The sequence below is a fragment of the Marivirga arenosa genome, from assembly GCF_030503895.2.
Lineage (GTDB): Bacteria > Bacteroidota > Bacteroidia > Cytophagales > Cyclobacteriaceae > Marivirga > Marivirga arenosa.
In genome coordinates this window covers 560,001-790,686 of sequence record NZ_CP129970.2, presented here as the reverse complement: position 1 = coordinate 790,686, position 230,686 = coordinate 560,001, and the positions used below count along the sequence as shown (strand labels likewise).

General features: G+C 34.0%; 208 protein-coding genes and 5 tRNA genes (1 of these 213 running past the window's edge). 172 read left to right on the top strand and 41 right to left on the bottom strand.

Features of this window, described 5'->3' with window-relative positions; genetic code table 11:
- From QYS48_RS03430 to ruvC, 3 genes are all read left to right on the top strand, one after another.
- Positions 1-309: the 3' end of an amidohydrolase family protein gene (locus QYS48_RS03430; RefSeq protein ID WP_308357521.1), read on the top strand. The gene continues 1,056 nt to the left of window position 1, outside the view; 309 of the gene's 1,365 nt are visible here — the last part of the coding sequence; its start codon lies off the left edge, out of view; the stop codon is at positions 307-309.
- Between the two features lie 99 nt (positions 310-408).
- Positions 409-3,219 carry a DNA polymerase I gene (gene polA / locus QYS48_RS03425; RefSeq protein ID WP_308357520.1) on the top strand — a complete coding sequence of 937 codons (2,811 nt, stop codon included), beginning with the start codon at positions 409-411 and terminating at the stop codon, positions 3,217-3,219.
- Positions 3,220-3,265: 46 nt separating this feature from the next.
- A complete protein-coding gene (gene ruvC, locus QYS48_RS03420) occupies positions 3,266-3,814 on the top strand; it encodes a crossover junction endodeoxyribonuclease RuvC (protein WP_308357519.1) in 549 nt (182 codons plus the stop codon).
- 4 nt (positions 3,815-3,818) lie between these two features.
- Here the strand turns inward: ruvC and QYS48_RS03415 are convergent, their stop codons facing one another.
- From QYS48_RS03415 to QYS48_RS03400, 4 genes are all read right to left on the bottom strand, one after another.
- The gene (locus QYS48_RS03415; RefSeq protein ID WP_302103677.1) at positions 3,819-4,937 is read right to left on the bottom strand and encodes an AI-2E family transporter; all 1,119 of its coding nucleotides are present in this window, start codon (positions 4,935-4,937) and stop codon (positions 3,819-3,821) included.
- Between the two features lie 11 nt (positions 4,938-4,948).
- The gene (locus QYS48_RS03410) at positions 4,949-5,950 is read right to left on the bottom strand and encodes a hypothetical protein (protein WP_308357518.1); all 1,002 of its coding nucleotides are present in this window, start codon (positions 5,948-5,950) and stop codon (positions 4,949-4,951) included.
- 28 nt (positions 5,951-5,978) lie between these two features.
- Positions 5,979-7,664, bottom strand: coding sequence for a hypothetical protein (locus QYS48_RS03405; protein ID WP_308357517.1), 1,686 nt, complete (start codon positions 7,662-7,664; stop codon positions 5,979-5,981).
- A gap of 124 nt (positions 7,665-7,788) precedes the next feature.
- A complete protein-coding gene (locus QYS48_RS03400) occupies positions 7,789-8,829 on the bottom strand; it encodes an AI-2E family transporter (RefSeq protein ID WP_308357516.1) in 1,041 nt (346 codons plus the stop codon).
- A 198-nt stretch (positions 8,830-9,027) separates the two neighbouring features.
- Between QYS48_RS03400 and QYS48_RS03395 the strand changes: the two genes are divergently transcribed.
- The 5 genes from QYS48_RS03395 to QYS48_RS03375 all read left to right on the top strand — a co-directional run bounded on the left by QYS48_RS03395 (position 9,028) and on the right by QYS48_RS03375 (position 13,715).
- Entirely contained in the window at positions 9,028-9,921 is an 894-nt protein-coding gene (locus QYS48_RS03395; protein WP_308357515.1) for an aldo/keto reductase, read from the top strand.
- A 170-nt stretch (positions 9,922-10,091) separates the two neighbouring features.
- The gene (gene mnmE, locus QYS48_RS03390) at positions 10,092-11,465 is read left to right on the top strand and encodes a tRNA uridine-5-carboxymethylaminomethyl(34) synthesis GTPase MnmE (protein ID WP_308357514.1); all 1,374 of its coding nucleotides are present in this window, start codon (positions 10,092-10,094) and stop codon (positions 11,463-11,465) included.
- A 254-nt stretch (positions 11,466-11,719) separates the two neighbouring features.
- Complete coding sequence (locus QYS48_RS03385; RefSeq protein WP_302103684.1) at positions 11,720-12,424, top strand: hypothetical protein; 705 nt, start codon at positions 11,720-11,722, stop codon at positions 12,422-12,424.
- Complete coding sequence (locus tag QYS48_RS03380; protein WP_308357513.1) at positions 12,421-13,128, top strand: hypothetical protein; 708 nt, start codon at positions 12,421-12,423, stop codon at positions 13,126-13,128. Before QYS48_RS03385 ends, QYS48_RS03380 begins: the two co-directional genes overlap by 4 nt.
- Positions 13,125-13,715 (top strand): hypothetical protein, encoded by a 591-nt coding sequence (locus QYS48_RS03375; RefSeq protein ID WP_308357512.1) that lies wholly within the window; start codon positions 13,125-13,127, stop codon positions 13,713-13,715. The genes QYS48_RS03380 and QYS48_RS03375 overlap by 4 nt, the downstream gene beginning before the upstream one ends.
- 260 nt (positions 13,716-13,975) lie before the next feature.
- Here the strand turns inward: QYS48_RS03375 and QYS48_RS03370 are convergent, their stop codons facing one another.
- Genes QYS48_RS03370 through QYS48_RS03360 form a run of 3 tightly spaced genes read right to left on the bottom strand, consistent with a single transcriptional unit; the run spans position 13,976 to position 17,573 of the window.
- The gene (locus tag QYS48_RS03370; RefSeq protein WP_302103687.1) at positions 13,976-14,830 is read right to left on the bottom strand and encodes an MORN repeat-containing protein; all 855 of its coding nucleotides are present in this window, start codon (positions 14,828-14,830) and stop codon (positions 13,976-13,978) included.
- A 20-nt stretch (positions 14,831-14,850) separates the two neighbouring features.
- Positions 14,851-15,681 carry a DUF2490 domain-containing protein gene (locus QYS48_RS03365; RefSeq protein WP_308357511.1) on the bottom strand — a complete coding sequence of 277 codons (831 nt, stop codon included), beginning with the start codon at positions 15,679-15,681 and terminating at the stop codon, positions 14,851-14,853.
- Positions 15,678-17,573 (bottom strand): hypothetical protein, encoded by a 1,896-nt coding sequence (locus QYS48_RS03360; protein WP_308357510.1) that lies wholly within the window; start codon positions 17,571-17,573, stop codon positions 15,678-15,680. The genes QYS48_RS03365 and QYS48_RS03360 overlap by 4 nt, the downstream gene beginning before the upstream one ends.
- A gap of 351 nt (positions 17,574-17,924) precedes the next feature.
- Here QYS48_RS03360 and QYS48_RS03355 point away from each other — a divergent pair, with 351 nt between their 5' ends.
- A complete protein-coding gene (locus tag QYS48_RS03355) occupies positions 17,925-18,359 on the top strand; it encodes a hypothetical protein (protein WP_302127543.1) in 435 nt (144 codons plus the stop codon).
- A 3-nt stretch (positions 18,360-18,362) separates the two neighbouring features.
- Here QYS48_RS03355 and QYS48_RS03350 read toward each other — a convergent pair whose 3' ends face one another.
- Together QYS48_RS03350 and QYS48_RS03345 are read right to left on the bottom strand one after the other, a co-directional pair.
- On the bottom strand, positions 18,363-19,208 hold the full coding sequence (locus tag QYS48_RS03350; protein ID WP_308357509.1) for an agmatine deiminase family protein: 846 nt from the start codon (positions 19,206-19,208) through the stop codon (positions 18,363-18,365).
- Positions 19,209-19,224: 16 nt separating this feature from the next.
- Positions 19,225-20,922 carry an acyl-CoA dehydrogenase family protein gene (locus tag QYS48_RS03345; protein ID WP_308357508.1) on the bottom strand — a complete coding sequence of 566 codons (1,698 nt, stop codon included), beginning with the start codon at positions 20,920-20,922 and terminating at the stop codon, positions 19,225-19,227.
- Between the two features lie 135 nt (positions 20,923-21,057).
- On the opposite strand from QYS48_RS03345, the gene QYS48_RS03340 reads away from it, so the two are divergent.
- The 3 genes from QYS48_RS03340 to QYS48_RS03330 all read left to right on the top strand — a co-directional run bounded on the left by QYS48_RS03340 (position 21,058) and on the right by QYS48_RS03330 (position 26,487).
- A complete protein-coding gene (locus QYS48_RS03340) occupies positions 21,058-22,428 on the top strand; it encodes an MATE family efflux transporter (RefSeq protein WP_308357507.1) in 1,371 nt (456 codons plus the stop codon).
- Positions 22,429-22,519: 91 nt separating this feature from the next.
- A complete protein-coding gene (locus tag QYS48_RS03335; RefSeq protein ID WP_308357506.1) occupies positions 22,520-24,736 on the top strand; it encodes a S9 family peptidase in 2,217 nt (738 codons plus the stop codon).
- A gap of 230 nt (positions 24,737-24,966) precedes the next feature.
- Positions 24,967-26,487, top strand: a complete 1,521-nt coding sequence (locus QYS48_RS03330) for a fasciclin domain-containing protein (protein ID WP_308357505.1) — start codon at positions 24,967-24,969, stop codon at positions 26,485-26,487.
- A gap of 414 nt (positions 26,488-26,901) precedes the next feature.
- Here QYS48_RS03330 and QYS48_RS03325 read toward each other — a convergent pair whose 3' ends face one another.
- Complete coding sequence (locus tag QYS48_RS03325) at positions 26,902-29,859, bottom strand: TonB-dependent receptor (RefSeq protein ID WP_308357504.1); 2,958 nt, start codon at positions 29,857-29,859, stop codon at positions 26,902-26,904.
- A 204-nt stretch (positions 29,860-30,063) separates the two neighbouring features.
- Between QYS48_RS03325 and QYS48_RS03320 the strand changes: the two genes are divergently transcribed.
- From QYS48_RS03320 to QYS48_RS03300, 5 genes are read left to right on the top strand one after another with little or no spacing between them, the layout of a single operon-like run.
- Positions 30,064-32,013, top strand: a complete 1,950-nt coding sequence (locus QYS48_RS03320) for a BatA domain-containing protein (protein WP_308357503.1) — start codon at positions 30,064-30,066, stop codon at positions 32,011-32,013.
- Positions 32,014-32,015: 2 nt separating this feature from the next.
- On the top strand, positions 32,016-33,299 hold the full coding sequence (locus tag QYS48_RS03315) for a dihydroorotase (protein WP_308357502.1): 1,284 nt from the start codon (positions 32,016-32,018) through the stop codon (positions 33,297-33,299).
- A gap of 2 nt (positions 33,300-33,301) precedes the next feature.
- The gene (locus tag QYS48_RS03310; protein WP_308357501.1) at positions 33,302-33,829 is read left to right on the top strand and encodes a DUF4199 domain-containing protein; all 528 of its coding nucleotides are present in this window, start codon (positions 33,302-33,304) and stop codon (positions 33,827-33,829) included.
- The gene (locus QYS48_RS03305) at positions 33,826-34,791 is read left to right on the top strand and encodes a glycosyltransferase family 2 protein (protein WP_308357500.1); all 966 of its coding nucleotides are present in this window, start codon (positions 33,826-33,828) and stop codon (positions 34,789-34,791) included. The genes QYS48_RS03310 and QYS48_RS03305 overlap by 4 nt, the downstream gene beginning before the upstream one ends.
- Entirely contained in the window at positions 34,788-35,771 is a 984-nt protein-coding gene (locus QYS48_RS03300; protein ID WP_308357499.1) for a glycosyltransferase, read from the top strand. Before QYS48_RS03305 ends, QYS48_RS03300 begins: the two co-directional genes overlap by 4 nt.
- 3 nt (positions 35,772-35,774) lie before the next feature.
- Here the strand turns inward: QYS48_RS03300 and QYS48_RS03295 are convergent, their stop codons facing one another.
- Entirely contained in the window at positions 35,775-36,542 is a 768-nt protein-coding gene (locus QYS48_RS03295) for a class I SAM-dependent methyltransferase (RefSeq protein ID WP_302103706.1), read from the bottom strand.
- Between the two features lie 286 nt (positions 36,543-36,828).
- On the opposite strand from QYS48_RS03295, the gene QYS48_RS03290 reads away from it, so the two are divergent.
- The 5 genes from QYS48_RS03290 to QYS48_RS03270 all read left to right on the top strand — a co-directional run bounded on the left by QYS48_RS03290 (position 36,829) and on the right by QYS48_RS03270 (position 41,717).
- Complete coding sequence (locus QYS48_RS03290; protein WP_308357498.1) at positions 36,829-38,088, top strand: efflux RND transporter periplasmic adaptor subunit; 1,260 nt, start codon at positions 36,829-36,831, stop codon at positions 38,086-38,088.
- Positions 38,089-39,423 (top strand): ABC transporter permease, encoded by a 1,335-nt coding sequence (locus QYS48_RS03285; protein ID WP_308357497.1) that lies wholly within the window; start codon positions 38,089-38,091, stop codon positions 39,421-39,423. It begins immediately after the preceding gene.
- Entirely contained in the window at positions 39,416-40,873 is a 1,458-nt protein-coding gene (locus tag QYS48_RS03280; protein ID WP_302127520.1) for a TolC family protein, read from the top strand. Before QYS48_RS03285 ends, QYS48_RS03280 begins: the two co-directional genes overlap by 8 nt.
- A 48-nt stretch (positions 40,874-40,921) precedes the next feature.
- Complete coding sequence (locus QYS48_RS03275; protein ID WP_302103710.1) at positions 40,922-41,320, top strand: hypothetical protein; 399 nt, start codon at positions 40,922-40,924, stop codon at positions 41,318-41,320.
- Positions 41,321-41,423: 103 nt separating this feature from the next.
- Entirely contained in the window at positions 41,424-41,717 is a 294-nt protein-coding gene (locus tag QYS48_RS03270) for a hypothetical protein (RefSeq protein WP_302103711.1), read from the top strand.
- Positions 41,718-41,726: 9 nt separating this feature from the next.
- Here QYS48_RS03270 and QYS48_RS03265 read toward each other — a convergent pair whose 3' ends face one another.
- Positions 41,727-42,260, bottom strand: coding sequence for a macro domain-containing protein (locus QYS48_RS03265; protein ID WP_302103712.1), 534 nt, complete (start codon positions 42,258-42,260; stop codon positions 41,727-41,729).
- Positions 42,261-42,338: 78 nt separating this feature from the next.
- A complete protein-coding gene (locus tag QYS48_RS03260; protein ID WP_308357496.1) occupies positions 42,339-43,157 on the bottom strand; it encodes a purine-nucleoside phosphorylase in 819 nt (272 codons plus the stop codon).
- 136 nt (positions 43,158-43,293) lie between these two features.
- Between QYS48_RS03260 and QYS48_RS03255 the strand changes: the two genes are divergently transcribed.
- Together QYS48_RS03255 and QYS48_RS03250 are read left to right on the top strand one after the other, a co-directional pair.
- Positions 43,294-43,884 carry a YceI family protein gene (locus tag QYS48_RS03255; protein ID WP_308357495.1) on the top strand — a complete coding sequence of 197 codons (591 nt, stop codon included), beginning with the start codon at positions 43,294-43,296 and terminating at the stop codon, positions 43,882-43,884.
- 69 nt (positions 43,885-43,953) lie between these two features.
- Positions 43,954-44,478, top strand: coding sequence for an NADPH-dependent FMN reductase (locus QYS48_RS03250; RefSeq protein ID WP_302103714.1), 525 nt, complete (start codon positions 43,954-43,956; stop codon positions 44,476-44,478).
- An 83-nt stretch (positions 44,479-44,561) separates the two neighbouring features.
- Here the strand turns inward: QYS48_RS03250 and frr are convergent, their stop codons facing one another.
- From frr to QYS48_RS03235, 3 genes are all read right to left on the bottom strand, one after another.
- A complete protein-coding gene (gene frr, locus QYS48_RS03245) occupies positions 44,562-45,122 on the bottom strand; it encodes a ribosome recycling factor (protein ID WP_302103715.1) in 561 nt (186 codons plus the stop codon).
- A gap of 5 nt (positions 45,123-45,127) precedes the next feature.
- Positions 45,128-45,841 carry a UMP kinase gene (pyrH, locus tag QYS48_RS03240; RefSeq protein WP_302103716.1) on the bottom strand — a complete coding sequence of 238 codons (714 nt, stop codon included), beginning with the start codon at positions 45,839-45,841 and terminating at the stop codon, positions 45,128-45,130.
- A gap of 70 nt (positions 45,842-45,911) precedes the next feature.
- Positions 45,912-46,412, bottom strand: a complete 501-nt coding sequence (locus QYS48_RS03235; protein WP_302127515.1) for an acetyl-CoA carboxylase biotin carboxyl carrier protein subunit — start codon at positions 46,410-46,412, stop codon at positions 45,912-45,914.
- 348 nt (positions 46,413-46,760) lie between these two features.
- On the opposite strand from QYS48_RS03235, the gene QYS48_RS03230 reads away from it, so the two are divergent.
- From QYS48_RS03230 to QYS48_RS02985, 50 genes are all read left to right on the top strand, one after another.
- Positions 46,761-46,843: transfer RNA gene (locus QYS48_RS03230), tRNA-Tyr, on the top strand.
- A 55-nt stretch (positions 46,844-46,898) separates the two neighbouring features.
- Positions 46,899-46,971, top strand: a tRNA-Gly gene (locus QYS48_RS03225).
- 98 nt (positions 46,972-47,069) lie between these two features.
- Positions 47,070-47,141 (top strand) — tRNA-Thr (locus tag QYS48_RS03220).
- Positions 47,142-47,201: 60 nt separating this feature from the next.
- The gene (tuf, locus tag QYS48_RS03215) at positions 47,202-48,389 is read left to right on the top strand and encodes an elongation factor Tu (protein ID WP_308357494.1); all 1,188 of its coding nucleotides are present in this window, start codon (positions 47,202-47,204) and stop codon (positions 48,387-48,389) included.
- A gap of 115 nt (positions 48,390-48,504) precedes the next feature.
- Positions 48,505-48,577, top strand: a tRNA-Trp gene (locus QYS48_RS03210).
- Between the two features lie 21 nt (positions 48,578-48,598).
- Positions 48,599-48,790 carry a preprotein translocase subunit SecE gene (secE, locus tag QYS48_RS03205; RefSeq protein ID WP_302103719.1) on the top strand — a complete coding sequence of 64 codons (192 nt, stop codon included), beginning with the start codon at positions 48,599-48,601 and terminating at the stop codon, positions 48,788-48,790.
- A gap of 19 nt (positions 48,791-48,809) precedes the next feature.
- Complete coding sequence (gene nusG / locus QYS48_RS03200) at positions 48,810-49,361, top strand: transcription termination/antitermination protein NusG (RefSeq protein ID WP_308357493.1); 552 nt, start codon at positions 48,810-48,812, stop codon at positions 49,359-49,361.
- A gap of 4 nt (positions 49,362-49,365) precedes the next feature.
- The gene (rplK, locus tag QYS48_RS03195; RefSeq protein ID WP_308357492.1) at positions 49,366-49,809 is read left to right on the top strand and encodes a 50S ribosomal protein L11; all 444 of its coding nucleotides are present in this window, start codon (positions 49,366-49,368) and stop codon (positions 49,807-49,809) included.
- A 12-nt stretch (positions 49,810-49,821) separates the two neighbouring features.
- Positions 49,822-50,520: a 50S ribosomal protein L1 gene (rplA, locus tag QYS48_RS03190; protein WP_308357491.1), complete on the top strand. Its 699-nt coding sequence runs from the start codon at positions 49,822-49,824 to the stop codon at positions 50,518-50,520.
- 1 nt (position 50,521) lies between these two features.
- On the top strand, positions 50,522-51,052 hold the full coding sequence (gene rplJ / locus QYS48_RS03185; protein WP_308357490.1) for a 50S ribosomal protein L10: 531 nt from the start codon (positions 50,522-50,524) through the stop codon (positions 51,050-51,052).
- 46 nt (positions 51,053-51,098) lie between these two features.
- Positions 51,099-51,476, top strand: a complete 378-nt coding sequence (rplL, locus tag QYS48_RS03180; RefSeq protein WP_302127512.1) for a 50S ribosomal protein L7/L12 — start codon at positions 51,099-51,101, stop codon at positions 51,474-51,476.
- Between the two features lie 171 nt (positions 51,477-51,647).
- Positions 51,648-55,520 (top strand): DNA-directed RNA polymerase subunit beta, encoded by a 3,873-nt coding sequence (gene rpoB, locus QYS48_RS03175; protein WP_308357489.1) that lies wholly within the window; start codon positions 51,648-51,650, stop codon positions 55,518-55,520.
- Positions 55,521-55,571: 51 nt separating this feature from the next.
- On the top strand, positions 55,572-59,870 hold the full coding sequence (rpoC, locus tag QYS48_RS03170) for a DNA-directed RNA polymerase subunit beta' (protein ID WP_308357488.1): 4,299 nt from the start codon (positions 55,572-55,574) through the stop codon (positions 59,868-59,870).
- A 35-nt stretch (positions 59,871-59,905) separates the two neighbouring features.
- The gene (locus tag QYS48_RS03165; RefSeq protein ID WP_308357487.1) at positions 59,906-60,229 is read left to right on the top strand and encodes a DUF3467 domain-containing protein; all 324 of its coding nucleotides are present in this window, start codon (positions 59,906-59,908) and stop codon (positions 60,227-60,229) included.
- Between the two features lie 126 nt (positions 60,230-60,355).
- A complete protein-coding gene (gene rpsL, locus QYS48_RS03160) occupies positions 60,356-60,730 on the top strand; it encodes a 30S ribosomal protein S12 (RefSeq protein WP_013455147.1) in 375 nt (124 codons plus the stop codon).
- 6 nt (positions 60,731-60,736) lie between these two features.
- Positions 60,737-61,204 carry a 30S ribosomal protein S7 gene (rpsG, locus tag QYS48_RS03155; protein WP_308357486.1) on the top strand — a complete coding sequence of 156 codons (468 nt, stop codon included), beginning with the start codon at positions 60,737-60,739 and terminating at the stop codon, positions 61,202-61,204.
- A gap of 11 nt (positions 61,205-61,215) precedes the next feature.
- Complete coding sequence (gene fusA / locus QYS48_RS03150) at positions 61,216-63,333, top strand: elongation factor G (protein WP_308357485.1); 2,118 nt, start codon at positions 61,216-61,218, stop codon at positions 63,331-63,333.
- 8 nt (positions 63,334-63,341) lie between these two features.
- Positions 63,342-63,647 carry a 30S ribosomal protein S10 gene (gene rpsJ, locus QYS48_RS03145; protein ID WP_302127502.1) on the top strand — a complete coding sequence of 102 codons (306 nt, stop codon included), beginning with the start codon at positions 63,342-63,344 and terminating at the stop codon, positions 63,645-63,647.
- 179 nt (positions 63,648-63,826) lie between these two features.
- On the top strand, positions 63,827-64,465 hold the full coding sequence (rplC, locus tag QYS48_RS03140) for a 50S ribosomal protein L3 (protein WP_302127501.1): 639 nt from the start codon (positions 63,827-63,829) through the stop codon (positions 64,463-64,465).
- A gap of 2 nt (positions 64,466-64,467) precedes the next feature.
- A complete protein-coding gene (gene rplD, locus QYS48_RS03135; protein WP_308357484.1) occupies positions 64,468-65,094 on the top strand; it encodes a 50S ribosomal protein L4 in 627 nt (208 codons plus the stop codon).
- 5 nt (positions 65,095-65,099) lie between these two features.
- Positions 65,100-65,387 carry a 50S ribosomal protein L23 gene (rplW, locus tag QYS48_RS03130; RefSeq protein ID WP_308357483.1) on the top strand — a complete coding sequence of 96 codons (288 nt, stop codon included), beginning with the start codon at positions 65,100-65,102 and terminating at the stop codon, positions 65,385-65,387.
- 11 nt (positions 65,388-65,398) lie between these two features.
- On the top strand, positions 65,399-66,220 hold the full coding sequence (rplB, locus tag QYS48_RS03125; protein ID WP_308357482.1) for a 50S ribosomal protein L2: 822 nt from the start codon (positions 65,399-65,401) through the stop codon (positions 66,218-66,220).
- A 3-nt stretch (positions 66,221-66,223) separates the two neighbouring features.
- Complete coding sequence (gene rpsS / locus QYS48_RS03120) at positions 66,224-66,502, top strand: 30S ribosomal protein S19 (protein WP_201918317.1); 279 nt, start codon at positions 66,224-66,226, stop codon at positions 66,500-66,502.
- Positions 66,502-66,888, top strand: a complete 387-nt coding sequence (gene rplV / locus QYS48_RS03115; RefSeq protein ID WP_302103723.1) for a 50S ribosomal protein L22 — start codon at positions 66,502-66,504, stop codon at positions 66,886-66,888. Before rpsS ends, rplV begins: the two co-directional genes overlap by 1 nt.
- Before the next feature lie 2 nt (positions 66,889-66,890).
- Positions 66,891-67,622, top strand: a complete 732-nt coding sequence (gene rpsC, locus QYS48_RS03110; protein ID WP_308357481.1) for a 30S ribosomal protein S3 — start codon at positions 66,891-66,893, stop codon at positions 67,620-67,622.
- A 30-nt stretch (positions 67,623-67,652) separates the two neighbouring features.
- A complete protein-coding gene (gene rplP / locus QYS48_RS03105; RefSeq protein ID WP_302103724.1) occupies positions 67,653-68,084 on the top strand; it encodes a 50S ribosomal protein L16 in 432 nt (143 codons plus the stop codon).
- On the top strand, positions 68,084-68,278 hold the full coding sequence (gene rpmC / locus QYS48_RS03100) for a 50S ribosomal protein L29 (RefSeq protein ID WP_013455159.1): 195 nt from the start codon (positions 68,084-68,086) through the stop codon (positions 68,276-68,278). The genes rplP and rpmC overlap by 1 nt, the downstream gene beginning before the upstream one ends.
- Before the next feature lie 8 nt (positions 68,279-68,286).
- Entirely contained in the window at positions 68,287-68,541 is a 255-nt protein-coding gene (gene rpsQ / locus QYS48_RS03095) for a 30S ribosomal protein S17 (protein ID WP_308357480.1), read from the top strand.
- A gap of 2 nt (positions 68,542-68,543) precedes the next feature.
- Positions 68,544-68,912, top strand: a complete 369-nt coding sequence (gene rplN, locus QYS48_RS03090; RefSeq protein WP_013455161.1) for a 50S ribosomal protein L14 — start codon at positions 68,544-68,546, stop codon at positions 68,910-68,912.
- Between the two features lie 3 nt (positions 68,913-68,915).
- Entirely contained in the window at positions 68,916-69,263 is a 348-nt protein-coding gene (rplX, locus tag QYS48_RS03085) for a 50S ribosomal protein L24 (protein WP_308357479.1), read from the top strand.
- Positions 69,256-69,813, top strand: coding sequence for a 50S ribosomal protein L5 (rplE, locus tag QYS48_RS03080; protein WP_308357478.1), 558 nt, complete (start codon positions 69,256-69,258; stop codon positions 69,811-69,813). Before rplX ends, rplE begins: the two co-directional genes overlap by 8 nt.
- A gap of 1 nt (position 69,814) precedes the next feature.
- A complete protein-coding gene (rpsN, locus tag QYS48_RS03075) occupies positions 69,815-70,084 on the top strand; it encodes a 30S ribosomal protein S14 (protein ID WP_308357477.1) in 270 nt (89 codons plus the stop codon).
- 91 nt (positions 70,085-70,175) lie between these two features.
- Positions 70,176-70,574 carry a 30S ribosomal protein S8 gene (rpsH, locus tag QYS48_RS03070; protein ID WP_302103726.1) on the top strand — a complete coding sequence of 133 codons (399 nt, stop codon included), beginning with the start codon at positions 70,176-70,178 and terminating at the stop codon, positions 70,572-70,574.
- 9 nt (positions 70,575-70,583) lie between these two features.
- Positions 70,584-71,138, top strand: coding sequence for a 50S ribosomal protein L6 (rplF, locus tag QYS48_RS03065; protein WP_308357476.1), 555 nt, complete (start codon positions 70,584-70,586; stop codon positions 71,136-71,138).
- A gap of 9 nt (positions 71,139-71,147) precedes the next feature.
- Positions 71,148-71,498 carry a 50S ribosomal protein L18 gene (gene rplR, locus QYS48_RS03060; protein WP_302127500.1) on the top strand — a complete coding sequence of 117 codons (351 nt, stop codon included), beginning with the start codon at positions 71,148-71,150 and terminating at the stop codon, positions 71,496-71,498.
- Positions 71,499-71,502: 4 nt separating this feature from the next.
- Complete coding sequence (rpsE, locus tag QYS48_RS03055) at positions 71,503-72,021, top strand: 30S ribosomal protein S5 (RefSeq protein ID WP_302103728.1); 519 nt, start codon at positions 71,503-71,505, stop codon at positions 72,019-72,021.
- A gap of 5 nt (positions 72,022-72,026) precedes the next feature.
- Positions 72,027-72,209, top strand: coding sequence for a 50S ribosomal protein L30 (rpmD, locus tag QYS48_RS03050; RefSeq protein WP_302127499.1), 183 nt, complete (start codon positions 72,027-72,029; stop codon positions 72,207-72,209).
- Position 72,210: 1 nt separating this feature from the next.
- On the top strand, positions 72,211-72,657 hold the full coding sequence (gene rplO / locus QYS48_RS03045; RefSeq protein ID WP_308357475.1) for a 50S ribosomal protein L15: 447 nt from the start codon (positions 72,211-72,213) through the stop codon (positions 72,655-72,657).
- Position 72,658: 1 nt separating this feature from the next.
- Positions 72,659-73,978 (top strand): preprotein translocase subunit SecY, encoded by a 1,320-nt coding sequence (secY, locus tag QYS48_RS03040; RefSeq protein ID WP_308357474.1) that lies wholly within the window; start codon positions 72,659-72,661, stop codon positions 73,976-73,978.
- A 10-nt stretch (positions 73,979-73,988) separates the two neighbouring features.
- Complete coding sequence (gene infA / locus QYS48_RS03035; RefSeq protein WP_302103730.1) at positions 73,989-74,207, top strand: translation initiation factor IF-1; 219 nt, start codon at positions 73,989-73,991, stop codon at positions 74,205-74,207.
- Positions 74,208-74,214: 7 nt separating this feature from the next.
- Complete coding sequence (gene ykgO, locus QYS48_RS03030) at positions 74,215-74,331, top strand: type B 50S ribosomal protein L36 (protein ID WP_302127498.1); 117 nt, start codon at positions 74,215-74,217, stop codon at positions 74,329-74,331.
- 2 nt (positions 74,332-74,333) lie between these two features.
- Positions 74,334-74,711: a 30S ribosomal protein S13 gene (gene rpsM / locus QYS48_RS03025; RefSeq protein ID WP_308357473.1), complete on the top strand. Its 378-nt coding sequence runs from the start codon at positions 74,334-74,336 to the stop codon at positions 74,709-74,711.
- A gap of 10 nt (positions 74,712-74,721) precedes the next feature.
- Complete coding sequence (gene rpsK, locus QYS48_RS03020; RefSeq protein WP_308357472.1) at positions 74,722-75,114, top strand: 30S ribosomal protein S11; 393 nt, start codon at positions 74,722-74,724, stop codon at positions 75,112-75,114.
- A 25-nt stretch (positions 75,115-75,139) separates the two neighbouring features.
- A complete protein-coding gene (gene rpsD / locus QYS48_RS03015) occupies positions 75,140-75,745 on the top strand; it encodes a 30S ribosomal protein S4 (RefSeq protein ID WP_308357471.1) in 606 nt (201 codons plus the stop codon).
- Between the two features lie 27 nt (positions 75,746-75,772).
- Positions 75,773-76,762, top strand: coding sequence for a DNA-directed RNA polymerase subunit alpha (locus QYS48_RS03010; RefSeq protein ID WP_308357470.1), 990 nt, complete (start codon positions 75,773-75,775; stop codon positions 76,760-76,762).
- A 5-nt stretch (positions 76,763-76,767) separates the two neighbouring features.
- Positions 76,768-77,388 (top strand): 50S ribosomal protein L17, encoded by a 621-nt coding sequence (rplQ, locus tag QYS48_RS03005; RefSeq protein ID WP_308357469.1) that lies wholly within the window; start codon positions 76,768-76,770, stop codon positions 77,386-77,388.
- Between the two features lie 122 nt (positions 77,389-77,510).
- Positions 77,511-78,605, top strand: coding sequence for a glutamine-hydrolyzing carbamoyl-phosphate synthase small subunit (gene carA, locus QYS48_RS03000; protein ID WP_308357468.1), 1,095 nt, complete (start codon positions 77,511-77,513; stop codon positions 78,603-78,605).
- 7 nt (positions 78,606-78,612) lie between these two features.
- Positions 78,613-79,887, top strand: a complete 1,275-nt coding sequence (gene eno / locus QYS48_RS02995) for a phosphopyruvate hydratase (RefSeq protein WP_308357467.1) — start codon at positions 78,613-78,615, stop codon at positions 79,885-79,887.
- Between the two features lie 98 nt (positions 79,888-79,985).
- A complete protein-coding gene (locus QYS48_RS02990) occupies positions 79,986-80,285 on the top strand; it encodes a septum formation initiator family protein (protein ID WP_308357466.1) in 300 nt (99 codons plus the stop codon).
- A gap of 2 nt (positions 80,286-80,287) precedes the next feature.
- Positions 80,288-80,845, top strand: coding sequence for a hypothetical protein (locus tag QYS48_RS02985; protein ID WP_308357465.1), 558 nt, complete (start codon positions 80,288-80,290; stop codon positions 80,843-80,845).
- Here the strand turns inward: QYS48_RS02985 and QYS48_RS02980 are convergent.
- A complete protein-coding gene (locus QYS48_RS02980) occupies positions 80,838-81,926 on the bottom strand; it encodes an Ldh family oxidoreductase (RefSeq protein ID WP_308357464.1) in 1,089 nt (362 codons plus the stop codon). The genes QYS48_RS02985 and QYS48_RS02980 overlap by 8 nt on opposite strands.
- On the bottom strand, positions 81,926-82,861 hold the full coding sequence (locus tag QYS48_RS02975) for an exopolyphosphatase (RefSeq protein ID WP_308357463.1): 936 nt from the start codon (positions 82,859-82,861) through the stop codon (positions 81,926-81,928). The genes QYS48_RS02980 and QYS48_RS02975 overlap by 1 nt, the downstream gene beginning before the upstream one ends.
- Positions 82,862-83,040: 179 nt before the next feature.
- Between QYS48_RS02975 and QYS48_RS02970 the strand changes: the two genes are divergently transcribed.
- From QYS48_RS02970 to QYS48_RS02955, 4 genes are all read left to right on the top strand, one after another.
- Positions 83,041-85,608, top strand: a complete 2,568-nt coding sequence (locus QYS48_RS02970) for a WG repeat-containing protein (protein ID WP_308357462.1) — start codon at positions 83,041-83,043, stop codon at positions 85,606-85,608.
- A gap of 123 nt (positions 85,609-85,731) precedes the next feature.
- Complete coding sequence (gene pafA / locus QYS48_RS02965; RefSeq protein WP_308357461.1) at positions 85,732-87,378, top strand: alkaline phosphatase PafA; 1,647 nt, start codon at positions 85,732-85,734, stop codon at positions 87,376-87,378.
- Positions 87,379-87,691: 313 nt separating this feature from the next.
- On the top strand, positions 87,692-89,752 hold the full coding sequence (locus tag QYS48_RS02960) for a PAS domain-containing protein (protein WP_308357460.1): 2,061 nt from the start codon (positions 87,692-87,694) through the stop codon (positions 89,750-89,752).
- Positions 89,736-90,098: a response regulator gene (locus QYS48_RS02955; RefSeq protein WP_308357459.1), complete on the top strand. Its 363-nt coding sequence runs from the start codon at positions 89,736-89,738 to the stop codon at positions 90,096-90,098. The genes QYS48_RS02960 and QYS48_RS02955 overlap by 17 nt, the downstream gene beginning before the upstream one ends.
- 3 nt (positions 90,099-90,101) lie before the next feature.
- Here QYS48_RS02955 and QYS48_RS02950 read toward each other — a convergent pair whose 3' ends face one another.
- Complete coding sequence (locus tag QYS48_RS02950) at positions 90,102-91,283, bottom strand: beta-ketoacyl synthase N-terminal-like domain-containing protein (protein WP_302103746.1); 1,182 nt, start codon at positions 91,281-91,283, stop codon at positions 90,102-90,104.
- Between the two features lie 238 nt (positions 91,284-91,521).
- On the opposite strand from QYS48_RS02950, the gene QYS48_RS02945 reads away from it, so the two are divergent.
- The 4 genes from QYS48_RS02945 to QYS48_RS02930 all read left to right on the top strand — a co-directional run bounded on the left by QYS48_RS02945 (position 91,522) and on the right by QYS48_RS02930 (position 96,175).
- Positions 91,522-92,106 (top strand): DUF2911 domain-containing protein, encoded by a 585-nt coding sequence (locus QYS48_RS02945; RefSeq protein ID WP_308357458.1) that lies wholly within the window; start codon positions 91,522-91,524, stop codon positions 92,104-92,106.
- Between the two features lie 131 nt (positions 92,107-92,237).
- Positions 92,238-93,347, top strand: coding sequence for a helix-turn-helix domain-containing protein (locus QYS48_RS02940; protein WP_308357457.1), 1,110 nt, complete (start codon positions 92,238-92,240; stop codon positions 93,345-93,347).
- A 78-nt stretch (positions 93,348-93,425) separates the two neighbouring features.
- Positions 93,426-94,814, top strand: coding sequence for a S41 family peptidase (locus QYS48_RS02935; protein WP_308357456.1), 1,389 nt, complete (start codon positions 93,426-93,428; stop codon positions 94,812-94,814).
- Between the two features lie 167 nt (positions 94,815-94,981).
- A complete protein-coding gene (locus QYS48_RS02930; protein WP_308357455.1) occupies positions 94,982-96,175 on the top strand; it encodes a GAF domain-containing protein in 1,194 nt (397 codons plus the stop codon).
- A gap of 10 nt (positions 96,176-96,185) precedes the next feature.
- On the opposite strand, the gene QYS48_RS02925 is transcribed toward QYS48_RS02930, so the two are convergent.
- Positions 96,186-96,962 (bottom strand): S-adenosyl-l-methionine hydroxide adenosyltransferase family protein, encoded by a 777-nt coding sequence (locus tag QYS48_RS02925; protein WP_302103752.1) that lies wholly within the window; start codon positions 96,960-96,962, stop codon positions 96,186-96,188.
- A 92-nt stretch (positions 96,963-97,054) separates the two neighbouring features.
- On the opposite strand from QYS48_RS02925, the gene QYS48_RS02920 reads away from it, so the two are divergent.
- The 7 genes from QYS48_RS02920 (at position 97,055) to QYS48_RS02890 (ending at position 103,961) form a co-directional block, all read left to right on the top strand.
- Positions 97,055-98,026 (top strand): PhoH family protein, encoded by a 972-nt coding sequence (locus tag QYS48_RS02920; protein ID WP_308357454.1) that lies wholly within the window; start codon positions 97,055-97,057, stop codon positions 98,024-98,026.
- Positions 98,023-98,463: a GNAT family N-acetyltransferase gene (locus tag QYS48_RS02915; protein ID WP_308357453.1), complete on the top strand. Its 441-nt coding sequence runs from the start codon at positions 98,023-98,025 to the stop codon at positions 98,461-98,463. The genes QYS48_RS02920 and QYS48_RS02915 overlap by 4 nt, the downstream gene beginning before the upstream one ends.
- A 165-nt stretch (positions 98,464-98,628) precedes the next feature.
- A complete protein-coding gene (locus QYS48_RS02910) occupies positions 98,629-99,045 on the top strand; it encodes a MerC domain-containing protein (RefSeq protein ID WP_308357452.1) in 417 nt (138 codons plus the stop codon).
- A gap of 1 nt (position 99,046) precedes the next feature.
- Positions 99,047-99,271: a DUF1826 domain-containing protein gene (locus tag QYS48_RS02905; RefSeq protein WP_302127467.1), complete on the top strand. Its 225-nt coding sequence runs from the start codon at positions 99,047-99,049 to the stop codon at positions 99,269-99,271.
- A 38-nt stretch (positions 99,272-99,309) separates the two neighbouring features.
- Entirely contained in the window at positions 99,310-101,667 is a 2,358-nt protein-coding gene (locus tag QYS48_RS02900; RefSeq protein ID WP_308357451.1) for a TonB-dependent receptor, read from the top strand.
- Between the two features lie 75 nt (positions 101,668-101,742).
- The gene (locus tag QYS48_RS02895) at positions 101,743-102,636 is read left to right on the top strand and encodes a DUF4625 domain-containing protein (protein ID WP_308357450.1); all 894 of its coding nucleotides are present in this window, start codon (positions 101,743-101,745) and stop codon (positions 102,634-102,636) included.
- 14 nt (positions 102,637-102,650) lie between these two features.
- Positions 102,651-103,961, top strand: coding sequence for a hypothetical protein (locus QYS48_RS02890; protein ID WP_308357449.1), 1,311 nt, complete (start codon positions 102,651-102,653; stop codon positions 103,959-103,961).
- A gap of 164 nt (positions 103,962-104,125) precedes the next feature.
- On the opposite strand, the gene QYS48_RS02885 is transcribed toward QYS48_RS02890, so the two are convergent.
- Entirely contained in the window at positions 104,126-104,491 is a 366-nt protein-coding gene (locus QYS48_RS02885; protein ID WP_302127458.1) for a DUF6249 domain-containing protein, read from the bottom strand.
- Between the two features lie 378 nt (positions 104,492-104,869).
- On the opposite strand from QYS48_RS02885, the gene QYS48_RS02880 reads away from it, so the two are divergent.
- The gene (locus tag QYS48_RS02880; protein ID WP_308357448.1) at positions 104,870-105,310 is read left to right on the top strand and encodes a sigma-70 family RNA polymerase sigma factor; all 441 of its coding nucleotides are present in this window, start codon (positions 104,870-104,872) and stop codon (positions 105,308-105,310) included.
- Between the two features lie 128 nt (positions 105,311-105,438).
- The gene (locus tag QYS48_RS02875; protein WP_308357447.1) at positions 105,439-105,801 is read left to right on the top strand and encodes a hypothetical protein; all 363 of its coding nucleotides are present in this window, start codon (positions 105,439-105,441) and stop codon (positions 105,799-105,801) included.
- 542 nt (positions 105,802-106,343) lie between these two features.
- Here QYS48_RS02875 and QYS48_RS02870 read toward each other — a convergent pair.
- Both QYS48_RS02870 and QYS48_RS02865 read right to left on the bottom strand, forming a co-directional pair.
- Complete coding sequence (locus QYS48_RS02870; protein WP_308357446.1) at positions 106,344-107,501, bottom strand: SAM-dependent methyltransferase; 1,158 nt, start codon at positions 107,499-107,501, stop codon at positions 106,344-106,346.
- Between the two features lie 626 nt (positions 107,502-108,127).
- On the bottom strand, positions 108,128-108,478 hold the full coding sequence (locus QYS48_RS02865; protein ID WP_308357445.1) for a nuclear transport factor 2 family protein: 351 nt from the start codon (positions 108,476-108,478) through the stop codon (positions 108,128-108,130).
- Between the two features lie 137 nt (positions 108,479-108,615).
- Between QYS48_RS02865 and QYS48_RS02860 the strand changes: the two genes are divergently transcribed.
- The 7 genes from QYS48_RS02860 to QYS48_RS02830 all read left to right on the top strand — a co-directional run bounded on the left by QYS48_RS02860 (position 108,616) and on the right by QYS48_RS02830 (position 113,828).
- The gene (locus QYS48_RS02860) at positions 108,616-109,059 is read left to right on the top strand and encodes a GNAT family N-acetyltransferase (RefSeq protein WP_308357444.1); all 444 of its coding nucleotides are present in this window, start codon (positions 108,616-108,618) and stop codon (positions 109,057-109,059) included.
- A gap of 139 nt (positions 109,060-109,198) precedes the next feature.
- The gene (locus QYS48_RS02855; protein ID WP_308357443.1) at positions 109,199-109,627 is read left to right on the top strand and encodes a mobile mystery protein A; all 429 of its coding nucleotides are present in this window, start codon (positions 109,199-109,201) and stop codon (positions 109,625-109,627) included.
- Complete coding sequence (locus QYS48_RS02850) at positions 109,618-110,214, top strand: mobile mystery protein B (protein WP_308357442.1); 597 nt, start codon at positions 109,618-109,620, stop codon at positions 110,212-110,214. Before QYS48_RS02855 ends, QYS48_RS02850 begins: the two co-directional genes overlap by 10 nt.
- A 344-nt stretch (positions 110,215-110,558) precedes the next feature.
- Positions 110,559-111,536, top strand: coding sequence for a hypothetical protein (locus QYS48_RS02845; protein WP_308357441.1), 978 nt, complete (start codon positions 110,559-110,561; stop codon positions 111,534-111,536).
- Between the two features lie 101 nt (positions 111,537-111,637).
- A complete protein-coding gene (locus QYS48_RS02840) occupies positions 111,638-112,087 on the top strand; it encodes a hypothetical protein (protein WP_308357440.1) in 450 nt (149 codons plus the stop codon).
- A gap of 148 nt (positions 112,088-112,235) precedes the next feature.
- Complete coding sequence (locus QYS48_RS02835; protein WP_308357439.1) at positions 112,236-112,952, top strand: hypothetical protein; 717 nt, start codon at positions 112,236-112,238, stop codon at positions 112,950-112,952.
- Positions 112,953-113,393: 441 nt separating this feature from the next.
- Complete coding sequence (locus QYS48_RS02830; RefSeq protein WP_308357438.1) at positions 113,394-113,828, top strand: DUF3592 domain-containing protein; 435 nt, start codon at positions 113,394-113,396, stop codon at positions 113,826-113,828.
- A gap of 58 nt (positions 113,829-113,886) precedes the next feature.
- Here QYS48_RS02830 and QYS48_RS02825 read toward each other — a convergent pair whose 3' ends face one another.
- On the bottom strand, positions 113,887-114,471 hold the full coding sequence (locus QYS48_RS02825; protein ID WP_308357437.1) for a hypothetical protein: 585 nt from the start codon (positions 114,469-114,471) through the stop codon (positions 113,887-113,889).
- Between the two features lie 294 nt (positions 114,472-114,765).
- Between QYS48_RS02825 and QYS48_RS02820 the strand changes: the two genes are divergently transcribed.
- The 4 genes from QYS48_RS02820 to QYS48_RS02805 all read left to right on the top strand — a co-directional run bounded on the left by QYS48_RS02820 (position 114,766) and on the right by QYS48_RS02805 (position 117,893).
- Positions 114,766-115,812 carry a hypothetical protein gene (locus QYS48_RS02820; protein ID WP_308357436.1) on the top strand — a complete coding sequence of 349 codons (1,047 nt, stop codon included), beginning with the start codon at positions 114,766-114,768 and terminating at the stop codon, positions 115,810-115,812.
- A 96-nt stretch (positions 115,813-115,908) separates the two neighbouring features.
- Positions 115,909-116,163, top strand: coding sequence for an autorepressor SdpR family transcription factor (locus QYS48_RS02815; RefSeq protein WP_302103783.1), 255 nt, complete (start codon positions 115,909-115,911; stop codon positions 116,161-116,163).
- 3 nt (positions 116,164-116,166) lie between these two features.
- Positions 116,167-116,817, top strand: a complete 651-nt coding sequence (locus tag QYS48_RS02810; RefSeq protein ID WP_308357435.1) for an SdpI family protein — start codon at positions 116,167-116,169, stop codon at positions 116,815-116,817.
- Complete coding sequence (locus QYS48_RS02805) at positions 116,814-117,893, top strand: alpha/beta hydrolase (protein ID WP_308357434.1); 1,080 nt, start codon at positions 116,814-116,816, stop codon at positions 117,891-117,893. Before QYS48_RS02810 ends, QYS48_RS02805 begins: the two co-directional genes overlap by 4 nt.
- A gap of 27 nt (positions 117,894-117,920) precedes the next feature.
- Here QYS48_RS02805 and QYS48_RS02800 read toward each other — a convergent pair whose 3' ends face one another.
- Both QYS48_RS02800 and QYS48_RS02795 read right to left on the bottom strand, forming a co-directional pair.
- The gene (locus QYS48_RS02800) at positions 117,921-118,847 is read right to left on the bottom strand and encodes an alpha/beta fold hydrolase (RefSeq protein WP_308357433.1); all 927 of its coding nucleotides are present in this window, start codon (positions 118,845-118,847) and stop codon (positions 117,921-117,923) included.
- A gap of 46 nt (positions 118,848-118,893) precedes the next feature.
- The gene (locus QYS48_RS02795) at positions 118,894-119,865 is read right to left on the bottom strand and encodes a calcium/sodium antiporter (protein WP_308357432.1); all 972 of its coding nucleotides are present in this window, start codon (positions 119,863-119,865) and stop codon (positions 118,894-118,896) included.
- 138 nt (positions 119,866-120,003) lie between these two features.
- On the opposite strand from QYS48_RS02795, the gene QYS48_RS02790 reads away from it, so the two are divergent.
- The 14 genes from QYS48_RS02790 (at position 120,004) to QYS48_RS02725 (ending at position 138,953) form a co-directional block, all read left to right on the top strand.
- Positions 120,004-120,228 carry a 30S ribosomal protein THX gene (locus QYS48_RS02790; RefSeq protein WP_308357431.1) on the top strand — a complete coding sequence of 75 codons (225 nt, stop codon included), beginning with the start codon at positions 120,004-120,006 and terminating at the stop codon, positions 120,226-120,228.
- Between the two features lie 352 nt (positions 120,229-120,580).
- Positions 120,581-121,984, top strand: a complete 1,404-nt coding sequence (locus QYS48_RS02785; RefSeq protein WP_308357430.1) for an anthranilate synthase component I family protein — start codon at positions 120,581-120,583, stop codon at positions 121,982-121,984.
- A gap of 15 nt (positions 121,985-121,999) precedes the next feature.
- Positions 122,000-122,569: an aminodeoxychorismate/anthranilate synthase component II gene (locus tag QYS48_RS02780; RefSeq protein ID WP_308357429.1), complete on the top strand. Its 570-nt coding sequence runs from the start codon at positions 122,000-122,002 to the stop codon at positions 122,567-122,569.
- 263 nt (positions 122,570-122,832) lie between these two features.
- Positions 122,833-123,819, top strand: coding sequence for an anthranilate phosphoribosyltransferase (gene trpD / locus QYS48_RS02775; protein ID WP_308357428.1), 987 nt, complete (start codon positions 122,833-122,835; stop codon positions 123,817-123,819).
- Between the two features lie 203 nt (positions 123,820-124,022).
- Positions 124,023-124,838 carry an indole-3-glycerol phosphate synthase TrpC gene (gene trpC, locus QYS48_RS02770; RefSeq protein ID WP_302103792.1) on the top strand — a complete coding sequence of 272 codons (816 nt, stop codon included), beginning with the start codon at positions 124,023-124,025 and terminating at the stop codon, positions 124,836-124,838.
- Between the two features lie 28 nt (positions 124,839-124,866).
- On the top strand, positions 124,867-125,475 hold the full coding sequence (locus tag QYS48_RS02765; RefSeq protein ID WP_308357427.1) for a phosphoribosylanthranilate isomerase: 609 nt from the start codon (positions 124,867-124,869) through the stop codon (positions 125,473-125,475).
- Positions 125,476-125,599: 124 nt separating this feature from the next.
- The gene (gene trpB / locus QYS48_RS02760) at positions 125,600-126,781 is read left to right on the top strand and encodes a tryptophan synthase subunit beta (protein ID WP_308357426.1); all 1,182 of its coding nucleotides are present in this window, start codon (positions 125,600-125,602) and stop codon (positions 126,779-126,781) included.
- A gap of 291 nt (positions 126,782-127,072) precedes the next feature.
- Positions 127,073-127,846: a tryptophan synthase subunit alpha gene (gene trpA, locus QYS48_RS02755; RefSeq protein WP_308357425.1), complete on the top strand. Its 774-nt coding sequence runs from the start codon at positions 127,073-127,075 to the stop codon at positions 127,844-127,846.
- A gap of 315 nt (positions 127,847-128,161) precedes the next feature.
- Positions 128,162-129,175 (top strand): 3-deoxy-7-phosphoheptulonate synthase, encoded by a 1,014-nt coding sequence (gene aroF, locus QYS48_RS02750; RefSeq protein WP_308357424.1) that lies wholly within the window; start codon positions 128,162-128,164, stop codon positions 129,173-129,175.
- Between the two features lie 337 nt (positions 129,176-129,512).
- Positions 129,513-130,229 (top strand): outer membrane beta-barrel protein, encoded by a 717-nt coding sequence (locus tag QYS48_RS02745; protein WP_308357423.1) that lies wholly within the window; start codon positions 129,513-129,515, stop codon positions 130,227-130,229.
- A 51-nt stretch (positions 130,230-130,280) separates the two neighbouring features.
- The gene (locus tag QYS48_RS02740) at positions 130,281-132,596 is read left to right on the top strand and encodes a hypothetical protein (RefSeq protein WP_308357422.1); all 2,316 of its coding nucleotides are present in this window, start codon (positions 130,281-130,283) and stop codon (positions 132,594-132,596) included.
- A gap of 168 nt (positions 132,597-132,764) precedes the next feature.
- The gene (locus QYS48_RS02735) at positions 132,765-135,281 is read left to right on the top strand and encodes a T9SS type A sorting domain-containing protein (protein ID WP_308357421.1); all 2,517 of its coding nucleotides are present in this window, start codon (positions 132,765-132,767) and stop codon (positions 135,279-135,281) included.
- A 12-nt stretch (positions 135,282-135,293) separates the two neighbouring features.
- A complete protein-coding gene (locus QYS48_RS02730) occupies positions 135,294-135,710 on the top strand; it encodes a hypothetical protein (RefSeq protein WP_302103807.1) in 417 nt (138 codons plus the stop codon).
- A gap of 177 nt (positions 135,711-135,887) precedes the next feature.
- Positions 135,888-138,953, top strand: a complete 3,066-nt coding sequence (locus tag QYS48_RS02725) for a M43 family zinc metalloprotease (protein WP_308357420.1) — start codon at positions 135,888-135,890, stop codon at positions 138,951-138,953.
- On the opposite strand, the gene QYS48_RS02720 is transcribed toward QYS48_RS02725, so the two are convergent.
- The gene (locus tag QYS48_RS02720; protein ID WP_302103810.1) at positions 138,950-139,678 is read right to left on the bottom strand and encodes a TIGR04283 family arsenosugar biosynthesis glycosyltransferase; all 729 of its coding nucleotides are present in this window, start codon (positions 139,676-139,678) and stop codon (positions 138,950-138,952) included. The genes QYS48_RS02725 and QYS48_RS02720 overlap by 4 nt on opposite strands.
- Before the next feature lie 52 nt (positions 139,679-139,730).
- Between QYS48_RS02720 and QYS48_RS02715 the strand changes: the two genes are divergently transcribed.
- A complete protein-coding gene (locus QYS48_RS02715; protein WP_302103811.1) occupies positions 139,731-140,519 on the top strand; it encodes a DUF547 domain-containing protein in 789 nt (262 codons plus the stop codon).
- A 39-nt stretch (positions 140,520-140,558) separates the two neighbouring features.
- Here QYS48_RS02715 and QYS48_RS02710 read toward each other — a convergent pair whose 3' ends face one another.
- On the bottom strand, positions 140,559-141,695 hold the full coding sequence (locus tag QYS48_RS02710) for a BamA/TamA family outer membrane protein (RefSeq protein WP_308357419.1): 1,137 nt from the start codon (positions 141,693-141,695) through the stop codon (positions 140,559-140,561).
- A 137-nt stretch (positions 141,696-141,832) separates the two neighbouring features.
- Between QYS48_RS02710 and QYS48_RS02705 the strand changes: the two genes are divergently transcribed.
- The 5 genes from QYS48_RS02705 (at position 141,833) to QYS48_RS02685 (ending at position 149,902) form a co-directional block, all read left to right on the top strand.
- Positions 141,833-143,875 carry a tetratricopeptide repeat protein gene (locus QYS48_RS02705; protein WP_308357418.1) on the top strand — a complete coding sequence of 681 codons (2,043 nt, stop codon included), beginning with the start codon at positions 141,833-141,835 and terminating at the stop codon, positions 143,873-143,875.
- 142 nt (positions 143,876-144,017) lie between these two features.
- On the top strand, positions 144,018-145,547 hold the full coding sequence (gene guaA, locus QYS48_RS02700; RefSeq protein ID WP_308357417.1) for a glutamine-hydrolyzing GMP synthase: 1,530 nt from the start codon (positions 144,018-144,020) through the stop codon (positions 145,545-145,547).
- 47 nt (positions 145,548-145,594) lie between these two features.
- Positions 145,595-147,406 carry an ABC transporter substrate-binding protein gene (locus QYS48_RS02695; RefSeq protein ID WP_308357416.1) on the top strand — a complete coding sequence of 604 codons (1,812 nt, stop codon included), beginning with the start codon at positions 145,595-145,597 and terminating at the stop codon, positions 147,404-147,406.
- Positions 147,407-147,436: 30 nt separating this feature from the next.
- Positions 147,437-148,729 (top strand): glutamate-1-semialdehyde 2,1-aminomutase, encoded by a 1,293-nt coding sequence (gene hemL / locus QYS48_RS02690; protein WP_302104153.1) that lies wholly within the window; start codon positions 147,437-147,439, stop codon positions 148,727-148,729.
- Positions 148,730-148,852: 123 nt separating this feature from the next.
- Positions 148,853-149,902, top strand: a complete 1,050-nt coding sequence (locus QYS48_RS02685) for a hypothetical protein (protein WP_308357415.1) — start codon at positions 148,853-148,855, stop codon at positions 149,900-149,902.
- Positions 149,903-150,477: 575 nt separating this feature from the next.
- Here QYS48_RS02685 and QYS48_RS02680 read toward each other — a convergent pair.
- Complete coding sequence (locus tag QYS48_RS02680) at positions 150,478-151,053, bottom strand: pentapeptide repeat-containing protein (protein WP_302103821.1); 576 nt, start codon at positions 151,051-151,053, stop codon at positions 150,478-150,480.
- A gap of 195 nt (positions 151,054-151,248) precedes the next feature.
- On the opposite strand from QYS48_RS02680, the gene QYS48_RS02675 reads away from it, so the two are divergent.
- The 5 genes from QYS48_RS02675 (at position 151,249) to QYS48_RS02655 (ending at position 156,113) form a co-directional block, all read left to right on the top strand.
- Complete coding sequence (locus tag QYS48_RS02675) at positions 151,249-151,824, top strand: YeeE/YedE thiosulfate transporter family protein (protein WP_308357414.1); 576 nt, start codon at positions 151,249-151,251, stop codon at positions 151,822-151,824.
- 30 nt (positions 151,825-151,854) lie between these two features.
- Entirely contained in the window at positions 151,855-152,268 is a 414-nt protein-coding gene (locus QYS48_RS02670; RefSeq protein ID WP_308357413.1) for a DUF6691 family protein, read from the top strand.
- Between the two features lie 66 nt (positions 152,269-152,334).
- Positions 152,335-153,345, top strand: a complete 1,011-nt coding sequence (locus QYS48_RS02665; protein ID WP_308357412.1) for a c-type cytochrome — start codon at positions 152,335-152,337, stop codon at positions 153,343-153,345.
- Positions 153,346-154,689 carry an OprD family outer membrane porin gene (locus QYS48_RS02660; protein ID WP_308357411.1) on the top strand — a complete coding sequence of 448 codons (1,344 nt, stop codon included), beginning with the start codon at positions 153,346-153,348 and terminating at the stop codon, positions 154,687-154,689.
- Positions 154,690-154,850: 161 nt separating this feature from the next.
- Positions 154,851-156,113, top strand: a complete 1,263-nt coding sequence (locus tag QYS48_RS02655; RefSeq protein ID WP_302104154.1) for an FAD/NAD(P)-binding oxidoreductase — start codon at positions 154,851-154,853, stop codon at positions 156,111-156,113.
- Between the two features lie 111 nt (positions 156,114-156,224).
- Here the strand turns inward: QYS48_RS02655 and QYS48_RS02650 are convergent, their stop codons facing one another.
- The 4 genes from QYS48_RS02650 to aceB all read right to left on the bottom strand — a co-directional run bounded on the left by QYS48_RS02650 (position 156,225) and on the right by aceB (position 162,062).
- Positions 156,225-157,880, bottom strand: a complete 1,656-nt coding sequence (locus QYS48_RS02650; RefSeq protein WP_308357410.1) for a bifunctional metallophosphatase/5'-nucleotidase — start codon at positions 157,878-157,880, stop codon at positions 156,225-156,227.
- Between the two features lie 10 nt (positions 157,881-157,890).
- Positions 157,891-158,316: a DsrE family protein gene (locus tag QYS48_RS02645; protein ID WP_308357409.1), complete on the bottom strand. Its 426-nt coding sequence runs from the start codon at positions 158,314-158,316 to the stop codon at positions 157,891-157,893.
- A gap of 849 nt (positions 158,317-159,165) precedes the next feature.
- Positions 159,166-160,440, bottom strand: a complete 1,275-nt coding sequence (gene aceA, locus QYS48_RS02640) for an isocitrate lyase (RefSeq protein ID WP_308357408.1) — start codon at positions 160,438-160,440, stop codon at positions 159,166-159,168.
- A 26-nt stretch (positions 160,441-160,466) separates the two neighbouring features.
- Entirely contained in the window at positions 160,467-162,062 is a 1,596-nt protein-coding gene (gene aceB / locus QYS48_RS02635; protein ID WP_308357407.1) for a malate synthase A, read from the bottom strand.
- A 207-nt stretch (positions 162,063-162,269) separates the two neighbouring features.
- On the opposite strand from aceB, the gene QYS48_RS02630 reads away from it, so the two are divergent.
- The 3 genes from QYS48_RS02630 (at position 162,270) to QYS48_RS02620 (ending at position 164,587) form a co-directional block, all read left to right on the top strand.
- Positions 162,270-163,757, top strand: coding sequence for an XRE family transcriptional regulator (locus QYS48_RS02630; RefSeq protein WP_308357406.1), 1,488 nt, complete (start codon positions 162,270-162,272; stop codon positions 163,755-163,757).
- Positions 163,758-163,824: 67 nt separating this feature from the next.
- Positions 163,825-164,028, top strand: coding sequence for a DUF2892 domain-containing protein (locus QYS48_RS02625; RefSeq protein WP_302103834.1), 204 nt, complete (start codon positions 163,825-163,827; stop codon positions 164,026-164,028).
- Positions 164,029-164,143: 115 nt separating this feature from the next.
- A complete protein-coding gene (locus QYS48_RS02620) occupies positions 164,144-164,587 on the top strand; it encodes an Rrf2 family transcriptional regulator (RefSeq protein ID WP_302103835.1) in 444 nt (147 codons plus the stop codon).
- Positions 164,588-164,604: 17 nt separating this feature from the next.
- On the opposite strand, the gene QYS48_RS02615 is transcribed toward QYS48_RS02620, so the two are convergent.
- The 3 genes from QYS48_RS02615 to QYS48_RS02605 all read right to left on the bottom strand — a co-directional run bounded on the left by QYS48_RS02615 (position 164,605) and on the right by QYS48_RS02605 (position 170,335).
- Entirely contained in the window at positions 164,605-167,811 is a 3,207-nt protein-coding gene (locus QYS48_RS02615; RefSeq protein WP_308357405.1) for an ATP-binding protein, read from the bottom strand.
- Between the two features lie 278 nt (positions 167,812-168,089).
- Positions 168,090-168,596: a hypothetical protein gene (locus QYS48_RS02610; RefSeq protein ID WP_308357404.1), complete on the bottom strand. Its 507-nt coding sequence runs from the start codon at positions 168,594-168,596 to the stop codon at positions 168,090-168,092.
- 470 nt (positions 168,597-169,066) lie between these two features.
- Positions 169,067-170,335, bottom strand: coding sequence for an asparagine synthetase B (locus QYS48_RS02605; RefSeq protein WP_308357403.1), 1,269 nt, complete (start codon positions 170,333-170,335; stop codon positions 169,067-169,069).
- Between the two features lie 137 nt (positions 170,336-170,472).
- On the opposite strand from QYS48_RS02605, the gene QYS48_RS02600 reads away from it, so the two are divergent.
- The 5 genes from QYS48_RS02600 to typA all read left to right on the top strand — a co-directional run bounded on the left by QYS48_RS02600 (position 170,473) and on the right by typA (position 176,252).
- On the top strand, positions 170,473-171,711 hold the full coding sequence (locus QYS48_RS02600; RefSeq protein WP_308357402.1) for an ABC transporter permease: 1,239 nt from the start codon (positions 170,473-170,475) through the stop codon (positions 171,709-171,711).
- A gap of 13 nt (positions 171,712-171,724) precedes the next feature.
- Positions 171,725-172,504, top strand: coding sequence for a hypothetical protein (locus QYS48_RS02595; RefSeq protein WP_308357401.1), 780 nt, complete (start codon positions 171,725-171,727; stop codon positions 172,502-172,504).
- A 170-nt stretch (positions 172,505-172,674) separates the two neighbouring features.
- A complete protein-coding gene (locus tag QYS48_RS02590) occupies positions 172,675-173,610 on the top strand; it encodes a S8 family serine peptidase (RefSeq protein WP_308357400.1) in 936 nt (311 codons plus the stop codon).
- Positions 173,611-173,651: 41 nt separating this feature from the next.
- Complete coding sequence (locus QYS48_RS02585; protein ID WP_302104156.1) at positions 173,652-174,218, top strand: S8/S53 family peptidase; 567 nt, start codon at positions 173,652-173,654, stop codon at positions 174,216-174,218.
- A gap of 225 nt (positions 174,219-174,443) precedes the next feature.
- The gene (typA, locus tag QYS48_RS02580; RefSeq protein ID WP_308357399.1) at positions 174,444-176,252 is read left to right on the top strand and encodes a translational GTPase TypA; all 1,809 of its coding nucleotides are present in this window, start codon (positions 174,444-174,446) and stop codon (positions 176,250-176,252) included.
- 101 nt (positions 176,253-176,353) lie between these two features.
- Here the strand turns inward: typA and QYS48_RS02575 are convergent, their stop codons facing one another.
- Positions 176,354-177,643 (bottom strand): hypothetical protein, encoded by a 1,290-nt coding sequence (locus tag QYS48_RS02575; RefSeq protein ID WP_308357398.1) that lies wholly within the window; start codon positions 177,641-177,643, stop codon positions 176,354-176,356.
- 142 nt (positions 177,644-177,785) lie between these two features.
- On the opposite strand from QYS48_RS02575, the gene QYS48_RS02570 reads away from it, so the two are divergent.
- The 13 genes from QYS48_RS02570 to QYS48_RS02510 all read left to right on the top strand — a co-directional run bounded on the left by QYS48_RS02570 (position 177,786) and on the right by QYS48_RS02510 (position 194,916).
- Positions 177,786-178,652, top strand: coding sequence for a DUF808 domain-containing protein (locus tag QYS48_RS02570; protein ID WP_308357397.1), 867 nt, complete (start codon positions 177,786-177,788; stop codon positions 178,650-178,652).
- A 120-nt stretch (positions 178,653-178,772) separates the two neighbouring features.
- On the top strand, positions 178,773-179,183 hold the full coding sequence (locus QYS48_RS02565; protein ID WP_302103848.1) for a hypothetical protein: 411 nt from the start codon (positions 178,773-178,775) through the stop codon (positions 179,181-179,183).
- Between the two features lie 303 nt (positions 179,184-179,486).
- The gene (locus QYS48_RS02560; RefSeq protein WP_302103849.1) at positions 179,487-179,906 is read left to right on the top strand and encodes a helix-turn-helix domain-containing protein; all 420 of its coding nucleotides are present in this window, start codon (positions 179,487-179,489) and stop codon (positions 179,904-179,906) included.
- Positions 179,907-180,016: 110 nt separating this feature from the next.
- Entirely contained in the window at positions 180,017-181,369 is a 1,353-nt protein-coding gene (locus tag QYS48_RS02555; RefSeq protein ID WP_308357395.1) for a porin, read from the top strand.
- An 11-nt stretch (positions 181,370-181,380) separates the two neighbouring features.
- Positions 181,381-181,644 carry a DUF4212 domain-containing protein gene (locus QYS48_RS02550; RefSeq protein WP_302103851.1) on the top strand — a complete coding sequence of 88 codons (264 nt, stop codon included), beginning with the start codon at positions 181,381-181,383 and terminating at the stop codon, positions 181,642-181,644.
- A 27-nt stretch (positions 181,645-181,671) separates the two neighbouring features.
- Positions 181,672-183,366 carry a sodium:solute symporter family protein gene (locus QYS48_RS02545; protein ID WP_308357394.1) on the top strand — a complete coding sequence of 565 codons (1,695 nt, stop codon included), beginning with the start codon at positions 181,672-181,674 and terminating at the stop codon, positions 183,364-183,366.
- Positions 183,367-183,642: 276 nt separating this feature from the next.
- On the top strand, positions 183,643-186,387 hold the full coding sequence (locus tag QYS48_RS02540) for a sensor histidine kinase (protein ID WP_308358421.1): 2,745 nt from the start codon (positions 183,643-183,645) through the stop codon (positions 186,385-186,387).
- Positions 186,388-186,396: 9 nt separating this feature from the next.
- Complete coding sequence (locus tag QYS48_RS02535) at positions 186,397-186,759, top strand: response regulator (RefSeq protein WP_308357393.1); 363 nt, start codon at positions 186,397-186,399, stop codon at positions 186,757-186,759.
- Positions 186,760-186,817: 58 nt separating this feature from the next.
- Positions 186,818-188,713 (top strand): acetate--CoA ligase, encoded by a 1,896-nt coding sequence (locus QYS48_RS02530; RefSeq protein ID WP_308357392.1) that lies wholly within the window; start codon positions 186,818-186,820, stop codon positions 188,711-188,713.
- A gap of 59 nt (positions 188,714-188,772) precedes the next feature.
- Positions 188,773-190,680 (top strand): acetate--CoA ligase, encoded by a 1,908-nt coding sequence (acs, locus tag QYS48_RS02525; protein ID WP_308357391.1) that lies wholly within the window; start codon positions 188,773-188,775, stop codon positions 190,678-190,680.
- 74 nt (positions 190,681-190,754) lie between these two features.
- Entirely contained in the window at positions 190,755-192,665 is a 1,911-nt protein-coding gene (locus QYS48_RS02520) for a DUF294 nucleotidyltransferase-like domain-containing protein (protein WP_308357390.1), read from the top strand.
- A gap of 1 nt (position 192,666) precedes the next feature.
- A complete protein-coding gene (locus QYS48_RS02515; protein WP_308357389.1) occupies positions 192,667-193,287 on the top strand; it encodes a 3'-5' exonuclease in 621 nt (206 codons plus the stop codon).
- 138 nt (positions 193,288-193,425) lie between these two features.
- Positions 193,426-194,916 (top strand): carboxypeptidase, encoded by a 1,491-nt coding sequence (locus QYS48_RS02510; RefSeq protein ID WP_308357388.1) that lies wholly within the window; start codon positions 193,426-193,428, stop codon positions 194,914-194,916.
- Positions 194,917-194,985: 69 nt separating this feature from the next.
- Here QYS48_RS02510 and QYS48_RS02505 read toward each other — a convergent pair whose 3' ends face one another.
- A complete protein-coding gene (locus QYS48_RS02505) occupies positions 194,986-195,936 on the bottom strand; it encodes an aldo/keto reductase (RefSeq protein ID WP_308357387.1) in 951 nt (316 codons plus the stop codon).
- Between the two features lie 561 nt (positions 195,937-196,497).
- Here QYS48_RS02505 and QYS48_RS02500 point away from each other — a divergent pair.
- The 18 genes from QYS48_RS02500 to QYS48_RS02415 all read left to right on the top strand — a co-directional run bounded on the left by QYS48_RS02500 (position 196,498) and on the right by QYS48_RS02415 (position 220,241).
- Positions 196,498-197,769 (top strand): c-type cytochrome, encoded by a 1,272-nt coding sequence (locus QYS48_RS02500; RefSeq protein ID WP_302103859.1) that lies wholly within the window; start codon positions 196,498-196,500, stop codon positions 197,767-197,769.
- A gap of 35 nt (positions 197,770-197,804) precedes the next feature.
- A complete protein-coding gene (locus tag QYS48_RS02495) occupies positions 197,805-200,909 on the top strand; it encodes a TAT-variant-translocated molybdopterin oxidoreductase (protein ID WP_308357386.1) in 3,105 nt (1,034 codons plus the stop codon).
- Positions 200,910-200,926: 17 nt separating this feature from the next.
- The gene (gene nrfD / locus QYS48_RS02490) at positions 200,927-202,300 is read left to right on the top strand and encodes an NrfD/PsrC family molybdoenzyme membrane anchor subunit (RefSeq protein ID WP_308357385.1); all 1,374 of its coding nucleotides are present in this window, start codon (positions 200,927-200,929) and stop codon (positions 202,298-202,300) included.
- 2 nt (positions 202,301-202,302) lie between these two features.
- The gene (locus QYS48_RS02485) at positions 202,303-202,827 is read left to right on the top strand and encodes a DUF3341 domain-containing protein (protein ID WP_302103860.1); all 525 of its coding nucleotides are present in this window, start codon (positions 202,303-202,305) and stop codon (positions 202,825-202,827) included.
- A gap of 13 nt (positions 202,828-202,840) precedes the next feature.
- A complete protein-coding gene (locus tag QYS48_RS02480) occupies positions 202,841-203,485 on the top strand; it encodes a cytochrome c (RefSeq protein ID WP_302103861.1) in 645 nt (214 codons plus the stop codon).
- 25 nt (positions 203,486-203,510) lie between these two features.
- The gene (locus QYS48_RS02475) at positions 203,511-204,842 is read left to right on the top strand and encodes a quinol:cytochrome C oxidoreductase (RefSeq protein ID WP_308357384.1); all 1,332 of its coding nucleotides are present in this window, start codon (positions 203,511-203,513) and stop codon (positions 204,840-204,842) included.
- A 24-nt stretch (positions 204,843-204,866) separates the two neighbouring features.
- Positions 204,867-205,913: a cytochrome c oxidase subunit II gene (locus QYS48_RS02470; protein ID WP_308357383.1), complete on the top strand. Its 1,047-nt coding sequence runs from the start codon at positions 204,867-204,869 to the stop codon at positions 205,911-205,913.
- A gap of 19 nt (positions 205,914-205,932) precedes the next feature.
- Positions 205,933-207,801, top strand: a complete 1,869-nt coding sequence (locus QYS48_RS02465; protein WP_308357382.1) for a cbb3-type cytochrome c oxidase subunit I — start codon at positions 205,933-205,935, stop codon at positions 207,799-207,801.
- Positions 207,782-208,885 carry a COX15/CtaA family protein gene (locus tag QYS48_RS02460; protein WP_308357381.1) on the top strand — a complete coding sequence of 368 codons (1,104 nt, stop codon included), beginning with the start codon at positions 207,782-207,784 and terminating at the stop codon, positions 208,883-208,885. The genes QYS48_RS02465 and QYS48_RS02460 overlap by 20 nt, the downstream gene beginning before the upstream one ends.
- Complete coding sequence (cyoE, locus tag QYS48_RS02455; protein ID WP_308357380.1) at positions 208,872-209,774, top strand: heme o synthase; 903 nt, start codon at positions 208,872-208,874, stop codon at positions 209,772-209,774. Before QYS48_RS02460 ends, cyoE begins: the two co-directional genes overlap by 14 nt.
- A 2-nt stretch (positions 209,775-209,776) precedes the next feature.
- The gene (locus tag QYS48_RS02450; protein WP_308357379.1) at positions 209,777-210,367 is read left to right on the top strand and encodes a cytochrome c oxidase subunit 3; all 591 of its coding nucleotides are present in this window, start codon (positions 209,777-209,779) and stop codon (positions 210,365-210,367) included.
- Positions 210,368-210,390: 23 nt separating this feature from the next.
- Positions 210,391-211,137 carry a cytochrome c oxidase subunit 3 gene (locus QYS48_RS02445; protein WP_308357378.1) on the top strand — a complete coding sequence of 249 codons (747 nt, stop codon included), beginning with the start codon at positions 210,391-210,393 and terminating at the stop codon, positions 211,135-211,137.
- Between the two features lie 13 nt (positions 211,138-211,150).
- A complete protein-coding gene (locus QYS48_RS02440) occupies positions 211,151-211,477 on the top strand; it encodes a cytochrome C oxidase subunit IV family protein (RefSeq protein WP_308357377.1) in 327 nt (108 codons plus the stop codon).
- Between the two features lie 60 nt (positions 211,478-211,537).
- A complete protein-coding gene (locus QYS48_RS02435; protein WP_308357376.1) occupies positions 211,538-212,167 on the top strand; it encodes a hypothetical protein in 630 nt (209 codons plus the stop codon).
- Positions 212,167-212,754: a DUF420 domain-containing protein gene (locus tag QYS48_RS02430; RefSeq protein ID WP_308357375.1), complete on the top strand. Its 588-nt coding sequence runs from the start codon at positions 212,167-212,169 to the stop codon at positions 212,752-212,754. The genes QYS48_RS02435 and QYS48_RS02430 overlap by 1 nt, the downstream gene beginning before the upstream one ends.
- 44 nt (positions 212,755-212,798) lie before the next feature.
- Positions 212,799-213,068 (top strand): hypothetical protein, encoded by a 270-nt coding sequence (locus tag QYS48_RS02425; protein ID WP_302103868.1) that lies wholly within the window; start codon positions 212,799-212,801, stop codon positions 213,066-213,068.
- A gap of 97 nt (positions 213,069-213,165) precedes the next feature.
- Complete coding sequence (locus QYS48_RS02420) at positions 213,166-216,810, top strand: ATP-binding protein (protein WP_308357374.1); 3,645 nt, start codon at positions 213,166-213,168, stop codon at positions 216,808-216,810.
- Positions 216,811-216,812: 2 nt separating this feature from the next.
- A complete protein-coding gene (locus tag QYS48_RS02415) occupies positions 216,813-220,241 on the top strand; it encodes a hypothetical protein (protein WP_308357373.1) in 3,429 nt (1,142 codons plus the stop codon).
- On the opposite strand, the gene QYS48_RS02410 is transcribed toward QYS48_RS02415, so the two are convergent.
- Both QYS48_RS02410 and QYS48_RS02405 read right to left on the bottom strand, forming a co-directional pair.
- The gene (locus tag QYS48_RS02410) at positions 220,238-220,990 is read right to left on the bottom strand and encodes an ABC transporter ATP-binding protein (protein ID WP_302103878.1); all 753 of its coding nucleotides are present in this window, start codon (positions 220,988-220,990) and stop codon (positions 220,238-220,240) included. The two genes, QYS48_RS02415 and QYS48_RS02410, sit on opposite strands and share 4 nt — an antisense overlap.
- A 3-nt stretch (positions 220,991-220,993) precedes the next feature.
- On the bottom strand, positions 220,994-221,725 hold the full coding sequence (locus QYS48_RS02405) for an ABC transporter permease (protein ID WP_302127318.1): 732 nt from the start codon (positions 221,723-221,725) through the stop codon (positions 220,994-220,996).
- A gap of 201 nt (positions 221,726-221,926) precedes the next feature.
- On the opposite strand from QYS48_RS02405, the gene QYS48_RS02400 reads away from it, so the two are divergent.
- From QYS48_RS02400 to QYS48_RS02390, 3 genes are read left to right on the top strand one after another with little or no spacing between them, the layout of a single operon-like run.
- The gene (locus QYS48_RS02400) at positions 221,927-222,631 is read left to right on the top strand and encodes an SDR family oxidoreductase (protein WP_308357372.1); all 705 of its coding nucleotides are present in this window, start codon (positions 221,927-221,929) and stop codon (positions 222,629-222,631) included.
- 2 nt (positions 222,632-222,633) lie between these two features.
- Positions 222,634-223,755, top strand: coding sequence for an aminotransferase class I/II-fold pyridoxal phosphate-dependent enzyme (locus QYS48_RS02395; protein WP_308357371.1), 1,122 nt, complete (start codon positions 222,634-222,636; stop codon positions 223,753-223,755).
- 50 nt (positions 223,756-223,805) lie between these two features.
- Positions 223,806-225,755 (top strand): nucleoside-diphosphate sugar epimerase/dehydratase, encoded by a 1,950-nt coding sequence (locus QYS48_RS02390; protein ID WP_308357370.1) that lies wholly within the window; start codon positions 223,806-223,808, stop codon positions 225,753-225,755.
- Between the two features lie 2 nt (positions 225,756-225,757).
- On the opposite strand, the gene QYS48_RS02385 is transcribed toward QYS48_RS02390, so the two are convergent.
- Positions 225,758-226,450, bottom strand: a complete 693-nt coding sequence (locus QYS48_RS02385) for an NUDIX domain-containing protein (RefSeq protein WP_308357369.1) — start codon at positions 226,448-226,450, stop codon at positions 225,758-225,760.
- 175 nt (positions 226,451-226,625) lie between these two features.
- Between QYS48_RS02385 and QYS48_RS02380 the strand changes: the two genes are divergently transcribed.
- From QYS48_RS02380 to QYS48_RS02370, 3 genes are all read left to right on the top strand, one after another.
- On the top strand, positions 226,626-228,500 hold the full coding sequence (locus QYS48_RS02380) for an ABC-F family ATP-binding cassette domain-containing protein (RefSeq protein ID WP_308357368.1): 1,875 nt from the start codon (positions 226,626-226,628) through the stop codon (positions 228,498-228,500).
- A 131-nt stretch (positions 228,501-228,631) separates the two neighbouring features.
- Positions 228,632-228,715: transfer RNA gene (locus QYS48_RS02375), tRNA-Leu, on the top strand.
- A gap of 457 nt (positions 228,716-229,172) precedes the next feature.
- Positions 229,173-230,165, top strand: coding sequence for a substrate-binding domain-containing protein (locus tag QYS48_RS02370; protein ID WP_308357367.1), 993 nt, complete (start codon positions 229,173-229,175; stop codon positions 230,163-230,165).
- Positions 230,166-230,686: the final 521 nt, after the last annotated feature.

The following is a 230,686-nucleotide window of genomic DNA, read 5'->3' as shown; positions in this document are numbered from 1 at the left end:
CCTGCTATGGTTGATAATGGCGTTTCTATTTTAGCAGGGTCTGATTGTGGCCCTTTTAATTCATTTGTTTATCCTGGGGAGGCTTTATGGGGGGAGTTATTTAGCTTAAGCGCTACAGGTTTAACACCATCAGAGGTTTTAAGCACTTCTATAATTAATGGTCCTGCATATTTAGGATTGAGCGAATTTTATGGAAGCATTGAAAAGGGTAAAGTGGCTGATATTATTATTCTTAACAAAAACCCACTTGATAATTTAGAAAATATACGATCATTAGAAAGTGTAGTATTGAAAGGGAAACAATTATAAAAAATAATCCATTTCAATTAGGATTTATGCCCTTGGCATTCCTTTTCGCTTAACATTTTTCTAACTTTAAAATCCTTTAAGATTTAGATACTAATTCATATGGCTAACACACCTGATACTGATAAAAAATTATTTCTACTTGATGCAATGGCTCTAATCTATAGAGCTCATTTTGCTTTTAGTAAAACACCCCGAATCAATTCAAAAGGGATGAATACTGGGGCAGCATTAGGCTTTACAAATACCCTTTTAGAAATATTAAAGAAAGAAAAACCAAGTCATATTGGTGTTGCTTTTGATACTTCTGCCCCAACATTTCGTCATGAGGAATTTCCAGAATATAAAGCACAACGAGAAGAGCAACCCGAAGATATTAGAGTGGCAATACCGTATGTCAAAAAGATAGTGGAGGCTTTTAATATACCAGTTTTAATTAAAGATGGATTTGAAGCGGATGATATTATCGGAACCATTGCCAAGCAAGCAGGTGAAGACGGTTTCAAAGTTTATATGATGACTCCCGATAAAGATTATGCTCAATTGGTAACTGATAATGTTTTTCTATATAAACCTGCTTTCATGGGCAATGGAGTTGATGTATTAGGAATTGAAGAAGTAAAGAAGAAATTTGATATCGATAGAGTTGAGCAAGTAATCGATATACTCGGTCTTCAAGGTGATGCAGTTGATAATATTCCAGGTATTCCAGGAGTAGGAGCAAAAACTGCTATCAAATTCTTAAAGCAGTATGGGTCTGTGGAAGGTCTTTTAGAAAATACGGAAGACTTAAAAGGGAAAATGAAAGAAAAAGTGGAGGCTAATAAGGAACAGGCCTTACTTTCTAAGAAACTAGCTACCATCAAAATTGACGTGCCTCTCGCCTACGAACCAGATAAATTGGTTCTGGATGAACCAAATGAAGAGGCCTTGAAAGAGCTTTTTGAAGAGCTAGAATTTAGAACCTTAATGAAAAGAGTATTAGGAGAGGAACCTGCTAATACAGGTAAATCTTCTTCAAAAGCTGATCCTGCTCAAATTTCAATGTTTACTGATACTCCTGAGGAGGCTGCAGAGAAAGAGGAGGAACCAGAAGAGCGCAGGACTTTAGCCAATACTAAACATCAATATAATTTAATTGATACTCCCGAGCTAAGGGAAGAGCTAATTACTTATTTATCTATCCAAGATGAGTTTTGTTTTGATACTGAAACTACAAGTTTAGAACCTACTGATGCTGAATTGGTAGGACTCGCATTTGCCTATGTAGCGGGAGAAGCCTATTATGTTCCCTTCCCAGAAGATCAAAAAGAAGCTCAAAAAATAGCGAATGAATTCAAAGAAGTTCTCGAGAATCAAGATATTGTTAAAATAGGGCAAAATTTGAAGTACGACATTCAGGTAATGCGAAATTATGGTGTTAAAGTTCAAGGTAAAATGTTTGATACCATGTTGGCGCATTATTTAATTGATCCTGAAACTCGTCATAATATGGATGTTATGGCAGAGAATTATTTGAACTATACTCCAGTTTCTATTACTGAGTTGATCGGTAAAAAAGGAGCTAAACAAGGAAATATGCGTGATGTTCCGGTTGAAGATGTAGTGGAATATGCGGGTGAAGATGCTGACATTACATTACAACTCAAGCATGTATTAGAAAAAGAAATTAAAGAAAACAATCTAGATAAACTGCTGCATGAGGTTGAAGAACCATTGTCATATGTGTTGGCAGAGATGGAATATGAAGGCGTGAAAATTGATAAGGAAGCACTTTCAAAAATGTCCAAGGAGTTAGAAACCGCTGCGCTCGAAGCTCAGGAAAGGATATATGAAATAGCGGGACAGGAGTTTAATATTGCCTCTCCTAAGCAATTAGGGGAAGTACTTTTCGATAAGATGAAATTGGTTGAAAAGCCAAAGAAAACCAAAACAGGTCAATACGCTACAGGAGAAGAAATTCTCTCAAAGTTAGCGCAAGAGCATGAAATAGCTGCTAAAATTTTAGAGTTTAGAGAATATCAAAAATTGAAATCTACTTATGTGGATGCGCTTCCGAAACTGATCAGCAAGAAAGATGGAAGAGTTCATACCGATTATCGACAAGCGGTTGCGGCTACTGGAAGACTAAGTTCAAATAATCCAAATCTTCAAAACATTCCAATTCGCACCGAAAAGGGAAGGCTAATTAGAAAAGCCTTTGTACCACGCGATGAGAATTACCAATTAATGGCGGCTGATTATTCTCAAATTGAGTTAAGAATAATGGCGGCATTTTCACAAGATGAAGCCATGATGGAAGCCTTCAAAAATGGTAGAGATATACATGCTACCACTGCTGCTAAGGTGTTTGGTGTTGAATTAGATGATGTAGATCCTGGAATGAGAAGAAAAGCCAAAGAGGTGAACTTTGGAATTATCTATGGAATTTCTGCTTTTGGCTTAGCACAAAATTTAAATATTTCCAGATCAGAAGCTTCTGATATTATTAAAGCTTATTTTAAAGAATTCCCTAAAGTCCATGAGTATATGGAAAAGGTGAAAGAAGATGCTAGAGAGCATGAATATGTCACCACTATATTAGGTAGAAAGCGATGGTTACGTGATATTAATTCTCGAAATCAGACGGTTCGTGGTTATGCAGAACGAAATGCTATAAATGCTCCAATTCAAGGTAGCGCTGCTGATATGATCAAGATTGCAATGATCAACATTCAAAAGTGGATGGAAAAAGAAAATCTAAAATCTAAAATGATTATGCAGGTGCATGATGAATTGATTTTTGATGCCCATAAGGATGAAATCCAAAAGCTGCAGGAAAAAGTAGTAGATCTTATGAAAAATGCCATGGATTTAGAAGTTCCAATGGAAATAGGTGTAGGAGTAGCAGATAATTGGAGTGAAGCGCATTAAATAAGTTTGCAAGATTATATGTTTTCAGGTTGGCAAGATATGGGGAATGAAGAAAGATAAAATCATATTGGGACTCGATCCTGGAACTTCAGTCATGGGATATGGCGTGATTCAAATCACTGGTAACAAAATGTCTATGTTGCAATATGGAGTGATCCATTTATCTAAATATGTCAATCATGAGATTAAACTTCGAAAGATTTTTGACCGGGTAACTAGTTTAATTGAAGATTATACTCCAGACGAAGTTGCCTTAGAGGCTCCTTTCTATGGAAAGAATATCCAATCAATGTTGAAGTTAGGAAGAGCGCAAGGGGTGGCAATGGCCGCTGCCTTACGCTTAGATTTGCCTATATCAGAATATGCTCCCAAAAAAGTAAAACAATCGGTTACCGGAAATGGAAATGCTTCTAAAGAGCAGGTAGCTGAAATGCTCAAAACTTTATTAGGTATTAAAGAAATCCCCAAGCTTTTAGATGCTACCGATGCTTTAGGGGTGGCAGTTTGCCATCATTTTCAGGGAGGCAAAACAGCTAGTGGTCCAAAAAGCTGGAAAGCTTTCATAAACGATAATCCTGGTAGAGTGAAAAAATAAAAATTTATTTAGTAGAGGCTTTCTTACTTACAAAATCCTTTAACTTTTTAAAGAGTCCCCTTCCATCAGCTTCACCATCCTGAAAATTAGAATTGCCAATTAATAAGGCTATTGGCTTTAATGAATCATATTCTTCACAAATCACTTTTAGCATTGCAGCAAAGGGAAGAAATAAAACCATTCCAGCAACTCCCCAAATAGAGGCACCTACTATTAAACTTAATATAGCTGCAAAAGCATTAACATTGACGCTGTTTCCAACTACTTTAGGACTTAAAAAATTGCTTTCTATCAATTGAATAAACCAAAATAGTATAGCTACTGCTAAAGGCACCCATAATTGGTCGTGTGACATAAAAGCATAGAGAACTGGTATAGTAGCTCCTAATGTTGTTCCGATATATGGGATGATCGATAGTGAAGCAGCTAAGAAACCAAACAGAAAAGGGCTGTCGATTCCAATAATCCATAAGCCAATACTATTGGCAAAGCCTAAAATTAAAATCAATACCAACATACCCGATAGATACTTTTGCCCTACTTGTTGAATTCCTTTCAACATTTTGAAGAAATCCGCCTTTTTTCCCTCAGGTGAAAACTTCATAAATGCTCTGATAAACCCTTTATTATAGATCAGAAATAAAAACATGTAAATAATGGTAGTAATTAAACCAGTAAGAAAATTTGCAGTACCATTAAACGTGCCACCTAATAAACTACCTGCAGAACTTTTAAGCCACGATTTTAAATCATTCAGCAATTGATCTTTATTAAGATCTTTAAAAAAGCTTGTGTTCTCATTTATATATACAATGAGGTCAGTGTAAAGCTTTGATAGCTTTTGACCAAAATTGCTGATTTCATCAGAAAGTGAAATGATTTCTGTTGAGAAAAAAGTAATGCCTCCGCCTATAATGAGGATTAACAACAAAATAGATAGAAAAGCAGCCAAAATATTTCCTAGTCCCCAGCTGGTAAATTTTTTATGTAGTGGGTAAAGAATAAAGGCTAATAGCAATGCGATCCCTAAAGGGATTAAAATAGATTTTGCTACTACTAAAAACCAAATTAGTATAGCAATAAATGCAAGAGTGAAAAATGATTTCTGAAATGAAACTTTCATAGATCTAGAGTTTAAAAATAATGTTTATATTCTTCTTTAATAAGTTCTAGTGCAGGCTTATCTTGAGGGGTATAGGCTTTTATAGTCCTTCTATGTTTCCCATTTCGATTTAAATGCCACTTCCAAATAAAGCCACCTGACCACCATTTTTCTTCTTTTAGAGATTCGAAAAGTGCTTCAAAAGCTAAGCTTTGATTTGGATAATTCACTTGAAGCGTATCTTTAGATAGCTTCCAGTGTCCCATGGTATTGTACTCTACACTTTCATATCCAAATTCAGTAAAAAGTATAGGTTTATCATACTTTAGATGAATTTTCTTCATCTCTTTTTTAGGAGTTTTCCAGGCATTTAGTAATTCAATTTTAGAGGGAGATTTTTCATCGCTAAGAGGGAAGTAAGCATCTATTCCAATATAGTCGAGCTGGTTCCAAAACTGAATTTTATCATATTCATCCCAATTAGCCGCGTAGGTTAATTTACCCTGGTATTGTAATTTAAGACTATCGATTAAGCTTGTCCAAAAGTTATTGTGATTTAAGCTAGAGTTTCTAATCTCCGTTCCTATGCACAATATTTCTACATCAAGCGAGTCAGCAATTTGAGCATAAGTGAATAAGTATCGCTTATAATCATCATGAAATTTGAGCCATAAACTATCCGTTTCAAAGTTTAGGTCTCCAGCCCATCCTTGACCTCCTACCCAGAGGTGAGGTTTGAGCATAATTTTTAATCCTTGTGATTTCGCCATTTTTATGGTTTCAATCACACCTTCTGGTTTTTCTCCCCACCACTGCCGAGGATGATCAAAAATAATTTCAGCAGTTTCCGCATTGCAGAATGCGTAAGGCACTATTGCCACCCAATCTGCGCCTATGTTTTTAATGCTCGTTAGTGAATCAATAGGGAAGGGTTTGGAAGGTGCTACTAGATTGAAGCCGTTAATTCTATTATGTTTTGCAGGTTCTGAAATTTTATTAAAAAATGAGTGGGCTGATAATAAAAGGATAATCATGATTAAAAATCCTAGCGAAATCTTAAGCTTATTCACTTTCTACCTCCTTTCCTAAACCTATCTTTTCCCACAAGTTATCTTCCTGATTATGAGGTTCTAATTTTTCTATTCGTGCAGGCTTCTCTAATCCTATCGTTGATTGGAAACCAGAAATCAGGCTGTTAGACCAATAACTAAACATGGATTTTCTTGTGTCTCTTTTGAATTTAATTTTCCCAACTCTAAATCTACCATTTTTTCTGGGGTTATTCTGCGCTAATGCCACGTTTGCTAACCAGCTAAGCGCTTTATCACCTTTTTCTTCCTCATTTAGAATTTTATAGAAGCGAATATTTAAATCTGAATATCTCAACTCCATCTCTCCGCTTACTGCTTTATTTCCGCCTGAATAATTAAAGTATAAATCATCAAGTCGTCCAGTGGTAATGGCTACTGGATATGAAACGGTAAGATATTGATTTATAGCATTCAAATTCATTGGTTCTAATTTCCCTGATACCTCAAAATAGCCATAATTGGAATTAAGGTCATATTTAATTGTTGATTTAAGTTTGCCTTCATTATAGAATTGACCATTAGCATTTATATGCAAGAAATGGCCGTATTTCAGCAGGCTGTCAGCATGATTTGTAATATTATTAATCGCTAGATCAATATTCGAGATATAGACCTTAGCTAGTTCATTTTTACCATTAGGGATTTCATGATAATGCAGGTCAAAATTTTCAATATTGCATTTCCTGACGTCAATTATTGTACTACTATTTTTCAATAAGTTCACTAATATCGGAATATACCTGCTTTCAGGTAATGGATAGTTTTTATCCTTTGTAACCTTTAATTTAATGTCTTTAGAATATATATTTTCAATCGCTATTAAGCTATCACCTACCCAATTTACATTAGTTAATCGAACGCTATCCAAATAGAGGTCAATATGGTTTGACTGTTCTATCATTATTTTAGCAAACTTTTTTGGAGTATAAATGGGGCGATATCTTACAGATCGAAGAGTTATACTTTGATGAATGACATCTAGAGAAATATTTTCTACATCTAAGCGATGAATTTTATCTTTTAAATGGTAAGTGAGCTTCTTAAATTCTATTTCAATCTTTTCTGCTATATCTTTAAAAGAAGTAAGTGTTTTATTTTTTTGAAAGTATAAGTGGGAGGCTTTCAAATCATAATGAGAAGACACACTTCCATGCTTCTTTCCTTTTCTATCGTAGAATATAATTTCTCCATCTGTTATATTAAAATTACTTAATTCTAATTCAAACCTACCATCAAAAGACGGTCGCGAGGCTTTGCTGTTCTTTAATTTTTCAAAATCGATAGGGAGGAGGAGCCTAGCTTTTTCAATGTCCAATGATTCAAATTTAAAATATCCCTGGTTAAAAGTTTCCCAATACTTATTCCATGTAAAATAAATGGAAGGGATTTCTAATTTGGCAATGGTATCATTTTCATTCGTCCTTAAAAATACCTTAACCTTTTCTAAGGTGAATTTTTTCTTTAGAACCTGAAATCGAATATTTTGTACTTCAAAACTGATGGAATCCTCAAAATAATGATTTAATTCACTTTGAATTGAGTTCACAACAAAAGCCTTCACTTTCAATTCTTTAAATAGCTGCCAACCGATAAAAACTGAAGCCAACAAGCTTGTAAAGATGATGAGGGTTCTTTTATGAAGTGTCTTCTTGGACATGTATGGTTTCAGGCTAATCGTTTAGTTTAAAATACAAAAAATATTTGATCCTTAGATTAACCAGATCCTAATCTTTCTGAATAAGGACAGATAATTTAATTGTTGCTTGAGCTTTTTTAAGTAGTTAGGACATTAGTTTTGCAAACTTTTTACCACTTGGAAACTCATTTAAAATTGTTTTAAGCAATACAGTCAATGGAATCGATAAAATTAAACCAGGAACGCCCCATATGAAGCCCCAGAACATCAGCATGATTAATACTATAATGATATTAATGGAGAATGATTTCCCCATGAAAATAGGCTCTAAAACAGCTCCAAATAAAACTTGAGCTCCTGTAAATAGTATGGCTGCCAATAATAGGGTACCAGGATTATCTATCTCTATAAAGGCAAAAAGCATCACTAATACAGTTGAGATTACTGAACCAACCATTTGTACAAAATTGATCACAAAGGCTAATAAACCCCAAAATAATGGGAAGCTTATTCCTAATGACCAGGCAATTATTCCAAAAGCTATTCCAGTTAATAAACTCACAAAGATTTTTACTTTTAAAAAGTCTGAAACACTTCTTTCTACTTTCATAAATGTTTTTACCGATTGAGTGCCACCAGAGAATAATGTACTTTGAAGAATATCTTTAAAGTTTAAGGACCCCGCCAATAAAAGCATTAAAAAGAAAAGCGTCATTAAAATATTGACAACAGTGCTTTGGATGAAAGAAATGGTAATGGTGAAATTATCTAAAATCAAACTCTCTATTCGGTCACTCTTCATTAGACTTTTTAAAGTACTTCCTCCGTTTTGCTGGTCAAGGCCAAGTGTTTCTGCAAAAGGGGTTACCACCTGTTCAACTTTATGATCTAGTTTTCTGAAAATTTCAGATTTACCATCTTGAATCTGTTTACCAGACATTTGAACGATCTTAATCGTTGAAAAGCCAGTGAATGTTAAAATCAAAACTACCGTTCCTAACGCTATTATTTGAGGCACTTTACGTTTCTTCATCCACCGCATCATAGGTGTAAATAATAGTGCAATAAAAATGGCGAACATTAAAGGAATGAAAATAAAAGAAAGCAACTGAAGGCTGTAAAATATTACAGGGATAACTAATACTAATAGTAACTTATTGGTGGTTGATTGATCGTTTAATTTCATTTTGTAATTAGTGACTTTAAAAGTAATAAGGTTGCAAAATAAAATGATACACAAAGTTTAACGTTTGCCTTGTGCTCATGGTGATTTAAAAATTGCTTTTGTATTGCATAAAGCTATGTGCAAGCTAACGAAGAACTTTTATTTTGGATATGTGATCCTAAAATAAATACGTAAATTTTAGTCAAAATCTTTTTTATCATGAGACAAACAAGCTTGCTTAAAGACAATATTGAATTCTCTCCCTATTTAGTTGGGGTTATGCGCTTAGGGAAATGGGGAGTAAATTTTTCAACAAAGGAATGGATTTCTTTCATTGAAGAATCCTTAGCGCTGGGTTTGATAGATTTTGATCACGCTGATATTTATGGAGACTATACCACAGAGGAAGATTTTGGTAAAGCTTTAAAAGAAAAGCCACATCTGCGCGATAAAATGCAAATCACTTCTAAATGTGGTGTTAAAATGATAGCAGAAAATCGACCTCAGCATAAGATTAAGTCTTATGATAGCAGTGAAAAGCATATCATTACATCCGTTGAAAACTCATTAAGGAATCTTCATACTGATTATTTAGATGTTTTACTTCTCCATAGACCTGATTTCTTGATGAATCCCAACGAAATTGCAGAAACATTTGAAAAGCTCCAAGATGATGGTAAAGTGAAGCACTTTGGTGTTTCGAATTTCACCTCTTCCCAATTTGAGATGATTCATGATGTTTTTCCTCTTGTCACTCATCAGATAGAAGCTTCTCTATCTCATCTCAATCCTTTTGAAGATGGTACACTAGACCAACTTTTAATGAAAAACATAGTGCCTACTGCATGGTCTCCTTTGGGTGGAGGAGTAGACAACCAAAGGTTAAATCAAGAACTACAGAACACGCTCAATAGTCTTTCTGAAAAATATGAACTCAAGTTAGCTCAATTGATGTTACTTTTTCTAAAGAAACATCCTTCAGGTATAATTCCTGTTTTGGGAACTTCAAAACCAGAAAGATTAAAAGAAGCCATGGATCTTAATGCCCTAGAGTTAGAAAAAGAAGATTGGTATGCTTTATACAGCGCTTCAAAAGGAGAGGAGGTGCCATGATGCAAAGCCTCTTTATATGTAGAGAAAGCTGTTAGGTTTCGTCAAATAAAATAGTATTAAAATAATGTTTTGATGCCAAAATTAAGGTAAAGCTGAAGGGTTTAGGTAAATGTTCAGCTATAAAACACATATCCATTTTATAATCGCCAATAATTAGTGAAATTTGCAAAATGTTAGATCAATATAAGGATACAATCATTGCATTATCTACTGCCCCTGGAGTTGGAGCTATAGCAGTAATTCGTTTATCTGGGGACGATGCCATTAAAATCGTGAATAATGTTTTTAAGGGTAAGAATCTCCTAAGCGAGAAAAGTCATACAGCCCATTTCGGGACTATACGTAATGATGATAATGAAATTATTGATGAAGTGGTAGCAACCCTATTCGTGGCACCTAATTCATTCACTAAAGAAAATGTAGTGGAAATCTCTTGTCATGGCTCTCCTTATATTGTTCAGCGATTAATCAAATTATTTTTGACCAAAGGTGTGCGTTTAGCGAAGGCAGGGGAATTTACACAGCGTGCCTTTTTAAATGGCCAATTTGATTTAGCGCAAGCGGAGGCTGTAGCTGATTTAATTAATGCCGATACGGAGGCTTCCCACAAAGCAGCCATGAATCAAATGCGTGGTGGATTTTCGGAGCAAATCAAAAACCTCAGAGCCGAGCTGATTCATTTTGCTAGTATGATCGAATTAGAACTTGATTTCGGAGAAGAAGATGTGGAGTTCGCTGATAGGGATGATCTCAAAAAATTAGTCAATCAATTATTAAGTGTGATTACAGCCTTAGTCAGCAGTTTTGATTTAGGTAATGTAATCAAAAATGGAGTGCCTACAGTAATTGCCGGTAAACCCAATGCTGGTAAGTCTACTTTACTGAATGCCTTATTAAATGAAGAAAAAGCTATTGTTTCTGATATAGCTGGAACTACTCGTGATTTCATTGAAGATGAAATTAATCTGGAAGGCGTAGTTTTTAGATTTATTGACACTGCTGGTCTAAGAGATACCGAGGATAAAGTAGAAGCGATTGGTGTTTCTCGAACTAAAGAAAAGATGAAGCAGGCTTCGCTCATCATTTATATGTTTGATCTTAAAAATGATACGCTAACCGAAGTAAATCGAGATATTAACATGCTCGAAAATTTGGGTATCCCATTTATTAAAGTAGGCAATAAGGTGGATGAAGCACAGAAAGATTTGTATGCCGAAATGCAAAAGGATGAAAAGACTTTATTTATTTCCGCAATCAACAAAGATGGACTAGAAGCTTTGAAAACTAAACTAGTAGAGACTGTTAATCTTGAAAATTTCAAGACAGGAGATACTGTAGTAACCAATATTCGTCATTATGATAATTTAGTACAAACCCAAAACAGCTTAAATGCAGTCTTAAGAGGTTTAGATGATAATATTACGGGTGACTTCCTAGCCTTAGACATCCGTCATGCGCTTAGGTTTTTAGGTGAGATAACTGGAGAAATTACTACGGATGATTTGCTGGCGAATATTTTCAGTAAGTTTTGTATTGGGAAGTAGGAGACAAAGTTTAGTAGGGAGAATGGAGTATTTTATTTTGAAAAAGTATTAATTAGAAAATTCTAACCGGAAATGACTTACTTTGGTCAATCATCAATTTAAAAAATTTAATATAAACAGTCTCAAAGTACTTCATACGGTATTCAAATTCGAGTCTAGTACGCATAATTAAATACGAATTAGTATTTATTTAAAATTTTCTCTATGTTTAATTTAAATTAATAGAGGTATATTTATTTTTTAAAAATATCTGTGTGTCAAGATTATTTATATTATTACTTTTCTTTCAGTTTTTTGGATGTAGAACCATAGATGAATTTGATCCATTTCAAAATAAATTAGAAAAAGGAATATCTACATATTCAATGAATTATATTGGACTTAATGATGGATCAGATTTTGGAAAGTGCTTTTTAGCTTCTGACCTCGCTAGGTTATATGAGTCAGCTTCAGGGAAAGAAATTGTAAACGTTTCATTCGAAATTTATATTGATGGTCAATTTTTTACCGGTAGCTCAATATCAAATTATTCAATAAATTGTATCGTAGATTTGTCTCAATTTGCAAATGGTAGACATGATGTTTCTATTTTAATTACTCCACATGATGATTATCAAGACGATGATGAAAATAGTTTAGCCTCTTTTTTTGGGTATATTGATGGTACTTTTCATTTTCAACAGAGCTTAAACTTTGTTGAAGAGAATCTTGGTGATATTCATATAAATGATGCTCGTTTAATTAATGGTAATATTAATATTGAATACGAGACCAAAGGGGGAGCAAATCCGAGTGTCTTTGAAATCTCAAATATCTTTGGTTCTTCAGTCAAAAAGAAATATTTATTTAAAAGAGGGAAGTCTTTAGAATTTACTTGGGGAACTGAGACAGATCAACTACTACTGTTAACTTATTCCAACCGATTTGAAACCAAATCAACAACTATATTTCTTAGATGAAGCAATACTTTATATTATTACTTATTTCTTGCTCATTTTATTATGAAGCTAATGCACAATATATAAATCTACCTAATCCTCGATTAGATCTAAATTTACAAACAGGAATAATGTTTATTAATCCTAATAATGCTAGTTTCTTATATGAAAGCGATGCTCTTATAAAAAGTAGATTAGATTTCAAGGGGCAAAAAGAATTTGGTCCTTCAGCTAGTTTAGGGGTTGAAATATTTTATCCCTCGTCTGAAAAACTATTCGTAGGGTTTGATTTTAACTATGTCAATTCAACAGCTTTTGCTAGATATCAAGATTTTTACGGGTCCTATGATTTAACTGTTCAGCTTAGATATTATTCTTATAAGTTTATCCCAAAAATTGTAATTTTAGAAAGCTCTGATTTTAGTTGGATTTTTCAACTTGGTTTTGGTAGTAGTGTGGTAGTTGAAAGCGCCTCTGAATTAATCAAAAATAATAATTCTATTCCGAATCCTTTCTTGTTAGAAGACTATCTTAGAAATCAGAGTAGGGTTTTATTTGGTCTAGTTGCAAGTGTTAAAACGGGATTAAGTTTTAATTTTGATAGATTCAACATTAATTCTAAAATAGGTTATGAAATATCATTAAATACTGAATTAGATAATATTAGATCAAGAATATCTGGATTTATTTTGAATTTTGGAGTAGGATATAATTTAATTAAATGAGGTACTTAATAGTATTATTTTTTTCATGTTTTGCATTTGAATCACTTTCACAGGATACTATTTTTCTGAAGGATTCCTCTGAGATTAATTGTTCAATAAAAGAAATAAAAGAGGGGAGTTTGATCTACACTCGAAATGATGAAATTTCTCCTTTATATGAACTAATGATTTCAAAAGTTCTCTATGTAGAATTTGAATCTGGAAGACTTGATTCATTAAATGCCTATCGTATTGTGGAACAGTTCGTTGTAGAAAATTACAATGAAGCAGATTCAAAAAAAGCATATTTGTCAGGATTTCAAGATGGATTTAAGATATATAATGGAAGATCAGTTAAAATGGCGACTTCAATTACAACTTTTATTTTACCACCTTTGGGTCTAGCTACTACAGTTATTACAGCTGGAATTCCTCCTAATGCTAATTTACTTATTCAAAATGAAAGCCCATCAAATAGTTACATTAACGGATTTCAAGCAGGTACAATATTGAAAAAAAGAAAAAAGGCATGGCAAGGTTTTGGTCTGGGTTTAGGAATTACAATTGGATTAAGTTTATCTATAGCTTTAGTTGTAGGGGCAGGATGATTTGTCAAATTTTTTTTAATATACATAAGCTTTTTTGCTTCCTTACTCTTGGGTTTTCACATAATATTTCGATTTATTCTCTAAAAAAGGTTTAATATTATAACAGGCGATTTCTTAACAATGGATGGATATTCGCCATGCCTTTGGTTTCCTAGTAGAAATCACCACAGATGATTTGCTGACGAATATTTTTAGTAAGTTTTGTATCGGAAAGTAAGAATAAATTCAAGTCCCTTATTTTTCATGAAAGAATAAGAGATTTACTTCTTCTGAACGTCTATTAAATCATCATCTTTCCAAATGCCTTGGGCTACAATTTCACCTTCTTTGCTATAAAAAATTCCTTTACCATTTCGTTTATTTTCTGCCCATTCGCCCGTGAACTTTTCACCATTTGGCCAATAATAAGTTCCTTTGCCTGACCTCTTATCATTTTTAAATTCACCTATATAATATTCCCCATCGGGCCAATAGAACGAACCTTCACCATGTCGTTGATTATTTTCCCATTCGCCTTCATATCGACTTCCGGAATCAAAAATAGCAACTCCCTTGCCGTTTGCTTGATCATTCTTCACGGCTCCTACATAATAAACTTTATTTCCTTTATTTAATTCAAATACTAAGTACTCTCCACTTTCTTTTTGCTTCAATTGTTTTTTCAGGTTTTCATTTTGAAGCATAATTTTTGTGAGTGCAAATTGCAAAGAATCATACTGTCTTATTTCTTCAGGGTCAGCAAGTCTTTCAGTTATGATGGTATCATTATTTCCTATATTGAATGAATCTTTTGCTTTCAACTCTTTTCTCAAGCTTAAGATGTGTTTCGCTAATTTTATTCTTGCGCTGATAAATGGGCTTAAATCTTGCTTGTCGGGAGTCAATGTAAAAGCCTTATAGGCCTGCAAAGCTTCCTCATATCTCTCATTAAAAAGCAATGAATCAATTTCACCAATGGTAAAATAAATAGAGAGCGAATCAGTCTTATTAATTCTTTCATTACTTTCTGCCAATTTCATCTCAAGACTTATATTATTCATATAAAAGAATACCGCAATACCAGCAGCTATAATAGCGGCAAGTGTTAAAGAGATATTTACTTTTTTGTATTGCATATATAATTGCTCTTTGTGAATTAATCGGTGGTATGGATTTCAGGAATTTTATTTTTCACCCTTCTAATGTCAGGCGAGAAATAGATATGAAAACGACTAGTCCATTTTTGACCATAAATGGAACCATCATTTAAATCTTGGCCTTGAGAATACATTAAGCCAGCTGCAACGGTTACTCTGGAATTTATGATATAGCCTACAGATGAGTGAAGTCTTAAATCTTCCATAGGGCTATTGACCACTCTTTCACCACTTTGCATAATCAATTCTGCTTCTGGTGATACATAAAAAGTTCTTGGCCCTAATTTGGGTTTATTTAGTGGAATTTTAAATTTAAGCATATATCTGTACCTATTTCTAAAAAAGTAATCACTGTTATTTTCATAAGTCCGGGTCCACCTATGCTCTAACCTTAAACGGTGATATACCATAAAGCGATCAAAAGGCATGGCAAACTGATATTGATGCCAGATTCGCCATTCAGCTACAGATCTTTTTTCATTTAAATCATCAAGATTATCGTTAGGATTAAAATTAATTCGCAATACGCCTCCTAAACTAACATTTAATTGTTTTGAAAATAAGTAACTGATAGCATGTCGGTTATAAACTTGAGCAATTTGTCCGGCAAAAGGGATGTTTTCACTTTCTTGAAACCGTAAATGTGTTTGGGCTATCCAGAATAGACGGTTTGAAATCCTAACATTGCCATAAGTATTTAACCATAATAAGGTTGTAGGATCTTTATAGCTCGCCTTAGTAGGTTTTTCTTCATCCTGTGAAAAACTTTTTTCTATATGGCAGAAGAGAAAGAAAAGGCTGAAAATCGCTATTTGAAAATTTCTGCTCATTCTAATTCGGATTTATAATTTGCATCAATTTCAAACAGTGTGAGGATACTCTTTGGATCTTTTTCTTTTCGAAGTTTCCGTTCTAATTTTTCTGTATCTTCTTCTCTCAACTCCAGCATTCGGTCGTAAATTTTTTGCTCTAACCTATATAAGCTGACTACATTATCGCATGCTAGATGATTTTTAATTTCATCTTTAATAAATGGGATAAGGATTTTAGTGTAAGACTCAACAATTCGACTTTTAACTTCTTCACTCATAACAGTTGAAGTGAATGGATTCCAAATTTCATCTATGTATAAGTTTTCAATTTCTTTTTGTTGACTTTTCAGACTACTAATGCGATTAGCTAGCATTTTCAAATTAATCATGCACTCTTTCAGGTTTTTAGCTTCTTCTTGCTTTACCACTATATCTGAAATAGAGGAGTAATTTTTCAAGGCTTCGTTAGAGAAAGATTTTATTGCTGTTAATAGCTTACTGTCATTTCCAGAGGTTTTCTCTTGAAGTGAATCTATCACCTTGTTTAAAGAGTTGGATTCGTTAATTAATCCTGATTCTAAATCCTGTAATTCATTTTGAAGCTCTTTGGTTTTTAATTTTTGCTCTAGTTTTTCTTTTAAAGATAGGGTGTATAAATAAGTGTATTCGCACAAAGAGTAAATAGCTTCTAGTCCTATTTCATCTTTATAAAATGTAAAATTTTCGACAGAAAAAATGCTAGATTTTAGGCTATCCCCCTCTTCATATTTCACTTCAATAGGAAAGATCTGAGACTCGTAAGTCCATAACTTGCTAAGCAAACTGTCTCTTTTGATATGTTCAAGTAATCCTTTTTCATAGTACTGCATGAAATCACCAATGAATTTCAAATGATTAGATTTAATGGCTTGTACTGCTTTTAATTTAAAAAATACTTCAGGATCAGTGAATTTTAATAAGTTGAGCTGAGTGCTTTTAAGCAATTTATCAGAAATACTCTGTGCTTTTTGAGAATATACCGCAGCTGAGTCAAGCAAAGCTAATTCATTTTCAAGCAAAGGATAAAATGCCACTTTCACCTTAAATTTTGGCATAAAATCTATTTCTCCCAGCTCTTGCAATAGCTTCTCTATCTTTTGATAATGCCCTGTATTTTTTTTAAGCATAGATAACATTCCGGATGGAAGTGTATCTCTAGAAGTAGAGGACAAGCGTTGTTGAATATGGATAATAGATAAGTATTTCTCATCGAGATTCATTATTTCACTAACTTCTATTTGGTCATTGTAGATTGGAAAAGATTGAATGCTATCATATTGATTGATTGAAATGCTTTTTAATAAGCCTTCTGAAAATTCCCATGCCTCAGTAGTTTCAATACTTTCAGTGGAATATAATTCCCATCTATCGTGTGCTAATCCTTTTCTCAAAAACCGTCCCGCCAGAAATTCATTTTCGTTTTGAATTCTAAAACTTTGCTGCGGTACACCTTCTTTAAAAGAAAGGCTACTTTTAAAAACGGTATCTTTAACGATTGAATTTTCAATTTTAAAGGTGACATGAGTCCAAATGCCATCAGCTTTACCGTTTTTCAGACGCCCGTTAGCATGAGTTTGCTTTCCGCTAATATTTACCCTATACTGATAATCTGCTAAATAGCTACTGTCTGTAGCCTCAAACTCTCCAAATTTAAATTCCCAATTATTACTTGGCTGGTTATTTATAAAGTCACCTTTAATGGAAAGATAGCTATCGTTTTTATGAAATAAATTTTCAGGATTAGATTTAATAAATTCGAAAGCTCCATTTTTAATGGTATCCTGATCGCTCATTTTAAAGGTATAAGATGCCATCCCCGAGTTTGAACCTAGTGAAAAGGACCCATTGTATCGAAAATTATATTGACTCATGACCCTATTTGAACTCAAAAAAGAGCTCAGAATGATTATGAAAAAGAAAACATTTGTTTTAATTCTGATCATTAGCATTTTTGAAAGCGAACTTAATGATGTCGTTTTATCTAACTATTTAGATGGTTAGTCTAATAATTAAATGGACTCCGCAAAAGTACAAACTTTAGTATATTTTAGTTTCTTCTTTAATTGAATCAATTAAACTTAAAGCTGAAAATATGAAGGCAGCTTGAATATAAGAAAGAAAGATTCAGCGACTTTATTCTAATGTTTAAATATTGAAATTAAATATTGGTTAATGAATAATAAATACTATTTTTATATGATAATTCAATAAAAATAGGGGATATGGAAAAATCAAAAATCTTTTTCGAGAATGATTCAGCTTGCGTTTATTACGATGAAAATTTAGACGCACTTTTCTTACAATATAAAAGTAAAGTGAAAACAATGGATGAATTTATATTGATTAATGGAAGTGTAGTTCAAGCATTTAAACAACTAAATACTACTAATTTAATTGCAGACATAAGAAAAATGGGTATAATTTCATTAGATGCTCAGGACTGGGTGCTCAATAATCTTTTTCCTCCAGTTCTTGAACACTTAAATGGTAAAAAGCTTTTTCATGCACAGCTTCTAGATCCTTCAGAGATCATGTCAAAAGTGGCAGCATCAAATCTTAGAAAAAAGACTAGTGCGATTGGCTTTACAATAGAACAGTTTGGTGATGAGCAAAGTCTTATTGAAAAGCTTCAAAGTTTAAAAAAGCCTATGGTTTAAAACTTACTCCTTTAAGCACCAGCTAATGCAATTCATCAATCCCCCATGTTTCCCTATTGCATCTATGTTAATAGGGATTATGGTTCTTTTTGGAAAAGCCTCATGGATGATTTGAAGTGCTTGTTCATTTTTCTGCTTTGGGTGATTAAAGATAGGGAATAGAATAACATCTGCTATTTCAAGGAAATTTACATAAATTCCTATAGCGGAATAGTGATTTTCATGATCTGTGAAGAAAGGCATGTTGATGTATTTGAAATTATTCTTTTCACATAAGTTCTCAATTGAATTTTTGATTGCTTTATATTCTTGATTTAGGTCGTTCCCAATTAGAGTATTGCCATCTACAAAACGCATCATGCCGTCAATATGGCCCGTCATATCATCTTTTTCTTCATGGGCTTTTATTTTCAGTACTTCTGTTTTTAGGTCATCAGCTATTCTTTGGTAGAGTAAATCAGGATCATCTTTGTAGATATGATTTTCTGTTTCAACCCTGTCTGAAATAATAACCTTATCTTTCCATTTTATGATGTTGCCTCCATCTAGATTGATGTTATGTTTTGAAAAACGGCATTTTAGATTGTTTTCTTTAATGACAGTTGTTGGGTCTGTCCAGTTTGATCTGGGCTCATAACTAGGTTGATAGCGAAATTTTAATAAACGTTTCGCATGTGTTTGAATGGGCATGTAGTCTCTGGCCCATTCATCTTTTGTCCCTTTTAATAATTTGATGTTGATATATTCAAATGGAGCTAATTTTTCACAAATCAAGGCAAATTCATCCGGGAAATTCTCTTTTAATTTTTCTGAAAAGTAAACTGTATTGCATTCCGTATCTAAAACCATAAATAATTAAAGATTATTAAATTGACCATGCTATTAAGCCTTTGATTTCATCAACATCTCTGACCGCTATATTTTCCTCATTATTTAATTCTGATTTTAAATATTGTGCCGTAGGTTTCATCCAAGCTTCGTTATCATTATTCCAATTCTTTAAAATAATGCATAGTTGAAAAACCCTTGTAAGCTTGTTGAAGAAATACTTAGCATGAAGCTCTAATTCTTCTTGTTTCATTTCAAAAAGAGCGTTCATTTTACTTTCTACCATTTTTAATTGCTCCAAGATAACATTATCAAATTCCTGATTTATGCCTAAAGCTGATTTTATTTCTTCCATCATTACTTTGAGGCCATCAGATTTAAAACTTGCTCTGAGCATATCTAAAATCATAATATTACCTGCACCTTCCCATATAGGAAGTACCATTACATCTCGCATAATTTTAGGCAAAACTCCATCTTCAATATAGCCTATTCCTCCCATTAGTTCCATACTTTCTCGGGTGATATATACTGCTTTTTCAGCAGACCATTTTTTGATCATAGGGGTTATCAACCGACCTAAATGCTTTTCTTTCTCATCTCCATTATCAGCTTTATTGAGCGCTTCAATTGCTCGCCACGTTAAATAGAAATTCGCAACATTAAGGCTGCCTAATTCGAAAAGTTTCTCTTTTATCAACGTATGCTCAATGGCTGTTTTTCCAAAGCTATTTCTGAATAGATTGAAGTTGTAAGCTTCTATTAGTGCTCTTCTGGCTCCAGACAATGCGGCTACTGAATTATAAAGTCTTGAAAGGTTAATCATATCGGTCATGATCTTAAAACCATTGAACTCATCACCAATCAACTTTGCTTTAGTCCCATCCAATATGCATTCAGCACTTGCCATAGATCTTACTCCCAATTTATCTTTCAATCTAACAATTGGTAATTTATTCAAACTTCCATCTGCTAAATGTTTTTCTATAAGAAAAATAGACAAGCCTCTCGTCCCTTCTATATTTTCGTCAGTTCTAGCTAAAGCAAAAATCAATTCTGCATTTACATTGCTGCAAAACCATTTCTCACCAGATAATAAATAACTTCCATCAGGCTGTTTTTTGGCTTTCACTAGATTTCTACCTACATCAGAACCGCCTGATTTTTCAGTAAGAAACATAGCACCTGTAAAGAATTCTTCTAGTTCAGTCGTATGAATATGAGGTAGTAATCTTTCCTTATCCTCTTCCGAACAATGTAAATCGATCAGTCGTGCTACCCCATCCGTCATGCAAAGGGGACAATACTGACCTATTTCGCTCATGGCGTATAAGTAGCCTGAAGAAAATCCCAGACTATGCAGTTCTTTAGAGAACTTTTGTTTTAATTGAGGGTCCCATTTTACTTTAAACATCTCGGAGTCAACAGCAATTTGCATTAAGCGATCATAGGCAGGATGGAATTTTACTTGATCAATCGTTTCGCCAAAGAAATTTCTTTTTATTAACTCAGGGCCATTTTTGTCAGCATCTAAGGATAGTTCATCCATTTTTTGAGCAGCTGAGCGTCCAGTTTTAGTTAATATAGGCTTCATGTAGTTAAGTCCTTCAGAACTTAATTTTCTATTCAAATATTCTTTCAAAATCAGGTCGCTTTCAAAAAAATTCCGACTTGATTGGAAAGAATTATCCACAACTTGATTTTTTACAACTTGCTTTTGCTTAGTGTCTTCCATGGTTTATTCAATTTTAATTTAAAAGTTAAATCAAATTAACGAGAAAAAATAGGCTTTTTTGCCTAATTTATTTTTAATAGGATTTAGTATTGTTTTTTAACTCAACGCTTAAGGTAAAAAGCCGTATCTTTCCTAATGGCAAAATCCAAAAAGTATACAGAAGGAAAGATTTTAAATTCATTGGTAAGCCTTGCATTTCCCATCATCATGGCTAATGTTTTACAAACTGCCTATCAACTAATCGATACTTTTTGGTTAGGTAGGCTAGGAGCCAATGCGGTAGCAGCTGTAAGTTTAAGCTTTCCGATTTTGTTTCTAATTCTAGCGCTAGGGGGTGGTTTAACGTTAGCAGGTACCGTTATCGTTTCTCAACATAAAGGAGCAGATAATCAGATTAAAATCAATTATGCATCTTCTCAAACGGTTGTAGTCATATTCATCATCTCAATACTTTTAGCAATAGTCGGCTTTTTTTCTGCTGAACCCCTAATGAAAATTGTAGGGGCTGGTCCAGAGATCTTAAATGACTCTATTAGCTATTTTCAAGTCTCCTCTTTTGGCTTCGTCTTTCTTTTTATGTTTTTTGTTTTTCAGTCCTTAATGAGGGGAATCGGGAATGTGTACTTACCTATGTTTATTGTTCTTGGTACAGTATTTTTAAATCTGATCCTTGATCCTTTGTTTATTTTCGGTTGGGGACCAATAGAAGGAAATGGAGTTGCCGGGGCAGCTATGGCTAGTGTTTTTACGCAAGGAATTTCTGCTTTTGTTGGATTATTGATCCTATTTAGAGGTAAAATGGGGATTCAAATTAAATTCAAACATATGAAATGGGATTTTCTATGGGTGAAAAAATTATTTGAGTTAGGAATTCCTTCAAGCTTAGATCAATCAAGCCGTGCAGCAGGTATGACTTTTATGATCATGCTCGTAACGAGCTTTGGAAGTGAAGTAGTTGCTGCCTATGGAGTAGGAGCTAGGATTTTAAGTCTGGTAGTGGTCCCCGCTTTGGGTTTTGCTATTGCTACTACGAGTTTAGTAGGGCAAAATATTGGAGCGAATAAGATTAAGAGAGCAGAAAAAATAGGCGATTTAAGTAATAAGATTGGCTTCTTCGGACTTACTGCTATTGGTATTTTACTATTTCTTTTTGCTGAACCTATTACAGCTTTTTTCATACCCAATGATCCTAAAGTGATTAAAAACGGAGCATTATTTATTAAAATCATGGCGCCTAGTTTTGGTTTGCTAGGGGTACAGCAAATTTTAAATGGAGTATTCAATGGCGCTGGTTTCACACAGGCATCAATGCTCATTTCTGTTTTTAGTTTGTGGATTGTTCGTTTCCCTACTGCATTTATGCTATCGAATAAAACATCTTTAGGATTCGAAGGTATCTGGTGGGCATTCCCGATTTCTAATTTCTTAGCCGCAATTCTTGCTTTTGCTTATTATAAAATGGGATATTGGAAACTTAGGGTAATCAAAAAAAGACATCAGTTTTGATTTGGTATAAATTTTCTGAGCAACATTAGTGCCTTAATTTCCCGAACATTTTTATTAAATTCAAGCCGATTTAAACGAATAATAAATTATTATGATAAGGAAACGATCAATGCAGCTTTTTGGCCTGCTTATAATGATGTGGGCTTTTACCGTTCAAGCTCAAGAAAAACAAACCTTTAGCACTTTTGAAGAGGCTATGTCAGGCACTCGTCCTTTAAACGGAAACAGCGGACCAACAAATATTAATTGGATCAACGATGGGGAAGCTTATTCTTTCACTGAAAGAGGAGAGAATGGAGCTCAAATCATAAAATCATATAATCCAGATGCAGATGAAGAAACTTTAATCTTTTCTACTGAGGGTTTGAAAGTACCAGGCTCTGAAGATCCTTTTGAATATGTATCTTTTCAATGGTCAGATGATTCAAAATACTTATTATTTCAAACTAACTTCCGTCCTGTATGGAGAAGATCAGGTGTTTCAGATTATTACTACTATTCTATCGAGGAGAAAACATTGGATTTAGTAGCTAAGGATGCTCAAACAGCTGAATTATCTCCCAATGGTAAAAAAGTAGGGTATGAAAGAGGAGGAAATTTATTTGTATTCGACCTTGCATCAAAAAAGGAAACCCAATTAACTGATGATGCGGAAGACGGTTTTTACAACGGTCGTTTTGGCTGGGCTTATGAAGAAGAATTTGGATTAGCTCAGGCATGGGAATGGTCTCATGATAGTGAGTATATTGCTTTTTGGCAGTCAGATGAAAGAGAGGTTCCTATTTTCCAAATGACAGACTACCAAGGTACTCATAAAGAATGGGTAGAATTGCCTTATCCTCAAGTGGGGGACACTAATCCTACTGTTAAGATTGGTGTGATTAATGTTGAAAAGCAATCTAAAGAGTGGATGCAAGTTCCTTTAGAGGAAGGATATATTCCAAGGATTTATTGGACAGCTGAAAAAGCAAAATTAGCGGTTATGCATTTGAATAGAGCACAAACGCATATGAAAATGTATATGGCTGATGCTGATAATGGAAAAGCTCAAATGATTTTAGAAGAAGAGTCTGAAGCATGGATTGATGTTTTTGATTTCTTTGCAGGTATTATGCATTATGCATTCTTCCCTAAGGATGCTAAAGAATTTTTCTGGATTACGGATAAGGATGGTTATGCTCACCTTTACCGGTATAATTATGAAGGAGAATTACAAAATCAAGTAACAAATGGGGATTGGGAAGTGGTTTTTGTTCATGCTGTTGATAGTAAGAAAAAGAAAATCTACTACAGCTCCACTGAAGATTCACCATTAGAACGCCAACTTTATGTAATTAACTTCAATGGCAAGGGTAAGAAGAAATTAACTGATATGGTAGGTCGTCATACTATAGATATGGCACCAGAAGCAACTTACTTTATCGATCGTTATTCTAATGTAAACACTCCAACAAAAGTGGCTTTGAAAAATGCTTCAGGTAAAACGGTTAAAATGCTTGAAGAAAATAAAGGAGTAAATGAAGCGCTAAAAAGTGTTGCCTTTATAACTCCTGAATTATCTAGTTTTACTAATTCAGAAGGTGATAAAATTGATATTGCAATTTATAAGCCTGTTGGTTTTGATTCAAATAAAAAGTACCCAATGGTTCTGGATGTTTATGGTGGACCTGGAGCTCAATCTGTTTATAATGAATGGAGGGCCAGTGCTTGGCATCAGTATTTGGTTCACAATGGCTATGTTGTAATTCAAGTAAATAACAGAGGTGGAGGAGGCTATGGCCGAGAATTTGAAAAAGTGGTTTATAAAAATTTAGGTCATGCTGAGGCGCAAGACTTTGCTGAAGCAGCAAACCATATGGTAGAATTAGGATATGTGGATGCTTCTAAAATTGGAATCAGAGGACATAGCTACGGTGGTTATATGAGTAGTTTCAGCATTCTTAATCATCCAGATGTATTCAATGTAGCATTAGTGGGTGCTCCCGTAACCGATTGGAGACTATATGATAGTATTTATGCGGAAAGATATATGGGCTTAGAAGAAGATAATGAAGAAGGATATATTAATTCGTCTTCTACTACTTATGCACCAAACTTAAAAGGCCATATGTATATTGCACATAGTACAATGGATGAAAATGTTCACGTTCAAAATACATTTCAATTAGTAAAAGGACTTATTGATAATGGAAAAGATCATGATTTAAAGATTTTTCCTCCAGGCGCTCACGGTGTAGCTTATAATTATCCAAGCTATATACTGCTGATGAATAATTACATTAATTATTTAGACCAACATTTGAAGTAATAAATTATATGTGATTAGAGAAAGGCCAATTGAATCCTTTTCAATTGGTTTTTCTTTTGAAAATTATTTATTGTCAATTCACAACTATTTTCAATAAAAAAGTGTCAATCAATTAGTTGCGGAATATTATTCATGTAAATTAGTCGTTATGCATAATAATTTTTTGCAACAATATTTTAAGAATGTGGTTTAAATACCTATTTTCACAACAATTAACAAACAAAACTACTATGAAGAAGAAAAATTTATTTTTAAAACCAACGAGCAGTTTGCTAGCTATGCTATTTGTATTAGCGACTGCATTTACGTTTACTGCATGTGATGGTGATGATCCAGAGCCAGAGCCAGAAGATAATATTGTTGATACACTAATTGACTTAGGTGGATATGATTCACTAGTAAAGTATGTATCAGTTTATCCCAATTTAGTAAGTACGCTAAATGCAGATGGAGCAAAAACTTTATTTGCACCTAATAACGCAGCCTTTGTTTCTTTATTAGAAACTCCAGGCTTTCCACAAGATATTAGTGCCATTAACCCAGATATTATTGAAGGAGTATTAGCCTACCATTTAGTTCCAGGTCAGGAAATTGCTGCAGCGGATTTATCTGGAGAATTAACAACAGCATTTAATGACGAAGTTATTACAGTAAATAATGGAACTTTAGAGACAGGTGCTACAAATCCAGAGATTACATTAGGAGAAACTGATATAGCATCAACTTCTGGATTAATCCATGAAGTAAATTCTGTTTTAATTCCGCCATCAGTAGGAGCTAGATTAACACCAATCTTAGGTACAGTATCAGGGACTGTATTATTAGCAGCGGATTTCTCATCATTAGCAGTAGCAATTCAAAGAGTAGATGCAGCTAGAGTGGAGAGAGGAGATGATCCATTTGCTGGTATTCTTGCTAACAGACAAGGAAGTTATACGGTATTCGCGCCAGTTAATGCTGTATTTGAAGGAGCTGGAATTGATCCATCAACAGCAGATGTAAGTTTCTTAGAATCTGTAATTTTAAATCATGTTATTGCAGGAGATAATTTATCTGCATCTGATATTCAAGGACAATTGCAATCAGGTGATAATACTTTAACCTCACTAGGTGGTGAAGTAACTGTATCGCCAACTGAATTTCAAGGGAATGCAACATTATCTATTGGTGGAGCTGCAGTAGTTTCACCAGATAATGTGACAGGAAATGGTACAGTTCATGCAGTAGCAGGATTTGTTTCATCTAATGCTAATTCATATTCAACTGTATTGTTAGGTGCACAGGGTAGTACTGATCCAAGTTTTTATAATGCGATAGAAAATGTTAGGACTGGTTATAATGCATCAATCGATGTTTCCGCTTCAATTGATTTTGCATATTATTGGGGTCAAGACAATAAAAATTCTTTAGGTGCAATCGATTCTGATGCTTTAGATGCAGTTTTTGATACTCAAAATTTATCTATAAGTGGCATATTTGGGACAAGAAATGCAACAAGGTTCCAAGTTACAGAATTAAGTGCAGCTGAATTTGATGGCATAGTAACAAATGCACAGGTTGCAGGAGTTGCAAATTCTGAATTAACAGCAAATCCAGATGCTACTAACCTAGTTGAAGGTAGTGTAGTTGCTTTCAAATTAGATGATGCTAGAGGAGGGTTATTCGGATTAATAAAAGTAGCTGAAGTTAACGACACTAACGGTACTGGTTCAATTACCATTGATGTTAAAGTAGTTGCTGACGCATTTTAAATAGTATTAAATTGATAATTGAAAGACCATCCGAAAGGATGGTCTTTTTTTGTTTTAGTGCTGTCCATATAAAAAAATACAATAACATATTATACTGATATGCTAAAATAAGAAAGTAAGGTGTTTGGTTGGTAAAGGAGAAAACTAATGTGAAGTTGGGTTCTTAATTAGAAAGGCTTTTTAAATTGAAGTAATTATCCGAATGAATTAAAAATATCTTAAAAAATATTATTTTATTAGATGCCTGAATTAAATAATCGTAATTATTTTCTAATTGTGTTAGCTTAACATACTGATTTCTCTTTCATAACAATATTTATTGTGTAACGCTTTTTCGGGACGATATAAATTGGTCATAAAAAAGGTGAGGATAAAATCCTCACCTTTTTAGATTATTTTGGTTTCTTTTGAATTCTACCTATTCATTAATTGGTCAAAGGTCAATGACACATAATAAATAGCACCTACGTTAGGAGCTCCAAAACTTTGAATATAATAGTCATTTGTAAGATTAGTACCTCCTACTTTAAGCATAGTTTTAAAAGGTAATTTATAGCTTACTTGCGCATCTAAAGTTCCGAAGGCTGGAATTACCCCGTCACCGAAGGATGATTCCCAAAAGAATTCTGATTGCCACCTGTAAGCAACATTAAATCCGATTTTATCGGTTAGTTTTCTATTTCCAAATTTCACGTTGACTTTATGTTCTGGTGTATTAAAGCCAAAAACAAAACTTTGACCTTCTGCATTTTCAGTATTTAATACATTCCAATTGTAGTTAGATCCGACTGTGTAACCATTTCCTATAGCATAATCTACTCCTATAGCAGCACCTTGAGAAGTAATTTGTTGTGATGCGTTTGTGTATATTTGGAAAGTATTATCTGCATTTCCTTGCAATAAACTTCCTAAATTTGGAGAGCCATCTGGATTAGTTTGAGCTTTTCTAACTCTTTGTTGTGTAATGAAATTATTATACTGATTGTAATAATAAACCGCATCAATCATTAATTTTTTATTGATTAAACTTTTATATCCAACTTCAAATGATTGAACTTGCTCAGGTTGAACTGATTGATAATTTAAGGTATTCTCGTTATCTAGTAATGATTCATCAAAATTACCAGTAGCATATAAATTATTAATCATTGAATTTACAGACTCTAAGGTAAAGATATTTGGATCACTTCCAATGCCATAAGTCGCAGCGTATTCAGGAAGTCCGCCAAGAAGCCTACTTGAAATTATATTTAAATTGATATGTTGTCCCTGAGTTGTTGGGTTTCTAAAACCAGTTTGAAATGAAGCTCTAATATTATTATTATCTGCAACTTCAAATACACCTGAAATCCTTGGACTAAATACGGCATCAAAATTTTCATTCTTATCAACTCTTGCAGATCCAGTAATTTTTAATTTATCATCTAAAACTTTTTTACTTGCTTGCACATATGCACCAAACTCTGCAATAGAAATATCATTACCTACGGTGTCAGGGAAAATAGTACCATTTGAATTTAAGTCAAACAATCTAAAAGAGCCTCCAATTTGAATTGAAGCAAAATCAATTTTGTTTGTTAAATCATATTGAGCTTCAGCATGATACATTTTAGTTAAGTCAGCAAAATTAGGTCCATTCGGAACAGTTCCAGATTCCAAAGATCTTTCTTTAGCAGCTTGAAAAGCATCAGAACCTGGTTCAAATCTACTTCTGTCAGCTGCATTTCTTGCTGCATTAAATGCTTCTTCTTGTAAATTTATGTATGCATTAGGATCATTTGCTTGAAGTGTAGCCAACTCTGCAGGTGTATAGTCTCTACTTATGTATTTTAGATAATTAGCTGTATAAGTAGCAAACCAAGTGTTATTACTTGAGAATGCTTCATTTACTTGATTTCCTAAGAACTCAGTTATGTAAGAGTCTCCTGAATTTTCAAATGTACCATATCCTCTTATAAACCAATCGGTTGATTTTAATTCCAATTTATGTTGCTGGATACTAAAATTAGACAGAGAATATCTTTGAGCCCCTGTATATATAGAAGTTCCTGAACCATAGTTCCACTGGTAGATACCCTCAATATTATCAGTAATTCTATAATGTGCTGAAGCGTTTAATTTATAATTCTTTGCATTATAATCAATAAGTTGATGCTCTTCCCAAGGAGTTCTTGAAACTACCTGATTTGGTGCAAAAGCCAAATAATCAGTAAAGTTTTGATTGTCTTTTGGAGCAGTTCCTTGGAACATGATTCCACTATACAATGTTCTTAGACTAGCGAAAGTTGAATTGTCGTTTTGAGTCCCATCTGCTGAGAATGCTGTTTGAATTGCATTTGCTAAAAATGCAGCACTAATACTCGCTTCGTCTCCCATTGTGTTAGGGTAATCACTACCCGGATTAAATGATAAGTTACCTTGTCTGCCGGCTTCTCGATCTGTTGTATAGTCCGTTGCGTACCAGTCTAAGGCTTGCATGAAGCTTCCGTTTACCTTAAAAGCAAAACGGTCATTGAATAATGATTTTGCATATCTAACAGAAGCTTCATACATAGGTTGAGGAGTGTCTGGAGCCCCTGCTTCAGTATTTGCACCAAAGTGATTCATTCCTACTTTTGCAAATGCACTTAAACCTTGATATTCAAAAGGTGATTTTGAATTAACTAACAGTATTCCGTTAAATGCATTTGGACCATATAAGGCCGAGGCTGCTCCAGGAATCATTTCTACACTTTCAACATCTAATTCAGATGGCCCATTTAAGTTACCAATTGGAAAGTTTAAGGCGGGAGCTTGTGTATCCATTCCATCAGTTAACTGTACAAAACGAGTATTACCGGTAGAGTTAAAACCTCTGGCATTTACAATTTGAAAGTTGATACTACTTTGAGTTACATCAACACCTTTTAAGTACCCTATTGATTTATAATAATTGTCTGCAGGGGTTTGCTGAATTGCTAAAACATCCATTTTCTCTATGGAAACGGGTGATTGCAATATGCTTTCTTCTACTCTGGATGCTGAAACTACTACTTCCTGCCCCATCAGAAGTTCTTCCTTTAAACTTATTTTTATATCTGTACTGCTATTGTTTTCATCAATAGTATATTCTTGGGTTTGGTAACCAACCATACTAAATTGAAGGGTAATAGGAGTGGCTAGGCTAACAGAGAAATCAAAATTTCCATCGAAATCTGTTGTAGTACCTAAAACCTTACCTTTAATTACCACATTAACTCCAATAAGTGGAACCTTGGTTTCATCGTCAATAATTTTCCCTGTAATTCGTGTGTTTTGTGCATTACTTTGCCATATAATCCCTATTGATAGGCAAAATAATAGAGTGATTTTTTTCAGTAAATTCATTTCCATAGTAAAATATTTAAAATCATGTATCAAATTAATCAAAAATAATGGTTGATTAAGCTGTACAACCGACAATTTTAAGTAAATTAATACAATTTATCCTTATAATTTAGAATAATCTTTTGGAATATCTTTTTTTAGAGATTGAGACCTTAATTATTACATTAAAGTATTGGTTCATTTCATCTATTACACTAATTTGGCTGTTCTATGAATTTTACAAATCCCAATGCTTTTTGGCTGTTTTTTTTGGTTTTAATACCTGTTCTGATTCATTTATTTCAATTCAGAAGATATAAAACTTTAAAATTCAGCAATCTATATTTTCTTAATGCAGTTCAAGAAGAGGAGAAGAAAAGTAGAAAGCTCAAACATATTCTTATTTTAATTTCCAGAATACTGTTGATTATTTTTCTTACGCTCAGTCTCGCTAAACCTTTTTGGGAAAATGAAGCTACTAATTCTGAGTTAAATCTGATTTTAGTGGATGATACACCATCAAATTTAAGTTTTACTGAAGGTAAATCGAATTCAATTTTTGATGAAAATATAGGCTATGTTAATAGATTATATGAGCGATATCCACAAAGTTTAAAAGCGATTAATATAAATGGTGAGTTAATTCCTGCCTATTCAAATTCAAATATTTTAAATTCAAAAAGCTCTATTGATATAAAATCTGCCTTAAGTGAATATAAGGATGCTAAAAAGCTATTAATTCTCAGTGATTATCAAGAAAATCTTATTTCGGAAAATATTAACTATTTTAAGGATACTACTAAGGCTTTTATTTTCATGCCACCTTACCTTGAAAAGCCAACCAATGCATTTATCGATTCAGTTTGGATTGATCAAAATGCTGAAGAAACGGCAAGCCTAAATATTAGGATTTCATTACTTGGGAATGGACTAGATGTGAATTTATCGCTTTTGAATAATGATCAATTAGAAGGTACTCAACAAATCAGCTTGGAAGATAATGCTTCTTCAGTAATAAATTTTCCTTTGAAGCGATTTGCGGAAACAAAGGTCAGAGAATATGAAATTAAGCTAGAAGGTGATGAAATTGAATTTGATAATCAATTTTATTTTTCTGTTATAAATCAAGAGAAATTAAACGTTTTGTCATTAAGCGCTACTGAGCCTAATACATTAATCACTACTCTCTTTGAGAATGAAGATCTTTTTAATCTAGAAAAGGAATCATTAATTAATTTCTCTTATCAAAATTTAGAAAATTATGATTTGGTATTACTTGAAGTTGGAAATCAACTCAGCAGTTTTGCTTCTTCAGCCTTAAAAAGCTATGCTGCAGAAGGAAAAAACTTGGTAATAATACCTAATTCAAATTTTGATCAATTTAATTTTTTGGAAGAGTTAGGCTTTTCCAATATCAGCCTTATTAAGAATAGTAATGAAAATTCAATTCGACTTTCTGTTCCTGATATACAAAATCCATTTTATACAAATATATTCAGTTCATTGGATGGCAATATTAGTATGCCTGAATCAAGACTATTTATGAGATGGACATCAGGAAGAAATCTACTCTCATTTGTTAATACTTATCCTTTTTTATCCGTAGTAGGGATTCAAGATAATATTTATGCTTTTTCTAGTCCACTGAAAGAGGATTTTACGAATTTCACCAGACATGGCATCTTTTTACCTGTCTTTTATAAGATTGCTTTTTCGGAAAATAATGAAAATCAAGTGCAGTACAGTTATTTAAATGATGATTTGATCCAGCTAAATACTTCTAATTTGTCATCATCTGATATTTTTAAATTGAAGCAGCTGAACCAAGAGTTAGTTCCAGATCAGCGAGTAAGTACCAATCAATTGCAATTGATTTTACCTACTGATGATATTAACAATGGTTTTTATGAAATCATCAATACTAAAACTGAGGAAGTATTAGGACCTTTAGCATTAAATTACCCGAAAGCAGAAAGTGAAAATAGTTATTATACCACTTCTAAATTAAAGGAGTTATTTCAAGGTCAAAGTAATGTTGAAATCATAGAAAGTTATGATTTTTCTTCAATTGATGAATATATTGCTGAAACCAAGGAAGGATTTCCTTTGTGGAAATACTTCTTAGTATTAGCTTTGCTAAGTTTATTAGCTGAAGTTTTAATCATACGCTTTCTAAAATAGATATGAGTACCTGCATCAAGTCTGTAAAAATTGTAAATCCAAGCTCTGAATGGCATAATCAGACTGTTGATTTACTCATTGAAAATGGTAAGATTCAAGACATTAAACCTTCCTCTAATTTCGATGCTGAGAAAATTATTGAAGCTAATGAACTAATCGCTTCGCCTTCTTGGGTTGATATGAGAGTTTTTTCTGGTGAACCAGGAGAAGAATATCGAGAAGATTTTGATAGCTTAACTCATGTGATTCAAGCAGGAGGGTTTGGAGCAGCATTATTAATGCCTAATACCAAACCTGTAATTCAAAATAAGGCAGATATCAAAACCGTTTTATCTCATAATATAAATCAAACCAGTCAAATTTTACCAACAGCTTCTGTTACGGTTGATTGTAATGGAGAAGATTTGAATGAAATGTTAGATGCACATCATGCAGGTGCTCTTGCTTTTACAGATGGTTCTGTACCACTATGGAATAGTGATATACTGGTTAAATCTTTACAGTATTTACAAAAGTTTGATGGATTGCTAATTACTTTTCCTCAAGATCATAAGCTTTCATTATTCGGGCAAATGAATGAGGGTAAAGTGAGCACTGGATTAGGGTTAAAAGGTATTCCGCATTTAGCAGAAGAGATAGTAGTAAAAAGAGATTTGGATCTCTTAGAATATGCAGGGGGTCGACTTCATTTTAGTTGTGTAAGTAGTGCCAAAAGTGTTGACCTAATAAGGAAAGCAAAAGAAAAGGGACTGAAAGTAAGTTGTGATGTAAATATTCACCATTTGATATTGGATGATGAAAACCTTGAAGATTTTGATACTAATTATAAAGTATTACCGCCTTTAAGAACTCAAAAAGATATCGATGCTTTAGTTCAAGGAGTAAATGATGGCACTATAGACGTGATTGCTTCTTCTCATCAGCCATTTGATCAAGATCATAAGAAAATGGAATTTGATTTGGCAGAATTCGGAATTATGGGTTCTCAACTTTTATATCCATTATATCATCACTATTTAGCAGACAAAATTACACTTTCTACATTCTTGGACTGTATTGAAAGAAATCCGAAGAAACTTCTAAAATTACCAGAGAATAAAATCGAAATAGGAGCAATAGCGGATTTAACTATTTTCTCAACAGATGAAAAATGGACATTTGATTCTAAAAGCAATCAATCTAAAAGTGATAATTCTCCTTTTATGAATACTGAATTTACTGCAAAAGTTATTGCACTGTTCAATAACAATAATCAATATATTGATTCAAATTATATCAATTCCTAAACATGAATTTATTAATTAAAAGCCCCTTAAGATTTAGCTTAATAGCAATAGTTTTTGTGGTGCTAATGTTCGTTATTCTAATATTTTTAGATAAAAATCCTGTTGTATACAGCAGTAACATTATATTTATTGGACCTCTTTTGGCTATTTTTTTATTTTTTAGCGTAAAGATTTTTAGAGATGCTAATCCAGATGGTTTAAGGTTTTGGCAGGGATTTTCTATTGGAATGTTATATATAATTTTCTTTATTTCTTATTATGCAATTATTCTAACAATAATTTCCTATGCATTTGATGTTAATTATTTTGATGAATATAGAGAGCTAAGTGTGGAGCGAGTTTATGCACAAAAAGAGCTAATACTAGAGAAATTTGACAATAAATTTTTTGAAGAGTCGCTGTTAGAATCTCGCAATCAAACTAATTTCGATATTATTTTAAGGTTATGCAGGAATTTTTTTGGTATTGGAATATTATTAGTCCCTATTGTTTCATTATTTATGCGTACTCCTGAACAAAAGCAGCCATGAAATATAACTTAAGTTTAGTCATTCCTGTTTTTAATGAAGAAAAATCTATTCCGGAATTGGTGGAATGGATTGAAAGAGTAATGAAAGAACAGCCCTTGCTTAGCTATGAAGTAATCATGATTGATGATGGTAGCTCTGATAATTCCTGGGAGATAATTCAAGATTTAGCTAAACAAAAGCTTCAAGTAAAAGGCTTAAAATTCGCAAGAAATTACGGTAAATCTGCTGCACTTCATACCGGTTTTAAAGCTTCCGAAGGCGAAGTTGTCATTACCATGGATGCCGATATGCAGGACAGCCCTGATGAAATACCTGCTCTTTATGATATGATTCAAAACGATGGATATGATATTGTTTCAGGTTGGAAAAAGAAAAGACATGATCCTATCAGCAAAACTATCCCTTCTAAGTTTTTCAATTTTGTGACACGAAAAATATCAGGAATTAAGCTGCATGACTTTAACTGCGGTTTAAAGGCTTATAGAAGTAAGGTGGTTAAAAATATAGAGGTATATGGGGAAATGCATCGCTATATACCCGTTATAGCCAAATGGAATGGGTTTAAAAAAATCGGAGAGAAAGTGGTTCAACATCGAGCTAGAAAGTATGGTGAGACTAAATATGGACTCGAAAGGTTTCTTTACGGCTTTTTAGATTTACTATCCATCACCTTCGTTTCAAAATTTAAAAAGAGCCCAATGCATTTTTTTGGTGCTTTTGGTACACTTTCATTTATTTTCGGATTCTTTGTGACCCTTTATGTGATTGCCAGAAAGTTTTACGAAATTCATTATAATTTACCGGTAAGAGAAATAACGGATCAGCCACTATTCTTTTTATCTCTTGTTGCTTTAATTGTAGGAGTACAATTGTTTTTAGCAGGGTTTATAGGCGAAATGATTACCATGAACTCTCCTAAAAAGCTGGATTATATTGTGGATGAAGAAATTGGAATCGGATGAGATTTTATTCTGTAGTTATTCCCATTTATAATCGTCCCGATGAAATTGAAGAGTTGTTAGAAAGTTTAACCCAGCAAACTTTCAGCAATTTTGAAATAATAGTAGTGGAAGATGGATCGACTATTAAGTGTGATCATATTTGTGAAGCTTATTCATCCAAATTAAATCTGCAGTATTATTTTAAAGAAAATTCAGGACAAGGTTTTAGCCGTAATTTTGGATTTGAAAAAGCAAAAGGAGATTATTTTATTGTTTTCGATTCTGATTGTATTATTCCAAATGATTATTTTGAACAAGTAGAAGAACATCTAAATAAAGAAAAGTTAGATGCTTTTGGAGGACCCGATGCCGCATTAGATAGTTTTACTCGAATCCAAAAAGCGATTAGCTATTCCATGACTTCGTTTTTTACCACTGGGGGTATAAGAGGAGGGAATAAGCAGTTAGAAAAATTTAGGCCAAGAAGTTTTAATATGGGTATTTCTAAAGAAGTGTTCGAAAAAACTCAGGGCTACTTAATTACCAGAATGGGAGAGGATATTGAATTTAGTATTCGTATTGAAAATGCCGGATTCAAAATTGGCTTAATACCAAACGCTAAAGTTTATCACAAAAGAAGAACCAAATTGGGGCAGTTTTATAAACAATTATTTTTCTTCGGAAGAGGAAGAATTAATATTTTCCGATTCTATAAAAATGAATTGAAGCTCGTTCATCTTTTACCCTTATTTTTCGTTTTAGGACTAGCTTTTTGGATTTCTACTTTATTTTGGAATATTAATTTGTTTGAAATTGGGGCCGCAATTATTGCTTTATACTACATCATGATTGGTATTGATGCTTTTATTAAAACTAATGATTTCTTGGTATCATCTTTAAGTTTAGTTACCTCATTCATTCAACTTTTCGCCTATGGTCTCGGTTTTATAAAAGAGAGCTTTACTTATATTAAGCAACCGAAACCTACAGGATTAAGGTAGTTATTATTTCTCCACCCTATAAATGATTTCACCCTTTGGAAGTGCGTATTTTCTTACCTCTTCTTCACTTAATTCGTTTATATAATTTTCTTCTATCACGTTAAAACCTGCTTTTCTTAACCTATCAGGATAGTCTTTCCCATAAAGACGGACGTGATCATCTTGACCAAAAATCTTTTCTCTTTCTTTAGGATCTGTAATAGAATTATCTTCAAAAGTTTTATCAGGAATGGGCTCAAAGAAAGGAATTTGTAATATTCCCCACCCACCTGGTTTTAAAACTCTATGTAATTCACTCATGGCTTTAATATCATCATCCACATGTTCCATCACATGATTGCAGAAAACTACATCAAAAGAATTTTCAGGAAATGGTATATCATGAATATCCATTTTAACTTTAGCTAATGGTGATTCTATGTCAGCAGTGATATAATCATCACCATGCAGTTTTTCAAAATGATCCATAAAACATTGTTCAGGAGCAACATGCAACACTTTTAATTTATCCTGAAAGAAATTTGTTCTATTCTTCAAATACAACCATAAAAGTCGATGCCTTTCTAAAGATAAAGTATCAGGGCACAAAGCATTTTCACGCGGATTTACTCTTCCATAGGGAAGAAATTTCCTGTATCCTTTTTCGTTAATTGGACAGTATACATTGCTTCCTCTATAAAAAAGTCCAATTATTTTCAAGCTTATACCACTTACCCTTTGTATGTATTTTCGTGGTATATTTCTTAAAACAAAACTTATTAATTTCTTCATCTTCTTTAATTAGGATTGCAAAGGTAATAAAATGGATCGTACTGTTTTGATAAAATCAAACTTGCTAAGAGTTTTGAATTAATACTAAGGTTAAATTAAATGTAGAAGATAATATAAACCTAAATGAAACTATTTCAATTCTTATATCATCCAATTTATACTATAGGCTGTAAGTGACCGTTTAACTATTTATTTAGTAGGCATTATAGATTTACGAGTGGAGAAATATTTCAAACTATTATAAGTAATTTTACATTATAAAGGGATCAGCCTTAAAATTTGTACTATGAATAAAAAATTAATAATTGGCTTATCAGCTGTAGTGATCATTGTGATAGCTCTTTTTACATTTTCTGGAAGTGGAAATAATGAATCGGTTGAAATATTGACTGAAGCACAAAAAGGAGAATTCGTTATTGCAATCACTACAACGGGAGAGCTGGAGGCAAAAAACGCCATTAAAATTACAGGTCCATCCGGATTGAGAGCTGCAAGATTATGGAATGTGAAGATCGATAAATTGGTAGACGAAGGAACAGTGGTAGAAAAAGGTGATTTTGTGGCCAGTTTGGATGCATCTGAATTATCAGATAGACTTCGAAATGTGGAAAACGAATATCAACAAAGCTTATCTCAATATACACAGACCAAATTGGATACTGCTTTAACCTTAAGACAGTCTAGAGATGAATTAATCAATTTAGAATTTGCTGTAGAAGAAAAAAAACTAGTTTTAGAACAATCTCAATTCGAACCGCCAGCAACAATCAAGCAAGCTGAAATAGATCTAAGCAAAGCCAAACGTGCGTTTAAACAAGCCAAAGAGAATTATTTACTAAAGAAAGATAAGGCCGTAGCTCAGATGCAAGAAGCTGCTGCTGAATTATCTGAAGATAGAGATGAAAGAAACTTCTTACTGGAACTTAGAAAGAAATTTCAAATCACAGCTCCTGAAGATGGCATGGTGATTTACGTTAGAGAATATGATGGGTCTAAAAAATCTGAAGGAGCCTCTATTGGAGCATGGGACCCAACAGTAGCCACGCTTCCAGATTTATCTACTATGATTTCTACCACCTTTGTGAATGAAGTGGATATTAGAAAAATTACAAAAGGTCAGCATGTTAATATAGGTCTAGATGCATTTCCAGATAAAAAATTAACGGGTGAAGTTATTTATGTAGCAAATGTTGGGGAACAAAGACCTAATTCTGATGCTAAAGTATTTGAGGTGAAAGTAGAAATTAATGAAAGCGACACTACTTTAAGACCTGCAATGAGCACAGCAAATGAAATAATAACTGATATCGTACCGGAGGCAATTTATGTACCACTGGAATCAATATTTAATCAAGGAGATTCAATAGCATTTGTATATAAAAAATCTGGTCTGGAAACGATTAAGCAGGAAGTAACCTTAGGGAAAGCTAATGCAAATGAGGTGATAGTTCAAGAAGGTGTTGATTCAGGTGAAAAAGTTTATTTAGTAGCTCCAAATGGATTGGAGGATAAAGATGTGCAGCTTTTAAAAACACCTCAACTCTAGATGAAAGAAAAAATATTAGCCAATCTTAATATTGCGTTTGAGGCGGTAGTAGCAAACCGAACGCGTTCTTTTTTAACGGCACTTGGAATTATTTTTGGAGTAGCGGCAGTAATAGCAATGCTTGCCATTGGTAATGGTGCCCAACAGGAAATTTTGAATCAAATCAAATTAGTAGGGGTCAATAATATTGTGATAGAACCAGTTATTGAACAAACAGAAGAAGATTTACAACAAAGTTCAGGTAAAAAAGAAAAGAAAAAATTTAGTCCTGGTTTAACCCTGGCCGATGCAGAAAGTATTGCAGAAATTATCCCAGGAATAGAAGCAGTTAGTCCTGAAATAATTTTAGATACCTATGTGATTCGAAACGGTATTAGAAGGTCAGCTAAATTAGTAGGGGTTAATCCATCTTATTTTAATCTTTCTGCTTTTGAGCTAAACCAAGGTGATATGTTTATTGAGGAGCATCTCAAAATTGGAAGTCGCGTTTGCATTATTGGTAAATCCGTTAAGTCGCGATTTTTCCCTAATACTAATCCTGTGGGCAAGATGATAAAGGTAGGCCCTCACTGGCTCGAGGTTATAGGGGTTCTGAAAGAAAGACTATATAGCCAAAAGAGTTTGGATAATCTTGGCTTACGTGATTTCAATATGGATATCTATACTCCAGTGCAAACAGTATTAGTGAATTATAAAAATCGAGCAGCCCTAACTCAAGCGCAGTTGAAAAAAGCTAACGCCAGAAATAATGATGATGAAAACAATCAGAAAGCGAACCCTAATTATCATCAGATTGATAAACTTACGGTTCAGGTTGAAAAGTCTGAAAGTTTAAATCCAACTGCGGAATTAATTTCCAGAATGCTAAAGAGGCGTCACTATGATAAAGTAGATTTTGAAGTGACAATTCCAGAATTATTGTTGAAACAGCAACAGAAAACAAAAAATATTTTCAATATAGTACTAGGTGCTATTGCTGGTATCTCTCTTTTGGTAGGGGGTATAGGAATTATGAATATTATGCTGGCTTCAGTAATGGAAAGGATTAAAGAGATTGGTCTTAGGTTATCTTTAGGTGCCAAGAAGTCGGATGTAATTCTTCAGTTTTTGCTCGAGGCCGTAATGATCAGTATAAGCGGTGGGATAATTGGTGTTATTTTAGGAATTGTTTTTGCTTATTTAGTAGCCTCATTTGCAGATATTCCAACTATTGTAAGCGGAATTTCAATAGTTATTTCGTTTGGTGTTGCCGCAACGGTTGGTTTAATATTCGGTATAGCGCCAGCTAGAAAAGCAGCAAACCAAGATCCAATAACTTCTTTAAGATATGAATAGAAATTTTATAGTAAGCATAATTATTTTAATAGGATTGAATCTCGTGTCAGTCCAATCAAATGCTCAAAGAACTTATACGCTAGAAGATGTAATTCAAATAGCTAAAACTCAGTCTCCGGCTTTCAAAAGAGCTGAAACAATAAAAGAAAACCGCTATTGGCAATACAGAGTTTTTAAATCTAATTTCGTTCCTCAGCTAAGTTTGAGTGGGACACTACCTAATTTTAATAGATCAGTTACGCCTATCACCCAGGAAGATGGTTCAACTGAGTTTAGATCAGTTTTTAATAGTAATTCTGATGTTTCTTTAAATCTTGAACAGCAAATAGGATTAACAGGAGGGACCGTTTTTTTGAATTCTACTGTAAACCGCTTTGATGACTTTGAGAGGAATGATTTCAGATATGGTGGTGATCCACTATCGATAGGGTTTATTCAACCATTATTTAGATTTAATGAGCTGAAATGGGATAAAAAGATTGAACCATTACGGTTTGAGGAATCAAAGCGTGAGTTCGTAGAGGAGTTTGAACAGATTTCAAAAGATGTTTCATCTAGATTTTTCAATTTGTTAAGTGCTCAGGTTAGTTTACAAATCGCTCAAAAGAATTTAGGTAATAATGACACTATCTATAAAATTGCGCAAGGTCGCTATGAACTAGGTAAAATTCCAGAAAATGAATTATTGCAATTGGAATTAAGCTTAATGAATTCTAGGCAATCTGTTGCTCAAGCAAAACTTGACCTAGAAACAAGACAGCTAGCACTGAAAGCATTTTTAGGTTTAAAAAATGATGATGAACTCAATTTAATTGTTCCTGAGGAAATCCCGGAATTTAATATTAATCCTGATCTTGCACTGCAAGAAGCCTTACGCAACAGGCAGGAGGCTATTGGATTTGAAAGACGACTTTTGGAAGCAGATAAAGAAGTAGATAGAGCGCAAGGAGAAACCGGCTTAAATATGAATTTGTTCGGTAGTTTCGGTCTTACTAATCAAGGAGATCAGCTCCCTGCTATTTACCAAACTCCAGAAAATCAACAAAGAGTTCAGTTAGGCTTTACAATTCCTATAGTGGACTGGGGACGTCAAAAATCCAGAGTTAAAACTGCTCAGGCAAATTATCAACTAGTGCAATATACAGTTCAACAAGAGAGAGTGAATTTTGAGCAGGAGGTTTACACACAAGTTAAAACTTTAGAAATGTTAAGAGATCAAGTGGCAATAACTCAAAAAGCCGATGATATCTCTCAAAGAAGATATGATATTTCTAAAAACAGATACCTAATCGGAAAAATAAGTATTACTGATTTATCAATTGCCTTAACTGAAAAAGATCAAGCCAAAAGAGATTATATCAATTCATTAGGAAATTTTTGGCAAGCATATTTCAATTTAAGACAACTAACCCTTTATGATTTTAAAGAAAACAAACGTTTAATTGAATAAATTAAAGAAATTAGCTTTCTTAAACATTCATTATAAGGTTTTGTAAAAATGCGCTTGCTATTAGGTTTACTCTTTATCATTTTAATTGGCTCTTCCTCTAGTTTTGCGCAGGTAGATTATAATACTAAGTCAACCGAGAAAATAAAAAGAGAACCAGAATTAGAACCAGAAAATGATAGAAAAGAAAGGCGGCTCCTCAGCATCTACATTAAGGACACTAAAAATGTACTGTATGGGAATCCATGCATGGATAAAGTGACACTGCGTTTTGGTTATGAATACGTTGTGATGCCTAAGAATGCTTCTAAATTTCACTCTGGTCTCAGAAGAGTAATGCATAACTTTGGTGTTAAAACCGCCCTGTTTTTTCGAAATCCTTTCTGGAAAATCATATCTAATAAAAAGGCTAAAGAATGCCGACAGAAAACTGGAGACTATATGGGCTAGTCAATCACATGTTAATTATCTCCTAAGTATCAAAAAATCAGTAAGTTGTTTTATTAAATTTAATATTTTTTTAAATTGATAAAGGAAACAACTTTGAATTACCATGGACCTAAGTAAGAATGCTATCGTAGACCTTTTAAATCACACCATTAAAGAAAGCAGAGATGTCAGTTGGAAAATGGGGGCGGGCTATCATAACGGAACCGATGTTTCTATCTATGAGGTATTAATCTATGAGATAAAAAATAACAAAACGATTGGAAGATTTGCTTTTAATGGTAAATCAGGAGAATTGATAAATCAAAGAATTGTGGGCTATAGACAAAAAGCTGCAGATAATATTATTGATGCTTTATTAGATGTTAGTAATTATTTGAAATCAAAATTCTTGAACTGAGTTTCTAGATTATTCATCATTGAGTGATTTATTTAACTCATTTTCATAAACCTTGTAATCCTTCTCATTAAATAAAATAAAGCGTATCAATTTTATGGAAGTTGCTTTACTGCAATACTCTTTAACTGCGGATATAACGATTTTTGTTGCTTCTTCAATTGGATAACCAAATGCACCAGTTGAAATCGCAGGAAATGCAATAGAGTCAACATTATATTTTTCTGCTAACTCCAATGCATTTTTATAGCAGTCTTTTAAAAACTGAACCTCAGGTTGATTAAAACCATATATTGGTCCTAAAACATGAATTATTCTTTTGTTAGGCAATTCATATGCTCCTGTAATAACGGCTTCTCCTGGATGAATAGGAGCTAAGCTTTGGCATTCATCAGCTAGCAATGGACCTGCGGCAGTATGAATAGCACCAGCTACACCACTTCCTATTTGTAATTCAGCATTTGCAGCGTTAACTATTGTATTAATATCATTTTGCTTGGTGATGTCACCAATGTTAATTTCTATCTCAACTTTTCCAAATTTCATAAACGTAGTTTCGGTTATTTATATATTCGTAACTACGCTCGATAAGTTTTAGGAGTATTAAATGAAGTAGTAATTATTCTATATTATTTTCAATAATTCTTTAAAGATTTTTGTCATTTTAGGTTCAGCGTTCATTGCCGCTCCAATGATTTCAGGAATTTCAGCAGGTTTTAATTTTTCAGGATAACATAAGTCTGTAATTACAGAAACCGCAAATACTGGGATTTGAATGTGCCTAGCTGCAATATTTTCCGGTATTGTACTCATACCAACTGCATCAGCACCTATAATATCTAGGTATTTATATTCTGCTGGTGTTTCTAAATTAGGTCCAGCCACTCCTGCATAAACCCCTTCTTTAATGTCTATATTTTGCTGTTTTGCAATTGATTTCGCCTTTTCAATTAAGGTCGGATCATAAGCATCATACATGTCTGGAAATCTACCACCGTATTCATCTAAGTTTTTACCTCTAAGGGGATTTTCAGGAAAAAGGTTTATATGATCCTTAATAATCATTAAATCACTCAAGTCTAAATTTTTATTTAAGCCCCCTGCTGCATTTGATATAAATAAATATTTGATTCCTAGTAAATACATTAATCTCACAGGCATTACAACTTGAGTCATGCTGTAACCTTCATAATAATGAAATCTACCCTGCATGGCTACTACTTTTTTCCCACTTAGTTCACCAAATATAAGTTTACCACTATGGGTTTCTACTGTTGAAACCGGGAAATTAGGAATATCCTTATATGAAAATGAATATTCAATTTCAATATCATCAACTAAAGCACCCAAGCCAGTTCCAAGTATAATTCCAACTTCGGGCTTAAAATCAATCGTTTTTGTTATATACTCTTTTGCTTCTTTTATCTCTTTGCTTGTATTCATAATCGCTAAACAATTTTGTTCCAATTTGATTCTTCTCATGGTGGCTTCAAAATATTTTAATAAAAATTTGAAACCTTTTTATTAAAACATTGTATATGTATCGACATTAAATGTAATAACATTAAATAATAAGAAAATGAAAACAAAAGTTTTATCAATTGGATTAGTGGCTATCATCATGGCTGCAGCGTTTACTATTTTAAGAAAAGAAGTAAAGGTAGATACCAATTCAAGCCAAATAGCTTGGGTAGGAGAGAAAGTTACAGGTCAGCACAACGGAACTGTAAATATTAAAGAAGGTGCTTTAGAAGTTGAAAACGGCCAGGTAACAGGGGGCTCATTCGTAATTGATATGAACTCTATTGACGTTTTAGATTTAGAAGGAGAATATAAAGATAAGTTAATGGGTCACTTAAGATCTGATGATTTTTTTAGTGTTGAATCTCACCCAACAGCTAAATTTGTTATCACATCAATTGAAAAAAGTGAAGCAACTGACGCAACTCATTTTTTAGCTGGTGATTTAACAATCAAAGGGATAACAAATAAAATTACATTCCCTGCTAATATTACAGTTGAGGACGGTAAAGCTACTGCCAAAGCGTCTTTTGCTCTTGATAGAACTAAATGGGAAATTAGATATGGATCTGGTTCTTTCTTTGATGGATTAGGCGATAAAATGATTTATGATGATTTCAAATTATCTGTAAACTTATCATCATTATAATCAGTTAAATACTGAAAATTCTTAGAATAGGGACTTTATGTCCCTATTTTTGTGTCAAAATAAAAAAGCATGATAACGATAATCTCTGGTACGAATAGGAATAATTCTGTTTCAGCTCAAGTAGCTAAACTTTACAAAAAGTTATTAGATGAGAAACAAATAGAGTCAAATATTATTGATTTAGCTGATTTACCTAAAGATTTTGTATACACCGCTCTTTATGATAATAATGGTAAAAACCCCGAATTCAATGAATTCTTGACTCTACTGAGAGCCTCTAAGAAATATGTATTCGTAATTCCTGAATATAATGGCTCATTTCCTGGGGTTTTAAAAGCTTTTATTGATGGGATGGAGTATCCTAATAGCTTTCAGAATAAAAAATGTGCATTGGTTGGGATTTCATCTGGCATGCAAGGTGCCGGCTTGGCTTTAAGTCATATGACAGATATTTTTAACTATTTAGGAATGCATGTTTTAGCATTGAAATTAAAACTTGCCAGAATTGAGAAAAACTTTAACGGTGAAGAAGTTACTGATAAACTTTACAGTGAATTGCTAGAAGAGCAGGTAGAGAAGTTGATTGAGTTTTAAATCATTTTTTAAGTCATTACAGTAAAAAAAAAGCTACTATTATTTCTAAAAGTAGCTTTATGAAAACTATTGAAGTAAAAGAACTAAACCGTCATTATTTCTTTTTCCTTATGCTCTAAGATATCATCTATTTTCTTAGTGAACTCATTAGTTAAATTCTGTACTTTTTCTTCGCCTCTTTTTACATCATCTTCCGATATCCCTTCCTTTTGGAGTTGCTTTAATTGATCATTAGCATCTTTTCTTGCGTTCCGAATAGAAATTTTCCCATCTTCTGCTTCGGTTTTAGCTTGTTTTGTTAAAGAAATTCTTCTCTCCTCTGTTAGCGGTGGAATATTAATTCTAACAATTTCACCATCATTTTGAGGTGTGAACCCAAGATCACTATTAATAATTGCGCGTTCAATTTCACCAATCACATTTTTTTCCCAAGGCTTTATTATGATAGATCGAGCATCGGGAGTACTAATTGAAGCGACTTGATTAATGGGTGTGTCATTATTATAATAATCTACCATTAATCCATCAAGCATTGAAGGGGAAGCTTTTCCTGCTCTGATTTTTTGTAATTCACTTTTAGTATGCTGAATGGCTTTTTCCATCAGCTCTTTTGCTTCTTCTAATACTAAGTCTATTTCTTCCATTGTATTTAATTTTGGGAATTTATCAATGTTCCAACATTTTCACCATTGATAAGGTCATATAAATTACCTTCTTTGTTCATGTCAAATACAATAATAGGTAAATTGTTCTCTTGACATAACGTAAAGGCTGTCATATCCATCACATTTAAACCCTTTTCATAAACTTCTTGAAAAGTGATATTTGAATATCGAGTTGCATCAGCATCTTTTTCAGGGTCAGCTGTATATACTCCATCCACTCTGGTTCCTTTCAATACCACATCTGCTTCTATTTCAATTGCTCTTAAACTAGCTGTGGAGTCAGTAGTAAAGTAAGGATTTCCAATTCCAGCACCAAATATAACTACTCTGCCTTTCTCTAAGTGTCTGATAGCTCTTCTTCTAATAAATGGCTCACAAACCTGCTCCATGTTAATGCCCGACATCAATCTAGTAAACATTCCATGGTTTTCTAAGACACCTTGCACGGCCATTCCATTAATAACAGTGGCTAACATACCCATATAATCACCCTGAACTCTATCTATTCCGGCTGATTCTGCTTGTATTCCTCTAAAAATATTACCTCCACCAATTACAATGGCGATTTCTACTCCCTGGTCATGAATTTTTTTGATTTCCTGTGCATATTGATTTAAACGTTTAGAATCAATTCCATAACCCTCATCACCCATAAGTGATTCCCCACTCAATTTTAATAGAATACGTTTGAATTTCATAAGCTATATTGTTGCAGACTTTAAAGTATATTTATAAATACCAATTCAATATTAAATATAAATCAAATAATTAGAATTGGATGATCAATTGATTTTTTTCTACGCTATCGCCTTTATTGGCTTTAATTTCAGATATCGTACCATCTCCTTCAGCCTTAATCACATTTTCCATTTTCATAGCTTCTAGAATTAACAGCGGATCACCTTTTTTTACCTCATCTCCAGGAGCCACCATAATATCTATAATTAATCCTGGCATCGGTGCTTTCACATCATTTACTTGATTAGAATCCATATCGCTAATCCCCATCTCTTCTAATAAAAGATCCATCTTATCTTTCAGTTCAAGCTCAACTACTTTCCCATTCAATTGCAATTTGAATGTTTTATTATCGTAGTCTATTTCATCTACATGGGCTGTGAAAGTCTTGTTCTTATATATAATATGAAATGATTGATGATCTGTTTTACTGATATCCCAGTTTACTTTTTCATCTTCTATAAATATATCGCCTTCTTTGGTTGAAAGCTTATATTCTTTTTCAGATTGATTGAATTTGATCTCGTACATAACTAAAATTTAACACGAAGATAGGAACACATATCAAATTTTACACATTTAGATTTAAAATAAGAGGAATGAATTAAAATTTTCTTCATTCTTTATACATATACTTTGATTTGAAACCATTTTTAGATTAGTATTGCATCCTGATTTCAGAATAGCAAATAAATTTGCTGGTTACATAAAAAATTTTTGAACGTAAAAATCTGAACCACAGAGCTTAAGAAATCAGAACAACATAAAGTTGAAAAAAAATAATCTTTTTTAGCTTTAAAGTTTGATAAAATATAAAATCCATATAATTTTGCACTTCCTAAAACGAAAGGGATTTAGGAAATGCTTATTGAAACCATTGGGGGAATACCAAAGCGGCCAACTGGGACGGACTGTAAATCCGTTGTCTTATGACTTCACAGGTTCGAATCCTGTTTCCCCCACAATGTTGATTAACATTAGTTAAATGAACATAATTGAAGAGAAATCTTCAAACAAGCGGGAGTAGCTCAGTTGGTAGAGCGGCAGCCTTCCAAGCTGCAGGTCGCGGGTTCGAGCCTCGTCTCCCGCTCTATAATACAATAGGCATTTCGGTGATAAATTAAAGGCAGAACGGAAACGTCACTGCCTTTGTTAGGATGTGCCTGTAAAGGCACTGAATGATTTCAAGCCGATGTAGCTCAGGGGTAGAGTGCTTCCTTGGTAAGGAAGAGGTCGGGGGTTCAAATCCCCTCGTTGGCTCAATCAGTGTTATTGAATAAATATATTATAAATTTTAACTAAACTGAGGATTTTTCAAATATGGCTAAAGAAACCTTTGACCGTTCGAAACCACACGTGAATATCGGTACTATCGGTCACGTGGATCATGGTAAAACTACATTAACTGCAGCAATCTGTAAAGTATTATCTGATAAAGGATTTGCTGATGCAAGAGATTTCTCTTCAATTGATAACGCACCTGAAGAGAAAGAAAGAGGTATTACAATTAACTCTTCACACGTTGAGTACGCTACAGAAAACCGTCACTATGCTCACGTTGACTGTCCAGGTCACGCGGATTACGTGAAAAATATGGTTACTGGTGCTGCTCAAATGGATGGAGCTATCTTAGTAGTTGCTGCTACTGATGGTCCAATGCCACAAACACGTGAGCACATCCTTTTAGCTCGTCAGGTAGGTGTTCCTGCTGTTGTTGCTTTCTTAAACAAAGTTGACTTAGTAGATGATGCTGAATTATTAGAATTAGTAGAAATGGAAGTTAGAGAATTACTTTCTTTCTATGAATTCCCAGGTGATGATTTACCAGTTGTACAAGGATCTGCTTTAGGTGCTTTAAATGGTGAAGCTGAGTGGGTTGCTAAAATTGATGAGTTAATGCAAGCTGTTGATGATTATATTCCATTACCAGAGCGTTTAACTGACAAAGATTTCTTAATGCCTGTTGAAGACGTATTCTCTATTACTGGTCGTGGTACTGTTGCTACTGGTAGAATCGAGAGAGGTGTTATCAACTCAGGTGATCCTGTAGACTTAATCGGTATGGGAGCTGAAGGATTGAAATCAACTGTTACTGGTGTTGAGATGTTCCGTAAAATTTTAGATAGAGGTGAAGCTGGTGATAACGTAGGTCTTTTATTAAGAGGTATTGAGAAAGCTCAAATTAAAAGAGGTATGATTATCTGTAAACCAGGTTCTGTAACGCCACACGCGCATTTCAAAGCTGAGGTTTACGTATTGTCTAAAGACGAAGGTGGACGTCATACTCCATTCTTTAACAAGTACCGTCCACAGTTCTATTTAAGAACAACTGACGTTACTGGTGAGATCATGCTTCCTGAAAACGTTGAAATGGTTATGCCAGGTGATAACGTTACAATTGAGGTGAACTTGATCAACAAAGTTGCTTGTGAAAAAGGTTTACGTTTCGCTATCCGTGAAGGTGGTAGAACTGTAGGTGCTGGTCAGGTAACTGAAATCTTAGACTAATATTTAAGATATAAAAATAAATTAAACGATGCGCTCTCGATATTGTCGGAGCGCATTTGTTTCTTATAAAACTTTTATCTACCTTTGCAGACCATTTTGAGTTGCATTGGTATTTACGGGTGTAGCTCAATTGGTAGAGTAATGGTCTCCAAAACCATTGGCTGGGGGTTCGAGTCCCTCCACCCGTGCAATTTTAACACATTAATAAGATGCAAAAACTTAGTTTATTCTTAAAAGAATCTTGGTCAGAAATGCGATACAAAGTAACATGGCCTACTTACAGCAAATTACAAAATAGTTCTATTTTGGTTTTGGTGGGAGCTTTAGTTTTTGCCCTTTTAATCGGTGTTATTGATTTGGCATTCGATAATGCAATGGAATGGTTTTATAATGCATTTTAGCATTTAAGATATATTGATAATGTCAGAATATAAATGGTACGTTTTAAGAGTAATTAGTGGTCAAGAGAAGAAGATTAAAACTTATCTTGAGAATGAAATTGCTCGTCAAAAAATAGAAGAATTTATTCCTCAAATTCTTATCCCTACAGAAAAGGTATATGAAATGAGGAATGGTAAGAAACGTGTTAGAGAAAAGAATTTTTTTCCTGGTTACGTTTTTGTATCAGCTGACATTACTAATGGTGAAGCGCATCACGCCATTACAAGTATTCCTGGAGTAATAGGATTTCTTGGTGGGCAAGGTGATGAAAAAGAACCGGTTCCTTTAAGACAAAATGAAGTGAATCGAATTCTAGGGAAAGTAGATGAAACTGAAGAAATGGATGAAAAACTGAGCACTCCTTATATAGTAGGGGAATCAGTTAAAGTGATGGATGGACCATTCAGCGGATTTACTGGATCAGTTGAGGAGGTATTTGAAGAAAGAAAGAAACTTAATGTAATGGTTAAGATCTTTGGTCGAAATACTCCGGTGGAATTGAATTACATGCAAGTAGAAAAAACAGAATAGCAAGATGGCTAAGGAAATAAGTGGATATCTGAAATTACAGATTAAAGGGGGAGCTGCCAATCCGTCACCTCCCGTAGGTCCTGCTTTAGGTAGTAAAGGACTTAACATTATGGAGTTCTGTAAGCAATTTAATGGAAGAACTCAGGACAAAGCTGGACAAGTATTGCCGGTAGTGATTACTATTTACAAAGACAAATCATTTGACTTTGTAATTAAAACTCCACCAGCTCCAGTACTTCTATTAGAAGCTTCTAAGAAGAAAAAGGGTTCTGCTGAGCCAAACCGTAACAAAGTTGGTTCTGTAACTTGGGATCAAGTTAAAGAAATCGCTGAAACAAAAATGCAAGACTTAAATGCATTCAAAATTGAGTCAGCTATGCGTCAGGTTGCAGGTACTGCGAGAAGCATGGGTATTAAAGTTACAGGAACTGCTCCTTGGAATTCTTAAACAATAGGTAAAATGGCAAAGCTTACTAAAAATCAAAAAATTGCAGCTGAAAAAGTTGATTCTACAAAAGCATACGCTTTAGATGAAGCTTCTGCATTAGTAAAAGAAATTACAACAACTAAGTTTGATGCGTCTGTTGACCTTGACATAAGATTAGGAGTTGACCCTCGTAAAGCTGATCAAATGGTTAGAGGTGTTGTTGCTCTTCCTCACGGAACAGGTAAAGATGTTAAAGTATTAGCTTTAGTTACTCCTGACAAAGAGCAGGAAGCTAAAGATGCAGGTGCTGATTACGTAGGTCTTGATGATTACATCAAAAAGATCGAAGGTGGTTGGACTGATATAGATATCATTGTAACTATGCCTACTGTTATGGCAAAAGTAGGTAGATTAGGTAAAGTACTAGGGCCAAGAGGTCTGATGCCAAATCCAAAGTCAGGAACTGTTACGCTTGACGTTGGAAAGGCGGTCCAAGAAGTAAAGTCAGGTAAAATTGACTTTAAGGTGGACAAGTTCGGGATTATTCACGCAAGTATCGGTAAAGCTTCCTTCTCGAAAGAGAAAATTGCTGAGAATGCTAATGAATTAATTCAGACTTTAGCGAAGCTGAAACCAGCTTCTTCTAAAGGTACGTATTTTATGAGCATGACCATGTCGTCTACGATGAGCAAGGGAATCTCTATTGACAAAAACTCTATAGCTGGAATTTAATATGACTAGAAAGGAAAAAGGACAACTTATAGAGGAACTAACAGGTAAATTCACGGAAAATCCGCATTTTTATCTGGCTGATGGTTCAGGAATGACTGTTGCAGAAACTAATGCCTTTAGACAACTTGTTTTTGAAAGAGGATTAGAATACAAAGTAGTAAAGAATTCCTTGATTCAGAAAGCATTGGAGAATCAAGAAGAAGATTACTCTGCAATGTTTGGATCATTAAAAGGTTTCTCAGGAATTTTATTTTCTCCTGAAGTAGGTAATGCACCTGCTAAGGTGATTAAAGAATTCCATAAGAAAAACGATACTGAAAAGCCTTTACTTAAAGCTGCTGCTATAGATACAGATGTTTACGTGGGTGCTGAGCACTTAACACCACTTAGCGAGCTTAAATCTAAGAAAGATATGCTTGGTGACATTGTTGGATTACTACAGTCACCTGCTAAGAATGTTATTTCTGCACTACAAAGCGGAGGACATACTGTTTCAGGATTAGTAAAAGCACTTGAAGAAAGAGCACAATAATTAACAATTTACAGAACAAAATCATTAAAATTTAAATAACACAATCATGGCTGATATCAAAGCAATTGGAGATCAATTAGTAGAATTAACAGTAAAAGAAGTTAATGAACTTGCTGATTACCTAAAAGAAACACACGGTATCGAACCTGCAGCAGCTGCAGCTCCTGTTATGGCAGCTGGTGGTGCTGGCGGAGGCGATGCAGCAGAAGAGAAATCATCTTTTGATGTAATCTTAAATTCTGCAGGATCTGCTAAATTACAAGTTGTTAAAGCAGTTAAAGAATTAACTGGTTTAGGCTTGAAAGAAGCAAAAGAATTAGTTGACGGTGCTCCTAAAGCTGTAAAAGAAGGAGTAGCTAAAGACGAAGCAGAGGCGCTTAAAAAGCAACTTGAAGAAGCTGGAGCAGAAGTAGAATTAAAGTAATAAGTTGATCCTGAAAGGGTTAACTGATTTCTGCCCAAGAAATTAGGCCTGGTCCCCGATATTGATAATTCAATATCGGGGTCAGGTCTTTTCCTGTTTGTACTAATTTACGAAACAGGACAGTGCGTTTCGCACTTTATAGATTTACAAAAACTTTAAATATTCAGAGCCTTGGCTAATATAAATCAATCTGAAAGAATCAATTTCTCGTCAATTAAAACAGTAATTGATTATCCTGATTTCCTTGATGTTCAACTCCAATCATTTAAGGATTTTTTCCAATTGGAAACTCCTGCTGAAAAACGAGCTGAAGAAGGAATTTTTAAAGTATTCCAAGAAAACTTTCCAATTTCAGATTCTAGAGAAAACTTTGTTCTAGAATTCGTTGACTATCTAGTTGACCCACCAAAATATGATATTGATGGTTGTATCGATAGAGGTTTAACTTATTCAGTTCCTTTAAAAGCAAAATTAAGATTAATTTGCAATGATGAGGACAATGAAGACTTTGAAACAATTGAGCAAGAGGTATTCTTAGGGAATATCCCTTACATGACAGAAAAGGGCTCTTTCATTATTAATGGAGCTGAGCGTGTTATTGTATCTCAATTACACAGATCACCAGGTGTGTTCTTTGCTCAAAGTAAACACACAAACGGTACTAAATTATATTCTGCGAGAATTATCCCATTCAAAGGATCTTGGATTGAATTTGCTACAGATGTTAATAATGTGATGTATGCCTACATCGACAGAAAGAAGAAATTCCCTGTTACTACATTATTACGTGCTATCGGTTATGGTTCTGATAAAGATATTTTAGATCTTTTCAATCTTTCTGAAGAAGTAGAAGGTACGAAAGCGGCATTAAAGAAAGTTATCGGAAGAAAACTTGCTGCAAGAGTTCTTAAAACATGGACAGAGGATTTCGTGGATGAAGATACAGGAGAAGTTGTATCTATCGATAGAAATGAAGTTCTTTTAGAAAGAGACTCAGTAATTGAGGAAGAAGATATTGACTTAATCTTAGATGCTGGTGTTAAATCTATTATTTTACATAGAACTGATGTAAATATCACTGATTACAGCATTGTATATAATACATTACAAAAAGATAACTCAAACTCTGAAAAAGAGGCAGTAGAACAAATTTATCGTCAGCTTAGAAATACCGAGGCTCCTGATGAGGCTACTGCAAGAGAGATTATCCAAAACTTATTTTTCTCTGAAAAGAGATATGATTTAGGTGAAGTTGGTAGATATAGAATCAACAAAAAATTAGGCTTAGATATTGAAGCTGATACTAAAGTTTTAACAAAAGTGGATATTATTCACATTGTTAAATACCTAATTGGTTTGATAAACTCTAAAGCTATTGTTGATGATATCGATCACTTAAGTAACAGAAGAGTTAGAACTGTTGGTGAGCAATTATATGCGCAGTTTGGAGTAGGTTTAGCTAGAATGGCTAGAACTATCCGTGAGAGAATGAATGTAAGAGATAATGAAGACTTCAAGCCTGTTGATTTGATCAATGCTAGAACATTATCTTCTGTTATTAACTCATTCTTTGGTACTAACCAGTTATCTCAATTTATGGATCAAACGAACCCATTATCTGAGGTAACTCATAAAAGAAGAATGTCTGCTTTAGGACCAGGTGGTTTATCAAGAGAACGTGCTGGTTTTGAGGTTCGTGATGTTCACTATACTCACTACGGTAGATTATGTACGATTGAAACTCCTGAAGGTCCAAACATTGGTTTGATATCTTCTTTATGTGTTCATGCCAAAGTAAACAATATGGGATTCATCGAAACCCCATATAGAAAAGTTGAAAATGGTAAAGTAGACATGAGCGGTAACGTATTATACTTAACTGCTGAAGAAGAAGATGACCACAACATCGCCCAGGCTAACGCTCCAATTGATGATTCAGGTAAATATTTGAACGATAGAGTAAAAGCTAGATTTGAAGGTGACTTCCCAGTATTAGAGCCAAAAGAGCTTTCTTACATGGATATTGCTCCTAACCAAATTGTATCAGTTGCAGCTTCTATGATTCCATTCTTGGAGCATGATGATGCAAACCGTGCTTTGATGGGATCAAACATGCAGCGCCAAGCAGTTCCTTTATTGAGACCTGAAGCACCTATTGTAGGTACTGGTTTAGAAGGCCGAGTAGCTAGCGATTCTAGAAGTATGATTGTTGCTGAAAAGGATGGTGTAGTTACTTTTGTGGATGCCACTAAGATTGTGATTAAGTATGACATGACAGAAGAGGAAAAATTAGTTTCCTTTGATGATGATGAAAGAGTATATGACTTAATCAAATTCAGAAGAACAAATCAAAATACTACGATAAACCTTAGATCTATCGTTTACAAAGGTGATAGAGTAACTAAAGGTCAGATTCTATGTGATGGTTATGCTACTGAGAAAGGTGAGTTAGCTATTGGTAGAAATATGAAAGTTGCCTTCATGCCTTGGCAAGGATACAACTTCGAGGATGCGATTGTAATCTCTGAAAGAGTTGTTCGTGATGATATATTTACTTCTATTCACATTGAAGAATTTGAACTAGAGGTTAGAGATACAAAAAGAGGTGAAGAAGAATTAACTTCTGAAATTCCTAACGTAAGTGAAGAAGCAGTTAAAAACCTTGATGAAAATGGTATCATCAGAACAGGTACTGAAATCAAAGAAGGTGATATTTTAATTGGTAAGATTACACCTAAAGGTGAAACAGATCCAACCCCTGAAGAAAAGCTACTAAGAGCTATCTTCGGTGATAAGGCTGGTGATGTTAAAGATGCTTCAATGAAAGCTTCTCCATCTTTAAGAGGAGTTGTAATTGATACTAAGCTTTTCGCAAGACACAAAAAAGATAAAGAAGGTAGAGCTGCTGCTAAGAAAGAAGTAGAAGTTCTAGGAAAAGAGTATAGTCGTCAATTATTAAAGTTAAGAGAGCTCAAGATTGAAAAACTTACTGAATTATTAGAAGGTAAGACATCACAAGGAATCAAACATAAGTTTGGTGATGAGATCATGAGTAAAGGTGTTAAGTTCACTAGAAATAACATTGAGAAAAACTTATTCCCTGAGAAAAATATCTACAGAGATGAAAGTAATTACAATGTTCCTGAAGAAGTAAACTTAATTTCTGACTTAATTCTTGATAACTGGACTGATGATGACAATATCAATAAGCTAATCGTTGATTTAGTAAGAAATTACAATAAGAGACGTAACGAGATTGCCGGTAAATTCAAGAGAGAGAGATTTACGATTGAAGTAGGGGATGAATTACCAGCAGGAATCGTTCAGCTTGCAAAAGTTTATGTTGCTAAGAAACGTAAATTAAAAGTAGGTGATAAGATGGCGGGTCGTCACGGTAACAAAGGTGTGGTAGCTAAGATTGTTCGTGATGAAGATATGCCATTCTTAGAAGATGGAACTCCAGTAGATATCGTATTGAATCCACTAGGTGTACCATCAAGGATGAACATTGGTCAGATTTATGAAACTGTATTAGGTTGGGCCGGATTAAAATTAGGACGTAAATATGCGACTCCTATTTTTGATGGTGCTACTTCAGATGAGGTATCAGCAGAGTTAGCGGAAGCTGGATTGCCTGAATTTGGTAGAACACATTTATATGACGGATTAACAGGTGATAGATTCGATCAAAAAGTAACGGTTGGAGTTATTTACATGCTGAAATTAGGTCACTTAATTGATGACAAGATGCATGCTCGTTCTATCGGACCTTACTCATTAATTACACAGCAACCATTGGGTGGTAAAGCTCAATTTGGTGGTCAGCGTTTTGGTGAGATGGAGGTTTGGGCATTAGAGGCATTTGGTGCTTCTCATGTTCTACAAGAGATTCTTACAATCAAATCTGATGATGTGATTGGAAGAGCTAAAGCCTATGAAGCTATTGTTAAAGGTGAAAATATGGGTAAACCAAATATTCCGGAATCATTCAATGTATTGGTTCATGAATTAAGAGGTTTAGCATTAGAAATCACTTTAGACTAATTTCAATTGTTTTATCGGGGTCTTTAATGGCCCCATTTAGATACATTTATTATGGCGTTCAAAAAAAACAAAAAAATCAACACTGACTTTTCAAAAATCACCATTAGTTTGGCTTCTCCAGAGTCTATTCTGGAAAGTTCTCATGGTGAGGTCACTCAGCCAGAAACCATCAATTACCGTACTTATAAGCCGGAAATGGGTGGTTTATTCTGTGAAAGAATATTCGGTCCTGTAAAAGACTGGGAATGTCATTGTGGTAAATATAAAAGAATCAGATATAAAGGGATTATCTGTGATAGATGTGGGGTTGAAGTAACAGAGAAAAAAGTACGTAGAGAGAGAATGGGCCATATTGAGCTAGTGGTTCCAGTTGCTCACATTTGGTACTTCAAATCTCTACCTAATAAAATTGGTTACTTACTAGGTTTACCTACTAAGAAATTAGACCAAATCATTTATTACGAAAGATATGTAGTAATCCAGCCAGGTGTTAAAGAAGAGGATGGTATTGCGTACATGGATTTCTTAACAGAAGATGAGTATCTAGATATTTTAGATAAATTACCTAGAGAAAATCAACAGTTAGATGATGATGATCCAAACAAATTCATCGCTAAAATGGGTGCTGAAGCATTAGATATGCTTTTAAGCAGAATCCAATTAGATGAATTATCATACGAATTAAGACATCAGGCAGCTACTGATACTTCTCAACAAAGAAAAGCTGAAGCTTTAAAAAGATTGAGAGTAGTTGAAGCCTTCCGTGATGCAAGAACAAGAATTGAAAATCGTCCTGAATGGATGATCATCAGAATGGTGCCAGTAATTCCGCCAGAACTAAGACCTTTAGTTCCATTAGATGGTGGTCGTTTTGCTACTTCTGATTTAAATGATTTATACAGAAGAGTTATCATCAGAAATAACCGTCTGAAAAGATTGATCGATATCAAAGCTCCTGAAGTAATTCTTAGAAATGAGAAGAGAATGTTGCAGGAAGCCGTTGATTCATTATTCGATAACTCTAGAAAAGTTAACGCTGTAAGATCTGATGGAAACAGAGCCTTGAAATCACTTTCAGATATGTTGAAAGGTAAGCAAGGTAGATTCCGTCAAAACTTATTAGGTAAAAGGGTTGATTACTCTGGTCGTTCTGTAATTGTAGTAGGACCTGAGTTAAAAATGCATGAATGCGGTTTGCCTAAAAATATGGCAGCTGAGCTATTCAAGCCATTTATCATCCGTAAATTAATTGAAAGAGGAATTGTTAAAACGGTTAAATCAGCGAAGAAAATCGTTGACCGTAAAGATCCGGTAGTTTGGGATATTTTGGAGAATGTGATGAAAGGACATCCTGTATTATTAAACAGGGCTCCAACACTTCACAGATTAGGTATCCAGGCATTCCAGCCTAAATTAATTGAAGGTAAAGCAATTCAGTTACACCCATTAGCGTGTACAGCATTTAATGCCGATTTCGATGGTGACCAGATGGCGGTTCACGTTCCGTTAGGACATGAAGCAATTTTGGAAGCCTCAACATTAATGCTTTCTTCGCATAATATCTTAAACCCTGCTAACGGGGCTCCAATTACTGTACCTTCTCAGGATATGGTTTTGGGTCTTTATTATGTTTCAAAAGGTAGAAAATCTACTGAGGAAGAGCCAGTTGCTGGAGAAGGAAAAATCTTCTACAGTGCTGAGGAAGTTATCATTGCTATCAATGAAAAGAAAGTTTCTAAGCATGCCCACATAAAATTAAGAACTTATGTTCGCAATGCTGAAGGTGAATTAGAAAGAAAAATAATTGATACAGTAGCAGGTCGTGTAATCTTCAATGAAAGTGTTCCTGAAGAAGTAGGTTATATCGATCAATTATTAACTAAAAAGAACTTACAGGGTATAATTGCCCATGTATATAAACTAGCTGGATCAGCAAAAACCGCTAAATTCTTAGATGATATCAAAGAATTAGGTTTCCAAAATGCTTATAAAGGTGGTCTGTCAATGGGACTTGGTGATATCATGGTTCCTGAAGTGAAAGATACATTAGTTGAGCAAGCTAAGGAAGAAGTTGATGCAGTATGGAACAATTACTTGATGGGTCTTATCACAGATAATGAGCGTTATAATCAAGTAATTGATATCTGGACAAGAATCAATTCTCAATTGACGAACACTCTAATGCAACAATTAGAGGAAGATAATCAAGGATTCAACTCTATTTATATGATGATGCACTCTGGAGCTAGAGGTTCAAGAGAGCAGATTCGTCAGTTAGGTGGAATGAGAGGATTGATGGCGAAACCACAGAAAAACTTAGCAGGATCTGTAGGAGGTATTATTGAAAACCCAATTCTATCTAACTTCCGTGAGGGACTTGATGTAATTGAGTACTTTATCTCTACACACGGTGCTCGTAAAGGTCTTGCCGATACAGCTTTGAAAACGGCCGATGCTGGTTACTTAACTAGAAGATTGGTTGATGTTGCTCAAGATGTTGTGGTAAATGAAGTAGACTGTGGCACGCTTAGAGGTCTAGTAGTTTCTGCATTGAAAGATAATGATGAAATCGTTGAGTCATTAGCTGAAAGAATTCTTGGTAGAGTTAGTGTTCATGATATTTATCACCCACAAACTGACGAGTTAATCGTTGAGTCTGGTGAAACGATCACAGATGAAATTTGTGATAAAATAGATGAAGCTTTAATAGAAGAGGTGGAAATTAGATCTGTATTAACTTGTGAAACCCGTCAAGGAGTTTGTAGTAAGTGTTACGGAAGAAACTTAGCTACTTCTAAAATCGCACAAAAAGGAGATTCAGTTGGTGTAATTGCAGCTCAATCAATTGGTGAGCCAGGAACGCAGTTGACACTTAGAACCTTCCACGTTGGGGGTACTGCTTCTAACATTGCGGTTGAAGCAACCATTAAAGCGAAAACTGCCGGTGTTGTAGAATTTGAGGACTTAAGAGCTATTCAATCTACAGATGACGAAGGAGAGTCAAGAACGGTAGTAATGGGTAGATCTGGTGAGATTAAAATCATCGATCCTAAATCTAAAAAGGTATTAATGAGTAATCACGTACCTTATAGTGCAACACTTAAAGTTAAAGAAGGTGAAAAAGTAGAAAAGGATCAGGAACTTTGTTTCTGGGACCCATATAATGCTGTTATTCTTTCTGAATTTGAAGGAGTTACTGAATTTGAAAGTATCGAAGAAGGTATCACTTATAAAGAGGAATCAGATGAGCAAACAGGTCACAGAGAAAAAGTTATAATCGATACAAAAGATAAAACTAAAAACCCTGCTGTAATTGTAAATACTAAAGGACAAGATCCTAAGACTTACAATATTCCAGTGGGAGCTCACTTATCAGTTGATGAAGGAGCTAAAATTAAGCCTGGTCAGATCTTAGCTAAAATACCAAGATCTACATCCAAATCTAAAGATATTACAGGGGGTCTTCCTAGGGTAACTGAGTTGTTCGAGGCTAGAAACCCTTCAAACCCTGCGGTTGTATCTGAGATTGATGGTGTTGTGACCTTTGGTGGAATCAAGAGAGGTAACAGAGAAATCTTTATTGAATCTAAAGATGGTGTTAAGAAAAGATATTTAGTGTCTCTATCTAAACACATTTTAGTTCAGGATAATGACTTTGTGAAAGCTGGTTATGCACTTTCTGATGGAGCGACAACTCCAAATGATATTCTTTCTATTAAAGGACCGACAGCTGTTCAGGAATATATCGTTAATGAAATTCAGGAAGTGTACCGTCTACAAGGTGTGAAAATCAATGATAAGCACATCGAGGTAATCGTTAGACAAATGATGCAGAAAGTTCAGGTTCTAGAATCTGGTGATACTACTTTCTTACCTAATCAGGTAGTGGATCGTTTCGTGTTCAGAGAAGAAAACGATAGAATTTTAGATATGAAAGTGGTTACAGATGCTGGAGATTCTCCAAATCTAAAACCAGGGCAAATCATTTCAGCAAGAAAATTAAGAGATGAAAACTCAACGCTGAAAAGAAAAGATATGAAGTTAGTGAAAACTAGAGATGCTGAGCCTGCGGTTTCTAAACCAACATTACAAGGTATTACGCAATCATCTTTAGGAACTGAAAGCTTTATATCAGCAGCATCATTCCAGGAAACTACTAAAGTGTTAAGTGAAGCTTCAATTAGAGGTAAAGCCGACCACTTATTAGGATTGAAAGAGAATGTAATTGTAGGACACTTGATTCCTGCAGGTACAGGCTTGAAGGATTGGACTGAAATGATTGTTGGTTCTAAAGAAGAACTTGACAGCATGAAAGAAAGTAAAGTAGCAGAAGAAAAGACTGAAGCATAATTCAGTCTTTCTTTTAAATAAATCCAGTATATAAAATGGAGGAACAAAAAGGAAATAAGAAACAGAACCAAATTAACATTGAACTACCCGAAGATGTAGCGGAAGGTGTTTATGCTAATTTGGCAATGGTGGCGCACTCTAACAGTGAATTTGTTATTGATTTTATCCGATTAATGCCAGGAGTACCTAAAGCGAAAGTAAAATCTAGAGTTGTAGTGACTCCAGAGCATGCAAAAAGGTTATTGAATGCATTAAAAGATAATATTAATAAATACGAAAAGAATTTTGGACCGATAAAACAATCAGAAGAATCACCGAAATTTCCGATGAATTTTGGTTCAAATGTCGGAGAAGCTTAAGCTTATTCCTTATAAATTAGGGCTTTGTGAAAATAATTAATCAGATGTGTTTGGATAATGCATCTGATTTTTTACCTTTGCAGTCCTAAAAATCTCAAGTAGTAATAGAAGATAAAGTTATAATAAATGCCTACTATACAACAATTAGTTAAAAAGGGTAGAAAGAAATTGACTTCTAAGTCAAAATCTCCTGCTTTGGATTCTTGCCCACAAAGAAGAGGTGTATGTACTCGTGTTTATACAACCACTCCTAAAAAGCCTAACTCAGCAATGAGAAAAGTGGCTAGGGTTAGGTTAACCAATCAAAAAGAAGTGAACGCGTACATCCCTGGTGAAGGTCATAACCTACAAGAACACTCAATAGTGTTAATTAGGGGAGGAAGAGTAAAAGATTTACCGGGTGTGAGATATCACATCATTAGAGGTGCATTGGATACTGCTGGTGTAAACGGTCGTACCCAAAGAAGATCAAAATACGGAGCTAAAAGACCTAAGAAATAAAGAAAGATGAGGAAAGCAAAACCTAAAAAAAGATATATCCTTCCAGATCCTAAATTTGGAGATACATTAGTTACAAAATTTGTAAACTACCTAATGGTGGATGGTAAAAAAAGTGTTGCATACAACATTTTTTATGATGCCTTAAACATGGTAGAGGAAAAAACAAAAGAGAACGGATTGGAAGTTTGGAAAAAAGCTTTGTCTAATATTTCTCCTGCTGTAGAGGTGAAAAGTAGAAGAGTGGGTGGAGCAACATTCCAAGTGCCACTAGAAGTTCGTCCTGAAAGAAAAATATCTTTAGGAATTAAATGGATGATCACTTTTGCTAGAAAAAGAGGTGAAAAAACCATGACAGAACGTTTAGCTGGTGAAATCATTGCTGCTTCTAAAGGTGAAGGAGCTGCTATCAAAAAGAAAGATGATACGCACCGTATGGCTGAAGCAAATAAAGCATTTTCTCATTTTAGATTTTAAAAGCTAATATAATGGCAAGAGATCTCAGACTAACACGTAATATAGGTATCGCTGCTCACATCGATGCCGGAAAAACTACTACTACTGAAAGGATTTTATACTATACTGGTGTAAGTCACAAAATTGGTGAGGTTCATGATGGTGCTGCCACTATGGACTGGATGGAACAAGAGCAGGAAAGAGGTATTACTATTACTTCAGCTGCAACTACCGTGTTCTGGCCATACAAGGGTGAAGAATACCATATCAATATCATTGATACTCCGGGTCACGTTGACTTTACTGTAGAGGTAAACAGATCTTTAAGAGTATTAGACGGTTTAGTTTTCTTATTCAGTGCTGTTGATGGTGTTGAACCTCAGTCAGAAACTAACTGGAGACTAGCAGATAACTATAAAGTATCAAGAATCGGTTTCGTTAACAAAATGGACCGTGATGGTGCAGACTTCCTAAATGTTTGTCGTCAGGTAAAAGAAATGTTAGGGACTAAGTCAGTTCCTTTACAGTTACCAATTGGTGCAGAAGGAAACTTCAAAGGCGTTGTCGACTTAGTTGAAATGAAAGCTTTCGTTTGGAACGAGGAAGATAATGGAATGACTTGGGAAGAGGTAGAAATACCAGCTGATATGCAAGATGAGGTAAACGAATACCGTGAACACTTGTTAGAATCAGTAGCAGAGTATGATGAGTCTCTAATGGAGAAATACTTTGATGATCCTGAATCTATTACAAGAGATGAGGTAATTGCTGCATTGAGAGCTGCAACCTTAGATCTTGCATTTGTTCCAATGATGTGTGGATCAGCATTTAAAAATAAAGGAGTTCAGACTTTATTGAACTATGTAATGGAATTATTACCTTCTCCATTAGATAGAGATAATATTGTAGGTACAAATCCTGATACTGAAGAGCCTACAAGTAGAAAGCCAACTGCAGAAGATCCATTTTCTGCATTAGCATTCAAAATTGCTACTGATCCATTCGTAGGTCGTTTATGTTTCGTAAGATCATATTCTGGTACTTTAGAATCAGGTTCTTATGTATTCAATACTAGAACGAATAAAAAAGAAAGAATTTCTAGAATCTTCCAAATGCATGCAAATAAGCAGAACCAAATTGAAAAGCTTCATGCTGGTGATATTGCTGCAGTGGTTGGTTTTAAAGATATAAAAACAGGAGATACCCTTTGTAACGAGAATCACAAGATTGTTCTTGAATCAATGGTCTTCCCAGATCCAGTTATTGGTTATGCAATTGAGCCTAAAACTCAGGCAGATGTTGATAAGATGGGTATGGCTATCGCTAAATTAGTGGAAGAAGATCCTACGCTTCAAGTCAATACTGATGAGGAAACTGGTCAGACTATTCTTAGAGGTATGGGTGAGTTACACTTGGATATCATCATGGATCGTCTAAGAAGAGAATTCAAGGTTGATGTTAACCAAGGTGCTCCTCAGGTGGCTTACAAAGAGGCAATCACAACTTTAGTTGATCACAAAGAGGTTTATAAAAAGCAGTCTGGTGGTAAAGGTAAATTTGCGGACATCGTTTTCAAATTATCTCCTGCTGAGGAAAATGAAAAGGGTGAAATCGAACCAGGTTTACAATTTGATAACAAAATTACTGGTGGTGTTATTCCAAAAGAATTTATACCAGCAATCCAGAAAGGTTTCACTGAGGCAATGTCTAATGGTCCTTTAGCTGGTTATCCAATTGAGGCTATGAAAGTTGAGCTTTATCATGGTAGTTTCCACGATGTCGATTCCGATGCTCTTTCTTTCGAATTAGCTGCAAGAATAGGTTTCAAAGAAGCTGCTAAGAAAGCAGGTCCTCAATTACTTGAGCCAGTAATGAAAGTTGAGGTTACAACACCAGATGAATATACTGGTCCTGTAACTGGTGACTTGAATAAGAGAAGAGGTTTAATGAAAGGTATGGATCCTAAAGGCGCTGCACAAATTATCAGAGCAGATGTTCCTTTATCAGAGTTGTTTGGTTATGTGACTGACTTAAGAACGATCACGTCCGGTAGAGCAACAGCTTCATTGACTTTCTCACACTATGACCCAGTACCTCAAAATATTGCTGAAGAAGTAATTGCAAAATCTAAAGGGGAGACTGTTAAATAATAGGAATTATGAATCAGAAAATAAGAATAAAGTTAAAATCATACGATCACAATTTAGTTGACAAGTCTTCTGATAAAATTGTGAGAGCTGTAAAGACAACTGGTGCAGTAGTAAGTGGTCCAATACCTCTTCCTACAGAAAAAGAGATTTTTACAGTATTGCGTTCTCCGCACGTAAACAAGAAGTCACGTGAGCAATATCAATTATGTACTTTTAAGAGATTAGTTGATATTTATTCAAACAGCGCAAAAACAGTTGATGCTTTAATGAAACTAGAACTTCCTAGTGGAGTTGATGTAGAGATTAAAGTATAATATAACAATTTTAAAATAGAGAAAAACCAATGATCTGTATATCATTGGTTTTTCTTTTTTATAATTTTGTATTTTTTAATGTTGTAAGTTTTGTAGCTTATAATATTTTACTAACTTTGCAGTCCTTTCGGGAAAAGCTACGGTTAAACCCGTTTAAAGGTTGTTAATCATAATTAATAATGTCTGGAATAATAGGAAAAAAAATCGGAATGACTAGTATCTACGGTGTCGATGGACGAAATGTCGCATGCACGGTGATAGAGGCTGGTCCTTGTGTGGTTACACAAGTAAAAAAAGAGGAAACCGATGGTTATTCTGCTATTCAGTTGGGCTATGAAGAGCGCAAGGAAAAGAATACACCAAATGCATTGAAAGGGCATTTCAAAAATGCTCAAACAACACCTAAAAAGAAACTCGTTGAGTTCCGTGAATACGAAGGCGAAGAAGCTTTTGTTGAGAACTACAGTTTAGGACAAACTGTAACAATTGGCGATGTATTCGAAGAAGGTGACTTTGTTGATGTTGCAGGTTCATCTAAAGGTAAAGGATTCCAAGGTGTTGTAAAACGTCATGGTTTCGGTGGAGTTGGTCAAGCAACTCATGGTCAGCACAACAGACAGAGGGCACCAGGTTCAATTGGTGGTGCTTCTTATCCGGCAAGAGTATTTCCGGGTATGAGAATGGCTGGTAGAACTGGAGGTAATAGAGTGAAAAACACTAACCTTAAGGTTTTAAAATTGATCCCTGAGAAAAACTTATTATTAGTAAGTGGCTCAGTACCGGGTGCTAAAAATTCATTTGTAATAATAGAGAAATAAAGATGGAGCTTTCAATTATAAAACATACAGGCGAAGACACCGGAAGAAAAATTTCTTTATCGGATGCCATCTTTGATATAGAGCCTAATGATCACGCTATCTACTTAGACGTGAAACAAAAAATGGCTAATGCGAGACAAGGAACGCATAAATCGAAAGAAAGAGCGGAAATTTCTGGTTCTACTAGAAAAATTAAGAAACAAAAAGGTACTGGTACAGCTCGTGCTGGTAGTATCAAGTCACCTATATTCAAAGGCGGTGGTAGAGTTTTCGGTCCAAGACCAAAAGACTACAGCTTTAAATTGAATAAGAAGTTAAAGTCATTAGCAAGAAAGTCAGCATTGACTTATAAAGCTAAAGATCAAATGATATCAGTATTAGAAGGTTTTACTTTCAATGAAATTAAAACTAAGCATTATACTGAAATGTTAAGCAAGTTGTCTTTAGGAGATAAAAAGACACTTTTAGTTCTTCCTGAATCTGATAAGAACATTGTCTTATCTGGAAGAAATGTAAAGAACGCACAGGTAACTACAGTTGATTCATTAAATACATATGATGTACTTCATGCTGATCAGTTGCTTTTCGTTGAAGGTTCTATAGAGAAAATTGAAAACTTATTTAAGTAAAAGATATGAGCGTTTTAATTAAACCACTTGTAACGGAAAAAGTCTCAGACCTCAACGAAAAAGGTAAATATGGATTTGTTGTAGATGTTAATGCTAACAAAATCCAAATTAAAGCTGAGGTTGAAAAAACGTACGGTGTAAATGTTGAGAGTATCAACACTATGAGATATTTGGGTAAACAAAAATCTCGATACACCAAGTCTAGGATCTTAACTGGAAGAAAACCTAGTTTCAAAAAAGCAATTGTAACTGTAGCAGAAGGAGAGGTAATCGATTTCTACAGCGAAATTTAATGATCTGAAAAATGGCAGTTAAAAAATTAAGACCAGTTACAGCTGGACAACGATATAGATTAGCACCGGTTTATACGGAATTAAGTAAGGTATCTCCAGAGAAATCTTTACTTGCTCCTAGTAAAAAATCAGGTGGTAGAAATAATTCAGGACGTATGACTATGCGCTACTTAGGTGGTGGTCATAAGCAGAGTCTTAGAATTATCGACTTTAAAAGAAATAAATTAAATATCCCTGCTAAGGTAGCTACTTTAGAGTATGATCCGGGTAGAACAGCATTCATTGCATTATTGCACTATGCTGATGGTGAGAAACGATACATCATCGCGCCTAATGGGTTAAAAGTAGGGGATACTATTTTATCAGGTAAAGGAATTGCTCCTGAAGTAGGTAATGCGCTTCCTCTTACTGATATACCTCTAGGTACGATCGTTCATAATATCGAGATTAAGCCTGGAGCAGGTGGCGCTATTTCTAGAAGTGCTGGATCTTACGCTCAGCTTTTAGCGAGAGAAGGTAAATATGCTACATTGAAATTACCTTCAGGTGAGATGAGATTAGTACTAAGTGCTTGTATGGCAACCATTGGAACTGTATCGAATGCAGATCACATGATTGTTAAGTTAGGTAAAGCTGGACGTAAACGTTGGTTAGGTAGAAGACCTAGAACGAGAGCGGTTGTTATGAACCCAGTTGATCACCCAATGGGTGGTGGTGAAGGTAGAGCTTCAGGAGGTCACCCAAGATCAAGAAAAGGTTTATTAGCGAAAGGTTTAAAAACCAGAGCACCTAAGAAATATTCCAATAAATTAATTATCGGTAAAAAGAAATAATAGATGGCTAGATCATTAAAAAAAGGACCTTATATCGACTTTCGTCTTGAAAAGAAAGTTGATAACATGAATGAATCCGGTAAGAAATCGGTTATCAAAACTTGGTCAAGAAGATCTATGATTTCTCCTGATTTTGTTGGTCATACTTTTGCAGTACACAATGGGAATAAATTTATCCCTGTTTATGTAACTGAAAATATGGTAGGACATAAGTTAGGTGAGTTTTCTCCTACTAGAAACTTCAGGGGTCATATAAATAAAAAAGATAAAGGTAAGAGATAATGGAAGCAATAGCTAAATTAAATAACGTACCTACATCTCCTCGAAAAATGAGGATGGTAGTGGATCTTATCAGAGGTGAAAAAGTAAATCGTGCATTAAACATATTAAAGTTTGAGTCTAAGCATGGTGCTGCTAGAGTAGAAAAATTATTGCTTTCTGCAATTGCCAACTGGCAACAGGCAAATCCAGATACTGATCTTGAAGATGCTGACTTAATTGTTAAGTCTGTTAAAGTGGATAGTGGAAGGATTTTAAAAAGATTAAGACCCGCTCCTCAAGGTAGAGCTCACAGAATTAGAAAAAGGTCTAACCATGTAACTTTGATTGTTGACAGTGCTGCGGATGAAGCGGTATTGGCTGAAACTGATAACGCTGAAAATAAATAACAATGGGACAGAAAGTTAATCCAATAGGTTTTCGTTTAGGTGTCGTTCGTGGTTGGGAATCCAACTGGTACGGAGGAAAAGGTTTGTCTTTTTCTGAAAAACTAATAGAGGATCAAAAAATAAGAGAATATATATTAGCTCGTATTCCTAAAGGTGGAATATCTAAAATTGTTATCGAAAGAACTTTAAAGAGAATTACTTTAACTGTTCACACTGCTAGACCTGGTGTTGTTATCGGTAAAGGTGGTAGTGAGGTAGATAAATTGAAGGAAGAGCTTAAAAAATTAACTGGTAAAGACGTTCAGATCAACATATTTGAGATCAAACGTCCTGAATTAGACGCTAAATTAATTGGTGAGTCTATCGGACAGCAGTTAAAAGCTAGAATCTCTTATAGAAGAGCAATGAAACAAGCTATTGCGTCTGCTATGAGAGTAGGTGCTCAAGGTATTAAAATTAAAGTTTCTGGTCGTTTAGGCGGAGCGGAAATGGCACGTACCGAAATGTATAAAGAGGGAAGAATTCCTTTGCATACATTGAGAGCGGATATTGACTATGAAACAACACATGCTCACACTATTTATGGTACAATTGGTGTGAAAGTATGGGTATTCAAAGGTGAAGTATTCGGCAAGAGAGACTTGTCGTTAAACGTTGGGGCGAGCCAATCAGGAAAAGGTAGTGGCCCGGCTAATAATAGAAGAAGTGAACGTCCTAAAAGAAAGCGTAAATAATCGCTTTCTTTGGTAAAAGATTTTTAAAAAATGTTACAGCCAAAAAGAACAAAATTTAGGAAAAAGCAAAAAGGTAGAGTAAAAGGGATTGCTCAAAGAGGGCATAATATCGCTTTTGGTAGTTTTGCTTTAAAGTCACTGGAGCCGGGTTGGATTACCAGTAGACAGATAGAAGCCGCAAGGATTGCTATGACAAGAGCAATGAAAAGACAGGGTCAAGTTTGGATCAGAATATTTCCAGACAAGCCTATAACCAAAAAGCCTGCAGAGGTTAGGATGGGTAAGGGTAAAGGTGCTCCAGAATACTGGGTAGCAACTGTTAAACCCGGAACAATTATGTTTGAGGCAGGTGGTGTAACAATGGATTTAGCCAAAGAAGCTTTAAGATTGGCTGCACAAAAGTTACCTGTTAAAACTAAGTTTTCTGTTAGAAGGGATTACGCTGAAAACCCAATATTATAATGAAAAACGCAGATATTAAGAAATTATCCATTGACGAGCTCAATGAGAATATAAAAGTTGAAGGACAAAAACTTCATAAGTTGAAGTTTGCACATGCTATCTCTCCTATAGAGAATCCTATGCAAATAAGAGATACTCGTAAGAATATTGCTCGTTTGCAGACTGAACTAAGAAGTAAAGTACTTGCTAAATAATTGCTAAGATGGAAAGAAACCTTAGAAAGGAAAGAGTAGGGTTAGTTGTTAGTAACAAAATGGACAAGTCCATTACCGTTTCTGTTGAAAGAAAGGTTAAACACCCTATATATGGTAAATTCGTGAAGAAAAATACCAAATTCATGGCTCATGATGAGTCTAACGATTGTACAATTGGCGATACTGTCAGAATACAAGAAACTAGACCAATGAGTAAGAATAAAAAATGGAGATTAGTAGAAATTGTAGAAAGAGCTAAATAACCATGATACAACAAGAGTCAAGATTAAGTGTAGCGGATAATAGTGGTGCCAAAGAGGTATTGTGTATCCGTGTATTGGGTGGTACTAAAAAGAGGTATGCTTCCATTGGTGATAAAGTGATTGTTACTGTAAAGTCTGCTCTTTCTTCAAGTAATTTGAAAAAAGGTACCGTTTCTAGAGCTGTAATCGTACGCACTAAGAAAGAGGTGAGAAGAAAAGATGGTTCTTATATTCGCTTTGAAGATAATGCAGCAGTATTATTGAACCCTAATGATGAGCCAAGAGGTACTCGTATTTTCGGACCTGTTGCTAGAGAATTGCGTGAAAAGCAATTCATGAAAATTGTTTCTTTAGCACCTGAAGTATTATAAATTATGGAAAGGAGAAAAAACAAACAAAAGAAATTTCATATCCGTAAGGGTGACACTGTAAAAGTTATTGCTGGTAATTCTAAAGGCAAAACTGGGAAAGTGTTAGAAATGTTAGGTGACAAAGATAGAGCTATCGTTGAGGGAGCTAATGTTGTAACTAAACACAACAAGCCATCTGCGAATAGTCCTCAAGGAGGTATTGATAAGGTAGAAGCGCCAATTCATTTAAGTAACTTAATGTTAGTAGATCCTGCAACAGGTGATGCTACCAGAGTTGGACGTAAGCTCGATGAAAACGGTAAATTGCAAAGATATTCAAAAAAAACGGGGGAGGTGATCAAAAATGGCTAATCCAAGAATAAAAGATTTATACCTGGGTGAAATAATTCCCGCTTTGAAAGAAAAGTTTCAGTACAGCTCTGCGATGGAAGTTCCTAAGCTTACAAAAATCGTTATCAATAAAGGTATCGGTGCTGCTACTGCTGATAAGAAATTAGTTGACACTGGTGTAGAAGAGTTAACAATGATTTCTGGTCAAAAAGCTGTAGCAACGTATGCAAAGAATTCAATCTCTAACTTTAAGTTAAGAGAAGGGATGCCTATCGGAGCAAAAGTAACACTAAGAGGAGAAAGAATGTACGAGTTTTTGGATAGATTATTATCTGTTTCATTACCTCGTGTACGTGACTTCCAAGGTGTTAAAGATAAAGGCTTTGACGGAAGAGGTAATTATACTCTTGGTGTTAAAGAACAAATAATTTTCCCAGAAATTAGTATTGATAAAGTAACTACTATTTCTGGTATGGACATTACATTTGTAACCACTGCCAAAACGGACGAAGAGAGCTATGAATTATTAAAAGCTTTCGGAATGCCTTTTGCTAGTAAAAACAATAAATAATATGGCTAGAAAAGCAGTAATTGCCAGAGAAAGAAAAAGAGAAAGACTAGTTGCTAAATATGCAGACAAGAGAGCTGAGTTAAAAGCTAATGGCGACTATGAAGCTTTAGATAAATTACCAAAAAACGCTTCTCCTGTAAGATTGCACAATAGATGTAAATTAACAGGTCGTCCGAAAGGATATATGCGTAAATTTGGAATCTCTAGGGTAACCTTCCGCGAAATGGCTTCACAAGGTAAAATACCAGGAGTAACCAAAGCGAGCTGGTGATTTTTAAATTTTTATTTTTATAAACAAATTAATTTCTTAACTTTGCACGCCTGTTTCGGCAGAGCAATTTGAAATTATAATTAATTAAGAGATGGTAACTGATCCAATAGCTGATTTTCTTACAAGGGTTCGTAATGCTATAAAAGCAAATCACCGAATCGTAGAAGTACCTGCTTCGAATTTAAAGAAGAGTATTACAAAGGTACTTCATGAAAAAGGTTATATCCTAAATTATAAATTTGAGGAAAATAACTCACAAGGTAATATTAAAATTGCTTTGAAATATGATCCTGAAACAAAAACTCCAGCTATTTCTAATTTGGAGAGAGTTTCAAAACCAGGGTTAAGAAAATACTCTGATGCTGAAAATCTTCCAAGAGTATTAAATGGTTTGGGTGTTGCAATTATGTCAACATCTAAAGGAGTGATCACTGACAAAGAGGCACGTTCTCTTAATGTTGGTGGGGAAGTATTATGCTACGTATATTAAAGAATAGAAATGTCACGAATAGGTAAAAGTCTTATAAAACTACCTCAAGATGTAACTCTTGAAATTGCTAAGGATAACTTAGTAACAGTAAAGGGTTCCAAGGGTACTTTAACACAGCAAGTTGATCCAGCTATATCTGTGGAGAATAATGATGGAGTAGTGAAGCTAGAAAGAGCTACGGAATCTAAGAGACATAAAGCGATGCATGGATTGTATAGAGCTTTATTGAATAACATGGTTACCGGAGTTTCAGAGGGGTACAAAAAGCAGTTAGAGCTAGTTGGGGTAGGTTATAAAGCTACAGTACAAGGGAATGTATTAGAGTTAAACGTAGGTTACTCTCACAGTATATTTTTAGGTTTACCTGAAGAGGTGAAAGCTTCTGCTGAAACGGTTAAGGGTCAAAATCCTATCGTTACTCTAGAAAGCTTTGATAAGCAATTAATTGGTCAAGTAGCCGCTAAAATTAAGTCCTTACGTACTGTTGAACCGTACAAAGGTAAAGGAATTAGATTTGTTGGTGAACAAGTTAGACGTAAAGCAGGTAAAACTGCCGCTAAATAATATTAAAAAATGGCTATTAGTAAACAAAATAGACGAGCTCGAATTAAAAAAGGTATCCGTAGAAAGATCTCTGGTACTGCTGAAACACCTCGTTTGTCGGTATTCAAAAGTAACCGTGCCATTTATGCACAAGTTATTGACGACTTAAAAGGTCATACACTAGCAGCTGCCAACTCATTAGAATTGGGCGCTAAAAGTAATGCTGATATCGATACTTCTGCAAAAGTAGGAGAAGCTATTGCTAAAAGGGCTAAAGAAGCCGGTATTGAAACAATAGTTTTTGATAGAGGTGGATATAGATTTCACGGTAGAGTAAAAGCATTGGCAGACGGTGCTCGTAAAGGTGGCTTAAAATTCTAAAAATATGTCTCAGAGTAATATAAAATCTGTTAGAGCAAGCGAAATCGAACTGAAGGAAAAGGTAGTAGCCATCAAAAGGGTTGCTAAGGTTGTAAAAGGTGGTAGAAGATTCAGCTTCTCAGCAATTGTTGTTGTAGGTGATGGTAATGGTGTTGTGGGTTACGGATTAGGTAAAGCTAATGAAGTAACTGATGCAATTACTAAAGGAATTGATGATGCGAAGAAAAATTTGGTTAAAGTTCCAATTTTAAAAGGAACGGTACCTCACGAGCAAATAGGTAAATATAGTGGTGGTTTTGTTTTAATTAAACCTGCTTCACAGGGTACTGGAGTAATAGCAGGTGGTGCAATGCGTGCTGTATTTGAAAGTGCTGGTGTTCATAATGTTCTAGCAAAATCTAAAGGTTCTTCTAACCCACACAACGTAGTTAAGGCTACTTTCGATGCTCTTCTTAAATTAAGAGATCCTTATACTGTAGCTAAAGATAGAGGAATTGCACTTTCTAATGTATTTAATGGTTAATTACGATGGCTAAGAAAATTCAAGTAACACAAATAAGAAGTGTAATAGGTAGACCTAAAAATCAGAAGCTTACAATAGAAGCTTTAGGTTTAGGGAGAATTAATAAAACAGTGACAAAAGAATCAACTCCTCAAATAGAAGGTATGTTGAAGAAAGTTGCTCACTTAGTTAATGTAACTGAAGGATAAGATGAAATTACATACATTAAAACCAGCAGAAGGTTCTATAAAAACTAGAAAGCGTATTGGTAGAGGTCAGGGCTCTGGTGCTGCCGGTACTGCGGGAAGAGGTCATAAAGGAGCTAAATCAAGAAGTGGTTATTCTCAGAAACAAGGTTTTGAGGGTGGTCAAATGCCATTGCAAAGAAGAGTTCCTAAGTTTGGTTTCAATAACATCAACAGAGTTAGCTACAAAGCTATCAATTTAAGTGATCTACAAACTCTACAAGAGAAGTATAGTGTCGACACTATAGATGTTGAATTATTGAAAAGCAAAGGACTTGTTGCTAAAAATGACTTGGTTAAAATTTTAGGAAACGGAACCTTAAAGGCTAAATTAAATGTAACTGCTAATGCATTCTCTAAGACTGCGTTAGAGGCAATTGAGAAGGCTGGAGGAACTGCATCAAAAATATAATATGAATCGTTTTTTTTCTACCATAAAGAATATTTTCTCCATTGAGGAGCTTAGAGATAGGATTTTAAATACCATTGGTTTTTTAATTATCTTTCGTTTAGGCTCTTTTGTGGTTTTACCTGGAGTAGATCCATCAAAATTATCAGGTGATGCTCAAGGTATATTTGGCTTATTAGACACTATCTTAGGTGGAGCATTCTCTAATGCATCCATTTTTGCGTTAGGTATTATGCCTTACATTTCTGCCAGTATTGTTATACAGTTATTAACAGTTGCTGTGCCTTACTTCCAAAAGATGCAGAAAGAAGGTGAGTCAGGTAGAAAGAAAATTACACAAATAACTAGGGTGTTGACTATCGCTATCACTTTTGTTCAAGGTGTTAGTTATGTTGCGGGTACTATTCCTACCGAAGCAATTATGATGAGTCAAACCTTCTTCACAATTACATCAGTTATTGTGCTTACATCAGGTACTATTTTCTGTATGTGGTTAGGTGAAAAAATTACTGATAAAGGAATTGGTAATGGTATTTCAATGTTAATCATGATTGGTATCATATCTCGTTTTCCTGGTTCAATTGTTGCTGAAGCAATTTCTTTGGGAATGAGCGGATTATTATTCTTCATTCTTGAGATTGTAGCTTTATTCTTTGTGGTAATGGTAACTGTAATGTTAGTCCAAGCTACAAGGAGAATACCAGTTCAGTATGCTAAACAAGTTGTAGGAGGTAGAGTTTATGGTGGGCAACGACAGTATATTCCGCTTAAAGTTAATGCTTCTGGTGTAATGCCAATTATCTTTGCTCAGTCTTTAATGTTTTTACCAGCTTTGTTGGCAAATCTGTGGTCTGAAAATAGTGACACAGCAGCTTATATAGGAAATGTTTTCTCTGACTTTCAGAGTTGGCAGTATAACCTAACATTTGCATTATTAATTATAATTTTTACTTTCTTATATACTGCAATTACTATAAATCCTAGTCAAATTGCAGATGATATGAAAAGAAATGGAGGTTTTGTTCCGGGTATAAAACCAGGTAAAGAAACTTCAGATTTTATAGATAATATTTTAACAAAAATTACTTTACCAGGATCTATCTATCTAGCACTTATCGCAATTTTACCTGCTTTTGTTGCTAGAGCTGGTGTCGGTACTCAATTTTCTCAATTCTTCGGAGGTACATCTCTTATCATTATGGTAGGGGTTATTTTGGATACATTACAGCAAATTGAGAGTTACTTATTGATGCGTCATTACGAAGGAATGATGAAATCAGGTAAAGTAAAAGGAAGTTCATCACAAAGAACAGCGGTAGCTTAATTTAATAATTATGGCAAAACAAAGTTCAATAGAGCAAGATGGAACAATAACAGAGGCATTATCAAATGCAATGTTTCGTGTTGAATTAAGTAATGGTCATGAAGTGATTGCTCACATATCTGGTAAGATGAGAATGAACTACATTAAGATTCTTCCAGGTGATAAAGTGAAGTTAGAAATGTCACCTTATGATTTAAGTAAAGGTAGAATAGTATACAGGTACAAATAAAAAGATTATGAAAGTTAAAGCTTCAATCAAAAAGAGAAGTGCTGATTGCAAAGTTGTCCGTAGAAACGGTAAGCTTTATGTAATCAACAAAAAGAATCCACGTTTCAAACAAAGACAAGGGTAATTATGGCAAGAGTTTCCGGAGTAGATATTCCTGATAATAAAAGGGGAGTTATATCATTGACCTACATATTTGGTCTTGGTAGAAGTTCAGCTGCTAAAGTTTTAGAAATAGCTGGCGTAGATGCTGATAAAAAAGTAAGTGATTGGACTGATGATGAGGCGAATGCAATTCGTTCAGCAATCAGTGAAAATTTCAAAACCGAAGGTGTTTTGAAGTCAGAGGTACAGATGAGCATCAAAAGATTGTTAGATATCGGATGTTACAGAGGTTTACGTCACAGAAAAGGGCTTCCATTAAGAGGGCAGAGAACAAAAAATAACTCTCGTACTCGTAAAGGGAAAAGGAAGACTATTGCAAATAAAAAGAAAGCTACTAAGTAATCAATAGATCATGGCTCAGAAGAGAAAAGATAAAGCTAAAAAAAGAGTAGTTAATGTTGAAGCTATTGGACAAGCTCACATTAAAGCTTCATTCAATAATATTATTATTTCATTGACTAACTCTACAGGTCAAGTTATTTCTTGGGCTTCTGCCGGTAAAATGGGATTCAAAGGTTCAAAAAAGAACACTCCATACGCTGGTCAGGTTGCAGCTCAAGATGCAGCACAAACTGCTTATGACCTAGGTCTTAGAAAAGTTGAAGTATATGTAAAAGGGCCTGGAGCAGGAAGAGATTCTGCTATCAGAACTATACAAAATACAGGTATTGAAGTAACGGTGATTAAGGATGTTACTCCATTACCACATAATGGATGTCGTCCACCTAAAAGACGTAGGGTTTAATTCATCGCTTAAGTAATTAAAGAAAATGGCAAGATATAAAGGACCAAAATCCAAAATTGCAAGAAGGTTTAACGAACCAATTTTTGGTGCAAGTAAAGCATTATCAAAAAAGGCTTATCCTCCTGGTCAGCATGGTAGAGGAAGACGTAGAAAGCAGTCTGAATATGCTGTACAGTTAATGGAAAAGCAAAAGGCTAAATACACTTACGGTGTTTTAGAAAAACAATTTGCTAATTTATTCGATAAGGCTTCCAGAAAGAAAGGTATTACTGGTGAAGTATTACTTCAATTATTGGAAAGCAGATTGGATAATGTTGTTTATAGATTAGGAATTGCTCCTACTAGAAGAGCAGCAAGACAGTTGGTAGGTCATAAACATATTTTAGTAAACGGAGAGATTTTAAATATTCCTTCGTATCAGGTAAAAGAAGGTGATGTAATCGGAGTTAGAGAGAAATCTAAATCTCTTGAAGCTGTTACTGATAGTCTTTCTGCTAATACAGTTTCTAAATATTCTTGGTTAGAATTTGATAAATCTTCAATGTCAGGAAAGTTTGTTAACACTCCTCAAAGAGAAGATATACCTGAGAATATCAATGAGCAACTAATTGTCGAGTTGTACTCAAAATAAAAAGTTAATTTAAAGAAATTTAATAATATGTCCATTTTAGCATTCCAAATGCCTGAAAAGGTTGCAATGGAAAAAGCAGATGATTTTCACGGGCTTTTTACATTCAAACCATTAGAAAAAGGATATGGTGTTACTGTAGGTAATGCCTTAAGAAGAATTCTGTTATCTTCCTTAGAAGGTTATGCTATCACAGGAATTAAAATTCCTGGTGTTCTGCATGAGTTTTCTTCAATCGAAGGTGTGGTTGAAGATGTTTCTGAAATCATCCTAAATCTTAAAATGGTAAGATTTAAAAAGGTTGCTGAAACTGCAGATAACAAAATCAATATTTCTCTTAAGAATGTTAAGGAATTCAAGGCAGGTGATATTAACAAATTCACTTCTGCATTTGAAATCTTAAATCCTGAATTATTGATTTGCCATATGGACGAATCAGTAAACTTTGAGATAGAATTAACTATCGAAAAGGGAAGAGGATATGTTTCTTCTGAAGATAACAAAGTGGTTGATCAGGCTACGGATTATATTTCTATTGACTCAATTTTTACTCCTATAAAAAACGTTAAGTATAGCGTTGAGAACACAAGGGTAGAACAGAAAACTGATTATGAGCAATTAGTTTTAGATATTGAGACTGATGGAAGTATCCATCCTGAAGTGGCATTAAAAGGTGCTGCTAATATTTTGATTAAACACTTTATGTTGTTCTCTGATCAAAATATGGTATTGGATGCTGGTGGATCTGATGAGCCAGAAGCTGTAGATGAGGAAATGTTACATATGCGTAAATTACTCAAAACAGCTCTAAATGACTTAGATCTATCTGTTAGAGCATATAATTGCTTGAAAGCTGCTGATGTTAAATCTTTAGGAGACTTAGTAGCTTTAGAAATTTCTGATATGATGAAATTCAGAAATTTCGGTAAGAAATCATTAGCTGAATTAGAGCAATTGGTAGCTGATAAAGGTTTAACCTTTGGAATGGATTTATCCAAATACAAACTTGACGAAGAATAAGGACAATGAGACACGGTAAGAAATTTAATCATTTAAGTAGAACTGCTTCCCACAGAAATGCGATGTTATCAAACATGGCAGGTTCTTTAATCCTTTCTAAAAGGATTACTACTACTGTAGCAAAAGCTAAAGCTTTAAGGAAGTATGTTGAGCCTTTATTGACAAAGTCAAAAGAGGATACTACACATAATAGAAGAGTTGTTTTTTCTTCTTTAAAAAATAAAGAAGTATTAAAAGAACTTTTTGATGAAGTAGCTACTAAAATTGCTAACAGACCAGGTGGCTATACTAGAATTATTAAATTTGGTTCTAGACTTGGTGATGATGCAGAGATGGCTTTAATTGAGTTAGTAGATTACAACGAAAATCTACTTGGTGGTTCTGATAAGAAGGAAGCTAAGAAAACTACTAGAAGAAGTAGAAGAGGTGGTGGATCAAAATCAGCATCAGCTAGTACTGAATCTAAAGCTACTGAAGCAAAAGAAACTAAAGAAGAAGCTCCTAAAAAAGAAGCTAAGAAAGAGGAAGCTCCTAAGGCTGCAGCTAAAAAAGAGGAAGCTCCAAAAGCTGAAAAGAAAGAGGCTAAATCTGAAGATAAAAAAGAGGACAAAAAAGGAGATGAATAATCTTTCTGTCTATAGAAATAATAAAAGGGATTGGATATTTATTCAATCCCTTTTTTTTATTTATTTTTGTCTCGATCATTTGAAAGAACTCCAAATCATTATCAATTTCAGAAAAGTATCTGATGAAATACAAGAATAAAAACAAAGCAATTTTACTTTTAGAAGACGGTACAGTCTTTCATGGAAAATCAATTGGTTTTTCAGGTACAAAAGGTGGAGAAATCTGTTTTAATACAGGTATGACCGGTTATCAGGAATTATATACTGATCCATCCTACTATGGGCAAATTATGGTGAATACTAATGCACATATCGGGAATTATGGAGTTCATCCTAATGAGTCTGAATCAGATGGCCCTAAGGTGTTTGGTGTTGTAATCAACGCATTTTCTGATGATTACAGTCGAGGTCAGGCAGTAGATAATTTAAATAATTATCTGATTAAACATGAGATTCCCGGTATATGTGATGTTGATACGAGAAAGATTGTTCGCCATATTCGTAATAAAGGAGCAATGAATGCGATTATTTCTTCTGAGATTTCGGATATAGATGAATTAAAGAAGGAATTAGACAAAGTTCCATCCATGGAAGGTCTATCCCTTTCTTCTTTTGTAAGTACTAAAGAGCCTTATGAAATGGGCAAAGATGATGGTATTAAGTTAGCTGTGATGGATTATGGTATTAAAAGTAGTATCTTATCACAACTAGTTGAAAGAGGATTCAGATGCAAAGTTTTTCCTCATGACTATAGCTTTGAACAAACTGAGGAATGGAAGCCCCAGGCATATTTCTTATCTAATGGGCCAGGTGATCCTGGTGTGATGACAAATGCTATTGATAATTCTAGAGCGATAATAGAAAGTGGAAAACCTCTATTTGGAATTTGTTTAGGTCATCAGCTCATTGCTTTGGCAAATGGGATCAAAACATTCAAAATGCATAATGGTCATAGAGGTTTAAATCAGCCAGTTTTAAACAAAGAATCAGGACGAAGTGAAATTACTTCACAAAATCATGGATTTAGTGTCGTTACAGAAGATGTTGAAAAATCAACTACAGTAGTTGCTACACATATTAACTTGAATGATGATACGGTTGAAGGTTTGAAAATGAAAGATAAGAAAGTATTTTCAGTTCAATATCATCCAGAATCATCACCTGGGCCACATGATTCAAGATATCTATTTGATCAATTTATTTCATTAATCAACTAATAAAACTATGAGTATTATAGAAAACATTCACGCAAGACAGATATTAGATTCCAGAGGGAATCCTACTGTTGAGGTAGAAGTATTTACTTCTAACGGAGGATTCGGTCGTGCTGCAGTACCTTCAGGTGCTAGTACCGGAATTCACGAGGCTGTTGAGCTAAGAGATAAAGATAAATCCATTTTTATGGGAAAAGGGGTTTTAAAAGCGGTTAATAATGTAAATACTACTATCGCTGAGGAATTAATTGGATTTTCCGTATTTGAGCAAAATCTAATTGATAAAATCATGATTGAGTTAGATGGTACTAGCAATAAAGCAAAGTTAGGTGCAAATGCTATTTTAGGTGTATCTATGGCTGTTGCTAAAGCAGCTGCTCAGTTATCAGGCCAGTCTCTTTACAGATATTTAGGTGGTGTAAATGCTAATACACTTCCAGTTCCCATGATGAACATCCTTAATGGTGGTAGCCATGCAGATAATAAAATTGACTTCCAGGAATTTATGGTAATGCCAGTAAACGCTGAATCTTTCTCGGAAGCTTTAAGAATGGGTACTACTGTTTTTCATCACTTAAAAGAAGTATTAAAAAGTAAAGGTTTATCAACCAACGTTGGGGATGAAGGCGGTTTTGCTCCAAATATTGAATCGAATGAGCAAGCTATTGAAGTAGTATTAACAGCTATCGAGAAAGCTGGCTACAAGCCGGGTGAAGATATCTTCATTGCTTTAGATGCAGCAGCTTCTGAATTCTATGATGAAGGCAAGAAAAAGTATGTATTCGAAAGTACTGGTGAAGAGCTTTCTTCTGATGAGATGGTAGCGTATTGGAAAAAATGGTGTGATAAGTATCCTATCCTTTCTATTGAAGATGGTATGCAAGAAGATGACTGGGAAGGTTGGGAAAAACTTACTCGTGAGATAGGAAGAACAGTTCAGTTGGTGGGGGATGATTTATTCGTTACTAACACTGAAAGACTACAAAGAGGTATTGATGAAAAAATTGGTAACTCAATCTTAATAAAGGTTAACCAAATTGGTACCATTACAGAAACTATCAATGCAATTCGAATGGCTGATAAAGCTTCCTACAAAAATATCATCTCTCATAGATCGGGTGAGACTGAGGATACTTTTATAGCTGATTTAGCAGTCGCTATGGGTTCTGGACAAATCAAAACAGGATCTGCTTCACGTTCTGATAGAATGGCAAAATACAATCAATTATTAAGAATAGAAGAGGAATTAGGTGAAATGGCATATTTTCCAGGTATTAATTTCTAAACTACATTTATTATAAAATTAGGCTATTGGTATTAAACCAGTAGCCTTTTTTATTTTAGGCCAATTCATAAATTTGTATTACTTTTAATTATACTTTAATGCAACTAATGGATCGAATTCCAAAAATATTCAAAAATTTTTACTTTATAGCAGGAGCAGTTTTCCTGATCTGGATGTTATTTATTGATGGGAATGATTTAATTTCTCAATGGAGGTTATCATCAAAATACAATGATTTATTAAAGGAAAAGGCTTATTATCAAGAAAAGATCAAGGCAGTAGAGGTAGATCGAGAAGGTTTGATGAGCGATGATGAATTATTAGAGAAATTTGCTCGAGAAAGGTATCTTATGAAAAAAGAATCTGAAGACCTTTTCGTTATAGTTGAAAAAGAATAAAGTTGAAAAAGTTATATCTATCCATTCTCATCATATTTACGTTTCTTTTTGTCGGAACTCAATATGGTCATGCTCAAAAATATGTAGATGAAAACTCTAGTTTATTTGATCGCTTGTATTTTGGAGGGAACTTTGGTATACAGCTTGGAAGCTTTACTCATATTGAAGCCTCACCAATAGCGGGCTATATGGTGAATCAAGATTTATCTTTTGGTGCTGGGGTAATCTATCAATATTTTAGAATAAAGGGGACCACTCAAGTTGGAAATTATGAAACCAATATTTATGGCGGTAAATTATTTGGAAGATATAATATTTCCAGTCAATTTTTTGGCTACTCAGAATATGAAAACATCAATTTAGATGTAATTCTCAATACTCCAACCGGTTATGAATTAGGAAGAGCCTGGGTTCCGGCTTTTTTTATAGGAGGAGGCTATTTTCAACCAATAGGAAACAGAGCAGGGTTTACAGTAATGGCCTTATATAATCTACTACATAATCCTTTAAGATCACCTTATAATTCTCCTTTTGTATTCAGAGTAGGTTTTACTATTTGAAATACTGATCAAAATCCAATTCAAATTTTTCCCCAATAGTACTTAAATCCTTTACTACGGGCTTTAATAAAGGTATTCCTTCAGCTTTTCTAAGTTCACTCATTTCCCTTTCAGGATCACCAGGAATTAAAACTTTATCGTTTTCATCAGTAGTTTCTGAAGCTCTGAAAGTTTTAATCCAATTATCCATATGAGATTTAAAATCAGATGCAGGTCTAAATGCATCAATACGCATCGCTCCTAAGAAATGACCTAAGCCTTCTCCTACAGGATTTTCCTTTAATGGAAGAAAGCTAACAAATGGAGGAGCCCATGGGCCATAATTAGCGCCTGATAGTACGGCTGAAAATATATCTACTATAGAACCCAAGATATAACCTTTATGTCCTGAATGTTCTCTAGATCCCCCAAGAGGTAACATACTTCCACCTTTTTTTAAAGCATCAACATCCGTAGTGCCTTTACCGTCTGCATCTTGAACCCAACCCAGAGGTGCAGATTCATTTTTTCTTTTTAATACCTCTAATTTACCATTAGCTACGGTGGTAGTTGCGAAATCAGCTACATAAGGTGGTTGCTTCTCAGTAGGAATAGCAATTGAAATGGGGTTAGTTCCTAATAATCTCTCTTTTGAAAAAGTTGGTGATACTAAAGGACTCGCATTGGTCATCGACCAGCCAATCATATCTTTTTCTAAAGCCATCATACTGTGATGCCCCGCTATACCATAATGATTTGAATTTTTAACTGAAACCCAGCCTGTACCTACCTTTTCTGCCTTTTCCATTGCTATTCGCATTGCAAAAGGAGCTACCACTAAGCCTAATCCCTTATCACCATCGATAGTAGCAGTACTAGGAGTCTCGTGTATGATCTTAATTTCTGGTGTAGCATTTATTCTACCCTCTTCCCAAAGTCTGATGTAGCCATGTAATCTTGCTACACCATGAGAATCAACTCCTCTTAAGTCAGCATTTACTAGAACTTCAGCCGCTTCGGTTGCTTGAGAATCAGGACAACCCATTTTAATGAATACATCATTTACGAAATTTTGTAAAGCTTTATAATTGTAGGTACTCATTAAGATATATTTAAATCATTTGAGATGATAGCATCAAGTAATCCTTCTTTAAGAGCATAGGTAGATACCTTGATATTAATAAAATCATTATTTTCTATTAAAAACTGAATGAGGCAAACAGCAACTACTATCATATCCACGCGCATTTCAATCATGCCTGGTATTTTCATTCTTTCGTCTCTATTTTTATGAATAATTTCATTGTAGATCCTATCGAAATCCTCAAGTGGAAGAGAGAAAGAATTTTCATCAGGTTTTGTTATATTTTTTTCCTGATAATCTATATCTATTAAAGTATCGAAGGTGCCAGAAGAGCCAATAAGATGGTGAGGCTGATAGATGTCCATTTTCATTTTGAGCTCAGCTAATTCGGCTCTTAAAAAATCGTCTAATTTTTCAATGTCTCTAGGTTGAATGGGGTCATGTTTATGGAATTTATCTAGTAATCTCTGAGCCCCAATTTCAAAACTTTTCATCCAATAGACTTCTGTTTGATCACAAATAATGAATTCAACGCTTCCACCACCAATATCCATGATTAAGGCTGGCTCAGGACCTATTTCAAGTGCCTTTTTCACTCCTTGATGAATAAACTTTGCTTCCTCTAGCCCTGAGATTAATTGAACCGAAATACCAGTTTCGTCATAAATATGTTGGATTACTTCCTTGCCATTAGAGGCATTTCGCATTGCGGAAGTAGCGCTAGCGAAAACATTGCTGACATTTTCTTCTTTTAGCTTATGGCTAAAATACTTCATGGTATCAATAGCACGTTCTTCTGCGGCTTTACTAATATTCCCTTTGCTGATTCCTCCTTCACCTAATTTTACAGCAATTTTTTCTTTGAAAAGAATAGTCTCCTTTCCATCATTCACTTCAACTATCAGTAAGTGGAAGGTATTTGTACCTAAATCTATAATGGCTATTTTATCCATATTTATAATGCCTGCCTATAAAACAATGCGCAATATACTACTTAGAATGCAATTGGCAATTGCATTATTTGTCGGCCTTATTGAATCTTTTAGGTAGAATGAAAACCTTATAGATGCTTTCTCGCTTATTTAGAAATTGTTTTCCTATTTTTAGACTATTTAAAGTGACTATTCTCTATATGCGTCAATTGTATATTTTTCTCTATACACTGTTTTTTAGCTTTTTAATCACAGGCTGTGCTTATAAGGTACTAAATGCTGATAAATTTTTAGAGGAAGAGAAAATGGCAAAAGCGAAAGCTCGAATTGATAAAGCATATGATAAAAATAATTCTGATCCTACCACTCATTATATGTTGGCTAAATATTTTAGCCATCCCATATGGAACTTAGAAGCTATCGATTCTGCACATTATCATATTAATGTGGCAACTGATTCATTCCCTAATCTCAATATTAAGAAGAAAGAGACTTTAGCTAAGAAAGATTTTGATAGTCTTGCAATCGTAAATCTTGGAAAAAGAATAGACTCTTTAGCCTTTGAAAAGTCGGATTCAATTTATACTGAGGAATCGTTTAATCATTATTTAAAGGATTATCGTTATCTGCTTTTTGAAGAAGAAGCGACAAAGCTCAGAAATCAGATTGCCTATGATAATGCGATTGCTCAAAATACACCTCAAGCAGTTAGTGAATTTTTTAAGAAATATCCTAATGCTACACAGGCTCAAAAAGCAAGAGATGTTTTCGAAACGCTTTATTATGAGAAAAAAACTAAGCTGCAACGCCTTAATGATTATATAGAATATGTTGAAGAAAGACCTCAAACTGAATTTGCTGAGGATGCAGTTTTTCAGATTCTTAATATTATGAGTGCCGGGGCGGATAAGTCAGATTATCAAAAATTTATAAGCCAATATTCGAATTTTGAAGCTGCAGACCTGGCGTTGTCAATTTTGAATGGTTTAAATTATTCAGAGAATTCATCTGAGATTTTAACACATAAAAAAGACAGTCTTTACTACCTTTTTGATCTACAAAAGGAAGAATTATTACCTTTTTATTTTTCAGAGATAATGCCAGATTCCTGTTTTATTATTCAAAGACCCTTTGTTTTGACGGGAAATGAAGATTCTATTTTTGCTTATTTAAAGAATGGCGAAAAGTTAAGCGATAAAAATATAGTTGCAATTAAGGATTTTAATAATGGCTTTTTTGAAATAGAAGATGCTACTAATCGAAATTGGATTGAGCATTATTCTAATAAAGATCAATTAAACTATGAAAGCTTAGATTTTCAAAAATTAGATGATTTCCATTTTGCAAAAAAGGTGAATTCAGGCTGGCAATTAACTTCAGTAATAAATGAGGATATTTTAAAAAACCCAGTTGATAGTATATGGATAGAAGGAGAGCTATTTTTTCTTAAAAAGGGTAATGATTTGGGTATTGCTTCTAGAACTGAATTCAAGAAAATCTCAAAATCAGATTTTAAAAATTTTAGCTATTTATATGATGATTATGAATGGATAAATGACGAATATTTAAGATTATATTCCAATGAATTTGAAACCATACTCAATAAGGAAGCGGAAGTTATTTTCCCTGTTGAAAGAGCTGAAGTCATCAAGTTTAAGGATTACTGGATAAAAAACAAGGAGGGGAATATCATAATCTTAGATGCAAATCTCAATAGTTTTTTTGAAAATTCATTTCAAGATTTTAAAGAAAAAGATGGTGTTTTAGCGCTTAAAAAAGATAGAGGCTGGGCTGTTTTTCAAAATGGATTGCAATCCTATCCTCAATTTGAATATGACTCAATTCGAATATTTAATAGTTGGCTTACTTATGCAACGAAAGATTCTGCTCAATATTTATTATTTCAATCAGGTAGAAAAGTTCAACTAGCTGAAAAAGAACAATTTAAACTGTTAATGAATTATAATATTGAATTGTCACCAGAATCTAATAATATCCGTTTTGTGGAGCTTATCAATGAAAAAGCTTACACTCGCCTCTTTAATGGTTTTGGGAGAAAGATTAAAGAAGGGCAAGATTTGGATAATAATGTTTTAACCGCTCACCTGGTTCAAATCCAAAAAGGGAAAGAGAAAATATTAATTGATTCAGCTGCTAATACTATTGCCGTGGGAAAAGTAAATGCTTTTGGAGCTTATCACAATGGCTTAATTCCATTCCTTAGAGATAAAAAATTTGGAGCTGTATCAGTTGATAGCTTAAAAGTGATCCCACCTCATTCTCAATCCAAATTGGAAGTGTACGTTAAAGATTCTTTATACATTTTTAAAGAGGAGGGTTTATTCGGAATCAGTAATCAAAATGGAGAAACCGTTTTAAATCCAGATTTTGAGGCTATTGAGTATTTGAATGATTCGGTGGCGATAGTTCAGGAAGAGGGTGAAATTGGTATTATTAATATTTTCCAAAATGAGTATTTATTGGATGAGATTGATATTTGGAAAAAGGTTGAGTTTGAAAATCAAGCTTTTTATATCGTAAGACAATCAACAGGTTATGGTGTTCTCAATCAAAAAGCGGAAAAGATTATTCCTTTTATTTTTAATGAATTAAATCCATATAATAGCAAAGGGGAATTATTCTGGATAGCAGAAAGACGCTTATCTGAAATAAACTATATTGTTATTGCTTATTTTGACAAAGAGGGTAAAGTACTTTTTAAAGAAGGTTTAAACTTTGATGATTATCTTGAAACGGCATGTGATTGATTATTCAATAATGAAATGCACTCCTAATATTTCTTGTTTTAAACCCTAACATACACTTAACTTTAAAAACTATTAAAAATAAGCTTTAACTATTATTTTAGCGAAAAATTATAATATAACTCTATGTATAAATATTTCAATCTTTTGGTAGTGTTGTTTTTTATCAATGCATGTCAACCAATTGAACAAAAAGAGAACAAAGAATTGAAGAAACCTAAACTGGTTGTAGGAATAGTAATTGACCAGTTAAGACATGATTATTTTGAACGCTATGCCGAAAATTTTGGTGAAGAGGGTTTCAAACGATTGATCTCGGAAGGTTTTTATAATCATAATACCCATTATAACTACATTCCAACCTTTACAGGGCCTGGTCATGCCTCCATTTATACTGGAACGACTCCTGCAACCCATGGTATTATTGCCAATAATTGGTATGATAAGAATCTTAAAACATCTGTTTATTGTGCTGAGGATACTTCTGTTTACACAATAGGTTCACAGTCAGATGCAGGTGAAATGTCTCCTCATAGAATGTTAAGTTCTACAATTACAGATGAAATTGGTTTGGCTACGAATTTCAAATCAAAAGTGATCGGAATATCTATTAAAGATAGAGGTTCGATTTTACCAGCAGGTCATAATCCAACAGGTGCTTACTGGTATGATAAAAGTACCGGAGATTTCATTACAAGCTCTTATTATGAAAAGGAGGAATTACCACAATGGTTACAAGATTTCAATTCAAGAAAACTAGCTGATCAATATCTGAATAAAAGCTGGGAGCTTTCAATGCCTTTAGATGAATATACTCAATCATCTCCCGATGATATGCCTTATGAAATGAAGGTTAGAGGAAAAGAAAAGGCTGTATTTCCATATAATTTAAAAGAACTTAGAAAGGAAAATGGGAATTTCGCTTTGTTGCCAAATACAGCATATGGAAATTCAATTTTAGCTGATTTAGCTATTTCAGCAATAGAAGGCGAAGAGATGGGTAAAGATGAAATTACGGATTTCATGGCCTTGAGCTTTTCCTCTACAGATTATATCGGTCATGGATTTGGTCCCCGCTCAGTTGAAGTACAGGATACCTATATCAAATTAGATCAGGAAATTGCTCGCTTATTTAAGGCTTTAGATGAAAAAGTAGGAAAGGGAAATTATTTAATCTTTGTAACGGCTGATCATGGTTGTGCAGAAGTACCAGAATATTTACAATCTAAAAAAATTCCTGCAGATCATTATGACGATGATTTATATGTGAAACAAATGAGCGAAGCATTGCAAGCTAGATATGGGCAAGGAGACTGGATAGAAGATTTTTCTAATGAACAATTTTTCCTGAATCATCAGTTGATTGAAGATCAAAAATTAGATTTAAATTCAGTTAGGGAATTTGTGACCTATGAAGCATTAAAATTAGATGGAGTTGCAGAGGCGTATTCAGCAACGGATATGCAAAAACAAGAGTATATAAAGCATAGAGCAGCAGCCTTACAAATGGGCTATAACTTCAAACGTTCAGGCGATGTATTATTAATACTTCAACCTGGGTGGTTTTATCAAACAAGTGCTGCTACTACACACGGAACGGGATATGCCTATGATACCCACGTTCCTTTAATTTGGTATGGAAGTGGAATAGATAAAGGAGTATCCTACAAAAGACAAAATATAGATGATATTGCTGTTACTTTAGCTCATATATTAGGTACTAATTTACCGAATGGAGCTACTGGTGAACCGATACAAGAAGTATTAAACTAATTACTAGCTAATTATTCCCATTTTAAAAGGCGTTAAACTTTGTTTAACGCCTTTTTTATTTACTAACAGCCATTGCTTTTTTATATGATATTTCTAAGAAGTGTTGTTATTCTAAAAATTATTTAAATGTTTTAAGAATAATCATTCTGAACTTGATAAAAATTACGTTATATTAATAAAAAATATGAATCATCCTATAAGGTGAAATAGACATCAGCTTAATTTTTTACTATAAAGTATGTAAGGTGTGCATTCTTTTAAATAAGAATTGGATTTGACTATCATATTAAAATGTGATAGTAGCAACAATATAATGAAGAACAGAGATTTACATACCAGCATTAGGACTATTGATGAGAAGCTCAATAAAGCTAGTCAGCAGCTAGCAGAAACTCAATCTGAATTAAAAGAAATAACAGAAAAATACCGAACGCTTTTTGAAAATTTGGGTGATGAGGTTCATCTATGGAAGGTAATTAGGGATGAGAATGACGAAATAGAAACTTGGGTTTTGGATGATGCAAATCCAGCCGCTTTGAAGGCTTGGGGTAAAACCAAAGAAGAGGTGGTGGGTAAGCTAGCTAATGAAATATTCGGATATGATGCCACCTCTCAATTCTTGCCCATTATAAAGCAAATTTTTCAAAATCGGGAAACATACAAATGGGAAGAGTACTTTCCACCTACAAATCAATATTTGAGCATGAATACTATTCCTTTGGGTGAGTATTTTATATCAACAGGAGAAGATATCACGGAAAGGAAATTGGCTGAGGAGGCTTTAATAAAAAGTGAACAGAAATACCGTAACATAGCTGATAATTTACCTGGAGTAGTATTGAGATATAAACTAAATTCCGATGGTACAGACGAATTAGAATTTGTTAGTAAAGGGATTTATGATTTATATGAAATAACACAAGAGCAGGCCTTAGAAAATAATCAATTGCTATGGGATAGAGTTCATGAGGATGATAGACAAGCTTACATTGACTCTATACGTGAATCCGCAAAAAATCTATCCCACTGGTCATTTGAACACAGAATTCAATTAGCAGATGGAAGAATTAAATGGGTACACTTAAATGGCATTCCTACGCGACAAAAAGGAGGTAGTATCATTTGGGATTCTGTTGGTTTGGATATAACGGAAAATAAAAATTCGAAGGAACAACTAGAGCTGCTAAATAATACTTTAGAAAAAAGAGTAGAGGAAAGAACTAGGGAAATTTTAAAAATGTCTGAAGAACTTGAGCTTTACAGGCTAGCAGCTGAGCATTCTAAGTCAGGCGTTTGGTATTATGATTTAATAAAAAATGAGCTGAAGTGGGATGATATCATGTATCAATTATATGGCATCAATAAAGATGATTTTAATGGTGCTTTTGATGCTTGGGAGAAAAGTTTACATCCAGAGGATAAGCAACGATCGGTAGATGAATTAAATGAAGCCATCAACGGTAAAAAGCCATTCGATACATTATTTCGAATTGTTCAACCAAAAACAGGTAAAATATCTCATATAAGAGCCAAAGGGAAAACCGAATTTGATCAAAATGGTAAAGCTGTAGCCGTTTATGGTACAAATTGGGATGTGAGTAGAGAAATGCTGCTTTCAGATGAAAGAAAAAGGGCTTTAGATGAATTAAGAGAAATGCAATCTCAATTAGTATTATCAGAAAAAATGGCATCTATTGGTGTTTTAACTGCAGGTGTTGCTCATGAAATTAATAATCCTCTTAACTATATAGTAGGTGGATATCTGGCCATTGATAAACATCTAAAGAATGGGAAAAATCCAGACCAAAATGAGATTACACAATATCTTGAATGGATTAAAAAAGGAGCCGATAGAGCTACCGGTATAGTTAAAAGTTTGAATTTATTAAGTAGAAATAGTGAAAGTAAAAATGAGGAATGCGAAATCAATACAATAATTGAGGATTGTATTTTAGTTTTACATCATAAGCACAAAGACCATATAAAAATCACGAAAGATTTTGAGCAGCCAGAGTTGATTGTGTATGGAAATAATGGAAAACTACATCAAGTGGTATTAAACATATTATCAAATGCGATCGATTCTATCACCAATTATGGAGAATTACGCATTCAAACCAAATCCTTAAAAAACCAAATACAGATTAAAATTAGTGATAACGGATGTGGAATTGCTAAAGAAAATTATAAGAAAATAACAGATCCATTTTTCACAACTAAACCTCCAGGTAAAGGGACCGGACTAGGGTTATCCATTTGTAAATCGATAATAAATGAACATAATGGCGATTTAAGTTTTGAATCAGAATTAAATAAAGGAACAATTTTTACCATTAACTTCCCAAAAGGAAAACGGAATGAACGCAAAGCCTAAAGTATTATATGTAGATGATGAAGAGTTGAATCTCTTGATTTTCGCAAAATTATTAGAAGATGATTATGAAGTGATTAAGGCTGAAAGTGGTGAAGAAGCACTTGAGATATTAGAGAAACAATCCGATATTGTTAATATCATTACAGATTTGAATATGCCTTTAATGTCAGGCTTAGAATTCATTAATGAGGCTAAATCCAGATTTGAAAATAAAAAGTATTATGTGCTTACAGGCTATGCCATCAATGATGAAATGCAAGAAGCTTTAGATTCTAAACTAATTATTCAATTCTGGACTAAACCTGCTGAGTTTGATAAGATAGATAAAGCGCTTAAAGAAAACTGAAATTTAAAAGCGCTCTAAAATTGATACTGCATTGGAGGTTCCAGAACCTCCAATATTAACAACCATTCCACTGGCTTTATTATTTAACTGAATCCCATAGGCTTCCTGCATCAATTGCTTGTATATATAAGCGTGCATGGAAACTCCTGTGGCTCCGATTGGATGACCTTTAGCTTTTAAACCACCAGATAAATTGATAGGTAATGAACCATCTCTAAAAACCGTTCCATTTTCTAAAGCTTCAAATTCTTTTCCGGGTGAGGTGATTCCCATAGCGCTGTATAAGAGTAATTCAGTGATGGTAAAGCAGTCATGAATTTCAGCCATGTCAATATCTGTAATATCCATTTTAGCTTCTTTCAATGTCTTTTCAACCGCATAGGCCGCACCCTCTAAAAAATAATCGGATTTATGTTTTCCAAAACTATCCAGGTAGTCACCCGCACTATAAAAGCTTTTGATATTAACTCCAGCATTTTTTCTTAAGGATTGATCTTCCAATATCAATGCTGCAGCGCCATCCGAAACCAAAGAGCAATCATGCAATCGCAATGGGGCAAAAATTACAGGATTCTTCTCATCTGGGAGGGCCAGTATTTCATCAGCAGTTTTAGCTTTTTGTAATTGTGCTAATGGATTTTCAGTGGCATTTGAATAAGCTTTTGCAGAAATTTTAGCGAGCTGAGCTCTCAATTGCTCTTCAGAAAATTGATATTTTTTTATCCAACCTTTAGCTAAATCAGCAAACATACAAGGAGCTGTAACCTTCTTATTTCCTTCCTCTGGCCAAAAGGTTGCCATCGCTAAGGCTTCCGTTATTCCTTTTAAATCTAATGAAGTCATTTTTTCCAAACCCACAACCATCACGCGTTTCATCATGCCCGATTTGATGGCCATAATAGCCATATGGATTGCAGAAGAACCAGATGAGCATGCAGTTTCAGTTCTGTACATGGGTTTGTGTCGTAGTTCAGAAAGTATATTAATAGCATATGGGGCTATATTTTCTTGATGATTAAAAGCACCACCACTATAATTGCCAACAAAAACACCATCAATTTCTGAGGCTTCCATTTTAGCATCTTTTAATACCCCTAAAGCTGCTTTTTCATACAAAGAATAGAGCGTGTCATCTTCTAATTTTCCAAATTGAGAATGATAGGCACCTACTATATTTACACTCATACTTTTAATTTTTTTAATTCCTTTGAAAGTTAATAAGAATTGCTTGAAATTGTAGTGAATGTATAGATTCTAGTGAACAGAATATGAATATTAGAAAAAATCCATCTAACTCGGTATTTAAAAATCATGAATAGTGTTAAGAAAATTGATTTGCAAGCTTATTAAAGTTGATAATAAATTTTTAAACCTTTTTCTTTGAAATCTATTATTACACCTTGAATCAACTAATCAAATCAAAATGAAAAGAATTATAATTTTAACATTAGCTGTATTAGCATGCTTTACCTTTGGTAATAATGCTCAAGCACAAGAATTTCCGGAATTAGATAAAAGCCCAATGGATATGGCTTATTATCCTTCAAGAGTTGCATTTAGAGCTTTTGCTAAAACTGAGGAGGAAAAAAATGCTAAACCTCTTATTAGAGTAACCTATTCAAGACCTAAAGCTGATGGTAGAGCTGTTTTTACGGAATTAGAAAAACCGGGAAATATCTGGAGAGTTGGTGCTAATGAGTCTACTGAAGTGATGTTTTTTGAAGATGTAACGATTGATGGTAAAAAAGTAAAAGCAGGACGTTACACTATATACATCAAATTAGGTGAGGAAAACTGGGAAGTACACTTTAGTACTGATACAGACGGTTGGGGGCATTATGCTTTCAAACCAGAAGAAAGTACGGTTGCTAAAATTACGGTACCAACTGAAGAAACTGAAAGCACAGTAGAATACATGAGTATCATGTTTGAGGAGGCTGATCCAGGAGCACATATGATTATCGCTTGGGACGATACTATGGCGAGAGTGCCAATCGGTTTGAAATAAGCATTTTTATATTTAAAATAAATAGTATGAAAGCATGGGGTATACAAACCATGCTTTTTTCTTTTTACATCCTTACTTAGATCTGAAAATGAAATATTAATCTTATATATTTAAGTTCAGAACTTTTAAAGATGATCGATACCTCCCTTAATACATCTAATTTCTACTTTTTAGTAACTGTAATACAAGGCATAGTATTATCAGGATTGATTGTTTTTCAAAAGCCGTATAAGAGACCTAATTTATACTTTGGAATTTTATTGTTTCTATTTTCTTCCACAATTCTTCATATCGTATTAGAGGGGTCAATCTCTGGCTTTAATCGGATTTTTCCATTCCCGATGGAATTTTCAATGGCTTACGGACCTTTAGCTTATCTGCATATATTGCATATCAAAAACCCTTTAAGAGCCTTCAAGGCTAAAGATTTACTTCATTTTGTCCCTTGTTTAATTTTTGAAGGGCTCTTTTTTTATTTCTTCTTTCGCTATTTAGGAGCTAATCCAGACTGGACGAATTCACATGCTAATACGGTTATATTCATTACTATGACTTTAGCTTTACTAGGAAATCTGCACTTATTAATTTATACCCTATTAATATTTAAAGAATCTAAGGCTACTCGCTTTTTATTAAAGGATTTTGTTAAAGTTCAAAAATGGCTAAAGTATCTTATTAAATCTTGGGGAATCTTATTTACTGCCATCATTATTGCCATTACAGCTTCCATTTTATTTGTAGATATTATAAGAGGCTATACACAATATATTTTTATTCCCCTAGGCATCATTTTTACTGCTTTTATTTATGGTTTAGGCTATATGTATTTGTTGAAATATTCTGGCGCCTTAAAACAATATATGGATAAAGCAGCCAAGTTCAGTTTTACACAGGAAGAACTTGAAAAGAGGCAATTACAATTGATTAAAACTGTGAAATGTGAGGAGCTTTACAAAGATCCTAAGTTAAGCATTGCCAAACTTGCAGGGCATATCGGCTGGCCGATTAATGATTTGTCCCAAATCTTAAATGAAGTAATGGATACCAATTTCAATGATTTTATTAATCATTACAGAGTACTAGCTTTCAAGGAAAGTATATTGACAGATGAAGCTAAAAAATATTCCATTGTAGGCTTGAGTCAAAAGGTAGGTTTTAGTTCTAAAGCCTCGTTTTATAGAGTTTTCAAAAAAGAGACAGGTTTAACTCCTTCAGAATTTATGGAAAATGAAGGTTTATGAGTCTTAAATAGTCATATGAGACTTTAAGGACTGTCTTTTAAATTGAGAATACTTTAGAATTGCAGAAAAAAATAACAGATGAAATCAATTTCAATTTTCAGCTTACTAGTATTCATTAACTTAAATTTATTCAGCCAAAATGAAAAGTATTACTCAAATGAAGAGATTAAATCTGATTTAGACTTTTTATTCAAAGCCCTAAAAGAAACTCATTATAATCCATATGAATTTATTAAACCAGAAGCCTTTGATTCAATTTATCATCAATTAAAATATGGTATAAAAGAGGATTCATTAAGTATCCTAGAGATAATTAATCGCTTCCAATTCTTAACATCTGCAGTTCAAAACGGGCATACTGCAATAGAATTTCCAATACCGCAATATCTTGAATATGCCAAAGGGGGTGGAACTGTTTTGCCTGTAGAAATTGCGTTTCAAGATCAAAGGCCATTAATACGGAAAAATTGGTCTGACATGAATATTGAAATAGGATCAGAATTGGTAAGTATAAATGGTGAAAAGATAGAAGAAATATTAGAAAAAATATACCCTCATATTTCTGCAGAATCTAAATACTTTAAGCAGGCTAAACTTGAGCTTTTCTCCCTGCCAAGATACTATTGGCAAATTTACGGTAAAGTTGATGAATTTAGCATTGAGATCAAGCATGAAGACCAACTTATAACACACAAAGTAAAAGCAATTAATACCATCGAGGATTACGAAATGAAGCGTAATCCAATTATAGACGGGGAAAGATTTTTTAAATTTTATGATCATGCAGCTTATTTAAAACCGGGAAACTTTGATGGAGAATTATCAAAATTCAAAGCTTTTATTGATTCTACTTTTTTAGAAATAAACAAGGCCAATAAACCTAATCTAATTATAGATTTTCGAAATAATGCAGGCGGTAATGACTCTCATTCTGATTATTTGGTTTCCTACATAGCTGATGAAGATTTTAAATGGAATTCAAGCTTTAGCTTAAAAAGCAGCCAGATACTAAAGGATTACATATTAGAGAATCAGGATACTTCTACTTCTAAATTTTATAAAAGCGTTTTTGATCATGAAAATGGTAGTATATATGAATACCAATTTGATTCTTATAAAGCACAAGAAATTGAAAAACGATATAAGGGAAATGTATATCTTCTAGTAAATCGACAGTCACATTCACAGTCAACAGTTGCTGCTGCTCAGATACAAGATTATGGTTGGGCCACTATTGTGGGTGAGGAGACCGCAGAATACCCTACTTTATATGCTTCAATATTTCCTTTTACATTACCTAATACTGGCATTACAGTAAATATATCAAAAGGCAAAATCGTAAGGGTGAACGGCTCCGAAAAGCACGAAGGAGTTATGCCTGATATCCGTATAAAAGATTATCTATTAGACGAGCATGATGAAATATTACTAGAGCTGCTTAAAAGATTTAAGCATTCTAATAAGTGAAATATAGAAGCTATAAAACAACACTTATTCCGCAAATCCATTGTCCCACAATAATCGTATTTTGTTTAATATTGTAAAATAAAATTTGTTATTTTGTTAAACAAAATTATTACATTTAGTACAAATCAACCTGTTTTTGTTTAAATAAATGACTGTGGGGCTTAAAGATGGAAAGAATTGATATACTAGGATACAGGCCAGATCGGCATAAAGTGTTTACGAAAGAATTATTATCTCAGACAGATGATAAAGTTCTTCACAATATTGTTAAAAAAGCAGCTGAAGAATTATCCAGCCCTATGGCTATGATTAATATCGTTTTAGATCATATCCAATTATTTAAATCTTCATTCGGATTACCTGCTACACTTGAAGCAGCGGGAGGAACCCATAGAGATGTTTCCTTTTGTCAATATGTTGTAAAGAATGATCAGTATTTCAAGGTATCTGATGCCAAGCATAATAAAGAGGTGCCTCAACAATTAGTATCCGAATACGGGATTAGTTCTTACTTGGGAGTTCCTATTTATATAGATGAAGTTGTAATTGGTTCACTTTGCGTTTTAGATACTAAAAGTCGCGAGTTTACTAAAAACGACATTAAAGTTTTAGAGAAATTAGCAAAGCTGGTTAATAGACGATTGAAATCCATTACTGAAAAGCGTAACCAAAATCGTTTAGAGATTACAGAAAGTGCTTTACTACCAGGAATAAGGGAATTAATTGAAACACTAAAACCGATTCAAGATTCAATTTATAAAGGCTATGCTAATGCCTCCGCGGTTAGCTCTTACATGAATTGCTCCAAATATCTATTATTTAATAATCATTTATTTGATGAAACACCACGTTTAAATTTTGAAGCAGCACAAGAAGCTAATAGTCAAAATATAGATATGTTGGCAAATATTGAAATGGCTCTTGCAGATGTGACAGATTGTGTGAATGCACTTAAAAATTTAACGCTTAATACAGCGTATTCCCATCTATCAGAAATCATAATAAGCGCACAAGATTTATCCAGAAATAGCACCAAAGCGGTAGGAGGATTTGGTATTCCTGATTTTCCTTCAGACCCTCTGATTTATACTAAAAACAATATTGCAGTAGCTATAGTAACCAATTGCATTTTAGCGATTACCAATGAATTGATAAATAGAAATGCTAAAGATGGTATTTTAATACAGATTGTAGAGGGAGATTCAAATAATATCTTAATACAAATGTCATCCCAAAATTTAGATGCAGTTGCCTATCAAAAAATTCATGATAGTCTGACTATTCTATTAAACAGTGAGCCACATGTTTCATTAAACGCAGATGAAAAAGGAATTTGCTTGTCTTTTAATACTGTGGTTTGAACTAAAAAGCTTAATAGTCTTCAAATTTAACACTTACCATACTATTATACTCCATTCCTAATAGCTCAGCAGCATTGCCTTCTTTAATTCCAATCTCCAATACTCCCTGATCATTAAATATGGCAAAAGCTTCTCCCCCCTGGCTTTCATGATAGTGTTTTTGAACACCTGTCAGTGAATAGTTTCTGAATTTGATCTGTACACTTTTGCCTTTACTTAGGATGTCATAATCATACTGCATGATATCCGTAATCAAATTCCCATAATCATCAATATGCACCACATGTCCTTGTATGATTTCTCGAGTAGCTTTTACTTTTGGAATGATAAACTTTTTGAATTTTTCTGCTGCTAAGGCAGAGCCTAATGCAGTAATATTTTGCGCTTTTAAGAGTTTAGCAGCCCCAGGAGCCAAAACATCTTTTGCTAGAAAATTTCCTTTTAATTCTGTATCAATTTTTACGATCTGATCGGGATCTTTTTCTCTTAACAAGCTCAATATTCCATTATTACTGGCTAGGAAATAATGTCCTTTAATTTCAGCGGCAATAATATCTTCATTTGCTTCTGAAAGTGAATTGACAGCTACTATATGTACACTTCCCTCAGGGAATTCTTGATAAACTGATTTTAAAACATGGGCAGCGTGAATGATATCATGCTTAGTGATGTTATGAGTTATGTCAACCACTTGAAGATTAGCATCTTCACTCAGTATTTTGGCTTTCACCGCTGCCACATAATGGTCGCGCCAACCGAAATCTGATAGAAAAGTGATCAAAGGCATACAAAAAATTGAATTATTGTTAAATTTGTTAAAAACAAAACTACAGAAAATTTAGTACTAACACATTGAGACATCATAAATAAGAAAATCATTTGGTAGAAAAAGTTATCACCTTGGAAAATGTATCCCTTGTGGATTTTTTAGGAGTAGAAAATCGTAATATCAACGAGTTATCCTCTGCTTTTCCTAAATCAAAAATTATCTCTAGGGGAAATGAAATAAGAATACAAGGAAGCACACCTGAAATTATTCGCATCAATCAAATTGTGCATTCTCTAGTAACTCATTATCATAAGTTTGGAAAAATTACGGAGGAAAGTGTAAAAACGTATTTAAACGAGGAATACGAAGAAAGCAAAAAGAAACTAGATGGTAATTCGGATGAAACTTTAGTATTCGGAACTAAAGGATATGCCATAAAAGCTAAAACTCCGAATCAAATCAAATTGGTAGAGGCTGTAAGAAAAAATGATTTGGTTTTCGCAATTGGGCCGGCCGGTACTGGAAAAACTTATGTTTCGGTAGCCATGGCTGTGCAAGCCCTTAAAAACAAGGAAGTTCGTAAAATTATTATCACTAGACCTGCGGTTGAAGCAGGAGAAAATTTAGGTTTCCTTCCTGGAGATTTAAAAGAAAAAATTGATCCTTATTTAAGACCAATTTATGATGCATTAGATGATATGGTGCCTGCGGAAAAGCTAAAATATTATCAAGAAAACAGAGTGATAGAAATTGCTCCTTTAGCTTATATGAGAGGGCGAACACTTCATAATGCCTTTATATTATTGGATGAGGCCCAGAATACGACCCCAATGCAAATTAAAATGTTCCTAACCAGAATGGGTCCGCATTCTAAAGCGATCATTACGGGTGATATGAGCCAGGTCGATTTGCCTAAGAAGCAAAAGTCAGGATTGATAGAGTCAACTCAAATCTTAAAAGATATTAAAGGGATTGGTATAGTGAATTTAAAAGGTGAAGATGTAGTTCGCCACCGATTGGTGAAACACATAATCGAAGCCTATGATAAAAATGATGCTAAAGTTCAAAAAGAAGAAAAATGATTTCGGTACGAGTTGTAGATAATCAGGAAGATCTTAAGAAAATATTCTCAATCAGAGAAAAAGTATTTGTTGAGGAACAAAATGTAGCTCGTGAAGAGGAATATGATGAATTCGAAGATATATCAACCCATTTTATTGCGGAAGATGAATTGGGTAATGCATGCGGTACTGCCCGTTGGAGATTCACAGATAACGGAATGAAATTAGAACGATTTGCGGTACTTAAATCCCACAGAGGAAACGGAGTAGGACAGGCACTGGTACAAGCTGTAATTGATGATATCCGAGCTAAACCAAAGTCAGAGGGTAAGAAGCTTTATATGCATGCTCAGCTCCCTGCTGTTAGCTTATATGAGCGATTTGGTTTCAAAAAAGTAGGAGATCAATTTGAAGAATGTAATATTATGCACTATCAGATGGAGATGATGAATAGCTGAACCAAATGGTAATTCATCTCTTATTCTAAGTCAAATCAGACAAAATTTCTACACAAAAGTAATTTATCGGGAGAAACAAAACGCAATTAAGTTGCGTTTATTTTTAATCTTTTTATATTTGCAATTGAGTTGCGTTAGTAGTCATCAATTATTCAATTGGTAAAGATGAATAGATTAAATGTTAGTTCAAATAAAATACCGCTCGATGCAATCGGCATGATGGCTTCTATATTATGCGCCATTCATTGTGCAGCATTGCCAGTGTTGTTAAGCCTTTCAACTTTGGCAAGCCTGCACTTTTTAGCTAATCCTTGGATAGAATATTCAATCATTTTCTTCAGTTTATTATTAGCATTAGTTTCTTTTCTGCCTGCTTTTAAAAGACATCATTCGAATTTTTTACCCTTAATACTATTGGGATTGGGCTTTATATTGATTGGGATGGGTCAATCTGGATTAATAGAGGTAAATGAAGTTGTACTTACATTCAGCGGTGCATTTTTAATTGCGATAGCCCATATAGTCAACTGGATTATGGTAGTCAAAACAAGAAAAGCATTTTTGATGGCAGAAACAATTTAAAGTGACAGAAATCATCAACTTTTTAAAAAGGCAAATTTATAGAGTAGATTCGAAAAACATCACAAATGGAAACTGGAACGCTATTCGACAAACGAAGCCCTTTGATGTAGCCTTTTTAAAAGGAGAAAACCTTTTATACCCAAATGGTAAAGGCATTGTGCATAGATCACCTCCAATTGAAGAAAGTGAAGAAAAGAGAATCTTATTAAGAATAGATGAAAGATAATTCCTGAATAGTAAAATAAGACTAATATTTTTGCAAATATGTTGCGTTTACTGATTATTACGTTTTTATTTTTCTCTCATTTTTTTGTTCTAGCTCAAAAATTTGAAGGAAATGTTGTGGGCACAGACGGCCAGCCATTAGAGGCTGTATTACTTACTTTCCACCCAATGAAAGTTCGTACTACCACGGATATTGAGGGTAAGTTTGCTATCAACATCGACAAACAGCAAAAAGTGGAATCAATTGAAATCAATCATGTAACGCATATTCCACAAATCATTCCTATTTCAGAATTTAAGAACCTAAATGACATCAAAATTGTATGCCATGAGGATGTCCAGACCTTGTCTGAAGTTAAGGTTGTTTCCGACAATATTTTATCGAGAGTAATCGATAAAACCCAGCCGGTTCAAATGGTGGATAAGGATTTTATTGAGCGAAATAGTAGTGGTACATTTTCTGGTGCACTCGCTGCTTTGCCTGGGGTCAATACCATGAATGTTGGTGTGGGAATAGCTAAACCTATGATTAGAGGGATGAGTTTCAACCGAATTATGGTAAATAATAGGGGAATTAAACAAGAAGGACAACAGTGGGGTGCTGATCACGGGCTCGAGATTGATCCATTCGATGTTGATCAGGTGGAAGTCATAAAGGGGCCTGGATCTCTGCTTTTTGGGCCAGATGGAATGGGCGGTGTGATTAACATCAAGGAGAATAATATACCCTTGCAAGACGGAAATACTATTGAGTATTTATCTTCCTACCAAACCAATAATCACGCTTTTTCAAATTCCTTGGAATTTAAGGGTAAGAAAAGGGCGCTCTTTTACAGTGCCCGAATGACCCATCAGGATTTCGGAGACTATTCTGTGCCGGCTGATGATTTTACCTATGCAGGATTTGAGCTTCCAATTGAGGAAAATAGACTGAAAAATACTGCGGGTAATGAATTACATTTGAGCGCTTTAATTGGTTTAAAATACCAGAATTTTAAGAGCAGCTTGAGGTTTACAAGCTTTAATCAAGAAGCCGGAATCTTTACAGGGGCTATAGGGCTTCCTCGCAGTTATAATTTAAGGCATAACGGTGATTTTAGAAATGTGGATTTACCCAAGCAACGAAATCAGCATCATATGCTTATTAGTAACTCTTACTGGCGTTTTGGAAATCAAAAACTCGAGCTGGATTTAGGGTATCAGCGGAATAATAGAAATGAATTATCGTTTCCGGGCGCTCATGGAATCGCACCAGAATATGCCAATTCAAATTTGGCTTTGGGTCTACATTTAAATACTTATACCGCCAACCTTAGATACGAATTTAATCCTAATCCAAATCATCAAATATTAATGGGCGGGCAGTTCCAATGGATGGAAAATCAAAGAGATGGTTTTGAGTTTTTATTGCCCGACTATACGAGTTCGCAATTAGGCTTTTATCATTACCAGCTTTTTGATATGAAAGATCAATTTATTTTAAATGGGGGAATACGATATGATCGAGCTAGTCATCAAATCAATCAGCATTTACAACCCGTTTTTGATAGAGGAACGCTACAGCCGACCGGGGAAATGATGGAAAGAACGCCAGCTTTCGATCGCTATTTTGAAAATTTTAGTGGAGGATTAGGCGTGACGTATATGGCTACTATGAAGGATCATATAAAATTTAATTTAGGCAATAGTTTTCGCTATCCCACAGCTATAGAGCTTTCCAGTAATGGCGTTCATCATGGGAATTTCAGACATGAATTGGGAGATCGTGATCTTGATATAGAAAATGGCTATCAAGCAGATATAAATTACATCCATCAGTCTGAACAATTGTTCCTGGAGATTTCTGCTTTTTACGCCTATTATAATGATTATATATATTTAGCGCCCACGGGAAACTTTTCATTCCTAGCATCAGGGGGGACTATGTGGCAGTACCGTCAGGATGACGCGCTATTCAATGGTTTTGAAATGAGTACATCCTACCAACCGGTTTCCTATTTTAAGAACGAAACAGTAATTGAATTTGTGCAAAATCTGAATTTGAATAGCAGATTAGCCCTGCCCTTAACACCACCTCCATCAATTGTTAATACTTTTGAATTTGAAAATTTTTTATCTGAAGGATATCGATTAAAGGAGGAATACCTTTTCATTTCCGGAAGGTATAATTTTGCTCAAAATAGAACAGATCGAAACGAGAGACCAACACCCGATAGTTTTATATTAAACTTTGGAGCGGGTGCTCACACATTGTTTTTCAATCAAGAATTTGATTTTAAATTTTCTGTGAATAACGCACTCAATACCTTCTATTTTAATCACATCAGCCGATATCGATTAATAAATTTACCCGAGCAAGGCAGGAATTTTACCTTTTCTGTAAAAATAACAATTTAATTAACGCAAACTACTTGCGTTTGTAGTTTGCGGATGTATATTTGCAATTATGTTGCATTAGTAATATTGTTGCAAATGAAAAGAAGACTTTACCTTTCATTACCAATTCTGCTGATATTCAATTTTGCTTGTTTAGAAGAAGCGGAGGATATACAGTTTGATGAACCACAGATCAATCCTTTAGAAGGCCTGCAAAGTATTTCACCCCAATACTTCAAGATTGTAAGACCGGATGAGAACGAGATACCCTTAGCCTTTTCAGTTCAAGATGATTCAGGGATCGAAGAAATTAAAATTGAATCTCATTCAGGCTTTGATGGGCACACACATGGTAGATTGGCCTTTGCTAATAATTTTCTACTGTTCAACTACTTTCATGTCATCGAAGCATCCGAATTAGAAGATCCTACATTTTTTTCCACAACTGAAGATGATAATTTAACGATCTACTTGGATGAAAGACATGATGGATTAGGTGAGGATGATAACATTTTGGCTGGCCCCTATCACTTTTCCATTACAGCTACTGATGTGGATGGAAATGAAACCAGTTACAGAGAGAATACAACCTATCATACGGTCATTTATATCCAGAGGCCTTATGCTCCACAAATAGAAATCAACTCAGACGATTTATCCAGGGGCGAAATAAGAGGTAGCATATTTAGGAATACAGTCCATGAATTGTCTTCCGACATAGGGTTTCTTTGGTTGTTTATTGAGAAAAAAGATCCCGAAAAGCCTAATCAGGAAGGCGAAATTATGGAAGAGTGGATTTGGGGTGAAGCTAATTGGCCACATCAATTTAGAGAAAATAGCGGGAAAGCCCTTCCTAGCTCTCAGGAAATCGATATCAAAAGCTTAATCGAAAGTGAAAATATATCTTTCGATTTAGCCGAGGATGAAAGAATGGTCTTCTGGATAGAAGACGCTAACGGAAATATAACTGTAGAATACATTGATAACTAATAAATTTAATTGTAATGAAAACAACTTTGATTAAAATTTGGAGCCTGATCTTTTTGATTGCTTTATTTTCTGCTTGTAATGATGATATAGATGATGTAGCTGATGATTTGGAATCTTTTGAAGAAATGGAAAGCTCTTGGGTAAGATTGTCATTGATGGATCAAAATGGAATTGATGTTATGCAACCCAATAATAGACAAATTCATGCAAGAGTTGAAGGGAACTTAGTTGAAGGAGCAAGATACTATACCAGTAATTCGGGAAGATATCTAATTGCAATTGATAGAGCGGGCGGTGCAGTGAAATTCTTTGATTCTGGTGTAGAATTTCATATTGATCATGGTCACGAACATACACCAAAATGGTTAGATTTAGAAGTTAATACTTTATTGCCAACCCACTTCGGAAGCTCATTAGGTCATATGGTGATATTTAATGATGGTGATGGCTCCATTACCCATATAAATGAGGCTCAATTAGAGATTCCTACCTACTCACCCGTTACTTATTCTTTTGAAAATACGGTTGCACATCATGGAGCTGGTTTTAGGTTAGAAAATGGTCAGTTTGTTATAACTTTCAAAAATAATAATGAGCCTGGCGGATTGCCGCAAATGGTGAAATTTGTTGAAAGTAATGGAAATGTAATAGACGATAATGGTGGAGTAGAAGTGGGAGCTATCCATGGAGATGCTTCTAATGGACATCACGGTATATTTGGAAGTACAGATGGAGTTATTTTAGTGAATGATGAAGGGGAAATTAGTTTAATTGAGAACACAGGCGACTTAAATTCAGAATCAGGCAACTGGTTAGGGACTTTAAAAGGACATGATAATTCAAAGATGTTTTTTGCACGATCTAGAAATGTAGGAGCTTTTATGATCGATCCTGAAAATAAATCTATGACTCAAATTTATGCAGGTTCCGATGTAGTAGGAGATATGTTTAGCTTTGATGGGAAGTATTATATTTTACATACTGCAGATAATATGTTGAGAGTATTTGATGCGCATGATGGAGTTGAAATTTCCAGCAGAATGGTAGAAATGGCAGATATTCCTGAAGCTGAAGGTCACAATCATAGATCAGCTTTATCAGAAATTGAAATTTTAAGAAAAATGGACGATCCTGATCCGGTTTTAGTTTGTTCCGATAAATTCTTATACGTTTTGTCTACTAATAGAACTCAAATCAAAGTTTTAGAAATTGACGATTTACATCACGTAGAAACAATTGAATTAGATAATGCAGTTGAAAGTATGATGAAAAATGGGTTTTCATTAGAAGGTGATGATGATCATGATCACGATCACGATCATTGAAAATTGCTTTAATAGTTTCGGTAAATGAATTGGGGATTAGGCTCCCCATTCATTTGAATTAAAATACTAAGGGAGTGTAAACAAGGTAAAATTTTAGTGATTAAGCTTGGTCCAGTCATATTATTAGATTTTGGTTAGTTAGCTGGTAATCACTCCCTTTTTTTCTATTTCTCTTCATCTTTTTTATCCATCCAACGAAGGCTAAGAAATGAGCTAACCAAGCCAATTCCACCAAAGATGAAGATGCCTGATACATATAGGACTTCATTATTATTTTTCATGTCAAGCGCATTATCAAGTATAACGGCAAAGACAATTCCTAAACCAATACCGATAGCCATCATTCCTATAACTAAGGCAATAGCATAGACCGGATGTCTCTTTCTTTGCACTTTAGGTGCCTGAAATAATGAGGCATCAGCGCCAGCTTCAATCAAGGCTAGCCTTTCTTTATTTCGAGTGTAAAAGAAATAGTAACTAATACCGAAGATTGTAGCGAAAAGGGATATGAATACGATTACTGCTTCCATGATTAATGTTTGTTTGTTTTAAAATTGATTTATGCCCTTTGGACAAACGAAACTTTAAACTGGTTACAACTTTTCTAAAATATTTTTAATTGCAGCTTCTTATAATTAATAGAAACCTGTCGGATTTGGATAGGTATTCGAGTTATCAAAAAAACTAGCCCGTTCAAAGGAGGAATACATCAGAGTATGCATGATCAAGCTATCCCCTTGAGGGGATTATAGGGGTGTGAATTAAGAAAAGTAGCATGTAATAAGTATCAATTTATAAGTAATAGGTTTTGTTTAAAACTTACCAATTCATTATTCTTTTAAAAAATCCGTAAATTTCTGTAACCATACTTTGATTAGGCTTGTCCAAACCATATCAAAACTTAAAAATTGGAAGAAAAGCATCTGAACAATATTATCGAAGAAGTAAAGCGAGGGAATTACCATGCTTTTAATGCTATTATTGTTGCGCATGAAGTTCAGGCCTATAATCTGGCTTTCCGTATCGTTAAGAATAGAGAGGATGCTGAAGAAATAGCTCAGGATAGTTTTGTAAAAGCGTATAAAAGAATCAAATCATTTAAAGGAGATTCAAAGTTTAGTACCTGGCTGTATCGCATTGTTTATAATAATAGTATTAATAAATTAAGAGCGAATAGAAAGTTTAAGCTTAATGATGAAATAGAGGATGATCAAATTGGAACTTCAGTTTCCGATCATAGCATGCAGAATTTACTGGCTCAGGAAAGAAAAGACTTCATAAAGCAAGCGTTGAACAAATTGAATCCTCAGGAAAGTAGTTTAATCACATTGTATTATCAAAATGAATGAGATTTAAAGGAGATAGAAGAGATAACAGGTGTGAATAAGAATAATTTAAAAGTGCAATTGCACCGAGCGCGTAAAAGATTAGAGCAGCATTTAAAACAAATGCTACCGAATGAATTAGAAAGCATAAGATGATGGAAGAGCAAGAATTTAAAGAGTTATTGAATGATAATGTAGAAGGTCCTTCATATGGTTTTTCTACTAAAACCATGCGTAAAATTGAAGCCTATGAAGCATCCAAGCCAAGTTTTGTAAGGAGCGGAAGTAGGTCAATTATTGCTTATATAATTCCAATAGTGTTTTTGGTTTTAATCATTACCACCCTATTTATAAATGATTCTAGCTTGATTAATTTCAATATTAGCTTACCAGATTTTAAAACTGTTTGGTTAAAAGTGAATTTACATATCAGTTGGATACTGGGTTCTTTAGGATTAACTGCCGGCTTCTGGGCCTGGATTTGGTGGGAGAAAAAGAATTTCAGGTTTAGATAGAATTAAACATCCCTCTAGCCTCCTCCAAAGGGGGAGTCTCCAAAGCCTGCATCATCAATCTATCCCCTTGAGGGGATTTTAGGGGTGTCTTGTATTAGAAAGTTAAGGCTGATAAAACCTGTCAGGTTTCCAGTACTTAGAATTTGCAAAAAATAGTTTCTTTATGAGCTATATTTTATCAAAACCTGACAGGTTTCAGATAGTAATTAAATGGTAATGACAAAAGTCAGGACCTGTGTTAGTCTTGTGCATGGAAGCATATTGCTTGTCTTAGAAATGGCTGATCACTTTGATTTTTTCTAATTTTAACATCCCCCTAGCCCCCTTCGAAGGGGGAGTCTCCAAAGCAGGCATCATCAATCTATCCCCTTGAGGGGATTTTAGGGGTGTGAAAGTAGGAAGTATTAAGTTGTAAGTTATAAGTTTTAGGTAATAGAAAACCTGTCAGGTTTCCAGAACAATTATTCATCTAATATTAGATTTTATCAATTAAAATAGCCGGCAAAGACCTGACAGGTTTTGATTAAAAGAAGGATGAGGTTTTACTCCTCCTTCTTCTCTAGAATAGTCTCTAAATAATGCTCTTCCACTCCAAATTCTTGCTTTAAACCTTCAATTTTGGCGTTAATGGCTTCCACGTTTGGACTTTTGCTCGCTTTACTGCCGACTAACATTACATTTTTACGCGTATGCTCATTAGAGATAAACTCAAATACTTTGGTGTTATATTGATTTTTCTCTAAAAGTAAAGCACGAATGGTGTCGGTAACCATCTCAAACTGGCGCTCTTTAAAAATACCAAACTTTAGGATAGGATTTTCCTGAGTGGTTCCTTTTACGCTTTGCCGAACTTGCTTATGGCAGCAAGGTGCACAAATAATAAGAGATGATTTAGAAACTAAGCCCTTATAAATCGCATCATCAGTGGCCGTATCGCAAGCATGTAGTGCTATGAGGATATCAATTTGATCCTTTTCGTAATTTTCAATCCTTTCAGAAACGAAGGATAAGTTTTCGTACCCACATTTGTTGGCTACATCATTACAATAGTTAACAAGTTCTTCTCTTAGCTCAATCCCAGTAACTTTTACGTCTAAGTTTTTAGTATTGTGTAGATAATCATAAAGCGCAAAGGTTAAATAGCCTTTGCCCGAGCCCATATCTACTATATTCACTTGCTTAGGTAGATCAGTAGATTTGATGAGCCCATCAATGATCTCCAGGTATTTGTTAATCTGCTTAAACTTATCAGCCATTTTAGGGATCAATTTTCCCTGCTTATCTTTTATTCCTAAATGAACTAAGAATTCACTTTCTTCAGCACGTTTCACTTTTTGTTTGTCGTGATGCTCAGGAAGCTTATTGCTGAAGGTAGGAGGGGTATTCGTTATCGTAGCTTTTCCCTTTTTATTAATCCGAAGGGCTACATCTTTCTCTAGCGTAAATAAAGTCGCGATGCGGAAAGCATCTTGCAACAATTTTTCTAGTTCCTGAATGGCTTCTTTGGCAGTATAGTTTTTTACCTGATCATTGGTTTTGTAGCGATAGGTAAAAGAGATGAGCTTCTCATTTTTAATTTCTACTTCACGTAGATATACGTTCGCTAAGTCTGCTGACTTCCGAATGGGTTTACTTAAAGTAAGCTTGACAAATAAATCCTCTTTTAAGGATTTTTCCATTTCTTGAAAAAACTGCTGCATCTCCTTCATCTTAAATGCAAAGCTACAAATGGTGGTAATAAAAAGCTATGCCTTGGACAGGTTTTGATAGAAGTAAAGGTGGTAAGTATTAAGTTTTAGGTAATAAGTAATAAGTTGTAAGTAATAAGTTTTAGGTAATAGGTATTTTCTATTCGATTCATTAAAAATATAACATCCCCCTAGCCCCCTTCAAAGGTGGAACCTAAAAAGCATGCATTATCAAACTATCCCCTTGAGGGGATTATAGGGGTGTCTTGTATTAGAAAGTTAAGGCTGATAAAACCTGTCAGGTTTCCAGTACTTAGAATTTGCAAAAAATAGTTTCTTTATGAGCTATATTTTATCAAAACCTGACAGGTTTCAGGTAGTAATTAAATGAGAATGACAAAAGTTAGGACCAGCGTTAGCCTTGTGCATTGAAGCATATTGCTTGTCCGACAAATGGCTGATCATTTTAATTTTTTCTAATGTTAACATCCCCCTAACCCCCTTCAAAGTGGGAACATTTCATAGCCTGCATCATTAATCTATCCCTTTGAGGGGATTATAAGGGTGTTTTTATCTTATTAGACATAAAAAAGCAGACTTTTCAGCCTGCTTCTGATGTTCCCTTTTGAAAACTAATATTATTGATAGTAGAATCTTTCGTGAACGATCTGACCGTTTTCCCACTTCTGAACGCCTACTTGTTCCATGTTTACTCTGTTACCATCTTTGAATGTAACATCCATAGTAGTTTCATGCATTACGATACCTGCTTCTTCATTAGAAGTAATCGCCTTTACCTCCATACCGTGGAATTCTTCGATCATTCCTAAGAATTCTTCTTCGTGCTTTCTGCATTCTGCTTTCCCAGTCCAAGTACCTCTTGGCTCAGTGATTACCACTGGCTCACCGTAATACTTGTCGAATGCGTCTAATAATTTACCTTCGCCTATCATCTTATAGATGTCTTCGCATTTTTCTCTTAATGTCATAATAGTAGTGTTTGTTGTAAAATTACATGTATATACATACAATATTGAAAAAGGTTTGAAAATAGTTTAAATATTTAATCAATATTAATGTAGATTAATACTTCACTATTGAGCATTGCCTCATAATTATAACAACGATGAATATAAGGCCTTATCATTCAGCTGATTTTCAAAAAGTATTAGTGCTATTTGATCTTAATACACCCCAATATTTTGCTGAAAGTGAAAAAGCAGATTTGGAAGAATATTTACAGCAAAAACGGGAAGATTATTTTGTGGTGGAGGAGAATGGAGAAATTATAGGGGCAGGAGGAATTAATTACGATCCTGATCGAGCAGTAATTTCTTGGGATTTTATTCATCCTGATTGGCAAGGAAAAGGAATAGGAAGAACATTAATGGATTTTAGATTAGCTCATATTCGATCGCAAAAGCAATATGAAAAAGTGATAGTAAGAACCTCTCAATTGGCCTACGGCTATTATGAAAAAATGGACTTCAATCTACTGGAAGTAAAAAAAGATTACTGGGCAAAAGGCTTTGATTTATATTTTATGGAGCAAGATAATAAGAAATTATAATTTATATTTCCAAAACATGTATCAACTTAAAGGTTTACATATGTTTGAATTTGTAACTTAATATGTTTACATTTATATTAATTTGTAAACTAATAACATTACAATAATGAGGAGCAAACGGAAACTCTTAATAGAGCAATTGGATCAGAAACTAAGTCCCTTTCAAAATGCGGGAATGATTCAACTGCCAGACAGAGGATGGATCCATACGATTCGCACTACACTAAATATGACCATGGCTCAGCTTGGTACTAAGCTCAATATTACCAGACAGGGGGTTAATAAAATTGAAGAGAGAGAAGCTAATGGTACTATAGCCATTAATTCATTGAAGGAAGTAGCTAAAGCCCTGGATATGAAACTTGTATATGCCTTGATTCCCATTGATGGCACAATCGATAACTTAATAGAAAAAAAAGCTAAAAAACTGGCAAAAAAGATAGTTTTAAGGACTAATCAAAATATGAAGCTAGAAGATCAGGGGATTGGTGATGAAAAAATCACCGAAATAGTAAAGGAACTTGCTGATGAAATTAAACGTGAGGTAAGAAGGTCTTTATGGGATTAGACTTAGAATATCAAGAGGGTCAAACACCTTTAAATGAAGAAGAAAAGGAGGGTTTGAAAATCAAATCAATAACAACTCAAGGAGAGCTTGATCAATTTGAACAACTAAATATTGAGAAAGCAATTGAGTGGACTATCAGCAAGAAATTCAAAGCAGAAAGAATACTAACTGAGAAGTTTATTAAAGATTTGCATAAAAAAATGTATGATGATGTTTGGAAATGGGCAGGAGAATTCCGGAATTCTGAGAAAAACATTGGAATTAAATGGACTCAAATAGGTATTGAATTGAATTATTTGCTCGATGATACAAGATATTGGATTCAAAATAGCACTTTTTCACCCGAAGAAATTGCGATTAGATTCAAACATCGTATCGTTTCAATTCACTGTTTTCCAAATGGCAATGGTAGACATTCCAGACTGATGTCGGACATTATCATGGAGTCAGTATTTGGTGAAGAAGCATTTCACTGGCAACAATCCAATATGGTTAAGGCAGATCAAACACGAAATGAATATATAGCCTGCTTGAAGAAGGCTGATAATGGTGATATAAATCCACTTATTGAGTTTGCAAAAAATTAAAGCAGAAAGCGGCTTCTAACGGTTGAGTAAGACTTCAAGCGGATTTTTTTAATTTGCATTGGGTGGTGCAACCCAATTAAAGCGCCTTATCTTATATTTTTTCAGGTAATAATGATATTTTTCGACCAACACCTATATTCTTAGGATGTATTTAAAATAAAATCCTATACATTTATGGTTCATCAACAACCAAAACCCAAAGTCGAATTTCAAATTATTTTTCTGGGATTAGGTTCAAGATGCAGCGTGTATAAAGTAACTCTTGTTGTTTTATACGCAGTATTTATCGTATAAAGTGCATTAATACATCTTACAAAGTTGTTATGCAAAATTTAATTCAACCAATGAATATATTTGAAGAATCAGAATTTGAAAACAAAAACGGAACTGAGTTGCAAAAAATGGGCAATGAAGTTATGCAAAGATTTAATCAAAAAAGAAGTTATTTTCATCAAGTCAGAAATTCCCCATTTATAGGTAAAGATACTTGGAATGAATTAAATAAAAAGTTGGTTGAATTTGACCAGAATGAATTTCGTAATTGGAATCAAAAATGGAGCACCGTCTCAAGACAACAAAATAAAGACTCAATGATTAGTTTCTTCAATGAGGGAGAAACGGTGTTTGAGGAATTAGATGATTTTGTAGATCAGGTAAAACCAGAATATAAACATAGTGATAGTGTAGAAGGTCTAAAAGAAGACCTGATTAATAAGATTGATCAAGATATCAATAACCTATCTACTGAAATTCAAAATCAAGTGTCCAGCGGCATTCAGGATTTGATTGATTTAAAAGCAGAGTATAAGCTACAAGATACTTTTGCAGTTAGTATAAAAGAACAGAAAAATAAATCTAGAAAGGTTAAAAATATTTTTTTAGGTCTTTTTATAGGTAGCTTATTTATTATTCCATGCTTTTTATTATTTACTTTTGCATTAGAATCAATAGCTAAATTAAACTTATATCTCCAATGGAGTTTGAGAGCCACTATTTCTATAACATTAGGAATAGCTTCAGTTTTTCTATTTAATCAATATAGAATTTACCAATTAATTAATTTAAAATATTCACATCTTTACAATTTTATAGGTGGGGGGGCAACATTTTTATCTGAATTAATTGGGCTAGAAGACACCAATAAACGTGAAGTGAATAGAAAACTTGCCTCTATGTTTATTGAAATTGATGATATTATGGCCAGTATCAGAAAGAATAAGCATCCTTCTGAGAATGTTTCAGAAATAACTGATAAATCTATTGATTCAATATCTAAAAGCATAGTAGAATTAAGTAAAGCTGCCAACAAAAGAAGTACATAACATGGTAGAAAACCTATTTGCTTACTCATTTCATAGTGAGTTTTTTGCAGTTGTCCTGTAATTTATGCTTTCACTTTGGACAGGCTTCATCATAACGGGACGTGACCATTACCTATTTGTTACTTGGCACTATTTGCCTAATTGTTTGGGGTTACTTCAAGAACGGAACAGTATACTTAGCATTCCAAGAACTAAAGAAAGAGAATTACGAAAAGGTCGAAAATTTACTCGCAAAGATTCGAAGACCTGAACTCTTAAAGAAATCGCAAAAGAGCTACTTTCATTTCACTAAAGGGTTTATTGATCTGAACAAACAGAACTTTGATTCCGCATATGAAAATCTGAAGTCGGCATTAAGTCTAGGTTTAAGAACCCAAAATGATACCTCAATTGTAACCTTGAACTTAGCGGCAATGGAGATTGAACGTAAAAATTTAGAAGAGGCTAGAAATTATCTCAAGCAAACAAAGGGTCTTAAGCATAAACTTATACTGAAATCCGAGATTGAAAGAATTGAGTCAGAAATAGATGCTGCCCAACCAATGCCATGAATGAATCATGTATTATTGAGGAACTTTGAAATCCACCTTAAATTTTCCATTTGAATCAAGGCGCGAATTTGCTGAAGCGGAGAGCTGATTGAATTCTAAATTCCTGTCAATACAGTTGATAGTTAAGTATGATAATACAACTTACAGTATGAAAAGATTATTAATAATAGTTTCTTTAACAGTTATATCTCAGTTCAGTTTTGCTCAATCTGATGCAACTGAATACGTAGAATTAGTTAAGAAAAATTTTCATCAGGAAGATATTAGAGAGAAACTTATTGACTATGATTTTACTCGATTGATTATTCCAAATCAAGACTTTCTTGGCTTTATAGGATCAAAATATAGACGAATTAAAACCTTTTATAATTCTATTCAACAGGATACAGTAGACCCTTTTAAATATTTCATTAAAGGAGTTTCTGTAGTAGGAACCAATAAGTGTGATTTTTTGGGTGAATTAGAAATTGAGAGTATTCATGAAGCAAAAAGAATGGAATTAGGAGTCGATCTTATGTATAAAGACGCAGGTTTTAAATCTCAAGGTATTCTAATAGCGAATTTTACATTCAAAGAAGACCAAAGTCAGAATCATGTGGGTATATTTTCTGGAAAAATGATCATTTGGTGGTTAATTGACAGGCATGGCATTCTTCATATCAATGACGTGAATAACTACTCAGATAACTACAAAAATAATCAGCATATCGGGATATGGACTGAGTATGGCTCATCGGACTCAAAAGTATGCAACTGGGGAGTAAGGAGAATTCCTAATTCTGGAGATCTAGATATTGGTGCAGGAGAATTCTCAGCAAATCCAAAGTATGAAGATTTAGGATGGAAATATTATAGATCCTATTAATCTTTTAATAAGTATGTTACAGACTAATGTTTACAGTTGTTTTTCCCGCTTGCCGCATGCGTGCCGCTTGTGCCTCTATACTAACATCTTTTTTTGCTGAAAAATAATATGCGCATGGCGATTTTGCTGAAAAAAATTATGCGTACTTCAAATTTTTAATTCACGCATAACGGATTTTCCTGCTTTGTAAATATGCGCACTAAAAAACAACTAAGCATATAGCGTGATGGAAAAGCAGTACGCATAAGAATGTAACCACTTGAGCTATGCTCTGAATCCTTATTATCATGCAAATAAGATTTAAAGTCCCCGTTCTCGACATGTTCTAAATGGTGGTCTATAAATAATATCTACCTTCAAATGCCAATAAACCTTCTCTAAAAACCATTAAATTGCAAAGTAAAAAAGTCGAGTCATTTCCGTAGTTTAAAATTAAATCAAATGAACCACAATCTCCTAATCGCCCTCTTTTCTATTGTTCCCTTAGGTATTGGAGTTCACCTATGGCAAAAAGGGATTAGGTTAATTAGAAATGGTAAAAAGGCTGAGGGTATTGTTTTCAAAAATAATTATAAAGGGAGTATTAATAATAAAACGGGTTTGTATTTTCCAGTAGTCAGGTTTTTAACCGAAAAGCAAGAATGGATTACCCAAGAACTAGATATCGGACAATATCCGGCCCTTGAAGAGGGGAAGAAAATTCGATTGATCTATAATCAAGAAAATCCTGAGGAAGTGGGAATCGATTCCGTATTTAGATTGGAGATTTTACCTCGCATTTTGGTAGTGGTGGGTATTATATTGCTGACCTTAGGTCTTTTAGGCTATTTAGATGTTATAGAATTAAACTTCAATAATTCCATAAAACTACTATAATCGTTTTTTGAAGAAAAATAAAAAAGTCAATCTGGTTGCCCAAATTGACTTAAGAACTTTAAATGCAGTTACCATTAGCATCTTTTATACAAGGCTCTTCTGGATCTGTCGGATCATTTGGCTCTATCGGAATTTCTGGGTCTCTTCCTGGAAGACCACCTCCAGAGTAATTCCCATCATCATGATAGCAATTTCTAACATTATTTGTAGTAGATCGCCATGAGCAAGCAGATGAACTCGAACCGTTAACATTAGCAATTGTAATGGTTACATCACCATATCGTTCACTCGCAATTTGAAATACGTCTTGATTATTTGATACGGTTGCTCCCGCTGGAATGGTGACATAAGCAGCATCGATTATGGTACTACCTTTGCTTAGCATTAATTCAATAGTTCGATTGTAATTTACTGCTCCATTATATCCTGCTGTAACTGCAACTGTGTATCGTGTACCACTAACCGCCTGGCCGGCAGAACCACTTCCATAGCAATTACCACCGGGCACAATTTGTGGCGTTAAGTAACAGTTGTTCCAGTCAGTATCTTTTTCAGAATAATTTTTTCCACTGGCATTGCCGTTTGAGTTAGCAAACAAAAAAATGTTAGCAAACATCAATAAAATAAAATTTAATTTGATCATAACTTTTAAGGGTTTGGTTTAAAATATTCATAAGAAACTACGGATGTATGAATTTGTTTAAGAAGGGCAATTATTTCTTTTCAGATCTATTGGGTTTAGCTATCTGTGTTTATTAAATGAAGATACAGGCTTAGTATTTTTTAACTTATTATCTTAATATTTAACTAATAAAATTATCCGAACTCAATGCAAACTTCATTACATTAGTTAATCGTGAAAATAAAGATTGCATCTTCTTTGGCTCTCTGATATCAAAATCTAATAACTTTTGAATAGAAGTTAATATCTTTCGGGATGAACTATCGACTTTTGTATTTAATAAGTATTCTTATCTTTTTTTCTGCATGTCAAAGTCCGCAAGAAGAATATGTATGTACTCCCTGTAATTTAGAATGTGATCAATTGAGCTTTGCCAAAGCAGGCGATTGTCCCCACTGTAATATGAAGCTGATCAAGAAATCGGAGCTAGAGTCACTTCAGAACTTAGTGCTCAATGAGGTGAAAATTAAAAGTGTAAAAGGAGCTTTTTTAATTGATGGGGGCTACCACCAAGACCGGCAAATCATAGTTCATTATTATAAAGCCAAAGGATTTGAGGAAGATTCTCAAGTTATCATAGTAGTGCCCGGTGCAGGCCGAAATGGAGCCGATTACCGAGATGCCTGGATTGAAAAAGCAGAAAGCTATAATTTATTAGTATTAAGTCTTGAGTATTCAGAGGAATACTATCCTGATTTTTGGAATTATAATTTAGCGGGCATGCTTTCGGATGTGGTCTTAAATGAAGAGCGTAGCGCTATCGATAGTTTTACCGTAAATCAAGACCCTGAAAGTTGGCTGTATCAGGATTTTGATCGCCTTTTTGAATTAGCAAAGCAGCAATTGGCATTCCGTACGGAACACTATGACATCTTTGGGCATTCCGCGGGTGGGCAAATTTTACACAGAATGGCCATTTTTCATCCTCAAAATAAGGCCAACCGGATTTTAGCAGCTAATTCCGGCTGGTATACCCTTCCTACTTCTGATGATATTTTTCCCTTAGGACTCAGAAATATTCGAGAATCCGTTAGTCGCTTAGACTTTAGTTCAAAGCTGGTGCTCTTCCTAGGTGAATTAGATAATGCTTCTGAAACTCGTGGAGAGTTAAGAAGGTCTCCCGAAGTGGATCAGCAAGGTTTAGGTCGCTTTTCAAGAGGGCTATATTTTTATAAAGAAACCCATAGAATAGCATCTGAAATGAACTTAGCCTACAATTGGACCACCCATATTGTTCGCGGAACAGGACATGATTATAAAGCGATGAGTGAAGCGGCTGCAGAATATCTCTACGGGCAATAGTGCGCAAATTCATTTCATAATAGCTTTTATGCGATTCAGATGAGGTATTTTGATTTCTAATATAATATTTAGATATTTATCTAAATAACTAAATAAATGAATTCAATCTTTAAAGCCCTGAATGATGAAACCAGACGGGAAATCATTGAACTACTGAAAGATCAGGATTTGAATGCAGGACAGATTGCGGATAAATTCAATATGAGCAAACCTAGTATTTCCCATCATCTGGATATTCTCAAAAGGGCCGATTTAATTAGCAGTGAAAAGAAAGGCCAGTTTGTGGTGTATTCACTGAATACCACCATACTGGAAGATTTATTGAACTGGATTATGACCTTAAAAAAATGAAATATGAAGCTAAAAAAAGAACTACCCCTGATTGCGATTGTATTATTGCCTTTTGTCTATTTGGCTTACGTTTGGAATGATTTACCAAATAAAGTTCCACTACACTGGAATTTGCAAGGAGAGGTAGACCGTTTTGGTGAGAAAACTGAATTAATTTTAGCAGTTTTTGTACTCCCAGTTTTGGTTTATGTATTACTCTTAATTGTTCCGAAAATTGACCCCAAGAATAAACTTCATCAAATGGGGAATAAATATGATAACATCCGATTTATGTTAATCACTTTTATTTCGGCCATAACTATTTTTATTATTTATTCTGCCAACAATCAGTCTGTTGCCAATCCTAACTATATAGTTTTACTAGTGGGAGTATTGTATCTCATTTTAGGAAACTACTTCAAAACGATCAAAGCAAATTATTTTATTGGAATTAGAACTCCATGGACACTCGAAAGTGAAGAGGTATGGAAAGCCACCCATAAACTGGCAGGTATATTATGGTTTATAGGAGGCATTGCTGTAGTGTTGTCCAGTTTGATTTTTGATAAGCAAATCAATTTTATGGTGCTTATTTCAATCACTGCGGTCATTAGCCTGGTGCCCATCATTTATTCTTATATGACTTTCCAAAAATTTAAAAATCAATTAAAATGAAAAAATATTTCATATTCTTAGTTTCGGCATTATTCGTCAGCATAGAGGCGTATAGTCAAGTAAATCGACCTCAAGAACCTAAACCACCCTTCGGCTACACTATAGAAGAAGTGACTTTCAAGAATGAAACAGAGGGTATCTCTTTAGCCGGCACCTTGACCTATCCGGCCAAGGGTTCCAAGTTCCCTGCTGTGATTTTGATTAGCGGAAGTGGTCCTCAGGACAGAAATTCAGAAATTATGAATCACAAGCCCTTTTTAGTCATAGCGGATCATTTGACCAAAAATGGTATAGCCGTGCTTCGAGTAGATGATAGAGGAACAGCCGAATCAGGAGGAAATTATAATGAAAGTGGACTTAATGATTTTGTAGCGGATACTAAAAGTGCTTTAGACTTTCTGAAAGGCCATAAAAAGATTAACAGGAAACAAATTGGATTGATAGGGCATAGTTTAGGAGGAAATATAGCGCCAATTGTAGCAACCGAAAGAGAAAAAGATGTCGCATTTATTGTATTATTAGCAGGCTCTGGTATCAGGGGAGATGAATTAATGCTTTTACAAAAAGCGACCATTGAACGAAAAATGGGAGTGCCGGAAGCAGCGGTGCTGCAGGCTCAGGATAATATGAAAGGAGCTTACGATATTATATTAAATTTAGCTGCTGAGCCGGAAGAGATACAAATAGAGTTAAAAAAATATTTCACGGATAAATTTGGAGGGATGATTCCTGAAAAGCAAGTAGAAGCAATTGCAAAGCAAATGACAATGCCCTGGTTTTCAGATTTTGTAAAATTTGATCCTGAAGAAATCCTTGAAAAGGTAAAATGTCCTGTTTTAGCTTTAAATGGAGCAAATGATCTTCAAGTACCTTCCAAAGAGAATTTAGCAGCAATAAAAAAGGCTTTAGAAGCAGGAGCTAATAAAGATTACCAAACCCAAGAGTTAGAAGGCTTAAATCACCTATTTCAAGAAAGTGAGACAGGTTTGCCCAATGAGTATGCCTCAATAGAACAAACATTTTCTCCACTAGCTTTAGACATCATTACTGAATGGATAAATGAGAGAACCCAATAATGAATATTCGAAAATAAAATCTGTCCCTTAAGATTTTATTTTCGGGTTTTTCAACCATTCCAAAACCTCTTTAAAATGATCATTTTTAGCATCTTTATGTGTTAGTAAATTGATGTGATCATAATCGTGTTGATATCCCTGCTTTTTGCCAATTACTTTGAAAACAAAGTTCTCTTGATCTCCGATTTCTTTTAATAGTCGCTTGCAGTCCACCGGATGACCAATTTCAGTATCACTTGAACCTGTTATGGATAAAATAGGGGGAATGTTTTTGCTTTGTAGTGCAGCTGCATAATCAAAACCATCTCGATGATCTTTCCAATCTTTAGAACGAACCCATTTGTTCACTTCCAAGAAATAGTCCTTTGCTTCATCAGCACTTCCTATTTTGTATTTTCTAGCTGGTAAATAACCTTTTGTTTTGGCAAGGAATGTGCAAAAGCCAAACCAAATTACGTTTACGGTCCACCATTTTTTCAGACTTTTCACTCGTATATCTCTTTTACTACCAAAGAAGACTAATGATTTAAGATCTTCTAAATCATTTTTTGCCAAATAAGCCATAAGATGAACTCCACCCCAACTATGCGAAATTAAATGATGGGGACCCTGTCCTTTTGTTCTATTAATTTCTTCAATGAAATCAGGTATGTCTTCCTCAAAAGCAGATGCATGACCAAAATTATGGTTGGCACTTGGATGAGGCGTACTTTTTCCTCTTCCTCTGAGATCAGCTACGAAAACATCAAAACCATTTGCTGCTAGAAAAGGAGCCAACCCTTTTCCTGATTTGGAATAGAATATTTTGCCATCTTCTATGCTGCCATGGATTAACAATATAGAGGGGGCATTTTCCTGTTTCCAGAATCTTTTGAGGTGAAGCTTATAGTGCTCTTTGTTAATGAATAGACTTTCTGATTGCATGCCTGAAATTATATAAAAAATAGTAGGCATGCATAATAAATTATGACATTTATTGATAATTAACTCAGCTAATAGCTTATTTCCTAATGAAAATATAGGTCATATAAGCGAAAAAGCTTATCAAAAATAGAATAGCTTCCCATCGATCTAATTTTTTATTTTTCAGAGTAAACATGAAGATGAAAAGCAATGTGGAACCACCAATTAATACGTAAAAATCTAGATTCAATTGAGTGTTATAATTTAAGGGCTTCACTATAGAGTTAATCCCTAATATAAAGGTTAAATTAAAGATGTTTGAGCCAATTACATTTCCAATTGCGATATCTGCTCTGTTTCGATAAGCCGCCACAGCACTGGTTGCTAATTCAGGTAAAGAAGTACCCGCAGCCAAAATGGTTAAACCAATCAGTTTTTCACTTAATTCAAAGCTTCGGGCTATATCAACTGCATTATCTACAACTAATTTCCCTCCTAATACCAATCCTGTTATCCCCCCTAAAATCATTAATAAAGTCACCCAATGATTATAAATTTTGGTTTCATCAGGCATGTCTAAAATATGGTTATTATTTTTTACATTATAGAAAACGTAATAAATGAAGCTGACAAAGAGGAGTAATAAAATAAAACCATCGATATAGCCTGCGGAATTAAATTCTTGACCGAAAAAGAATTGATCATTTACCAATATGAAGAGCAAGATCACCACTCCCATACTAAAAGGTATTTCTTTCCAAACCGTCTCGGATTGAACGATTAAGGGCCGGATTGTACCGGCAATACCTAAAATCAGGAATAAATTAAAGATGTTGCTCCCGATTAAATTACCAAATACTACATCATCTAATCCCTGAGAACCTGAAACCAAATTCACCACTAATTCGGGCGCTGAAGTTCCCATTGCTACAATAGTTAATCCAATAGCGATTTCAGAGACATTAAATTTTTTTGCGAAGGATGATGCACCGCTGACCATAAAATCAGCTCCTTTTATCAAAAGAATAAATCCTAAAATGATAAAAGCCGTATTTAGAAATAATGCCAAAATGAGGTTTTTACATGTTTACACATCAATATAATATAAGAATCCTTATTGGGAAACTAGAATTATAAATTATTACCAAAATAATTTAATTATTCTTATTTTAGAAAATAATAAAAAGACAATCATAAATCAAAAACTATGGGAAAAGGAGACAGAAAATCTAAAAAAGGAAAAATTTGGAGAGGAACATTTGGTAATACCCGACCAAGACCAAGCGCTTCTTCTGGTCCGGAAACTGCAACTAAGGAAAAGCCAAAAGCTAAAAAGAAAGCAGAGCCAGCAAAAAAAACAGCCTCAACTAAGAAAGCTTCAACCGCTAAAAAAACCACTGCAAAGAAAAAAACTGAAAAATCTGACAAATAATTTTGCTTATATCAGTTTCGCACATACATTTGTGGAAATGCAAAAAAGAAATACAAATATCAGTTGGTGGTGGACTTCTAAAATTTAGAAGACAGCACTGGTATATATAAATATTTAAACCTCGCTGTCGCGAGGTTTTTTTTTGACCAAAAATTAAAAAAAGATGATTAATAAATTCAATTCAGCATGGTGGTGGCACTTAATAACATCTGAACCCGGATGAACAGATTTGCTATGCTCAATTGAGAAAAAGGCTTATCGGACATCCGGTAAGCCTTTTTTGTTTTTAAGGGTTGAATCCAGAACATAAATTATAAACAGAAAGCTAGTATAAAATTAAAATAAAGTATAAATGAAAATAAAGAAATCACATATCACCCTACCGGCAGACTCCTTTACTCCGGTAGCACTTTATTTACGGTTGAGAGATCAATTTCCGCATACCTTTTTGATGGAGAGTTCTGATTATCATACCAGAAGAAACAGTTTTTCATATATAGGAGTACAATCCGTTGCGGAGGTAAAAGCCAATGAAAATAGCTTTTATACTGAAATTGAAGGAGAGACAAAAACTGAAGAACTTAAAAGTAAATTAGAACTGCCTGATAAGCTACAATCTTTCATCAATCAATTTGAAGCAGATGAAATTTTTCCTCAGGAGGATTTTGAAGAAAGTGGTTTCTTTGGCGCTACTGGCTTTGACGGGGTGCAGTATTTTGAGGATATCAACTTTGAAAAGGTAGATAAAGATATTCCATTTCTTCGTTATCATTTTTATCGCTTTGTATTAGTCTTTGATCACTTTAAAGATGAATTGCATGTTTTTGAACATCAGCTTAAAAAAGAATATGATTTTAAATTGAATGACTTAGTTCAGATCATATTAAATCGTTCAGTTCCTCAATTTCAGTTTAAAAAAGTAGGAGAGGAAGAAAGCAATATGACGGATGATGAATTTCTTAGCATTATCAATAAAGGAATCGAGCACGCTCAATTGGGAGATGTATTTCAAATTGTTCTATCCCGTGCTTTTTCTCAATCATTCAAAGGCGATGAATTTACAGTGTATAGAGCTTTACGCTCACTAAACCCATCGCCTTATTTATTTTATTTCGATTATGGAGATTATAAACTATTTGGCTCTTCACCAGAAGCTCAGGTAGGGGTGAAGTCAGGAAAAGCATATGTGAATCCTATAGCCGGTACTTACCGCAGAAGTGGGGATGATGCAGCGGATGCCAAATTAGCGGATCAGTTACTAAATGATGAAAAGGAAAATGCCGAACATACCATGCTGGTTGATTTAGGGAGAAATGATCTTTCTAAAAATGGTGAAAATGTGGAAGTGGAAGTATATAAAGAGATTCAATTTTATTCTCATGTAATCCATTTAGTAAGCAAAGTTACAGCGGATGTTCCTGAAAAATCAGCAGTACAACTATTGGCTGACACCTTCCCAGCAGGTACCTTAAGTGGTGCTCCAAAGTATAAAGCTTTAGAATTAATTAATAAGTATGAACCTACGGGTAGAGGTTTGTACGGGGGTGCTGTAGGTTTAATTGGATTGAACGGAAACCTCAATCATGCCATAGTGATTCGATCTTTTGTGAGTAAGAAGAATAAGTTGAATTATAGAGCAGGAGCAGGAATTGTGGCTTTGTCCGATCCTGAAAGTGAATTACAAGAAGTGCATAATAAGTTATTTGCCTTGAGAAAAGCAATGGATAAGGCCGAGTATTTATTTAATCAACACTAATTAAAAGTGAAGGATATGAAAATATTATTACTAGATAATTATGACTCCTTTACTTACAACTTAGTGGAGGTGATCAGAAAGCAAAAGTTGTCCATTAATATTGATGTGATCAGAAATGATAAAATTACTTTGGATGAGGTGGCTAAATATGATAAAATTTTATTGTCCCCTGGTCCTAGTGTACCTGAAAATGCAGGTATCATGCTTGATTTAATAAAAGAATATGCACCTACTAAACCTATTTTGGGAATATGCTTAGGTCATCAAGCCATAGGTCAGGCGTTTGGTGGAAAGCTATTGAATATTCAGCCTGTAAAACACGGTATTCAAAATAAAGCAAAACTAGAACAGCATTATTTGTTTGAAGGAATAAATGAAGAAATCAATGTGGGTCGCTACCATTCCTGGGTAATTGATGAAGTTGATTTCCCACAGGATTTACAGATACTGGGGAGAACAGAAGATGGACAAATTATGGCGGCTGCTCATAAAGAATATGATGTATGCGGATTACAATTTCATCCTGAATCTGTCATGACCCCAGAAGGAGGTAAAATACTTAAGAATTGGATATTGAGAGCTTGAAGTTAGATGTATTTGATAAGGTCAGTACCAAGGTCAGACCGTAATTATGGTACCAAAGGTCAGATCATACTTATGTGGTTGATAAGGTCAGTACCAAAGGTCAGACCTTACTTATCTTGTAGATTAGGTCGGTACCAGTGGTCAGACCATATCTATGGTATCAATAGTCAAACCAGACTTAGCCTTAATATGAAATAAAATAGAGATATAAAAGACGAAAAAATAGTCTTGAATCTAGATTCAAGACTCTAAAAATCTAAATTATGAAAGAATTACTTAATAGATTATCACAATATAATACGCTAAGCAAGGAAGAAGCTAAAGCCATATTTTTAAGAATAGGGCAGGGTGAATTTAACAATTCAGAGTTGGCAGCTTTCATGACGCTTTTTATGATTCGCCCAGTAACGGTAGAAGAATTAAGTGGATTTCGCGATGGCTTGATGGAATTGAGAGTTCCTATTGACTTATCTGCCTATGACGGTATGGACTTATGTGGTACTGGAGGTGATGGTAAAAACACATTTAATATCAGTACACTATCTGCATTTGTAGTAGCAGCTTGTGGTCAAAATGTAGTGAAGCATGGAAATTATGGGGTTTCTTCTAAATGCGGCAGTTCTAATTTATTGGAGCATTTTGGATATGAATTTACCAATGAGCAATCTGTTTTGGAAAAACAATTGGAAGGAAGTGGTATTTGTTTTTTGCATGCCCCGAAATTTCACCCTGCTATGCGATTTGTAGGACCAATCAGAAAAGAACTAGGAGTCAAGACCTTCTTCAATATGTTGGGGCCTTTGGTTAACCCAGCCAGACCCAAAAAACAGTTAGCAGGTGTTTTCAGTCATGAACTGGCTAGAATTTATTCTTACCTATTCCAGGAAACCGATACTAAATACAGTGTAGTATATGACTTGGAAGGCTATGATGAATGCTCCTTAACCGGAGAAACTAAGGTGTTTTCTTCAGAAGGCGAACAGTTTGTAAAAGCTGAAGATTTTGGTTTGACTAAAATAAAATCGGAAGAGATTCATGGTGGAGAAACTATTGAAGAAGCTGCAAAAATTTTCACTGATATATTAAAGGGAGAAGGAACGCAAGCACAGCATTCTGTGGTTTATGCCAATAGCGCATTAGCCTTAAAAGCGGCTGGAAAATATGAAAGTTTATCAGAAGCTAAAGAAGCGGCAAAAGAAGCTGTAGAGTCTGGGAAAGCCTACCAGGTTTTTAAAAAATTATTAGGGTGAAGCTTAAAGTTTAGGTCAGGACAAAGGTCAGACCTAAAAGACATTCGTTAAATATTTCCTTGCGTCATTCCTGCGAAGGCAGGAAACTATAAAATTCAGGTCATTAATAGAGGTCAGATTGTATTTAGGTTTAGAATGAAAAAATTAGAAAAAAAGTAGAAATATGAAAGGTTCTAGAATCTAGAATCTAAAATCTTATAAAAATGAACATATTAGAACAAATAGCAGAATATAAAAAGGAAGAGGTTAAAGAGAGACAAAAACTATTTCCTGTAGAATTTTTAAAGCAAAAGCTGTATTACAAAACAAAGCCTGTCAGTTTGAAATCATACATATTAGATGAAACTAAATCAGGTATCATTGCCGAGATAAAGAGGAAATCTCCATCTGAAGGCGTGATTAATCCAAATATTTCAGTTGAAGAGGTGTCAATTGGGTATATGCAAAGTGGTTCTAGTGCTTTATCTGTTTTAACCGATGAGCCTTCTTTCGGAGGTAGTCTTAAAGATTTAGAAACAGCAAGAAAATACAACTATTGCCCAATCTTGAGAAAGGATTTTATGTTAGACCCTTATCAGGTTTATGAAGCGAAAGCTCACGGAGCGGATGCTATTTTATTAATAGCCGCAATGATTGATAAAACTCAATGTCAGGAGTTAGCATCTTTAGCTCATGAATTAGGAATGGAAGTTTTATTGGAAGTTCATAACCATGCTGAGTTAAATTCTCATTTTGGTAATTATGCTGATTTAGTAGGGATAAACAGCAGAGACTTAAAAAGTTTCAATACTAACCTTGAGGTAGCCAAAGAATTAGCGGATCAACTTCCTAATGATGTTCCTAAAATAGCTGAAAGCGGATTAAAAACTCCAGAGGATGTTTTAAGAATGAAAGTAGCTGGATTTGACGGTTTCTTAATTGGCACCACCTTTATGAAAAGCAGTCAGCCCGCTAAAGCTTGCCAAAGGTTTAGTCAGCAAGTGAAAAATCTAATTACAAATCAGGGAGAAGTAGCATAATATAAATTTTCAACTAAAATCTATAGATATGAAAAAGAAGATTTGCGGAATGAGGGAGGTTCAGAATGTAAAAGATGTACTTGAATATAATCCTGATTATATGGGCTTCATTTTCTATGAAAAGTCAAGTCGCTTTGTAGGTAAAGATCAAATGCAGGAGCTGATCAAATTGAACTTTGGTGAAACAGAAAGAGTAGGTGTGTTTGTGAATGAGTCATTTGATAAAATATTAGAATATGCTGATTTAGGTTTTTTTGATATTGTTCAGCTTCACGGAAATGAAATCCCAGAACAAGTTGAAAAATTGAAAGCAGAAGGTTTAGAAGTGATAAAAGTATTCTCGGTAGGAGATGATTTTGATGTATCAGAATTGAAAGCATATAAAAAAGCCGATTATTATTTGTTTGATACAAAAGGAAAGCTGCCAGGAGGTAACGGAGAAAAGTTTGATTGGTCTGTTTTAAATTCAGCGGCAATTAATAAGCCATTCTTTTTAAGTGGAGGCTTAGATGAGAACGATACTAACATAGATAAAAGTCAGTTTAAAAATTTATATGGACTTGATTTCAACAGTAAACTGGAATTGGAGCCCGGATTTAAGGATGTGATTAAAGTTCAAGAAGTATTGGGTACTTAGGTCAGCACCAAAGGTCTGACCGGTAATTGATTGATCAAAGATTATAAAAAGTAAAAATAATTAGAAAAATAAAGAGAGTATCGCTGTACTTGATACCAGATACTCACTACTTAATATTTAAAGTATGGAAATTAAAATAGATGAAAACGGATATTATGGGAAGTTTGGCGGGGCATTTATCCCAGAGCTTCTCCATCCTAACATAGAAGAGCTAAAAGCCAATTATCTTAAAATATCCGAAGAGGAAGAGTTTCAAAATGAGTTTAAGTCTTTATTAAAGGATTATGTAGGGAGACCCACTCCCTTATTTCTGGCTAAAAAGCTGTCCGAAAAATACGGAGCAAAAATATATCTCAAAAGAGAGGATTTAAATCATACAGGTGCTCATAAAATAAATAATGCCATAGGACAGGCACTATTAGCCAAGCGTTTGGGTAAAAAGAAAATCATAGCTGAAACTGGGGCTGGTCAGCATGGGGTGGCTACAGCTACTGCTTGTGCATTATTAGATATGCCTTGTACAGTTTTTATGGGTGAAATTGACATGGAACGTCAGAAGCCCAATGTTGAAAGAATGAAAATTTTAGGGGCTAAAGTGGTACCTGCTACTTCAGGTTCTAAAACACTAAAGGATGCTACAAACGAAGCTATGCGTTTTTGGATCAACAATCCTGATGATACGCATTATATAATAGGTTCAGTAGTGGGGCCTCATCCCTTTCCTGATATGGTAAGTAGATTTCAATCCATCATTAGTGAGGAGATTATGTACCAACTTCAAGAACAGGAAGGTAAAAACGCCCCTGATTATGTAATAGCTTGTGTTGGAGGAGGAAGTAATGCAGCAGGTGCATTCTACCATTATTTAAATAACGAAAAAGTGAAATTGGTTGCGGTTGAAGCAGCAGGCCATGGGGTAGATAGTGGGGAAACTGCCGCAACTACAGCTAAAGGTAGTGAGGGTGTTTTACATGGCTTCAAAACTTTATTAATGCAATCCGAAGACGGACAGGTTACTGAGCCTTACTCTATTTCAGCTGGTTTAGATTATCCAGGTATTGGGCCGCTTCATGCTCATTTATATGAAAGCAAGAGAGGGATTTTTAAATATGTTACAGACAAAGAAGCTATGGACGCTGGTGTAGAATTAAGCAAAATGGAAGGTATTATTCCAGCAGTGGAGACTGCACATGCATTAGCTGCATTAGATCAATTTAAGTTTAATAAGGAGGATGTAGTGGTAATCAATTTATCGGGAAGAGGCGATAAAGATTTACAGACTTATATCAATTTTGGCAACTATTAGTTTTTGGTAATTAGTTTTTAGTCTTAGAGAGTTAATCCATTGTGTAACTGCCAAAAACTGAAAACCTAAAACCTAAAACCTAAAACCTAAAACTTATAACTCTAAAAATCAAAACCATTAAATGAATTGTATAGCACCATGGTCAGACGATAGTCAGACCATAGCTCTTAGATCAGACGATAGTCAGATCTATTAACCTAGATCAGACAGCACTTAGATCAGACAATAGTCAGATCGCTTGAAACAAGATCAGACAGTAGTCGAATCGGTTCTAATACTAACTAAAAAATAATGACTAATAGAATAGAAAAAGTTTTTCATCAGAAAGAAAAAGAAAAGCTTACGATTTATTTCACAGCAGGCTATCCGCGCTTGGAGGATACCACTACAATTTTAAAAGCACTGGATGAATCAGATGTTGACATCATTGAAATTGGGATGCCCTATTCAGATCCATTAGCCGATGGTCCTACTATTCAAAAAAGTAGCATGACGGCTTTAGCCAATGGAATGAACCTTAATAAACTTTTTGAACAATTGGCAGACCTTAGAAAGATCACTCAAAAGCCGGTCTTCATTATGGGCTACTGTAATAATGTATTGAAATATGGAACAGAAAAATTCTGTCAAAAGTGTGCTGAGGTCGGTATTGATGGTTTAATCCTACCTGATATGCCTATGCATGAATTTAAATTACAATTTAAGCCCATTTTCCATCAGTACAATCTTAAAAATGTATTCTTAGTTACGCCAAAAACATCTGAAGAGAGAATTAAAGAGGTCGATGAGCAAGAAGGAGGGTTTATTTACATGGTAAGTAGTTCGAGCACCACCGGGGGTTCTTGGGGAGATAGTCCTGAGCGATTAGAATATCTAAAGAGAATTCAAAGCATGAATCTAAAAACACCGCGCATGGTAGGCTTCGGTATTAGCGACCACGCTGCATTAAAAATGGTGAATCAATTTGCGGATGGAGGTATAATTGGGAGTGCTTTTATTAAAGCATTGAATGCAGATGATCTGGAAGGAAGTATTAAAGGCTTTATTAAAAAGATAAAGCCGTAGCTAAAAAGGTCTCCTAACCCTCAAAGGGTGGAGTAGCTTGCTTAGGTCAGTACCGTAGATTAGACCTGAAATAAATATGCTCGCTTAGGTCGGCACCAAAGGTCAGACCGGCAAAGAGCTATGAAACAAAATGGATACTTAGGTCAGAACCGCAGGTCAGACCGGTAAAAGTTACCAAATATAATGGAAGCTTAGGTCAGCTCCGAAGGTCAGACCGTTAAATGCAATAACAATTAAAAATATAATAAACCTAAAATCTAGAAGCATCACATTAAATCTTGACTCTAGATTCTGGACTCTAAAATCTTAAAATAAATGATATTACAACTAGAAAAAAATATTAGCGGAAATGCTAAGAATGATTTAATTTCTTCATTGGGGCAATTCACTAAATCGGTGAGCGAAGTACAAACTCAGAAAGGATTTTATTTAGTAGCACTTGAAAAAAGCGACATTGATATCCGAGAGATCGGTCATCTAAAAGGTGTAAAAGACGTGCATGTTGTTTCTGATAATTATCAATTGGTTTCTCGTAAATGGAAGGTTAATCCTGCTGAGATTCAATTAAGAGATGGAGATGTGATTTCACAAAACCATTTTAATGTGATGGCTGGGCCATGTAGTATTGAAAATGAAGAGCAAGTAGATGCGGTAATCGCTCACTTAGTTGCGAACAATGTCAAAATCATGCGTGGAGGAGTGTATAAGCCTCGATCTTCTCCCTATTCCTTTAGAGGTCTGGGTATGGAAGGTTTAAAGATGTGGTATCAGAAAGCCAAAGATGCTGGCATTAAGATCATAACAGAGGTGATGCAAGTTTCGCAAGTAGAGGAAATGTATGACTATATCGATATTTATCAGGTAGGGGCACGAAATACTCAAAATTTCAACTTGCTGGATGAATTAGGAAAAGTAGATAAACCAGTTATGATTAAAAGAGGGGTAAGTGGCACTATTGAAGAATTACTTTATTCAGCAGAATATGTATTCAGTGGTGGGAATGAGGATTTGATCTTATGCGAAAGGGGGATTAGGACATTCGAAAACATGACCAGAAATACATTGGATATAAATGCAATTCCAGTATTGAAAGATAGATCTCATTTGCCAGTAGTAGTAGATCCTTCTCATGGAATTGGGATTAGAAAGTATGTTGAATCAGTCGCCCTTGCTGGAATTATGGCAGGAGCGGATGGCGTTATTTATGAACTACACCCAGATCCTGAAAAAGCGATGAGTGATGGACAACAATCTTTATATTTTGAAGAAAGTTCTGCCTTAATTCATAAAATGAAACAAACTTATGAATTAAGAAATAATATTAATTAGAGTATAAATTTAATTTTTTTAAGCTTAAAGGCAGTCTATAAAAGACTGCCTTTTTTTGTATTGTAGGTATATTAAATTGATAATTACCTATTTTTAGGTATTTTATTTGTGTAAAAGTTTTGAAATATTGCATTTATCCTACAAAAATAAGATAAATACAAATTATTGAAAATGAACAATAAATATTTGAAAAACACAATAGTAAACTATAAATTTGAGCAAAAATTTAAAAAAATTGTTTTTTTGTATAGAAAATTATGTAATATTGTACGAATTCGAATAGAAAATTACATTTTAAACCATTAAAATTAAATTTTTAACACATAACCCGCTTAATATGAAATACTTATTCAAATGTACGATTAAGCTTTCCCTAGTCTTAGCATTTTTGCTGGTTGGCTATGGTCTTAAAGCACAAATCGGATTAGGAGTTAGTGCTGGTACTAACATCAATCAATTAAACTCACCTGGAGTTTATATGGGAGCGAATATTGGAGCTTTTGCATCTTATGATATTCTCTTCTTAAATGCCAGAGCTGGAGTAAGCTACAACCAATTGGGTGGAGCAAGACCAAATTATTTTGATCAACCACCAGGACTCAATGTTGTAACTGAGTATGTTGACAGACAAGTTATATTTCACAATATAGAGGTGCCAATCTATGTTAATATCTATTTTCCTGGAATGGAAGAGGCAGAAATTAAGCCGAGATTAACCGTTGGTTTTGCTTATGGATTTAATATGTCAGCTATTGAAAGAAGAGATTTAAGACAGACTTTCGGTAACCCTGTTACTGGAGTAGATACTTACGCGGTTTTTTCTGATGACAAAGAAAATGTGAGAAGTGATTATGTTAATCATCACTTTGATTTTCTAGGTGGATTTGGCGTAGACTTCAACTTAGAAGAAGATAGAAAAGGATATCTCGAAGTAATATACCGTCAGGGATTAAATCAAATGAACAATGTCGGATTTGGTAGAATTGGAAATGTGGGAGATGTGTACACCAACAGCATTATGTTAAATTTCGGAATGACAATCTTTAACTTATAATTTTTAACCTTAATACAAACAATAATTAAATTTTAACTTAAATCAATAATCATGAAAATCAACAATTTACTTAAAATGTGCTTAGGGATGTTGGCGATGACAGTCATCATTTCTTCCTGTGCAGATGAATTTACGGAAGAGGATTTATTGCAAGCGCAATATGATCTTCAGCAACAACAACAAAATGCGGCTAACTCAAGACAAGATTCCATTGATAACGCAAACAAACAAGCAAATTTAGATGCTTTAAATAACGCTGGTGAATTAGTAAGTCTTCAATTAACAATTGTAGATTTAGATGGTACTCCAGTTCAAGGTGCAGAAGTAAGTTTAAGGGCAGCTGCTGGTGGAGATGCAGATGAGCAAGCGGATACATCTGCAGTTAACGGTACAGTATACTTTGATAGGGTTGCTATTGGTGGTAATACTATCAATATTTCAGGTGCTGGTATTACTCCAGCTACTTTACAAGCAGATTTTGGTTCAATTCAACAAGGTGTACATTATCAGATCATTGATGGTCAAATAATACCTACACCTGTTACAGAATCAGCTATTATTACAGTTATTTCATCTAATGCTGCTACTGCTACAGTAAGCGGTACGGTTAACATTGAAACGGATGTTACTAATACTACTCCAGAGGTTCCACAGGATTTAGTTATCAGAGCTAATTTTAATAATTCATTAAATAGAAATTCATCTTTCAGTTTAAGCTACTTTTTTACAAATTCTGGAAACGAATTTAACTTAGGAGAGACTACAGTTGATAATAATACAGGTGACTATACTTTAACAGTTCCTGCTAATGTTAACTTTACTATGACTGTTCCAGATTTAACTTTAGATCAAACAATTGCTATAGATAGAGAAAACGGTGTTTTATTAGATAGACCAGAATACAGAACTGTTGAGGCAAACTTTGGTCCTAATTCAAGTTCAGACAATATCAGAAGTATCAATGGTGCAATTGTAATGGTAGATGAACCAAACGGTGGCGGAGATGGATTTGTAATCGATTCTTGGGCAAGAGTACCAAGAGATTTTGGATTTACTGCAGTTGGAAATAACACTACTAAAACTGATGGAGGTTCTTTTGTGTACCAATTCACTTCTTTAGGTTCAGGTTATGTTGAATCTCCTTTAGTAACTATCACAGATCCAAATACTGGAGCAGAAAACCTTTATGCTGAAGCGCATTTAGATTTTGCTATTAATGGTTTAACATTATCTCAGGCAGGATCTGGTTTCCCTGCTGATACTGATATTGATTTTGATTTCCGTTATGACTCTCCGTTTTATGATGCTACAGAAGATGACGTTGATACTACGGAAAATATTTTAGTAGCGGGAAGTATTTTAACTGTAACAACTAACGCTTCTGGTGAAATTACAGCAGCAGCAGTTCAACAAGCATTGGAACAAGCTATCGAAAATGAAGATAATTGGTTTGATCAAGATGATTTAAACTTCATTAATAATGCAGCTGTTAATTTAAGATTACAAACTGGTGGAGCCGTGCCTACTGCTAATGATGCGATTTTAGACATAACATCAATGAAGTCAAGAATAAGAGCTATGGCTTTTCAAGGAGATAATTTAACGAATCCTTCTTTTACGTTCTCAGGTGGAGGCGCTACAGCTCAAGCCGTTATAGATATTTCAGCTTTTGAAACTAGATGGACATTTGCTTTGAATAATGAGGATACAGAGGCATATAGTTCTGTTCCAGGAATTAGTTTTGAATATTTCAATGCTGATGTAAATCCTACAGAGTTTTCTACTACTTCAGTTAGAGTTTTAGATTTAGAGGGTAATTTCCAGACTACTGCAAGCATTCAAAGCAGATTAGAGGTTGATGCAAATGGAGATATTGTCTATCAAGATGCTTTAGAGAATAACGAAACTAACTTCTTTGCTGCAGTGATGCCAAACGCTGTTATTGTGAATCCACAAGCTGGAGTTGCGCCTACTTTGGGTGTAAACATTAATACGAATGGTGAGGTTTCAGGGATTTTTACTAACAATTTCGGAACAGCTACTAATGGCTCTAATACTGGTTACACTGAAAAATTCGGTGGAATGATTATGCCAGCTGCAGAAGGTGCTCCAGGTACAGGTGCTACATTTGATTTTGGAACTGGAGCATTCAATGCAGACGGAACTTATAGATGGGGTGGAGGTCTTACATTAACTGAAAATGGTTCAGGCTATTTACAAGATCTAAATCAACAAAATTTAGGTAATGGTCAGCAAGGATTCTTTGTTTCATCAGGTTCTATTTTTACTACAAGAAATTTAAATGAAGGACAAAACTTTGTACTTGATATCAACTATGGTACTGGTAACAAAATAGGAAACTTCTAATTAGAATAGAAATTATTTTAAACCGATCTGGATTCCGGATCGGTTTTTTTTATGTCTAAATATTTGGTGGAACATGAAATGTCGCTACACTTAAATATTTAGTTTTTAATTTTTGATTGTACCTTTTCTATATATACTTTAGTGGTTTAGTTAATAATAAATCACTTTATGAAAAAACTTTACCTAATATCAACCTTAATATTATATAGCTTTTTAGGCAATTCTCAAACAGATTGTGCTTCTGCTGTTACCATTACACAAGGAACTCAAACTCAAGCTGCCACACCAAATGATAATTATTTGTGGTACGAATTTACAATGCCTTCCAGTGGTGGTAAATTAAAGGTCACATCCCCAAACGGTATCGTTGTTGAATTATACAGTGGTTGCGGTGGATTTTCAGATTTTTTAACGGCTCAATCATTTGGAGATGTTCTATATTATGATGCTGAGCCTAATGATATTGTGTATGTTAGAGTCGAAGCTCGAAATACCGAGAGTTTTGATTGGTCGATTCAAGTAGAAGAATTTGTAACCGGAGAATTATGTTCAACGGCTGTTGAAGCAGTGGAAGGCACAAATAGTATGCCTTTAGAAGGTGGTGGACAATATTGGTATATTTTCACAATGCCTGATATTGATACTGATGTTGTGTATTTCATTTTGCCATTTCTTAATAATTCTAGCCTTACACTATATGAAGGAAACTGCAATAATCTTACAAATGAAAGAAATATTTTAAAAGGTTCTGGTGTTGTTAATGGTTCATTTACTCCAAATCAACAATATTACATTAAAATTGATATAAGTGGGCAGAGTAGTTTTGATTGGGAAATTAAGATACCAATATTAGGGGAAGATTGTGCAGTTCCAGATATAGCTAACTTAGGTGTCAATACTCTGCCTGCTACAGACTTAAATCCTTATTGGTTTAAATATACTACTCCAGTTGATGTGGCAGGAAAGAAACTGCAAGCCAATGTAAAAGATGGAGTTGAAATGATTTTGACCAAAGACGGTTGTGGAAATAGTAATATCGTTCAAAGAAGAGACAGTTCTGTTTTCGCGGTAGATTTAGAACCTGAAACAAACTATTTTTTCAGGTTTAATAATATTAATGGGGGTGATTTTGACTGGGAACTTTTATTAACCGATCTTGAAGCTGGGGATAAGTGCAATGATCCAATAATTGTAGAGGAAGGACAGCACAAAGCTGATTTCACGCCACAGTGGTTTAGTTTTACGGCAACTGAGGATGGAACTTATGTTATTTCATCTACTGTAGAGTCAAGTGATAAAGACACCATTTTGAAAATTTTTGATTCATGCGGAGGAACAATTAGAGCAGAGAATGATGATGCTGGAAGCTCTACTTATCAATCTGAAATTAATCTTGATTTAGTAGCTAATGAAACAATTATAATAAACTGGGAATCGGGTCAATTTGATAATAATGATGGTTTCGATTGGAAGGTTTACAATTCTTCAAGACAACAAATTTCATTTCCTTCTATACCTGAGAAAACTTTTGGAGATAATGATTTTGAATTGTCTGCTTCTGCCAGTTCTGGATTAGCTGTAAGTTATAGTTCTAGTAATCAAAATGTAGCAACTATTTCTGGGAGTATAGTAACTATTTTAGGTGCAGGGGAAACAGTAATTACTGCCTCTCAGTCTGGAAATGCTGAAATTGATGCAGCGATTCCTGTAGAGCAGACTTTGGTTGTTAATAAGGCTGATCAAAATATCAGTATCACATCAATATCTGATAAATTCACAACGGATTCTTCTTTTGATGTTGAGGCGAGTACGACTAGTGAATTAGATTTAACTTATGAAGTGAGTGGGCCTGCCACAATCGAGGGTACAAGCATTACATTAGATGGGACTGTGGGGACTGTTGAAGTTACGGTAAGTCAAGCCGGAAATGATGACTTTAATCCAGCTACCGAATCAGTAAGCTTTGATGTTACAGAAGATCCTTGTTTAGATTTTACTGTTACAGCGACAGTAACAAATTCAGTGTGTGCAGGAGATGACCAGGGAGTTATTGTTATTGATCCTACAGCTGGAACCGCTCCATTTAGCTATAGTTTAAATGAAGCTGATGCAGTACGTGAAAATATCTTTACAACTTTAGCTCCAGGTGAATATTCTGTATTAGTAACGGATGCAAATGGTTGTACAGCTAGTACAACCGCTACTATCACTAGCCCAGATGCAATTGTAGTTACTGCAGAGGTAGTAAATAGCAATAGTATATTAGGTAATGGAAGTATTAGTTTGAGTGTGACGGGTGGTACAGGTGAATATACTTATAGCTGGAGTAATGATGCTACTACCGCATCCATTGAAGAATTAGAAGTGGGAGAATATTCAGTTACAGTTACAGATGAAAATGGTTGTAATATTGAAAAGAGCTTTACAATTGGTGGAGTCACGGCAAATGCTGAAACTTTATCGAAAGCTATTAGCATTTTCCCAAATCCTGCAAAGGATATCATACAAATCGAGCATGATAAAGAAACTAAGTTGATACAATTGTATGATGCAAGAGGTAAAATTCTAAATGAGATGAACCTTGATGGATCGAAAAGTGAAATCAATGTAAGTCAATTACCAGCAGGTTTGTATTTCATTAAAAAGGATGGAGATAGTCAGCTTTACAGATTTATTAAAGAATAAAAGATATTAGAAATGAAAATACTATTTAAATATACAATCCTAATGATGATGGTGGCTATTATGATGTTCTCATGTAACCCAGATGATGCATCAGAAATAGACGAAGAAAAGGCAAATGCTGTAATTGAGGCTTTGCAGGGAACATGGACGGCTAGCGAAGTAAGAAAAGACCAGACTGTGATTTCTGACTTTGAAAACTTCAGCATTACCATAACTGATAAGAGCTACAGCACTGAAAATGGTAGCCCAGTATGGCCTCAAAGTGGAACTTTTGATGTGCAGAATGCAGAAGTGGAGGATGAGTTTATAAGAGAAGACGGTAGATTATTTACTGCGAATGTTAATAATGGAATATTAACTTTAGTAATTGTGTATCAAGAGGAGACAGGAAGAGGAGAATATGGTACCTATGAATTCGTGATGAATTAAAATTATATCATTATTTTTTCTAAAAGAGCATTTGTTAGCTAACGAATGCTCTTTTTATTTTAAGTCCTATCGAATCATACAGTTGAAACTAAATTTTTATAATTACAGTTTTATAAGACTTTAAACCATATTAAAATTTTTAACTTTATAAGTTAACATAAGTACTTAAGTTATTAAATGAGAAGTATATTTTTCACAGTATTTTGTTTTTTGACGGTATTGAGTTTCCAAGCCCAATCTCAATTACTACCTTCTAGAAATTGTGCTGCTCAAACAATTCATAATCAAAAGCTTTTATCCAATCCAACCTATGAAAATCGGTTTTTAACAATTCAGAAACAAACTGAGGAGTTTTTATTATCAAGAAGATTTTCAAGAACTACTCAAAATAATACTTACAGAGAGATACCAGTTTATGTTCATGTTATATATGATCAAGATTCATTAGATCAAAATATAAGTAATGAACAAATTGCTTCGCAAATTGCAGTAATAAATGAAGATTTTAGAGCTTTAAACAGCGATACAGCGAATGTCCCAGCCGAGTTCAAAAATTTAGTTACGGATTATCGTTTAACATTCAGATTAGAAGGAATTAGCCGAAAGGCTTCTACAGTTACCGCATGGAATACTAATGATGAAATGAAAAGTTCATCTTCAGGTGGTGTTGATGCGATTACGCCAGAAACACACCTCAACATTTGGGTGGTTCCATTAGTGGGTGATATACTAGGCTACGCTCAATTTCCAGGTGGGGACTATGCTACAGATGGAATTGTGGTGAGCCCTTACTATTTCGGAAGTTCTGATTATGATAACAATAATGATTTTTATTTAGGAGCGCCTTTCGACAAGGGTAGAACTACCACCCATGAAATCGGTCATTATTTAAATTTATTTCATATATGGGGTGATGGTGGTTGTTCTGTGGATGATGAAGTAGAGGACACTCCAATAGCAGGAAGTTCAAATGTTGGATGCCCATCCTATCCTTCCAAGTCTTGCAGTGAAAATACGACAAGCACTAGTGATATGTTCATGAATTATATGGATTATGTGGATGATGATTGCATGAATATGTTTACGGAAGGACAAAAGTTACGCTCTCAGGCTTTATTCGAAACGGGTGGTTTCAGAGAAAATTTAGGTCAGGTTTATGAAGATTGTACTTTAGCACCTCCATCAGAAATATCTTTAGTTAATAGAACTGAAACTTCTTTGAATATAAGTTGGATTGCAGTAACTGATGCATCAAGCTATGAAGTGTGGTATAATGGTTTTACAATTAATTCAGATGTGAATTCCATTGAATTATCAAATTTACAAGCTGGGACAAATTATGAAATCAGAGTAGCTCCTATATGTGCTACAGGATCAAAAGGAGAGTATTCTGATGTATTCAATTTTAATACGTTAGGTTGCTATGTTGGGCCAATACAATTTACCCTCAATACTGATGATTTCGGAAGTGAAACTACTTGGGAATTATCGCTAAATGGTGAAATTGTTCAAAAAGATTCAATCACCTATAATGATAATACTGAATATGTAGAGACTTTTGATTTTGGAGATGGAAATTATGAGTTTACAATCTATGATTCCCAAGATGATGGTATTTGTTGCCAGTTTGGGACAGGTTCATTTACCTTAACAGACTCAAATGGAGCAGAAATTTTAACTGGTTCCGATTTTGGCAGTAGTCTATCAGCTTCTTTTTGTGTTGAGCAAAGTCCTCAAATAGATTGCAATAATGCTTCAATAGCTTCTTTTGGGATTAATACTTTAGCTAGTTCTCCTGCTATTTATGAATTTACAGCACCTGAAGAAAGAGAATATATCATCAGCTCAGTTGGCTATACCACAGTAAATACAGACTTAAAATTATATAGGGATTGCAATTCAATTATTGCAGAGAATGATGATTTTGAAGGATTACAATCTGAATTAAGAATTACTTTGAGTCAAAATCAAACCATATATATAGTATGGGATGATACTTACAGTACTTCAGGTTTTGAATGGGAGATTTCAAATGGTAGAGACACTCAAATCATTAACTTCCCAGATTTGGAATCCAAAAAAGTGAATGATCTAGATTTTGCATTGAATGCTACTGCTAGCAGTGGACTGGAAGTTAGTTATAACTCAAGTAATCATGCTGTAGCAACTATACAAGGTGATATTGTAACTATTACTGGAGCAGGACAAACTACTATTAGTGCGAGTCAAGCAGGTAATGATAGTTTTATTGCTGCTCCTGTAGTAAATAAAATTTTAACAGTTGATAAATTATCCCAGACAATTACTATTAATACTATTCCTGATAAGTTAACAACGGATGCTGATTTTGTAGTTACAGCTTCAACAACAAGCGAATTGCCTTTGAGATACGAAATATCTGGCCCCGCCAGTATTCGAGACTCAATTGTTGCTTTAAGTGGAATTCCCGGTGAAGTAACTGTTAGAGTAACTCAAGATGGTAATGATGAATATAAGGCGAATACTGCCACAATTAGCTTCCAAGTGATAAAAGACCCTTGTGAAGATCTCACATTTGAAAATATAATTGTAGAAAATATTAGCTGCTATAATGCAAATGATGGTTCAATTGAAGTAAATCTAATAGAAGGAATAAAACCTTATCGCTATATACTTAATAATGGAGTAGCAGTTGAGACCAATATTTGGGAAGGCTTAGCAGAGGGGGAATATATAATTACTGCTTTGGATGCTCAGGACTGCTCAATTTCAGATACTGTAATAATTCAAAACCCCCAACCCCTACAAGTTTCTGCACAAATAACAGATGCAGAAGGGTTCTCAGATAATGGTTCTATTGAATTAACCGTTTCAGGTGGAACTGGAGAATATAATTTTGAGTGGAGTAATGGAGCTACAACGGCTTTAAATGATAATATTCCAGTAGGGAATTATTCAGTAATTATTACGGATGATAATGGATGTAGTGTAGAAGAAAGCTATGAAATTGGGAGTGTAACTTCATTAAGGGAGATCTCAAATTCTGAGTTTGTGGTTTTTCCTAATCCATCATCTGAATTTTTAAAGGTTTTTCATACAGGCGATTCAAAATTCATTTATATATATGATACTAATGGAAAGCTTATGTTAATTTCTCCAGTAAAGGAAAAAGTAACTAGAATAAATGTTACTCAGCTTAGTTCTGGATTATATTTTGTACGATTAAATAATTCTACTAGAGTACTAAGGTTTATTGTAAACTAGCTTACTTTATTGTCTTTCGGGTGTTTCAATAACTGAAAATATTTCTTTTTTAAGATTTGAGGTTCAACTCCTTTCATAAACATTCGAAATATTTTTAGGTTAACGAGGTTCACTCGCCAGTAGCTATTATACTTATATTTTCTTGCAGAGACTAATACAGATTTTGGTATAATTCCAAATTGATGTTTTTTCCATATTCTTTTGATTAATTCAAAGTCTTCCATTAATACATACTTTTCATCAAATCCGTGATTTTGATCAAAGACTGATTTTTTAATGAAAAGAGTCTGGTCGCCACCTCTACACCACAAGACTTTAAATCGGGTAAACCAGGAATTCACAGCAAGAAAAGGACTTTTAGAATCAAATTTAAAACGATAGCATCCAAAATCATTTCCTGAATGTACTGACTGTTGGATATCTTGTACAAAACTTTTGGGAGGTTTTGCATCGGCATGTACAAAATATAAAATATCACCTTTTGCAATTTTAGCTCCTTCATTCATTTGATGTGCTCTAGAAGCTTTTTTTGTGCTGATTGTTATTACTCCCAATTTTGAAGCAATTTCAGCAGTATGGTCTTCGCTTTTAGCATCACTTACGATTATTTCTATATCACTATGCCCACTATTGGCTTTCAAATGCTGAATTAGGGTACTTATGTTTTCGGCCTCATTTAGTGTCGGTATAATGACAGATATTTTATTATTCTGTGTATGGGACATCTATAAAGATTATAATTGCGTAATTGATTGAAACATCTACGAAATAACAATAATGAAAAGATTTAGCCTCCTAATAATTATCATTTCTTTAACAATTTTTAGTTTTCCTTCTAACGGTCAGAATAAAATTGATAATGAACCAAATGAATTTGTCAAACTTAGTATGAAATTGATTTCTGCTGTTAAAAACAAAGAGGATTACCAAAAATACGTAGATGAATATAAAGCATTACCTCTTTCTGAATTAGCTCAATCATTAGATACTGATGAAAAAACCAAAGCATTTTGGATCAATACGTATAATGCCTATGTACAAATTCTACTTTCTGAGGAGCCATCATTGTTTGAAGATAGAGGTTCGTTCTTTAAATCAGATTTAATCAATGTAGGAGGAGAAATGCTAAGCTTTGATTTTATAGAACATGGAATCATTAGAGGATCAAAGGTAAAATTATCAATGGGTTTTTTGAAAGATCCTTTTGCAAGTAAACTAGAAAAAGAATTTAGAGTTGACGAGACTGATGGTAGAATCCATTTTGCTTTAAACTGCGGTGCTACTTCTTGTCCTTATGTAGCGGTTTATAGTGCTCATGATTTAGAAAATGAATTAAATCAAATTGCCAGACAATTTCTTCAAAGAACAATTCGATATGATGAAAATGAAGAAGAAGTTTATGTCACTACTTTATTCAGTTGGTTTAAAGGAGATTTCTCTGAGCAGGGCGGAGTTATTGGATACTTGAAGAAGTATGATTGTATTCCCGAAGATGCTAGTCCTGGTGTTAATTATAAGGATTATGACTGGACTCTCGATCTAGGAAATTTTACTGAACTAAAATGAAAAAATAAAGCCTGCCAATTTAAATTAGCAGGCTTTTTACTAAAAAGCTTCATTAAAGGCAATGTAAAAGCCACTACTTTCTTTTCCTACTGCATAATCAAGTCTAACATTTATATGTTTGGTTTTATCAAAAACGAATCTTAAACCCGCTCCACCCGCATAATTCCATCTACCCATGCCATAATCTCCCCAATTGGCTGCGGTTTGACCAGCTGATCCAAAAACCGCTAAACCAAATCTCCAAAATAGCTCTTGTCTAATTTCTAATTGTCCTAATAGTAAGTTTTTGTCTTGAAAATACCCCTGAAAATAGCCACGCATTTTCTTATTTCCTCCGAGTTGCGCCAATCTGTTGAAAGGGACATCTCCAAAGTTGTTGACCACAAATGCATTGCTGGCTAAAACCGTTTTATCTGTGATCGATTTATAATAGGCGTAATCTAGCGATACAGTTCCATAATTATGTGTACTCCCTGTCAGGCTATGGTTAAACTCAGTATAACTCTCTAGATAATGTCCTTCTCTAGGATAATAAACTCCATCTCGGGTATCATAAATTAAAGCAGGTCCAATACCACTTGTTCTATTATAAAGACCACCTGAGTAATCCTCTTGCTGAAAACTTCCCGTATTATCCCATTCAATTATATCGTAATTTTCAAACCAATATCGACCACCGATGAATAAATTAGGGATCGTTTGTTTTAGCAGAAATATTCTCGCCCTTGGGAATATGGCTCTATAGGTAGAGAACTGATCAGGTTGTCCATTATTCCCTATGCCATAAAAAGGATAAGCATAATTATAGAAGCCAAGCTCCCCTATACTTCTCCATTTATTCTGATCCCAATAGATTTGAAATGGAAGAAAAATTAGCGTTTGGTTTTTGGTAGTATATCCTGCAGCCAATTGAATTTGACTAGCTATAATTGGCTTTTTTCGCTCGGTGAAGAAATTATATAAGATGCTAGCTCCATAAAATAAGCCGGATTCAGGAGTGTAATAAACTACAGGTAATGGAAATAAAGAGTTTTTGTCAGTCTCATAAATAGTGGAGTCTAATTCAACTGTATCTTCATCGAGCTGGTCCTGCGCTATTACATTTTCACTTAAAATAGGAATTGTGGAAAGGGTAATTAAAAATGAATAAAATAAGTTTTTTGAGGATTCTTTCATGAATTTTCGATTCACTAAAATTAAAGTTTTGTATAACAGTAAGTAAAAGAGTATTTTGTATGGAATTTTTTCAAATGATCCGAAATATATAAAGAAAATACTGAAGCATAATTGTAGCATTCATTCTAATATTGTAGATGAAAAATATATTCCTAATCCTTTTTATAAGTATAATTCCTTTTTTAGGATACACACAGGAATCTGAGATTGATAGCTTATACAACCTAGCTCAAAACTCCAATGATAGTGTTAAGGCTAATATCTATTTGGATATAGCAGTAGCCTATCGTACAATTGATCCAAAAAAAGCACTCGAATTTGCAAATGATGCATTAGGTTTTGCTAACAAAAGCAATTTCTATTACATCAAAGCGGAGTCTCTTAATATCTTAGGTGCTATTTATAATGTGCTGGGAGAATACGATAGAGCAGTGTCTTTATTGCAAGAGTCGTTACGGAATTATGAAATACTGGGGTATTCTAAAGGAGTGGCAAATTCTTCCAATAGTTTGGGAGTATTATATTTTAATCATCATGATTATGAAAATGCCAAAAAGTATTACCAAAAGGCTTTAAATTTAGTTGATTCTGCCGAATATCCTGTAGCAGTTGGTGTTTACAAATTAAATATTGGAGAAGTTTATCAGGCCACCCAGGAAAATAATAATGCTTTAAAGTTAGAAAGGGAGGCCTACGAAATTTTTGAAGCGCTCGAAGATGTTAATGGCATGGCTTACGCTTTAGGGGTACAGGCAAAAGTTTATTTAAATGAAGGTAAAGAAGCCAAAGCAATTCAAAACACAAAAAAAACGCTAGATCTTTTAATTGAAAGCCAGGATTTCTTAGGAGCCGTTGAATACTTAAATTTTCTGGTAGGGATATACATCACAACCGGAAATTTAGCTGCTGCTGAAGAGAATGTAAACTCTGCTTTAGACTTATCACGCCAAATTAATTCTTTAAAATGGAAGATTGAGTCTTTTGAGAATTTGTCCGAAATCTTGTATAAAAAAGGTCAATTTAGAAAAGCTTTTCAATACAAAGACTCTGCCGATATAAGTAAAAGTAAATTGCTTGATGAAGAGAAACAAAAACAAATTTCAAACCTTAGAATTATTTATGAAACGGAGCAGAAAGAGAAAGAGAATGAAATTTTAAGAATTGATAAAGAGTTAAAGCAGAAAACGATTTACCAACAAAGAGTTCTGAATATTGTAATTGTAAGTGTTTTGGTAATTATAATAGTTTTTGCAATTCTTACTTTCAGAGCTAAAAACCAAAAGCAGAAAGCTAATATCCAGCTTAAATTACAAAACGAAGAAATTCTTCAGCAACGGGAGGAAATCGAAACACAAGCGGAAAGACTCAAAGCCATTAATACTGATGTCATTCATAAAAATCAGTTAATTCAGGAGAAAAATCAAAATATTACCGATAGCATGAATTATGCTAAAAGTATCCAAACGGCTCTTCTTCCTTTTCACACTCGAATATCAGCAGAATTAGAAGATTTCTTTATTTACTATCAGCCAAAAGATATTGTGAGTGGTGATTTTTATTGGTTTAATGAAACCGAAAATAAGGTTTTTGTTGTTGTTGCCGATTGCACGGGTCATGGAATTCCCGGTGCGTTTATGAGTTTTATTGGTCATGATCTCCTTAACCACATAATTAATTTTAAAAATGTTATTAATCCTGCAGAAATATTAAAGCAGCTAAAATTGAGTGTGGCGCATCTCCTAAGGCAAAAGCAAACAGGCAATAGGGATGGGATGGATATTTCTATATGCGTTTGGGATAAAAAAGAACAAAAAGTACAGTTTTCTGGTGCTAATCATGAATTGATTTATATTCAGAATAAGCAATTACATCAGCTAAAAGGAAATAAAACCACCATCGGGCTTGATCATGATAAAAAAGTTAAGGATTTCGATGTTCATGAAATAAAGATTACTAATGATACTTGTTTTTATCTCTTCTCTGATGGTTATGTAGATCAATTTGGAGGTCTAAATAACAAAAAATATATGATTAAGAATTTCCGAGAATTATTGTTAAGGATTCATATGAAGAAGATGAATACACAAAAGGAAATTATTAAGGAAACCTTCGATGAGTGGAAAAAAGATCAAGAACAAGTTGATGATATTTTGGTGTGGGGATTTAGGATTTTTAACTAAATCTCATCAATACTTTTCTTAAATGTTACTTTCTTGTGTTTTAGTTAGATATTTCAAGAATGTAAAACTCTATTTTTCAGTTATTTAAAAGCAAATTTAGTTTTTTCTATGCTTAACTGAATCATCCTATTATTTTTGCAGCATGACAGAGCAAATTATTATTCTAGATTTTGGTTCACAATACACTCAACTAATAGCAAGAAGAGTACGTGAACTTAACGTTTATTGTGAAATCCATCCTTTCTATGACGCACCAGAATTAACCCCTGATGTAAAGGGAGTCATTTTATCAGGTAGCCCTTGTTCAGTAAGGGATGAGGATTGCCCAAAGATTGATCTTTCAAAATATCGTGGAAAAGTTCCGCTTTTAGGAGTTTGCTATGGAGCGCAATATTTAGCCCAAAATAATGGAGGAGAGGTTTTGCCTTCAGAAATAAGAGAATACGGTAGAGCAAAACTTACTAGTTTTGATGAAAATAATGATTTGCTAAAAAACCTAACCAAAGGATCGCAGGTTTGGATGTCACATGGCGATACTATAAAAACATTACCTAGCGGGTTTAAAATTATTGCAAGCACTCCCTCTGTAGAAGTTGCCGCATTTAAACTAGATGATGAACCTACCTATGGCATTCAATTCCACCCAGAAGTAACGCACACTTTAGAAGGTAAGCAGCTGTTAGAAAATTTCTTAGTGAAGATCTGTGGCTGTGCCCAAGATTGGACCTCAGAAGCTTTTGCTGATAGCATGATTGCGGAATTAAAAGAACAATTAGGTAATGATAAAGTAGTATTAGGGTTGTCAGGTGGTGTTGATTCATCAGTTGCAGCAATGCTTATCCATCATGCAATTGGTAAAAACTTATATTGCATTTTTGTAGATAATGGTCTATTGAGGAAGAATGAGTTTGAAGAGGTTTTAGAATCCTACAAACACATGGGACTTAATGTAAAAGGGGTTGATGCAAAAGACCAATTTTATAAAGCTTTAGCAGGGGTTTCTGATCCTGAAGGAAAACGTAAAGAAATTGGTAAAACATTTATAGAAGTATTCGATCAAGAAGCTCATGCTATTAAGGATGTGAAATGGTTAGCGCAAGGAACAATATATCCTGACATTATTGAATCAGTATCCGTAAAAGGACCTTCTGCAACTATTAAATCACATCACAATGTGGGCGGTCTTCCAGAAAAGATGAATTTAAAGGTGGTAGAACCACTGAAAACACTATTCAAAGATGGTGTTCGTTCAGTAGGAAAAGCATTAGAAATCGATCAAAAAATATTAGGTCGTCACCCATTCCCAGGTCCAGGCTTGGCAATTCGTATTTTGGGAGATGTTACGCCTGAAAAAGTCCATATTATCCAAGAAGTAGATGCGATATTTATAGGAATGATGAAAGAAAGAGGACTTTATGATGATGTTTGGCAAGCAGGATCAATTTTACTTCCAATCCAATCTGTAGGAGTAATGGGAGATGAAAGAACTTACGAAAGAGTAGTGGCATTGCGAGCTGTAGCGAGTGTAGATGGTATGACTGCAGACTGGGTTCATCTGCCTTATGAATTCTTAAGTGATGTATCGAATGAAATTATAAATAAAGTAAAAGGTGTTAATAGAGTTGTTTATGATATTAGTTCTAAGCCCCCAGCTACAATTGAGTGGGAATAATTAATTTTAAACTTATTAATGCTTTCTATCAGGATAATAAAGAGATCATGCGATTAAAACCAATTATTATATTTGGAGTGATAATGTTTTGTGCCTTTCAGCTAAATGCACAAGTAAATTATCAATCAGAATACTTGTCTGGAAAGAATTATTTCAAACAGGCTAACTATCAAAGAGCTCAAAATCATTTTGTAAATCTGTTAGATCTTAACGAGAATAATCCATTTTATCTTTATGCTTCCTATTTCTATGCAATTTCAGCTTATGAAACAGGCAATAAAGAAAGAGCCATGGAAGTGTTAGGAAGAATAAGAACTACACATCCTGAATGGGATAAAATTGATGAGGCTAATATTTGGTATGGCAAAATGTTATTGCAAGAAGGTGATCTTCTCAAAGGACTTAATGTTTTAAACAGTATCGAAAATAGGGACTTAGATACCGTTGCTCAGAAGATCAAGCGTTACACTTTGGTTAACTATGATAGCATTCCTCAACTCCAGAAAGCTTTAGAATTAAACCCTTATGATAAGATTCTGGCTGAGCATTTAGCCATGAAAATTAATCAACAACCCATAGTAGATAGACAGGTTGAGTTAATGGAATTCTTGATTGATTCATTCAATTTAAATAGAGCAAGCTTCGATTTTGTTGATAAAAGTGTTTCTGAAAAGAAAGACCAATACAGAATTGCGGTTTTATTACCTTTTTTAACTGATAATCTTACTACTACTAAGGGAAACAAAGGAAATCAGTTTGTATTGGATATTTATCAAGGCATTGAAATAGCAGCGAATGAATTGAATGCAAATGGAAAGAAGATTGAGCTTTTTGCTTATGATACCAAAAGAGATAGTTTAACCACGTCAGAGATCATTGAAAGTGGTGAGTTGTTACAAATGGATATGATTATTGGACCTTTATATCCTATTCCAGCAGGAATGATAAGAGCCTATTCTTATGAGCATAAAATAAATATGGTTAATCCATTATCTACGAATTCTGAGACAATTGCCACGAATCCTTATTCCTTTTTGACTAAGGCGACTCCTGAAACACGAGCTAAAATGGCAGCTAGGTTTGCTATAAATAATATGGAGTCAAAAAATGCTACTATCTTATATGGAAGCAAATCACAAGATTCTATTTTTGCTTATACCTACAAAAGAGAATTAGAAAAGGATTCATTTAATATTACTTGGATGGCCGCATCTCGCTCTGCAGTTTCTAGTACTGAAATATTACGGTCTTTAACTGAGGTATTTGATCCTGACACTACCTATACTGATGGTAAAGTTTATGTTAGTAATACAGTTAAAGTGAGAGTAAGTGAAGAGGATTCTTTAATAATGTCACGAGATACCATAGGTCATATCATGCTAGCTTCTTCGGATAATTTATTAGTATCTAATGTTTTGAGTGCGATTGATACAAGAAGAGATAGTATTCCTTTAATTGGATATGATGAATGGATGGAATTTAATCAAATTTCATTTGATCAATTACAAAGAATGGGCGTAATAATGATTGGTCAGAATTATTTCGATTTTACGTCTGCAGAAGTAGTAGATTTTAAAGATTCCTATAAAGAAAGTTATAACAAATTGCCTTCACAGTATAGTTATGACGGATATGAAACCATGAGATTTTTTGGAGCTAAATTAATTCAATATGGTAATTATTTCCAGTATGGTCTTTATGAAGAAGGGTTTCAGGAAGGCTATTTATACTTTGGGTTTGATTATACAAATGCGAATGATAATCAAGTAGTACCAATCATGAAAATGGAGGATTTAAAATTGAAGATGCTCAATTATGAGCAAGAAGAGGAAGAGAATCCTTCTGTTTTCAAAGAATAATTTTCAAATACAAAAAGCAAACTATTTATGTTGGATAAGTCCAAAAGCAAATCTTTATTTACTAAGGCACAAAATTTTATTCCAGGTGGTGTGAACTCACCTGTTAGGGCATTTAAAGCAGTTGGGGGTGATCCCATCTTCATAAAAAGTGCTAAAGGTGCTTATATGTATGATGAAGATGGAAATAAATACATTGATTTAATCAATTCTTGGGGGCCTATGATTTTAGGTCATGGAAATGGAGCTATTGAAGCAGCAGTAGCGGATGCTTTAAAAAGATCACTTTCATTTGGTGCTCCTACAGCAAAAGAAATAGAGATTGCTGAATTAATAACCCATATGGTGCCATCCATTGAAAAAGTTAGGATGGTAAACTCGGGTACTGAAGCTACTATGTCAGCAGTTCGATTAGCTAGAGGTTATACGGGCAGAGAAAAAATATTGAAATTTGAAGGCTGTTACCATGGCCATGGTGATAGCTTCTTAATTGCAGCAGGAAGTGGAGCAGCAACCATGGGTACTCCTAATTCTCCAGGGGTAACACAAGGAACTGCAAAAGATACTTTAACAGCTCCATTTAATGATTTAGATGCAGTAAAAAATATTGTAGAACAAAATAAAGATCAGATTGCGGCTTTAATAGTTGAGCCAGTCGCTGGTAATATGGGCTGTGTTCTTCCAAAGGAAGGTTATTTACAAGGCTTAAGGGAAATCTGTGACCAAAATGGAATCGTATTAATTTTTGATGAAGTAATGACTGGTTTCAGATTATCCAAAGCAGGCGCTCAGGGAATCTTCAACATAAAACCAGATATTACCACCTTAGGTAAAATTATTGGTGGAGGTATGCCTGTAGGTGCTTATGGAGGTAAAAAAGAAATCATGGATTTTGTATCTCCGCAAGGCCCAGTTTATCAGGCAGGTACTTTGTCTGGGAATCCTATTGCAATGGCGGCAGGCTACGCTATACTAAGTTATTTGAATGATCATGACGAAGTATATGAGCAAATTGGAGCTTCTGGTCAATATTTAGCTAAAGAATTAGCCAAAGTAAATACAGCTTTAGGTAAGGATTATACGATCAATCAATTAGGATCTATGATTAGTGTATTCTTTACAAATGAGCAAGTTTATGACTTTGAAGGGGCGAAAAAATGCGATACCGAGATGTTTGGAAAATATTTTCAAGGTATGTTAAATGAAGGGGTTTATTTACCACCTGCTCAATTTGAATCATGGTTTTTATCTACTTCATTATCAGCTGAAGATCTTGATCATATTGTTAAATCACACGAAAAAGTGCTTAAAAATTTAGTGGGATAAGGCTATTATTATAAATAATTGCTATTTTTCCATAATTTATTGAGGTTTTGCCTCAATTAGGAACTACATTTATTGTAGTCCTAATTAATTATTATATTTACAGCTGTAAAAAATAGAATTATAGTGAAGCTAGTTAGACTTATTCTTGTCATCTTAATATCTTATACTTTTGTATTCACTGCGGATGCACAGTTTAGAAGAAGATCTGATAATAAGACCGTTACATATGAAGAAATGTATAACGATCCTTATGATATAAATAAACTATTTATTGGGATTACACCAGCATATGGTGATATACATGTAACCAACATAACATCAGGTTTTGGCTTAGATGCTACTTATTATCTTAAGGATAAGATGCATTTTAAAGCACATGCTAGAACTCCTTATTTTATTGGAAGTGATTTTGCAAGAAACTCTGCTCAGAAAAATGGATTTGATCCTCAATCAAGGGCCAGAACGTATTTCTTCGCTGAAGCAAGTGCCTCTTATCATATCTGGGATAAAGAGCAGGAATCTGAAAGTTTAATACCTTTATATTCTAAGAATTATCAAGGTGCAGAATGGGCAGCAAAAGTTCCTAAAAGAGCTCCGATACCTAATAAAAGAAGAGAGATTTTATTCGCTAGATTAGGTGGTGTATATTATGAAACTACTTCTGAATTAAGTAGAGCTATCGGTTCTCAAGGAGTGGTAGTAAATCCAGTTGGAGAAACTGAACAATCGGACAACTCAATTACGGGTGAAGATAGTGGAGCAGTATTCGGTAATGTTTTAGGTGCTGGTGTTTCAGTTGGAGGTGGTTTTACGTGGATCAAAAACTTTGCTGCTAAACCAGATAAAACCTATGAAGAGTTAGTGGATGATCATGTGTTTTCTACCTTCTTAGATTTATTCATTTTCCCAATGGTAACAGTTGAAAACTTCTTTCACCAACCCGCAGGAGCAACTCAGTTCTTTGAATATGATGCTTCTACAATCAATACTTTCATGTTTGGTGGTCGATTAGGTATTGATGGCCATTTCAACAGAACGTTAGGATGGGGTTATGGTGCTGAAATTGGGTTGAGACCAGGTTTACAAAAAAGAGGTTTTTATGGAATGCTTAAAATAACTTTCCCAATGTACGGTACAAAACTTGATTATAACGTAGAAGCCTTCGGAAGATAAAATATTATTATTCTAAAAATATAAAAGAGACCGCAGTTATTCACTGCGGTCTCTTTTTGTATTAGGTATATCCCAATAAAATAATATTTATTTTATTCTAGTTGATTGTAATTGCTAATTTAAATTCAAACATAAATTGGTAATCTAAATCATAATGGTTGAATTAGATTTAACCAAACTATTCATATTCTGAGCAGCAGTTTTTACATTCATAAATGTAAATTTTACAAATCTCCCTTCCACTATAGGACTGATGATTATTGCCCTAGTTCTTTCAGTATAGATTCTCCTCTCAGTCTATTAAGTTCCCGAAATATTATACCTAGCATTTCTATTTTCTGAGGGTTTGATTTTATGGAAGTATAAATGGTTGTGATGTTGAGGTTTTTTGCAAAACTTTATCAATTAATGTTAAGCAATTAAAGGAGGAGCGATGGCACAATATGATTTTGATGCTAAAAATATTATTCTTTACGCTATTTATTCGGTTGTATTTTCAATTTTAGTTCAAGGCTTAACGATAAAGATATTTGTACATCAATCTAAAATTAAAATAATAAGGAGAGTAAATTATATTAGTATTCTACTTTAATTTGATGTTTCATTAATAAGCCAGCTAAATCATTATTTGAAAATTTGGCAGCTCTGATTTTATTGATCTCTGGATCAATATTAAAGTTTTCTGCATTTCTGAAATCCACTTTTTGTAAATCGCAATTTTCAAATACTGCTCCTGATAAATCAGATTGGTTAAAATTAGATTCTTTTAAATTACATTCTGTAAAATCAACTTCAATAAGTTTACAGTTTACAAAATTGGTTTTATTTAATTGCATACCATAGAATACAGATTGATCTAAAATACAGGTTTTGAAATTGATTGAAAGACCAAAATCGTTGCATTGATCAAAATGAGCTCCTAATATTTTACAATTAGTAAATTCAATAGATTGAAATGAAGTGTTATGAATTTTTACTGAGGATAGATTGCATGCATCAAATTGACAATCAATAAACTTAAAATTTCTTAAATCATAATTTTGAAAGTTACAGTTTTTAAATGTACAATTATCATATTCAGCCAATTTGAAATTGGCTTCACTTGCTTCAATATTTTCAAATAAATTATCAGAAATAAATTCTTCCATCATTTATAGTTTACTCCTTTAAAATCAATGTATAAGCCCTATTAAGTATTTCAGCTGACATTTTAGCAATAAATAGGTAACATTTGTTACGCCTTTCGGAATGTTCTACGTTTAATTTTGTAACATCATATTAGGAAAAGAACGGACTTTTAAATTAAAGAATTAAATTAATTAGAATTAAACTAAAAAAAGTATTTTATGAACAATATTTTAGAATGGATTAGTCAACCATGGCCATGGTACGTTGCAGGCCCACTCATTGCTCTTGTAATGTTTTCAATGCTATTTTTCGGGAAATCATTCGGGCTATCTGCAAATTTAAGAACTATGTGCTCAATTTTAGGAGCAGGTAAATCATGTGAGTTTTTTGATTTTGACTGGAAAACCCAAACATGGAACTTGGTATTTGCTCTTGGTTTAGTATTAGGAGGTTTAATCTCGCACTTATATTTAGGATATGAGCCTGCGGCCAATATTTCTGAAACTACTATTACAGAATTACAAGCATTAGGAATCAATAATCCTGGTGAGACTTTAGTACCAACAGAAATTTTTAATTGGGAAAATTTACTTTCAGTTCAAGGATTCATCTTTATGGTAGTAGGTGGATTTCTAGTAGGTTTTGGTACCAGATACGCAGGAGGATGTACTTCAGGTCATGCAATATCTGGACTAAGTGATCTTCAGCCTGCTTCATTAGTGGCTGTTATCGGTTTCTTTATTGGAGGTTTAATCATGACCTACTTTATCTTACCCTACTTACTTGTAATGTAAATTTTATCAAAATTAAACTGAAACGAAGAAATGAAATTTTTAAGATATTTATTAATAGGCGCAATTTTTGGGATTACACTGGCAAAAGCTGAAGTAATCTCTTGGTTTAGAATTTATGAAATGTTTAAATTTCAATCATTTCATATGTATGGAGTGATTGGGTCAGCTGTAGTAGTGGGTATTATTGTAATTCAATTGATTAAAAGAAACAACTTAAAATCGATTGACGGTGAACCAATTAATATTCCACCGAAAGCATTTAGCTGGGCAAGATATTTAATTGGAGGTACAATCTTTGGTTTAGGTTGGGCTATGACTGGGGCTTGTCCAGGACCAATGTTCATTTTGGTAGGTAATGGTGTTGGCGTTATTTTGGTAGTAATCCTATCAGCTGTATTAGGAACTTTTGTTTATGGAAAGCTTAAAGATAAGCTTCCTCACTAAGAGTATAGATATAACTTAGCCATATTAAATAGACTTAGTATAATGGACTTTTTGAAATTAATCAGGATGACAGCAGCAGTAATGTTTGGAATCCTGGCAGTTGTAATAACTCTTTTCATGGCGGTTGTATTTATGGACGAGGCTCCTGACTGGATTGGGGTCTCGTCTTCTAAAGCAGATAAAGAATGGCACCTTCCATCTCTTGACAAGGATTTGCCAGAAGGTAAAAGAGGTGATTTAGTTAAATTCGGATATCTTCTTACAACCGAATCACCGAAATGGATGGGACCTCAGGTGATCAATAAGGATGAAAGACTTTATTCAGGTAACAATTTAACCTGCCAAAACTGTCATTTGGAAGCAGGAACTAAGCCAGGAGCAGCATCTTGGGTTGGAGTTACTAACAGATTCCCACAGTTTAGAGGCAGAGAAAACAAAATTGGTACTATTGAAGAGCGAATTAACGGTTGTATGCAAAGAAGTATGAATGGTAAAGCACTACCTGAAGATTCTGAGCAGATGCAGGCATTAGTTGCCTATATGGAATGGTTGAGTGAAGGAGTTCCTGAAGATACTGCAAAATGGTTTAAAGGGTTTACTTCAGTAAAAATACCAGAATTTAAAGCAGATACTATAGTAGGAAAACAAGTCTATGTAAATGAATGTCAGGTTTGTCATGGAGAAGACGGACAAGGAACTCGATTAGATGATGCTAGAAAAGGATATCAATATCCGCCATTATGGGGGGGAGATAGTTTTAATCATGGTGCTGGTATGCATAGAGTTTTGACTGCAGCCCAATTTATCAAAGCGAATATGCCTCATTTAATAGCTACAAAAGCTAATCCTAAGTTAACGGATGAGGAAGCTTTTCATGTTGCGGCTTATATCAATAGCTTTGAAAGACCTCAAAAAGATAATCCGGAAAATGATTTCCCTGATTTAAAATTAAAACCAGTTTCAACTGCTTACGGACCCTGGGATGATCCATTCCCAGCGGAGCAGCACAAATATGGTCCATTTAAACCAATTGTTCAGTATTACGATAGCGTTTATCAAATCAAGAAAACGAAGTAAATGAGAATTACTGTCTTAGTATTGATAGCTCTATTTCCCTTTTCTTTATTTGCTCAGGACAATAATAATCAGGAGGAAGTAAAGAAAGGGGACTTTAGTGGTCAATGGAGAAATTATTATTTACATACATTTAATGAAGGTGATCTTCAAAACTGGTATGGATTAGCTACAGGCCTTAAGTTGTCATATAAATACAATTTTAATGATAATTGGCAAGTAGGCGGTGCTCTATATAGCAGTATAAATACTGGATTAAGCAATGTAGAAGTTTTAGATCTTACAACTGGTAGAGGTAGCAGGTATGTTTCAGGTCTTTTTAATAGTCAGGATTTATCGCAAAAAATTATTGCCTTTCCAGGAGAGTTATATCTTCAATATAAGCAAGATAACCACCAAATTAAGATTGGTAGACAAGGTTTTAAATCCCCCTTCTTAAATGGTCAAGATGGCCGGATGATACCTACTTTATTTGAGGGCGCTTTTTATAAATATGAGGAAAAAGATAAAGTTAAGTTCCAATTAGGTGCAATTAATAGAATTGCACCCAGAAGTTACGATGGCTTCGAAAATATTGGAGAAAGTATCGGGATTTATCCTGTAGGTAGAGATGTGAATGGTCAGGCAAGCCAATATAGAGGAAATACAGAATCTGATTATATAGGAGTTTTGAATTTTGAATACAATTTGAACAATTTAAATGTTGTAGTTTGGGATTATTATGCTGATAATCTTTTTAATATGGTTTATGTTAAACCATCTTATACCTTTTCAGATTCAAACTTTCAATTTTCAGCGGAATGGTTGCTTCAAAATCGAGTGGGGAATGGGGGGAATGAAACCTACGAATATAGATATGTTCAGGATGAATTAGCTCAACTTTTTGGAATTCAATTATCAAGAACAGTAAAAAATGGTAAATTAAGCCTATCCTATAATTATATAACTGATCAGGGACGTTATTTATTTCCAAGAGAATGGGGGAGAGAGTTTCTTTTTAGCTTTCAGAAAAGAGAGCGAAGCGAGGGTTTTGGAGATAATCAGGCAGTAGTATTTAACTACCTACATCATTATACGAGAGATGTTCATGATTTTAAATCCGCAATTAGTGTTGGGCATCATTGGACTCCTGATGTAACAATGGCTGAATTAAGTAAATATGCCTTACCGAATTACATGCACATTAATCTAGATTTATTCTATGAGAATGATAATTTAAAGGGTTTTAAGCCAGAAATTTTATTAACGAGTAAAATATTAACTAAAGATATTCCTGAAAATCCTGCATTAGTAATCAATAAGGTTAATCTGTTCATGATTAATGCAATAATCAACTATAATTTTTAGGATTTTTTTCCACAGGTTTTATTAATTGATTTGTCTTTCTGCTTTTAGATATTTTATGTAACTTAAGTCACTCCAAAAGTCGAAATAATTGCTTTTTTTTATAGTGAAAGTTGAAGGAGATATCAGCTTTTATACGAACGAAAACTAAAAAATTTGGAATCATGGCAAAGCATAAAATCCTAATAATCGGAGGAGGAACTGCAGGCATTACGGTAGCCGCACAACTCAAAAGAAAGGATAAAAAACTTGATATTGCTATCATCGAACCGTCTGATAAACATTATTATCAGCCCGCATGGACTCTTGTTGGCGCTGGTACTTTTGATTATCAAAAGACTATCCGAAAAGAGGCTGACTACATTCCTAAAGGTGTGGAATGGATTAAAGATAAAGCTACTAACATTCTTCCTGAAAAGAATACGGTAACCACAGAGAAGTCTGGGGATGTAGAATACGAATATTTAATTGTAGCACCTGGATTGGTGATGGCTCCTGAATTATTACCAGGCTTACCTGAAGCTATGGAAAAAGGAGTCGTATGTAGTAACTACACTGATCCTGAGCATACTTGGAAGAAAATGCAAGAATTTAAGGGAGGGAATATGGTTTTTACTCAGCCCACTACTCCTATTAAATGTGGGGGTGCTCCTCAAAAAATCATGTATTTAGCAGAACATTATTTAAGAAAGCATGGATTGAGAGATAAATCTAATGTCATCTTTGCAACACCAGGTACTGTTATTTTTGGAACTAAGGAATTTGCGAGAACATTAAATAAAATTATTGCAGAACGTGATATTATATTTAAACCCTACTATGCACCAGTAAGAATAGATGCAGATGCTAAGAAAATCTATTTTAAGTATACTCATAATATTGAGGGAGGATGCGTAGTTGAGGAGAATAATCCTATTAATGAAAGTCTAGTATCTGAAACAGAGATAGAAATGCCTTTTGATTTTCTTCATTTAGCTCCACCTCAAGCGGCTCCTAAATTTATTCAGGATAGTCAGGTTTCAATACAAGAAGGTGCTAATAAAGGCTGGGTAGATGTTGATGAGCATAGTTTACAACATAAGCGATTTGCAAATATTTTTGCACTGGGTGATGTTGCGGCTTTGCCAACTGCTAAAACAGGCGCTGCGGTGCGTAAACAAGCTCCAGTATTGGTTGAAAACCTTTTAGAAATGATGAAGAATCATAAAATTGGTTTAGCTAGTTATGAGGGATATTCTTCTTGTCCATTAGTTACAGGTTATGGTAAAATGGTATTGGCTGAATTTAAGTATGGAAATGAAAGAGATAGTGATCCATTTTTATCAAAATTTGTCGATACTACCAAAGAGCAGTGGAGTATGTGGATATTGAAAAAATATGGTTTACCTTTTATGTATTGGAACTTAATGTTGAGAGGTAAAGCTTAATATTTTTAGTTTTTATTCTGTAATTTTTATTCAAAGGAAAACCGCATCTGGTATTGATGCGGTTTTTTTATTAATCATAATAATGATTTATGATATCTAATTATTTTTTTCTTACTGGAAAACATAATTAGTACTTGGTACGGTAGAAAATGAATAAGTACCTAATGCATCACTATATGCTCTTCCGTCAAGTTTTGGTGCAATAGGTGAATTCTCTGCTAAATATTCTTCAACTACCTCATGAATCGTGTATTCCTTTGTATCCACATCCGTTACTCCGTCCATTCTACATAATCTATCAAGAGGATCGCCAGGGCGTAAACAAGCTGAAATTGAATAATACTGGTCATCTTGCATAGGTTGACCTTTAACTGTTATACTCTCAATTCTATTTCCTTTTTCATTTTCTACATTGAATTTCACTTCCATGCCTGAAAAACGAACTAACCAGCCTCCGAATCGATCACTAGGCTCTTTAGCAAATGCATTATGCATCTCTTGTTCTAACCATTCTTTGATTTGCTTTCCTGTTGCCTTACCTGTTTTAACAGGTTCATTTACAGGTAGAATATTCCAAAGGTTTGCTCTTGTGATAGGGGCAGGCTTGCCATTTTCAGGGACAATCGGATTGCCAAATCTGAAGCCATTTGAAATCGCAATATCAACTCCTGTTTTCCAACGAGCAGCATCCGTAATCATATTATCCATTGGATTTTCAACTGTTAGGTATCTGTAAACTGGAGTACTAGTATATCCAATTACAGTTTCAAGGTTTTCTTTGTATGGAGCCTTGTTTTTGTCTACTAGTGCTTGGATTTCTTCATCAGCAGCATAAACTTCTGGATCAACATCTAGCAATTCATAATCATCCCCAACTAATTCGCCCTCTACAAAATGCAATGTTAATTTACCCACAAATGAACCAAATGCACCAGGTTCAGTAACCTTTGCATATTTACCTTGTATTGGTTCTCTAACTCGTTCGTGAGTGTCATTACCTAATACATAATCCACATGCTCGGAAATTGGATTGCTAGCCAATTCTAATTGTTTAAACACACCTAAGTGCGTAACTAAGAACAGAACATCTATATTTTCTTTCTCTTTAGTTTCATCTACCATTTTCTTCAAATCAGCATTTAAGCCACTAAAAGCAATTCCTTCACTGAATATTGGGTTTTGTCTGATTGGAACGGCAGGATCATTTATTCCTATAAATCCAATTCGTACTCCCTCAATTTCTTTTACAGTATAAGCTGGGAATAAGTTTTCTTTGGTTTCCTCATGATACATATTCTGTGCAATCACATCAGTATTATAGCTATTCATCACATTCATCATGATTTCCTTACCATAAACCACTTCCCAGTTGCCAGGAATGATTACATCATATCCCATTTTACTAATGATGTCAGACATTACCTGACCTTCAGATAAAGCAGCATAACCGCTACCTTGAATCAGGTCTCCACCATCTACTATTAAGGTACGATTTGGATTTTTTGCTTTTTCTTTCTCAAATAAGGTTTTGATATTAGCTACTCCACCACGCGTTTTGAATTTTATTTCTTCATTTTCCCAGAATAATTCTGGATGTGGATCAAGCTGGCCGTGTATATCGGCAGTTTGTAAAATGGTTATACTTAAAGTATCGGACTTCGCTGTACTATTTTCTTTATTGCCTGATTTATTATTGCAAGCAAATGTTAATGCCATAATTCCGATTAAGAATAATGACTTACTTAATTTATTAATTATCGTTTCCATATTCATATACTTATAGAGTTATACTTTTGTATCCTTTTTTCTGAAGTTGAAAATTGTAAAGAATACCATTTTCAACCGTTTCTATTTCTTGAGGGATTTTGGTTTTATCTACTTTGAATTTGTTGAGAGAAAATCCGCATGCTATAATTTTTACGCCTGCATTATCCGCTTTTTTAATAAACTTATTGATTTTATCAGAATCAGTAATATCTCCAATTTCCTTCCCGCAGATTATAATTTTAAATTCCCCAAAGTTTTCTCCATCTTCTGCTTTGAGAGCTTCAGCAGTAAGAAGTATCGGTTGGAGTTGTGGTATTTTTTTGGTTATCACCACATAGTTGATTTTATCTTCATTTCCTGAATGTTGAGCATTTAAATTGTGGGCTCCAAAAAGTATAGTTAAAATAAGTAAGGAGCTAAATATGTAATTTTTCATGTTTATTGTATTTTGGTTCATTCTATTAAGAATTTAACCGGTAATAGTTTGATTTTAAATAGGCAGATTTCCCTATTTAATTTTATAAATAATTGAGTGAGCATCACGCATTTTTCCGTTAAGCAGAAATACATCCGATATAAGATGTAATTTGATTAGTTTTCAGTGTAAATCTGAATTTGATTTTATGCAATAAACTTACATCAAATTCAAAACTGAGAAATGAGCAATACTTAGAATAAAAATTGTTAGAAAAGCCGTGGTGGAGGAGAGTCTTGATCTAAATAGAGGTAAAGTAGTCTCGAAATAATGAATTTATTAAAAGACTTAACATGTTTAAAAACATAAAATTTTAAGGTAGAGAATTCGAATTTAAATTCAGTATTACAAAAACTTAATATAATAATTGATTGAGAGTTCTGAGTCTCATTTTGATTAATTTGAATAGGTTTGTGAGAAGATTTTATGTTGTTAACCTTTTTACAGTAAGGATTGTAAAAAGAAATGATACTAGGGTCAAGCAAATTATTAAGCCCTTTGGCGTCTACCGCCAATGACTTTCCTACAAAAATGTAGATTAATAAAATTGCTATCTTAACCTTGTAACTCATGTGCAAAATATAAATTGCACAATAATATAATATTTATTTGTATCATTTGTAACATATAGGATATAATTCTTTTAAAGGCAGTAATTTCCATATATAATTATTTAAAATAAGCTTTCATATCCTACATCTATTTTGGGAACCTAAAGAAGATAGTGTAAAAAAAAAGACCTCAATTAAGAAGTCTTTTAATATTAACCACAATTAACTGTGGACTACGGAAACGAAATTTAAATTAGTTTTAAAACTGAGCTTCTTCAGTGGAACCTTTCAAAGCTGTTGTTGAAGCCTTTCCTTGTGTTACGGCATTTTGAACCGCATCAAAATATCCTGTACCTACAAAGGCTTGGTGTTTAACGGCTTTAAAGCCTTGTTTTTGTAACGCAAATTCCCTCTGTTGTAATTCAGAGTAACCTGCCATGCCTTTATTTTTATAGGCAGTAGCTAATTCGAACATGGCGGTATTTAAAGCGTGGAATCCAGCTAAAGTAATGAACTGAAATTTATACCCCATTTCAGCTAATTTCTCTCTGTATTCTAGCATCTCATTTTCTGTTAACTTAGCCGCCCAATTGAAAGAAGGGGAGCAATTGTAGGCCAACATTTTATCAGGATATTTTTCCTTTATCGCTTGAGCAAATTCTCGGGCTTCTCCTAAATCTGGATGTGAAGTTTCACACCATACCAAATCCGCATAAGGAGCATAGGACAAACCTCTGCTAATCGCTTGTTCTAATCCATTTTTTACTCCAAAGAATCCTTCAGAAGATCGCTCACCCGTTAAGAATTCACGGTCTCTTTCATCAACATCTGAAGTTAAAAGGTTAGCAGCATCAGCATCTGTTCTAGCAATGATGAGCGTTGGCACATCCATCACATCTGTTGCTAGGCGAGCTGAAATTAATTTATTTATGGCTTCTTGTGTTGGTACTAATACTTTCCCTCCTAAATGACCACATTTTTTGGCAGATGATAATTGATCTTCAAAATGAACTCCTGCAGCACCCGCTTCTATCATGCCTTTCATCAGTTCAAAAGCATTTAAATTGCCACCAAAACCAGCTTCAGCATCTGCAACGATAGGCGCCATCCAGTGGATATCACCTTCTCCACTAACAGATTGAATTTGATCTGCTCTTAATAGAGCATTATTGATTCTTTTCACCACATTTGGTACGCTGTCCGCAGGATATAAACTTTGATCAGGATACATTTGTCCGGCCAAGTTAGCATCTGCCGCTACTTGCCATCCACTTAAATAGATTGCTTTTAATCCAGCTTGAACTTCCTGTACTGCTTGATTACCAGTTAAGGCACCCAATCCCGCCACATAATCTTCCGATTTCAACAGATTCCATAATCTTTCTGCTCCTAAACGTGCTAAGCTATGATCAATTTTTACAGTACCAGCAAGCTTAACTACTTCTTCTGCAGTATAAGTCCTTTCCACATCTTTCCATCTTGGGTTAGTATCCCATTCTGCAATTAGTTTATTAATTTTTTCTTGAGTATTCATATTTTTAAGATTTAAAGGTTATTTGTTTATTGTAAATGAGGGTATGCTTTCAAGGTCAAGAAGTCCTCAAATTCTTCACTTTTCACTAGCTTTTTAAGTAAATCTCTGGCAATAGCTAGCTTTCCACTTTCTACTCTTTCCTGGCCTAATAATTCTTTTACTTTTTCTGTTTCTTCCTCAAGGAGCATACAGAATAAGGCTCTATTAAATATCTTACCACATTTCAGAGATACTTGGTGATGATACCATTGCCATAGTTGCGCTCTGCTAATTTCAGCGGTGGCTGCATCTTCCATTAAATTGTAAATGGCAGCTGCTCCTATGCCTTGTAACCATGATTCTATATACAGCAGAGCAACATTAATATTCATTCTTACTCCTTTTTCTGTAATTTCACCATACATTACTTGAGGAGATGTTAAAGCTGATGCTGAAGTGGAAAACTCTTCTCTTAAAATATGTTTCTGATGTGGTTGATCGCCTATGATTTGATCAAATACTGCTTCTACACTTGGGATTAATGCGGGATGGGCTACCCAGCTGCCATCATATCCTGCTAGAGCCTCTTCAGTTTTGTCATTTCTTACGGTATCAAATATTTTTTCATTCTTCTCTTTATCCTTTGTTGGGATGAAAGCAGACATCCCACCTATAGCATGGGCGCCACGTTTATGGCAGGTTTTCACTAATAAATTAGCATAAGCCTTCATAAAAGGCACTTGCATTGTCACTTGATTCCTATCGGGAAGGATATAATCTGGTTTATGTCTGAATTTTTTAATGAAACTGAAAATGTAATCCCATCTTCCTGCATTCAATCCAGCCATATGCTCTCTCAGTTCATAAATAATTTCTTCCATTTGAAATGCAGCAGTAATGGTTTCAATTAGAACAGTAGCTTTTATGGTTCCATTGGGAATACCTAATTCATTTTGAGCAAATTCAAACACTTCATTCCATAATCTAGCTTCAAATCGATTTTCGAGTTTGGGAAGATAAAAATATGGACCGCTACCTTGTCTGATTAATTCGTGTGCATTATGAAAGAAGTATAAGCCAAAATCAAACAATGAAGCAGATATAGGTTCGCCATTTACCAAGAAGTTTTTTTCGGAGAGATGCCATCCTCTTGGGCGAACTTTTAAAACTGCTCTATCCTTATTCAGTTTATATTTTTTACCGTTAGGTGCAGTAAAATCTACTTGATTTCTTATTGCATCATATAGATTTATTTGACCCTCCATTATGTTTTTCCAACTTGGACTGGTGGCATCTTCAAAGTCAGCCATGAAAACTTTAGCGCCAGAATTCAAAGCGTTTATGATCATTTTTCTGTCAACAGGTCCTGTGATTTCCACTTTTCTATTTTGTAAATCCTTTGGTAATGGATCGATTGACCAATTAGGATCATTTCTGATGTCCTCAGTAGTTTTAGGGAAATTTAAGTTTTTACCGTTTCTTAGTTGGTCATAAACTTGCTCACGTTTTCCAATCAATTCATACCTATTATCACTAAACTTTTCATGTAGTCTGTTCAAAAACGAGATTGCCTCATCAGTTAAAAGATTAAATTCTTTTTGCTTCGGTTTTCTGCTCTGTAATTGTTCGATTGATGTTTCCATTTGATTATCAGATTTTTAAATGATCGATGCTTCAAATGTAGGTTAGCGAAAATTAATTTACAAGCGAATATTCGCTGTAAGAAATTATTCGCTATATTAGCGAATGATAAAGAAAGGGCTATACTTAGAAATAGCTAGATAAAAAAAAATGAAAAAAGTTTGTTCGCTTAACTGGTGAAGGATATCAAAAGGAAAATATTTGAATAAATGTCAGTATCTCAAGAAAATGTAAAGCTAATTTTTGGATTGAAAGTAAGGCAATTAAGAATTGAAAAAGGGCTTTCTTTTACTCAATTATCAAAACTTACGGGTTTATCAGCCTCCTATTTAAATGAAATAGAGAAGGGTAAAAAATATCCGAAAATTGAGAAAATAAATATACTTTCTGATGCGCTTGAAATCAATTTCGATGATTTAGTTTCTTTACAATTAAGTAAGAAGCTAGCTCCTTTGGGTGAATTATTACAATCTAATTTATTTAAAGAATTACCTCTAGAGCTTCTAGGGATAGAACCAGCTCATTTATTAGATTTATTAAGTAATGCTCCTGCAAAACTTGGTGCTTTCATTAGTACTCTTATTGAGATCAGCAGAAATTACGGTTTAAGAGTGGAAAGCTTGTATTTGAATATGCTACGATCCTATCAGGAAATGCATGATAATTATTTCCAATCTTTAGAGGATGAAGTGATAGCTTTTAAGGAGAAATATTTATCGAAGCATACTTTCCCTTTTAGCTATGAGCAATTATATGAAATTTTGAATGAACAGTTTAATTATCAAGTTTGGCCAAAGGGGTTAGAACATCATCAGGAGTTAAAAGCCTTAAGATCCATGACTATTCAAGGAGAAAAGCCGCAGTTATTAATGAATCCTAAATTGACAGAGCAGCAACAGGTTTTTACGATGGCTAAAGAATTAGGATATCAATTTTTGAAATTAAATCCGCGACCTTTTACCTCAAGCTGGGTTTCTGTTAACTCTTTTGAGGAGATGTTGAATAATTATAAGGCTTCTTATTTTGCTTGCGCTCTCTTACTCCCTGCGAAAGAATTTACTGATGATTTAAAATCATTTATTTCACAGCCACAATGTAATTCTGAAATAATATATAATATTTTAGAAAAGTATAGATGTACACCAGAAATGTTGATGCATCGGATCACAAACCTATTACCCAAAGAGTTTGGGGTTAAAGAGTTGTTCTTTTTAAGGTTTAGCACTTCCGATAATCAAACTTTTAAGCTCACCAAAGAAATGCATCTGTCTGGATTGCATAATCCACATGGTACTGCTCTGGACCAACACTATTGTAGAAGATGGGCATCAATAGAAATTCTCAAAGAGCTTCAAAATGACAATGTTGTTGCTGAAGATACTGTTAGATGTAAAGTTCAGAAAAGTAAATATGTTAATTCAGATAATGAATATTTGATCATAAGCTTAGCCAAGTCAAGCAATAAAAATATAGGTCAAAATAGTAGCGTTTCCATTGGTTTGTTAATCACTCCTCAAATGAAGAAAAGAATAAGTTTTCATAATGATCCTACGATTCCGATTAGAATTGTAAATGAGACTTGTGAGACATGTCCACTGTATGATTGCAAAGAAAGAGCTGCCAAACCTTATGTATATGAAGCCAAACAGCAATTAGATGCAATGAAAAAGGCTGTGGAACTCATGATTAATTCTTGATTTTAAATTTATTAGGTGAGAAACTCAAGAAAATCGTATATTAGGATATAACAAAACACTAATTATTATGAAGGCAAATATGGGAACGGCTGATAAAGCAATCAGAATTTTATTAGCTATCACAGTGGGTATTTTATATTATTTTGGAGTTATTTCGGGTACATTAGCTATAATTCTAGGAGTATTGGCTATCATTTTTATAGCTACTAGCTTTATCAGTTTCTGTCCACTTTATTTACCATTTGGAATATCAACCCGGAAGAAATCATAATCAAACAAGCGATACTAATTCAGTATCGCTTGTTTATATAAGAATGCTCAATTCAATTGTTATTGTTTTTGTAAAAACACCTTCCTTTTTATAATCAAAGTGTATATTTGCCATCATGATTTCAAAGAAGTCTAAATATGCAATTAATGCTTTAGTGCATTTAGGAAGAAAGTACGGGGGTGGTCCTATTCTCATTAGCACTATAGCTGAAGAAGAAAATATTCCTCAAAAGTTCTTAGAAGCTATACTGTTAGAATTAAAGAATGATGGGATATTAGGAAGCAAAAAAGGCAAAGGGGGAGGCTACTATTTAAGAAGAGAACCCGAAAACGTGAATTTAGCTCAAGTTCTTCGTTTGTTTGATGGGGCTATAGCCTTATTACCCTGCGTTACTTTTAAGTTTTACGAACGCTGTGAAGAATGCAAAGATGAAGAAACCTGCTCTATAAGAGAGGCTTTTCTAAAAGTGCGTAATGAAACCGTTAAGATTTTTAAAAATCAGACACTCAAGACTTTAGTAGAAAAAGAGAAAAAATTAATAGCTAAAAAGAAAAGCTAATACTCTAAAAAAGGAAGTTATTCTTTGTTCAACGGAAATTTGATAATAATTCTGGTGAAATTGTGTTCTTCCGATTCACATTCTAATTTTGCTCCTATTTTTTCAACGGCTACTTTAACTAAATAAAGTCCAAGCCCATTACCAATCGATTTTTCAGAACCTCTGTAAAACATTTCAAATATTTTAGGAAGTTGTTTTTCAGGTATTCCTATACCATTATCTTCAATAGAAAGATAAAAAGTGTTTGTTTTTCTTATTGTACTAAGTTTTATTTCTTTTTGTGGTTTATCGTCATCAAAATAGGTTAAGGCATTCTCTAACAAATTAAGTAAAATGAGTTCTAACATTTTTACATCAGTTTTCAACTCATTTTCATTTTGTAAATCAAATTTAAATTTAAATTGAGATTGTTCAACCAATGGACTAATTCTATCCATAACATCTCTAAATACTGTAGGAATGTCAATACTATTATATTCAATTTTTGAATTATAAATATTATGGACTTGCGTAAGTTTAGCTAAGAGAATATCCATCTCTTTGGTTGTTTTTTCAATTAAATCTAAATATTTATCAGATTTGGCTTCAGGGTTTTCATATCTTGCAAGAGCTAAAATCCCTTTAATCCTACTTATAGGGCCTTTTAAATCATGAGAAGTTTTATAGGTGAAAGTGTCTAAGTCTTTATTGGTCTGCTGAAGCTTTCTTATTGTATCTTTAATTTTTGCTGTTCGCTTTTCAACTCGTTCTTCAAGAGCATGGTTGAGTTCTTGAAGTTTCTCATTGGTGGTGATTATTTTTTGCTGCGAGCTTTCTAATTCTTCATTTTTTTCTAATATGTCATCACGCTGCTGGCTTATTTCTTCATTTAAATTTTGCATTTTGACTAATTGCTTTTCAATAACCCTTTTTTGCTGCATTACTTCAAATGTTCTATCGGCTACAATGAGTTTTAGCTTTTTTCGGTGTTGACGAACTCTATATGTATAAGCTAACATTAAAAACCAGATAATACCTACAGTTATAACACTAAAAATTAGATATGCCCAGGTGGTTTGATACCAGGGTGGAAGAATACTAAATGTATAAGTAGCTGTGGCTCCTTCTACATCATATAAGTTTTTAGATTTAACCTTAAAGGTGTAATTACCTGCTGGTAAGTTGGTATACTCTTTATTGTTTATTGAGGTCCAGCTAGACCATTTTTTGTCAAACCCTTCTAATTTATATGAGTATTGATTTCTTTTAGGTTGCTCATAAAATAATGCACTAAAACCAAATTTTATGTTATTGTTATGAAAAGGAATTTCCAGTGTATTATTTTCATTCTGCACCATTGTGAGTGTTGGAATAGAATCACTGGTTCTATAGGTTTTATATAAGCCTGTTGAAATAATAGAATCTCCTAGGCTTACTTCCTTTATATAAGTATTGAATGGGATATTGTAGTTTACTCTAATTCTATCATTGAATCGATACAATCCTTCATTTCCAGCTATCCAAATAATACTATCTTCAATTTCGTCAACATATATAGTTGAAAAAGTTTGATTTGGAATTGCTTTTAATGCTTGGGTGATTTTTAAATAACTACCGTCTTTTTGTCGCTCATATTTTATTACCGATTGTTTTTGTGATTCTTCAATCACAGTAATCCAGTAATTACCGAATTTGTCCTGATCAATATTGTTGATGTTTAATTTCTCAGAGGTAATTTTTGTATGTGGAACAAATAAATCGCTTGAATCAGCCTTCGGTCTTGCATTAAGAGTATAAAAGCCTTTTGTGGTAGAAAATAAGATTTCATCATCAAGAGTTTTTAATATATTGATCCCACTAACATCTGGTAATCCGTGTTTTTGATTGAAAAATTCCCATTTTGGATGACCATTATTCTCATTAATCAAATAGATTCCTTCAGATTTGTAACTTAACCAATGTATAGAGTCAAGGCTTAGTATGCTGTTACAAATCCCATTAATATCAGGTATATAATTGCCAGATTCTTCAGTTTGTGTATTATATTTAATTATTCCATCTCTGTAGGATGTGAGTAATAATTTGTTTTTACTTGATTTAAATGAGTTTGAAATACCTAAGCTTGGTATTTTTTTAGTTAATGAGGTGTTATTAAATTTATAAATACCATTATCTCCAAAAGCATAAAGGTTACTTTCATTATTTATTAGATTAAAAAGTCTTCCTTCTGATTTATCAATTAAATAAAGCTTTTTGTGGTCGTCAAATGTATAGAGTCCATTAAAAGTTGCTAAAAAGAGCTGCCCATTAATATTAAGAATATTATTTATAGGCTCATCTATTCCGAGTTTTTCACTCCAATACATTATTTGTTTGTTCGATTGAATTCTGGTTATTCCTTTTTGATGCATTGACCAAATACCAAATTGCTTATCGGAATTTATATTAATATTAATTTGGGTTGGTAAGCCATTATCGATGTTAAGCTGATTGAAAATGGAATCGTTATAGTTAAAGTTAAAAATCCCATTATTTACAGTTGATACCCAAAAGGAATTGTTTTTATAGTTTTCTTTTGTTAATGACAAGATTGAATTTCCAAAAGGATAACTATTACCATTACTAAACAAGGAATCATTTTTGAAGATATATCCTTGATTTTCTCGAATACTAATTAAAAATTTCTCATTCGGTTTTACTCCATTAACAATATTATTCCGTATCAATGCTGGAGATTTTTCATTAAGATTTGAAAGAGGAACTAGAGTATCATTTTTTAATTTTAATAGGGGCTGATCATTTTGTTTAACATATAGGAAATTATTATAAGTAAAAGCCCCAAATGCTCTGTTGGTTTCCCAAGTTTTAAGACCCGATTGATTGTATCGAATCAGAAAATCTCTTGTTAAAAAATATACGTCATTTTTGATACTAACTATCTGTAATATTTGGCCAATTCTGTTTTTATTTAATTTTGAACGCAAAGTTGTGTAAGAAATATTACCTAAGGTATCAAGATCTAAGAATCCAAATTCATCATTACTACCTATGAAAACTCTTTCATTTGAATCTTTATGTATGGATCGAACAAGTTTACCTCCTTTTATATCAATGAGTCTCCATTCAATCCCGTCAAATCTTAAAACTCCACTTAAATTAGCAAAAAACATTAACCCATTATCTAGCTGAGTCATATCCCAATTTGAAACGCCTGCTTTATAATCTTTAGCAGAGTAATGCTGCATTGGGGGTGAAAAATAGGTTTGACTAATCGCTTTTGAATTAAATAATTTTGGAAACAAAATTATTATAAGAAAGAAAAATATCTTTCGAATTGAGGAGGATGCTATAATATAGGTGAAATTCTTTTTCAAATTGGTTTTCCAAAATATCTGAAATAGAAATATATTGAAATAATCTGAGAATTATTAGATTTTTTGACGTAGGGTTTTTGGATTGAGAATAAAAAAACGGCAATAGTAAAAAGAATTACTAATGCCGTTTTGAAAATTACGATAGCAATTTATTTCTTAATAGAATGAATCTTCTTTTGACTAAACTTTACTGGGAACTCGTCATACCATTTAATTACTGTTTCTGGCCCCAATTTATCATAAATGTATGAAAGTTGCTGTGACAATTTCTCTCCTTGTGATTCTTCAAACTTTTGCTTTTCTATTTCGCTATCAAACCCTATTATTTTCTCTGAAGCAGGAGTAGGCTCATGATGAATGAATAAATTTAGTTTCTCATGACAAAATTTTTGATAAAGACGGGTGTGCAAAATAAATGTATGCCACATCTCATCGATTATCAGTAATGAATTATCAATAAAAAGTCGAAACCCCTTTTTCTCCTTTATATTTTCAGAAGCTAACCATAACCATTTTTTGGTTTCTTGAAGAATTTCTTCGGCTTCTTCTCGGTCAACGGAATATCTTTCCATAAAACCTTCTACAATGATTTGGTCTTCATCACTATCTAATGCAGAAAGTAATTCTTTATTAGTATTTGAAACCAACTGACTCATGTTTTTAAAATTGCTTTACGGAATTATCAATTTGTTTCGCAAATAATGATACAGGCAGATTGTAAAGAATTATTTTTCTTTACAATTCTCTTTAACAATTGTTCTTTTTCTAAGTTAACTTTCGTGTTGCTTTTTTGTGTAGAAGTTCTCATTTCTTGTACTTTTTAGAGTTATTTTAAAATTTGAGGATGCAAAAGTACGGAGCTCATTTTATTAAGCAAGGAAAAGTATAACGATTTGAAATAGTGTATTTTAACCGATTTAATAAATCATGAAATATTCAACTTTATTATTAGTTATAGTATATAATTACTTAAACAGTTAATGCTATTTTAAAAGAAATTTAAGGTAATATTTTATATTTTTTTTACCATAAAATTTAATATTCCAAAGAATCGTTGTCTTCACCACTTATTATTCTATCAGTTGAAATTGTATTTTAGTAATAATTGTAATTCCTTTTCCCATTATCAAGTCTTCTTCTTTTTCTTTTTAGCTGCTGGAAATAGGATATTATTTAATATCAATCTGTAGCCTGGTGAATTAGGGTGCAAATTTAAATCTGTAGGCGGTTCACCTACAAAATGCTGGTAATCTTCAGGATCATGCCCTCCATAAAAAGTCCAAAAGCCTTTGCCAAATATTCCGTGAATATATCGAGCTTCATTAATCTCATCATTCTCACCTAATATTACGACATCAGGTTTTATTAATGACTTTCGATAGGCAGTAGTTTGTCCCATAAATCCTTTAATCAGTTTTTCATGATTTTGAGTTAGCATAGTAGGGATTGGATCCCATTTAGCTGAAAACTCAAATAAGGTAAAGAAATCATTTCCTTCTTTTATACCGGGTCTGTCAATTTGGTTTTGGTCAATATTTGAATATTCGTACTCTAATGGGTTCATTTCTAATTTGAAATCCTCAAAAGCTAAAGTTTGCTCATAATCTAGTTTTTCTTGAGCGTTCGGATCTGCAGGATCACCATCATACATTCTAGCAGCTATATCAACACCAGCTGCAGCCAAGGCTATATCGTAAGTATCAGTAGCAGAACACATGGCAAATAAGAAGCCTCCCTTGTTGACAAAACCTCTGATCTTTTGAGTGATAGCTAATTTTAATTGACTTACTTTTCTGAAACCATGTTTTTTGGCCATGGCTTCATATTCTTTTTGTTGTTCAATATACCAGGGTTGATTTGCGTAGCTCCTATAAAATTTACCGTATTGCCCAGTGAAATCCTCATGATGAAGATGAAGCCAATCATATTCTGATAAACCTTCTGTCATGATTTCATCATCGAAGATTACATCATAAGGAATTTCCGCATAAGTGAGTACAAGTGTTACGGCATCATCCCAAGGTTGTTTTGACTTCGGTGAATATACTGCGATTTTAGGAACCTTATTCAGTCGCATTGCATCTTTATTAGAAGAAGGGCTCGCTATCTCATCCAATAAACTATTAGCATTGGCATCAGAAATAATTTCATAGCTAATGCCCCTAATGATTAATTCATTAATAATGGATTGTCGACTTTCTATCAGAAAGCTCCCGCCTCGGTAATTCAATAACCAATCAATCGGAATTTCTTTTTCTAAAATCCAATAGGCTACTCCGTAGGCTTTCAAATGATTGGCCTGTTCTTTATCCATTGGAACTAGAATTTGATTGGCGAATAGAATATTTGCCGGAAAGAAGCTTATAAAAAGGTATAGCGTAATATTTTTAATCATAGTAAAGGGAAAATAAATCACTTATCAATGTATAACTAATTATAATTAATGGAGTTTCAAATTAAAGTTTTATACATTTATGTAATAAATCGTGTATAATCACATTAAATTATTAAAATTTACAAAAAATAATTGATTTGGATTACCTAGAAAACATAAAAGAAGGCGTAAGGTCGATTAAAGGAAATCGGTTAAGAACTATTTTAACGGCAGCTATTATTGCTATTGGAATCACTGCATTAGTGGGTATACTTACCGCTATTGATGGTATTCAGAATTCAGTTAGTGGTAATTTAGCGGGACTAGGTGCCAATAATTTTGACATAGAAGCAAGAGGACAGGATGGAAGAAGAGGTACATCTCAAGGAAAGAAAGAGAAAAGTTATGAACCTATAGGTTACAAAGAAGCTTTACTTTTTAAAAGTAAATATAATTATGCTGGTAATGTGTCTATTTATACTAGAATAACCGGAAGTGCTGAATTAAAATATAAATCAGAGAAAACTACACCTACCATCAGAGTCTATGCCTCTGATGAAAACTATTTAATACAGAAAGCTTACGATATTGCTGAAGGAAGGAATTTTTCACCTCTTGAGGTTCAAAATAATAATAAAGTAGTGATTTTAGGTGCTAATGTAGTAGGTAAATTATTTAATGAAAATGTTGATCCTATCAATAAAGACATATCCTTTTTTGGTTCAAGATTTAAGGTGATCGGTGTTCTGGAAGAACAAGGAGGTATGGGAGGTGGAGGTGCCGACCAGTCAATAATAATTCCAATTGGATTATCTACACTTTTTGCTAACCGTACTTTACAATACGCTATTACGGTTTCTTTACCAGATGCAGTAATGATGGATCAAGGAATCGCTGAAGCAACGGGTGTTATGAGAGGGGTTAGAGGAGATGGAATTGGACAAGAGAACTCTTTCAACATTCAAAAAAGTGAATCCTTAGCGGAAAGGTTAGAAGAAATTGCAGGCTACCTCAGAATCGGAGGCTTCGCAATAGGGGCTATTACATTGTTAGGAGCATCTATTGGTCTCATGAATATTATGATGGTTTCAGTAACAGAAAGAACTCGAGAAATCGGAATTAGAAAAGCGATTGGTGCGTCACCTACAAAAATTCGTTTACAGTTTTTATGGGAAGCCATCGTAATATGTCAGATTGGGGGTCTGGCAGGAATTGTATTAGGTATTGCCATCGGAAACGGTATATCGGCTCTCATTAGTGAAGGAGGTTTTGTGGTGCCTTGGGTCTGGATGATTGTAGGATTTACCATTTCTGCATCCGTAGGTTTAATTTCTGGTTATTATCCTGCATTCAAAGCTTCTAAGCTTGATCCTATAGAATCATTACGATATGAATGATTATTAGGGAGTTATGATGAGAAATTACTCGCTTTTATTTTTATTATTTACTATCATATCCTTTTCTTCGATAGGAAAGGATACCTATTTCCGTGGTTTTTACAATGGTGAGAACGTATTTGTTCGTAATCCTTATTTAGGGCAGGGAGCAGGCTTTTGTATTGAGGCCATTTATTTAAATGGACAATTGTTGGTTAAAAACCCTGATGTCTCTGCTTATCAAATTGATATGCAAGGTCTTGAAGTGGACAGCCGGGTAGTGATCAGAATTGTGCACGATGATAGCTGTGAACCAGAACTTACCAATCCTGAAGTAATAAAAGATTTACTTGAATTCAATTGGCTGAAATTTTATGTGGATGAAAATGAAATAATTTGGATTACCACAAAAGAATCGAAAGAAGGTTTTTACATAGTAGAAAAGCAAATTGACAATGAATGGATGATATTGGATACTGTCAAAACCAAAGGGGGTATATTCATCAATCAGCATAGTGTAGAAGCGGATCATAGCTTTGGAGAAAACCTGTACCGAGTACAATATCATGATCTGAAGTTACCTGTAAAATATTCAGAAACCTTCAATTATAAATCAGATAAGCGTGAAATTACATACGCTATAACGGATGATTGGATGATTGAATTTTCTGAGGAGGTTAGCTTCTGGTTGTATAATGCAAATAGTAGAATTATTAAAAGAGGTAAGGATGTTACCTGTGATATTCAAAAATTACCCAAAGGCCGTTACATGTTAAAATATGATGGTAAAGAGGTTTATTTCGATAAGGAATAAACTATAAATTCATCTCTTATATTTTCAATTTCATTTTAGTTTTTTGTTAATGGTAGAGTTTTTATTCTTCAAATAGTGCAAATATTATTCTGCCTTTCATTTGTAAGTTAAATTAATATTTTGCAATTTCATTTTAGTACAGCATAAAACAAAAACCAAAACTAAACACTATGGAAATTAAGAAAATTTTAACATTAATATTAGCAGCCTCAATTTTATGGTCGTGTTCTAATGATGATGAAATGCTGGATATGAAAGATGATTCAGTTGAAATAGTACAAGAAATAGAATTAGTGCCTAAAGAAGATATTGATGCTATTATTATAAAGTCATTGCAAGATAATGATGAGTTCAAATGGTCCCAATTAAATGATGTTCAACTATGGAGCGCCTTAATGCATGCTGATAGTATACTAACTGTAGGATATAAGGCGGAAGGTGAAAGCAACATTAACGAAAGAATAACCTCAATTAATGTTGAGGATCCAAATTGGGTAAAATCTAGAACGGATATAGTAGAAGAAACCCGTTTTGTATTGGAAAGAAAATATCAAAGATCAATCAATAAAGATGATTTGGAACGCTTTTCACATGATGTATTACCTTTTCTTGAAATGAAGATTCTTGATTTAGAGGTAATTAGCAGATTGAGATCAATGGAAAACGTTCGGTATATTGAGCCTTTAAGCTATGAGGTGAATTTTCAAACCTATAATGAGGGTCAAAGATATAGTGATTCGGGTTGCTCAAATGAACCGAATTTTAATATCTCTGGGCTTTACACTACCATTTCTCCAAATGCTAAAATGTCATGGAATTATCCTCAGATGGGAATCAACCAAGCTTGGGAATATAGCACTGGTGCTGGTATTACAATTGGTATGATTGACACAGGTGTTTCTCCAAATCAGGAGAATTTAGGGGGGCAATTCAATTCTGGTTTTTCTCAAGGCAGAACTGTTGAACGTAGAGGAACCTATCAAACTGGAATGTGGTGGTGGAAGGAATACGATGGACCGGATGATAAATGTGGTCATGGCACCTCTATGGCTGGAGTGGCTACCGCGCCAAGGGGAAATGATGGGAATGCTGTTGGTGTAGCTTAAACGCCAATTTAGTAGGCGTTAGAGGAACTAGTGATGTAGTAATAAATGGTGGGAATGAAAAAGATGGAGTAACTGAAGCTTTGGTTTATTTAGGGAACCGATCTGATGTGAAAATCATTAGCATGTCAATAGGAGATGTTTTTAATAATTCTAAAGTAGCGGATGGTATTCGTTATGCTTATGGAAAAGGAAAGTTAATTTTTGCAGCTGCAGGAACTTCTACAAGCTTTACGAATTGGTTTGGTGTAATCTTTCCAGCAAGCATGAATGAAACGGTTGCAGTAACGGGTGTTAAAGAAGGTCAATATAAAAGATGTGATGTTTGTCACTCGGGTAGTAAAGTAGATTTCACTGTAATTATGGAGCAGGCTGGAACAAATGCGCATCCTTTATCAGTAGCCATGAATGGTGATCAACCTTCTACCGTAGGAGGCTCTTCAGTTGCTACTGCTACTACTGCTGGAATAGCGGCTCTTGTTTGGTCAAGAAATCCTGGGTGGAGCAGAAGCCAAGTATTACAAAAAATGAAAGAATCGGCAGATTTTTATCCTAATAGAAACTCAGAATTCGGATATGGTAATTTGAATGCGTTTACTGCTGTTCAATAAATAATTAAATTATATGCTGTATTAACTAAGCTGGTCATATTGACCAGCTTTTTTATTTTTTAAAATGATTTAGTGTCAAATCCTCAGATTATCAGAATATTAAATTATTTCCAATAACTATTATACCCCAAACTATTTTCCTTACCTTTGCAACTTGATTAGTTGATACTTTTTATTAGTTGTATTAACTAGTTGAATATCAGTTAATTTATTTATATTATTTAGATGTCAGAAATTAGAAATGTGGCGATTATCGCCCACGTTGACCACGGTAAAACTACATTGGTTGACAAAATTATTTATGCTTGTCAAGAGTTTCGTGAGGGAACGGAATCAGACGAATTAATTTTGGATAACAACGATCTCGAAAGAGAAAGAGGAATTACTATATTAAGTAAAAACGTTTCCGTTACTTATAAAGATATTAAAATCAATATTATTGATACTCCAGGTCACGCTGACTTTGGAGGTGAAGTGGAACGTGTATTAAAAATGGCTGATGGAGTGTTACTTTTAGTAGATGCTTTTGAAGGCGCTATGCCACAAACACGTTTTGTTTTAGGGAAAGCATTAGACTTAGGCCTTAAACCAATAGTGGTAGTCAATAAAGTTGACAAAGAAAACTGCCGTCCTGATGAAGTACATGAGCAAGTTTTTGATCTAATGTTCAACTTAGACGCTACAGAAGAACAACTTGATTTCCAAACTATTTATGGATCAAGTAAAATGGGTTGGATGAGTACAGACTGGAAAGATAAAACCGATAATATTTTTCCATTGCTTGATGAAATCGTTAAAACTATTCCAGCAGCCCCAGTAAAGGAAGGAATACCACAACTGCAGATTGTGTCATTAGATTACTCTTCTTTTGTAGGTCGTATTGCAATTGGTAGATTATACCAAGGTACTTTGAAAGAAGGAATGCAGATTGGACTTTGTAAAAAGGACGGTACGGTTAAAAAAATGAGAATCAAAGAACTTCAGGTTTTTGAAGGATTGGGTAGAAAGAAAGTAGAAGAAGTACATTCTGGTGATCTTTGTGCAATTATTGGACTAGATAATTTTGATATTGGTGATACGGTTACCGATCCAGAAAATCCAGAGCCATTACCAAGAATTTCTATTGATGAGCCAACAATGAGCATGTTGTTTACCATCAATAACTCACCTTTCTTCGGAAAAGAAGGTAAATTTGTAACTTCTCGTCACCTTCGTGATCGTTTAATGAAGGAAACAGAGAAAAACTTAGCCTTAAGAGTAGAGCCAGCAGGTTCTGAAGATAAATTCTTAGTCTATGGTAGAGGGATTCTTCACTTGTCTGTTTTGATTGAAACGATGAGAAGAGAAGGGTACGAATTACAAGTGGGCCAGCCACAAGTACTGTATAAAGAAATTGACGGAGTTCGTAATGAACCAATGGAGCATTTAATTATCGATGTTCCGGATGAAGTTTCTGGTAAAGCAATTGAATTAGTAACTCAAAGAAAAGGTGAGCTGACTGTAATGGAACCTAAAGGTGATGTGCAGCATTTGGAATTTAATATACCTGCTAGAGGGATCATTGGACTAAGAAATAATATTTTAACTGCTACAGCAGGTGAAGCTATTATGACGCACCGTTTTAACGGTTATGAGCCCTATAAAGGCCCAATTGCAGGTAGAAATAACGGCTCTATGATTTCAATGGATGCAGGTATGGCTACTGCTTACTCATTAGATAAATTAACTGATAGAGGTACTTTCTTTGTTGCGCCTGGTGATGATCTTTATGCAGGTCAGGTAATCGGAGAGCACTCTCGTGATAATGACTTGGTCGTGAATGTAGTAAAGGGTAAGAAACTAACGAACATGAGAGCTTCAGGGTCCGATGATAACGCAAAATTACCACCACCAAAGAAATTCTCTTTAGAGGAGTCTTTAGAATATATTCAGAAGGATGAGTATTTGGAGGTAACTCCACAAAGCATGAGAATGCGTAAGATTTACCTTGATGAAAACGAGCGTAAAAGAATGGCTAATAAAGATAAGTCATAATAGCATCATTTAAATAAAATAAGAAAAAGCCGGTTTATGCCGGTTTTTTTGTTTCTCTAACTTTTAGCTGTCAATTTTTAAGTAAAGATTAGAGTGTTTTTTTAGTAATTAGTTTTATAAAAAGGAACAATGGCAAAACTATTTTTATACATCTCTTTTGGTCCTCGCATCTCTAGTTCATAAAGACCTTCTTTTAAATACCCAACATTCAAATACGTGATAATTCCTTTTCTATTTGTGGAGTTATTGTATTGAAAATAGCTTTTTGTATTGAATATAGAGTCATCGATACTTAATTTATAGAAGTTACTAAGGCCTTTTAAGAAATACCGTCCTTTATTAAAATTTTCTTTTTTTGAACTCATTACTGAATCGTATTTTATAAATTTTTTTATTGAATCTTCCATACTAATGGACAAGGGAATAAAAACTCTCAATATATTTCCATTTATTATATCTGACGGTATCTGAATAATTCCTGATGGGTTTGAGCTATTCTTGTCTTGGTAAAAACCTTCTAATGCTCTATTTCCTTTGTTGTTATTCCAAATTTCTAGTCTTGAAAATACTTCTTCAGGATTGTTTTGATGTACGGAAGAAATACCTATAAAACTTGTGATAATAAAAAATAGAAGAAATATGAAAACATAAGCTTTTTTGAAATTGGAGATGACTACAAAGTAGGTGGGGCGATAGAAGCTTGATAAAGTTAAAAAGTTAAAAATTTTGTAAAATGGCCAAAATAATTTAGCAAAGAGTTTAAATCTTCTAAAATACCCCATTGTTAGAAAATCAATTACTCCTATTATTCCAATCGATAGCACTATATTTCCATATAATTCGAGTGATTGAATTAAGTTATTTGTTATCAGTTCATTATCCGATAGGCTAATGATAGTCACCATAGGTATTATAACCAATACTGTTGCATAAATATATGTTCCTACCAAACTCATAAATAGAAGGAAGGCAATGCTATAAATAAAGCTGCATATTCTTTCTAAGTTCAGTACAATTTGATCAAATGTGGGCACATCATTTACTTTGGCTAAATATTTCGGTTGAAACTTTAATTTATCGGGCTTAATTCCATTTGGAAATGCATAGCTCAAGCCCACCATTCCTACCCATAATCCTCTTGTGATAAGGTGTAAAATAAGCCCTCCAATCAGCCAAAATACACCAATTTTTAAAATTGCAACTAATGTAAACATTGCATTCATGTCGTTATATACTTCACTGGAGAAAAACAGTAAAAATTGATCTAATAGAAGGGGGACTTGAAACATTCCATACAAGACTATTCCGGAGAGCAAAATTTCAGGCTCCCAGCTGTTTAACTGAAGTTTTAGAAGCCATTTTGGTTTTGGTTGAGAGTTCTTTTTTTGCATAGTTAAATTTAAATAAAATATTAGTATATCAAAATTTCGCTATTATGTATCCATAGGAAAAAACAGTGCTTTAGATAATTATATACTCATTTTTATAATTCCATTTTATTACTCTAGTTTTGTAATCTAAACTTACATTTTTATGGCTTCAGGATTTTTCGCTCTTTTTGATGATATCGCAACGCTTATGGATGATGTGGCTACCATGAGCAAAAGTACCACAGAAAGAACAGCAGGATTATTGGCAGATGACCTGGCAGTAAATGCCGAAAAGGCATCTGGATTTGTTGCAGCAAGAGAATTGCCAATTCTTTGGGAGATCACCAAGGGTTCCTTTCTCAATAAATTAATAATATTACCAATCGCTTTCCTTTTAAGTGCCTTTTTACCAATGGTAATTACGCCTATTCTTTTAATAGGAGGGGTGTATTTATCTTTTGAAGGGGTTGAGAAGATTTATGCCTATTTCTTTCATAAGAAGGAGAAAAAACAACATGATTTAAATAGTAAAATTTCAAAAGATGAAGTCCTTGCAATGGAAAAAGAGAAGATAAAAGCAGCAATTTTAGTTGACTTTATTCTATCTATAGAGATCATCGTCATTGCATTAGATAATGTGGCTGAGGAAGAACTTCTTATGCAAATTATTGTGGTTACCATAGTGGCTGTATTAGCAACTGTGGGAGTTTATGGCATAGTCGGTTTATTGGTACGAATGGATGATTTGGGCTATAAATTAATAGCTAGAAGTAAAGGAGAGAAGAGTTTTTTATCCGTTTTAGGAAAAGCTTTAGTAAAAAGCTTACCCATGGTGATTAGAGCACTTACAGTTTTAGGGACTTTTGCAATGCTGTTAGTGGGTGGCGGGCTTTTCCTACATAATATCCATTATTTACATGATCTGTTTCATACATTACCTTCCATTCTCGGTGAGTTAATAGTTGGCTTGATTGTGGGGGTAATTGCATTGTTATTTTATAAGTTATTTAAGGTGTTAAGGAAAGCTTAATAATTTTCATTAATAAAATTATTATCTTAAATCTTTAAGAAATTTTTAAATAGATAATGATCTTTTGTAATAAGTAACATCACGTTAAGTAAGCAAATTGATAAAAAATAATCAACCTCTATGACCAAGAACCAAAAACTGTTAATGCTTATTCCTGCCTTGTGGGCCAGTATATTTGATATTTTTATCACTACCTTTTTTCAGAATCCTGATTATTGGAAGGGTGACCTAAGTAAAGCAACAGAAGGTAACCCGATAGGAGCTTGGTTTATGTCACAACATGTTTCAGGTCTTTTTATTATTTCAGCATTCTGGATAGTTTTGATTGGCGTATTGGGATATTACCTGCCTAGAAAACTGAGTAAGACTTTTTTATTGTTTTGTTTGATTGCTCATAGTTATGGGGCTTCTACTTGGCTTAGTAAATTTACCGGCTTCTGGAGTTTGATTGTCTTTATTTTATTTAATACCATTTTATATGTGGTTTTGGATGAGAGTATTAATCGAAAACAACAACTTCAAAAGGCATAGTGCATAAACCTACACGTTTTTAAATCTTTTCACTTTGTATTGAAACATTGAATTTCAATTGGTTCCTTTTTTATAGCTAATCTTTAAAACAATTAAGGCTAAAAAAATTCAGTAGTGCAACTCAACTCTATTGTTGTTTGATTTCCGATTGGCCTCTTTAAAGTGCTTTTAAATATGGTTTATAGCTAAAAAATTAAAATATAATTCTATTATTAACTAGTTTATTGAATTAAAATATTGTTAAATTGATATATATATGCTAAATTGATATATACCTGTACAATATTAACATCTACAATTCAAATGAAACTAACAATTTGTCCTAAATGCCAGAGTGAAGATATCGTAAAAAGTGGTATTATAAAGAACAGGCAGCGATTTAAGTGTAAAACCTGCAATTATAATTTTACTGTTAACAAAGTAGGGAAAGAAATTGATTCCTATTATGTGGTTAAAGCTTTACAGCTATATGTGGAAGGAATTTCCATGCGTGAAATAGAAAGAGTTTTAGGGGTAAGTCATGTTTCTGTTAGAAATTGGGTAAAAAAATATAATATAAAATCTCCTGAAAAATTAGAATATCATCCAACCTATAAAGTATTGTCGCATAAAGAGTTATGTGATTATGTTGCCGAAGGTAGAAATCTATCAGAGGCAGGGCTTATGATTAGTTCACTTGGTGATAAATACATGCTCATTCGCTGGGAAAGATTTAGAGACTAACTATATCCTTAACATAGGTATATATATTATGAAATAATTTAGCTATTGATCATTGATTTTTGGAGGGTAGTTCATCTGCATATAAAGGTGTTCACTTAAAAAAATCAATCATGAAAAAACTACTACTCTTTTTAGTAACAATTATTGGGGTTTGCTCTTCCTCTTATGGTTTTCAGTCAGACACAACCAGTAAAGAGCTTAAGAAAGAAAAAAAGTGGGATGAGCTGACGCAGCAAGAAGTAGATCATTCCTACAAATCATTAACCGTAAAGCTGACTGAGGATGGCGCCAAATATGTCCGCTTTATTCTTTGGCACCAGCAATGGTTGCAAACATCTAATTTAGCCATTGAAGATGCTCCATTAAGAGCCAGTACCAGTATAAGAAGATCAAGGGTACTTGCTTTTGCTCAAATATCACCTAGGTTTCTCATTTTGACCCATTTCGGTTTAAACAATCTTAGCACTGCTAATATGAGTGCTTTAGGTAACAATGGGGATGGCCCTCAGTTGTTTTTACATGATGCGTGGACGGAATTTAAACTTTTCGATAATTCCGAGGCCTTATTCATTGGTGCAGGGCTTCATTATTGGAAAGGGCTTACGCGTCTTGCTAATCAAAGTACCTTAAATTTTATGACAATGGACAATACACGTCCATTTGTCCAATGGCATTCACTAGGAATTACCGACCAATTCGCCAGACATATGGGGTTCTATGCTAAAGGGCAGATCGGGAATTTTGATTATCGTATAGCCGCAAATAATCCACTTAACCCTGCAAATGCTTTAGGTTTGGGTTCCGATCTTATTAACTCAACAAATGGAGGTAATGACAGCGATTTAGTTTATCAAGGAAGTGTTGCACCTGATACAGATGGGAATCCTGTAGGGAATACTATTATTGAAGGCTATTTCCGATATAATTTTCTTGATAAAGAATCCACCAAATTACCATATCAAGTGGGTACCTATATGGGTAGTAAACAGGTTTTGGGTGTTGGTTTAGGTTTTTTTGCTCATCCAAAAGGAATGTTTAATACTGTAAGTTTAGAGCATTCTAATGTTACTCACTTGGCTGCAGATGTTTTCTATGATGCTCCAATAGGCTCAGGTGGAAATGCAATTAACGCCTATGCCTCCATTATTAATTTCAACTATGGTGAAAACTATATGTCCAGATGGGCAGGTACTGGTACGAATATATATGGTCAACTAGGCTATTTTATCAGGAAAGCCAAGTTGATGCCTTATGTTGCCTTTCAATCTGGAAATTATCAAGCTTATAATGATAATTTAAACGCTTTTGATGCTGGGGTAAATTATTTTGTAAATGGACATAATGCTAAGATCACTCTTGAGTATCATACCATTTCAAATAATCCACTTGAAGGAGGATTGGATGCTGATGGTAATCCGAATGGAGTACAACAATTAAGATTACAACTACACATATTTTTATAAAACCTAATATTATGAAAGATAACAAAGCAAGTATGAAAGCCTACTGGAAGCGAAATCTTCGGTATTTACTGATACTTCTGGTCGTTTGGTTTACGGTATCCTACGGCTGTGGGATTCTATTAGTCGATCAACTAAACCATATTAAGATCGGAGGATTTCCACTCGGATTTTGGTTTGCCCAACAGGGTTCAATTTATGTTTTTGTGATCCTGATATTCGTCTATGTTCGCTTGATGAATAAATTGGATAAGGAATTTGATGTGGACGAAAAGTAAAATTTACACCTATAAAATTTAATTAAAATGGATCAACAAATTTGGATATACTTACTGGTAGGTGTGACTTTCGCCATCTACATTGGAATTGCACTCTGGACTAAGGCAGGGTCAACGAAAGAGTTTTACGTAGCTGGTGGAGGAGTTTCTCCATTAGCAAACGGTATGGCAACTGCGGCAGATTGGATGTCAGCAGCCTCATTTATTTCAATGGCAGGCCTCATTTCCTTTGCAGGATATGATGGAGCTGTTTTTTTAATGGGCTGGACAGGGGGTTATGTTTTATTAGCCTTATTATTAGCACCATATCTCAGGAAGTTTGGTAAGTTCACGGTTCCCGATTTTATCGGAGATAGATACTACTCTAATACTGCTAGAACTGTGGCAGTTATATGTGCGCTTTTTATATCATTTACCTATGTTGCGGGTCAAATGAGAGGTGTAGGAGTGGTTTTTAGCCGTTATCTTGAAGTAGATATTAATACCGGTGTGTACATTGGAATGGCCATTGTATTCTTTTATGCAGTATTGGGCGGTATGAAGGGGATTACCTATACTCAAGTGGCGCAATATGTTATTTTGATATTTGCGTTTATGGTACCGGCTATTTTTATTTCTATTCAATTAACTGGCAATCCTATCCCAATGCTTGGTTTTGGTTCTAAAATGACCGGTAGTGAAACTTATTTACTGGATAAGCTAAATGGATTACACGCTGAGCTAGGTTTTGCAGAGTACACAAGTGGGTCAAAATCTATGGTAGATATATTCTTTATTACCGCTGCATTAATGGTAGGTACCTCGGGCTTACCTCATGTTATTGTTCGTTTCTTCACAGTACCTAGAGTGAGAGATGCTCGTATTTCTGCTGGTTACGCTTTAGTTTTTATTGCTATTCTTTATACTTCAGCTCCTGCAGTTGCTGCTTTTGCCAGAACAAACCTAATTCAAACTGTAAGTAATAAGGAATACTCATTGATGCCTGAATGGTTCAGCAATTGGGAGCAAACAAAGCTTTTGATTTTTGAAGATAAAAATGACGATGGTGTTATTCAATATGTAGCTGATGAGAAAAAGAATGAATTAACGATTGATAAAGACATTATGGTATTAGCTAATCCAGAAATCGCTCAATTACCGAATTGGGTTGTGGGCCTTATGGCTGCAGGGGGATTAGCAGCTGCTCTTTCAACTGCTGCAGGTTTACTCTTAGTGATTTCAACCTCTGTTTCTCATGATTTGGTTAAGAAACAAATAGCTCCAGATATTTCTGATAAAGCAGAATTATGGATCGCTAGAGGCGCAGCAATTGTAGCAGTAGTAGTGGCCGGTTATTTCGGTATAAATCCTCCTGGTTTTGTAGCGGCCGTAGTTGCCTTAGCTTTTGGATTGGCAGCAGCTTCATTTTTCCCAGCTATTATATTAGGTATTTTCTATCAAAGAATGAATAAATACGGAGCTATTGCCGGTATGGTGTCAGGATTAACTATTACTTTATTCTACATGATCACCTTTAAGTTTAACGCTTTCGGAGAGACAACTGCAGATGATCTTTGGTTTGGTATTTCGCCAGAAGGTTTTGGTACTGTAGGAATGTTAATCAATTTTATTGTATCTTTTGCAGTGAGTGCTATGACGCCTCCTCCACCACAACATGTGATGGATATTGTAGATAATATCCGTTTCCCTAGGGGTGCGGGCGAAGCATCAGGCATGCACTAATTTATCTGTTTACTAAAGAGCATTGCAAAACCGCAATGCTCTTTAGTAAATTTATTTGAAGTGAAATATGACACTTAGGGATACATCAAAAAGATTAGCTTTTATCAGTGTACTTTTTATTATACTGTTCAATTTTCCATTTATATCTGTATTTAATAGTTTAGAGAGTTTCCTGGGTATCCCTATTTTATACCTTTATGTATTTTCGGCTTGGGTCATTTTTATTTTGGCGGTATATCTACTAATGAGGAAACGTTCAAAAGGTAATAAATCGTGATGAATTATTGGGTGATCATATTAGTGTCAATTGGCTACCTTATTTTACTATTTTTAGTAGCTTACTTTGGGGAATACCGTGCCAAAGCAGGAAAAAGTCTATTAAAAAATCCCTATATCTATGCCCTTAGTTTGGCAGTTTATTGTACTGCCTGGACGTATTATGGTTCCGTAGGAAATGCGGCTGAATCAGGATTGAATTTTTTGGCTACCTATATCGGTCCAACTTTGCTGGCACCTATATGGTGGTTTATTTTCAAAAAAATTATTAGGATTAGTAAAATTTACAAAATCACTACCATAGCAGATCTTATTTCTACACGTTATGGTAAATCTGTATCATTAGGGAGTCTAGTCGCTATTTTTTGTGTTTTAGGTATCATACCCTATATTTCTATACAGTTAAAGGCTATTTCTTCAAGTTTTCAAATGTTATATGATTCTAGCCTTGTAAGCAACTCGGCTGGTATCTCCTCCTTTATTTTCAATGATTATACTTTCTACATCACTATAGTACTTGCATTTTTTACGATAGTTTTCGGTACGAGAAATATTGATGCTACTGTAAAACAGGAGGGTATGGTGACTGCTATTGCTTTTGAATCCTTATTGAAGCTGGTAGCTTTCCTTATCATTGGATTCTTTATAACTTTTTTTGTATTCGATGGCTTTGCAGATATTTTTTCTGTGGCTGCAGAAGATTCCTCCTTAAATAAACTAACAACCCTGGATTTTAGTGGAGGGTATTCCGAATGGTTTTGGTTGAACATGCTATCGATGATGGCTTTCATGTTTTTACCTCGACAATTTCATGTTTCTATTAAAGAAAATACAAACGAAAAGCATCTCGATAAAGCTATTTGGCTATTTCCGCTATATATGCTAGTGATTAATATCTTTGTTATTCCTATAGCATTTGCTGGTAAAATTTTATTTTCAGGTCAAGAAGCCGTCTTAGCGGACACCTATGTTTTAGCTATTCCAATACTACTATCTCATGAATTTCTAGCCATATTGGTTTATCTGGGAGGTTTTGCTGCTGGAACAAGTATGGTGATTGTATCGACTATTGCGCTTAGCATCATGATCAGTAATAACTTGATATTTCCTTATTTGGTAGGAAATAGTCGTTTTATACGCCTTTTCGAGAATAATATTGGTCGGGGATTATTAAATGTAAGGCGAGCCTCTATATTATTGGTTTTATTATTAAGCTATGGATATTATAGCTTGATTAGTGTCCGCTTTTCCATCGTTTCGGTAGGTTTGATTTCTTTCGTAGCGGTAGCTCAATTTGCCCCCTCAATTATTGGAGGCGTATTCTGGAAAGAAGGAAATAAAAAAGGCGCTATTACTGGTTTAGTAGCGGGTTTCATAGTCTGGTTTTTTTTTCTAGTGTTACCCACCCTTGATCAGACAGGTATCTTTGATTTCATAGTTCAAAATGAAAGACTATTTAATATAATCCCTTTGTCCGATGCTCAAGCTTTTGGGTTACCGATGAGTAAAATACCTGCAGCCCTTTTCTGGAGTCTATTCATCAATACTGCACTTTATATATTTATGTCTTTACGTTTTACTCAAAGTTCAAAAGAGCGAAATCATGCAGAAGTTTTTGTAGATGTTTTTTCATATGCCAAGGAATTTGAAAACACCATGGTTTGGAAGGGTACAGCTTATGTGAAAGATATTAAGGATTTATTGATCAAATTTATAGGATACCGTCAGGCGGATAAGATTTTAAAAGAATATGAATTAAGACAAAGCCTTCAGCTTGACCCTGATAATCTTGCAGATGCCAAATTGGTAGGATCAGTAGAGCGTACTTTAGCAGGTTTAATAGGTTCTTCTTCTGCTCGTCTTTTATTGAGTTCTACATTAAAGGAAGAGGAGATTTCAACTAAAGAAGTATTGGAAATATTAAGAGAAACACAGCAAATCGTTATTGTAAATAAGCAACTAAAAGAAAAATCAGAAGCTTTGGAAAGGGTAAGTCGAAAGCTTTTTAATACCAATGAAAAGTTATTGAAGATGGACCATATTAAAGATGAATTCATTAGCACTATCACACATGAAATGAGGACGCCTATTACTTCAATAAGAGCATTTTCTGAAATACTATATGATAATGATGATATTTCGGTGAACGAAAAGCAAGAGTTTTTAGAGACGATCATAAAAGAAACGGAAAGAATGGATAGGCTCATTTCTCAGGTTTTAGATATTGAAAAATTCAATACTGGAAAACAGAATTTTCATTTAGAATATTTAACGCTAAATGAAGTCATTCAAGAGGCTGTTAGCACTGTCCAAACTCTGATAGATCAGAAAGAAATTACCCTCAGGATAAACTTAGAACAATCAAGTGAATTTGTTTACGTCAATAAAGATCGATTGATACAGGTTTTACTTAACCTTATTTCAAATGCAATTAAATTTTGTGATCAAACTGAAGGTGAAATTCTGATCAATAGTAAGAAGGTGGAAAGTAACTTTATTGTTGAAGTGATTGATAATGGTCAAGGAATACCGGATGAGATCAAGGAGTCAATTTTCGATGTTTTTTATCAAGCTCCAGATCAAACGCGTAAAAAACCGAAAGGAAGTGGCTTAGGATTAAGTATTTGTAAAAAAATAATAGAATATCATCAAGGCGACATTTGGGTAGAGAGTGATGGTGAGCAAGGCTCTAAATTTATCTTTACCCTGCCTGCCAAAGTAATGGAAAGCATAAATGAGAATTAATTAAAATTAATGAAAAAGATATTAATTGTAGATGATGAGCCAAGTATCTTGATGTCATTGGAGTTTCTAATGAAAAAAGAAGGTCATAAAATCTTTATCGCTCGAAATGGAAGAGAGGCCATAGGGATAGTCAATCAAGAGTTACCTGACGCTTTAATTCTTGATATCATGATGCCAGAAGTAGATGGTTACGAAGTGTGTGAATTTATCAAAAGTAAAGAAGAACTAAAGCACATTAAAGTTATATTCCTTACAGCAAAAGCAAAAGAGGAAGATATAAAAAAAGGCCTTGATCTAGGTGCTGATTTATATTTGAAAAAACCCTTTTCAACAAAAGAATTAGTTAAAAAGGTAAATGAATTGGTTGCCTAACTTGTGAACCTTAAATGCCAATGAAAAGACAGCATACATTGCCCAAAAAAATTGAATTATGAAGTACGAAGATTTTTATAATGAAAGTATTAAGCAACCAGAAGAATTCTGGCGTAAACAGGCTAGCCAAATAGACTGGCATACTTTCCCGAAAAATATAATTAGTAAAGATGAGTATGATTACGCACAGTGGTTTCAGGATGGTCAACTTAATTTGAGTTACTTATGTATTGATAAGCATATTGAAGATGGATTTGGCGAAACTGTAGCACTCATTTATGATTCTCCTGTCACACAAACCAAAGAGCATATCACTTTCAATCAGTTGCATCATGAAGTTTCAAAGCTCGCAGGTGGTTTACAAAAGTTAGGCTTACAAAAGGGAGATACTTGCATAATTTACATGCCGATGATACCACAAGCAATCTATGCTATGCTGGCTTGCGTAAGAATAGGCGTGATTCATTCTGTTGTATTTGGTGGTTTTGCTCCTCATGAGTTGGCGATAAGAATAACTGATTGCAAGGCCAAAGCCATTATAACTGCCTCAAATGGAATAGAAATTGATAAGATAATTCCTTACAAACCCTTTGTTGATGAAGCGATTGAAAGTGTTCAAGATAAACCAGAGCATGTCATAGTCTTTAATCGGAATGACACTGAGATTGAATCACCTAAAAGTTATGATGTAGACTATCAAAATCTTGTTGATAATGCTCCTTCAGTAGAAGCAATTCCTTTGCACTCTACTCATCCTTCATACATTTTATACACTTCAGGTACTACGGGAACTCCCAAAGGGATAATTAGAGATACAGGTGGTTATGCAACCGCTTTGAAATTTTCAATGAAATATGTTTATGGAGTTGATGAGGGAGAGGTATTTTGGGCTGCAAGTGATGTGGGTTGGGTAGTGGGACATAGTTTTATTGTATACGGGCCTTTATTAAATAGAAATACGACAGTTCTATTTGAAGGCAAACCCATTAAAACTCCTGATGCTTCGACTTTTTGGCGTGTAATTAGTGAACATAAGGTAAATGTGATGTTTACAGCCCCAACGGCCATAAGAGCGATTAAAAAAGAAGATCCGAATGGTGAATTCATCAAAAAATACGATATGGATTCTTTAAAGTATCAATTCTTGGCGGGGGAACGATGTGATCTAGCTACCTTGACCTGGACAAAAGAGCACTTAAAAGTACCAGTAATCGATCATTGGTGGCAAACTGAGAGTGGCTGGCCCATGATAGCGAATATGGCAGGATTAGAGTTGAAGAAAGTGAAGCCAGGTTCAGCATCTTTTGCGGTTTGCGGTTATGATATTAGAATTTTAAATGAAGCCGGAGAGGAGGTTAATGATGATACCGAGGGATATGTTGCGGTTAAGCTTCCATTACCCCCTGGTACTTTAACGAGTCTTTGGGCTAATCCTCAGCGGTTCAAATCTGGTTATTTAGAACGTTTTCCGGGCTATTATTTTTCTGGTGATGGAGGTTATAAAGATGAGGATGGTTACATCTTTATAACGGGACGAGTAGATGATATCATCAATGTGGCAGGTCACAGATTGTCAACTGCCGAGATGGAGGAAATTGTTTCTTCCCATACATCTGTAGCAGAATGCGCTGTATTTGGCATTAACTGTGAATTGAAGGGGCAAAAACCATTAGGCTTGGTGGTTCTGAAAACTGAAAATAAACTTGAAGAAGAAAAAATAAAGAATGAAATTATCGCTAAAGTCAGATATGAGATAGGAGCAGTAGCTTCATTCAGGGATGTGCTTATAGTGCAACGATTGCCAAAAACAAGAAGTGGTAAGATTCTTAGGAAGTTGCTTCGAAGTATAGCAGATGAAAAGCAATATAATGTTCCATCCACTATAGACGATATACAGATTATAGATGAAGTGAAAACGGTATATGAAAAAGAGGGTATTGGGATTTTTAAATAAGAAATACCATTTTAGTTAAAATGATTAAAAGAATACTATTCAAAATTAAATAAACAATTATGAGTAATTACCACATAAAACATCTTGAAGAATATTATCAGGTATATAGAAAATCAGTTCGAAACCCCAGCGCATTTTGGGAAGAAATTGCCGAAGAGCACTTTATGTGGCGTAAAAAATGGGATAATGTGTTAAGCTGGGATTTTTCTAAGCCAGAAGTGAAATGGTTTGAAGGAGCTAAGCTAAATATAACTGAAAATTGTATAGATCGCCATCTGTTTACTAGAGGGGATAAAACAGCTATCATATTTGAACCTAATAATCCGGATGAGGAGGCTTTGCATATTAGCTACAAAGAATTGCATAAAAGAGTATGTAAGTTCGCTAATGTGTTAAAACAGAATAATATTAAAAAGGGCGATCGAGTGTGTATTTATCTTCCGATGATACCTGAATTAGCAATCGCAGTTTTAGCCTGTGCTAGAATTGGGGCAATACATTCCGTTGTTTTTGCAGGCTTTTCATCTTCTGCACTTGCAGCTCGAATTAACGATTGTGATTGTAAAATGGTCATCACAAGTGATGGTTCCTACAGAGGGGCTAAAACGCTTGATCTAAAAAGCATCGTTGATGAAGCTTTGAAAAGTTGTTCAGGTGTAGAAACGGTACTTGTAGCTAAAAGAATAAATACTGAGATTAATATGGTTGAAAACCGTGACAAATGGCTTCAACCTTTATTAGAGGAGGCATCCACTGATTGCGAGCCAGAAATAATGGATGCAGAAGATCCGCTATTTATTTTGTATACCTCTGGTTCGACAGGAACTCCTAAAGGGATGGTACATTCTACTGCTGGTTACATGGTTTATTCCGCCTACACTTTTAAAAATGTTTTCCAATATAGAGAACCAGACGTTTATTGGTGTACAGCCGATATCGGTTGGATTACAGGGCACAGTTATATTGTTTATGGGCCGCTTTGTAATGGTGCCACCACAGTGATGTTTGAAGGAGTTCCTAATTATCCGAATTTTAGTCGATTCTGGGAAATCGTTGAAAAACATAAGGTAAATCAGTTTTACACCGCTCCAACTGCAATTAGAGCTTTAGCGAAAGAGGGTGTGAGTCATTTAGAAAAGCATGATCTTTCTTCTTTAAAAGTATTGGGAACAGTTGGTGAACCTATTAATGAGGAAGCATGGCACTGGTATGATGATAATGTAGGTAAAAAGAAAGCACCAATAGTAGATACTTGGTGGCAGACAGAAACTGGAGGAATTATGATTACACCTTTAGCATTTTGTACGCCTACAAAACCGACTTATGCTACTTTGCCTTTCATTGGAATTCAACCGGCTTTAATGGATGCTGATGGCAATGAATTAATAGGAAATCAGGTCAATGGTAATTTATGCATTAAGTTTCCATGGCCAAGTATGGCAAGAACGATTTGGGGAAATCATCAGCGATACAAAGACACTTATTTTTCAGCTTATGAAAATAAATACTTTACCGGAGATGGTGCTCTAAGAGATGAAGTAGGCTATTATAGAATTACAGGACGAGTAGATGATGTAATTATTGTATCGGGGCATAATTTAGGTACTGCACCAATTGAAGATACAATAAATGAGCATCCAGCAGTGGCTGAAAGTGCAATTGTTGGCTTCCCTCATGAAATAAAAGGAAATGCACTATATGGTTACATCACGCTGAAAGATACAGGTGAAAGTAGAAATCAAGATAATTTAAGGAAGGAAATTAATCAGCTTATCACCGACCAGATAGGACCTATCGCTAAGTTGGATAAAATGCAGTTTACGCAAGGTTTACCTAAAACAAGATCTGGAAAGATAATGAGAAGAATATTGAGAAAAATTGCAGAAGGAGATACTAGTAATTTAGGAGATACTTCTACATTATTGAATCCGGAAGTGGTAGAATCCATAATTGAAGGAGCAAAGTGATATGTGATAGTCAAAAGGCTGTTTGAGTAAGGAAATAGCCTTTTGATTCTCATAAAAATAGCAGCATAAAACTGATGGCTAATATAATATCCTCGAAAATAGCAGACTTAATTGTGCGTTTTCCTCCTTTTGATAAGCTTGAAAAAGAAGAGCTTAATAAATTGAGTGAAGAGGCTGAGGTACTATATTTTAAAGCTGGAGAAACCGTATTTAAACAAAAAGAGAAAGCTCAACCTTTTATATTTTTTTTAAAGGAAGGTCAGGTTTTACTTCGTGAGACTGATGGGCAAGAAAAAAAACTTGTTGATATATGTGATGAGGGAGAACTCTTTGGTGTTCGTGCAATGCTTACGGGTAATCCTTATGTTTTTGAAGCATACTGCGAGGAGGAGTCATTAGTTTATGCATTCCCCCTTTCTATTTTTAAGCCAATAGTGGATGCTAATAATCAAGTAAGCTTATTTTTTGCAGCAGGTTTAGCCTCCGGTCAAAAAGGAGCCCCTCAACATACCATTTCTTCTCACAATTATCGAAATACTGGGTCAGATTTGTTGAGCTGGCAAAAACCTTTGAATGAGTTCAAAGAGTCACTTATTTTGATCAATAGTAGTGCTAGCATTCAATCTGCCAGTCAGAAAATGACTACTCATTCTGCAAATTGTGCTGTAATAACAGATGAGAAACAAAGAGCTGTTGGTATTATTACAGACACTGATTTGAGAGTAAAGGTAGTAAGTACTGCTTTATCTGTTCAGGAATCAGTATCTAAAATCATGTCAACAGATTTAGTAACGAAAGAAAAGGGACTCCCGCTGGCTGAATATATTATCAGCATGATGAAGCACAATATTAAGCATCTTATTATCACTGAAAAGGAAAAGGTAATAGGGATTTTCAGTCAAGAGACGCTTTTTTCTCAATTACGTTCCAATCCATTTGCCATAATTTACAGTTTAGAATCATCTGAGAATGTTGAACAATTATGCTATCATAGAAATAAGGTAGATCAGTTTCTTCAATACTATTTAGAACAGAATATTAAAACCTCAGTTGTATCACAGCTTATCACTACTATCAATGATTCCTTAATCAAGCGAGCTATTCAGCTTGCTATTTCGGATATGGAATCTGAAAAATATTACAAACCCAAAGTAGCTTTCGCTTTCATTTCATTGGGTAGTGAAGGTCGAGAAGAACAGCTTTTAAGGACTGATCAAGATAATGCTATTATTTTTGAGAATGTAGACGCTGCAGCAATTAATTATACACGTGAATATTTCACTCAATTAGGAAGAAAAGTCAATAAAATCCTTTTTGAGTCAGGTTTCGACTATTGCCCTGCGGATATGATGGCAGGAAATCCTAATTGGTGCCTTACGCTTTCAGAATGGAAAAATCGCTTTAGTGGCTGGATCCACTCACCTGAAAAAGAAGCCTTATTGATGTCTACAATTTTCTTTGACTATCGGTATATATATGGTAAGCAGAAATTGACAAAGGAATTGGATCAATTTTTACAGAAAGAAATTAGTAGCAATAAGATTTTTTTAAACTTCTTAGCTAAAAATGCTACAAAAAATCCTGCTCCTTTGAGTTTCTTTAAGAATCTGATTGTAGAAAGATCAGGTAAACACGAGAAAGAATTTGATTTAAAGGCAAGAGCTATGATGCCACTTACGGATATTGCTCGTGTATTATGTCTTGAAGCAGGAAATGTGAACAATAAAAATACGATAGAGAGATATCTTTTTTTGGCAGAGAATGATAATTCTAGAAAAGAACTATATATGCAAGCGGCTCAGGCTTATGAATTTCTTTCCCAGTTTAGAGCTATTGAAGGGATGAGAAATCAAGATTCAGGACGGTTTATTCCAATAAATGAAATCACAAAGTTTGATAGACAGCTTTTAAGGAATTCTTTTGAACCCATTTACGATTTGCAACAAATGATTGAATTGAGATTCCAACTAAATTATTTTTCATAAAATGAAAATTAGTTTTTGGAAAAATAAGGCGAAAACAGAATATCCAGAAGAAATTCTTAATTATTTTAACTTAAATAAATTAGATGATTCGCATGAACCAGGCTATGTTATTTTCGATACTGAGTCTTCTTCACTTTCTGTGTCATCGGCACAATTGCTTTCTATCGGAGCAGTAAAAATGAAAAACAATCGCATTTCTGTTAATGAAACTTTCAATTGCTTTATTGAAACCGGGAAATCAGGAGTGAAAGGAAATGTACATATTCACGAGATTATGACTTCTGGAAAAGAGAACCGGGTTGAAATTAAAGCAGCGCTTCTTAGCTTTTTAAAATTTATAGGTAATTCAATTTTAGTGGCACATCATGCGAAACACGATATAAGTTTAATAAATAGATATTTGTCAGAGCGTTTTCCTGGCGTTCGATTAGTGAATAAAGTAATTGACACAGCAGAATTAGCCATTGAAAAAGATCAAAATAATGATCCTCCAATTCAATTTAAAGCTGAAAATTATTCGCTTGATGCCTTGCTCAAAAGATACAATATTGATCCTTTAGATCGTCATACTGCTTTGGGAGATGCCTACTCAACTGCCTTACTTTTTCAAAAGCTTATATAAATTCAATGAATATATTATTCATATAGTCGTATTTAAACCACTAATCCTTTCATATCACTTCTGATGGTATTTTGGCTGTTGATATTTAATCCTTTCATTTAGCTTTAGGTTATAGCAAAAAACATAATCAGATAAAATATGAATTATATCAAATCTATAGCATTAGTGGGCCTGCTGCTTTTGGGAATTACAGTAGCTGCTCAAAATCGAAAAATTGCAGTTGATACTATGGTTGTGACAAATCATACTACTACTATTGAAGGTCAAAAGGTTATTTATAGCGCAACAACCGGAACTCAGCCTGTTTGGAATGAAAAGGGAGAGCCAGACGCTACACTTTTTTATACTTATTATAAAAGAACAGATGTGCAAGATGAAAACCGACCACTTTTGATTTCATTTAATGGTGGTCCGGGTTCTGCTTCGGTTTGGATGCATGTGGCCTATACGGGTCCTAAAATCCTTAACATTGATGAAGAAGGTTATCCTATTCAGCCTTATGGCTTTCATGAAAATCCATATTCTATTTTAGATGTGGCAGATATTGTATTTGTTAATCCTGCAAATACTGGGTATTCTCGTACCATCCCTGAAACGGGTAAAGAGGTAAATAGAGGTAAATTTTTTGGAGTAAATGCTGATATTAAATACCTGGCAGAATGGCTAAACACTTTTGTAAGCCGTCATGAAAGATGGACTTCCCCAAAGTATTTAATAGGGGAGAGCTATGGCGGTACGCGTGTATCTGGTTTAGCCTTAGCTCTTCAAGAGCAACAATGGATGTATTTAAACGGGGTAATTCTGGTTTCTCCAGCAGATTATAAAGCCATCAATTCAGATAGTCCGGTTTCATCGGTAGTAAACTTCCCATATTTTACCGCTGCAGCCTGGCACCATGGTGTATTACCAGAAGCTCTTCAATCGAAAGACCTATTGGAAATTTTACCAGAATCAGAAGATTTTGCTATCAATAGCTTAATGCCAGCCCTAGCTAAAGGAGGATTTCTTTCTCAAAAAGAAAAGGAAACTATAGCGGAAAGGATGTCTTATTATTCAGGTTTATCAAAAGAATCAATATTACAACACAATCTGGATGTACCTACTAGCTTTTTCTGGAAAGAGTTATTGCGTGATGAAAAGGGCTACACTATTGGTCGCTTAGATTCACGTTATTTAGGAATAGATAAAACAGAAGCAGGTGTTTCTCCTGATTACAGTGCTGAGCTCACTTCTTGGCTACATTCCTTCACACCCGCAATCAATTCCTACATCAGAGAAGAATTAAAATTCAAGACGGATATTAAATACAATATGTTTGGGTCCGTTTATCCCTGGGATTTTGAAAATAATAATACTCGTGATAATCTAAGAAAAGCCATGGCTGAAAATCCATATTTAAATGTGATGTTCCAAACGGGTTATTACGATGGCGCAACTACCTATTTCAACTCGAAATATACCATGTGGCAGATTGACCCAAGTGGCAAAATGAAAGATCGAATGAGCTTTAAAGGCTACCGAAGTGGGCATATGATGTACCTACGCAAATCAGATTTAGAAACTGCGAATGATGATTTAAGAGAATTTATTAAAAAAACCTTGCCAACGGGAAAATCGGCTAAGTATTGACTTAATAAAAAAGCCGATGAAATCTTCATCGGCTTTTAAATACCATATTATTATTTATATCTAATTAAATTAACCCCACAAATATTCCATAGTATATGGAGATCCTTCTTGAGTCCAGAAGCTACCATCTACGAATCGGTAGTTGGTATCTGTCAGGCTGATTTTGTTCACTTCATCTTCTGTTAAATTAATTTCAGCTGCTTCCAGGTTTTGCTTAATTCTACCCGCATTGGTTGATTTTGGAATAACTGATATTCCTCTATTTAGAGCAAATGCAATCAAGATCTGCGCAGGCGTTTTGTCATATTTTCCAGCAATTTCTTTAACTGCTTCTAATTCAAATAAGTTAGGCTCATCATCCTTTTTCATTTGACTAGCTCTATCTTTTGAACCTAATGGGGAATAAGCAGTAACTAAAATATCATGCTCTTGGCAATAACTCACTAAATCCTCCTGCACCAAATGAGGATGGAGTTCAACCTGATTCATTTCTACCTTTATAGAAGCATTTTTATTTATTCTTTCTAAATTTTTGATATTGAAGTTGGCTACTCCAATATGTTTGCTTAAACCTTTTTCTACAAGCTTTTCCATGGCAGTCCAAGTTTTTTCGATAGGGGCAACCTCAGCACTTAAGAAGTCATCACCACTTTTTGGAAATTGAGATTCAGGTTTTTGAGCAATAGGCCAGTGCATTAAATATAAATCCAGATAGTCTAATTGAAGGTCTTTTAAAGTTTGCTGTAATCCAGCCTCTACATCTTCAGGTAAATGCGCATTATTCCATAATTTTGAAGTGATAAAAATTTCATCTCTTGTGCATAAGCCCTGATCAAATGCTTCTTTCAAAGCGTTTCCTATTTCTTTTTCATTTCCATATATATATGCACAATCAATATGTCTATAGCCTGCTTTTATAGCTTCTAATACGGCATTGTAAACTTCACCTGGCTCAGACTTCCAAGTCCCAAGTCCTAAAGCAGGTAATATGTCTCCATTTCTAAAAGTTAATATTTTCATAAAAGTGATTCGTTTTGTTTACTACAATTTATATACTGATTCACAGCGTGAATGTTGAAAATAATCTGATTTTAAATGAGGTTGCTAATTTGTATTAAATCGTATTTATTACATGAATCTTAGTCTTGTTTAGGGAATTTTAAGAAAGCTTAAACGTATTTTCATTTGTTTTTAATGTATATACATGTATAGGGTAAGAATTTAGTATTCAGTATTTTAAATGAATTAATTGATATTGATTGGATTTTCGCATCTTCTACAGTATGATTGTTTTACTCTAATTTTTTAGCTTTTAGTTACATGGAGCGTCTAATATAATGAGCTTAATCGTGGGAAAAAGTTCAACAGTATCGTTATTTATAATTTTTCTAAATTAGCTGATAAAGCAACCTGCAAAAACTTTTAAAATACTGTTTATCAGATATTTAACCCCTTATTTTTAATTCTGTATAATAAAAGGCTAAATTTGTGTAGTAAATGTATTTGAAATAATGGCTTTGGGCAGTAGATTTGTAGCCAATTAATAATTGGTGTTCCCAGATGCTAAATGAACAAATAAATATGTCCTTGAAAACGTATATTACTCGCTTATCTTTTATAGCATTCCTACTAGTGAGTTTCTTATCATTGCCAAATCATGCTTTTTCGCAGGCAGATGAATTACCTACAAGTGAAGAAGCTATTGCAAATGGTGAAGAATTATTCAATGGTAATTGTGCTGTTTGTCACCAGGTCCAAAATAAAATGGTTGGTCCTGCGCTTAAAAATGTTTACGAAAGAAGAGATATTCCTTGGTTAATTGGTTTTATCAAGAATTCTCAGAAAGTAATTCAGAGCGGTGATGAATACGCTGTTAACCTTTACAATGAATACGGTAAAACAGTAATGCCTAGTTTTTCTTATTTCGCGGATGAAGAAATTAAGAACATCTTAGGTTATATCAAATATCAAACTGATAATCCACCACAAGCAGCAACTGCTGATGCAGCAACTGCTGATGGTGAAGCTGCAACTGCAGGTGGGGGAGGCATTCCTTCCGAATACTTAACCATTATTATTGTTGGTTTTGTAATTGTTTTAGTACTGATTCTCATCGTCTTAGTACTTATTGTTACAGTACTTACTCGTTTCATCAATCAGAAGGAAGATATTGATGATAGAGATAAGGAGTATGTAAATCAAAAAGTTAATTTCAATCAATTAGTAAGAAGCAATGGTTTCTTGTTCTTTGTTATATTTATATTCACAGCAATTGTTGCCAAAACAGTAATTGATGGTTTATATACAGTTGGTGTACAACAAGGTTATCAACCAACACAACCAATTGCATTCTCTCACGAAATACATGCTGGACAGTACGAAATCGAATGCCAATATTGCCATACTGGTGTTATGATTAGTAAGAGTGCCAATATTCCTTCAGCGAATATCTGTATGAACTGTCACTCAGCTATTAAAACTGAATCAAAAGAAATTGCTAAAATTTATAAAGCAATTGACTATAATCCTGAAACTGGAGAGTATGGTGATAATGTGAAGCCTATAGAGTGGGTAAGAGTTCACAATCTTCCAGATTTAGCTTATTTTAATCACTCTCAACACGTTAATGTGGGTGAAATTGAGTGTCAAACTTGTCATGGCCCTATTGAGGAAATGGCTGTTGTAAAGCAATGGAATACATTAACAATGGGATGGTGTATAAACTGTCACAGAGAAACTAAAGTAAATGCTAAGGGAAATGCATATTACGATGACTTAGTAAAAGCTCATGATGGTGGCGACTTAAAAGTTGTTGACATAGGTGGTTTAGAGTGTTCTAAGTGTCATTATTAATTAAAAGAATTTAATCGACTTCATTAATCATAGATATGAGTGATCAAAAAACATATTGGAAAGGAACTGAACAATTAACGAATGATCCGTCATTTGTTAAAAATGCGGAAAAGGAATTTCCTGAGTACTTACCAATCAATGATAAAAAAGAATCTAATGGAGGAAATACTTCCAGGAGAGATTTCTTAAAAATGATGGGGTTTGGTGTGGCAGCAGCTTCTTTAGCGGCTTGTGAAGCACCTGTAAGAAAAGCAATCCCTTATTTAAATAAACCGGTTGATGTAGATCCGGGTATTCCTAATTACTATGCCTCTACGTATTCAGTAGGTGGTGATTATGCTAGTGTTGTAGTTAAGACTAGAGAAGGAAGACCTATCAAAATTGAAGGAAACAAAAAATCTTCTATCACTCAAGGCGGTGTTAATGCTCAGGTAGAAGCTTCAGTTCTTTCATTATACGATCAAGAGAGATTAAGAGGGCCATTAAAAGAAGGTAAAAATACTGACTGGGCTACTTTAGATAAAGAAGTTACTAGTCAGCTTCAAGCGATTAGTGATGCAGGAGGACAAATCAGAATTGTATCTAATACAGTAAATTCTCCTTCTACTTTAAAAGCGATTGAAGAATTAGCAGCTAAATATGGAAATACAGAGCACATCATGTATGATGCTGTATCTCAAAATGGAATGTTAGCAGCTAATGAGGCTATGTTCGGACTAAGAGCTGTGCCTTCATATGATTTCAGTAAAGCAAAAACTATCGTAAGTTTTGGTGCTGATTTCTTAGGTACTTGGGTTTCTCCAATCGAACACACTAAGCAATATAGTAAAACTAGAAAGGTTAATGCTGAGAATAAAAACATGTCTCGTCATTACCAATTTGAAAGTAATCTTTCATTAACTGGTTCTAACGCAGATTATAGAACGCCAATCAAACCTTCTCAAGAAGGATTAGCAGTCGCTGCTTTATTCAATGAAGTAGCAAAGTTAACTGGTAATAGTGGTGTTTCTGCTACTAAAGTTGATGTAGCGAATATTGCAAAAGCAGCAAAAGATTTAGTAGCAGCAAAAGGAAATTCAATTGTAGTTTCTGGTTCAAATGATGCAGATGTTCAAATGTTAGTGAACGGTATCAATAACATGCTAAATAATTACGGTACTACCATTGACCTAGCGCATTACTCAAATGCAAGAAAAGGTAATGAGGCAGATTTCAATCAAATGATTAAGGATGCTAATTCTGGTAGTATAAAAGCAGTTATCTTCTATAACGCCAATCCTGTTTATGATTCAGGAATGGGAGAGGAGTTAACAAAAGCTTTATCTAAAGTTTCTTTAACAGTTTCTACTTCTGACAGAAAAGATGAAACCGCAGCTATAGTAAAATATGTAGCTCCAGATCATCACTTCTTAGAGTCATGGAATGATGCAGAACCAAAAATAGGAGAGTTAAGCTTAGCACAGCCTACTATTTCACCATTATTCAAAACTCGCCAAGCTCAGGACAGTTTCCTTACTTGGTCAGGTAACAAACAAGAATACTATAACTTCTTAAGAAAGAATTGGGAAGATGCTCATTACACTGGTCAAGAGCCAACATTTGACATCTTCTGGGATAAAGTATTATATGATGGTGTATTCACTTATGATTTAGAAAGTAATGAGTTAAGCACCCAAGATGTTAACTTTTCTGCAGTTGCATCGAGAATAAATAAAAATTATAAGCCAAATAACACAGGCTTAGAAGTAGCACTTTACCAAAAAGTATCTATTGGAGATGGTCGTCAGGCAAATAACCCGTGGTTACAAGAATTACCTGATCCAATTTCAAAAGCAACTTGGGATAACTATGCTACTATCTCTCAAAAAATGGCTAATGAGTTAGGTATTAAGATTTTTGAAGGTAAAACTTCGTTAATCAAACTTAACATTAATGGCCAATCAATGGAAGTTCCTGCATTAGTTCAGCCAGGTCAAGCAAATGGCACTATCGGTTTAGCTTTAGGTTACGGTAGAAAAATGGCAGGAAAAGTAGCCAATGGTGTTGGATTTGATGTATATCCTTTAGTAGGAAGCTTAAATGGAGCTAATTATTATGCTGTAACTTCAGGTGTTAATGTTGAAGGAACAGCAGGTGATTACCAATTAGCTCAAACTCAGACTCACCAAACCTTCATGGGGCGTGAGACTGTAATTCAAGAGGCTTTATTAGAGGACTATAAGAAAAAGGATTGGACAAGAGATTTCCAACCTCATATTGAAACCAGTAAAGGAAAAGTAAAACCATCTAAGTTAACACTTTGGAATGGTCACAAATATAATAACCACCATTGGGGATTAGCAATTGACTTGAATTCATGTACAGGTTGCGCTGCATGTACAATTGCATGTCAATCAGAAAATAACATTCCAGTTGTTGGTAAAGAAGAGGTAGTAATGAGAAGAGATATGCAGTGGATGCGTGTTGACCGTTACTATAGCTCTGATGCGGCTCCAGATGATACAGCAGGATTAGAGAAAGCAGCTGAAAATCCAGAGGTTACTTTCCAACCAATGATGTGTCAGCATTGTAATAATGCACCTTGTGAAACGGTATGTCCAGTTGCGGCAACTACCCACAGTTCAGAAGGTCTTAATCAAATGACTTATAACAGATGTGTGGGTACAAGATATTGTGCTAACAACTGTCCTTATAAAGTAAGAAGATTCAACTGGTTCAAATACCATGATAATACTAAGTTCGATAAGAACATGGCCATGAATAATGACCTAGGTAAAATGGTATTAAACCCAGATGTAACGGTTCGTTCTCGTGGAGTTATGGAAAAATGCTCTATGTGTATTCAAAGAATCCAGGCTGGTAAGTTAAAAGCTAAGAAAGAGAAGAGACAAATCGAAGATAAAGATGTGAACACAGCTTGTGCTTCAGCTTGTCCTTCTGATGCTATCGTTTTCGGAGACTTAAATAATGAAAACTCTGCAATTTCTAAATACTTGAAATTGAAAGAGCGTAATGACGAACCAATTAAAGAGGTGAATGAAGAGCGTGCCTACCATGTGTTGGAAGAGTTACGTGTAGCACCTAACGTTTGGTACATGACCAAAATTAGAAATAAAGATAAAGTAAATACTAAGGCTTAATTTAATAAAGTAGCAATATGGAAGTCACTTCACCAGTAAGAGAAGTATTAGTAACAGGAAATAAGACATATCATGATGTATCTCATGATATCTGTAGGCACGTAGAGGCTAAGCCAAATCCGAAATGGATGACGGCAATGGTAGTTTCTTTGGGTGCATTATTTACAGGAGGTTACGCATTAGCGATTACCCTTTGGGATGGAATCGGAATGTGGGGTCTTAATAAAACTGTAGGATGGGCATGGGATATCACCAACTTCGTATGGTGGGTTGGTATCGGTCACGCAGGAACCTTGATTTCTGCCGTTCTACTTTTATTCCGTCAGAAATGGAGAACTTCAATTAACAGAGCAGCAGAGGCGATGACTATTTTCGCAGTAATCTGTGCCTTATTGTTCCCATTAATTCACACAGGAAGACCATGGTTAAGTTTTTATTGGTTCGTTCCAATTCCAAATACTTGGGGGTCATTATGGGTTAACTTCCATTCTCCGTTATTATGGGATTTCTTTGCCATCTCAACATATTTCTCAGTTTCTTTAGTATTCTGGTATATTGGTTTGATTCCTGACTTTGCTACTATAAGAGACAGAGCAACTAACAAAATTTCTAAAGCGATATACGGAGCATTAAGTTTTGGATGGGATGGAGCTGCTAAAACATGGCAGAGATATGAAACGGTTTCATTAGTATTAGCAGGTCTTGCTACACCTTTAGTACTTTCAGTTCACACCATTGTATCCTTTGACTTTGCTACCTCAGTAATTCCAGGATGGCATACCACTATCTTCCCTCCATATTTCGTTGCAGGGGCGATTTTCTCAGGTTTTGCCATGGTACTAACCTTAATGTTGGTAACAAGAAAAGTTTATAATCTAGAAGACTACATTACGATTAATCATATTGAGTTAATGAACATCATTATCATGATTACAGGTTCTATTGTAGGGGTAGCCTACATTACAGAGCTTTTCATGGCTTGGTATTCAGGTGTTCAGTATGAGCAATATGCTTTCTTAAACAGAGCAACTGGTCCTTACTGGTGGGCATATTGGTCAATGATGACTTGTAATGTGATTTCACCTCAGTTATTCTGGTTTAAGAAAATTAGAACAAGCTTAGTAGCTACATTCATACTATCTATTGTAGTAAATATTGGTATGTGGTTCGAGCGTTTTGTAATTATTGTAACCTCTCTGCATAGAGATTACCTTCCATCATCATGGGCAATGTTTAGCCCAACTATTTATGATATGGGGATCTACCTATTCAGTTTTGGGTTATTCTTTACACTGTTCTTCTCTTTTGCTAAATTCTTCCCAGTGATTAATATGGCAGAGGTAAAATCAGTATTGAAATCTAGTTCAGGTGAAATTGAAAACAAGAAATAATTATGGAAAGCGGTAAAAACTTTATCGTAGGAATCTTTGATGATGAATCAGTATTATTAAATGCTGTAAAAAAGGTTCGTGGAAGCGATGTAAATATTCATGAGTGTTATACGCCATATCCTGTTCATGGTTTAGATGATGAATTAGGATATAAGCGTTCTAGAATTTCCATAGCTGCCTTCTTGTTTGGTATCACAGGTACCTGCTTGGCTTTCTTAATGATGATCTATATGATGGGAATTGACTGGCCAATGATTATCGGAGGTAAAGATTATATAGCAATACCTTCTTTTGTACCTGTAGGTTTTGAGGTAACAGTATTATTAGCTGCTTTTGGTATGGTAGGTACTTTCTTTGTAATCAGTAACCTTAAACCTTACGGAAAGCCAAGAATATATGATATTCGAAGCACTGATGATAAGCATGTTATGGCAATCGATTTAGCTAAGAATTCAAAATCAGCAGATGAATTAAATGCTATTTTGAAAGAATCAGGCGCTATAGAAATAAACGAAAAGAAATTTTAAGTTGAATTATCAAATGATGAATACAAATAAAATATTTCAAATCATTTTCTTAGGCTTCGTAACTGTGGTTCTAGTTAGCTGTAAAGCTGGTAAAGATGAACCTGGCTTAGAGTACGCACCAAATATGTACCATGCAGTTTCTTATGAGCCATTAACTCAAATAACGGATAAAGAACAAGGAGCATGGGTTTCATCAGATGATGATGAATATGGAGAGTATTTCAACTCAAATCCTAATAACCCATTTGGTATGACTATGAGAGAGCCTGTAAGTAATACAGTTCCAAGAAGTGAAAATGGAATGTTACCTTACAGATTACATAAGGATAGCCTTGATCTGGCTGCTAGAATCCTAGAAAATCCACTTCCGAATAATGAAGCAGTTGTTGCAGAGGGTAAAGTACTTTATACTAAGTATTGTACACACTGTCATGGTGAAAATGGAGGTGGTTCAATGGATGAAACTGCCAAAGTAGGACAAGTTTACCAAGGTGTGCCAGCATACAATACAGGTAGAGTAGCTACAGTTTCAGGCGGTCACATTTTCCATGTAATTACACATGGAAAAGGAAGAATGGGGGCTCACGGATCACAAGTGCTGCAAGAAGATAGATGGAAGATTGTACGCTATGTACAAACATTACAAAAACAAGATTAATAACACAGTTTTAAGATAATTTATCATGGCTGAAGAACAATTTCAATTTACTGCAAAGGCAAAAAAGACACTCTCTATTTTAGCTGTTGTAGGTGTGGTTTTACTGATATTAGGTATTTTTTCTGCAAGCTCAAATAGTCATGCTGACGAAGCAGGGCATTCTGAAGGTACTGAGCAGGTAGCTGAATCACATGGTGACGAAGCACATGCTTCCGAAGGTGCTCATGCTGAAGAAGGACATGCAGAAGAAGGTCACGGATATCACTGGTCTAAAAGAATTTTCGCTAATCTATGGATTAACAATATGTATTTCGTAGGCCTTGCTTTGTTAGGAGTATTTTTTGTCGCAATTCAATATGTTGCACAAGCAGGATGGTCTGCAGCACTAATTAGAATTCCAATGTCTTTTGGAAACTGGTTGCCGATCGGTTTTATCTTAACTTTAGGTATATTCCTAATCGGAGGTCATGATATTTTCCACTGGACACATGAATATCTTTATGATGTGAATGATCCTAGATACGATTCGATCATTGCTGGAAAAGAAGGATATTTAAATACTCCTTTCTTTTTAATAAGAATGGCAGTTTATTTTGTGGTTTGGTTCTTAATGTTCAGATGGATCAGAAAAAAATCTTTGGAAGAAGATTTAAATGGTGGTGAAAGCTACTATTATAAATTAAGAGGTATTTCAGCTGGATTTATTGTTTTCTTTGCTGTTACTTCATCTACTTCAGCATGGGATTGGATTCTATCAATTGATACACACTGGTTCTCCACGATGTTCGGCTGGTATGTTTTTGCTTCTTGGTGGGTTACTGCTTTAGCGGCCATTACATTAATAACAGTAATATTGAAAGAACAAGGATACTTAAAAGTTGTAACTACTGGAGTATTACATGACTTAGGTAAGTTTGTATTTGCCTTCTCAATTTTTTGGACATACATCTGGTTCTCTCAGTTTATGTTAATCTATTATTCTAACATACCGGAAGAAACAGTTTACTTCATCGAAAGACTTTCAAGTGATCATTACAGTATTGTATTTTTTGTGAATCTTATTTTGAACTTCTTCTTTCCATTTTTGGTTTTCATGCCAAGAGATTCAAAAAGACATACAGTTTTCTTGAAGATCGTTACAATAATTGTTTTAATCGGTCATTGGTTTGATTTTTACTTAATGGTAACACCAGCGGTATTAAAAGAAAATGGAGGTTTTGGATTACTTGAAATTGGAATGGCAATCATTTTTGGTGTAGCCTTCTTATTTGTAGCCTTAACTAGTTTATCTAAATATCCGCTTCTTGCTAAGAATCATCCAATGTTGAAAGAAGCAGAACATCATCACGTATTTTAATTTAATTAAGTAACAGTAAATTATATGTTCAATTTAGCTATAGGTTTAGGAGTAGTACTTTTATTAGCAATCTTGTTCTTAATTTTCAGGATTTCTTCTTTGATAAAAGTAGCAAAGGGAGACACCGGTAAAATTGCAACTGGATCTAATAAAATTAATGGAGCTTTATTTATGCTCTTCTTAATTGGTGGGGGATTTCTATTCTTCTGGTATTCATTTAAAGAATTCGATAACTACAATCTACCAGTTGCTTCAGAGCACGGTTCAGAATATGAATTCATGTTCTGGATTACCATGGCAGTAACAGGTGTTGTTTTCGTATTAACACAAATTTTACTTTTTTACTTCTCTTGGAAATACCAATATAAGGAAGATTCTAAGGCACTTTTTTATCCTGAAAACAATAAATTAGAAGTTATTTGGACTTTTGTTCCTGCTGTAGTTTTAGCAATACTTGTTTTCACTGGATGGAGAGTATGGACTGATGTTACAGCTCCTGCGCCAGAAAATACAAACAATATTGAAATTATGGGTTACCAATTTGCTTGGGGTGTTCGTTATCCGGGTGCTGACGGTGAATTAGGTAATACAGATTATAGAGTAATCGAGGCCGTAAATAGCTTTGGTATTGATTTCAACGATAAAGCATCTTATGATGATTTTATACCTAGAGAAATGCATATACCAAAAGGAGAGCCTGTTACTTTTAATATTAGAGCAAGAGATGTGTTACATAGTGTTTTTGCACCTCATTTTAGGTTAAAGATGGATGCAGTTCCAGGGATGCCTACTTCATTTACTTTTACAGCTAGTAAAACTACTGAAGAAATGAGAGAGGAATTAAATGATCCTGAATTTAACTATGAAATAGCTTGTACTGAGATTTGTGGTAGAGGTCATTATTCAATGAGGTTAACTCTAATTGTTGATGAACCTGAAGATTACAAAAAATGGTATGCAGAACAGGAATCATTTTTAAAGCAGAATCCTGAGTATTTAACAAAAGTTCCTTCTGAGCTAAAAGAATTAGCACTTTTGAAAACAGGAATTGATAACAAAGAGTTAGACTAGAAATTTAAATTATAAAGTTATGTCAACAGCGGCAGAAGTAAATATTAGCCAAGATGTTCACCATGATGAGCATCATGAGCACGAACAAAGCTTTATCTCAAAATATATTTTCACTACCGATCATAAAATGATTGGTAAGCAATTCCTTATAACTGGTATCTTATGGGGGTTAATAGGGGTTGGAATGTCAGTAATATTTCGACTTCAATTAGGATTTCCAGAAATGGATTTAGGCTTTTTGAAACCAATATTAGGAGGGTGGATTTCTGAACAAGGAAAATTAGATCCTGAATTCTATTTAGCATTGGTTACTATGCATGGTACCATTATGGTATTCTTTGTATTAACTGCGGGATTGAGTGGTACCTTTAGTAATTATTTAATTCCACTTCAAATTGGTGCACGTGATATGGCATCAGGATTTATGAATATGTTATCATACTGGTTCTTTTTCTTGTCTAGTGTGGTAATGATGTCCTCAATTTTTATTGAAACTGGTCCTGCTGGTGGTGGATGGGTAGTTTACCCGCCATTAAGTGCTTTGCCACAAGCTATTCAAGGTTCAGGATTAGGGATGACAATGTGGTTAGTAGCCATGGTATTCTTTATTGTTTCAATGTTATTAGGTGGTATTAACTACATCACTACTGTTATTAACTTGAGAACAGAAGGAATGTCATTCTCAAGATTGCCTTTAACAATATGGGCGTTCTTCTTAACTGCTGTAATTGGTTTATTATCATTCCCAGTTTTATTTGCTGCTGCTTTATTATTGGTGTTCGATAGAAGTTTCGGTACTTCTTTCTATTTATCTGATATTTATATAGGTGGTGAGGCATTACCAAATATGGGAGGTAGTCCTATCTTGTATCAGCATTTATTCTGGTTCTTAGGGCACCCTGAGGTATATATTGTTTTATTACCAGCTTTAGGTATTACATCTGAAATTATAGCGACTAATTCTAGAAAACCAATTTTCGGTTACAGAGCGATGATTGGTTCTATGTTAGGTATTACAGTACTTTCATTCGTAGTATGGGCTCACCATATGTTCGTTTCAGGTTTAAATCCTTTCTTAGGATCTGTGTTTATGTTCTTAACTTTAATTATTGCAATTCCATCAGCAGTAAAAGTATTTAATTATTTAACTACACTATGGAAAGGTAATATTATATTCACTCCTGCTACATTATTCTCTATTGGTCTAGTATCATTCTTTATATCAGGAGGTTTAACAGGTATTTTCTTAGGTAACTCTGTAATTGATATTCAATTACACGATACTTATTTTGTAGTGGCTCACTTCCACCTTGTAATGGGTAGTTTATCAATCTTTGGGCTATTAGCTGGTGTTTACCATTGGTTCCCTAAAATGTTTGGTAGAATGATGGATGAGAGATTAGGTTATATACACTTCTGGTTGACTTTTGTTGGGGTATATATGATCTTCTTCCCGATGCACTACATTGGTATTGCTGGTTTCCCTAGAAGATATTATTCTTGGACAAACTTTGATGCTTTCAGTAGCTACACTGACTTAAATATGTTCGTTACAATTGCAGCGATTGTTACTGTAGCAGCTCAATTCATTTTCTTATTCAACTTCTTCTACTCAATGTATAGAGGTAGAAAGGCAGTTCAGAATCCTTGGAGATCAAATACCTTAGAGTGGACTACACCAGTTAATCCTGGTCATGGTAACTGGCCTGGTGAGATTCCAAAAGTTTACAGATGGCCATACGATTACAGTAAGCCAGGTGCTAAAGAGGATTTTATTCCTCAAACTGTACCTTTATCTGAAACTCCAGAGTCTAATTTAGATCATGAGGTTGAATTAGCAAAGAAGGAAGTTGTTGATAAAACAGCTGATGCAAAGGCAAACGCATAAAACTAATCATTTCATAAACAGCTATTACCGTAAGCTAGTAACAGTTACGGTAATAGCTGTTTATCTTTTAATCCTAGCCGGGGGTATTGTACGAAGTACAGGTTCGGGTATGGGATGTCCTGACTGGCCAAAATGTTTTGGCCAATGGGTTCCACCTACTTCGGAGGAACAATTACCTGAAGGTTACAGAGATTTTTATGCTGATTACAGGCATGAAAAGAATGTAAAATTTGCAAATTATCTAGAGGTATTTGGATATGCTGAAATCGGTAAGGCTATTTTGGCTGATGAGTCTATTAAGAATGAAGCTGAGTTTAATGCTTCTAAAACATGGACAGAATATGTAAATAGATTATTAGGAGCTGTAGTAGGTTTTCTTATACTATTGTGTGTTGTAGGTTCATTCAAATATTGGAAAAAGAAGAGATCAATTGTAGTTTTATCAGTTGCTTCATTAATCTTAGTTTTATTTCAAGGCTGGATCGGATCGGTTGTGGTATCTACTAATTTATTATCATGGCTCATCACTACCCATATGGTTATAGCTTTAGTAATATTGGCAGTACTAACGGCTCTTTATTTTGTTGTAAATGGTTATAAATCATCTGCTTCAAATAATAGAATTGAGCAAAAGAATAGAGTTACTTCTGTATTAGTCATTGCTATGATCATGATTCTGGTACAAGTAATATTGGGAACTCAGGTTAGGGAATCATTAGATATTGTTTCAAACCAATTAGGTGAGGCTTTAAGAGGAAGTTGGATAGAAGGTTTAGGTTTGGAATTTTACGTACATAGATCTTTTTCTATTGCAATTGCAATTATTCATGGTTATTTATTGTATTTACTGTATAAGCAAAGAAAATCTTTTACTTCTTTACTTAGAAATACTAAAATACTAATGACACTAATCATTTTGGAAATATTATCGGGAACTATTATGGCTTATTTTGCGATTCCATTTTGGGCGCAACCCATTCATTTAGTTCTTGGAAGTATGATTTTCGGAATGCAATTTTTTATATTTTTGCAGCTAGTTTTTAGTGAGCAAAAACAGAATAAATCAGAGTATGCAATATCATAGCTCACAAAATATATCTATAACTCATTTGATGCTTAGCTATCTAAAGAATCTATTTGTTTTATTAAAACCAAGGTTAAGCTTTTTAGTGGCTTTTTCATCTGCCTTTGGTTATGTGTTAGGCTTTAGTGGTAGTGGCATTAATTACGTTACTTTAAGCTTTTTATCATTAGGAGGATTTTTAGTTTCAGGATCTGCAGTAATTATAAATCAGATTATTGAAATCGAGTATGATAAAAAGATGGATAGGACTAAAAACAGACCTTTACCCACTGGTAAAATATCAAAACAAGAGGCAATTGTTTTTGCAATTTTAGTTGGTATCATAGGACTAGGTTTATTATTTATTTACACCAATGTTTTAACTACAATCTTATCCTTATCATCCTTAATACTATATAGTTTTGTATATACAGCATTAAAAAGAGTTGGGCCTATTGCAGTATTTGTGGGAGCACTTCCAGGGGCTCTACCTCCATTGTTAGGTTGGGTAGCAGCTACTAATGGTTTTAGTATTGAAGGTTGGATTATCTTCGGAATTCAATTCATTTGGCAATTTCCTCACTTTTGGGCGATTGCATGGGTTGCTGACGATGATTATAAAAAAGCTGGCTTTAAACTTTTGCCTTCAGGAGGAAAAAAAGATTTGAATACAGCGATTCAGATTATGATATATACTTTGTTTTTAATTCCGTTAGGATTACTTCCAACATTATTTGGAGTTACGGGTATATATTCTGCACTAGTTGCAACCATATGTGGGGTACTGTTTTTAAGCCAAACATTTTATTTAATGAAAGAATGCAGTAAAGAAGCTGCTTTAAAAATAATGTTTGGATCATTTTTGTACTTACCTATAGTTCAACTGGCTTATTTACTAGATAAAATTTAATAATGGATACTACTATTAATAAAGAACAAGATTTAGGGCCAAGTATAAAGATACTTTCAATGCACCCATTGAAGTTTGCATTGTGGTTATTTATTGTTACTATAGTAATGATATTTGCGGCACTTACGAGTGCCTATATAGTGCGTCAGTCTGAAGGTAATTGGCTAATATTCGATTTACCAACTGAATTTTTGATTAACACTATTATATTAGTAGCTAGTAGCGTAACTATGCATTTAGCTTATATGGCTGCAAAAAAAGATAATTTTAAGCAATTAAAATTATTTATGATCGTCACAGCTGCTTTATCAATTGCCTTTTTTATTGGCCAATTTGAAGCCTGGGGCGCTTTAGTAGATAGAGACGTGTATTTTGTGGGCAATCCTTCTGGATCATTTTTATATGTAATTTCAGGATTGCACGCATTTCATTTAATTTCAGGGCTGATTTTTATATTAATTATGTTATTTTCGGCTTTTAAATTAAAGGTTCATTCTAAAAATATGGTGAAAATGGAAATGTGTACTACATATTGGCACTTTTTAGATGGACTTTGGGTATATTTATATATATTTTTGTTGTTAAATCATTAATCCTATTTTGAACAGTTAAATTTATGGCAACTTCTGCAACAATTGATACTACTACGAAAAGCACTTGGGGAGGTGGAGTAGCCCCAATGAAGGCAAGTTATGGAAAGTTGATGATGTGGTTCTTCCTATTATCTGATGCTTTTTCATTCTCAGCTTTATTAATTACTTATGGTTTAATTCGTTATGCTCACCCTGCATATCAAGGAACGGTATCTGATTTTACTTTCAGTACTGAATATTGGCCGATACCAGAAATGGTATTTGAGGCTGTACCATTTTTACATGGTGTTCATGCTCCTTTAGTATTCGTAGGGATAATGACATTCATTTTGATCTTAAGTTCCGTTACTATGGTTTTAGCTGTGGAAGCTGGACATAGAATGGATAGGAAGAATGTTATTAAATGGATGCTTTGGACTATTATTGGTGGTTTAACATTCCTTGCTTGTCAGGCTTGGGAATGGAGTCACTTTATTCACGGTACTGCGGAAGGAACTGTAAATGCTATGGGTGAAACTATTTTCGGTGCTAATCTTACTGAGAATCAGTATGGACCTCCATTATTTGCATCACTATTCTTCTTTATTACAGGTTTCCACGGATTCCATGTATTTAGTGGAGTAGTTATCAACTTCATTATATTCTTCAACGCTGTTGTAGGTACTTATGATAAAAGAGGACACTACGAAATGGTTGAGAAAACTGGACTTTATTGGCACTTTGTTGATTTAGTTTGGGTATTCGTATTTACACTTTTTTACTTGATTTAACGATTATAAAGATATGTCACACGAAGAAACTAATAATATTCAGGTAATTCCTGAAGACAAGGAAAAGACCAAGAAAATATGGAAAGTTGCTGGTATTTTAGCAGTAGTAACTTTAATTGAATTTGTGTTTGCCTTTACATTACCAAGAGGTATTGTATTAGTATCTATATTTTTAGGACTAACAATTGTAAAAGCATTCTATATTGTTGCAGAATTTATGCACTTAAAGCATGAACAAAAAGCTTTAATCTGGTCAATTCTTATCCCTACTATATTAATTCTATGGTTAGTAGTAGCTTTAATGGTAGAAGGAAGTGCAATATTTAATATCAGAAATTAATTATACACAAAACTAAAATGTTAGAATCAGGTTGAATATCTCAACCTGATTTTTTTGTTTATGAAGAAATCCAAAATATTTATTCTCTTATTTACGCTAAGTTTTCCAGTAATTCTTTATTTATTTTTAAGGTCTTATGGGCAAAATGAATTTGACCTTCCTGTATTCTTTGAAACAGAGGTAAAAGCATATTGTGATAACACCAATACCAATGAGGAAAACGTAAAAATTTATACTCAAGAAGGAGATTCAATTCAATTATTAGAATCTTATTCTGCTGATTTTAAGGTGGTACATATTCCCAATTCAGATAACAAAGAAATTCAGACATTAAAGAATGAACTGAATAGAGTGTTAAACACCTTTGAGGATCTTTCAATAGATATAATCTCACTTCAACCAAAATCAGCTAATGATTCATTAATAGCAGAAGAATCTTTTTTAAATAGAGATAAAGCACACAGCTTCTGGTTTGATAATAATAAGCAAAATCAAATTGTAAATTGTGTTTATGCCTTTCCTACTGAGCAATGGAAAGGAAGCCACCCTTCCGAAGAGGAATATCTTATTTATAATACCTTAGTTCTTTTAGATAAAAAGAATAGAATAAGGGGCTATTATGATGGCTATGAAACAAAGGAGGTTGACAGATTGATATTAGAAATTAGAGTATTATTAAGTAAAGACTAATGAGCCAAATAGATAAAAATAGAAAATCATTTGTAAAATTAATATGGGTATTATCTATTGCAATACCTGTAGTAGTAGCCGTATTATTATTTGCTCCTGAAAAAATTGAGGGGGCTGGAGATTGGGTATATATTTTACCTCACTTAAATGCTACCTTTAATTCAATAACCGCTATAGTATTACTTTTAGGCCTTTATTTTATCAAGCGGAAGAATATTGTTGCACATAAAAGCATGATGTCCATTGCATTTACTTTAGGTTCTTTATTCTTAGTGAGTTATGTGATTTATCATTCTACAGCAGATTCTACAGTTTATGGTGATGTCAATGGTAATGGTGTTTTGGATGAAGCTGAGAAAACTGGTGGTGTAATGTGGTTGCGTGGAATATATATGGGTTTTTTATTACCCCATATCATTTTGGCAGCAGTAGTGGTTCCATTCGTGTTATTTGCTTTCTACTATGCTTTAACTAATAAGATTGAAAAGCATAAGAAAGTGGTGAAATGGACATTTCCAATCTGGTTATTTGTTTCAATAACTGGTGTCATCGTTTATTTTATGATAAGCCCATATTATTTAAATTAATTGAACTCATTTTATTATTTTTAAGTTTTAAAATAAAAATTTAGATGAAGAGGGTCATTCTACTACTTATCGTATTTCTTTTCATAAACTCGGCTGATATACTAGCACAATGCGCTATGTGCCGTGCAACTGTAGAAAATAATGTTAATAATGGAGAAATAGGTATTGCTAGCTCTCTTAACTTTGGTATTCTTTATTTATTTGCAGCACCTTATTTAGTAGTTATGGTAATTGGTTTTTTCTGGTACAGAAATTCTAAAAATCAAAAAAAGAAAATTGATATTAAAGAATTACTAAATAGAGCTAAGCCATAATTTTATACCTGTTTATCATCATTCATCTTTATTTCAATACTTTCATTTAAACTCCAGTATGATTATTGCTATATTGATGCTTAAAATCATCAATTAAGTGAAGAAATATATACTTTTCCTTCTTAGTTTTTTAATTGTAATTGTTTTTGGTCTACGGCATTATTATCATACTTTAGAGCTTGATCGTAATCAATTCATATCTAAAACTCAGGTTAAACTCAATAAAGAGCTTCAGAAAGTAGAGAATGAAAAGAAAGATTGGATTACCTACTTTTCTAAGAATAAAGCCTTAGACTTTGAGTCACTTAATAAAATAGAAAATTCCTATTCCTTTTTCATATTTAATAATACCTCATTGGTTTATTGGTCAGACGAACATTATGCTCCTGAATCCAAAAAATATAGAAATGATGGGTGGTATTTTATCAGTAATCAGTCGGGTCAATATTTAGAATATTCAATAAAGTCAAAATCTGGTAGTATTGACTTGGTATCTGTGATTCCACTTTATGAACATTATGATGTAAATAATGAATATATCCAATCTCGATTTAATACTGATATTCTTCCTGAAGATGATATTTCGCTTTATCAAACTGAAGTTGACAATAGTTACCCATTAACTGATTTATCGGGTAATCCATTGTTTTATATTAAATTAAGTGAAGACTTTGAAAGCTATAATGGTGTTTTACATGCTATTATAATACTGATTGAATTCATTATAGTTATATTATTGATTTGGCAATTATGGTTTTTTGTTAAAAAACAGAAGAGCTTAGCTATTCAAATTTCATTATTTACTTTTGGCATCGTCTTATTATGGGTTTTGTTGGAATTATTAGATTTCCCATTTCACTCAAAAGAATTAGAACTATTTGATCCAAAATATTTTGCATCATCTGATTTTAATCCCTCACTAGGATATTTAATAATCAACTGCATTTTTTTATTTTTAATTGGATATTTCTCTTTATTGCAAATAAAAGATTATTTACAGCGATCTGTTATCAGAAGTTTAAAGATTCGATTTGCTGTAAATATTTTATCCTATTTGGCCACAATAGGTGTTTTCTATTTTATAAATCTAATATATCTTCACTCCAATTGGGGGTTAGACAGTACTCAATCAATTGAATTTAATATATTTCAGATTCTATCCTTCCTAATTGTATTGTTATTTGGTTATTTATTATTTGAGGCCTTTAAGGTTGCTCACCATTATAATTCTAAACTAGACATCAGCTTTGGAAGCTTTATATCTGCTCAACTCTTATCCTTAGCTATTTTCTCATTATTTAGCTTTTTTTTCGGTATTTCTATTATCTGGATAGGATTAGTAGTTTTCGTACTAAACTCTATAGTATATATCACTAATCTGGGATTAGCACTAAAAGACATTAATTTTTTGAGTTTCATTTATTTATTTCTATTGATTATTGCTGTATCTATAATAAATGCTATTTCAGTTCAAACTCTAGAAATCAGAAATGAGGCAAAACAAAGAAATATTCTAGCGGATAAAATTATAAATGGAAATGATGTTTTAGCTGAATATATGTTGGTCCAGCTTGATGAAAGTCTTAAAAAGGATGAGTATATCAAACGTCAGTTTTTACTGCCTTTAACACCCTATAAAACTATAGTTGATAAAATTGAAAAGTATTATCTAAATGATTATTTCGATAAGTATGAAACATCAATAAAAATTTTTGATGCCAAAGGCAATGTGATTTATCCTAATAATACTTTACCCATGAATTCATCTTATCCTATCCATCAGATGAATCAGAGAAATAAGAGAGGGGATATAAATTTATATTTAGTAGGAAATTCTGAGGGTAATCAATTACAAAGAAAATATATTTATTTGCATGAGATTAAACATAATGATTATGCTTTTGCAAAAATTGTATTAGAGTTGCAGCCAAAGAAAATAAGACCAGAGAATGTATTTCCTGAGCTTCTAGTTAAAAACCGAAATCTTCCTGCCTTACTTGATATTCCTTATGATTATGCTCTCTACAAAAACGACACCTTATCTTATAGTGTAGGGGATTTAAATTTTCCGAATACGGTTAATAGCGTAATAACAGAGGATGCACAGCTAAAGAAGATTCAACAGGAAAATCATTATAATTTTAATGTGGTTTCAGACCAGGATGAGAAAATAGTTTTTGGTAAAAGGAATAATTACTGGTATCGCTTCTTCTCTAATATCTCATTTTTCTTCATTCTATGCTTTGTATTGGTGTTTACCATATCAGCTTATCAATTTATCAAAGGGTATTTAAAAACGAAAACTCTCGGGTTAAGCGCAAAAATCCAGCTTTATTTTTCATTGGCTTTTCTGATTCCATTACTATCAGTAAGTATTTCAACTATTGGATTTGTAAATGCTACATTTTTGGAAGATATCGTTTCCAAATATGAAGAGAATACCAACCGTGTTGCTAGTCAATTAGTGCCAATGCTTATGCGATACGAAAATGATTTGGTGGATAAGGCTACTTTAAGTAATGAAATATCTACTATTACAAAGATCATTAATGCGGATATAAACCTTTATGATCTCAATGGTCAACTTTTTTTAACGAGTCAGCCACAGGTATTTGAGAAAAATCTCTTGTCCTATAAAATTAATCCTAAGGCATATGCCTCAATTTTCCAAAATGGACAAAAGCTTATCACCTTAGAAGAGCAAATTGGTGATTTAAATTATCAGTCAGCCTATGTAGGCATTAGATCTTTTAATTCAGGTAATTTATTAGCTATTTTGGGGAGTCCATTTTTTAAATCGAATAAAGAATATGATGTATTGCTGACTGATTTATTGAATAATGTTTTTAATATTTTTGTTAGCTCTTTTATAGTTTTCATTTTCTTAGCATATACAGCAACTAAAATTTTAACTTCTCCTTTAAATTTACTTAAGCAAAAACTTTCCCAAGTAAATCTATCGGCCAAGAACCAACCCATAAGCTGGCAAGTGGATGATGAAATTGGATTGCTTATTAATGAATATAATCAGATGCTTTTAAAGCTTGAGAAAAGTAGGCAAGCTTTAAGTAAGACAGAAAAAGAATCCGCTTGGCGAGAAATGGCACAACAAGTGGCTCATGAAATAAAAAATCCACTTACGCCAATGAAGCTATCATTGCAGCATTTACAAATGAAAATACAAAGGTCGGATAACCCAATGCCTGAGGCTACGGCTAAGATAGAAAGTATATTATCCCAGATTGAGAATTTGAGTGATATTGCAACCTCTTTTTCTTCTTTTGCTAAAATGCCAATTCCTGAAAATGAAAAAGTATGTGTGAGTGATATTTTGAGGAATGTAGTAGGGTTATTTAAAGCCGATCATGTTCATATTAATCTGGAGTTGCCTTCTGATAAAATACATGCATTTGCTGATCCTAAAATTATGGAGCGTACTTTTAATAATATGATTCTTAATGCATCACAAAGTGGTGATGGTACAAACCCAGTAAGTGTTAATATTAAAATTGAGGTGGAGGGCGAAAGGATAAAAATATCAATATCAGATAACGGAACTGGTATTCCTGAAGAAAATTACAATAAAGTTTTTTTACCGAACTTTACTACAAAATCTAGTGGTTCAGGTATAGGTTTAGCAGTTGCTAAAAGAGGTATTGAACATGCGGGGGGTGATATTTGGTTCGAATCTGAATTAAATAAAGGGACTACCTTTTTTATTGAATTAAAAAGAATGGGTTAATTTTGAATTGGAGATTTGCTAAAATATTACTTTTCTTGATAGGGGGCTTTTTTTCTCCAATGCTTTCGAATGCTCAAAATCATTGTTTTAAAACTCAATACTCCTCATTTAGTATTCCTGATTCGATTATAATTGTTCCTGCAACGATTAAGGTAAAAAATTCAAAAAATGAGGATTTCCCCTACGAACTTCATCATGATTATTTAAAAATACAAAGAGGAAATTATACTGGTGAGCTGGAAGTATGTTATAACTATGTATCAGTTAAGAAATCTATTGTTGAAACAGCAGTTCCAGAAAAATTATTTGATAGTAGTGCCATTTTCACGGATTATAAAGTTCCTATATCAATAGGAAATAAATCAAATCAAGAGCTTTTGGGACTAGGAGCTCTCAATATTTCAGGTGCTTTTATGAGATCTGTTTCAGCTGGAAGACAACAATCAACTATGATGCACTCTGTTATGGACTTAACAATTTCTGGAGCTATTTCAGATGAACTTGATGTAAAAGCGAGATTAACAGACCAGCAATTACCCTTTGAGCCTGAAGGAAATACGCAAAGATTACAAGATTTTGATCGTGTTAACATTCAATTAATTCATAATGATTGGGCTGTGGAAGCAGGAGATTTAAATTTAAGACCTACTAAAACTTTTAATTTTTTAAAGTATAATAGACAAGTACAAGGAATTGGGCTTTCAACTTCCAAATTATCTATTGATTCAACTAATTCAAATACCGAATTGGTAGTCTCTTTTGCAAGAAGTAAGGCGGGTGTGCAAAATATTGAACCCATAGAAGGTGTTTTAGGTCCTTATAGAATTGAAGGCCCTCAAAATGAACCTTTCATTTTTATTTTGGCGGGTTCTGAAACCGTTTATTTAGATGGTGAAAAATTAGAAAGAGGATTAGAAAACGATTATATTATAGATTATAATGCAGCAGAAATCACATTTAATTCTCATTTGTATCTATCAAAATATAGTGTGATTCAAATTGAGTTTGAATATTCTGATCGGCAATATGACAGAACGGTAACAAATTTCCAGCACAATCAAAAAATAGGCAACTTAGATATAAATGTAGGTTACTTTCAACAAAAGGATAAACCAGGCAATCAAATTAATACTTTTAGTGAGTATGATTTTCAACAGCTCTCCAATATAAGTGGTATCAATTCTTATGGTGAAATTCAAGCTATTGATAGCATTGGCTTTCAAGAAGGACAAATAAATTATGCTAAGATTGATACAACTTTAAGTGGTAAAAAGTATTCGATTTATAGATATTCAAAAGACCCTAGATCTGCTCATTACAATTTAATATTTACACAGGTAGGTCAAAATAATGGTAACTATATAATATCGAATTCTTCAATTAATGGAGTAGTTTATGAATGGGTAGCACCAATAGATGATATCCCTCAGGGTAATTATGAGCCCGTAAAACGAGTAGCTCTTCCTCAAAATCAAAGAATAATAGATGTTGGTTTAACTTATAATCTAAATAATGGTTCAACAGTGGGACTTGAATATGCGGGATCGGAATTCGTATCAAATCAATTTAATCCCGAGGCTAGCCAACAGAAAGGAAACGCTCTAAAGTTAAGCTACACTTCAGACAATAAAGAGTTAAACTTTTTAAAAGAGGTATACATTAATAATCATATAAGTTATGAATATTTAGATTCTACTTTTTCTCCAATTCAACCATTTCGAGAAATTTATTTTAATCGAAATTGGGGGCTGCAGGAATCTGCGGTGTATTTGGCAGGAGAGGAGCACTTGATCAATTTAGGTACTGAAATTTCTACTGAAAGGCAGCTTGCTAATTATAGCATTACATTTAGAGATAAAGAAAATGCAGGTCAAGGTGTTCAACAAAAAATTAGATATCATAGGAAAGGTGATCTTCAGATTACTGCTAATGCTTTTGTAATGGATAATCATGTTGAAGCAAAAAACATTAGCTGGAGAAAGGCTCTTTTTGATATTAATTTTACACAATATGAATTAATTCCAGGCTATACTTTTAATACTCAGCAACATCAGATTTGGCAAAATGAAATCATAGAGCAGAGTTTTCAATATTTTAATAGTCACCAATTCTATCTAAAAAAAATAGATTCATCAGCTTGGTCGTTTTTACTATCTCATGAATTAAGACAAGATGATATCCCTTTTGAAGAGAAAATGGTTAGAAATGAAGATGCTCAGAATACTAAACTCGAAACCTCCTTTCAATTCAATGAGGGGAATAGGCTTTCATTGAATGCTATTAACAGAAATATTGTACAGAAAAATGATTCCAATAGCCAACAACACTACTTACAAGGAGGAATAAACTGGCTCTCTTCTTTATTGGATGGACATATCAATCAAAATATAAATTTTCAAACAGGGACTGGCAGAGTATTAGAAAGAAACTATTTCTTTATGGAAGTTGCAAGAAATTTGGGAACACATTCGTGGTCTGATTTAAATAATAATGGTGAAAAAGAGCTAAATGAGTTCTTTGAAGATGAAACCGAATATGGAAATAGGAATTATGTAAAAGTTCTAACTATGGGAAGTGACTATAAAACGGCTTACATTAATCGCTTGCTATATCAATTGCAATGGAAAATGCCTGAAAGTTGGCGGGATTCAGATGGTCTGCTTTACTATTTTGGAAAACTATCGGGTAACTTTAACGCTAATTTTGATTCGAAAAATACTTTTGAAAATTGGCTGGATAGAATTTCTCCATTGAGTAATACAGAAAATGAAAATGTTTTATCCTCTAGAAATATTTGGAAAAGTTCCTTTTATTATAATAGAGGTGGCAATTTGAATTTTGAATCTACTTGGTCTTCATCTAATAGAAAGCAATTATTATTAGATGGTTTTGAAGGGATGTCAAGAAAAAACTATTTGTTTAGTACTAGCTTAAATACTTTTCAAGATTGGAATGTTAACCTTAGCTATCTTAATTCAATTAGTACTTCATTTTCTGATAGAGTAGACGAACGAGATTACGCTTTCACAAGTCAATCTATTATCCCTAAGATTATGTGGCAAAACGGTAAAAAATTAAGATTAGTGTTAGCCTATAAAAATAATAATAAATGGAGTGAACACGAGGCTTTTGGTGGTAGTGTAAATGTTAATTCAATAGAATTAAGTAATAAGTTTATACAATCACAAAATGACATTTTTGAATCAAAAGTTAGTTATGTAAGTGTAGATTCAAAATTAAAAGATAATCAGAGCCCTTTAGCTTTTGAAATGTTTGAAGGATTACAAGCAGGAGATAATTATGTATGGAATATTTCTATGAAAAGAAAATTGATAGGTGATCTAAACTTAATCCTTCAATATATTGGAAGAAAAAGCAAAGATTACCCGGTTATCCATAATGGGAGTGTGCAATTAACAGCTCTTTTTTAAAGCGTTTTTCTAAGCTTTTTCATAAACTTACTAGCGAAAATAAATTCTTCTAAGTCTTCTTGATTAGAAGTTAAAACTGTATCTGAATTACCTTCCCATAGCTTTTTACCTTTTTCTAAATAAATAATATGCTCACCAATTCCCATGACGGAATTCATATCATGTGTAACCACTATAGTGGTTACATTTAATTCATGCGTAATTTCTTGTATTAGTTCATCTATTAATAGGGAAGTTCTTGGATCTAAGCCTGAATTTGGTTCATCACAGAATAAGTAATTAATATCATTCACAATAGCTCTTGCAATTCCAACTCTCTTCTTCTGGCCACCACTAATTTCGGATGGCATTTTTTTATTAATGTTTTCCAATCCAACTCTACTTAATACATTATTGACACGATCAAGCTTTTCATCTTTTTTCATATCAGTAAGTAGATCTAAAGGAAACATTACATTTTCCTCAATATTTTTCGAATCGAATAAAGCACCTCCTTGAAAAAGCATTCCAATTTCTCTTCTCATTTGTGCTTTTTCTTCCTTATCTGCTTTTAAAAATGATCTGCCGTCATACAGTACTTCTCCAGTCTCTGGTATTATTAAACCGACAATACATTTTAATAATACACTTTTTCCAGTTCCGCTGGCTCCAATTATCAGGTTCGTAATACCTCTGTCAAATGTGCCTGATATATTTTCAAGAACAGAAGTGCCATTAAATGATTTAGATATGTTTGTTATTTCAATCATTGCTTAATTCAATAATAATTCTGCTAAAATGTAATCTGCTAATAATATTGCAATACAGCTTTTGGTTACCGCACTTGTACTTGATCGACCAACTTCAAGTGCACCACCTGTTGTGTAGAATCCTTGAAAAGCAGAAATTGAGGCAATTAAAAACGCGAAAACTACAGACTTTATTAAGGCAAATTGCACGGTATACGAATTAAAATCGATTCTAATACCATATACATATTCTGTTTCAGTTAAAATGCCTGTCATTGTACCCGCTATATAACCGCCATATAATGACAAAAAGCCTGCAATAATTACTAATAAAGGGTACATAATCATAGCAGCCACTATTTTAGGCAATACTAAATAGGATGCTGAGTTGATTCCCATAACCTCTAAGGCATCAATTTGCTCAGTAATTCTCATAGTACCCAATCCACTGGCTATACTTGACCCAACTTTTCCGGCAATTACAATAGCCGTAATGGTGGGTGCTAATTCCAAAACAACCATTTCCCGAGTAACCTGAGCTACAACATAATTTTGAATTAAAGGACTCACTAAATTATAGGCCGTCTGCACTGTAGTTACAGCACCCATAAAGGTTGAGGTAATTGCAACAATTAAGATAGAATTCCAACCAATAGAAATACATTCATTAATGGTTAGTTTTAGATAAGAAGAAAAGGTTTCTCTTCTTACGAACATACTCCCTAAAAAAATAAAATAAGCACCGATTGCTTTCATAAGGTTGTTGTTTCTTGAATCTTCAAATTTAAAGTTAGCATGAAAATTCTCTTTGCAATAAAATAAAACGCTAAAGTGAAAGAAAATTTTAGCTTGTGCATTAAATAATCTTTAAACATTACGCTAGTTGTGAAATGTTGTTTGTAGAACTATGATAAATATCGTTAGTTTCGTATTCTTAAAACTAGTTGCATTATAATTATGGATAAATATATAGTAATCACAGGAGGTACAAAAGGCATTGGTAGAGCCATTATTATGAAATTTGCTCAAAATGGATTCAATATTATAACGTGTTCCAGAAAGAGTGATGAATTAAATGAGCTTAAGGAAGAAATAGAAAGGTCGAATGACATTAGGGTTTTTGTGAAAGTAGCTGATTTATCCAAGAAAGAAGAAGTAATTCAATTTGCCGAATTTGTAAAGGGCACTACCTCTAAAATTGATGTTCTTATTAATAATACGGGTGTGTTTTTACCTGGAAGCATCAAGGATGAGCCCGAAGGGAATTTAGAGATGATGATGAATACAAATTTGTTTTCTGCATATCATTTAACTAGAGCTTTATTACCTTCTATGTTACCCCATAAAAAGGGACACATCTTTTCAATGAGTAGTATTGCGGGTATTACAGCTTATTCAAGTGGAGGCTCATACAGTATCACAAAATATGCTATGCAAGGCTTTACAAAATGCTTGAGAGAAGAATTGAAGAGTGAAGGAGTAAAAGTAACTTCTATTATTCCTGGTGCAACCTATACAGCAAGTTGGGAAGGTGTTGATTTACCATTAGAAAGATTCATGAAGGCAGAAGATGTTGCTGAATCAGTTTGGTCAGCTTATGCTTTATCAGACAGAACTGTAGTGGAAGAAATTGTTCTTAGACCTCAATTAGGAGATATATAATCATGAATGAGAGAATATTTTTATCAGCTCCCCATATGGGAGGACAGGAAATTAAGTTTATAAATCAAGCATTTGATGAAAACTGGATTGCCCCTTTAGGTCCTAATGTAAATGGATTTGAAAAAGACCTTCAGGATTATAATAAGGTATCGAATGCATCAGTTTTAAGTTCTGGTACAGCCGCTATCCATTTAGCTCTAATTTTATTGGGTATAAAGCGAGATGATGTTGTACTAGCTTCTAGCTTTACTTTTTCAGCAACAGTCAACCCCATTGTCTATCAGCAGGCAAATCCAGTTCTTATTGACAGTGAAGATGAAACATGGAATATGGATCCTAATTTGCTTGAAAAAGCTATTAAAGAATATATTCAGAAAGGCAAAAAGCCGAAAGCCATCATATTTGTTCATTTGTATGGTATGCCGGGCAAAATTGAGGAGGTAAGAGCTCTGGCTGATCAATATGAAATTCCAATAATTGAAGACGCTGCAGAAGCTTTAGGGGCAAGCTTGAAAGGAAAAGCATTAGGCACCTTTGGTGATTTTGGTGTTTTTTCTTTTAACGGAAATAAAATTATAACTACTTCAGGAGGAGGAGCACTCGTTTCAGAAAATAAAGAATGGATTGATAAATCACGCTTTTTAGCTACACAAGCACGTGATGCGGCTCCTCATTATCAACATTCAGAAATTGGCTATAATTACCGAATGAGTAACATAGCCGCAGGTATTGGTAGAGGGCAAATGTTAGTGCTAGATCAATGGGTTGAAAAAAGAAGGGCCAATCATGAATTCTATAGAAATGAATTAGGGAATTTAGGCTTAAGCTTTTTAAATGAGCCTGAAAATTCTTTCAGTAATAGATGGTTAACCTGCGTTCTTTTTGATGAATCAATTAAAAGGACAACTGAAGAATTAAGGCAATATTTAGAGGGATTCAATATTGAAACAAGGCCATTATGGAAACCAATGCACTTACAACCAGTATTCAAAAAATATGACGCCTATACCTCTGGTGTTTCAGAAAAATTATTTAAAACTGGCTTATGTCTTCCATCTAGTTCATCATTATCTAAGGACCAAAAGCAACTAATAGTCGAAAAGATTAAGCAATTTCTTAAATAAAAGCTTAAATAATTATAATAAAATATTATTTAGATTATATTTACCTATTAATGATTAAGAAAATCAACGATATCAGCTTTTTACCTAGGTGGATTATTTTATTAATCGACCTTTTGTTGTTGATGTCAGCAATCGTAATTGCTTATTTACTTCGTTTCAACTTTAATTTGGCAGATGTTTTGGCTTTTAAGTTTACTGAAGGCCTTGTTTTATTTCTGATTTGTCATTTAATCTCTATTTTCTTAACGCAAAGTTATGCCGGAATCATTAGGTATACCTCCATTGAAGATGGTTTAAGAATCTCATACACTACTTTTATTGGTACAATTCTTATTGCTATCATCAGTTATTTAAATTACTGGTACAGAGGAAGTGTAATTATTCCAGCCTCAGTTTTAATTATAAGCTTTATTTTATCTGTAAGTATATTATTTTCTTACAGGGTATTAGTTAAAAACCTTTTTAGTTACTATCGAGATGCTGTTAGAAATAGAAAAAATATTATAATATTTGGAGCCGGCCAATATGGAATAATCACCAAGCAAGTAATTGATGCTGATCCAAATGCAAGATCAAGAGTGGTTGGATTTATTGATGATGACATCAAAAAATCAGGTAAAATTTTAAATGGTACTCCTATTTTTGATGCCAATTATAATCTTGATGAAATTCTTAAGAAATATGCTGTTCGAGAAATCATCATTGCGATTGCCAATCTTTCTGTGGAAAGGAAAAATGAGTTGGTAGATTATTGCTTAAAAGCCCATGTGAAAGTAAGGTCAGTTCCACCACCAGAAAAATGGGTAAATGGTGAACTAAGCATAAATCAAATTAAAGAAGTACGCATTGAAGATTTATTGGGCAGAGAATCAATTCAATTACAAAATCCGAAAGTTTCAGAAAGCATAGCTGGCAAAATTGTACTAATAACTGGAGCAGCAGGTTCAATTGGTTCTGAAATAGCGAAGCAAGTTCTAAAAGTAAAGCCTAAAAAATTATTAATTCTTGATCAGGCAGAATCATTTTTATATGCAGTTGATTTAGACTTAGTTAATCAGAATAAGGATAAAAAAGTAGAAATTACTCCTTTGATTGTTGATGTTACCAATAAAAGAAGGTTAGAAGGGATTTTCGAAAAATATAATCCGGATATTGTTTACCATGCTGCTGCATATAAACACGTGCCATTAATGGAAAAACATCCAGTTGAAGCCATAGCTACTAATGTATTTGGTACAAAAAATCTGGCCGACCTAGCGGTTCAATACAATGTTGAAAAGTTTGTAATGGTATCAACAGATAAGGCTGTGAATCCTACAAATGTGATGGGAGCCACAAAAAGATTAGCTGAACTTTATGTCCAATCTTTAAATGATGTAAAAGCTGATGGTAAAAAGAATACCACTAAATTCGTTACTACCAGATTTGGTAATGTGCTAGGTTCAAATGGATCAGTAATTCCATTATTTAAAAATCAAATTGAAAAAGGAGGGCCAGTTACCGTTACTCATCCTGATGTAACTCGATATTTCATGACGATCCCAGAAGCTTGTCAGTTAGTAATAGAAGCTGGTGTTATGGGGTTTGGCGGTGAGATTTTTGTATTTGATATGGGTAAATCAGTTAAAATAATTGATTTAGCTAAAAAAATGATTCAGCTTTCTGGTTTTGAAGTAGGGGTAGATATCAATATAGAATATACAGGATTAAGAGAAGGGGAGAAATTATATGAAGAGTTGTTAAGCAATAAAGAAACAACACTTCCTACTTACCATGAAAAGATTCTAATTGCAAAAACAGATAGAATGCGTCATAACGAAATCTCATCTGAGCTTTCTAAACTTTATGATTTACTGTTGGATGAGAATGAGATGGGGATGATCATGCAAATCAAAAAGATTATTCCTGAATTTATCAGTCATGCTTCTCGTTTTGAAGTTTTAGATGATAAGACCGTTGATGGTAAAAACAAATGGAGTATTAGCAGAAGAATCAGCTAATCTTATTTCTTTACCTCAATTAGCCCTTCCTGATATTCATGAAATTTTTTCATTACATATCGAATTGAACGATATGTATTCAGTAAAACAGTTCTTAATTCAACTTTATTTACCCAGATTACTTTTTCAATACCTTCTTCTTTTTGAGGCTTCATTTTATCATCTGCCTTTAAAGTCATATGATACCAACTAGTCTTTTTCAAATGGTTTTTACCATTTCTAGTATAGGTATGCCATGTTTTACAAACCTTTGGGCCTAATTCTACTTTAACATTGCACTCTTCCTCTACTTCTCTTACAGCAGCTACATTTACTTTTTCTTTCTTTTCTAATTTACCTTTTGGTAAATCCCACTTTTTTAATCTATAAATAAAAAGATATTTATTCTTTTTAGTAACAATTCCTCCAGCTGCCTCTACAATTTTAAATTCCTTTTTAAAATCTTTTACTACTTTCGTATAGTCAAAAACTTTAACGGTAAGCGAATCTAAATTTTTATTCTGATCCGAAGATAAGAATTGATAGAAGTCTATAATATTCTTAAGGCTTCCCTTCCTTATTAATACATCATCAATCAGATTATCATATCTAATTTTTTCTTTTTCAGCATCAATAATTAAATCATAATGTTCTCTGTCAATTTCCCTATCCATAGGAACTAAATATAGAGGGACATCATTTATAAATACTTTCATAGGAATTGTTTTGTGCCATGCAATTAAAAGAATAATTCAGAATGTGCCAATTAATAAATATGGAATTTGAAATATATTAATTATGCGCATAGCTACATTATAAATTTAAATAATAGGCCTACTTTTGTTATGAATATCAAATAGTTGAATTACTACTGAATTAAAATATTATTCAATGAATTATCTGTCAGTTGAAAATGTCACCAAAAGGTTTGGGGAAAGGGCTCTTTTTGAAAATATATCGTTTGGACTTGCTCAAGGAGAAAAGATCGCATTAGTGGGGATAAATGGATCAGGGAAATCAACTCTTTTAAAGATTTTAATGGAAGAGGAAACCGCAGATTCAGGTGATTTTAGTTTTCGAAATGATATTAAAATAGGGTTTTTATCTCAGAATCCTCAATTCGAAAAAGGTTTAACAGCAACTGAAGCAATATTTAATACTGATCATGAGTCTTTGAATATTATTAGAGATTACGAAAAATTGGCTAACAAGTCAGAAATGAATGAAAAGGAACAAGGGCAGTTTCAAAATTTAATGGAGAAGATGGAGGCACTCCAATTATGGGATTATGAAAGCCAAGTTCAGCAAATTTTAGGTCAATTAGGCATTCATGATATTCAACAAGTAGTTGAAAATATGTCAGGCGGCCAAAAGAAGAGAGTTGCTTTAGCTGCTCAATTAATTGTAAAGCCCGATTTTTTAATTCTTGATGAGCCCACTAACCATTTAGATATAAATGTAATTGAATGGTTAGAAAACTATTTGCTAACGCAAAATATAACACTCTTAATGGTGACACATGATCGCTATTTTTTAGACAGAATATGCAATGGTATCATAGAAATTGACCAACAACAGATTTATAAATACAAGGGCAACTATGAGGAATTCCTTGTAAAGAAAAAGGAAAGAGAGGAGGCTGAGCAGATTGAGGTTGATAAAGCCCGAAATCTCATGAAGAAAGAGCAAGAATGGATGAGAAGAATGCCCAAAGCTAGGGGGACAAAAGCTAAATATAGAGTTGATGCATTTCATGATTTGAAAGAAAAGGCATCTAAAAATTTGAAGAAAGATACTGTAGAGTTAGAAGTATCTCAAAAAAGGCTAGGAGGGAAAATCTTAGAACTTAAAAATATTTCAAAAAGCTTTGGAGACAAACAGCTTTTTGAAAACTTTAATTATGTATTCAAGAAAGGGGATAGAATTGGTATAGTTGGGAAAAATGGAGTCGGTAAAAGTACATTTTTAAATATCCTAACTCAAAAAATAGAGTCAGATACTGGAGAGATTGATCTAGGAGTTAACACTTCTTTTGGATATTATAAGCAACAAGAGATACAATTTGATGACAATAAGAAATTAATTGAGGTTGTATTAGAAATTGCAGAACATTTTAAATTGCCCGATGGTAGCGAGATATCCGCATCTCAATTTCTTAATAAATTTCTCTTTCCACCTAAACAACAACATGATTTTATCCATAAATTGAGTGGAGGCGAAAAAAGGAGATTACAACTATTAATGGTATTGATTAAAAATCCAAACTTTTTGATTTTGGATGAGCCTACTAATGATTTAGATCTTCAAACATTAGACATATTAGAAGATTTCCTTAATCGTTTTAATGGTTGCTTAATTATAGTTTCCCATGATCGTTATTTTATGGATAATTTAACCGATCAACTTTTCTTATTTGAAGGAGATAATCAGATAAAAATATTCAATGGTAATTATTCTGAGTATAGAACTCAACAAGGACAGCTGGAAAAGCAAATAGAAGAAAAGAAAAAAGAGGTATCTGTAAAAGAAAAACAAAAAGATACTCAAAAACAGAAGTTATCATATAAAGATAAAAGAGAGTTGGAATCCATTGATCATGAAATTCCTAAACTTAATCAACTAAAGGAAGAGTTAGAAAATATGCTTGCGAAGGGAGAAGGTGATGCGGATGATTTTGCTAAATGGGGTAAGGAATTAAATGAGATAAATGAAAAATTAGAAGAGTTGGAAATGAGGTGGTTAGAATTAAGTGAATTAGAAAGTTGAAACCATATTTATCTGGTTTAGAATAATTAAAAATCTAGATTTTAAAATCTCATAATGTTTTTTGAATAAAATATTGAAAGCATCTTTTCAATTTAAAATCATTAACTATATTTGCATCCCGTTCCAAGAATGCCTTGGTGGCGGAATTGGTAGACGCGTTGGTCTCAAACACCAATGGGGTAACACCCGTGCCGGTTCGACTCCGGCCCAAGGTACTATTAAACAATAAAAACCCTCTTAAATTAATTTTTAAGAGGGTTTTTGCGTTTACAGATTATTATAATCTCTAGAAATATTATTTATCTTGATCCATTCGACAAAAAGTCACATTATATATTCCATATTTTTTAGTCTGTTTTTTTAGAGAGTATAGTTGAAAGTGTACAGTTTAAAATTCTACAGCTATATGCCAATCACATAATTCAAACAATCCTAATTATATGGATTAGCATTTGATATCAATAAAATAAGCATAGCTATTCGGAATAAAACACATGTTTTAGGTTATCAAAACTTAATAAAAATTAGGAGTACACTGCTAAGTTTTTCGAAAACGGGTAAGTCCGTGAAGTTTAAAGCCTTAATTTTCAGTTGTTTGACGTGGAAATTATAAAAATAATCATTATATTATTTCATATAATCGATGTTTCACCTCGCTAAAACATAGAAATTATGAAAAAGTTAGTTATAATCATTTTAAGTACTTGTCTTTCAATTTCTGTAGGCTTTTCACAAAGAATTGGTGTTTTAATGGATAGTTATGTAGTGGAAAGATGGATGAATGATAGATATCATATATGTGATCAGATCAAAACACTAGGAGGAGAATCTATTGTAGAGGTAGCCAATGGAAATGCGGATGTTCAGGTAAGTCAGGCGAAAGCACTTATTGATGATGGTGTGAAAGTTTTAATAGTAGTGCCAGTTGATATTCAAAAAGGATTAGAGATTGTTGATTATGCGCAGGAAAAAGGAGTTAGTGTAATTGCCTATGACCGGATTATACCATCAGAAAATACAGACTTATATTTATCATTTGATAATGAAATGGTTGGAGAACTTCAAGCTAAGGAGGCTTTAAAGCACGCAGGTAATGGCAACTACATTTTGATCAATGGACCCAAATCAGATTATAATGCGATCTTGTTTAGAAAGGGACAACTTAAGGTATTAAATCCATTAGTTAGAAAAGGTGAGATTAGTATATATAAAGATATAGTACTTTCTAATTGGAGTGAGTTAGATGCATTCCTTGAAATGCAGGAAGTAGTTATGAAACTGGATAACGAGATTGTTGCTATTATTGCAGCAAATGATGCCTTAGCAAGTGGAGTAATTTCTGCGCTCAGTAGTAATGAAGTTTCAGAGAAGATCTACATAACTGGTCAAGATGCTGAAATCGAAGCAATAAGGAATTTAAAGGAAGGCTCGCAAGATATGACTATTTATAAACCCATTAAAGAATTGGCGTACTTAGCAGCTGAAAGCGCTATGAAAATGGCAAATGGTAAGAATATTGATCAGGCAAAATATTCTAAGATTGCTGGAGTTGAAGTGAAGTCAATATTACTAAAGCCAATGGTGGTTACAGTTGATAATTATATGGAAACTGTTGTGGCTGATGGTCACGTAACAATTGATGAATTAGCTGGTGAAGATAACTAACGTTTATTATTAGTGAACTAATGTTGATTGTGTTTTTTGAATGCAGCTGTTTTCTCCATCTTGAATAAAAAGTCATCTTCGGTTGTTAAGACTTTTTAGATTTTGAAAAACTCAAAATCATTTATATTGAAATTAAATCATTCCCTGGTTTCTCACAAACTAATTGAATTGCTGATATCAGAAACATTAGCGATTTTAAAATTGCTAATGGAAAGAGTAATGAGTTCTTTCGTGCTATTATATGTATTATAGTCGATCAAACAGCCATTTTTATTCTGTTGAAAATAAATTATAATAGATTATTAAGATTTCACATCTTTTATGTAGAGCTAATTACATCTCTTTATTGCATAAAAAACGTGAATTATCAGGAGCTATCATTATTAATGACGAATTAGATTAAAAAATCCTTATTTCAATTAATGAATGGAATTTAAAGCTGGAATAAATGTATTCCAGCCTTTCAATATTTTAATTCAAATTATTCTTAAATATTTTTCATAATTAATTTTCTGCATAAA

Coding starts and splice junctions, on each gene's coding strand:
- polA (WP_308357520.1), top strand. CDS start 409: ATGGCTAACACACCTGATACTGATAAAAAATTATTTCTACTTGATGCA.
- ruvC (WP_308357519.1), top strand. CDS start 3,266: ATGAAGAAAGATAAAATCATATTGGGACTCGATCCTGGAACTTCAGTC.
- QYS48_RS03415 (WP_302103677.1), bottom strand. CDS start 4,937: ATGAAAGTTTCATTTCAGAAATCATTTTTCACTCTTGCATTTATTGCT.
- QYS48_RS03410 (WP_308357518.1), bottom strand. CDS start 5,950: ATGATTATCCTTTTATTATCAGCCCACTCATTTTTTAATAAAATTTCA.
- QYS48_RS03405 (WP_308357517.1), bottom strand. CDS start 7,664: ATGTCCAAGAAGACACTTCATAAAAGAACCCTCATCATCTTTACAAGC.
- QYS48_RS03400 (WP_308357516.1), bottom strand. CDS start 8,829: ATGAAATTAAACGATCAATCAACCACCAATAAGTTACTATTAGTATTA.
- QYS48_RS03395 (WP_308357515.1), top strand. CDS start 9,028: ATGAGACAAACAAGCTTGCTTAAAGACAATATTGAATTCTCTCCCTAT.
- mnmE (WP_308357514.1), top strand. CDS start 10,092: ATGTTAGATCAATATAAGGATACAATCATTGCATTATCTACTGCCCCT.
- QYS48_RS03380 (WP_308357513.1), top strand. CDS start 12,421: ATGAAGCAATACTTTATATTATTACTTATTTCTTGCTCATTTTATTAT.
- QYS48_RS03375 (WP_308357512.1), top strand. CDS start 13,125: ATGAGGTACTTAATAGTATTATTTTTTTCATGTTTTGCATTTGAATCA.
- QYS48_RS03370 (WP_302103687.1), bottom strand. CDS start 14,830: ATGCAATACAAAAAAGTAAATATCTCTTTAACACTTGCCGCTATTATA.
- QYS48_RS03365 (WP_308357511.1), bottom strand. CDS start 15,681: ATGAGCAGAAATTTTCAAATAGCGATTTTCAGCCTTTTCTTTCTCTTC.
- QYS48_RS03360 (WP_308357510.1), bottom strand. CDS start 17,573: ATGAGTCAATATAATTTTCGATACAATGGGTCCTTTTCACTAGGTTCA.
- QYS48_RS03355 (WP_302127543.1), top strand. CDS start 17,925: ATGGAAAAATCAAAAATCTTTTTCGAGAATGATTCAGCTTGCGTTTAT.
- QYS48_RS03350 (WP_308357509.1), bottom strand. CDS start 19,208: ATGGTTTTAGATACGGAATGCAATACAGTTTACTTTTCAGAAAAATTA.
- QYS48_RS03345 (WP_308357508.1), bottom strand. CDS start 20,922: ATGGAAGACACTAAGCAAAAGCAAGTTGTAAAAAATCAAGTTGTGGAT.
- QYS48_RS03340 (WP_308357507.1), top strand. CDS start 21,058: ATGGCAAAATCCAAAAAGTATACAGAAGGAAAGATTTTAAATTCATTG.
- QYS48_RS03335 (WP_308357506.1), top strand. CDS start 22,520: ATGATAAGGAAACGATCAATGCAGCTTTTTGGCCTGCTTATAATGATG.
- QYS48_RS03330 (WP_308357505.1), top strand. CDS start 24,967: ATGAAGAAGAAAAATTTATTTTTAAAACCAACGAGCAGTTTGCTAGCT.
- QYS48_RS03325 (WP_308357504.1), bottom strand. CDS start 29,859: ATGGAAATGAATTTACTGAAAAAAATCACTCTATTATTTTGCCTATCA.
- QYS48_RS03320 (WP_308357503.1), top strand. CDS start 30,064: ATGAATTTTACAAATCCCAATGCTTTTTGGCTGTTTTTTTTGGTTTTA.
- QYS48_RS03315 (WP_308357502.1), top strand. CDS start 32,016: ATGAGTACCTGCATCAAGTCTGTAAAAATTGTAAATCCAAGCTCTGAA.
- QYS48_RS03310 (WP_308357501.1), top strand. CDS start 33,302: ATGAATTTATTAATTAAAAGCCCCTTAAGATTTAGCTTAATAGCAATA.
- QYS48_RS03305 (WP_308357500.1), top strand. CDS start 33,826: ATGAAATATAACTTAAGTTTAGTCATTCCTGTTTTTAATGAAGAAAAA.
- QYS48_RS03300 (WP_308357499.1), top strand. CDS start 34,788: ATGAGATTTTATTCTGTAGTTATTCCCATTTATAATCGTCCCGATGAA.
- QYS48_RS03295 (WP_302103706.1), bottom strand. CDS start 36,542: ATGAAGAAATTAATAAGTTTTGTTTTAAGAAATATACCACGAAAATAC.
- QYS48_RS03290 (WP_308357498.1), top strand. CDS start 36,829: ATGAATAAAAAATTAATAATTGGCTTATCAGCTGTAGTGATCATTGTG.
- QYS48_RS03285 (WP_308357497.1), top strand. CDS start 38,089: ATGAAAGAAAAAATATTAGCCAATCTTAATATTGCGTTTGAGGCGGTA.
- QYS48_RS03280 (WP_302127520.1), top strand. CDS start 39,416: ATGAATAGAAATTTTATAGTAAGCATAATTATTTTAATAGGATTGAAT.
- QYS48_RS03275 (WP_302103710.1), top strand. CDS start 40,922: ATGCGCTTGCTATTAGGTTTACTCTTTATCATTTTAATTGGCTCTTCC.
- QYS48_RS03270 (WP_302103711.1), top strand. CDS start 41,424: ATGGACCTAAGTAAGAATGCTATCGTAGACCTTTTAAATCACACCATT.
- QYS48_RS03265 (WP_302103712.1), bottom strand. CDS start 42,260: ATGAAATTTGGAAAAGTTGAGATAGAAATTAACATTGGTGACATCACC.
- QYS48_RS03260 (WP_308357496.1), bottom strand. CDS start 43,157: ATGAATACAAGCAAAGAGATAAAAGAAGCAAAAGAGTATATAACAAAA.
- QYS48_RS03255 (WP_308357495.1), top strand. CDS start 43,294: ATGAAAACAAAAGTTTTATCAATTGGATTAGTGGCTATCATCATGGCT.
- QYS48_RS03250 (WP_302103714.1), top strand. CDS start 43,954: ATGATAACGATAATCTCTGGTACGAATAGGAATAATTCTGTTTCAGCT.
- frr (WP_302103715.1), bottom strand. CDS start 45,122: ATGGAAGAAATAGACTTAGTATTAGAAGAAGCAAAAGAGCTGATGGAA.
- pyrH (WP_302103716.1), bottom strand. CDS start 45,841: ATGAAATTCAAACGTATTCTATTAAAATTGAGTGGGGAATCACTTATG.
- QYS48_RS03235 (WP_302127515.1), bottom strand. CDS start 46,412: ATGTACGAGATCAAATTCAATCAATCTGAAAAAGAATATAAGCTTTCA.
- tuf (WP_308357494.1), top strand. CDS start 47,202: ATGGCTAAAGAAACCTTTGACCGTTCGAAACCACACGTGAATATCGGT.
- secE (WP_302103719.1), top strand. CDS start 48,599: ATGCAAAAACTTAGTTTATTCTTAAAAGAATCTTGGTCAGAAATGCGA.
- nusG (WP_308357493.1), top strand. CDS start 48,810: ATGTCAGAATATAAATGGTACGTTTTAAGAGTAATTAGTGGTCAAGAG.
- rplK (WP_308357492.1), top strand. CDS start 49,366: ATGGCTAAGGAAATAAGTGGATATCTGAAATTACAGATTAAAGGGGGA.
- rplA (WP_308357491.1), top strand. CDS start 49,822: ATGGCAAAGCTTACTAAAAATCAAAAAATTGCAGCTGAAAAAGTTGAT.
- rplJ (WP_308357490.1), top strand. CDS start 50,522: ATGACTAGAAAGGAAAAAGGACAACTTATAGAGGAACTAACAGGTAAA.
- rplL (WP_302127512.1), top strand. CDS start 51,099: ATGGCTGATATCAAAGCAATTGGAGATCAATTAGTAGAATTAACAGTA.
- rpoC (WP_308357488.1), top strand. CDS start 55,572: ATGGCGTTCAAAAAAAACAAAAAAATCAACACTGACTTTTCAAAAATC.
- QYS48_RS03165 (WP_308357487.1), top strand. CDS start 59,906: ATGGAGGAACAAAAAGGAAATAAGAAACAGAACCAAATTAACATTGAA.
- rpsL (WP_013455147.1), top strand. CDS start 60,356: ATGCCTACTATACAACAATTAGTTAAAAAGGGTAGAAAGAAATTGACT.
- rpsG (WP_308357486.1), top strand. CDS start 60,737: ATGAGGAAAGCAAAACCTAAAAAAAGATATATCCTTCCAGATCCTAAA.
- fusA (WP_308357485.1), top strand. CDS start 61,216: ATGGCAAGAGATCTCAGACTAACACGTAATATAGGTATCGCTGCTCAC.
- rpsJ (WP_302127502.1), top strand. CDS start 63,342: ATGAATCAGAAAATAAGAATAAAGTTAAAATCATACGATCACAATTTA.
- rplC (WP_302127501.1), top strand. CDS start 63,827: ATGTCTGGAATAATAGGAAAAAAAATCGGAATGACTAGTATCTACGGT.
- rplD (WP_308357484.1), top strand. CDS start 64,468: ATGGAGCTTTCAATTATAAAACATACAGGCGAAGACACCGGAAGAAAA.
- rplW (WP_308357483.1), top strand. CDS start 65,100: ATGAGCGTTTTAATTAAACCACTTGTAACGGAAAAAGTCTCAGACCTC.
- rplB (WP_308357482.1), top strand. CDS start 65,399: ATGGCAGTTAAAAAATTAAGACCAGTTACAGCTGGACAACGATATAGA.
- rpsS (WP_201918317.1), top strand. CDS start 66,224: ATGGCTAGATCATTAAAAAAAGGACCTTATATCGACTTTCGTCTTGAA.
- rplV (WP_302103723.1), top strand. CDS start 66,502: ATGGAAGCAATAGCTAAATTAAATAACGTACCTACATCTCCTCGAAAA.
- rpsC (WP_308357481.1), top strand. CDS start 66,891: ATGGGACAGAAAGTTAATCCAATAGGTTTTCGTTTAGGTGTCGTTCGT.
- rplP (WP_302103724.1), top strand. CDS start 67,653: ATGTTACAGCCAAAAAGAACAAAATTTAGGAAAAAGCAAAAAGGTAGA.
- rpmC (WP_013455159.1), top strand. CDS start 68,084: ATGAAAAACGCAGATATTAAGAAATTATCCATTGACGAGCTCAATGAG.
- rpsQ (WP_308357480.1), top strand. CDS start 68,287: ATGGAAAGAAACCTTAGAAAGGAAAGAGTAGGGTTAGTTGTTAGTAAC.
- rplN (WP_013455161.1), top strand. CDS start 68,544: ATGATACAACAAGAGTCAAGATTAAGTGTAGCGGATAATAGTGGTGCC.
- rplX (WP_308357479.1), top strand. CDS start 68,916: ATGGAAAGGAGAAAAAACAAACAAAAGAAATTTCATATCCGTAAGGGT.
- rplE (WP_308357478.1), top strand. CDS start 69,256: ATGGCTAATCCAAGAATAAAAGATTTATACCTGGGTGAAATAATTCCC.
- rpsN (WP_308357477.1), top strand. CDS start 69,815: ATGGCTAGAAAAGCAGTAATTGCCAGAGAAAGAAAAAGAGAAAGACTA.
- rpsH (WP_302103726.1), top strand. CDS start 70,176: ATGGTAACTGATCCAATAGCTGATTTTCTTACAAGGGTTCGTAATGCT.
- rplF (WP_308357476.1), top strand. CDS start 70,584: ATGTCACGAATAGGTAAAAGTCTTATAAAACTACCTCAAGATGTAACT.
- rplR (WP_302127500.1), top strand. CDS start 71,148: ATGGCTATTAGTAAACAAAATAGACGAGCTCGAATTAAAAAAGGTATC.
- rpsE (WP_302103728.1), top strand. CDS start 71,503: ATGTCTCAGAGTAATATAAAATCTGTTAGAGCAAGCGAAATCGAACTG.
- rpmD (WP_302127499.1), top strand. CDS start 72,027: ATGGCTAAGAAAATTCAAGTAACACAAATAAGAAGTGTAATAGGTAGA.
- rplO (WP_308357475.1), top strand. CDS start 72,211: ATGAAATTACATACATTAAAACCAGCAGAAGGTTCTATAAAAACTAGA.
- secY (WP_308357474.1), top strand. CDS start 72,659: ATGAATCGTTTTTTTTCTACCATAAAGAATATTTTCTCCATTGAGGAG.
- infA (WP_302103730.1), top strand. CDS start 73,989: ATGGCAAAACAAAGTTCAATAGAGCAAGATGGAACAATAACAGAGGCA.
- ykgO (WP_302127498.1), top strand. CDS start 74,215: ATGAAAGTTAAAGCTTCAATCAAAAAGAGAAGTGCTGATTGCAAAGTT.
- rpsM (WP_308357473.1), top strand. CDS start 74,334: ATGGCAAGAGTTTCCGGAGTAGATATTCCTGATAATAAAAGGGGAGTT.
- rpsK (WP_308357472.1), top strand. CDS start 74,722: ATGGCTCAGAAGAGAAAAGATAAAGCTAAAAAAAGAGTAGTTAATGTT.
- rpsD (WP_308357471.1), top strand. CDS start 75,140: ATGGCAAGATATAAAGGACCAAAATCCAAAATTGCAAGAAGGTTTAAC.
- QYS48_RS03010 (WP_308357470.1), top strand. CDS start 75,773: ATGTCCATTTTAGCATTCCAAATGCCTGAAAAGGTTGCAATGGAAAAA.
- rplQ (WP_308357469.1), top strand. CDS start 76,768: ATGAGACACGGTAAGAAATTTAATCATTTAAGTAGAACTGCTTCCCAC.
- carA (WP_308357468.1), top strand. CDS start 77,511: ATGAAATACAAGAATAAAAACAAAGCAATTTTACTTTTAGAAGACGGT.
- eno (WP_308357467.1), top strand. CDS start 78,613: ATGAGTATTATAGAAAACATTCACGCAAGACAGATATTAGATTCCAGA.
- QYS48_RS02990 (WP_308357466.1), top strand. CDS start 79,986: ATGCAACTAATGGATCGAATTCCAAAAATATTCAAAAATTTTTACTTT.
- QYS48_RS02980 (WP_308357464.1), bottom strand. CDS start 81,926: ATGAGTACCTACAATTATAAAGCTTTACAAAATTTCGTAAATGATGTA.
- QYS48_RS02975 (WP_308357463.1), bottom strand. CDS start 82,861: ATGGATAAAATAGCCATTATAGATTTAGGTACAAATACCTTCCACTTA.
- QYS48_RS02970 (WP_308357462.1), top strand. CDS start 83,041: ATGCGTCAATTGTATATTTTTCTCTATACACTGTTTTTTAGCTTTTTA.
- pafA (WP_308357461.1), top strand. CDS start 85,732: ATGTATAAATATTTCAATCTTTTGGTAGTGTTGTTTTTTATCAATGCA.
- QYS48_RS02960 (WP_308357460.1), top strand. CDS start 87,692: ATGAAGAACAGAGATTTACATACCAGCATTAGGACTATTGATGAGAAG.
- QYS48_RS02955 (WP_308357459.1), top strand. CDS start 89,736: ATGAACGCAAAGCCTAAAGTATTATATGTAGATGATGAAGAGTTGAAT.
- QYS48_RS02950 (WP_302103746.1), bottom strand. CDS start 91,283: ATGAGTGTAAATATAGTAGGTGCCTATCATTCTCAATTTGGAAAATTA.
- QYS48_RS02945 (WP_308357458.1), top strand. CDS start 91,522: ATGAAAAGAATTATAATTTTAACATTAGCTGTATTAGCATGCTTTACC.
- QYS48_RS02940 (WP_308357457.1), top strand. CDS start 92,238: ATGATCGATACCTCCCTTAATACATCTAATTTCTACTTTTTAGTAACT.
- QYS48_RS02935 (WP_308357456.1), top strand. CDS start 93,426: ATGAAATCAATTTCAATTTTCAGCTTACTAGTATTCATTAACTTAAAT.
- QYS48_RS02930 (WP_308357455.1), top strand. CDS start 94,982: ATGGAAAGAATTGATATACTAGGATACAGGCCAGATCGGCATAAAGTG.
- QYS48_RS02925 (WP_302103752.1), bottom strand. CDS start 96,962: ATGCCTTTGATCACTTTTCTATCAGATTTCGGTTGGCGCGACCATTAT.
- QYS48_RS02915 (WP_308357453.1), top strand. CDS start 98,023: ATGATTTCGGTACGAGTTGTAGATAATCAGGAAGATCTTAAGAAAATA.
- QYS48_RS02910 (WP_308357452.1), top strand. CDS start 98,629: ATGAATAGATTAAATGTTAGTTCAAATAAAATACCGCTCGATGCAATC.
- QYS48_RS02900 (WP_308357451.1), top strand. CDS start 99,310: ATGTTGCGTTTACTGATTATTACGTTTTTATTTTTCTCTCATTTTTTT.
- QYS48_RS02895 (WP_308357450.1), top strand. CDS start 101,743: ATGAAAAGAAGACTTTACCTTTCATTACCAATTCTGCTGATATTCAAT.
- QYS48_RS02890 (WP_308357449.1), top strand. CDS start 102,651: ATGAAAACAACTTTGATTAAAATTTGGAGCCTGATCTTTTTGATTGCT.
- QYS48_RS02885 (WP_302127458.1), bottom strand. CDS start 104,491: ATGGAAGCAGTAATCGTATTCATATCCCTTTTCGCTACAATCTTCGGT.
- QYS48_RS02875 (WP_308357447.1), top strand. CDS start 105,439: ATGATGGAAGAGCAAGAATTTAAAGAGTTATTGAATGATAATGTAGAA.
- QYS48_RS02870 (WP_308357446.1), bottom strand. CDS start 107,501: ATGCAGCAGTTTTTTCAAGAAATGGAAAAATCCTTAAAAGAGGATTTA.
- QYS48_RS02865 (WP_308357445.1), bottom strand. CDS start 108,478: ATGACATTAAGAGAAAAATGCGAAGACATCTATAAGATGATAGGCGAA.
- QYS48_RS02860 (WP_308357444.1), top strand. CDS start 108,616: ATGAATATAAGGCCTTATCATTCAGCTGATTTTCAAAAAGTATTAGTG.
- QYS48_RS02850 (WP_308357442.1), top strand. CDS start 109,618: ATGGGATTAGACTTAGAATATCAAGAGGGTCAAACACCTTTAAATGAA.
- QYS48_RS02845 (WP_308357441.1), top strand. CDS start 110,559: ATGAATATATTTGAAGAATCAGAATTTGAAAACAAAAACGGAACTGAG.
- QYS48_RS02835 (WP_308357439.1), top strand. CDS start 112,236: ATGAAAAGATTATTAATAATAGTTTCTTTAACAGTTATATCTCAGTTC.
- QYS48_RS02830 (WP_308357438.1), top strand. CDS start 113,394: ATGAACCACAATCTCCTAATCGCCCTCTTTTCTATTGTTCCCTTAGGT.
- QYS48_RS02825 (WP_308357437.1), bottom strand. CDS start 114,471: ATGATCAAATTAAATTTTATTTTATTGATGTTTGCTAACATTTTTTTG.
- QYS48_RS02820 (WP_308357436.1), top strand. CDS start 114,766: ATGAACTATCGACTTTTGTATTTAATAAGTATTCTTATCTTTTTTTCT.
- QYS48_RS02815 (WP_302103783.1), top strand. CDS start 115,909: ATGAATTCAATCTTTAAAGCCCTGAATGATGAAACCAGACGGGAAATC.
- QYS48_RS02810 (WP_308357435.1), top strand. CDS start 116,167: ATGAAGCTAAAAAAAGAACTACCCCTGATTGCGATTGTATTATTGCCT.
- QYS48_RS02805 (WP_308357434.1), top strand. CDS start 116,814: ATGAAAAAATATTTCATATTCTTAGTTTCGGCATTATTCGTCAGCATA.
- QYS48_RS02800 (WP_308357433.1), bottom strand. CDS start 118,847: ATGCCTACTATTTTTTATATAATTTCAGGCATGCAATCAGAAAGTCTA.
- QYS48_RS02790 (WP_308357431.1), top strand. CDS start 120,004: ATGGGAAAAGGAGACAGAAAATCTAAAAAAGGAAAAATTTGGAGAGGA.
- QYS48_RS02785 (WP_308357430.1), top strand. CDS start 120,581: ATGAAAATAAAGAAATCACATATCACCCTACCGGCAGACTCCTTTACT.
- QYS48_RS02780 (WP_308357429.1), top strand. CDS start 122,000: ATGAAAATATTATTACTAGATAATTATGACTCCTTTACTTACAACTTA.
- trpD (WP_308357428.1), top strand. CDS start 122,833: ATGAAAGAATTACTTAATAGATTATCACAATATAATACGCTAAGCAAG.
- trpC (WP_302103792.1), top strand. CDS start 124,023: ATGAACATATTAGAACAAATAGCAGAATATAAAAAGGAAGAGGTTAAA.
- QYS48_RS02765 (WP_308357427.1), top strand. CDS start 124,867: ATGAAAAAGAAGATTTGCGGAATGAGGGAGGTTCAGAATGTAAAAGAT.
- trpB (WP_308357426.1), top strand. CDS start 125,600: ATGGAAATTAAAATAGATGAAAACGGATATTATGGGAAGTTTGGCGGG.
- trpA (WP_308357425.1), top strand. CDS start 127,073: ATGACTAATAGAATAGAAAAAGTTTTTCATCAGAAAGAAAAAGAAAAG.
- aroF (WP_308357424.1), top strand. CDS start 128,162: ATGATATTACAACTAGAAAAAAATATTAGCGGAAATGCTAAGAATGAT.
- QYS48_RS02745 (WP_308357423.1), top strand. CDS start 129,513: ATGAAATACTTATTCAAATGTACGATTAAGCTTTCCCTAGTCTTAGCA.
- QYS48_RS02740 (WP_308357422.1), top strand. CDS start 130,281: ATGAAAATCAACAATTTACTTAAAATGTGCTTAGGGATGTTGGCGATG.
- QYS48_RS02735 (WP_308357421.1), top strand. CDS start 132,765: ATGAAAAAACTTTACCTAATATCAACCTTAATATTATATAGCTTTTTA.
- QYS48_RS02730 (WP_302103807.1), top strand. CDS start 135,294: ATGAAAATACTATTTAAATATACAATCCTAATGATGATGGTGGCTATT.
- QYS48_RS02725 (WP_308357420.1), top strand. CDS start 135,888: ATGAGAAGTATATTTTTCACAGTATTTTGTTTTTTGACGGTATTGAGT.
- QYS48_RS02720 (WP_302103810.1), bottom strand. CDS start 139,678: ATGTCCCATACACAGAATAATAAAATATCTGTCATTATACCGACACTA.
- QYS48_RS02715 (WP_302103811.1), top strand. CDS start 139,731: ATGAAAAGATTTAGCCTCCTAATAATTATCATTTCTTTAACAATTTTT.
- QYS48_RS02710 (WP_308357419.1), bottom strand. CDS start 141,695: ATGAAAGAATCCTCAAAAAACTTATTTTATTCATTTTTAATTACCCTT.
- QYS48_RS02705 (WP_308357418.1), top strand. CDS start 141,833: ATGAAAAATATATTCCTAATCCTTTTTATAAGTATAATTCCTTTTTTA.
- guaA (WP_308357417.1), top strand. CDS start 144,018: ATGACAGAGCAAATTATTATTCTAGATTTTGGTTCACAATACACTCAA.
- QYS48_RS02695 (WP_308357416.1), top strand. CDS start 145,595: ATGCGATTAAAACCAATTATTATATTTGGAGTGATAATGTTTTGTGCC.
- QYS48_RS02680 (WP_302103821.1), bottom strand. CDS start 151,053: ATGATGGAAGAATTTATTTCTGATAATTTATTTGAAAATATTGAAGCA.
- QYS48_RS02675 (WP_308357414.1), top strand. CDS start 151,249: ATGAACAATATTTTAGAATGGATTAGTCAACCATGGCCATGGTACGTT.
- QYS48_RS02670 (WP_308357413.1), top strand. CDS start 151,855: ATGAAATTTTTAAGATATTTATTAATAGGCGCAATTTTTGGGATTACA.
- QYS48_RS02665 (WP_308357412.1), top strand. CDS start 152,335: ATGACAGCAGCAGTAATGTTTGGAATCCTGGCAGTTGTAATAACTCTT.
- QYS48_RS02660 (WP_308357411.1), top strand. CDS start 153,346: ATGAGAATTACTGTCTTAGTATTGATAGCTCTATTTCCCTTTTCTTTA.
- QYS48_RS02655 (WP_302104154.1), top strand. CDS start 154,851: ATGGCAAAGCATAAAATCCTAATAATCGGAGGAGGAACTGCAGGCATT.
- QYS48_RS02650 (WP_308357410.1), bottom strand. CDS start 157,880: ATGGAAACGATAATTAATAAATTAAGTAAGTCATTATTCTTAATCGGA.
- QYS48_RS02645 (WP_308357409.1), bottom strand. CDS start 158,316: ATGAAAAATTACATATTTAGCTCCTTACTTATTTTAACTATACTTTTT.
- aceA (WP_308357408.1), bottom strand. CDS start 160,440: ATGAATACTCAAGAAAAAATTAATAAACTAATTGCAGAATGGGATACT.
- aceB (WP_308357407.1), bottom strand. CDS start 162,062: ATGGAAACATCAATCGAACAATTACAGAGCAGAAAACCGAAGCAAAAA.
- QYS48_RS02630 (WP_308357406.1), top strand. CDS start 162,270: ATGTCAGTATCTCAAGAAAATGTAAAGCTAATTTTTGGATTGAAAGTA.
- QYS48_RS02625 (WP_302103834.1), top strand. CDS start 163,825: ATGAAGGCAAATATGGGAACGGCTGATAAAGCAATCAGAATTTTATTA.
- QYS48_RS02620 (WP_302103835.1), top strand. CDS start 164,144: ATGATTTCAAAGAAGTCTAAATATGCAATTAATGCTTTAGTGCATTTA.
- QYS48_RS02615 (WP_308357405.1), bottom strand. CDS start 167,811: ATGCAGCATTACTCTGCTAAAGATTATAAAGCAGGCGTTTCAAATTGG.
- QYS48_RS02610 (WP_308357404.1), bottom strand. CDS start 168,596: ATGAGTCAGTTGGTTTCAAATACTAATAAAGAATTACTTTCTGCATTA.
- QYS48_RS02605 (WP_308357403.1), bottom strand. CDS start 170,335: ATGATTAAAAATATTACGCTATACCTTTTTATAAGCTTCTTTCCGGCA.
- QYS48_RS02595 (WP_308357401.1), top strand. CDS start 171,725: ATGATGAGAAATTACTCGCTTTTATTTTTATTATTTACTATCATATCC.
- QYS48_RS02590 (WP_308357400.1), top strand. CDS start 172,675: ATGGAAATTAAGAAAATTTTAACATTAATATTAGCAGCCTCAATTTTA.
- typA (WP_308357399.1), top strand. CDS start 174,444: ATGTCAGAAATTAGAAATGTGGCGATTATCGCCCACGTTGACCACGGT.
- QYS48_RS02575 (WP_308357398.1), bottom strand. CDS start 177,643: ATGCAAAAAAAGAACTCTCAACCAAAACCAAAATGGCTTCTAAAACTT.
- QYS48_RS02570 (WP_308357397.1), top strand. CDS start 177,786: ATGGCTTCAGGATTTTTCGCTCTTTTTGATGATATCGCAACGCTTATG.
- QYS48_RS02565 (WP_302103848.1), top strand. CDS start 178,773: ATGACCAAGAACCAAAAACTGTTAATGCTTATTCCTGCCTTGTGGGCC.
- QYS48_RS02560 (WP_302103849.1), top strand. CDS start 179,487: ATGAAACTAACAATTTGTCCTAAATGCCAGAGTGAAGATATCGTAAAA.
- QYS48_RS02555 (WP_308357395.1), top strand. CDS start 180,017: ATGAAAAAACTACTACTCTTTTTAGTAACAATTATTGGGGTTTGCTCT.
- QYS48_RS02550 (WP_302103851.1), top strand. CDS start 181,381: ATGAAAGATAACAAAGCAAGTATGAAAGCCTACTGGAAGCGAAATCTT.
- QYS48_RS02545 (WP_308357394.1), top strand. CDS start 181,672: ATGGATCAACAAATTTGGATATACTTACTGGTAGGTGTGACTTTCGCC.
- QYS48_RS02540 (WP_308358421.1), top strand. CDS start 183,643: ATGAATTATTGGGTGATCATATTAGTGTCAATTGGCTACCTTATTTTA.
- QYS48_RS02535 (WP_308357393.1), top strand. CDS start 186,397: ATGAAAAAGATATTAATTGTAGATGATGAGCCAAGTATCTTGATGTCA.
- QYS48_RS02530 (WP_308357392.1), top strand. CDS start 186,818: ATGAAGTACGAAGATTTTTATAATGAAAGTATTAAGCAACCAGAAGAA.
- acs (WP_308357391.1), top strand. CDS start 188,773: ATGAGTAATTACCACATAAAACATCTTGAAGAATATTATCAGGTATAT.
- QYS48_RS02520 (WP_308357390.1), top strand. CDS start 190,755: ATGGCTAATATAATATCCTCGAAAATAGCAGACTTAATTGTGCGTTTT.
- QYS48_RS02515 (WP_308357389.1), top strand. CDS start 192,667: ATGAAAATTAGTTTTTGGAAAAATAAGGCGAAAACAGAATATCCAGAA.
- QYS48_RS02510 (WP_308357388.1), top strand. CDS start 193,426: ATGAATTATATCAAATCTATAGCATTAGTGGGCCTGCTGCTTTTGGGA.
- QYS48_RS02505 (WP_308357387.1), bottom strand. CDS start 195,936: ATGAAAATATTAACTTTTAGAAATGGAGACATATTACCTGCTTTAGGA.
- QYS48_RS02500 (WP_302103859.1), top strand. CDS start 196,498: ATGTCCTTGAAAACGTATATTACTCGCTTATCTTTTATAGCATTCCTA.
- QYS48_RS02495 (WP_308357386.1), top strand. CDS start 197,805: ATGAGTGATCAAAAAACATATTGGAAAGGAACTGAACAATTAACGAAT.
- nrfD (WP_308357385.1), top strand. CDS start 200,927: ATGGAAGTCACTTCACCAGTAAGAGAAGTATTAGTAACAGGAAATAAG.
- QYS48_RS02485 (WP_302103860.1), top strand. CDS start 202,303: ATGGAAAGCGGTAAAAACTTTATCGTAGGAATCTTTGATGATGAATCA.
- QYS48_RS02480 (WP_302103861.1), top strand. CDS start 202,841: ATGATGAATACAAATAAAATATTTCAAATCATTTTCTTAGGCTTCGTA.
- QYS48_RS02475 (WP_308357384.1), top strand. CDS start 203,511: ATGGCTGAAGAACAATTTCAATTTACTGCAAAGGCAAAAAAGACACTC.
- QYS48_RS02470 (WP_308357383.1), top strand. CDS start 204,867: ATGTTCAATTTAGCTATAGGTTTAGGAGTAGTACTTTTATTAGCAATC.
- QYS48_RS02465 (WP_308357382.1), top strand. CDS start 205,933: ATGTCAACAGCGGCAGAAGTAAATATTAGCCAAGATGTTCACCATGAT.
- QYS48_RS02460 (WP_308357381.1), top strand. CDS start 207,782: ATGCAAAGGCAAACGCATAAAACTAATCATTTCATAAACAGCTATTAC.
- cyoE (WP_308357380.1), top strand. CDS start 208,872: ATGCAATATCATAGCTCACAAAATATATCTATAACTCATTTGATGCTT.
- QYS48_RS02450 (WP_308357379.1), top strand. CDS start 209,777: ATGGATACTACTATTAATAAAGAACAAGATTTAGGGCCAAGTATAAAG.
- QYS48_RS02445 (WP_308357378.1), top strand. CDS start 210,391: ATGGCAACTTCTGCAACAATTGATACTACTACGAAAAGCACTTGGGGA.
- QYS48_RS02440 (WP_308357377.1), top strand. CDS start 211,151: ATGTCACACGAAGAAACTAATAATATTCAGGTAATTCCTGAAGACAAG.
- QYS48_RS02435 (WP_308357376.1), top strand. CDS start 211,538: ATGAAGAAATCCAAAATATTTATTCTCTTATTTACGCTAAGTTTTCCA.
- QYS48_RS02430 (WP_308357375.1), top strand. CDS start 212,167: ATGAGCCAAATAGATAAAAATAGAAAATCATTTGTAAAATTAATATGG.
- QYS48_RS02425 (WP_302103868.1), top strand. CDS start 212,799: ATGAAGAGGGTCATTCTACTACTTATCGTATTTCTTTTCATAAACTCG.
- QYS48_RS02410 (WP_302103878.1), bottom strand. CDS start 220,990: ATGATTGAAATAACAAACATATCTAAATCATTTAATGGCACTTCTGTT.
- QYS48_RS02405 (WP_302127318.1), bottom strand. CDS start 221,725: ATGAAAGCAATCGGTGCTTATTTTATTTTTTTAGGGAGTATGTTCGTA.
- QYS48_RS02400 (WP_308357372.1), top strand. CDS start 221,927: ATGGATAAATATATAGTAATCACAGGAGGTACAAAAGGCATTGGTAGA.
- QYS48_RS02395 (WP_308357371.1), top strand. CDS start 222,634: ATGAATGAGAGAATATTTTTATCAGCTCCCCATATGGGAGGACAGGAA.
- QYS48_RS02390 (WP_308357370.1), top strand. CDS start 223,806: ATGATTAAGAAAATCAACGATATCAGCTTTTTACCTAGGTGGATTATT.
- QYS48_RS02385 (WP_308357369.1), bottom strand. CDS start 226,450: ATGAAAGTATTTATAAATGATGTCCCTCTATATTTAGTTCCTATGGAT.
- QYS48_RS02380 (WP_308357368.1), top strand. CDS start 226,626: ATGAATTATCTGTCAGTTGAAAATGTCACCAAAAGGTTTGGGGAAAGG.
- QYS48_RS02370 (WP_308357367.1), top strand. CDS start 229,173: ATGAAAAAGTTAGTTATAATCATTTTAAGTACTTGTCTTTCAATTTCT.